This is a genomic window from Acidipila sp. EB88 (assembly GCF_003858395.1).
In the GTDB taxonomy this organism is placed as follows: Bacteria; Acidobacteriota; Terriglobia; order Terriglobales; family Acidobacteriaceae; genus EB88.
Genome location: NZ_QWEV01000005.1, coordinates 2,708,833 through 2,939,518, shown reverse-complemented (window position 1 = coordinate 2,939,518; position 230,686 = coordinate 2,708,833). Strand labels below are relative to the sequence as shown.

Here is a 230,686-nt window from a genome sequence, read left to right as displayed (position 1 = left end):
TGCTTTTCATGGGCGAGATCGTTGGACGCCTCTTCCGCGAGTTCGCCGTCACGCTGAGCGTCACCATCCTGATCTCCGCAGTGGTCTCGCTCACACTCACCCCGATGATGAGCGCGCGCCTTTTGCGACACACGCCCACTGCGGAGCAGAATCGTTTCTACCGTTGGACTGAGAGCTTCTTCACTCGCGTCATCGCGGCATACGGACGCTCCCTGAAGTGGGTCCTGCAGTTTGAAAAAGTCACGTTGCTGGTCGCACTGGCGTTGCTGGTTCTCACCATCTTCCAGTACGTGGAAATTCCGAAGGGCTTCTTTCCCACCCAGGACACCGGGGTGCTGCAGGGCATCACCCAGGCGCCGGACGCTATCTCGTTCCCATCCATGGCGCACAAACAGCAGCAACTCGCCGGGGTGTTGCTGAAAGACCCCGCGGTCGCGAGCCTGTCTTCGTTCATCGGGGCGGATGGCACCAACAGCACGCTCAACAGCGGACGCATCCAGATCAACCTGAAGCCGATTGCGGAACGCCACCTGGATGCCACCGCGGTGATCGCCCGTCTGCAGACGCAGGCCGACCAGATCCCCGGCATCCACCTCTACCTGCAGCCCGTGCAGGACCTCACCGTGGATGACCGCGTCAGTCGCACCGAGTATCAGTACACCCTTGAGGATGCGGGTGCTGAAGAACTCAACACCTACACCGCGCAACTCGTAGCAGAACTGCGCAAGCTCCCAGAGATTGCCGATGTTGCTACCGACCAGCAGAACAACGGCGTCAGTGTTCAGCTCAACTACGATCGCGCCACGGCCTCACGCCTGAACATCTCGCCCGATCAGATCGACTCGACCCTCTATGACGCCTACGGGCAGCGACAGATCAGCACCCTCTACACCCAGTCCAATCAGTACCACGTCATCCTCGAGGCTTTGCCCTCCTTCCAGCAGACCCCGCAAAGTCTCAAGAACATTTACATCCAGGGGTCCAACAGCTCCACTGCTTCTTCTGCCGCGCAAAGCACCTCGGGGCGCACCTCTTCTGCATCAAGCGGCACAGTCAGCACGCTCAATCCGTCTTCAAGCGTGGGCCTCAGCTCCTCATCGCCAACCAGCACACTCACCAACACCAGCGGCAACTCCAGCACGGTTGCGGCCGGCACGAGCAGCAGCATCACCGCCGCCAGCGCAACGACGCTCTCGTCCTCGACCCCTTCGAACGCGCTGACCACCACCGGTGCTTCCGCAGGGTCCAACACCACCACATCGACCACACAAGCTACGCCAGTTCCGCTTTCTGCGATCAGCCACTACACCACGATCGCCTCGCCCCTCACCATCAACCACCAGGGGCAGTTCCCTGTGGTCACCATTTCATTCAACGTGGCTCCCGGCCGCTCGCTGAGCCAGGCAGTAGCAGCCGTGCAGCGCGCAAAGGACCGGCTGCATATGCCAGCCAGTGTCGATGGCAGCTTCCAAGGCACGGCCGCGGCCTACAACACCATCGGCAGCAATGAAGCGTTCCTGATCCTGGCCGCGCTGCTTGCCGTGTATATCGTTCTCGGCATCCTCTACGAGAGCTTCATCCATCCAGTCACGATCCTGTCCACCCTGCCTTCAGCCGGCGTCGGTGCGCTCTTCGCGCTGCAGCTCTTCCACCAGGACCTCGATGTAATCGCCATCATCGGGATCATCCTGCTGATCGGCATCGTCAAGAAGAACGGCATCATGATCGTCGACTTTGCCCTCGACGCAGAACGGAACCAGGGCATGACTGCGTCCGAGGCGATTTACCAGGCGTCGCTGCTTCGCTTTCGACCCATCCTCATGACCACGCTGTGCGCTCTGTTTGCAGGGCTGCCGCTTGCCTTCGGCTCCGGCATCGGCTCTGAGCTGCGCCGTCCCTTGGGCATCGCAATGGTGGGCGGCCTGCTCGTGAGCCAGGTTCTGACCCTGTACACCACCCCGGTGATCTATGTGTTCTTTGGCCGCATGGCCGCACGCTTTGCGCCGCAGCCGCGAGGTGTGCTCCTGCCGTATCGGCCGTCGGAGCAGCCATGAACATCTCCGCCTTCTTCATCAGGCGGCCCGTCGCCACGACTCTGATGGTCCTCGCGATCATCATCGCCGGCGCCATGGCGTTTCAGGCACTCCCCGTCGCGTCCCTGCCGCAGGTAGACTTCGCGACCATCACCGTTGCGGCGACGCTGCCGGGCGCGAGCCCAGAGATCATGGCGTCTTCTGTGGCCACTCCGCTCGAGCGTCAATTCGGGCACATCGCGGGCGTCACGCAGATGACATCTGCCAGCACGCTCAGCACCACATCGATCACGCTGCAGTTCGACTACAGCCGCGACGTGGACGGAGCCGCGCGCGACGTGCAGGCCGCCATCAACGCGGCGCGAACCTATCTGCCGTCGAACCTGCCTTCTAACCCGACTTACCGCAAAGTGAACTCGTCTGTGTTTCCGGTCATGGTGCTGTACATGACGTCGTCGATTCACACGCAGGGCGAGATGTACGACACGGCCTCGTCGATCGTGCAGCAGAAACTATCCCAGCTTCACGGAGTAGGCCAGGTGCAGGTGGTCGGCGGTTCCCTGCCAGCCGTGCGGGTTGACCTTTATCCGCAACAACTCAACAGCTACGGCCTTGGGACCACTGATGTTGCGAACGTGCTCTCGCATCAGAATTCCAATCGTCCCAAGGGGCAGATCAGCGACGAGTTTCAGACCGCGGATATCAATGCCAACGATCAGATCTCGAAGGCAAAAGACTACGCGCCGCTTGTCATCGCCACCAACGCGAGCACCGGCGCGGTCATTCACCTGAGCGATGTCGCCAGCGTGACGGACTCGGTGCAGACCACGCGTGCCGCGGGCTTCGCAAACGGAAAGCCCTGCGTGGTGCTGCTCGTCTACCGCTTGCCCAACGCCAACATCATCAACGTGGTGGACCGGATCAAGGAAGCGCTTCCCGGCGTTCGTGCCTCGATCCCCAGCGCCGACCGGCTTGACCTTGCCATCGACACCACTACGACCATCCGTGCCTCGGTGAAAGATGTCGAGAACACGATGGTGCTCTCGATCCTGCTTGTTGTCGCTGTGGTGTTCGTTTTTCTACGCAGCCCGCAGGCCACGCTGATCCCAGGGGTAGCTGTGACCGCCTCGCTTGTCGGTACCTTCGCGGGCATGTATGTACTGGGTTACAGCGTCAACAACCTTTCGCTGATGGCGCTCACCGTGTCGACCGGCTTCGTAGTAGACGATGCGATTGTGGTCATGGAAAACATCACCCGCCTGATTGAAGAAGGCGTTACGCCGTGGGAGGCTGCGCTCAAGGGCGCGCAGGAGGTCAGCTTTACCGTACTCTCCATGAGCCTGTCGCTGGTTGCTGTTTTCGTGCCGCTCCTGTTCATGGGTGGCCTCATCGGGCGACTCTTTCACGAGTTCGCGATGACGCTCTGTATCTCCATCCTCGTCTCCATGGTCGTCTCGCTGAGCGTCACTCCCATGATGTGCGTGTACCTGCTGAAGCCCGCCGGCCGCGAACAGCACGGACGCTTTTACCGGCTCAGCGAAGGCGCCTTCAATGCCCTTCTCAGCAGTTATCGCTACACGCTGACCTGGACGCTCAAGCACCCGGTGCTCGTCATCCTGAGCCTGTTTGCCACGCTCGCGCTCAACGTCGTGCTGCTGGTTTTCGTACCGAAAGGCCTCTTCCCCACGCAGGACACCGGCCTCGTCTTCGGTGGCTTGCAGGGCTCTCAGGATGCTTCATTCTCCTCCATGCGCGACTCTCTTCTCGAGACGCAACGAGTGATTGCCGCTGATCCAGCGGTGCAAACGGTGGCTGGCTTTACTGGTGGCGGTGGCGGTGCCAGCAACAGCGGATTCGTCTTCCTCTCGTTGAAGCCGCGCAATCAGCGGGACGCCACGGCCTCGCAGGTCGTCGATCGCCTGCGGCCAAAGCTCGGCTCGCTCACCGGCGCTTCGACCTTCCTGCAGGCAGCGCAGGACCTGGGTGTGGGCGGCCGCCAAAGCAACGCCCAGTACCAGTACCAGCTCTCTGCCGATACCGTGGAAGATCTTGGCCTGTGGGGGCCAAAACTTTACAAGGAAATGCTGAAGATGCCGCAGCTCAAGGACGTCACGACGGACCAGCAGAACAGCGGTTTGCAGATGCTGCTGAGCTACGATCGTCCTTCGGCTGCCCGCTTCGGCGTTACACCGCAGCTCATTGACCAGTCGCTCTACTACGAGTTTGGCGAAGCGCAGGTCTCTACCATTTACACCGCGCTCAACCAGTACTACGTTGTGATGGAAGCGGCGCCGCAGTTTTACCGCGACCCGGGCACGCTTGCCTCAACCTATGTACACGTGTCCGGCGCACACTCTGTTCCCCTGCAGGCAGTTGCGCAGGGGCACCCCGCAACCTCTCCGCTGGCGGTGAATCATTCCTCCTTCTTCCCTTCTGTGACCATCTCCTTCAATCTCGCGCCCGGTGTCTCGCTGGGGCAGGCGACCATTGCCATCAACCAGATGCAGCAGCGTATACAGACACCTGAGTCGGTGCGGGGCCAGTTTGCCGGAACTGCGGAAGCCTTCCTGGCTTCGCTCTCAACGGAGCCGCTACTGGTCGCGGCAGCACTGCTTTCTATTTACATCGTGCTCGGCGTGCTCTACGAAAGCTTTGTGCACCCCATCACGATTCTTACCACGCTCCCCTCGGCTGGTGTGGGCGCCATTCTCTCGTTGCTTGTGTTTCATAGCGAGTTCGACGTTATCTCGGTGATCGGCGTGTTCCTGCTCATTGGCATCGTGAAGAAGAACGCCATCCTGATGATCGACTTTGCGCTGCTTGCTGAGCGTGACCGCGGCATGAGCACCGAGGACTCTATCTTTGCGGCGGCCATGCTGCGTTTCCGCCCGATCCTTATGACGACCCTTGCCGCATTCTTCGGCGCACTGCCACTTGCCATCGGCACGGGCACCGGTTCGGAGCTGCGGCGACCACTCGGGATTGCGATCTGCGGCGGTCTTGTGTTCAGCCAGATCCTGACGCTCTACACCACGCCTGTGATCTATCTCTACTTCGATCACTTCAGCCAGTGGTTCCAACGCCGCATGGGTTTCAAACATCCCGGTACGCCCGATCCACTGGTGGCCGGCAACACCGCGCTTTAGGAACAACGTATGCAAGGTATTCATACTTTCTCGCGGTCAACATCGATCCGCACCCTCGCGATCACAGCGCTCCTGCTTTCACTGCAGGCCTGTACGGTCGGTCCCCGCTACGTTGCCCCCACCACGCAGGCACCTCCTGCTTTCAAAGAGACGGCTCCGCAGCAATCCTCGGACGGAACTACCTGGGTGCCGGCCACGCCGCAGGATGCAACGCTGCGCGGCAAGTGGTGGGAGCTATATCACGAGCCGGAACTGAACGATCTCGAAGAAAGACTCAACTCTGCGAATCAGAACATCGCGCAGGCATTCCAGAACTTCATGGCTGCGCGCGCGCAGGTCAAGCAGGCGCGTGCCGCGTACTTTCCAAGCGTGACGGCCGGCCCTGCATATACGCGCGCACGCACTTCCGGCAACGAGACTAACCAGGTGCTTGCCGGAGCTACCAATCTCAACAGCAATGAGTTTTCCCTGCCGTTCGACGTCTCGTGGGAACCCGACGTCTGGGGGCGCATTCGCAACAGCGTGCGGGAGTCTGCCAACGCCGCGCAGGTAAGCGCTGCCGATCTGGCGAATGAACGGCTCAGTGAGCAGGCTAGCCTTGCCGAGTTCTACTTCGAACTGCGCGGGCAGGACGCCCTCATCGAGCTGTACCGGCAAACCGTGCACGCGTACGAGGAAAACCTGAGGCTCACCCAGGTGCGCAGCCGCACAGGCGTCGACACCGAGCAGGCAGTGGCCGAGGCAGACCTGAGCCTCAAGACCGCCATCGCCGCCGCCACCAACCTTCGCATCGCACGAGCACAGTACGAGCACGCGATTGCACTGCTTACGGGCCAGGCAGCCTCGTCCTTCGCTTTGCCGGTCCGCAATCTCGCCACGTCGGTTCCAGCGGTCCCCATCGGTGTGCCTTCCCAGCTTCTGCAGCGCCGGCCCGATATTGCCGCCGCCGAGCGCACAATGTCTGAGGCCAATGCGCTGATCGGCGTTGAGACAGCTGCCTACTACCCGACCTTCAACCTGGGCGGTGAGGTGGGGCTGCAAAGCCTCCGGATCAATGATTTGTTTACCTGGCCCAGCCGCTTCTTTTCTGTGGGCCCCACGGCTTCAGACACCCTGTACGACGGCGGCCTGCGACGGGGTCTTCTCAACCAGTACAAAGCGCAGTACGAGGCAGACGCAGCGGCTTATCGACAGACAGTGTTGACAGCTTTTCAGCAGACCGAAGACTATCTCGCGTCGGAACACATCCTAGGCCAGCAAAGACGCGAGCAGCAGGACGCGGTGCTCGCCGCCAGGCGCTACTACGACCTGTCTGCGGTCCGCTACAAGACCGGCGTTGATACTTATCTCAACGTGTTCACTGCGGAGGCCAGCCTGCTCAGCAATCAGCAAAACGCCATCACGCTGTACGTGCAGCAGCTCACCAGCAGTGTGCAGTTGATTGAGGCTCTTGGCGGAGGGTGGGATAGCTCGCAGCTCCCGTCAGAGAAAGCAGTCGCCCGCAACTAACCCGGGAACAACTCCTCCAACGCATCCGCTGCGCTGACCGTGAGCGCGCATCAGGCATGCGAGACCACACCGCGCTGGCCGCCGGCAGGACCATGATAGTTTCTGCCTGCAGCCTCCTGCTCATCCATCTGCCGCAGGTTTACAACCTCGATCGCAAGCGCATCCACCCGCAAAGCCCGGGGACCAAGAGCCGCGTCCTGCGCAAAATAAAAGATCTTGGCGCTGGGCGCCTGGGTGTCACGTGGACGTAGATAACGAAAAAGCTGCAGGGCACGTCGACGCAGCAATGCACGCAGCGAGGGATCGCCCGTCGATAACTCGGTCACAGTGGCCAAGTCGTTGCTGCACACATCGAAACGCGAATGACGCAGGAAGGCACTCTCCGCATCCCACTCCACAGCCTGCGGGTAGAAAGCTACGGCCGTACCCAGTTCACGGCCGCCAGGAACAGCATTGTCCAGCCCCGTCCACTGCTTCCAAAGCATGCCCGCGAGGTCGAGCTTGCTGGCCATCGCGACATGGCCGAGCTGTGTGCAGCGCGGATTGACCTCGATGAGATAGGGCACACCGGTGCCCTCTTCGATAATGAAGTCCAGTCCGAAAAAGCCCGACAGCTTCAGCGCGCCGGCTAGCAGGACACCTGCCTGGTGCATCCGCTCGTCTTCGATTAACTCGATCATGAGCGCAGCTCCCGTCTTACCCTTGGCCGCGATCACCTTTGCCTGTACAGAGCCAAGCAGCTTACCTTCATGGCATGCAAACATCGCGTTGGCGGCAACGCCTTCAATGTGTGCCTGCGCGCTGATCTCTGCGGGTCCAACACACCGCAGCCGGGCGAACGCAGTATGATCGCGCTGTTTCAGGAGTTGCCGCAGTTTGTCGCCGAGCGACTGCTCCGCCAGTAGTTTGGTATAGCCCTCTCGCGCTGACTCTCTGTCGTTCGCAACGTGCACGCCCCCGCCGCCCCATGTGCCGTCCTTCTTGATAAAGAAAGGATGCGGCATCGAGTCGGCGCAGGATTCAAGGTCTTCAGCAGTGCGAATGCGCAGAGTGCCAGGCACAGCTACGCCAAGCTTCGCCGCCAGCGCAAGCGCAAGTGTCCGACTACGCACTACGGCATAGGAACTCGCAGGGCCCAGGGAACGCTCGATAAGCGGAGCAAACTCGGGATGACTTGTGGAAAGTTCGTGTAAAAACCACACGGCGCGATCGTCAGCCGGCATGATGTAGTCAGGCTTGCAGCGCAGAATCGCCGCGCGCAGGGATGCCAGCGGGTTCAAAGTACGGAAGCGATAGGTCGCGCGCAAAGCCTGCGAGTAAGCCATCTGGCTGCCCGCCGGACAGACTGCATACACCTGCGCACCGTATGTCGCGAATCTCAGGGCGAGCCGACCAACCTGCAACCACGTCTGAGTCGTTACAATGAGAACAGCGGGAATCTTCATAGTAGTTGTCGTTCGCGGCGTCCCTCCCGCGTTACAACAATCCTAGAGCAAGCAAGCTTCACACTCCCGGAGTTTTTAGTAACTATTACGATCGGGCCATATAGAAAAGGCACGTAATAAGTGCAGCCCTCTTCCAAGGCGAGGTTGATATGAAAGCGCCAACGACACAAATACATCGGGCACATACGACGGATGTTGCCATCATTGGAGCCGGTCCATACGGCTTGTCTCTCGCTGCACACCTGCGCAAGGCCGGTGTGCGTCACCGCATCTTTGGTCGTCCTATGCAGGTCTGGCAAGAGCAAATGCCCAAGGGCATGTGCCTCAAGTCGGATGGCTTCGCATCCAGCCTTTTCGACCCGGAAGACTCCTTCACGCTTGAACACTATTGCCGCGAGGAAAACCTGCCTTACCAGCACTCTGGCCTGCCGGTTCCGCTCGAGACCTTTGTCAACTACGGCCTTGAGTTCCAGAAGCGAATGGTTCCACAGCTTGAGATGACCGATATCGCGACACTGGAACAAACCCGCGATGGATTTGTGCTGTGCTCCGCTGACGGCGAAACCATCTATGCCAATCGCGTAGTGCTTGCAGTAGGCATCGCCCACTTCAGCTACACGCCGCCATTGCTCCAGGGTCTGCCGCAGACATCTGTAACGCACAGCTCGCAGTATGGCGATGTGAGCTGTTTCAGGGACCGCACCGTGGTGGTCGTTGGAGCCGGCGCATCCGCAATTGATCTTGCTTCTGCGCTCGCCGATGAAGGAGCGCACGTGCAGTTGATTGGCCGCCGCGAGAAGCTTGCCTTCTACACTCCGGACCTCGAGCCACGCCCGCTCAAGCAGCGCGTGCTGCGACCGCGCACCGGCCTTGGCCTTGGTTGGAAATACGTGCTCTGCATGGAGGCGCCTGTACTCTTCCACGCCATGCCTCGTAAGTTCCGGCACCGCGTCGTGCGTCGCCATCTAGGTCCTGTCCCAGCCTGGTTTATGCGTGACAAGATCGAGAACCGTATCCCGCTTCATCTGTCGGCGCACATGACGGATGTACAGATCACCGACAACAAGGTGCATATCGCCTATAAGCAGAAAGATGGCGAGGCTCGGGAGCTTGTTGCCGATCACGTCATTGCTGCAACCGGTTATCGCCCGTCTGTAAGTTCGCTGCGCTTTGTCGCCGCGCCGCTGCGCGACGCGATCGCAACGGCCGAGGACACCCCCGTGCTGAACCGCCACTTCGAGACCTCCGTGCCAGGCCTCCACATGATTGGGCTTGCCTCGGCAAACAGCTTCGGTCCCGCCAGTCGTTTCGCCGTAGGGGCTCGGTTCACGGCGCGCCACCTGTGCCGCCACTTCAAAATGCGCCCTCGCTGATGGCGCGGCTGTCACGATCCTCAGGCGCGCACCGCCCACTCCGATGCGCGTCCCGCCATGCGCAGGAGTGGCCGGGTCAATAGCGCAGCTTCAACGCGAACTCGATCTGCCGTGAGGTTCCGAAGCCAATCGTCCTGCCAAACGTGCTGAAGATCTGGCCGAACGTTGCATCGCCGTACGTGCTGTCGGGCTGGCCGAAGTTCGGATGGTTGAACATGTTGAAGAACTCCGATCGGAACTCCACGCTGCGACCTTCGCCAAGTGGCGTTTCCTTTACCAGCGCGGAATCGATCTGCGCCAGGCCAGGACCGTACACACTGTTGCGTGGCGAGTTCCCGAAGGTGCCGGTTGCCGGCGCAGTCCAGGCTGCAGGGTTGAAGAACTGCCGGTAGCTCCTGTTCGGGGCGTACTCCGGCTGTCCAAAGACCTGGTCCGGCCGCTGATTGGTAAAGTCGCCATTGCCATAGCTGTTTCCGCCATACGCCACGTTGTCGGCAATGCCGCTGTGGATCAGGCCAAGTGCGTTGACCTGCCATCCACTGACCAGCGTCGATGCCACTCCCAAAGGCGTGCTAAGGAACCTGTGGCCCGAGCCCATCGGAAGGTCATACAACAGGTTGAAAGAAAAGTTGTGGCGAATGTCTCCTGAGCCGTTGCCGCGCTCCGCGGCAATGTCGTTGTTGTTCTGCGGCTCGCTGGCAAACAGCCCCTGGTCCTGCACGTTGTCGATCACGTGGCCATACGTATAAGCGCCTTCGACGTGCAGACCCTGCGTAACCCGCCGAATGATCGAGAGCTGCAGACCGCTGTAACTACTGAACCCGCTGTTAGTCTCCAAATAAATATCGCTGAACGCAGCATTGGGTCGAACACCGGTCACGTTGCTGGCGTAGTTAACGTCTTCTTCGCGCCAGAGGTTAACGCCGTGGTTGCCCACATACGCGACCTCGACGCCGGTATTCGCGGCCAGTTGGTAAGCGACGCTGAAGTTCCATTGCTCGGAGTAGATGTCCGGCTTGTGCGTAGGAAACCCATACACAGTGGGCGCAGCGGCCGTGTTGTCGCTCAGGTAAGGCGTGTACGGGTAGCCCAGCGTCGGTACTGTGGCGGAGTTCAGCGAAACGTTGCCGGCAATGTTATTGAGGGGCACGTTGTAGCTGCCGAAGCCGACGGGGTACGCCTGGAAGAAGAGACCGACTGCCGTACGCACCACCGTCTTTGGCGTGGGCTGCCAGGCAAAACCGAGCCTGGGCTGAAAGTTCTTGTTGTTGATGTGGAAGTACGACCCTCCGGGATGGTCCAGCATTCCGGTGGATGGATCATACGTTTGCGTCGCATAGTGCGAATCGTGAGGGACTGTTTCGATGTCGTACCGCAGCCCGTAATCCATGGTCAGGTTGCTGCGAAGCTGCCAGGTATCCTGGCCGAAGAAGCCGAGCTGCGTGGCACGCGTGCCATGCCCCGGGTCGCCGACCGTAATACTGGCTGTCGCGAGCCTGTCATGGATGAAGTCATCGATCGATGCAAACAGGATCGAATCATAGTCAGAGCTGCTGCGGTTCACCTGGATGCGGTAGACAGAACCGCCCGTCTTGATCGTGTGCTGCCCGTGCACATACGTGAGGGTGTCTCCATACTGGAAGCTGGTGCCGGCTTGAAAGTACAGTCCCTGGTTGCCAGGACTGATCGTGAGCCCGGTGATCGTGGTATTGGGCACGTCTTCGTAGGAGTTGATGGTACTTACCCAGCGCTGCATGCCCACCAGCGTGTCGTTGACCATGTGCGGGTTGAAGACATGGCTTTCGTGTAACGCGAAGTTCGTGGTGCGAATGGGAACGATCTGGTGATCGTTCACGCCGAACGCCGACGAGGTCACGCCGAACAAGGGACCAAACGTGTTCGTGTCGTTGATGTTCAATCGACCAAAGGCAGCGTCCTTCTCCGAGAAGATCTGGTCCACGCGGACGCTGCCGGTGTCTTCACGCACATTGGACACGGCATTGGTAGTGTAGTTATCCACCAGGTCGTTTGCGGTCGGAGCCGTTCCCGCAGGCATCTGCGCGAGGATAGGCGCCAGTTGCGGAGACGTTGCCTGCACCTCGCTGATCAACTTCGCACTGGGAACCGTGCCATTCGCCGTGATGCCGACAAGCTGGCGCGAGCCCTCATAGTTCACAAAGTAGAAAGTCTTATCATGCCGGATCGGTCCGGAGATGTTTGCGCCGAAATCGTTGAAGCGAAACTCGGGTTTGGTCAATGCGAAGAAGTTCGATGCGTCCAGCGCATCGTTGCGAAAGTAGTCGTAGAGCTCTCCGTGAACGTGGTTGCCCCCGGACTTCGTCACGATGTTTACTTCCGAGCCGGCGGCGCGGCCATACTGCGCCTGGTAGCCGCTGGTCTGCACCTTGAACTCTGCGACAGTCTCGAGGCTGCCGGTCAGCAGACGCGCCCCGCGTTCGTAACCATTCGCCATGTACGGCTGGTCAACGCGCGAAGCGTCTATACCGTCAATCGAGAATTGGTTGTGTACGGTGTGCAGTCCGTCGAAGCTCAGGTCGGCAATGTAGCTGGAGCGTGCCACGGCGCCCGGCGTCAGCAGCGAGAGACGGGCATAATCGCGGCCGTTCATCGGTAGCTCGTCGATTTGCCTCGTGTCCATGGTGTGGCCCAGCGCTGCGGAGGTGGTGTCGATCGCCAGCGCCTGCGAACTTACCTGGACGCTCTGCGCCACCTCGCCCGGCGCGAGCGTGAAGTCGAGCGTGACAGCCGAAGCGACGTTGATGTGCACGCCCTGCTGCACCTGGGTCGAGAAGCCAGTGTTGGAAGCAGCGATGCTGTAAGTGCCGACGGAAAGGTTGGGAAAGGTGTAGAAGCCCTCGCGGCTCGACACCGCCGTGACCACTGCGTTGGTGCTGAGGTTGGTCGCGGCGACCTTGGCTCCCTCTACCACTGCGTGGCTCGCATCGCGCACCGTGCCCGAAACCCCGCCGTACGTCTGGGCGTGTGCACTGGAACAGGCAAGAGCAGCGCCTAGAGCGGCTGGAATCAACAATTCTCTGGTAGCTAGCATGCGCATGGACGACACCTCACAGTTGAGTCAGGAACCTTCCGGGTAGTGGGCGCCACCACGCCGTGCCGCGCTTCACAATCGCTGCCGTAGCGAAGCGCCTGCGCTCGAAGCGTGCGGCATGTTTGCTGCTGGCAGAAGCGCGGTAAATACAGCCCGTATCAAGAGAAAGGATCAGGAAACAGCTCTCCCCACTCCGCTCACAGCGGAGAGAAAAGCAGTACGTTCAGCAGAGTTCGGCAGCGGGTTGTAAAGAAGTTAATCGCGGTGCCGCATTTTGCAAAGAGTTTTTTATATGCAAGCGCATGCGCGCTATGGACCCTCGATGCAACAGGGCCCGTACGCCCTCGCGTGCAGAGAAAACAACCTCGCTCTGAGCGGGCCGCTGATTAAAGGCAGCAGCCTCATCCGTATGAACTCCGTACTTCCCGCTCGTGAGTCGACCCTTCCCTTGCATGAGACAAGCAAACCTTTTTCAAACTCTTGTTGCGGAGCATGCAGTGCAACCATTTCGCTTCCGCCCGCTCTGATCTGCCCTGCGCTCTTCCGCGATGCACAGCGCGTTATGATCCGGAGAATGGCACCAGCAGGCAGAACAATGCGGAAAACCAGCCCGCCCATCCGCGCTGAACGAAACCCAGGGCCCGTCAGCAGCCACGTCGCCGCCGGAGACCTGGGGGCGCTGCCGCCGACGCTCGCTTCCCTCAACGCCAGGGTCGTAGCCTGCGAACGCTGCACCCGCCTTCGCGTGTACTGCGAAACCATCGCACGGGAAAAGCGACGCGCCTATCGACACGAGGAGTACTGGGGCAAACCTGTTCCGAGCTTTGGTGATCCCGATGCACGCGTGCTGCTGCTCGGGCTTGCGCCCGGCGCGCATGGCTCCAATCGCACCGGCCGTCCATTCACCGGCGACGGCTCGGGAGCCTTTCTTTACCCGTTGTTGTGGGAGGCCGGCTTTGCTTCCCAGTCACAGGCAAGCTCCCGTTCGGACGGCATGCAATTGTTCAACACGGTCATCACTTCGGTCGTGCGCTGCGCCCCGCCGGACAACAAGCCCACAACGGAGGAGCTGCGAAACTGCAGGCCCTACCTGGATGAAGAGCTCGCCCTGTTGCGCGAGCTGAGAGTCGTGGTGGCGCTCGGCAAAATCGCGTTCGATGGCTTTACGGAATACCTGCAGCGCACCGGACGCATCGCAAAAAGAAGCGCCTACACCTTCTCGCACGGAGTCGAGTACCGGCTTCCTGCGGATGGAGGCTGGCTCCTCGCGACGTACCACCCCTCGCTGCAAAACACCAACACAGGCAGGCTCACCGCACCGATGCTGCTCAAGGTCCTGACCCGCGCCCGCACGCTGGCAGGGCTTGGTGAGGATGCCTGAGTGATCTCCTGTCGCGCGGGCTGACTTGCCACGTGCGAACACCGATCGAACGGGCGCAAGATAACCGGAACCGCAAATCAAACCCACTCGCCCGATGCGTTCCGAGCATCATGGCACCGCCCGGGCCAGGCAACTGCGCGCACGTTGTGCCTGCGCCCGAGCAGCCGTCTTCGCCCGCTCCGCATCCGTGGAGGAGATCCTGACTGTGGTCAGGCAGGACGATGATTACCGTCGCTTCCCATCTTTCCTAGGAGATGCCTATGCTCGTGGATGTTCTGATCGTCGTCTTGCTGCTCATGCTCGTCGGGGCTCTGCCGGCGTGGCCTTACAGCCGCAACTGGGGCTACTACGGGGCCGGGGGCATTGGAACCCTGCTCCTTCTGGTCGTTCTTCTCCTGTTGCTGAACGTTTTCTAGAACGCTCACTGTCCGGGCACTGCGAGCGGACTGAAAGAAAGTAGAAAAAAATACAGGCACTGCGTCCTCTCGCCGTATTGCTGCGTCTTTCAGGTGTCCTCCCCCAGGGCAGCGATTCGCCCGGGCCATAGCCGCAAGCCGGAACACCTTGCCCTGCGCAGCGGACCGCAATGTGTTCCGGCCGAAGCCACAAAGCCCGGGCGTATGCCTTCCTTAATCCCGCGCGCAAGCCCGCCATCCGCTTGGCCCCAGGCAAGCCCGCGACGCTTCCCTCGGGCTGCCCGCGAAAGCAGCGCGGCGGTTTGCCAGGCTGCACCCGGTTCGTCGTAGAATTGGCACGCTGCCCGATCGCCTGCTGTGAAGCATGCAGTACCAGCAAGCGGTCTGCGCTCCCATTCTGCTCCGCGAAGGACCACCTCTTTGCCCACACGAGACCACAGCTCTGCCCACAAGGTCGCCCTGGCCCTGCTCGCCACCATGCTGCTGCCAATCGCCGGGTGCCGCAGCCATGCGCCCGCTGCTGCGCCCAGCAGTGACAAGCCCCTGCTGACAGACTCGTCCCTGCAGGTCGGTGGAGAAGACGTGGTTATGCTGCACCGCGATACCCCCGGCACCGCCGACACCTCCACGCCGCAGTTCACCTCGGTGACCATCTTTCCCGGCCGCGGCTTCAATACTTTCCAGATCACCGCCAACCTGCCCGGCAGGGGCGAGGTTCCGTTGATGGCCTCACCCAGCGTGCAGGAGGCGGCAGGCAAGCTCAATGGAGGCCCGGGCGACCCGGGTGGCACAGCCAGCACCTCCTTTGGCGGCGGGTTCCTGGTTCCCTACCCCAACCGCATCCTCGGCAAGCTGTCGGCCGACGGAAACAACATCACCACCAGCTGGCAGGGGCACACCCTCACGCTCCCGGCAGACTTCGCGGGCAAGAAGCCGGGCGCACAGAAGCATTCGATCCATGGCCTGATCCTCGCGAGCAAAATAGGCGATATCCAGAAGACCACCACCGCCGACGGCCAAAGGGTGACAGGCTTCCTCCATGCCGGCGATTTCGGTGGCCGCTGGGTCTCGCAGACAGATCTGAAGTTCGCTATTGACCTTGCCGCGGATGCAGTGACGGCAACGATCACGGCCAAGAACGTCGGCAGTGTGGCCGAACCCATGGCCATCGGCTGGCACCCATACTTCGCCATTCCCAGCGGCAACCGGGCGCAGGCCCGGCTGCACGTTCCGGGGGCCAAGCTCGCCGCCGTCAATAACTATGACGATGTGTTCCCCACCGGGGAGTTGAAGCCGGTTGCCGGCACCCCGTACGACTTCAACGCGCCGGGTGGCAAGCCGCTGGGTCAGCAGTTCCTGGACGACAACTTCTCTACCCTGACCCGTACTAACGGCGCGGTCGAGGTGCAACTGATTGATCCCGCGGCCGGGTACGGCCTTTCGATCCAGGGCCTGTCGCCCGAGATCAAGACTGTCCAGGTGTATGCGCCGCCTGCTAAAAACTTCGTCGCGGTGGAAGAACAGTTCAACTTCGGCGATCCCTTCGGCGCCGAGTGGCACGGCGCCGACACGGGCATGGTGACACTGCAGCCGGGGCAGAGCGTGACCTGGCAGGTGCGCCTCAAGCTGTTTGTCCCACCGCCCGCCCCGGACGGTCCTGCCCGCGCCCAGTAAACGCGACCTCCCCTGCCCCGCTCCTGGAAGCTCACCTGCGTGCCGGGTCATCGCGATACGCGAGCCCGGCATGCACTGCTCCAAACCACCGTTTCGACGACTTCTGGGACCCTCCCCGGGGTATCAGCAGTGAACCCTCACCCCGTCTGTTACGGCGGTTTGACCCACCCTCGAAAGCTCCGTAGCATAGACACTACAAGCCGTCCCTGATACGCGACTGCTTCCGCGCCACGCGCGAAGCGATTCAGCAGTCCCCGCGGGACGAGCACATCGGAAGGCACACGTTGAGCTCAGCAGACACCCTCACAAGCACCCCCGCAAGCACCCCTCTGGATACCCCGGAGGAGACTGCCATTCTGGCCGCCGCTCACGATCATGAGCATGACCACGCGCACCACCATGCTCAGGCCGAAGCAGCGCCAGCGCTGAACCCGGAGGTCACGCGGGACGTTGAGGTCGAAATCCCCGCGGATGAAGTCTCGGCAGCGTTCCGTCGGATCATCAAGAACTACACGCGCCAGGCGCGTATTCCCGGTTTCCGCAACGGCAAGGTACCTCCTTCGCTGATCCGCTCGCGCTTTGACGAGCAGATCCGCCAGGATGTGGTGGAGCAGCTTCTGCCCCAGCACTTCCGCGCCGCCATCGAGGCCAAGGGCGTGCAGCCGATCTCGCAGCCTCAGGTCACCGAGTTGGTGCTTGAGGACGGCCAACCCTTGCGCTTCAAGGCCCTGTTTGAAGTCATGCCGGAGATCGACCTCAGCGGCTACCAGGACATCAAGGTAGAGCGTGAAGCCGGCGAGTTGACCGACGAAGAGTTTGACGCCGAGATGGACCGTGTCCGCGACTCCCGCTCCACCATGGAGCCTGTCACCGAGGAACGCGAACTGCGCGACGGCGACTTCGCCTCCATCACCTTCAAGGGTGAGGTAACCGGCGGCGAGGGCGACAACGCCCCGGCCATCGACGAGCCCATTGCTGCCGAAGACGTGCAGTTGGAGATCGGTGGCAAGAACACGCTGCCCGCCTTCAATGACGCGCTTCGCGGCGCCAAGGTCGGCCAGGAGCTCAAGTTCGAAGTCACCTATCCCTCTGACTTCGGCGAGCCACGCCTTGCCAACAAGACCATCGCCTACGATGTCGCGGTCAAGGGCATCAAGCATCGCAACTCGCCTGAAATGAACGACGAGTTCGCCAAAACCCTCGGCGAGTACGACACCATGGACGATTTCCGCGCCAAGCTGCGCGAGCACCTTGCGGGCGACAAGAAGCGCCAGGCCGAGGCCACGACCAAGGACAAGATGCTGGAAGCGCTGGCTGAGAAGTACCAGTTCGCCATCCCGGAAAGCCTCGTCCAGGCGCAGATTGACGCGCGTCTCGACCGGGGCCTCCGCGCTTTGGCCCAGCAGGGCATGCCGCAGGAGCAGATGCGCAACCTCGACTTCCCCCGCCTGCGCGCCGCACAGCGCGACGCAGCCATCGGCGAAGTGCAGGGTACGCTGCTGCTCGACAAGATTGCCCAGCTTGAGAACGTGGAAGTGAGCGATTCTGAGCTGGACCGCGAACTCGAGATGCTGTCGGTGCAGATGCAGGAGCCTCTCGAAACCCTCCGCGACCGCCTCACCAAGGACGGCTCGGTGCAGAAGATCCGCGAGCAGATCCGGCGCGAAAAGACCGGCGCTTTGCTGTACGAGCGTGCCGGCGCCCAGGGCTGATCCTGGTTCCCGGCCTCCGTTCGCGGAGGTCAGGGCACCAAAGTCGATACACTGGTAACAGCAGACAGGTAGCGGGGCGGGCTTAGCCCGCCCCGCTTCAACAAGAACCCGCAAGACGCTCGGAAAGATAAGGCAGGATATGGCACTGGTACCTATGGTGGTTGAGCAGACGAGCCGGGGCGAACGCGCCTACGACATCTATTCCCGTCTGCTTCGCGACAACATCATCTTCCTCGGCACTCCTATCGATGACCAGATCGCAAACCTCATCATCGCGCAGATGCTTTTCCTTTCCGGGGAAGACCCAGAGAAGGACATCCAGCTCTACATCAACTCGCCGGGCGGCTCCATCACGGCTGGTCTCGCTATCTACGACACCATGCAGTTCATCAAGAACGACGTGGTGACCTACTGCATCGGGCAGGCTGCCAGCATGGGCGCTTTCCTGCTGCAGGCTGGCACCAAGGGCAAGCGCTTTGCGCTTCCCAACTCGCGCATCCTGATCCACCAGCCGTCCATGGGCGGGCTGAGCGGCCAGGCCACCGATATCGACATCCACGCCCGCGAAATCCTGCGTATCCGCGAGATTACCAACGGGTTGATGTCTAAGCACACCGGCCAGTCCCTCGATAGAATTGAGCGGGATGTGGAGCGCGACTTCATCATGAACGCGCCCCAGGCCAAGGAATACGGCATCATCGACGAGATCATCGATCGGCCACGCACCTAAGAGGTCTACACGAACGAGGGTCCCGCAAGGGACCCTGCTGCACATCAGGAGCAACACATGAAAACGCGCACCGGATCAGACGACACACTCCGCTGTTCGTTCTGCCATAAATCGCAGGACGCGGTGGCCAAGCTCATCTCTTCTCCGAGCGACTATCCGCGCGCCTACATCTGCGACGAGTGCGTGGCGGTCTGCAACTCCATTCTTGAGGACGACCGCAGCGAAACTCCCGCGGGCGCACCGCCTGCGCATCTGCCCAAGCCCCTCGAGGTCAAGGCATTCCTCGATGAGTACGTCATCGGCCAGGACCAGACCAAGAAGAAGCTCGCCGTGGCCGTGTACAACCACTACAAGCGCATCCAGATGAACCGGGTTCGTGGCAATGACGTCGAACTGGCCAAGTCCAACATCCTGCTGGTCGGCCCGACCGGCTCGGGCAAGACTCTGCTGGCCCACACCCTGGCAAAGATGCTCGATGTGCCCTTCGCCATCGTCGACGCGACCACGCTGACCGAGGCCGGCTATGTCGGCGAAGACGTGGAGAACATCATCCTGAAGCTGCTGCAGGCAGCCGATGGCGACGTGGCCCGCGCCCAGAGCGGCATCATCTACATCGACGAGATCGACAAGATCGGCCGCAAGGACGAGAACCCTTCCATTACCCGCGATGTCTCGGGTGAAGGCGTACAGCAGGCCCTGCTCAAGATTCTGGAAGGTACCGTGGCGAATGTTCCTCCGCAGGGTGGCCGCAAGCATCCGCACCAGGAGTTCACCCCGGTCGACACGACCAACATCCTCTTCATCTGCGGTGGCGCATTCGTGGGCCTCGAGCGGGTCGTGGGTCGCCGGGTCGGCAAAAAGGCGCTCGGCTTCAAGGCGCTGACCGAGAAGCAGCAGGCAGAGGGTCTGGTCGATGTGCGCCAGCAGCGCGATACCGAATTGCTGCGCCAGGCGGAGCCCCAGGATCTGATCAAGTTCGGCCTGATTCCGGAGTTTGTCGGTCGTCTGCCTGTGATGGGCATCCTCGACGAACTGGACGAGGTCGCTTTGGTCGAGATCCTGACCAAGCCCCGCAACGCCATTCTGAAGCAATACCAGAAGCTGTTCGAGTTCGAGGGCGTGCACCTGCGCTTCACCGAAGAGGCAGCCCGTGCCGTCGCCCAGGAAGCTTTGCAGCGCAAGGTGGGCGCACGAGGCCTGCGCATGATTCTGGAAGAGCTCATGCTTGATCTCATGTACCACCTTCCGGGCAACAAGAAGATCAAGGAACTGGAAATCACGGCAGAGATGGTCAAGAAGCGTGATTTGTCCTTCTCGCTGCTTGAGAAGGCCGGCTGATCCCGTATCACAGTCACACCAGAGCCCGCGAGTCTTCGCGGGCTTTTGTGTCGGTACCCTCGTGACGCCGATCAGGGGGCCACGTCAAGGCCACGGCAGGGCCGGCGTTACAATCGAATCAACACCGCCGGGGCCGCCCGCAGCGGAATGGCGCATCCGAATCGCCGCATGGACGTCTAACGCATGAAGAGGACAGAATGAGCGAATCCAAAGCAAACAAGGGCGACCTTCGCAAACTGCCCATGATGCCCATCCGGGACATGGTGATCTTTCCTCACATGATGACCCCGTTTGTAGTGGGTCGTGAGTCGAGCGTGCGCGCCCTCGAAGAGGCGCTCACCGGTGATCGCAAGATCTTTCTGGCGACGCAGCATGACGCGCGGGTAGACGAGCCCACCGCCAACGACATTTACATGGTCGGCACCATCGGCAACATCGTGCAGAGCGTCAAAATGCCGGATGGCAACATCAAGGTCCTCGTGGAAGGCCTAGAACGCGGCCAGGCCGTTGAGATGACCGACAGCGATGGCTTCTTTGTCGCCACCGTGCGCACTGGCAAGCAGCAGCTTGAGCTGACCCCGCAGATTGAGCAGCTCGCGCAAAAAGTGACGACGCTTTTCGAGCAGTACGTGAAGCTCCAGCAGTCGCTAAATCTTGAGTCCACCATGGCTGCCCTGCGCGTCGATGAGCCGGCCAAGCTGGCCGATACCATCGCCGCCAACCTGCAGCTTGAGATCGCCGAGAAGCAGGAGATTCTGGACGTTTTCGACCCGGTCGATCGCCTCACGCGCATCGCGGGTGTGCTCGACGTCGAGATCGAAAAGCTCAACATGGAACGGTCCATCCAGTCGCGCGTGAAGCGGCAGATGGAGCGTGCGCAGAAAGAGTACTACCTCAACGAAAAGATCAAGGCTATCCAGAAGGAACTGGGCCGCGGCGAAAAGAGCGAATGGGACGAGCTCAAGAAGAAGATTGAAGTTGCCGGCATGCCCAAGGAAGTCTTCGACAAGGCCATTCAGGAGCTCAAGAAGCTCGAGGCCATGCCGCCGATGTCCGCCGAATCCACGGTCTCCCGCAACTACCTCGACTGGCTTCTCGCCGTGCCGTGGAAGAAGAAGTCCAAGGAAACCCGGTCCATCGAGCACGCGGAAAAGGTTCTGAACGAGGACCACTACGGCCTCGAGAAGATCAAGGACCGCATCCTCGAGTTCCTCGCCGTGCGCCAGCTCGTCAAGAACCCCAAGGGCTCGATCCTCTGCTTCGTCGGACCTCCCGGTGTGGGCAAGACCTCGCTCGGCATGTCGATCGCCAAGGCGACCGGCCGCAAGTTCGTGCGCATGTCGGTTGGCGGAGTGCGGGATGAAGCCGAGATTCGCGGCCACCGCCGGACCTATATCGGTGCACTCCCGGGCCAGATCATCCAGTCCATGAAGAAGGCCGGCACCAAGAACCCCGTCTTCCTGCTGGACGAAGTCGACAAGATGGCCTCGGACTTCCGCGGCGATCCGTCCTCTGCCCTGCTCGAGGTGCTCGATCCGGAGCAGAACACCAGCTTCCAGGATCACTATCTCGACGTCGAGTACGACCTTTCGCAGGTCCTGTTCGTCGCCACCGCGAACGTGCTGCACACCATCCCGGGCCCGCTGCAGGACCGCATGGAAGTGCTGCGCCTCCACGGTTACACCGAGGTCGAAAAGCTCGAGATTGCCCGCCAGTACCTGGTCAAGAAGGGTCTCGAGAACACCGGCCTGACCGATGCCAACATCACCTTCGATGACGGAGCGCTCAAGGAGATCATCCGCTCCTACACGCGCGAAGCCGGCGTCCGCAACCTGGAACGCGAGATCGGCAACGTCTGCCGCAAGGTAGCGCGGCGCGTCGTCAAGAACGGTCCCAAGCACAAGGAAGCCATCACTGGCGAGTCGGTGCACGAGTTCCTGGGTGTCGCCAAGTTCCGCGACTCGCAGGTCCACGAGAAGAGCGAAGTCGGCCTGGTCACTGGCCTTGCCTGGACCGAGGTCGGGGGCTCCATCCTGCAGACCGAGGTACAGGTACTCGACGGCAAGGGCAAGCTCACCCTCACCGGTCAGCTCGGCGACGTGATGCAGGAGTCCGCGCAGGCGGCTCTCTCCTACATCCGCTCGCGCTCGGCGCACCTCGGCCTGCCGCGCGACTTCTATCGCAACATCGACATCCACCTCCACGTGCCCGAAGGCGCCATCCCCAAGGACGGTCCTTCTGCCGGCATCACCATGGCGACCGGGCTGGCCAGCGCACTCACCAAAATCCCCGTGCGTCGCGACATCGCCATGACCGGCGAAGTCACGCTCCGCGGCAAGGTCCTGCCAATCGGCGGCCTCAAGGAAAAGCTGCTTGCGGCTCACCGCGCAGGCGTCTTTGAAGCCATCATGCCCAAGGAGAACGAGAAGGATGCTGCTGACCTTCCCGAGCTGCTGAAAACCACGATGAAGCTTCATTTCGTCGAGTCGATGGATGAAGTACTGGGCATCGCACTCGAAGGCCCTCTGCCGGAACTCAAGGAAGAAACGCCGGAAGTACTGCTCGACGTCACCCCCGTGACCCCGCAACCCAGGGCGCATCAGTAGTCACAAGGTGCGTTCTGCGAACCAAGGCAGCCCGCGAGGGCTGCCTTCTTCGTTTGCTGCCCACAACTACGCACCAACCCCGACTTTCATCGAGCGCAGGCAGGCAGCCGCGCGGCCCTGGATGCACCAGTCGCTATACTTGAACCTCGATGCCAGCCTTCCCACGCTTTCTGCTTTCCGCCATGTCCCCCGACCACTTTCCCAAAGCAGGGCCACCTGAGATCGCGTTTCTCGGACGTTCCAACGTAGGCAAGTCCAGCCTCCTGAACGCGCTGATCGGCTCCAAGCAGGCGCACGTTTCCTCAACGCCGGGCCGCACCCGCTCGATCAACTTCTTCGCGATCAGTGAACGCGCAGAGCAGGCGCCGCGGGTGTACTTCGCCGATCTGCCTGGCTACGGCTACGCCAAGATCTCCCGCTCCATCTCCGCGGAGTGGCCCAGCTTTATCGACCCCTACCTGCGCGAGCGCCCCACGCTCGCCCTGTGTCTGTGTCTGGTCGACGCCAACATTCCTGCGCAGGAGAGCGACGCCGTACTGCTTGAGTTCCTGCGGGATGCCGGACGCCCCTTCCTGCTGATCGGCACCAAGTCGGATCGGTTGTCGGGCAATGGCCGGACCAAGGCGCTGCAGGCCCTGCGAAAAGGCCTGGGGCTCGGCACGCCCGAAGAGGAGCCACTGCTCATGTGCTCGTCCAAGACCGGCGCTGGTCTCAAAGAGTTGTGGAGCACGATCTTTGCCGCGGCGGATAGCTGGCGAGACCGCCAAGCGTAACACCGGTCGTCTCGCAGCGCCCCCCGCAGGGATGCAGTACCCTGCTCATGCCTGCAGCAGGATCTCTACCCCATCCACCAGGACCTGCAGTCCACCCTCTTCGGCCAGGGATGCCTGGTCCCGCGCCAACGCTACAAAACGGCTCACTTCCACCGGCCGCATCGGCAGCAACCGCTCGCGCTGCCAGCCGCGCCCGAGTGTTGCCGGAGCCTGTGTGAGCCAGCGCAGCCGCTCTGCCCCTCGCGCCTGTTCCTCGACTGCCCGCCTGGCCAGCGCATCCACCAGTGCCAGCAGCGCGAGCGGCCCGTGTGGCACGTTCCAGGCCACAGCCTGCTCCTCGACGTTCCAGGACGACTCCCAGGCAATCGGGCGCGCACCCCGGGCCACTAGCTCTCCGCAAGCCCCATCAGCATGGCTTGCAAGAGATACGAGGTCCAAGAGATCCGGCTGGATTCCACGCCCGACGCAAAGGGCGAGCGAGTGCGACGGCTCACCCAGCAGACACACCGCGGTCGCCGCCTGCCGCCGTACTTCATTCTTCAGAATCCGCACAGCTTCATCCAGGCTGGTGACCAGGTAGTCACAGTACCCGGCACGCACCACCTCCTTGGCCTGCCGCTCATCCGCAATCAGCAGCAGGCAGGCCGCACCGGCGATGCGCGCGGCAGCGGCCGCAGCGGCCGCGGCACTCCTTCGCTGTCCCGGGTGCGACAGCAGCACAAGCCGGCCTCCCAGCGGGGCGTCCCCGGCAGCGCGCAACATGCTGCGATAGGCAAGGTAGAAGTCCGCCAGCGTCGAGCTCTCAAAATCAAGGTCCATTCTGTCACTCTAGAGCCTCGAGCAATTGCCCACCGCTTTTCCCGTCGTGGGCGCGCAAAGCCGCCTCCCTGGCAGGCAGCCGCGATACGGCAATCACTCGGCCGGACAAGGTCCGCTCCGCAAGCGACGTCCGGCGCACCGCTGCTGTTGTTTGTCGATGTGAGCAGTGTGTTCTCCCCTCCCGGCACAACTCGGCGCGCACACAGCAGTCCCCTGTTCGTCGTGTTCTTGGCGCTCGCAAACCTGCTCGTCGCAGGTCGCAAACGTACCACCAAAGTTGCAGGCTCTGCGGCATGCAGCACCATAGGCGTTGCAGTTGGTTCCACTTACCCATCGCCCGCCTACTAACTAACTCAAAAGTTGTATTTACATTCGTCAGCTTTGGAACCCAAAGCTCCGCAATGCCTCCCTGCGTGCGCAAAGTGACGGCCTGCTTGCTTTCGAGCCCTGCCGCGGCGCGGCATATGGAACAGGCTGCATAACACATGACCTATGTAAATGTTACTTAAGATAGCCGTTCTTACATATCTCCAAGCCTGAATCACAAGCCGGCTGCGTATAAGTTTCAGTAGCACGCAGGAGTCCGGCACAGGGTGCGCGGGTCTGCAGGCGAGTCCTGATCTTTCAATCAATGCCTGCGCACGACAGCGCTCCGCTCAAAGAAGCGAAGCGCTGTTGGACGGGGGAAGCTGCACCGGGCAGAGCCACATTTCATCTTCATTCGCGAAAGCAGGTTTGTATGTTTGTTTCATTTCCCAAGTTCGCAGGGCTCTCCCTAGCTGCCACCCTTAGCCTGGCCTTCGACGCTTCCCCACCTGCGCAGGCCGCCACCTTCAACGTTGCCGCTTACGGCGCGTCGGGGCTTACGCTCACCACGATCTGCTCTGGCAGCGCCGGCACCACGCAATTCAATGGTTGTGTTCTGCCCGCCGCGGGCGGCTTCAGCGTGGGCCAGGGCCTGATCGTGATCGGGGGCGGTCCTGCATCCCAGGCCGCGGCCATCACCACGCCGCCCATTGTCGTGAAGGGTGGCACAGGCGCTACCGGCGTGCACACCTACTGCTACGTCGTCAGCGCCGTAGACCCGCTCCAGGGCGTCAGCGCACCGAGCCCACGCACCTGCGTCTCCAATGAGCCCGACCTCTCCTATACAACGGTCTTCAACGCCCTCGGCACGCCAAACTCCAACGTCGGCCCCTCTCCAAGCTTTCTCTGGTACGTGTCCGAAGATGGCGGCCCATTCCAGTTGCTCCAGGTCGCCGGCTTTTCCGCCGACTCGATGGATGTCGGTCAGCGCCCGGGATCGCGGGGCGGCTGGCCCAGCGTGCTGCCTGCCAGCAACCCGAGCCTTGCGAAGAACGAAGACTTCTTCACCACCATCACGGGGATGACGCTCACCTCGATGACCACGGCCGATCCCCTCCCCACGTCGTTTACCAACGCGCTGGTCATGCATGACGACACGGCTGCGATCCAGGCCGCTATCAATGCAGCGGTCGCCGCGGGCGGTGGAACCGTTCAGTTCAACGCAGGTACGTATCTTGTCGAGCGCCCCAGCTTTATCGCCGATGCCGCTTCGCTCTACCCTGCTTTCACCACCAACCTGCAGTTCGATCCCTGGTACGCAGCGTTCCACTACCTGCAGATTCCGAATGGTTCCGCGGGCAACATTCAGCTGGTCGGTGTCGGGCCGGCGACCGTGCTGCTCTCGGCACCTGACCATGGCTCCGTCTCCCACGTGCTGGCGCTTGGCGAATACAGGCGTCCATCGCAGGTGTTGAACGTGATGAAGATGGCTCCCGTGGCGAAAGGCGCCACCCAGGTGGTCCTGAACAATGCAAGCGATGCAGCCACCCTCGCCCCGGGCAACGATGTATATCTGTATTCCGGCTCCTACTCGACCAACGGGCAGCCCTGCGTCGATAGCGGCACCAACGCCGGCGGGGATTGCCATTACTCAGAGCTCAACACCGTGACCGCGGTAAGCGGCACCACCTTGACGCTTCAGTACCCTACCTCGAAAAAGTATTGGGATGACGGCAGCAGCTCATTCGGCATCACCAAGATGCCCGTGACCCCGCACAACGTTTCCCTGCAGAACATGACGATCCAGACCGACAACTCCGTGCTGGGAACAGGCATGGCGTTTAACACGCTGATTGACTCCGTCATCGTCGCAGGCAACAGCAGCCACGGCGCGTTCGGCGGCGGCTTCAAACGCGGCCTTACCATCCAGAACTCCACCTGGGGGATCGGCGTGGGCGATGCCTCCTACGGCGCCACCGAGGAGTATGACCAGTTCACCGATGTCACCCTGACGAACAACATCATCAACGGGTACGCAGCGCCGGGCAGCGAGGGCGTGTCCCTGATGGCTCGCATGTATGCCACCGAGGGGTCGTCTCACTTCACGGTGACCGGCAACCACTTCGTCAATGCGTCGTTCCTGTCCGACCAGACCACGGATGATGTGTTCACAAACAACGTGTTTCAGAATGGCGTCCTGCAGGTAGGCAACGCGTACGGCATGGTGCCCTACTACGCCGGCCCGTACCAGGACCAGTCCTTTAACTCGTTCGCGTCCCAGGACAATGCCACGATCAGCAACAACACCTTCACCACGCTGCTCGGCTTCTCGCCCGCCTTTGTGCTGCGTCTCGGGCACTACACCTCCGCCACAGTGGCCGGCAATACTTTCCTCTACGGCGGCTCGCGTGACCTGCCGATCCTGTGGGCCTATTCAGGCTCCATCACCAACAACACGATCGTCTCGTCGAATGGACTGGGCTCGGTCGGAATCGCCGCCGTGGGTGACCAGTCCAGCACAATCGGACCCGCCCCCTTCCAGATCTCCGGTAACTCGATGACGGGCTTGAGTGCTGCCGCCGGCGTCTTCATTCCCGATCCCGGCTTCACCGACACCGCCGCCGACTGCCTTCAGAACAATATCTACCTGGTTCCTGACGGCACAGCAGTCCTGATCCAGAACCCGCAGGCTGTCAACATCTCCTGCCAGTAACCACCGCCTCCACCACCGATCGCAGGAAAAGAGCAGGGCTTATGCCCTGCTCTTTTCTTTGTTGCAGCGCTTGACCAGGCTTGCCCGAATTCGCCGGGGCTCGAGCTCCCAGGCCAGCCTCTTTGCACAGCCGCCAGCGCCCCCGGGCCATCCGGGCGGTATAAAGAAAGCAACAGACGCCGCGGAAGGATGTACACGGATGGCTCGCCCTCAACCAGCAAGGCGCGCAGCAATAGCCAATGTGCCACGCCATGATCCGGGAGAGTTCCGAGCACTCGTGCGGAGTTTTCCCATCATTCCCGCACTGCGGGCCGCCGACGACCTCGCGCGTGCGGCAGCTTCCCCCTCGCGCGTGATCTACCTGCTCGCAGCAGGTCTTTCCACCCTGGACGTCTATCTTCAGCAGCTTCGTGCCACTGACAAGGAGGTCATGGTCAACCTTGATCTGTGTGCCGGGCTCGCGCGGGACGCCGAAGCCGTTGCGTACCTTGCGGCAAGTGGTTGCGCCGGTGTGATCTCCACCCATACCGACGTGCTCAGCGCAGCCGCAGGCCGAGGTCTCTACGCGATCCAGCGAACCTTTATGATCGACTCCGAATCGGTCGGCAGCAGCATGCGCTCGTTGCGCAACTTTGTGCCGGACGCACTGGAGCTCCTGCCCGCGCCCGTCGCTCCGCGCATCCTCCCGCGACTGCGCGAAAAGTATCCACTCGTGGCCACGGTCGGCGGCGGCCTCATCGGAAGCCTGCAGGAGGCGGACTCGCTCGTCCGGCAGGGACTCGATGCCGTCTCCATTGGTAATCCCGATCTTTGGTCGCTGCAGTAAGTCGCTTGTTATTTCGCCTTCGGCCGCTTATTCTAGAGATAACGCGGTAGAGCAAAGAAAGCCGCCCACCAGCCTTCTCTTTAGAGGGTTTGTGGGCGGCTTTTTTTGTTGACCGCCAAGAGGAACTCCCATGCCGATGACACGCGCAGAAAAGCTCACACTGGTAGCCAGCAACTCCTTCGATGTCCTGGTGATTGGAGGCGGAGCCACTGGGTTGGGCATCGCCCTCGATGCCGCCACGCGCGGCTATCGCACGGCCCTCGTCGATGCCGGTGACTTCGCCCAGGCGACGTCCAGCCGGGCCACCAAGCTCGTTCACGGGGGCGTGCGCTACCTTGCCAGCGGGCAGATCCACCTCGTCTACGAAGCGCTGCATGAGCGCAAGGTGATGCTCGAAAACGCGCCTCATCTTGTGCAGGCCCTGCCCTTTCTCACTCCCGCCTATAGCTGGAAAGACCTGCCTTACTACGGCATCGGCCTCAAGCTCTATGACCTGCTCTCGGGCGGGTCATCCATGGGCCCCACCCGGATCCTCGGCGCTGCCGCAGCCAGGCAGCGCATCCCCGGTATTGCAACCAACGGGCTCAAGGGTGGAGTGCTTTACCACGACGGCCAGTTTGACGATGCGCGCCTGGCACTGGCGCTTGCCCGCACTGCCGAAGATCACGGAGCGATCGTACTCAACTACGTACGCTGCCTCCGGCTGCACAAAACAAACGGTATGGTCACCGGCGCGGAGCTTGCCGATGTGGAAACAGGCAGGACCTTCCCGGTAGCCGCCAGCGTCGTCATCAACGCCACCGGTATCTTCGTGGATTCCATCCGGCAGCAGGACAAGGCCGACATCCCGCCGTTGCTGTCCGTCAGCCGTGGAACCCACATCGTGGTGGATCCGGACGTGCTGGGCAGTGACAACGCGATCATGGTACCCAAGACCGCGGACGGACGCGTCATCTTCGCCATTCCTTGGCTGGGCAAAGTTGTTATTGGCACCACGGATGTGCCAGTGACGGATGTCGAGATGGAGCCGGGCCACCAGGAGTCCGAAGTCACCTACCTGCTCGAGCACATCAATCCATACCTCGCACGCCCGCTCACCAGGACGGACATTCGGTCGGTCTTCTCCGGGCTGCGTCCTCTGGTCACGGGCAAGGAGGCGACCACGTCCAAGCTGTCGCGTGAACACCACATCGATGCTTCCGCAAGTGGGCTCATCACAGTCGCCGGTGGTAAGTGGACCACGTATCGCCGCATGGCGGAGGACACGCTCGATTTCGCCATCGGCAAGAAAATGCTGCCCGCGAAGCCATGCGTCACCAGGAAAACACGGCTGCATGGTGCTGCCTTGGCCCAGGGGCCGAGGACGCATCTGAGCCGCTATGGTACTGACGTCGGCAGGATCGCGACGCTGATCGTTGCAAACCCCGGGCTTGCGCAACCTCTCGACGCTGCCCTGCCCTTTGTGCAGGCAGAGGTCGTGTTCGCGGTGCACGAGGAGATGGCGCGTACCGTCGAAGATGTGCTCTCGCGCAGGACCCGCGCCCTGATGCTTGACGCCCAGGCTGCCGTTCGCTCCGCGGCTGCCGTTGCCTCCATCATGGCCCAGGAGCTTGGCTTGGATGCAGCGTGGGAAGAGCGGCAGGTCCAAAGCTTCGGTGAGCTCGCCCGGCATTTCTATCAACTGCCTTCGGACGCCGCGGCGCCAGCGTCGGACCGCGTGCCCGTGCGGGCGCACTAATCCGTACCTTTCCCGGAACCATGCTTGCATTGCAACCTTGTCCAGGCAGGCGTTTTGTGTCGTAAAGCAAAACGCCATTGTTTCTTGACGATCTACGGCGGGGCGTCGGTTCTACCTTACGCATCCTCTTCTTTTCTTCAGCCCAACTGCCTACAGTAAAGGCAGGCAGAACGGAAGCAGGAGGACGCGCCATGGCCGCACAGATCAGGGCAGCAGCATTTACCCACCAGACGGCAGAGCGCCTCGATGCACTCAGTCACCTGGTCGGCGATACGCCGCTCATGGCCATTGACTACACGTGGCACGGCGCGCCCCGTACCATCTACGTCAAGTGCGAGAACCTCAACTTCACCGGCTCGATCAAAGACCGCATGGCGCTCAACATCCTGCGTGAAGCCTATGCTTCGGGCTGCCTGCACGAGGGCGACACCATCGCCGAGGCAACAAGCGGCAATACCGGTATCTCGTTCGCCGCCCTCGGCCGCGCGCTTGGGCATCCTGTGTCGATCTTCATGCCGGACTGGATGAGCCAGGAACGCCACAAGCTGATCCAGGGTTTCGGCGCTGAGATCAAACCCATCTCTCGCGCACAGGGCGGCTTTCTTGGCAGCATCGACTGCTGCGAGCAGCTCGCGGCAAGCCGCAGCGATGTGTTTCTTCCGCAGCAGTTTTCCAATGCAGCCAACTGTCGCGCGCACCGGCTCGGCACCGGGCCCGAGCTGCTCAAGCAGCTCCACTCCGCCGGTCTGCGACCGGATGCCTTTGTTGCGGGCGTCGGCACAGGCGGCACCGTGATGGGCACTGGCTCGTACCTGCAGGAGCAGGAGCCGGGCATCAAGGTGTACGCGGTCGAACCGGCCGAGTCGCCCACGCTTTCCACCGGACACAAGATCGGCTCGCACCGCATCCAGGGCATCTCCGACGACTTCATCCCGGCCATCATGGATCTCACGCGCATCCACGAGATTCTCGGCATCTCCGACGGAGACTCCATCCTGATGGCGCAGCGGCTTGCCAATGAACTCGGGCTAGGCGTTGGCATTTCCTCCGGCTGCAACTTTCTCGCCGCCGTTGCCGTGCAGAACCGCCTTGGCGGTGCGGCGGTTGTCGCCACGGTCTTCTGCGACGACAACAAGAAATACCTGAGCACCATGCTGCTCAACGAAGAGCCGGTGCTTGACCACTACCTCTCACCCGCTGTGCAGCTCACCACCATCCGCTCGTTCTGCCGCGCCTCGCAATTGCACTAGCAACAGCGTGCAGTTCAACTCTTCTTCGCCGCGCGTGCTTTGGCTTTGCGGCGCGGCAGGTCCTGCGCGGGCGTCACGCTGTTCCACGCAACCGGCGACGCCAGCACCAGCGATGTGTTGGTCGAAACATACGGCATCATGGAGTCGATGACTTCTTCCAGGTGCTGCGTGTCACGCACGGCAACGTGCACAATGTAAGACTCGGAGCCGGTCACGCGGTGACATTCCAGCACCTCCGGAATGGTACGCACCAGAGCGTTGAACTGCTGCAGATGATTGCCGGCGATCGTGATGCGTACCAGCGCGGCAACCGGCAACCCCACGGCGAGCGGATCCACCTGCGCGTGATAGCCCAGGATCACCTCGGCCTCTTCCAGTTGGCGCACCCGCTCGATCACAGCCGGGGTCGATAACCCCACCTGCCGGCCAAGCTCGGCAAACGTAATGCGCGCGTTCGCTTGCAGCCGCGCCAGAATTGCACAATCCTTCGCATCCAGGGCGCTCATTTTGGTCCTCTCTCCGGCAGCCGCTCACGCCAGCTCAAGCACGACAGCGGCTCACACCGACGATAGGTGCCCATGCGAGCCAAACGCGTCGCACAGCCGGGCCGCTCTGCTCGCTATACTAAGCTTTCGCGCACAGGACCCGGCACACGGCTGTGACGCCGGAGGCGCACTGTGATCGGAAAAAATACTCGTGGCAGACGTGAGCTCTTGCAGGGGCTGCGTGGTGTGGGTCTCTGCTCCTCGCTCGCGATGCTTGCATGCCACACCGCGGCCGCGCAGACACCGCAGGATCTCAGCGCTCCCGCACTTCATCTGCAACAGCCGTTCACACCGTTAGCCCAGTACGGCCCGTACAACGGGCATCTTCTTGTGGGCGGCCGTGGACTCACTGAGTCACTGCCGGCGCGTGATCCCATCCTCGCGCCATCCGCTTCTTGGACGCTCTCCGCATGGGTCGAGCTTTCACCCGTCTCGCCGCTGTCCGTGCTGATCGCCGGGGCGGGCGACCCGTTCAGCGGCGACTCGCGCTTCTTCGCACTGGTTGATGGCAAGGCTGCCCTGCGCTTCGGCGCGGGGCAGCAGGTCGTCGCCCGCTCGCCATTGCCTGTGCACGGCTGGCACTTCTTAGCGGCAACCTTTGACGGGGCGTCCGCCCGCTTCTATGTCGATGGCACAGAGCAGGCGCACGCCGAGCCACGCGCCGGTGCCATCGCTCCCGAGCTGCATCTCGGCCCGGTTGACACCTGCGCGCAGCTTCCCTGTGCCCATTTCGGCGGACGCATCGCCGCGTTTACCCTCACGCGCATTGCCGCCTCTGCCGCGGAGATCGCAGTGCTCGCACACCAGCAGCCCGACCCCGACCTGATCGAGTTTGAGGAAGGCTCCAAGCCGTGGCCGCTGCAGTCCGTGCAGTACATCGGCAATCGCGCGCCGCAGCCACCGTGGAGCATGCCGAAGCGCAATGCCGCGTTCAGCAAGCCGGTAGCCGCCCCGCCGCCACCTGCGCAAACCACCCTTGTGCCCAACACGCCCGGAGACTGGACGCTTTCCAACGGCTGGAAGCTCGCGGAAGCTCCCAGGACATCGGCAACTCCCGAGGCAATCTCGACCCCGGGCTTCGACACCTCTACATGGATGGCAGCCACCGTTCCCGGCACCGTGCTGACCACCATGATCGATCGCGGGCTCTACCCTGATCCTGACTACGGTCTCGACAATCTCGACATCCCCGAGAAACTAAGCCGTCAGGATTACTGGTACCGCGCGGAGTTCCCCGCGGACGCTGTCGCTCAATTCGAAAACGTTTCACTTCTGCTCAACGGGATCAACTACCAGGCCGACGTCTGGTTGAACGGACATTCGCTCGGGCAGGTGACCGGCGCGTTCATGCGCGGCAACTTCTCCATAAGCACCCTGCTCAACCGGCATGGCAGCAACGCGCTCGCGATTCGCATCTCGCCTCCGCCGCATCCTGGCATCCCCAACGTGCAGTCCATCGTGCTTGGCTCGGGGCTCAACGGCGGCGCGATGGAACTCGACGGGCCCACCTTTCTTGCCTCCGAAGGCTGGGACTGGAACCCGCCCATGCATGACCGCGACACCGGTTTGTGGCAGGATGTCCACCTGGTCGCAACGGGAGCAGTTTCGATCGGCGATCAGCAGGTCATCACCCACCTGGCGCTGCCCGACACGACGCAGGCAGACATCACGCTCAACATTCCACTCCGCAACGCCTCGTCGTCTCGGGTCGAGGGCACGCTCTCCGCGAGCTTTGAAGGTGTTGAGGTCCACCGGCAGGTCACCGTGCCGCCCGGCGGCGCAACCTTTCAGCTCGCGCCCACAGCGTCGGGCGGATTCAAAGCGTTGCACCTCGATCACCCGCGTCTCTGGTGGCCGAATGGCTACGGCAGCCCCGAGCTCTATCACCTCACCACCACCTTCACCACCGCAAGCGCCGCACCCGCAATCAAGAAACTCCGCTTCGGTGTGCGCGAAGTTTCCTACGAGCTGAGCCTGCTTGATAACGAGGGCGCACTGCAGCGCGTGGACTACGACCCCTCCAATGGACGCGATGATGCGATGCCGCAGGTCGACGTCACGCACGCTGGCATGCGCCAGGTACCGGGCGGCTGGGCTGCCTCGATCACTGCGGGGCAGGATGCCTCGCCTGCCTTCCATCCAGTCGCCGATACCCGCGCAACCCCCTATCTCACGCTCAAGGTCAACGGCGTACGCATCGCTGCGCGCGGCGGCAGCTGGGGTCTGGATGACTCACGCAAGCGCGTCGCCCGCGAACGTCTCGAGCCTTTCTTTCGTTACAACCGCGATGCCAACCTCAACATCATCCGCAACTGGCAGGGCCAGAACTCTGAAGAAGACTTCTACGATCTCGCCGACGAATACGGCATGCTCGTCTGGAACGACTTCTGGGAAGTCACCACCGACTCCAACGCCGAGGCGGAAGATCCACAGCTTTTCCTCGCCAATGCAAAAGACACCATCGAGCGCTTTCGCAATCACCCGTCCATCATCATGTGGTGCGGCCGCAACGAGGGCGTGCCGCAGCCCATCATCAACAAGGGCCTGATCGCATTGACGCACACACTCGACGGCACGCGCTACTACTCGCCTTCCTCCAACCAGGTGAACCTGCTACCCAGCGGACCGTACTCCTACGAGGAACCTGCCGATTACTACTCCACGATCGACCGCGGCTTTGCCGTCGAGATCGGCACCTCGTCGCTGCCGACGCTGGAGTGGTTCAGCCGCTGGCTTCCCGCAGCCGACCGCTGGCCTATCAGCGATGACTGGGCGTATCACAACTGGCACCCGAATGACCGGATGAACCAGCACATGCAGGCGCAGTTCGGCATGGCTACCAGCCTTGAGCAGTACGAGTCGCAGGCGCAGATGATGAACTACGTCGACTACCGCGCCATCTTCGAAGGCTTCAACGCGCATCTCTGGCAGCCCAATACCGGCCGCCTTCTGTGGATGACGCAGCCCTCGTGGCCGAGCATGTTGTGGGGCATTCTCAGCTCTGACTACGACGCGCAGGCTTCGTACTACGCGACCCGCAAAGCCTGCGAGCCGCTCCACGTGCAGCTCGATCTCGCCACCAATGATGTGCAGATCATCGACACCACGCAGCAGCCGCTGCAGCAGGCCCGTGTGGATGCCGACGTGTACGCGCTTGACGGCAAGCTCCTGCTTCACCACACCGCAGCGATCAATGCGGCAAGCGACGATGCCACCCAGGCATTCCACCTCGATCTCGCTCCCCTGCTCGGCGACACCACCGTACTGGTACACCTCGCGTTGCATGCGTCCGACGGTAAGCTGCTCTCGGAGAACCTGTACTGGCGCGCCGCCTCCGACCAGGGGTATCGTGCGCTCGACGCGCTTGCTCCTGCACGCGTCACGCTCACCGCACGCGACCTGCCGCACAGTGACGCGCCCGGCACACGACGGCTTGAAGTGCTGCTCCACAACACCAGCACCGTGGCCGCGCTCAACACCAAGCTCGTCACCCTGCGTACGCACGATGGCGCCGAGGTATTGCCGGCGTTCTACAGCGATAACTACATCTCGCTGCTGCCGGGCGAGCAGCGCACCGTCACCATCGACATACCCGCCAATAATGCAGCCGAGGCAGTGCTGCTCAAGCTGCGCGGCTGGAATGTCACGGCGGCGAGCGCCAGCGTGGCTCGCCGCTAGCATCAACGCAGAAGCGTGGTCACTTGCTTCACGCTTCTGCATCGCAAGCGCCGCGTACCCTCAACTGCTGCACGAACCCAGCACTTCGCAGCGCTGCAATGCGGGGGCGAGCCTCAGCTCTTCGCCTGCGTGCGCAGGCGCACCAGCTCCTGTCGCAGCCGCGCCGCTCTCTCTGGGTGCACTCCGGCCAAATTCCTGGTCTCGTGCGGGTCGACGCTCAGGTCGTATAACTCAAGCGCAGCCGTGGGATAGCCCTCGTCCGTGACCTTGGTCTCCATCGCGCCTGCCGTGGGTTTCGGCAACGGCCGCGGATGCAGCCCGGGCCGTTGCGAGCGGTCGATCAGCTTCCAGTGTCCATCCACAATCGCCAGCACCTGCGCCTCTTCCACCAGTGACTGCCGACCGGTGCGCGACCTGCCCAGCAAGGCCGGCAAGACGTTGACGCTGTCTTCCGCCTGTCCTTTCGGAACAGTCTCGCCGCACAGCGCCGCGAGGCTCGCCAGCAGATCCAGTTGGCTCACCAGTGCGTCCGACGTCCCGGGATTGATGTGTCCTTTCCAACTCGTGATCAGCGGAATACGCGTTCCACCTTCCGTGATCATGTACTTGCCACCGCGGTAGGGCCCGGCAGGTGTGTGTCCGTGCAGTGCGCGGTCCGCTCCATCGTCATACCCGTCATTGACTACGGGGCCGTTGTCGGAAGTGAAAACGATGAGCGTGTTCTCCTCGAGGTGCAATCGCTGCAACGTTTCCGTAATGCGCCCGACACACCAGTCCAATTGGTCAATCACGTCGCACCGCACGCCGCACTCACTCCTTCCAGCGAACTGCTCCGCCGGAGCGCGTGGCACATGGATGTCGCTCGGTGTGTAGTACAGCAGGAACGGCTGATGCTGATTCTTCTCGATGAACTCCACAGCCTTGTTCGCGAAGGTAGCCGCCATCTCCTCGTCCTTCCATAGTGCGGCTTTGCCGCCCGTCATGAAACCGATCCGGCTGATCCCGTCCACGATCGTGCCGTCATGGCCTTCGCTCAGCTTCATTTTCAAAAGCTCGGGATCTTCCCTGCCCGTAGGCTCGTTGCCGATCTTCTGGTCATACCGCACGTGGATAGGATCCGCGGGATCGAGGTTCACCACGCGATGGTTGTGAATGTAAACACTCGGCACGCGGTCCGCGGTCGCCGCGAAAAAGAACGCCTCGTCGAACCCCACCTCGCACGGGCCCGGCTTGATCTCGCCGTTCCAGTCGATCCTGCCGTCGCCCAGCCCGACGTGCCACTTGCCGACCAGCCCCGTCGTGTAGCCTGCACCCTTCAGCATCGAGGCAATCGTCCACTGGTCCTGCCCGATCAGCAGCTTCGCATCACCCGGCAGAATCTGCACGCCGTCGTGCCGCCATGCGTAGCTGCCCGTCAGCATCGCGTACCGCGAGGGCGTGCACGTTGCCGCATCCGAGTGCGCGTTGGTGAACCGCACGCCGTGCGCTGCCAGCGAATCGATCGCTGGAGTATGGACGTGGGTTGCGCCATAGCTCGAAAGGTAGCCGAATCCCAGGTCGTCCGCAAGGATCACCACGATATTCGGTTTCGATTGCGCATGCGGCAGCAACGCAGCGCTCGCGCTCCGGGTCACCAGCGTTGCGGCCGCCGCGGCAGCTGCCTGTTGCAGAAAGACTCGACGTTTCATTGCTCTCCATTCTCCAGCATGCCGGGTGGACGGAGAAGTTGAGCGGCCTCAGCTTGCACCAGGCGATACAAGGCGACGTACTGGATTTCGGAGACACGTGCGTTGAAGCTCCAGCAGGCGGCACCCCATCGCCGTTCTCGGCGGCGCGTGGCGCGAATGGGAAATGCTTCGGGGCAAGTCACAGGCCGCGGCGCCCGCTCGCATGTCGCATCCGGAAGGCCTCGGGATATGGAGAAACAGGTGTACGACTCTTTCGGTCGCATTTTTTTGTCCGATTCGTTGAGGTTGCCTTTATAGTAGGAACCGAGAACGCCGGATAGCTCCGCGTGACTCTTTGGCGGGGCTTCGATCAATGCAGACGGTCCTTCGCGACCCAAACGGGCGGAACTGCGCCCACATATGCGACCAATGCAGTCGGATATTGCAAATGATCGAGCATGCCACCAACCAGCGGAGCTACTGAAGGCGTGAGGGAGAACGCACGTGCAACGAACAGACACACCCAGACCAGCTCACAAGGAGCCCACGGCCGACCAGGCTTCTGCCCCCACCACGGAGCAGCGCTTTTCGGCAGAAGGTTCCCGTACACCACGGCTACAGAAGCACTCGAACACACCGTTCGACGCTGCGTCGTCCAGCCGTGGCAGGCTCGGCACCCAGCTCGCGATGGCGGTAATGACCCTTGCCGGTCTGGCTGCCCAGAGCGCAGTGGCCGCGTCGCCTGTGAACGATGGCAGCGGCACCCCGGATGCCAAGAAGTCCGCCGCTCCCGAGATCGCCGATGCGCAGGCCACCCCGGCGCAGACGGTGCATAACTTCAACATTCCGGCCGGCACCCTGGCCGAAGCGCTCACCGCGCTTGAGAAGGAAACAGGAATCTCGGTCAGCCTCGCCTCTGAAAAGATCGGCGGCCTGCAGTCCCCCGGTGTCACGGGTGTGCTCACGGAGCGCGAGGCACTGACACACCTGCTGGAAAATACGGGCGTCTCCGCGCGCTTCGAAGACGAAGGCCGGGTCGTTCTTTCGGTCGCCGGCGATAGCTCATCCGTGACCGTTACGGCGCAGGGGCCCTCCTCGCCCAAGTACACCGCGCCACTGGTGGACCTGCCGCAGACCATCACCGTGGTCTCCGCCGAGACGATGCAGAACACAGCCTCGACCACGCTGATGGAAGCACTGCGCACTGTTCCCGGCATCACCTTCGGCGCAGGCGAGGGCGGCAATCCGCTCGGCGACCGCCCGTTCATCCGTGGTCTCGACTCGCAGGCCAGCACCTACATCGACGGCATGCGCGACATCGCCGCGCAGTCCCGCGAAGTGTTCGACGTGGAAAGCATCGAGGTGCAGGAAGGCCCGGGCGGCGCATACGGCGGCCGCGGCACCGGCGGCGGCAGCATCAACATGAACAGCAAGCTGGCCCGGCATAGCAACTTTGTCGCAGGCAGCTTCATGCCGGGCACCTCCAACTACAAGCGCGCCACGGTGGATGCCAACACCGAACTGAATCACCTGGTCGCGGGCCGCTTGACGGGCATGTGGCACGACGCGGATGTAGCAGGCCGTGATGCGGTCCACAACTCGCGCTGGGGTGCCGCGCCCAGCCTCGCGATCGGGCTTGGCGGTCCAACCCGCGCCTTCCTCGACTACTATCACCTGATCACGAACGATCTGCCGGACTCGGGTACCCCTTACAACAATCCGAGCAAGATACCCACCAACGATCCCGGTCCCCAGATCCTCCAGCCTGGCGACGGTGAGCCGCTCACTCTGCCACACCGCAGCCTCTTCTGGGGGCTGAGCGATCGCGACCAGGATCGCGATACCGCCAAGATCGCCACGGGTCGCGTCGAGCATGACCTCTGGAACGCACGCAGCTTGCTCCGCAACACGTTCCGCTACGAGCGTACCGAGCAGAACTACCTGTGGACCCTGCCCGATGACAGCCAGGGCAACCTCTACTACGGCCTGCTCTTCCGCCGCATCAACAGTCGCGTCAGCGCCGTCTTCACGGACGACAACCAGACCGATCTTTCCGGCCAGTTCCAGACAAGCAAGGTCAAGCACTCCTACGCCACCGGCGCGGAGTTCTCGAAGGAACGCGGCAACAACGACCAGTACACCAATAACTCCACAAGCTTCAGCGGCGCCACCGAGACCTGTCCGCAGGGAGCTGGCGCGCCCTCCGGATATAACTGCACACTGTTGTTCTCGCCGGACTACCACGATCCGTGGAAGGCAACGGGCACCCTGACGCTGAACCACAATCCGACCCACTCCACGGCTGTGACCCAGTCCGTGTATGGCTTCGATACGATCCAGTTCAACCAGCACTTCCAGAGCACGGTGGGCGGACGCTACGACCATTTCAATTCCACCTTCAGGACTGCGATCACTGCCGGCGTAAGCACGCCATACAGCGTGACCAACAACATCGGCACCTATCTCGCGAGTCTCATCTACAAGCCCGATCACGCCTCAAGCATCTACGGCACGGTAAGTACGGCAGCCATCCCCACTGGCGATGCGCTGGCGCAGGGTGTCGATACGTCCGCACTCAACAGCCAGATCAACGCCGACCTGCAGCCCGAGACCATCCGGGAAGAAGAGATCGGCGCCAAGCGTGAGCTGTCGGGTGGCAGAACACTGGCGCGCATCGACTTCTATCGTGAGGACATCAAGAACGTCCGCATCACGCAGGCCGATGGCACCGTGGCTGCTGCTGGCAACGACCGCACGCTCGGCGCAGAAGCCGGCATCAGCGGCCAGCTGACAAACAAGTGGCAGTTCACCGGTGGCTACACTTACATCGATGCCATCCTGCTGGACGCAGGCGGCACCGGCACCGCCAACGGTCAGGCCCTGCCCAACACGGCCAAGCATGCGGTCGCCATCACCAGCAGCTACAAGCTCACGCACAGGCTCAACGCCGGCGGCGGCATCTACGGCATGACCCGCGTGTGGGGCAGCCAGGTCAACAACAAGTGGGTGCCCGGGTATGTGCGCGAAGATCTCTTCGGCAACTACGAGTTCAACGAGCACTGGAACCTGCAGGCCAACGTACTGAACCTGAGCGACCGGCTCTACTACCAGCAGGCCTATGCCACGCACTACGCGATCGAGGCGCCCGGGCGCTCCGCGGTATTCGGCCTGAACGTAAGGTTCTGACACGGCATGGTCGACCAACTGACAGACACATCACTGGATCTGGTGCGCGCCGCGGCTCTCCGCGGCGTGCACCAGGCGCAGCTTCTTTACGGGCAAATGCTGCTTGACGGCACATGTGTCGAACGCAACCAGACCGCGGCGCTGCACTGGTTTGAGCGTGCCGCGCGCGGTGGCAACCTTATGGCCATCAACATGGTGGGCCGTTGTCTCGATCAGGGCTGGGGTATTCAGCCCAGCGCCCTGCTCGCGGAACCATGGTTCCGGAAAGCCGCGGAGCGCGGGCTCGACTGGGGCATGTATAACCTGGCGACGCTGCTCACACTCGGAGAAGGCGGCATCGTGCAGGACAAGACAGAGGCGTTTCTGTGGCTGCGCAAGGCGGCCGACCTCGGGCATGCCAAGTCCATGAACGTACTCGGTGGCTTTTACGAAGATGGTTGGGTTGCGCAGGCCAGTCGCTCGAAGGCGCGCGATCTGTATCGCAAGGCCGCGCTTGGTGGAGACTTCCGTGGCCAGTTCAACTACGCACGACTCCTCATGCAGGAAGGAGACCTGCTCGGGGCGTTGCACTGGCTTCAACAGGTCCCGGCCACAGCCACGCCGGCCTTCCTGTCCAAGATGCGCGCGTTTCTGGCCACGCAGCCGCACGCAGAAATCAGAGCGCTCAGCCGCACACCTGATCCTTCACCGCACGATTCACCGCTCCTGTACCAAGCACACGCAGCGCTCGAGGCACCGCCATGCTGATTCAGATTCCAGACGTACTTACCCAGGCTGAGGTGCTGCAGTTCCGCAAGGAACTTGACCAGACAAACTGGGTGGACGGACGCATCACTGCCGGCCATCAGTCCGCTCAGGTCAAAGACAATATGCAGCTGCCTGAGACAAGCCCGGTCGCCATCGAACTGGGTCGCACCATCGTCCACGCGCTGTATCGCAATCCCCTGTTCATCTCGGCGGCGCTGCCGGCAAAGATCTTTCCACCCCTGTTCAACCGCTACGATGGTGGGCACTCGTTCGGCAACCACATCGATAACTCGATTCGCCGTATCCCGGCTACCGGCGAACAGGTGCGCACTGACCTGTCTGTCACTCTTTTTCTCAGCAGCCCTGAGGAATACGATGGGGGCGAACTCGTCATCGAGGACACCTACGGGCAGCAATCCGTGAAGCTGCCGGCCGGCCACATGGTGCTCTACCCGTCCACCAGTCTGCATCGGGTGCTGCCGATTACGCGAGGCAGCCGGGTGAGTTCTTTCTTCTGGCTGCAAAGCATGGTGCGCCGCGACGCGCAACGCAGCCTTCTGTTCAACCTCGACGGAGCCATCCAGAAAGTCGGCGCCAGCATGCCCGGGCACGCTTCGCTCGTTGAGTTCACCGGCGTTTATCACAACCTCCTGCGCGAATGGGCGGAAGTCTAAGCAGCATTTGTTCATGGAGTACGCACAGTCCCGTTGCACGATCACAGCTACCTGAAGGGGTTTACGTGTCCCAGTTCGTTGGTTTCAATCGCAAGTCGCTTGTCGCCGTTCTCGCTCTCAGCGCCTGCACCGCCGCCCTCGCGCAAAGGCAGCAGGGCCGCCCCCGCCTCGTGCTTGAGGCACTCGACCTCGATCATGACGGCAGCCTCTCCAAGCAGGAGATCCAGGCAGCGCCTGCGTCTCTTCACGCGCTTGACCGCGACCAGGACGGACAGCTAAGTCTCGAAGAGCTCACGCCCCGTCGAGACGACGCGGGCGCGAATCCGGCGCAGCTCGTAACGCAACTCATGCAGTTCGACAAGAACGCAGACGGCGTCCTCACGCCCGATGAACTGCCCGAGCGCATGCAGTCCCTGTTTGCGCGTGCCGACACCAACAAGGACGGCAAGCTTACTCCCGACGAGATTCGCCAGAGCGCGGCCAGGACGAGTGCCCCGCGTGGACGCCCTTCCGACCCGGCCGAGACCATCGATCTCTTGCATCTTGATCCCGTCGTCGACGCACTCGACATTGACCATAATGGCGTGATCTCCGCCGAAGAAATCCGCACGGCGAGCCTTCACCTGCTTGTGCTTGATAAGAACCACGACGGCATACTCAGCGCCGACGAAATGATCGTTCGCCAGCAGAGCCCCGCCCAGCGCGTTGCTCACATCCTTCGTGAATTCGACACCAATGAAGACGGCAAGCTGAGCCTCGAAGAAGTACCGGACGGCATGCGCGGCCGTTTCGCCGATGCTGACAAAAACAAGGACGGATTCCTCGACGCGAGTGAACTGCAACAGATGTTCGCCAGCATGCCGGCCAATGGGCCGCGCCACGATCGCGATAACAATGTCGCACCGGCTACTCAGCCATCGAAAGGACAGCCCGACTAATGACCCACTCCCCCTTCTGGAAGATTGCGGCCTGCGTTCCTCTTGCCGCCGCAGCGTCGGGCAGCTTCGCGCAGCCCGCTCACGCGCCTGACACGCTCGACGAGCAAGCCTCAGGCTACTGGAACACGCACCACGAACACGTTCTCGGAACTTCGCTCGAGATCACCGTGCGCGCAGCAACGCCTGCAGCCGCCGCGCATGCTGAAGCCGCAATGCTCGCGCTCTTTGATCACGATGAAGCGATTCTCAGTACCTGGCGCTCCGACAGCGAAGTCTCCCGCTGGGCGCAGACCCGCTTTCGGCCAGTCCCCGTCTCCGCTGAGTTGATGGAGGTTTTGCAGTCTTTCGATTACTGGCGCGCAAACACCGGCGGTGCCCTTGACCCTTCCGTCGAAGCAGCAACGCGGCTCTGGCGCAGCGCGACCGCGGAGGGCCGCACACCCACAGACGAAGAGATCGCTGTCGCTGTTGAGGCCATGCAGCAGGCACACTGGTCGCTCGATAAAGCGCAGCACACCGCCACGCGTCTCAGCGATGTGCCGCTCGCCTTCGCCTCGTTCGCGAAAAGTTACATCAGCGCACGCGCAGCCGATGCCGCGCTGCGTGCCGGGGCCACCGGTGTGATGTTGAACGTCGGTGGAGACGTAATCGTTCGCGGCAACCTTACGCAGATGGTGGCAATCGCCGACCCATCAGCCCCTGCGGAGAATGCCGTGGCGCTCGATCATGTGATCGTGCACAATCGCGCGGTGGCCACCAGCGGCTCCTATCGGCGCGGCTTTGAGCTGGCCCAGGCGGTCAAGAGCGCGCAGCCACAGTTCTCACACCTGATCGATCCGCGCACCGCCACGCCCACCAGCCACATCCTTTCCTCTACCGTGATCGCGCAGGACGCCGTCACCGCGGGCGCACTCGCAACCGCCTTCTCCATCCTCCCTGTTGACCAGGGCCAGGCTCTCGCGGCTGCGTACCCAGGCGTGCAGTACACGCTCGTCCTCGCGAGCGGCGAGCAGCTCAGCAGCGCAGGCTGGCCGCGCTCGCCCGGTGTACGGCCGGCTTCCCTCGCGCTCCCGCCTGCACCCGCCTCACCATCCTCCTCCGGCAGCGCGGCATGGGACCCGGCATATGAGCTGCGCATCAACCTCGACCTCCCACGCATCCAGGACGCGCGCTACCGCCGTCCCTATGTCGCGGTGTGGGTCGAAGATGCCGATCACTACCCGGTACGCACCCTGGCGCTCTGGACACAGAACTCCCGCTGGCTGCCTGACCTCAAGACATGGTATCGAGATGACCAGATCCGCAGCCTCACCGAAGGCACCGATGTGTCCAGGACCATCTCCTCCGCGACGCGTCCACCGGGCCAGTACACCCTCACCTGGGATGGCAAGGACAACGAAGGCAAGCTCGTCAAGGCAGGCACTTACACGCTGTGCGTCGAGGCGGCGCGCGAACACGGCGGCTACGATCTTCAGCGGCATCCGCTGGACTTCAACGGCAAGCCCCAGCAGGCCACGCTGCCAGAAGCCACAGAACTAGGAGCCACCACGCTTGACTACCGCAAGCGCTAAGCCTGCACCTTCACCGCGCGCGATGCTCCGGCAGCGGACCGCTAGGCTCGCGCGCTGGTTACATATCTACCTGTCGATGGTGAGCTTCGCCATCATCTTTTTCTTTGCCCTTACGGGCCTCACACTGAACCACCAGGAATGGTTCGAGCGCGCGCAGAAAACCACTTTGGCCAGGGGCAGCATGCCCCTCGACCTGTTACAAAAACCAGAAACGCCCCAGCTTGTGGAGCACTTTCGCAGCGCCAATCACGTGCGTGGCGCACTCAGCGATGTGCGTACCGAGAGCGACGAGATCACCGTGTCTTTCAAGGGACCCGGCTACTCCGCCGACGCCACCATTGAGCGAGCCTCCGGCCACTATCAACTGGTCGAAACGCGCAGCGGCTTCTGGGCCGTGATGAACGATCTGCATAAAGGTCGCGACACGGGCACCGCCTGGAAGTGGCTCATCGATGTGTCCGCTGTGCTGCTCACCCTTGTGTCGGTCACAGGGCTCATGCTGATCTTCTTCCTCTACAAGAAGCGCACCGTGGGCTTGTCGGTGGCTGCCGTTGGGCTTCTGCTCAGCGCGTTTCTCTACATGCTTTTTGTTCCGTAGTCGCCATACGCCGTGAAACACCTGCATACGCGTCGCCGGCTGTGCTCAAAACAGGATCAGGTCCCTGGGCGGTTTTTGTTTCAAGCTCTCGATGCGGCTCGCAAGGTCCGAATCATGGATCTCCAACTTATGTCCATCCGGGTCCAGAAAGTAAAACGATGAACCGTGGCTATGGTTCTGCTGCCAGGCAATCACCGCGGCTCTCTCCAGTTGCGTCTGCATAGCCACGAACTCTGCCCGGGTCACGCTGAACGCCACGTGCGTGTACTCCGGCAAAGGACCGGAACGCGTCGCATCATCGAGCGTCAGGCAAATCCAGGCGGTTCCCGCCAGCAGGTACGCGCCCTTGTACCAGCGCGCCACGGGTCGCAGTCCAAGCACATCCGTGTAGAAGCGGAAGGAGCGATCCAGGTCCCGCACAGCAAGCGTGGTGTGATTCAGTCCGGTGATCATGTGGGTCTTCAGTGTCTCAAGCAGTCCGCATAGTGACCAGCCCTGCGCAGGGCTTGCCAGTACCTGCACTACGGCGCAAACATCACGCCACGGACAACACGCACAGCCGCAACACTCTAGGCCGCGCGACGCACGGCTGCCCAGGTGCACACTTTCTTGAAGAAAGAATTTGTCAGAATTTTGGTGGACGCGGAAGGAATCGAACCTTCAACCTGTCGATTAAGAGTCGAATGCTCTGCCAGTTGAGCTACGCGTCCAGGTGGGTAAAACAGGAGCAGCGAGAACGCTGCAGGTCGGCGGCGGGTGCGCACCAACAAATTGAATATACCATACGCTCCGTCGCCCTGAAACCGTCGCGCTCCATCTTCGCGCCGTGCTTCGGCGACTCACGGCGACACCCCGCTGTCACTCGCCATGAAGCACAAACGCAGCGCGCGCGAGCTAACCACGCCTGCGCATGCAGCTGCACACTGTGCCGCCTGCCCGGCGACGCATTCGTCGCTGCGCGCTTTCTAGTGAGAAACGGCCGCACCAAACGCCGAGGGCACCGCCGATGCAAGCTCACCCATATGCCGCAGCACCCGCTCCGCTCCCGCGGCCAGCAGCCGCTCGCCGTGGTCTGCACCGCAGTGGCTGCCGCCCGTAAAGCCCACGACGCGCATGCCTGCCGCGCGCGCAGCACGCACGCCGGGCTCGCTGTCTTCAATCACCAGGCACTGGTTCACCGGCACGCGCATCCATCCCGCCGCGAACACAAAAACATCGGGAGCCGGTTTGCCATGGCGCACCATCTGGGTGCTCACAATGTGTGGCGCCAGCAGGTCATACAACCCCACGAAGCGCAGGCCCTGCTCAAGCTTTGCCGGTGCGCTGCTTGAGGCCACAATCCGCGGCAACCGCAGCTGCGCCAGCATTTCCGCGACCCCGGCAATGGCCTGCAACTCGGTTGAGAACGCTGCATTGATCCGCTGCTTGGTATGCACAAAGTAGGCTTCGGGCACGGGCTGGCCCCAGTCCTCTTTCACCTCAGCCAGAATCTCGCGCTCAGGCCGCCCCGCGAAGCGCCGCACTACGTCTTCCGGAGTAATCGGGTAGCCGAGTTTGGTCAGCTCTTCCGCCACGGCGGTGCACACCAGGATCTCGCTGTCGACAAGCACGCCATCACAATCAAAAATAAGCAAGGCCGGTTCGGCGGTGGTGCGCTCTGGCAAAGTGTTCATACTCGTAATATTGTCTCGCAAGAACGAGGACTTGAGGATTGTGAAGCGCCTAAAAGCTGCTGCTCTGTCGCTCCACTGCCTGCTCCTGACCGGCTGCACCACCAAACCCTACCAGCCCAGTGCCTGGCTCACCACCGTGCCCGCCGCCCAGCGCACCCTCGCCGATCCTCTCCCCCGCACGCCCCAAAACCTGTCAGAAGGGCAGCAGCAGTACGCACTGTACTGCTCCTCCTGTCATGCCGACGACGGCGGCGGCCGCCGCAGCAAGCCTTCCCTGCGCAACAGCCGGGTGCGGGCTGAAACCGACGGGGAACTCCACTGGATCCTCCTTAACGGCAGCAAGAATCACGGCATGCCCGCCTGGCGTTCGCTCGGCGACGCCTCGCTCTGGCAACTGGTCCAGTACATCCGCTCCATGCCGCCGCACCCGTAAGGGGCAGCCCGTTCGTGGCTCGCCACCGGCGCAGTACACTGGCTGTCACCAAAGTGGAGGCACCCACAGCATGTCTGAACACCTCAAAGCCCTCGAGCAAGCCAGCGGCGGCGCCGCTGCTCGCCAGTCCGAGTTGCAGCACAAGCTCACCCGCCTCGAGCAGTGGCTCCAGGCCTCCGGCTATGACGCCGTGTTGCTCCGTCGCCATGAGAACCTCGCCTGGATCAGCGCCGGCGAGATCCAGGCGCGCGTCGGCATCCTCAGCGAAACCGGTGTGCTTGCCCTCTTGTTGCTGCGCGATGGCCGCCGCTTTGCACTCGCTCCCAGCAACGAAGCACCGCGCATGCAGGCAGAAGAACTGGTCGGTCTCGGCTACGAGCTCATCACCGGCCCATGGCACGCGTTCAACGTTGCCGACGAGGCTACCCGGCTTGGTGGCGCCAGGGTCGCCACCGACGCCCCCGCGGCCAGTCTGCCCGTGGTGAGCCTCGCCGCGCTGCGCGCACCGCTGCTCCCTGCGGAAATCGCCCGCTTCCGCGAACTTGGCCGTCACACCGCCGATGCCGTCGCCCACACCCTGCTCGCCCTGCAACCCGGTGTCTCCGAGTACGAGATGGAGGCCTGGCTGGCCGAGCGCCTGCTGCGCGAAGGCATCTTCCCTTCCGTGCTGCTCATGGCCGTGGATGACCGCATCCTCAGCTACAAGCACGCTGTGGCCCGCGGCGCCACGCTCCAGCGCTTCGGCATGCTCAACCTGTGCACCCGCCGCTGGGGCCTCGTCGTGTCCATCACGCGCTTTGTGCACTTTGGCAAGCTCCCCACGGAACTCGCGCGCGGCTTCCAGACTGCTGCCCTGGTCAATGCGGCACTGCAGCACGCCACCCGCAACGGCGCCACCGCCGCCTCTCTCTTTGAGACCGCCGCCGCGGCCTACGCACAGGCTGGCTTTCCCGGCGAAGAGCAGCTTCATCACCAGGGCGGAGCCTGCGGCTACCTTGAGCGCGAATGGGTCGCCACCCCCGGCGGCACCCAGCAGGTGCGCACCCCCGAGGCCTATGCCTGGAACCCAAGCAGTCGCGGCGGCAAGGTCGAAGACACAACCCTCGCCATCGCCGACGGAACACACGGTCATATCGAGCTGCTCACCCCTACCCCCACCCTGCCCCGGGTTCACACCGAGTGCGAAGGCTCGTCCTATGTTTCGGCCGGGGTGCTCGTGCACAGCTAGCCGCCGGCTCATGCGGCGGCTTGCTGTCCACAGCTCCGGGATGGCATGGTGTGTCCGCCGGTGCTTTGCATGGTCATGTCGCTCCGACACCGGCCGCCGCGCGCGACGCTTGCTCTCTACACGATTCGCCACCACCGAGGTCACACTTGCGAAAACCACTTGCCGCCCTTGTCTGCTCCGCCCTTGCCTCCACCCTGCTCTGCTCCACCGCACGCGCCCAGGCCACGCAGTACCCGGGCGCGCCGCCTGTCCTGCTGGGCGCCGCCTGGTACCCCGAGCAGTGGCCTGAGTCGCAGTGGGAGCCCGACCTCGCCCGCATGGAAGCCGCCCACATCCACCTGGTGCGCGTCGGCGAATTCGCCTGGAGCACCATGGAGCCCACGGAGGGCAACTGGCAGTGGCAGTGGCTTGACCGCGCCATCGCCGCCGCCGCGAAGCACCACATCGTGGTCGTGCTCGGCACCCCCACCGCCGCACCGCCCGCGTGGCTCACCGAGAAGTATCCGCAAACCCTCCGCATCGACAACCAGGGCCGCCGCGACGAGCACGGCAACCGCCAGCAGTTCTCCTTTTCCGACGCGAAATACCGCGAACTCGCACGCGATGTCGCCGCCCGCATGGCCGAGCGATACGGCAACAACCCCGACGTTGTCGGCTGGCAGATCGACAACGAGCTCGCCGCTTCCTCGTTCGATGACGAGGCGAAGCAGCAGTTCCACGCGTGGCTCAAGGCCAAGTACGGCACCATCGACGCGCTCAACCAGCGCTGGTGGACCTCCTACTGGTCGCAGAGCTACAACGACTTCAACCAGGTTCCCGTGCACGACAAGGAAGAAAACCCCGCGCTGCTGCTGGACTGGGATCGCTTCGTCACTGACACGTGGGTCGCCTACACCCAGAACCAGGTCACCGCGATCCGGGCGCACGCAGACAAGCGCCAGTTCATCACCACCAACACCATGGGCTGGTTCGACGGCTTCAACGCCTACAAGGAGCACGAAGGCCTCGACATCGCAGCCTGGGACGACTACATCAGCACGGACCACTTCGACTGGGCCGACAACGCCGCCCGCCACGACCTAACCCGCGGCTACAAGCAGCGCAACTTCTGGGTCATGGAGACCGAGCCCGCCTTCGTGAACTGGCGCAAAACCAACACGCCGCTTGAGAAGGGGCAGACCCGCGAGCTCGCCTGGCAGGCCATCGCACACGGTGCCGATGCCGTCGAGTACTGGCAGTGGCGCGCCGCGCTCAACGGCCAGGAGGAGTACCACGGTGTACTCGTCGGCGCCAACGGCATGCCGGCTCCTGTTTATGAGGAAATCGCCCAGGTCGGTAAGGAGTTCGAACAGGCTGGCGCCGCGCTATCTGGCACCACGCCGGTGGCACAAGTCGCCCTCATCAACGACTTCGACTCCCGCTGGGCCATCGACTTCCAGCGCCACAACCAGCAGTTCAGCCCCGTCGCCGAGATGGTCGACTTCTACCGCCCGCTCCACCAGGGCGCGCAGGGCGTTGACGTCATCGGCACCGACGCCCCGCTTGCAAAGTACAAGCTCGTCGTAGCGCCCGGCCCCAACGTGCTGCCGCAGGCGGAGGCCGACAAGCTGCTCGCCTGGGTCCGCGCGGGCGGCAACCTCCTGCTCGGCCCCCGCTCCGGCATGAAGAACTTCGACGACGGCCTCGACCCTCACCAGCAGCCAGGCCCGCTCGCCGAAGCACTCGGCGCGCACGTCTCGCAGTTCTACGCCCTCGACCAGCCAGTGCCCGTCACGATGGCAAACAGCCCAGCCGTCTCCTACAGATCCACAGCAAACATCTGGGCCGAGACTCTGGCTACCACTGCGCCTGACACACAAACACTTGCCACCTACGGCCCCAGCAACGGCTGGCTCGATGCACAGCCGGCAGTGGTCGCCCGCAAGGTTGGTAAAGGCTCCATTACCTATGTCGGCGCGTGGCTCGATGAGGCTTCCCTCAAGCACATCACTAACCTGCTGCTTCAACAGAGTGGCGTGACGTCCATCGTGCCCGACGTCCCCGCCGATGTGGAAGTCAACCTCCGCTCCGGGCCGAAGGGCTCCGTGCTCGTGCTCATCAACCACGGCACCGCACCCGCAACCGTCACACTCCCACCGTCTTTTGCAGCGCACGACCTGCTCGCACCCTCCGCCAGCACCAGCGGCTCCGTCACGCTACCCAAGTACGGCGTAGCCGTCCTCCAGGTCCAGGCCGCCCACTAGCCCCGCAACACCGTCACTAAAACAAAGGTGTCATCCTGAACGAAGTGAAGGATCTGCGCTAGCTCTATCAAGAGCCAGCCGCAGATCCTTCGCGCCCCCTGGAAACGCCATCTAAACCCGGATGCCCCATATCGCGCGTTTGCGACGTGGGCTCACCAAAGCCAGCCCCACCTACCTGAAAACCCTCACCCGGTCTTCCGCCGCTTCGCCGCCGGCGCAGCCTTCTTCGCCGCCGCGGTCTTCGCAGCCGGCACCTCCGCAGCAGGCGCACTCGCGCCGGAAGCTTCCTTCTTCGCTAGGCTCGCCCTTAACGCATCCATCAGGTTGATCACCGGCGCCATCGGCTTTTTCTTCTTCTCCGGTTCCGGCCCCTCTTCCCCGGCACCCTTGCTCTCGATCAACTGCTCCACCTTCTCCTGGTACGTGTTGTGGAACGCGTCCGGGTGAAACGGCGCGCGCAGCGAGCCCATAAACTGCTCCGCCAGCTTGATCTCCGCCTCCTGCAGCTCCAGCGGCGCCTGGTCGCCAAACTCTGGGATCTCCCGAACCTCCTCCGGGTAGTACAGCGTGTGCAGGATCAAACCATGCTCATACGGGCGGATGATTACCACCTGCTCCCTCTGGTGCAGCGTCAGCTTCGCAATCGCGCCCAGCTTCAGCTTGCCCATCGCCTGCAGCATCAGCGCATACGCTCGCCGCCCCGGCTCTTCGGCCACCGTGTAATACGAGGTCTCGTAGTAAATCGGGTCCACCTCGTCCAGCTCCACAAACTGCTGGATCGCCATGGTCTCCGACGACTCCGCCTCGAGCGACTTCAGCTCGTTCTGCGAGATCAGCACATACCCGCCATCGCCCGTCGGGTAGCCCTTCTCGATCTCGTTGCGCTCCACCACCCGCTCATCCGTCGGGCAGTACAACTGCTGCTTGATCCGCGTGCCGCAGCTCTTGTGAATCTGGTTGAAGCCGATATGCTCTTCACGCGCCGCCACGTACATGCGGATCGGCACCGAGATGAGCCCGAACGAGATGTATCCCTTCCAAACTGTCGACGCCATCGCTGCTCCCTGCCGCTCCGCTGCACGGCCCGTCCAAATGCCGTTAGGATGCGCCGCGAGCGTCCGCAGTCGCCGCCCGCGGCGCTGCTCCAAAGCGCACGCATTACGCATGGAGCTCGGGCGCGGCGGTTTAGGAAACATGCCGCCCCTGGGCCGCGTTTAAAGTAAAAGGAGGCGGGAATCCAAGTGCTGCAGCAACAACCAAGACTCTCTCCTCTGGAACGACGCGAGAAGCACAAGCTGCTTCTTCATGACAGCGCTGCTCTGTGCACACTGTTTGGCATCGTGGTCGCTCTTTCGTTTGTCACCTACGGCCTGTTTCACTCCTTCATGGCCCACCGCGGAACACTGGAAACCCGCTGGCGCATCCGCGGCGAGGCAGCCATGTCCGCCAACCGGCCTGACGTCGCCGTGAACGACCTCCGCTCTGCGCTGGCCTACTCCCCCGACGACCGCACCCTGCAGATCGACCTCGCCACAGCGCTTGCCGCCTCCGGCCGCACCCAGGAAGCCCAGTCCTACTTCACCACCCTGCTCGAGCAGGAGCCCGGCAGCGGCGCCATCAATCTCCAGCTCGCACGGCTCGCCATCCGCCAGAACAACGCCCAGGCAGCGGTGGACCACTACCAGCTCGCCATCGATGGCACCTGGAACGGCGATGCCTTTATCCGCCGCCGCGAGCTGCGCATGGAGCTCGCCCGCTATCTCATCGCGCTCAATCGCTTTGCCGAAGCCCGCAGCCTGCTGCTGATCACCTCCGGCAATGGCCCCGACAACCTGCCCCTGCAATTACAGATCGGGCAGCTTCTGGAGCAGGCCGACGACCCGGCCGATGCGCTCGACGTGTATCGCAAGGCTGCTTCGCACAAGGCGACCCGCCTGCAATCGCTCGAGGGCCAGGCGCATGCGGCGGCAGCACTCGGCCGCTTCAGCGATGCGCGCACCCTGTTGCAGCAAGCCGTCGGCGAGCCGAGCTTCGCCCATCAGCCCGCACCCGCACGGGCTGCCGTTCAGTCTGAGTTGCAGGTCGCCACCCAGATCGCCGAACTCTACCCCTCGCTCAACCTGCCCATGGCGGAACGGGCCCGGCGCATCGCCCGGGCAGCCACCACCGCGCAGGCACGGCTCCTGGCCTGCGAGCCGCAGCCTCTGATCCAGCCCGGCGGCCAGGCGGCAGCCCAGCCGGACGCGCAGGGTGGCAACCCTGCCGCCAGACAGTCCCGCACCCAACTGCTCACCTCCCTCGGCGAGCACATCAGCAGCCTCAATCCGCTGGCCCGCAAGCCTCCGCAGCCACCTGCAGGCGTCCCGCCCACGGCGCCACCTTCCATCACGCCGCCCGATCCACTGTCGGCGCTCGCCGACCGCTGGAGCGCCCTGGCTACCGGTACCCCACTGCAGCGCCAGCTTGCCGCCGACCCCGTGTTCGCGCAAAAAACACTCGAGCTCGTCCTCGACACCGAGCGGGCCACGGCTGACCCCTCCGGAACCTGCGGCGCGCCCACCGGCGACAACGCACTGTGGACCCGCATCGCCGAAGCCCCGCCGCAGACTGAAGGCTCCCAGCCATGACGCCCCTGAACTTTGTGAAGGACGCACCCACGACCATCCCCATCAGCCCGGGCGACCAGGAGCGGATTCAAAACAGCCCCACCGGCTCGCAGGATGTAGACCTGCAGCGCATCGCCCCCAAGCGTGAGGAACGCCTCTTCCTCGTGCTCTCGATCTTTATCGGCGTGCTCTCCGGGCTCCTCGTGGTCTCGTTCCGCGTCGCCATCGAGTGGGTCCAGACCATCCTGCTCGGCTCCGCGCCCCACGCGCACGAGCCTCGCCTCATCATCGTGCCCGCCTGTGCCGGTCTCTTCGTCGCGGCACTCGTGCGCTGGGTCTTCCCCGGTGCGCGTGGCTCCGGCGTCAACCAGACCAAGGCCGCGCTCTACATCTACAACGGCTTCATCTCGTTCAAGACCGTGATCGGCAAGTTCATCACTTCCGCCATTGCCATCGGCTCCGGCCACTCGCTCGGGCCCGAGGACCCTTCCCTCCAGATTGGCGCCGGCGTCGCTTCCATCGTCGCCCGCAAGCTCCGCCTTTCCCGCCAGTCCCTTCGCCTGTTTGCGCCCATCGGTGCCGCCGCCGGCCTGGCCGCCGCGTTCAACGCGCCCATCTCCGCCATCCTGTTCGTCATTGAAGAGGTCATCGGCTACTGGTCGGCCGCCGTGCTCGGCTCGGTCGTGCTCGCAGCCATCGCCAGCGTCTCCGTTGCCCGCATCTTCTGGGGTTCGGCCCCCATGTTCCGCATTCCCACCGTCACGCTGCGCGACCCGCGCGAGCTCACGGCCTATGCCGCGCTGGGCGTCATCGGCGGCCTGTCCGCCTTTGTGTTTGCCAAGGCGCTCTCCACCCTGCGGCCCCGCCTCCGCGCCATGTCGCCCAACGCCCAGCTCTTTCAGCCCGCCATCGCCGGGCTGCTGGTTGGCTGCATCGGCTACTTCGGCTTCCCGCAGGTCATGGGCCCCGGCTACGAGGTTATGGACCAGGCACTGCACGGTCAGTTCACCTGGCAGGTCCTGGCCGCGCTGGTCGCCTTCAAGATGATCGCGACCACGCTGTCCTTTTCAAGCGGCACCCCGGGCGGCATGTTCGCGCCCGCTCTCTTCATCGGCACCATGCTCGGCGCGGCGGTCGGCACGGTCGAACACATGCTCCTGCCCCACGCTTCCGGCGCCGTCGGTTCCTACGCGCTGGTCGGCATGGGCGTGTTTTTCGCCGCGTTTCTGCGCGCACCACTCACCTCGGTATTCATGGTGCTCGAGACCAGCGGCAACTACTCCATCATCCTGCCCGTGATTCTCGCCAACACCATCGCCTACCTCATCGCGCGCTCGCTGCAGCCCACCGCCATCTTCGAGCTCTTCACCCACCAGGACGGCCTCGACCTGCCCTCCATGGAAGAGCAGCGCGAAGAAGTCGGGCTGCACCTTGAAGACGCGCTCACCCCCCTGCGCGTGCCGCTGCTGCGCAGCACCGAGTCGCTCACGGCCGCCGTCAACCAGCTCTCGCTCAATCCCGAGGAGCGCGCCATGGTGGTGCAGATGCAGGACGGCAGCTGCTATGTCCTGCAGGCGTTTGAGCTTGCCATGCTGGTGCAGATCACCCCGGAAAGCACCACGCTGCAAAAGGCCTTACCCGCCGAGCGCACGCCGCTGCTCTTCCCGGATCTGCCGCTCGACTCGGCACTGCGCCACCTCTCCCGCTGGCCCTTGCTCCCCATCAGCAACCGGGCCAGCAAGGGCACCCTCGAAGGCATGGTGACGCTTGAGGATGTGCTGGCTCGTTACCAGCGCGGCTAGCGAATCCGCCGCCAATCCCTCATGCTTTCTGCCGCGCGGCAACGGCATTCCACTCCGGCTAGGTGCCTGCTCCGGATCCGCGATGGTGGTTTCAACCGGCAAACCACCTCGCAGGCGCGCGCCGCTGCGCCGCTCCTCCTGCCTGCATGACCGAAGGACCCTCTTTTTTGAAGCCCCAAGTTCGCACCCTCTGCTCTGTCGTCTCGGTCACACTGTTCGCATTTGTGCTGCAGGGCTATCACCCCGGCGCGGAAGATGACGCCATCTATCTCAGCGCCATCAAGCGCCGGCTCCAACCCTCGCTCTATCCCGTCAACGCGCCGTTCATTACGCTGCAACTGCAAGCATCGGTGTTTGACAAGTTCGTCGCCGCTTTCATCCATACCACCCATCTGCCCGTGGCGTATGCCTGCCTGGCTCTCCAGCTCGGCTTCCTGGCCCTGCTGTTTGCGGCCTGCTGGCAGATCGTCGCTTTCTGCTTCGAGAGCTGGCGCGCACGCTTTGCCGGCATCCTGTCTATTGCCTGCATCCTGACGATCTCGGTGGCAGGCACCGCGATCTATCTCGCGGACGAGCACCTGCATCCTCGCCTCATCGCCACCGACGGCATCCTGTTCGCGGTCGCTGCGCTGCAGCGCAGAAGGTACCGCACGGCCACGCTGCTGCTGCTGTGCGCGATCCTGTTTCACCCCATCATGGGGGCGTTCGGACTGTCCTTCTGCGTGCTCTTCCTGCTGGTGCGCCAATGCACTCCTTCCGCGCAGCCCATGCCTTCGCCAATGGCCAGCAGTCGCTTTGTGGCCTTGCCTGGCAGCTGGCTCTTTACCCCGGCAAGCCCCGCCTGGCGTACAGCCCTCGCACAACACTCCTACTACATGCTGGGCCGCTGGCAGTGGTATGAGTGGCTGGGCGCGGTGGCTCCGCCCTTCCTGCTCTTCGTGCTGGCTCGCCTTGGCCGCGCGCGCAGCAATCCTGCCTTCTATCAGCTGGCAGCCACGGCGACACTCTTCAGCATCGTGCAGCTGGCGATCGCCCTCGCCATGGTCGGTCCCCCGCGGTTCCTGCGGTTGTGGCCCCTGCAGCCCATGCGCTATCTGCACCTCACCTTTCTCTTCATGGCGCTGCTGGCCGGCTCGGCCCTCGGCCAGTACTTCCTGCGCGCGCATGTGGCTCGCTGGCTGCTTGTGTTTCTGCCGCTGGCCGCTGCCAACGGGGCGGCACAACGCATGCGCTATCCCGCCACCACCAACCTCGAGCTTCCCTGGGCCGCGCCGGCCAACCCGTGGCTCCAGGCTTTTGCCTGGGTAAAGCGCAACACCCCCGAGAACGCCGTGTTCGCCCTGGACCCCCACTACCTCTCACAACCCGGTGAGGACAACCACTCCTTCCGCGCGCTGGCCGAGCGCTCCTCGCTCGCCGATGACCAGAAAGACGCGGCCGTGGTCACCCAGGTGCCACAGCTCGCGGCCACCTGGCTCGACCAGCACAACCACCAGCTCGGCTGGACCACCTGGACCACGCAACAGTTTCTCCGCCTCGCGCAAACCACTCCCGCCCGCTGGGCGCTGGTCGATCCGCGCCAGGCTCCCGGCCTTCACTGTCCCTTTCACAACCAGTCCGTAGCCGTCTGCCACCTCGACTAGGTCGCAGCTCTTGTTAGCCGCCGCCTTGCATCCTGGCCCGGCAGCCTCTACCCTCAAGGCACACACGACGCATGCTGAGTCTCTTTCAACGATTGCTCCTGGGAGGGCTTCTTCTTCTGGCTCTGGTCACAGGGCTCAGCTTCCTCGTGCGCGGCACCTTTGTCTCGCTCAGTGCTCTTGCACAGGAGCAGAAGGCCATCGACCACGCTGTATCCGGTCTCGCCGCCGCCCAGGCTTCGCTGGCCCGCGAGCAGATCCTGGTGGAACGCTCGCTGCTGCACCTGGCCGACCCGCAGGGCATCACCAGTCACTCCACCAATCCCGCAGCCACGCCGCAGGAAAGCGAGATCCGCGACCAGGGCGAACGCGCTGAAGATCGCCTGCTCAACGCGCGCATCGCGCTCGCCGACCTCCGCAGCACCCCGGGCGCCGATAGCGGCGCCCCGATCGAAATTGATCGCGAGATCGCGCAACACCATCGCGTGCTGCTGCGTCTGCATCACACCCCGCCGACGGCAGAAGCGCGCACCCTGTCCGCACGCGAACTGGAGCCGATCGACGAGGCGCTCTCCTCGCATCTGCGCACCATGCTCGATCGCCGCGCCGCCCTGCTCAACGACCTCGCCCTGCGCCGCGAGACACTTTCCGCACGCCTGATCGGCGCCTGCGCCGCGTCCATCCTCACCGCGCTGTGCATTCTGGTGGGCATGCTCTTCTTCACCATGCAGCCGCTGCGGGCCGCCGCACGCACCGCGCGCCGTATGGGCCAGGGCGACCTCCAGCAGCGCATCGTCTGGTCTCGCTCCGATGAGCTCGGCACCCTCGCTACCGAGTTCAACCGGCTCGCCATCCGCCTGCGCGACCTGCGCGAAACCGAGAGCGGTCGCCGCGAAATGGAGCTGCAGCTTTCCGATGCCGTGGTGCAGTCCATCTTCGAGCCCGTGATCGTCACCGACGGTCGTGGCCAGCTGCTCCGCGTTAACAACGCCGCGCGCGAACTGCTTGGTGCCGCCGCCTCGGACCGCATGGCCCTCACCTCCACGCCCGGCGGCGCACAGATCCTCGGCGCCATCCAGACCGCCATCACCCTGCAGCGCACCGTCAACAGCGAGGCTGACTCGGCCATGGCCCCCATGCGCATCGGCGAGGCGCAAAAGAATTTCCGCCTCCGCACCACACCCATGCGCGACAACGAGGGCCACCTGCTCGGCGCCGTCACCGTGCTTGAGGACGTCACAGAACTGCAGGCGCTCGACCGCTTCAAAAGCGGTTTCCTCGCCGTGGCCTCGCAGAAGCTGCGCGACCCGCTCGAGAAACTCCGCCTTGCCATCCACGCCCTGGGCCGCGGCTACGCGGGCGATCTGCGTCCCCTGCAGGCCGACGTGCTGGAAGGCGCGCGCACCGAGGCCGAGCACCTCGACGACCTCATGGCCGACCTTTTCGCAGTCGCCGAACTCGACAGCGGCCGCCGCTCTCTGCGCCTTGAACCCTTGCGCCCCATCGATGTCCTTCGCGAAGCACAAAGCAACGTGCGCGCTGCCGCCGCCGACCGCGGCATCTCCATCGAGGTCGAGGCCTACGCCGACCTGCAGCGCGTTGAAGCCGACCGACGCGCCCTGCGCTCCATCTTTGAAAACCTCCTTTCCAACGCCATTCGCAACACCCCCAGTGGCGGTTACATCCGGCTCGCTGCCACCGAGTCCAAGCGGGTCGTCCACTTCCGCATCGAAGACACCGGCCGCGGCATCGAACCCGAGCGCCTCAACATGATCTTCGGCCGCTTCACCTCGGGCTCGTCCGAAGGCACCGGCCTCGGCCTGGCGCTGGTGCGTCGCCTGGTCGAGTCGCAGGGCGGCCAGATCTCCGTTGTAAGCCAGCTGGGGACGGGCACCACCTTCACCTTCACGCTGCCGGTCGCCACCAACATTGCCCTTCGCCACCCCGTCGAGGCCGGCTGACCGTGCCTGACTCTCCCAATCCGCTTCAGCCCCCGCCGCCAACAACGCCACTCCCTGAGCCCCAGCCCCTCGCGCTGCCGCCACGGGCCGCCCGCCTGCGCGTCTACATCGGTGCCGCGCCCGGCGTCGGCAAGACCTACACCATGCTTGAGCACGCGCATCAGCTCAAGGCGTCCGGCACCGACATCGTCATCGGCTTCATCGAGGCCCACGGCCGCCGCGACACCCTGGCGCTCATCCACGACCTCGAGATCATCCCCCTCCGGCAAATCCATTACCGCTCCGTCACGCTTGAGGAGATGGATCTCGACGCCATTCTGGCGCGTCGGCCGCACACCGTGCTGATTGACGAGCTGCCGCACACCAACGTGCCCGGCTCGCGCAACCGCAAGCGCTACGAAGACGTGCTCGAACTGCTCGACGCCGGCATCAACGTCCAGACCGCCGTCAACGTGCAGCACGTGGAAACCCTCAACGACGCCGTCGCCCGCTCGGCCCGCACCACCATCCGCGAAACTATCCCTGACTCGTTCCTGCGCCGCGCCGACGAGCTCGTCAATGTCGACGTCTCCATCGACGAACTCCGCACCCGCCTGCGCGAAGGCAAGATCTACAAGGCCGACCGCGTCGATCAGGCGCTGGCCAACTTCTTCCGCAAGGGCAACCTCACCATGCTGCGCGAGCTCGCGCTGCGCACCACCGCCGAGCAGGTGTCCGTCGCCGCCTCCGAGTACCGCCGCGCTCAGGGCCTCGAACAGGCACCCGTGCCTGAAAAGGTCATGGTCTGCCTCTCGCACCGCCCCGGCACCGAACGCCTCGTCCGCACCGGCGCACGCATCGCCGGCCGCCTCGCCACCAACTGGTACGCCGTCTACGTCGAGGGCGCACGCGGCCACAAGCCCGACAGTGACCCCGCCGGCGTGCTGCGCCTTGAGGAGTACCGCCGCCTCGCCAAGAGCCTCGGCGCGCAGGTCATCACGCTCGAGGACAAGCACGTCGGCGACGCCCTCATCGCCTTCGCCAAGCGCGAATCCATCTCCCACGTCGTCTTCGGACAGGCCGCCCGCTCGCGCCTCGACCTCCTGCTCCGCGGCTCCGTCATCAACGACTTCCTCAATGAAATGCGCGACACCACCGTCCAGGTCGTCCCTATGAACAAACCCCGCCGCAACGCCGAGCGCTAGGCCGCCAGCCTCGGCAGTACGTCCACAGCAAACCAGCAGCACCGCGCAGCCAGCATGCCCGCCACGCCTTTCGTCCACCACAAGCCGGCCGACGCCCACCTGCATCAGGTCATGGTATTTTTGAAACTGGCCCTGAGGATGTGAGCTCGTAGCTCAGTTGGTAGAGCAATGCACTTTTAATGCATGGGTCCTGGGTTCGAGCCCCAGCGAGCTCACCACATAAGCCAAATAAAAACAGCGATTTAACAACAGAAGGCTACCTTAGCGGGTGGCCCTTGATACTCAGATGGCTGTTTTGATGGCTGTTGATTGCGCGCCAGTAAGGGCAAAGATCTACTCACAAGAGGGAAGGTCAGAGGCTGATTGTAGACTGACCCCTAATTGGAGGCTTTATGATTCGGGTGTTTGCTGCGAGCTTGTTCGTCATCTGTTCCGCGTCTGCTCTTGCCCAAAAACTAGAAGTGAAAATCATTGACCGTCAAGACAAAGACGACTCCTACAACTACTCAGCCGTGTACAACAATGTGGCTGTGGGCAAATCATTCACCGTTCATGGGGCCACATTCACGCTAGAACTCCCAGATGGACGCCTAGCGATTGTGAATTGCGAAAGCAAATTCGCCGAACGTGACGCAGGACCAGTCGGCAATCGCAGAAGCTGCCGAACGCCGGTCATAGACACAATCGAGACGGACTTCCATGGTGATAACGCCAAGTTGATCTGGCCAGTGAGCTTGGACGGGAAGAAGATGCAGTCTGAGACCTACAAGATCCTTGGCATATTGCCCAAGCCCACCAGTAATTGACGCCTGAAGGTGTGTGGCATCACCTCGGAAGAGACAGCCTCTCGACTACGGACAGAGTATGCTCTGGGCTCAAGTGGCTGTAGCGGGCTGCCATGGCTGTTGTCTTGTGTCCTGCTAGAGCCATGATGTCCGATATGGACGCACCGACCATGGCCAGCCACGAGCAGAAGGTATGTCGGTTGCAGTGCCACGTATAGCCCGTGATCTTGGCTTCTTTAAGGCAGGACACGAACCACTTGCGGGGACGATAATAGGTGGTGTCATACCCCCACACCTTCTCCGTCCCCTTCTGTCCCTGGACCTGCAGAGCCTTGAAGGCAGCTATGGCGTCCGAGTCCAAGCGAACTGTCCTGTTCGATCCGTTCTTGGTGTCCGTCAGCCTGACTGTTTTTCGCTCAAGGTCTACCTGCCCCCAAGTCACTGAGAATTGCTCCGACAGTCGCATCCCGGTATGCACGCTGATGATGAACTCAGGGGCATGGTCTGGGTGTAGTTCCTGGATGACCTGGAGCAGGCGGTTATATTCCTCCCGGGACAGGAACCGCTCCCGCCCTGTAGACGGCTTCCTCTGCCGGGTTAGTCTCGCCGGGTTTGACGTGACTTTCCCGTTGGCTAGTCCCTCTCTGTAGCAGAGGCTCAGGAACGCCCTGTACTTGTTTTGGGTGCCGTTCGAGACCTTCCGCGCTTCCTTGCGGGCCTTGTCCTTGCCACGGACTCTCATCTGCAGACCGTTCAGCCACGTGTCCAGCTTCTGAGGGGTCATTTCCTCTGCCACCTCTGCCCCTAGCTCCTCACGGACGATGGCAGACCGATTGATGTAGCCCTGGGCGTCCTTGTGGCTCGCGGTCGCAGCCAGTGCAAGGTCTATGAGGTCGCTTATCGTTACGCGGGCAGAACGTCTCAGTTCGGGCATCTTGCGCCCTACAGCAGCGTCAGCCTTCCGGGATTGATAGATCCTGATGGCGTCGGACTTCTTGCCAATCTTCTCCCGGTGCCTCTTGCCCTGGGCGTCGTAGTAGTGGATGTGCCATATACCAGTCCCTGCAGGATGCTCGTACACGCCCCGTGGTGCCTTAACGGCTGTTCTCATGCACTGACCATATCATCGAGTGCATGGCTCCTTTGCAGACTCTGCATTCCCATCGGACCTTCCGTAACGGGCCAGCAAGAACTCGCCTGCCCTATCCCCTGCTCTACCTGTCCATGGAGCAGGACGGCCCCTTTGCGCCCGATTACGCTCACAGCACGATATCGCTCTCCCTGTTCTGATCCGCGACATCGTGTGCGTGGTGAACCAACTCGTAATCCTCATGCATGCACTCGACGTGCTTGTTAATGGAAGCCAACGACTTGGCGCATGAGGCAGCGGAGAATGCGATCACGACGGCAAACAAGCCTGCCACTGAATTAAGTCCGTGAAGTAGCCAGCCAGCGGCGTGCAGGGTCGAAGTCATGGGCCATGTTCTCAGGGCCTTCAACTCCTGACAATCTCCCGAGCAGTCCCTCCGAAAAGCTGCCTCATTACGTCCGTGCTGGGTGTCTCCCAGATGGTATAGGCACTCTCACTTTTTCGATGTTATTCTGGTCGAAACGTCGAAAAAGTGAGACAGGGCCAAATGCCATCTGTTGATTCTAAAGCTAGTTACATAGTGCATATACGTTAAGGGGTTAGTAGGCACTTGTTCTTGCCTTTGACTTGGCTTTTGACTTGGCTTTTGAACTTGTCTTGTACTGCCTTTGACTTGGCCTTTCCAAGCAGAGGGAACCACCTCCAATCCGCCGCGCAATACCCCAGACATACCCCAAGAAATCAACACGGGCGAAACTGCCCGAACTATGAACAGGAACCAACAATGAGCGAAGTATCCAGAAAGAACATGTGGGGCGACTTGCCCAAGCTTGCGATGCCGGTAGCCATCGGGCAGGAGAAGCGTCTTGAGTTAAAACCCGCTGCTCTGGCAGTCCTCATGGCAGTTCTTCAAGAGCAGCAAAAAGGAAACCATCGAGAAGACGGCCCCGTACTCGTGAGGATGAGTCACCTGGAGATCATGGCGACTACTGGACTGACCACCAACCCAGTCGCCAAAGGAGTGAAGGAGCTACAGGGCAGATACCTAAACAGGATCAAGGAACCATCGGGCAAGGGGTTCGACAACCAAGCCTTCCAAATCCTCCACCCTGAGAACGGCTCCGCACTGGATGGCACCGGGACAGGGAGCCTGCTCTTCCGGCATGACATCCGATACTTTCAAGTCCCCAGCGAGTTCGTGACCAAGGATGAACCATGGTGTCTGCGGCGTATCGGTAGCTCAGAACTCATGGTCTACGTGGCAGCGTGCTTCATGGCGAACCAAACGAGGGAGAACTTGTTCGACGTGCAGGCGAGAGACCTGCGGGAGCTAGCAGGAGTCAAAAGCACGGAGACTTTCGCCAAGGCACTGGAAGCCTTGGTAAACCTGGGATTGTTGTCAGTGGAGCAGCATGGACGGTCACTCAGCATAGCCTTGTGCGATCCATGGACCCGCACCCCCATCCACGAACAACTGGACGAAGATCCCGCAGACGACCTCTCCAGCTTTCGTGAGCCAGATGGTAGAGGCAGAACGAAGGCAACTTCCTTCAATCTTGCCCGCCCCGTCTTGGAGCAGCTACTCAAGCAGTCCCTGCGACCCGGGATGGATGAGATCGTCATGCAGGGTAACGGCGGGTGGAAAGTGGTCTGTCCGTATCATGCCGACCGCAATCCTAGCTGCTCAGTGGACTTCGACAAGCAGCGGTTCAACTGCTTTGGATGTGAAGCAAAAGGAACTCTCAAGACCCTCGTCCTGAAGCTGGGCGACTACGACACCGTAGAGTATGCAAAACGAGTAGGCGGGCTGACGGGAAAAACGATCGTTCCCCGCGTGGCAGACTCCCGGGCGACTGGGGAGCACGTCTACATGGACAGGAAGGGCTACCCAAAGAAGCGCATCCTCCGCATGCCCAACGACCTCAAGACCGGGGACAAGGTGTTCAAGCAGCAATCCAGAATGAGCAAGAGGTGGGTGGACGGCGGCGGACCCAAGATGCTCTATGGTCTGGAGCGGTTCGACTTTGCCAGCTACGTGGTGTGCGTCGAAGGCGAGAAGGATGCCGACACGGTGAACCATTTGGAACTCTCCATCAATGGGCAGATGGCTTGCGCCACAACATCAGGCGGCGCTCAGTCCTGGGAAGACCACTTCGCGGCGGAGCTTCAGGGCAAGACAGTAGTCCTCATGCCCGACGCAGACGAAGCAGGGGCAAACTACCGGGATGAGATCGCGGCCAGCTTGGACACTCGCTCCATTCCCTACAAGGTGGTGGACTTCGCCCCGCATGGTGTGAAGGACGTGACTGAGTACCTCGAAAGTGGTAGGAGCAAGGATGACCTCCTGGGATTGATCACGGCGGCGCTGGGGATTGAGGCAGAGACGGCGGAGCCGGAAGCGGTGCAGGCGATCTAGTTGCATACTCTGCAGTTACAAATAACGGGCACGCAGTTTGCAGACGACCTATCCCCTGTCCCTATGCGTTGGTGGAGCAGGACGGGGCTATAGCTCGCCATTCTGTACAGGTGTAGGTGTTAGAGCATCAGCGATAACAAGTAGCGAACAAGACCGCCGACTGAGCAGCCAAAGATAATTCCAACTATTTTCAAGGTCATGACGGATTTTGGCGCTGTAATTGACCTATGAAAGTAGAGGGATGTAAACATTGCTCGCACCGTCAAGCAAGCCTCAGCAAAAGACTTCAATTATTTTCAAGGCCATGACGGATTTAGGGTCAAAAAAATCGTCTCTGAAATTAGAGGGGTACTTTACTGCAAGCAGCGTCGCGCAATCCTCCGCAAACTTATTTGCACTTTCTTTACACGCGATAGGGTTTTTGGCCGTTTGAAAGTGTCTCTGAATATAGAGGGATATAAACACTCTCACGGTTCAGCGATCCCGCCTAAGTAGCGACCGCACAATCCGACATCAGCACCACCAAGGCTACCCACAACGGGTGGCCTTTTTCATTTCCAAAGGAGAACCCACCATGGAACCGCACCTGTATACCAAGAAGCTCGCCGCCGCCGCGCTGAGCGTATCCGTCCGCGCCATTGACAATCTGCTCACTGGCAACCACATCAGCTATGTCAAAGTTGGCCAGCGTCGGCTTATCCCGCGCTCGGAGATCGTAAGGGTCGCTCAGTACGGAGTCGCCGCGAACTTCAACAAAGGCGAGATCAATGTCTAGCCTGGATCGCCTCCTGTACGACCGCAAAGAGGCAGCCCGCGTCCTCTCGATCTCTGTCCGCTCCCTGGATTACCTCGTGAGCAACTTGGAGATCCGCACCAAGCGCATAGGTCGCCGCTTGTTGATTCCACAAACCGAACTCCTGCGATTCATCAAAGCCGACCACCCAAACACCTTGAGGACTACATGAGAACGATGCGTATCAGCATGGACAACCTGCCCGCACTGCAACGCTGCCTTACCACGGTCCTGTCTACGGCAGAGACTGAGGATGAGCGCAACGCGACCACGGGGATGTTGATAGCAATGACGGCGGTACTCGATCAAAGGAAACGTATCGAGACAGGCGCGGAACTGGATGCAGAAGTTCTCAGGGAACTCAAGATCGGCACCGATGCCGCCGTGGAATGCTTCCGCACCCTGGAGCAGCATCCCGCCGTGGACCTCGCCAACTGGCTGCCTACGGATGCAGCGACGAACAATGAGCAAGCGTTGCACAAGCTCACGCTGGGTTTGATTCAGGAACTGGCTTTGCATATCTGGGTCATCGAGAACGAACTGGAAGAGCAAGCACCTGGGGCAAAGCACCGATTCGACATGGAACGAGCAGCCCGCCACGCACTACAGCACGCGGTGCTAGGAATGGAGAACTGATGGGCAGCGCAAACGTGAAGATAACTGGCCTGGAGCAGATGGTAGCCAGCTTGCAAACCCTGTCGGACCCCAAGATGATTACGGACGCGCTCGCCAAGTCCACGGAAGTGACGGCAAAGATTTTCTACGACAAACTGCAGCCGCTCATACCTGTGAGAACTGAAGGCGGCGGACCCAAGTCCACCCAGTTGAAACCTGGGCAGCTTCGAGACGGCTTGGTCATGTACACGGACAAGGGCGACAAGTCGGCAGTGAGCACGGTGACGTTTCGCAAAGACGTGAAACACGTCGCTTTGTTCGTGGAGTACGGCCACATGAACGTGAAGAAGACCAAGCCGCTCACCAAGCGTGGCAAGTCGCGCAAGACGTACCAAGGCGACACCCCTGCTCATCCCTTCATGCGCCCTGCCTTCGATCAAACAGAAGCGAAACTGCGAGAGACGCTGAAGGCGGAAGTAATCAAGAACTTGACTGAGGCAGCCAAGCGGTAGCGGTTTTGCAGAGTCTGCAACGACATTAACCACAAGCTTCACCACGAGCTTCACCACAAGATGCCCCGGGGATGGGACCCCTGGGCGGTTGGTGTTGTAGCCACCAACCCTGTGGCCAGCGGAGTTTTTGAGGGATTACTCCGCTGAGCCCGAACTCAGAAGAAAAGGACGACTCATGATCCGAACGAAGAAGCACCAAAGCTTTCCCATCCCGCTAGCCATTGCATCGGATGCCAACGGCACCACTAACCTGTCCATCCACGGACCCGCACTCAAGGTGGTTCTGTGCCTGCTCCACCAAGTAAACCTGAAGCACACCAAGTCTCGCATCCCGGGCCAGCCCGTGATCCTCAAGCTGCCTCTCGATGTGCTGCTTGAGAGAACAGGCTTGAGCGACTATGACACGGCGGTTGGACTGGAGCTAGCCAAAAACTACGTCCAGCGGGAAGACCACAACCACTTTTCTTTTGTGAACCCTGAGACAGGCGAACAGCTTCACTGGGGAGCATCGCGGAAGAACGTCTACTACGGCGGAGCACGTCACTTCTTTCTACCGGCTCGCGTAGTAGTGGACCAAGACGAAGAAGCACCGCACTCAATCCGCAACCTCACAGATGAAGAAGTCGCGATCATCGTGCTTCTCACGTTTGAGTCCAAGGTGCAGAAGGCTTGCCACTTCGACATCCCGGCAGAAACATTACAGACCCGCGCCCACATAGCCGACGCTGCGACATTCGAAGATGCCCTGAGCAGATTGATAGCAGTCGGACTCATCCAAGCGCGACCACTCGGTGGATTGTTGCGTATCGTCGTCAGCCCATGGACAGAAGACTACATGAACGCCAGACCATAAAGGATCAACCATGAAAGAACCAAACGAACAAACACCAGACATCACGATCATCGTTGCACCCCACGCCAAGACGGACAGGTGGTCCTTCTCCATGGACTCCAAGACAGGTCACTTCCGGCGCTACGGTTGCGGTTATCTGAACTCAGCAACCAGCCATAGTCTGTGTGTGTTCGGTGCCGTGTCGGCTTTGAAAATAGTGACACCAGTCCTTGAGCAGCGTTACCTGATGTTCAACAAGGAGCCAGAACGGCGACTGGTCATTGAAGTAGGCAGCATGTACAACGAACTTGCCTTTGCGTTCAACGGGCGCACCACGCGCAACGCACGCCACAAGGCTGCAGAGCACTTGGTGGCTGAACTTGCGAAGGAGTCAGAGCGGTTTGACGTGACCTGGAGGAAGGCGACAGAGCGTGAGACATCTGACCCATTCCACTGGATGAACCGTCAGCTACGCGAGCACCGAAGAGACGGTTGGCCTCAGCCTGAAGCACTCTCAGGACCACACAACGCTTTCTAGAACCAACGAGATTGATACTTGCCACTGGAGTTGACTACGTTATCCAGTGGTAACAGCACGCTCAAGGAGTTCAATTGTCCGAACCCTTGCTCAGTGCCGTGGCGGACCTGTGACTAACCCAGGTCCAGTCATGCTCGCTTAGTTTTCATACAAATACGACTCGCGAACCGACGCTCACCACCTCCGCAGGGACTGCCCAACGAGGGAATGGGGTATAGCCCCTCTAATCCCTTCATTCAAAAGGAGTTAGGGACCGACGGGGTAAGCGAAAAAACACACTTTCCAAAATGAAGAAAATGAAGGGTCCATGGGTTAAATTCAGCCCGTCGGTCTTCCATTTTCTGTATACGAGGTGGCACCTAGTCTGCCTCAAGGAACTCGCTGCGAACCGCAGCCGCTCTACCTGATTCCTTAAGTCTACTCTCCGCACCCTGCCAACAAAGGAAATTATGCCTGGACGCAAAAGAAAACCCGTGCCTACTGCTACACCCAGCACCCCATCCTGCCCATCCTGGTTGACCAAGGACGCGAAGAAGGAATGGCGTCGTATTACCCCTCAACTCGCCTCTAGAGGTGTCCTAGAACTATGCGATCTTGCCCAACTTGCTGCCTATTGTGAGTGCTTTTCAAGATGGCAGGACGCAGAAAAGCTCGTGGACCTTCACGGAATCGTCATGGAGGTCAAACAGTTCTCCCGCACAGGCGAACTCCTGGGAACGGTTCTCAAGCGCAATCCCGCAAGCATCGCTGCCTCAGGTGCCCTGAAGGATATGTCACGGCTGGCGGGTTCGTTCGGCTTTGATCCCGCGTCCCGTACCAAACTCGCGCAAGAGGCACCTGCTCCTGAGGATGACGTATCGCGCTTTTTAACTCCCCCGGACGATGACGAAGAAGAGACAGAGGATGACGATTAAAGCCGATGGCAGAGCAGATGAATACATCAGGAAAGCAGTAAGCGGCGAGATCGTTGTCTCGCGGTGGGTGAAGATGACCTGCGAACGGCACCTGAGAGACCTGGAGGACGGCCATCTCCGCAACCTCCGCTTCAGTCCAGCCAGAGCACAGCACGTAATCAACTTCATCGAAGGTCTTTGCAAGCACTCAGACGGAGCCTATGCGGGGCGCGCATTCATTTTGCAGGACTGGCAAGTGGCTTGCCTGTCCATTTTGTTTGGATGGCTCAAGGCAGACACCAAGTATCGACGCTTCAGGTACGCGTTTCTTGAGTTAGCTCGCGGGTCAGGCAAGTCAACGCTCGCTTCCGCTATCGCGCTGTATCTTTTGATTGCAGACGGGGAGCCATCGGCCCATGTCTTCTGCGTCGCAACCAAAATGGACCAAGCGAAGGTGACCTTCGGCCAAGCCGAAAAGATGGTCAGCCAGAGTCCTACGCTTCGCAAGCGTCTCAAGAGTCAGAGAAACCTTCTCAGCTACCCGGCGAATGGTAGCAAGTTCCAGCCTCTGTCTTCCGACGCTTCATCTTTGGACGGACTCTCGCCATCAGGTTGCATTATCGATGAACTCCACGCCCACAAGGACCGACGCGTTTATGACAAGCTCGTTACTGCCTTAGGAAAAAGGCGTCAACCCCTCTTGGCGATTACGACTACTAGTGGCTTTGATCGGCTCAGTCTCTGCTACGAACTTCACACCTACTCAGAGCGGGTTCTGACATCCGTGATAACGGGCGATGACGCTTGGTTCTCCTGGATCGCAGGACTCTCGGAGGACGACGACCCTTTTGACGAGGCAAACTGGCCCAAGGCGAACCCCGGGCTGGGGCAGACGGTTCAATGGGATGAGCTAAGGAGTGAAGCCAACAAAGCCCGCGAGTCTCCGTCTTATTTGAACGCGTTCCTTACCCTCCGCCTTAATTTTTGGACAAAAACACATTCCGTGTGGATGCCTCTCGATAAATGGGACGCTTGTGACACTCCCGTAGACATCGAAAAGCTGAAGGGCAGAAAGTGTTTCGCTGGACTGGATCTCAGCACACTCTTCGACCTGTCCGCGTTCGTCTTGGTATTCCCGCCGATTCCAGAAGACCCGCACTACTACGTTCTGCCCTACTTCTGGGTACCAAAGGACAACATCCGCAAGCGGTCACTAGAAGACAAGGTTCCTTATGAGGTATGGCATAGGCAAGGCTTGCTGTTTGCCACGGACGGCGACGTGATCGATTACGATGCCATCCGCTTGAAGATTCAGGAACTCGGCAAGGTCTTCAACATCGCAGAGATCGCCTTCGATAGATGGAACGCCACACAGATCACCACCCAGCTAGCAGGCGACAACTTCGAGATGTGCAAGTTCGGGCAGGGGTTCGCCAGTATGGGAGCACCAACCAAGCGACTCCTGGAGATTGTTGTCTCCGGGCAGCTTGCTCACGGCGGTAACCCTATCTTGCGCTGGATGGCAGGCAATGCCGTTGCGAAGACAGACCCCTCCGCAAATATGAAGCTCGATAAAAGTAAAAGCGCAGAGAAGATCGACGGCTTGGTAGCGGCGATCATGGCCCTCGATAGAGCAGAAGTCCACCAACCCAAACCCACAATAACTCCCAGCATTCACGTCTGGTAGAGATCGGCTACGAATGAGTTTCTTTTCTCGATTTAAAGATGCCTTCCTGGAGAAGCGTTCAAACTCTCTGGAGAATGCGGCAGTATCCCTCGCATCCCCTGGTGCATGGGCATGGCTCTCAGGCGGCGATTCTACCGCGTCCGGGGAGATCGTCAACGAACTGGTAGCCCTGCAGCAAACGACGGTTTTCGCCGCCGTCTCGCTCATCGCTCAGAGCGTGGCTTCCCTGCCCCTCATCACGTATGAGAAGACGGAGAAGGGCAAGCGCGAAGCTACAGACTCACCTTTGTACTCGCTCCTTCGCTACAGTCCTTCGCCCGAGACGAATTCTCAGAACTTCTGGGAAGCTTTTGTTGGATCGGTAGCTTTAAACGGAAATGGCTATGCTGAGATCCAGCGCGACGGTGCGGGCGACCCCATCGCCTTGTGGAATCTAAACGCCAGTCTCACTGCTCCAGTCCGCAAGAACGGCTTGCTCGCATACGAAACTTCGGACGGCATGCCCAATGGTGAAAAGCGGATGATAAGCGCAGCGAACATGCTGCATGTTCCCTACTTCACTTTGGACGGCATCCTGGGCCTTAACCCCGTGTCACACAATCGGCAGATGCTGGGGCTTGCGGCGGCGACAACCAAGTTCGGCGCTAGGTTCTTCGGCAGCGGTGCACGGCCTGGGGGTGTGCTGTCCGTAGAGACTCCTTTGACGGATGAGCAGATGGCCAGTTCTCGTGACAGTTGGCAATCTGCTCAGGGTGGGGCTAACTCTGGGAAGGTAGCGATCCTTCAAGGCGGCTGGAAGTATGAACCCCTGAGCTTGTCGCCAGACGATTCGCAATTTTTGCAGACGCAGCAGTACACCCGAGAGCAGATTGCGGCGCTCTGGCACGTTCCCGTCCATCTTTTAGGCGACACGTCACGGCTCAGTAATGCGACCGCATCCCAGCAGAATCTTTCCTTCGTGACAGGCTGCCTGCGTCACTTCATGCAGAAGATCGAGAGTGCGATTCAGCACAAGCTACTCAATTCCCATGGGCAGGCTAGCGACATTTTCTGCAAGTTCGATGTAACGGAACTGTTGAGAGGCGACCCCGCAGAAACGAACGCTGCTCTAAGCACGGCCCGGCAGTGGGGATATATGACCGCTAACGAAAGCCGCGCTGTCATTGGCCTTGATCCCGTACCAGAGGGGAACGTGCTTCTCTACCCATTAAACATGGGTAACAGCATTCATCTGCTCAAGGAACCGACAGAGGACGAACCAACAGCAGCCAGCCTGGGCAGCCTACGGACTTCCTTCCATCGGTTGTTCGCAGATGGCGTCCGCAAGACTTGCCATCGTCAGCAGAGAGACCTGAAGGCAGTGACAAGCAACTTCCGCGTGCTACTTGAGGGAATTGCAGAGTGTGCGGTGGACTCGACTCGCTCCAAGCTCGACGCAGACCTACAGCATGATTCCACCAAGGTCATCGAAGCCTTCCTCACCAAGCTCACTGAGCGTTCTGCCAAGTGGACCACTGAGGAAGCCGACGCCATTACGGCAGCGGAACTAGACAAGGCAGTTCGCGCCTTCGCATACGACGCCCACAAAGGCGCAACCACACACCTGATACAGAAAGAGCTAAATGACCAAGCATCGTAAACCTGGACACACCATTGAAGTACGTTCTGCCGTAGAAGAAGTTCGCGTGGCAGGAGACGGCAAGACCATCGAAGGGTATGCAGTTGTGTTTGGTAAACCCTCCTGCGACATGGGCTTTATCGAGTACATCGCCCCTAATTGCTTCCGTGATTCCATCGCAGCGAACGATGTTCGTTTGCTTCGTGAACACGATGCCAAGCTTCTGCTAGCCCGTACATCCTCAAAGACACTCACCTTGTCAGAAGACTCCCACGGCCTGAAGTTCCATGCCACTCTGCCCAATAGCCCCATCGGAGCAGACACGGCAGAACTACTCACTCGGGGCGACCTGTCCGGTATGTCCTTCGGCTTTAATCCCATCCAGCAAGCCTGGAGCAAAGAGGGAAATAAAGCGAAGCGAACAATCACAAGGGCCTCTTTGGCAGAGGTAAGCATAGTTTCGAACCCAGCGTATGAATCCAGCACAGTGAATCTCCGCTCATGCCCTGATGAGCTTCGAAGCCTGCTCACACGCGACTTGGACGATGACGCAGACTGCGATTGCGACTGCTCCGAATGCCTGGGCGGCAATTGCGCGGACTGCTCGAACGCGGACTGTGACGATTCCAATTGCATCGGCTGCCCTGAGCAGTCGGAAGCTCGCGCCCTAACCCCTGAACCTGAAGATGTCGCCCGCTACATGCGCCTTCAGCTTGCCCTCCGCTCCTAAGTAATCCACCCACAACCCTGGCAGACAGAACGGGCCTTCACAGGCTTGCGTTAAATCGCGCCCATTTTGCCTGCCTGCAGGATCTCCCGGCCCGGGTCGGTGGACGCCCTGCGCCCAAATTCAAAACGAAAAGAGAACACAATGGAAACTCTCAAGGCACTCAAAGACAAGCGTAACAAGCTGATGACCGACGCACAGAAGCTCATCCTTACCAACCCCAGCACCGAGCAGCGGAGCCAGTTCGACACGATGATGGCGGACGTGGACACCCTGGAGCAGGACATCGCCCGCGTGGAACGCGTCTCGAAGTTCGAAGAAGAACAGCGTGCAGCGGGTCGCCCGCCTCGTGCTGGCTTCGAGACTGCGAACACAGAGAAGACGGCAGAGCGCCGTGCTTTCGAGCAGTACCTGAAGTTCGGCGTGATCGACGCTGAGAACCTGCGTGAGCAGCGTGACCTTACGACTGGCAACACGGGTCAGCTTATCTCTCAGGACATGCTGCCTCAGTTGATCGAAGCGCAGAAGGCTTGGGGCATGCTCACCACGGCGGTCGGTCAGAAGAAGACCGCCAACGGTGAACCGATGAAGGTTGCCCTGGTCAATGACGTGGCAAACGTCTCGACGGTGATTGGCGAAGCGGTTCAGGTGAGTGAAGTTGACCCTGCGTTTTCGGGCTTCATCAACAACGTGGACTTCATGACCACGGGTGTTATTAAAGTGAGCTTGGCAGAACTGCAGGACAGTGCGTTCGATCTCGATAGCTGGATTCGTTCGGCGTTCGGCAAGCGCATTGCGCGTGGTCTGGCAAAGGCAATTGTTACTGGCACGTCCAGCGGCAACTTCCAGTCCATCATCACCACGGCAGAGACAGGCGCGACTTCGGCTGCTCCTGCGTCGGTCGGCTATGCGGACTTCGCGGCGCTGTACTCTGCCTTGGACCCGGCCTACATGGGCGGCGCTTCGTGGGTCATGAACTCCACGGTTCGTGGTGGTCTGCTCGGCGTGCTGGATGGTTTTGGCCGTCCGCTGTTCGTTCCCTCGGTCAACACTGATTCGCTCGATACCATCCTGGGCAAGTCGGTTGTGATCTCCCAGTACCACCCGAACGCTACGGCGGGCGCGGTAGGTGCTGTGCAGTTCGGCAGCCTTACCGATGGCTACATCCTGAGAAGCGCGGGTGATGTCTCCATCCTGCGCCTGAACGAACGCTATGCGGACACGGGCGAAGTGGGCTTCATCGGCTATCACCGCAACTCTGGCTTTGCCACGGTTGCTGATACCGGCATCGCTCCCATCCTGAACCTCGTGCAGCACTCTGCTTAATCGATTGGGGCAGCTTAACGGCTGCCCCTCTCCTGGAGACCCATGCTCAATTACCAGCTAGTGACACCACCGACTGTAGAGCCGGTGACCCTTGAACTCGCCAAGGCTCATCTGCGAGTAGACATCACGGACGATGACACGCTCATCACTGCCTACATCTCGGCAGCGCGGCAGTATGCCGAACGGCTCACGAACCGCGCCTTCTTTAATCAAACTTGGCGGTTGTCCCTGGACCACTTCCCTGTCTACCGATGCGGCGGAACTCTGCCCACTCGCGGACGGGATGACTTCTACTCAGGTGCCTACTACAACGAGCTTGCTATTCGGCTGCCCATTCCAAGGTGCCAGAGCGTCGCGAGCATCACCTACCTGGACGTGGCAGGAGTTCAGCAAACCCTGAGCCCTTCTGCCTACTACGTGGACACCACGAGTCAACCCGCTCGCATAGTGCCCCTTCCTGGTGCGTTCTGGCCCTACACGCAGGACTACCTGCCTGGGTCGGTGCAGGTCACCTACGTGGCAGGAAGCTACGGCGACGGTGCGACGGTGAACACCTGTCCGCAGTCGGTTGTGCTGGCAATCCTGATGCTCGTGGGACACTTCTACGACAACAGGAACGCCACAAGCGAAGTGATCCTTAGGGAGCCGCCGTTCGCGGTGCAGGCTTTGCTGAACTCGGAGAAGTTCGTTTCGTTCAGCTTCGGTAATAACTAAGAAACCCCGCCTTCCTTTTCGGATGAGCGGGGTCTTTTTTTGTCTCTGGGCTAGAGGCCAGTCATATCCTTTTCTATCGCAGCTTGCTCCTCTGGGGTGGTGTAGCTTTCGGCCCTCACCTCGTTCAGCTTTGTTTGAATGGCATACTTCGAAGGATTTTTGATGTCTCGTTGTAAGAAGTGCAGAAGAGTTTTCATGATAGGCACGATCTCGTTGTCTTGAAGTCTGGCCCGCTTAATGGCATCTAGTATTTGCGTATTTGACATCGTTCACACCTCCAAACACTTGTGGTTCATGCCTATCCCCTTCTGTACGGCGCATTGCGCTCCTTATCGTCGCGTATCTGCGCCGTGCGGAGCCTCGCGAACAAAATGTAGGCATCCTGCATATCAGAATCCTCATAAGGAACGTCAGCATTCGGCCCCATCATCTTCCGTTCGTAAGCCCTGATGCTGGAGTCGCATATTTCAAGGTTGTGGCCTTCGGAGAATCCTGTAAGGTCCGCAAGATGCTCGCCTATGGGCAGAGTGTGGTGGATGTTGTCAGAGAAGGGGTTCATGGCGGGCATTAGTGTCTCCAAGTGGTTCAGATTTGCTTGCAAGCCAAATCTACATGCCCCGTGTAAGAAGGTGGAGCACTATCTACATCGCAAGCACACTTTAGTGCAAAAAGTCAACAAACCTAGAGTGTTACCGTTTCATCCCCGACTCACCCGATAGAAGATCGTCCTGGCCAGACTGATGCAATCCCCAATGGCGTACGCAAGACGGGGCGAGGACTTGCCAATGTCCGGCTCACAAGCAAGGCGCACGGCGGCAATGATGCAGGCTCCGATAACGATGGTGGACACGAAACGATCTTGCACCCGTGTTTCGGGCTCGGGGCTGGGGTGGCTGGCCATGAAGTGCAGAATACCCGATAGGCGAACATAAAGCGAAGGTGTATATTCTGGCCATGGCCTTCCATGGTGCCCCTTGTCGCAGCCTGCTCATCGTCCACTGCAAAGGATGCCAAAGACCCATTGCGGCTGGTGTCGCCTCTGTCCCTGACAATGCCGTAGTGGTCGCCTGCACCTTGTGCGGGGAGCGTCGGCAGTACCGACCTTCTGAGGTCTACGAGGGCAGGGTGGCTTTTGAGTTGATTCAGGGTGGCAAGCGGTGATCCGCCCATAACAGTACCTTGGGGTGGAATGCAACTAGCATGTGCCGATGGTCATGTAGCGCCACCACACCATAGTTTGTAGGCTGCTCTCAGACACTCCATGGACGCATCGCGCCGAGTGTCTTACAAGGAGCAGCCATGTCCGATTCGAAGGCTCACAAACGACCAAGGGAGAACAGTACCGCCGAGATCCTGGGTGGAGTGGCGCTCTGCCTTGGAGCAGGCGTCCCTTACCTACACGCCTTGGGCAAGCTCGTGCACTCGATCTGGCCACACATGCACTAGTGGCAGCCCGCAACATATAAGGATGATGGTGCCGGGACTAAATGGCTGTTTTGATGGCTGTTGGTTCCTGCTTCTGGTGCAGCGCGGTGCAACTCAGAACAACGCAGATTCCCACAACTTCTTTGTTTTCATCGGTGCTTAGAGAGGATTGCGCACCATTGCGCATCCTTGCGCAGTACTTGAACGCACTTTTAATGCATGGGTCCTGGGTTCGAGCCCCAGCGAGCTCACCACACATCCCCGCCCCACCCAAACATCTCCACCCTCCGCGACGGCCTGCCAACCCAGGTGCTGCACTGCCCAGGCGCGCACTCAGTCCTCGTGCGACCCGCGCTCGTGCCTGCCCTTGACGAACCGCTTCCCCTGCTTCTTCATCTTGACCCGCCCACATCCCGGGCAGCGAAACTTCCGCTTCCCGTGGTAGATATGCCCCTTCAACTCCGCCATCGCAACACGGCACCGCTTACACGTCACACGCCCTCTGCTCGCTTCGCCTAACCATCCCTACCACGCACTCTACGCCGACCAGCACCCACCTGCAGCAACCCGGCCGCACCTCACGTTTCACATACCGCTTGAATCCATGGACGCCCACCCTCATCTCTTTCGATGAACGTCAAACTATCGACACCATCTGAAGGGGTAACATCGGTATGGCAAAGTTGACAGGCAAGGTAGCAGTGGTCACGGGCGCGTCCAAGGGTATCGGCGCGGCCATCGCAAAACGTCTCGCAAGCGACGGCGCTTCCGTCGTAGTGAACTACGCGAGCGACAAGGCAGGCGCGGACAAGGTAGCCAGCGAGATCCAGGCATCGGGCGGCACCGCTCTCGTAGTCGGCGGCAGCGTAGCCGATAAAAGCGCGGTCGACGCTCTCTTCCAGGCGACAAAGGACAAATTCGGCAAGGTCGACATCCTGGTCAACAACGCCGGTGTCTTCGCCATGGCCCCGCTCGGGCCATCGATGAAAAGAGTATCGACTGGATGTTCGGCGTCAACGTCAAGGGCCTGCTCTTCGCCTCGCAGGCGGCCCTGCCCCTGTTCCCGGCCGAGGGTGGCAGCATCATCAACGTCGGCTCGGTCGTCAGCGAGCTCGCCCCTGCCGCCTCGGCGGTCTACAGCGGCACCAAGGGCGCAGTCGACACCATCACCAAGGTGCTGGCCAGCGAGCTCGGTCCTCGCAGGATCCGCGTCAACGCGGTCAACCCGGGCATGGTCGAAACCGAAGGCGCCATCGCCGGCGGCTTCATCGGTTCAGAGTTCGAAAAGGCCGCTATCCAGCGCACCCCGCTCGGACGCACCGGCCTGCCAACTGACATCGCTGACGTCGTCAGCCTCCTGGCCTCGGACGATGCCGGCTGGCTCAGCGGTTCCCTGCTGCAGGCCGCCGGCGGCTACCGCTAAAACGGACCCAAGCGCCCAGGCACACCCGTAGCAAAGAGGCGGCAGCCACGCTCAGTCGGCGCGGAGCCGCCTCGTGTCGTTCATGCAGGGCTGAAGACCGCGCCCGGACTCCGAACCTCGCGCCTAGGCCCAGGCACACCGACTCGAACCAGGCCGATCCCCCAGGCGGATCACCGGGCCAATTACCAGGAGCCACCCTGGCCCGGCAAAAGCCCATCACAACCCCGCCGGCAGGTCTGCGTTGCACGTCCGCTCCGCAGCGAAGCTTCCAGCCGCATCGGGTGAATCCACCCCGCGCACACAACGCACCGCCGGCTCTCGAACAACGCCAGGTCCACCGGCCGGATGCGCGGCCACTCCGCAGCCAGCATGTTCCATCGCAGCATCTCCGCAAGCCCCGGCAGTGCGTGCCCCTTGCGCTGGTTGCACCCCGCGCACGCCAGCACCCAGTTTCGATGGTGGTCTGCGCCACCCAGTGCCCGCGGCACAAAGTGGTCCACCGTGGCGTCGCCCGGCAGCGCCGCAGCCCCGGGCCTGCGCAGCCGCACCGGCGCAACGCAGTAAAAGCAGCACCCACCCTGCACCGCATGCAGCTCGGCCCGGCGCTCGGCAGCGCTCGGGCCCATGCGTGACAGCGTAGACAAGCCCTACCGCGCCTCGGCTGCCGGGCCCTGGCTCTTGTGCTTGGTAAAGTGCACCCCGGACACAGCCCGCAACCGCTCCGCCGCACCCTCCGCCGTGATGTCCCGTTGCGGCATGCCCAGCATCTCGAAGCCCACCATGAACTTCTTCACCGTTGCCGAGCGCAGCAGCGGCGGATAAAAATGCGCATGCCACTGGAACCCCGGGTGCTCCGCCCCATCGCACGGCGCTCCATGAAAGCCCATCGTGTACGGAAAGCTCGTCTCGAACAGGTTGTCGTACCGGATTGCGATCTGCTGGAGGATGTCCGCCAGTCCCGCCTTTTGCGCTGGCGAAAACGCCTGGAGGCTTGCCACTTCGGTCCGCGGCAGCACCAGCGTCTCAAACGGCCACACCGCCCACCAGGGCACCACGCACAAAAACGCGTCGTTCTCGCAAACGATGCGCGCCTTCTGTTCCGCTTCCAGCGCCACGTAGTCCAGCAGCAGCGAGCGCCCATGCTCCGCAAAGTACTCGGCCTGCGCCACCGCCTCCTTCGCCGGCTCATCTGGCACATGTGCCGTCGCCCAGATCTGCCCATGCGGGTGCGGATTGCTCGCCCCCATCATTGCGCCGCGATTTTCAAAGATCTGCACATACCGGATGTTTGGATCAGCGCTCAGCTCCAGGTCCTGTCCCACCCACGCATCTACGACCCGTTCCACGTCCCCGCGCTCCATGCGCGCCAGTGTCAGTGAGTGGTCCGGATGAAAGCACAGCACCCGGCAGCGTCCGCTCTCCGGCTCACCGCGCAGCAGCGGCGAGGGCGTAGGCATCGCCGCTGGCGCCTCCGGCAGGATCGCCGCATAGTCGTTGTCAAACACGTACACGTGCTCATAGTTCGGCGTCTGCGCGCCGCCCGCCCGCGGGTTGCCGGGGCACAGGTAGCAGGCTGGGTCATGGTGCACCGTGCCGAACGCCGCCACGGTGCCCACCTCCCCCTGCCACGGCCGCTGCGTGCGCTGCGGCGACACCAGCACCCATTGCTGGGCAAGCGGGTTGTAGCGACGATGCGGGGAGGTCAACGGGGTAAACCCGCCGGGCGTGATTGCTGCGGAAGTGGTTGCTGCTGCGGAAGAAGCTGCTGCTGAATCGGACACTTTCTCTCCTCACAAACCGTTCGCGACCCGCACGGGCGATGCCGACCCCGCCATTTCCGGCGAGAGCTGCCGAGCGATCCCGCCTGTTCTACAACGCCGAACCCACCACGCCTGTCCGGATCCACAATCCAGTCGCGATCCAGCCGTCGGCACCCGATCCACCCAGGGCGTGCTGGCCTCACGCTGGCCCCATGCTGATCCATGTTGGCCCATGGAAACGAGCTCGATTTTGCTCCGGGCGCAAGCCAGCCTTATTCTAACCATTGCGCCCTGACCATCGGTCCCTTTCCTCCCGCATGCCCCTGCCGCTTCTGCCCTCCATTCCGGCGCTTCACGACCAGGCCACGCTGCTCTGGCATCAGGACGCCCACGCCCAGCCCCCGGCCGCCTCACCGGTCGAGCAGGCCATCCTTGCGCAGCACCGCGCCAACTACGAGCTCTGGCACATCGAAGACGCGGCGCGCACCCCCGGCATAGACGACGCCACCCTGGCTCGCACCAAGCGCCACATCGACCGTGTCAACCAGCAGCGCAACGACCTCGCCGAGCAGTGCGACGCTCTGCTGTTGGCCCTGCTGGCTCCGCACGCCCTGCCCCATGCCGGAGCCGAGCTCCACTCCGAAAGCCCCGGTCTCATGATCGATCGCCTCTCCATCCTGGCGCTGAAGCTTTTCCACACCCGCGAAGAAGTCGAGCGTGTGGTAGCGCCGTCCGGGCACGCCGCACGCAACAGCGAGCGGCTCGGCATCCTGCTGGAGCAGCGCGCCGACCTCGACGCGGCCCTGCAGCGGCTATGGCGCCGCGTGCTCGCCTCGGAGCGCAGCTTCAAACACTACCGGCAGCTCAAGATGTACAACGACCCCACCCTGAATCCAGCGGTTTATCGCGCCCCGGGGCCGATCGGGACGTAGCGCGGTTCCGGGTACCGGGTTCCGGAAATCGTGCTCGGCGCACGCCACTTCAGCCGCCCCGGAATGCTCTGACAGGTCTGTTTCAGGACCCACGGCATCCCCCAAAAGTTGACTGTGCGCTCGCGGCTGCGTATAAAACGAGGCAACCGGATCGTGTTGAGGGGTGCATCCCTGGCTACCTTGTTGATTGCGGCACTCTCCCCTGTGCGTCGCATCCGGAACTGCAAGGAGACACAAGGCCGCCCGCATGGCAAAATCGCAAGCTACCCCGAAGACGCTGGCTGCTAAAGTTCGCCCCATCACCAACAACGCCCAGAAGGAAGCCCTCGGCATCTACACCGCTGCGCTTCAGTCCATGCAGTCCGGCCACTTCGAGAAAGCGCTCGAAGCCTTCGAATCGCTCGATGCCAGCTGCCCCCGGAGATCCTCGAGCGGGTCCGCGTCTACCAGAAAGCCTGCGAGCGCGAGCTGGAGCGCCAGAAAACCCAGCTTCAGTTCGAATCCACCTCCGAGCAGTACGACTACGCCATCGCCTGCATCAACAACGGCGACTTTGAAGAAGCCCGCGAACAGTTCGAAGCCATCCTGGAACGCGACGACACAGCCGACTACGTGCATTACGGACTGGCCATGCTGCACAGCATGACCAACCAGGCCGAGGGCTCGCTGCACCACCTCCAGCGCGCCATCGAGCTCAACCCGCACAACCGCATCCTGGCCCGCTCCGACGTGGACTTCCGCCAGATGGCCGACGACCCCCGCTTCACCGAGCTCCTCTACCCGGAAGCGATGTAGTCTCGCTTCCGCCGCCGCATCTGCCGCTATCCCGGCACCCGTTTCTCGCAAGCATCGCCCATGGCTGAGCTTCTTCTTCCCGAGTCCGCGACGTCGCTTCCGTCCCACCACGCGCCTGCATTGCTGCGTGTCGTCGCCATGGGTGGCGGCACCGGGCTGTCCACCCTGCTCCGCGGCTTCAAGCACTTTGCGGCCTCGGCCACCACGGGCGCCGCCGGCCATGGCGACTGCGACCCGGCGACCTGCCTGATCTCGGACCTCGCCGCCGTAGTCACCGTCACCGATGATGGAGGCTCCTCCGGCCGCCTCCGCAAGGACTTCAAAATGCTCCCGCCCGGCGACCTGCGCAACTGCATGGTCGCCCTCTCCGAGGATGAGCAGCTGCTCTCCCGCCTCTTCCGGCATCGCTTCCGCTCCGGTGGCGAGCTCGAGGGTCACGCCTTCGGCAACCTCTTCGTCGCCGCCCTGCTCGAAATCACCGGCGACTTCGCCCAGGCCATCAAGCTCGCCGCCGAGGTACTTGCCACCCGCGGCCGCATCTACCCGGCCACCAACGTCAACGTCAATCTCGCTGCCCGCATGAACACCGGCGAGATCATCCGCGGCGAAACCCTGATCACCAGCTCCAAGTCACGCATCGTCGAGCTCATGCTGGAGCCCGCGCACGCAGCGCCGCTGCCGGAGACCCTGGAAGCCATTGCCGCTGCCGACCTCATCACCCTCGGCCCCGGCTCGCTCTTCACCAGCGTCATCACCAACCTGCTGGTCGCCGGCATCCCCGAGGCGCTGGCCACCGCGCACGCCACTCGCGTGTATGTCTGCAACCTCATGACGCAGGGCAACGAAAGCCTCTATCTCTCCGCCTCGCAGCACATCGAGCGCATGTACGAGCACGTCAAGGCCCCGTTTATCGACTACGCTCTGGTCAACATCGCCCCCGTCTCGCCCGCCATCCGCGAGCGCTACGTGGCCGAGGGCGCCGACGTGATCCACGCGGACATCGAACGCATCGAGGCCATGGGCATCCGCTGCATCACCGGTGCTTTCGCCGCTGAGGGCGACGTGCTCCGCCACGACGCCGACCTGGTTGCCCGCACTGCGCTGCGCCTCGCCCTCGCTGACCGCGCCGCCGCCCATCGCGGCTCCGTGCAAACGCAATAATCCCGAGGCGGTCCGCAACCCGCTCGTTCTTTCCCTGCACGCCCCCCCTGATGTTGACTGACTAGACGGTTATCTACTACGATCCTGCTATGCCCAGGGCCAGGAGCGACGACAAGCGCAGCGCCATCCTCGCCGCCGCAACCCACCTGATCGTGGCCCAGGGGCTCGGCGCGCCCACCATGGGCATTGCCCGGCAAGCCGGCATCCCCAACGGCTCGCTGTTTACGTACTTCCCCACCAAGGCGGCGCTCTTCAACCAGCTTTACCTCGAGCTCAAGCAGGAAATGGCCGCCGCCGCCACCGCCAACGTAGAGCAAAGCGACTTCTCCCGCGAACACTTCTTCCAGATCTGGCACAACTGGATGCACTGGGCGGTCGCCTTTCCTGAAAAGCGCAAAGCTCTGACCCAGCTCGACGTCTCCGACGCGATCACGCCCGAGACCCGTGCTGCCGCGCACAGGGCTATGCGTCCGCTTGGCGCGTTGATCGAACACTGTCGCGCAGCGGGCCCCATGAGCAAGGTGCCGGCCGGCTTCGTTGCAATGCTGCTCAACGCTGCGGCGGACGCGACCATGGTCTTTATGACGCAGGACCCGAAGCACGCCCGCAGGCACTGCAAAGACGGCTTCGATGCCGCGTGGCGCATGCTGTCCTGATTTTTTTGAACGCTTCCATAACTGTCTAGCCAGTCACTAAAAACAAGAACACACGAGGCCTCAATGCAAAGCAATATGGAAAACAAAGCCTACATTCTCACCGGCCCCACCTCCGGCGCTGGCCGCGCGACCGCTCTCTCCCTGGCCACCGCCGGCACCCTGGTCCTGGTCGGCCGCAACCGCGACAAGCTTGCCGAAACGGCAGGAGCAGTGGAGCGCCTGGGAGGCAAGGCAGTGCCCATCCTCTGCGACATGTCCGACCTCGGCAGCGTGCGACGCGCCGCTGACGCGATCGTTGCCCTCGATCTCCGGCTCATAGGCCTGCTCAACAACGCCGGCATCCAGAACCCGCACAACGCCGCCACTGCCGACGGTTGGGACAACACCTTTGTGACCAATCATCTCGGGCCCTTCGCGTTCACGCAGGCCTTGCTGCCGCACCTCGACGACGGTGCGTGTGTACTCTTTGTCGGCTCCGCCACGGAAGACCCCGAGCGCAAGCCTGCCGTGCGTGCCGGCTTCCGCGGGAGCCGCTATCTCTCGGCTGCCGCCAGCCTGCGCGGCGAGTGGGTACCCGGCGGTTCCAGCAAACCCGGGATGGATGCGTATGCCACCTCGAAGCAGTGCAACATCGTCACGGCCATGGCGCTTGCGCGAGAAAACCCCCGGCTGCATATCCATGCCATCGAGCCCGGCATCATGATCGCGACCGGCCTCCACGCCCACATGAGCGCGTCCCGCAGGATCCTTGCGTCGGTGCTGGTCCCACTCTTGATGCCCTTCGTAAAAGTGCTCAGCACCCCCGGGCGAGCCGCTCGCGTCTTCACCAGGATCCTGACCGATGCCTCCGCGACGACGGCGTGCTACTACGATCAGGACGGCAACCCGATGCAGGGTTCTACGTTCGTACGCGACCGCGCCTTCCAGGACCGCGTCGTCGCTGAGACCCGTGCCCTGCTGGCGGAGCTTGACGCCGGAGCGAGGTGAACCATGCGCAGATCCGCCAGGAGGCATGCACAGCGACCACCGCCTCTTGCACCCGGCAGCACTCCTGCAAAACAGAAAGCGGGTGATCCGATCAGTCCGTTAAGACTGATCGAATCACCCGCTTCTGCACCACGTTATCCGTCTGGAGCAAACCTCACAACGACTTACCGAGAACTAAGTCGTTTTGCGGCCTTCCTGCGCTGAGGCGCCGGGGCTGTCCGGCGTGCTGCCCTGGAACCGCGAGTGCAATCCGTCCCCAGGCTGCAGGGGCGAAATGCCACCCTTCTTCATCAACTGCGCCGCAATCTCGTACAGCTCCTCCGGCGCGTAATCCGGCGAGAACAACGAGGCCGATCCCGAGATCACCGGGCCTTCCGCCGCGTAGTCCGGAGTCCCCTTGATCACTTCAAGCTCTTCGCCATCCGCCCAGTCTGCGGGTCCCGACCACACACCCGAAACGTCCGCATAGTCTTCTTCCGACCACGTGTACAGCTTGCGGTGGCTGCCGATCTCCATCCATTTACGCGCTTCCGGGATCTTCGCGTCATCCAGGTTCGGTGTCGGCAACATCTTCGTCACTTCCACACCCGTCGCCTTGCGCAGAGCCAGCGCATACGCCGCCTGGTGCACGCCACCGCGCACCATCAGGTAGCCGATCACGTCACGCGCCGCCTGATTGGTTGTCATCTGGTAGCAGCGATGCTTGTGCATGCGCGCGCCGGTCTCGAGAAAGAAGTTGTGCAGCAGGTCGGCCACGAGATTGCCGCTCGAGAACACGTGCTCGCCGCTCCAGAAATGGCCCATCGAGTCCATCACCTGGTGTCCGCCGCCGCCCACGATCGTGTGGTGCGTATTGCGCAGATCGGCCGCGGCCTTCAGCGGCGCGTCTACCGGCTCGCCTTCCGGCACCGAGCCTTCCAGCATCAGGTTGATCGCCGTCGTCACCAACTCAACGTGGCCAAGCTCTTCCGCCGTGATGCTCGCTACCAGGTCATAAAAAGGCTTGAGCTTCTTCTTTTCCTTAAAGCCGAACGACTGGTGCAGGTAGTTGTTCAGCGTCGACATCTCGCCGAACTTGCCGCCCAACAGTTCCTGGATAGCAGCGGCGCCGTTCGGGTCTGGATTGGTCGGCTTCTTGAGCGGAATGAGCAGCTTTTCTGAGCGCAGGAACATGGATTCTCTTTTCTGTGTCTGGAGCAGTTTCGGAGAAGCTGCCCAGCGCGCGGCAGCTCAAATGCTTGAGGTCGACCCTCGCAGACGATATTTCGACTGGATTCGTATCGACCTGGTGTCTACGGGGGTGTGATGCGGGTGAGTTGGCGCTGAGGGAGCAATCTCGAAGCAATTGTCCCCATGTTTGCGCAATCAAAAATGGCTCGTAACAGGCTGGTAAATAGATCGGGCAAGTGGCCGCTTCGTTAGGTGCCGCACAGACCTGCAGGTAGACCGGGGCGCACGAAGGAGACGGCGCCGGCGGCTCACAGGTCGCAGCTAAGTCGTTGTGCGCTTCAACTGTCCACACGCCGCGTAGATGTCGCGGCCTCTGGGCCGGCGAATGTACGCCGTCACGCCACGCGCGATCAACCGCTTCTGGAATGCATCCACCGCGGTCTGCTCAGGCTGCGCATACGGCACATCGGGTCCCGGGTTCCACACGATCAGGTTCACGTACGCCGGAAAGCCCGCACCACGCACCAGCGCGATTACCTCATCGGCGTGCTGAAGCTGGTCGTTCACTCCGCCCAGCAGCACGTATTCAAACGTGATCTTCTCCCGCGGCCCCAGCGGCACCGCGCGCACCGCGTCGATCACAGCCTCGGTGTTCCACTTGCGCGTGATCGGCATCACCGCTTCGCGCACCGTGTCGTTTGAAGCATTCAGGGAGATCGCCAGCCTCGGCCGCACCGGCTCCTGCGCAAAGCGCACGATCCCCGGCACGATGCCCGAGGTCGAGACCGTCATTCGCGAAGGCTGCAGCTGCACCGGCCCGGTCAGCAGCCGGAACGCCGCGATCCACGCGTCGTAGTTCAGGAACGGCTCGCCCATCCCCATGAACACCAGGTTGATGCGGTCACGCCCCAGGTGCACACCCTGCCGCTTCAGCACCGCCACCACCTGCCCGGCGATCTCGCCTGCCGAGAGGTTGCGCACAATGCCCATCTTGGCCGTGAGACAAAACTGGCAGTTCACCGCGCAGCCAATCTGCGACGACACGCAGATCGTCGCCCTTCGCTGCGGCGCACTTGTCCCTCGCGAGTCAGCCCCGCGTGTATCGCTCCCGCGCGCACCGGCCACGCGCGTGTCCGCCGGCCCTGTATCTCCAGCGTCGCTCGTACCTTCCGCGCCTTCAATCGTCGTCTCGGCCCCATCGCCGCCCGGCATCCACACGGTTTCCACCGTCTGCCCGTCCAGCCCCGCGATCAGGTACCGCTCGGTCCCATCTACAGACCGGTACGTCTCCTTGATCTCCGGCAATCCAACCGAATAGCCAGCCTCGGCAAGCTGCTCGCGGAACCGCAGCGGCAGCGTTGCAATCTCGTCCAACGAGCCGACCCACTGCCGATACAGCGCGTGCTCAAGCTGCTGCGCCCGGTAACGCGCGCCGCCAAACTCCGCTGCCACCTCGGCCAGCGCCGCGGCCTCCATGCCAAACAGTGGCTTCCGTTCCGCCGCAGGCACGGCACGAGCGGCGCTCTGGGGCGCGGCGTCTACAATGGGGAAGGCCCCGTTCTGGAGTGTGGGCTGCATCTTCGGTATCTCTCAGGATAGCGCAAGATCCCCCTCGGAACCGGCCCCTGAACCGATCCGGAAGCGAACCTAGGAGCGCATGACAGAAAACACGCAAGCCATCTCCATCGCGCCTGAGCGCGATATCCGCCGCACCACCCTGCCCAACGGCATGGTCATCCTCACGGAACAGATGCCTCACCTGCGCTCCGTCGCCATGGGCGCCTGGATCTCCGCCGGCTCGCGCCACGAAGCGCCCGAACACAACGGCATCTCGCACTTTACCGAGCACATGGTCTTCAAGGGCACAAAGCATCGCAACGCCCTGCAGATCGCCCGCGAAGTCGATGCCATCGGGGGCAATCTCGACGCATTCACCGGCAAGGAAACCGTCTGCTTCAACATGAAGGTCCTTGACGAGCACACCCCGCGCGCGCTCGACATCCTTTCCGATCTCGTCATGAACCCGACCTTCGCCGAAGAAGAAGTGCGCCGCGAACGTGGTGTCATCCTCGAAGAGATCAAGATGGACGAGGACAATCCCGACTACCTCGTCCACGAGATCTTTACGCAAAGCTTCTGGCAGGGTCACGGTCTCGGCAAGCCCATCCTCGGCACCGAAAAGACCGTCAGCTCGTTTGAGCGCTCCACCCTGCTCGACTTCTACAACGACCGGTTCCACGGCGGCAACATCGTGTTCTCCGCTGCCGGCCACATCGATCACGACCGGTTCGTCGCCATGGTGACCGATCGCTTTGCCGCCCTGCCGGCCGGCAAATCCCTGCAGGTCGAAGCCCCGCCCAAGACCGCCGCCAAGATCATCCTGCGCAATAAGAAGTCTCTCGAGCAGGTCCAGCTCTGCCTCGGCGTGCCCGCCCCGCCGCTGGCCGACGAGTCTCGCTACGACACCCTGCTGCTCAACACCATCCTCGGCGGCGGCATGAGCTCACGCCTCTTCCAGACGGTGCGCGAAGAGCATGGCCTCGCCTACTCCATCTACTCCGACCTCAGCCCCTACCGCGACACCGGCTCGCTCTGCGTCTTTGCCGGCACCTCTGCCGACAAGGCCTTGCGCCTCATCGAGCTGGTGATGCACGAGCTGCGTCGCATCAAGGAGCACCCCGTCGAGGCCGACGAGCTCCGCCGCGCCAAGGACCAGCTCAAGGGCAACCTCCTGCTTTCGCTCGAAAGCTCCGGCTCCCGCATGTCCAACCTCGCCCGTCAGCAGATGTACTTCGACCACTTCTCCGGCCCGCAGGAGATTCTCGACCGCGTGGAATCCGTCAAGGTCGAGAGCATGCAGGCAATGGCCCAGAAGCTCTTCCACACCGAGCGCTTCGCCCTCACCATGCTCGGCCCGCTGGCCGGCCTCAAGGTCGAACGCGAACACCTCGCCTGTTAGCGACAGTCCTCACACCTACCTAAAAGCTGAGCCGCGATCCGGGAGCCATCCCCACACGCGGCTCAGTGTCGTCCGCGATGAGCAGCAGGGTCGCGTCCCGCCATTAACCAGCCGCCGGAGGCCGGGGCGTCACTGCGCCAGAGTTACCTGCTCTGCGGCCGCATCGGCATGCCCGCCCCGCGCACACTTTCGCGCGCTGCACGGTCTCCCGCCATCATGCCCACCGCCGAATCCTCCGTCATGCTCGCCGTCAGGCTCAAGCCCATCTGCGAGCCCAGGCTTGGGCCACGCCCGGCCTGCAGCAGCACCGCCCGCAACGCCTCGTAGCACTCCCCGTCCAGCCGCCCTGGCACATCCCGCTCCATGATCATCGCGATCTCGCGCGGCTCCATCGCTGCGCGGTATGGCCGGTGTTCCGCCAGTGCTCCGTATACATCCGCAACCGCTACCAGGCGCGAATCCAGCGACAACTCGCTTGCGCTCAGCCCGAACGGGTACCCCGAGCCGTCCAGCCGCTCATGGTGCTCCCCGGCAATCGTCGCCATGCACCCAAACATTCCTACGCGGCTCAAAATGTCTCGGCCCATCTGCGGATGCGCCTTGACCACCTCGAACTCTTCCGCAGACAGCCGCCCGGGCTTATCCAGGATCGAGTTCGGCACGCACAGCTTGCCAATGTCATGCAGCAACGCCGCTCGCCGCAGCATCTCGATCCTCGGCTCCGGCAGACGCATCATCCGGGCCATCACGGTCGCCACGTCGGCCACTCCCTGCGAGTGGTAAAAGGTAAACGGCGACTTCGCATCCACCACCTCGGCAAACGCCTCGCAGATCACGTCCACCTCGCGCGCCTGCAAAGGCACCTGGTTGTCCGGTTCCAGGTCCAGCACCACCCGATGCGCCTCGTCCAGGTCGTCGCTCGGCATGCACTGGCCCCACAGAGTCCGCGCATTGTGCAGGCTCAGCGCCACCTTCACGATCGTCGGGTCAAACCAGTTGCCGGAGCGTGCCACCATCACGTCGATCGCTGCCTGCGGTCCGCGGCACATGCAGAACGCGTCCAGATGCTGCGCTACGCCCATCAGCCGTGCCACCAGCGGGATCGCCTCACCCTTGAGCCCGTCCGGGTAGCCACCGCCGTCCCAGTGCTCGTCCAGGCAGCGCACCGCCCGGGCGATCCGCTCGGGCATGCCGATCTTGCGCACAATGCTGGCGCCCCGGTCGCAGCGCAGCCGGATCAGTTCACGGTTGTTCTTGTGTTGGTCCGCCGCCATACGCAGAATGCGGCTGGTCCTGCGGAACGGTCCTGCATCCGGCAGCACGTGCCGCCACAGCATCTGCACCGCCGCCAGGTCCGGCTTCAGCGGCTGCCGCCAGTTCGCCAGCTTCGCGCCCGCCTTGACCGCGCGGTCGTCCCCTCCGATGATCTGGCACATCCGCGCCGCATTGCTTGAGCAGCCCACATCCTTCAGCAACACCGCGAAATACAGGTCGCCCAGCAGCGCCGCATGTAGCTGCATGGCTTCGGCAATGCGCCGCGCCAGGATGCAGCTCCGGATCGCGTGCCCGGGCACCGCGCCTTCTGTTAGGTCCAGCGCAAACGACAAGGCCGAGATGATTTCGTGCAGAAGCGACGCCCTGTGCGTCCCCCTCCCGGCAGTTGGACCCTGATCCATGCTTGACTCCTTCAACCATCACGCACCGGTCCGTAGTGAAGACTAAACGTAAAACCCCGGCGCGCTCGCCGTCCGTTTGAGCGCAGACACGGCATGGTCACGGAAGTTCCACATGGCCGTTACCTTTAGGGGATCCGCACCGGGCCGCCGGGTGGGGTCCCCCGCTGACATTCCCGGGCGCGCAAGGTAGCATTCCTTCAAGCACAATGTTCAACGGGGCTGCTTCCCAAACAAGCGCCCGCGGAGTCGCATGCACATGAAGTTCTTTTCTGCTCTATCGTCTGCACGTCGCATCCGGGCGAGTCGACGCCACGAAGCCGGCTTCACCCTCATGGAACTGCTGATCGTCATCTCGATCATGCTCATCCTCATGCTGATCGCCATCCCCAACTTCTCCGGCATGAAGATGCAGGCGAACGAGACCTCGGCCATCCAGTCCCTGCGCGCCATCTACCAGGCGCAGATTCAGTACCAGACGAACTATCCCGCCAATGGCTTCGCCGCCAACCTCGTCGCGCTCGGCGGCTCCTCCAGCGCGGGCGCGCCCTCGCCCACCCAGGCGCAGGTCCTGCAGGCCGACCTCACCTCCGGCCAGAAGAGCGGCTACACCTTCTCGATCATCAACCCGACCAAGGTCACGGTGAACAACCAGGACCAGTACACCGGCTACGAAGCCGTCGCCGTTCCCCAGGCCGTCGGCAAGACCGGCCATCGCGGCTTCTGTATCGACCAGCAGGGCGAGATCAAGGCCGACCCGGCCGGCGGCACCAACTGCACCCAGAACCTGCAGTAAACCCGGCCTAACCCAGAACCACAAAAGCCTCACGCCTCCAACCGGGACGTGGGGCTTTCTCATTCACCCCGCGCACCATGGAGAAGCGCGGCGTCGGAGCGGCCCTCGGAGACTATCCGGGTGACCCATGTCTCGCCCCTGAGACGTGGAACCCACTACCCTTCCTGGCTCAGACCGAAACCAGACCACCGCATCCCTGCCGCGCCCCAAGCATCCCAGGTGACAACCCATGAAGCCCTTCCGCACCGTTCGCGCCCTGCTGCTCGCCCCTGCACTCCTGCTCACACCCCAGGCATGCCCCGCCAGCACCCCCACTCCCGACGCCGCATCGTTTGCGGCCAGCGTGGACGCACACTACAACACGCTCCGTGCGCTGGCTGTGCAGTTTACCCAGAGCTACGACGGTATGGGGCTCCATCGCGTTGAGCGCGGCACCCTCCTGCTCAGCAAGGGCGGCCGCACCCACGCCGGCAGGATGCGCTGGACCTACACCGAACCCGCGGGCAAGCTCTTCGTGCTCGACGGCAGCAACGGTTACTTCTACACGCCTGGACAGAGCGAGGTGCAGCGCGTGCCCGCCAGGACGCTGGTCGCCTCGGGCGATGACCTGCGCTCTCCGCTGGCCCTGCTGCTCGGCCACTCTGCGCTCGCGAAACAGCTCAACGGCCTCACCCTCACCCCGGGCCCCGGCGGCGACAGCACGCTGCGCGGCGTCCCGAAGGGTCTCGAAAAACGCGTCGCCAGCCTCCAGGTCATCGCCGACGCCACCGGCACCATCCACGCTCTGGTCGTTGAAGACCTCGATGGGGCCCGCAACCGCTTCGAGTTCTCCGGCGAGCAGCCCAACCCAGTCACACCAGCCGGCGCCTTCACCTTTGTGCCGCTGCCGGGCACGCACATCGTCGACGGCATGCCCCCGATCTGATCCGCTGCGCCCAGTCTGGCGGTCCAGGCCGACGGTCCAGCCCGGCCGCTCCATTCTCCCCGCCAGGCGCTAAGTGGACCTGCGGATCAGACAATCACCTGGCGCTATCTCTTCTAACTTCCTCCCACCAAGCCGCAGTCAGCCGCCGTTCCCTTTCGGGAACAGTGCGAGCCCTGCGCACCAGGGAACACCCGGCCCGCCGGGCGCTCCACTCCCCGATCACCCGCCACAAAGTGGCCACGCCCGCAGAAACATGGTGCGACGGCAGCAATTGCACCCCTCCGTGCGCGCCCGCGCCGGGCATCATACCAGCCCAGGCCGGAATGCTGCGACATGCATACATATGCACGCTCCGAAATTGTGTTTCGCAACTGGCGCGTTCTTTTCTGCATATCTATGCATCATCTCCAGAAAAACTGCATATTTATAAATTTGGCTTTTCGCAGGCGGCCAAAGTGCACGCAAAAACACCCTGTTTTGACCCGAAACGCAACCCCTGCGCACACACACCGGCAAGCCCCCGCGGCGCCCTCGACCCATCGCGGTATGCTGTGCCCATGCGCCTCCTGCTTGCCGCGTTCCTGCTCGCTTCGCCCTCCCTGCTCGCCGCGCAGGCCCCCATCTGGCAGCTTGAACCCAGCGAGACCACCGCCGATCTTCGCGGGATCCACGCCGTGGGCAACGGCATCGTCTGGGCCTCCGGCTCAAGCGGCACCGTGCTGCGCTCGCAGGACTCGGGCTTCGAGTGGCAGCAGTGCGCCACCCCTCCGGACGCCGAGAAGCTCGATTTTCGCGGCATCTGGGCCTTTGACGACGAGACTGCCATCGTGATGTCCTCCGGCCCCGGCGCGCTGTCCCGCCTGTACCGGACCACCGACGGCTGCGCCCACTGGACCCTGCTCTACACCAACCCCGATAAAGAAGGCTTCTTCGACGCCATCCAATTCACCGACCCCGCGCACGGCACGTTGCTGGGGGATCCGGTCCACGGCGCGTTCACCCTGCTCCGCACTGGGGACGGCGGCAGCCACTGGACCCGCGTCACCTCCGCCTCGCAGCCCGGCCTGGCCGCCGACCCCGCGACCCAGGGCGCCTTTGCCGCCAGCAACTCCTCGCTGGTGTCCGTCACGCCGGGCGCCCACCCGGCCACATTCTGGTTCGTCACCGGCGGCACAGCGGGCCCGTTCCTCTACCGGGCACACGATGCGTGCCCGGCCACCGCCGGAGCGCTGCAGATGGAACGCTGCGCAACGCAGTGGACTGTCTCCCGCGAAGCGCTCCCGCTTGCCTCGGGTACCAGTGCCGCGGGCGCTTTTTCGCTGGCTGTGCAGCCGGTCGGCGGCATCGCCAGGTTTGCCGTGGCCGTCGGCGGCGACTACCAGAAGCCAGCGGAGCGCTCCGGCACCGTGGCTTTCTGGAGCGCGCGCAGCCGGCGATGGACGGCCGCCGCCGTACCGCCCGGTGGCTACCGCTCAGCCGTCGGCTTCCTGCCCGACAGCGCGACGCTGATCACCGTCGGTCCCAACGGTTCCGACGCCTCGGCGGACTATGGACGGACCTGGGTCCCCCTGGAAAGCGCCCCCACCGACGCACCCAAAGGCAGCGAATGGAACGCCCTCAGCCTCCCCTGGGCCGTCGGCCCGCACGGCCGCATCGGCAAACTCAACACGGAGGCCGTCGAGCACCTCCTCCACGCAAACCCATCCGGCCAGCGGCCCCGTTGATACCTCGGTAATCCGACCTGCACCTTCTGCCCACCGAATCGATTGCGCAACGTCTATAGGTGAGACAGGGCCTTCACGCGAGGAGAGGCGGGGCCTCCGGATGGACCTGTTACCCTAGCGAAAAACGGACAGGAGATCGACCCGCAGCCTTGCAAGGTGCGGCACACGCGGCATGGCTGAGTTTCTGGTCAAACTCACGGACGAGCGGGGACGGACGCAGGAGCAGGTACAGGCTGCCGCGTCTGCGGATGAGCTGCGCCTGCGCTACACCCAGGCCGGCTACCACGTGCTGTCGGTGAAGCCGCGCGGCTTTGCCGGCCGGCAGAAGAAAGCCAAGCTCGAAACCTTCCTGGTCTTCAACCAGCAGTTCCTGACGCTGGTGCGTGCCGGCCTTCCCATCCTCGGCTCGCTCGACATGCTGGCCAAGAGCCAGAAAAACCCGGCCTTCGCTGCGCAGCTCCAGAATGTCGCCGAGCGCGTCAAGCAGGGCGAGTCCATCTCGGCCGCATTTGAGGCGCAGGGCGGCTTCCCCCTTATCTATACGGTGACGCTGCTGGCTGGCGAGCGCTCCGGCAACCTCGAAGAGGTGCTGGGCCGCTACCTGTCCTTCCAGCGCATCTCGCTGACCTTCCGCAAAAAGCTGCAGGCCTCGCTGATCTACCCGGCCCTCTTGATCTCCCTGGTTTTCGGCCTGTTCGTCTTCCTGATCACCTTCGTGGTGCCGCAGTTCGCCACGCTTTACGACCAGGTCGGCACCAAGCTGCCCGCGCTCACCCTCGGCCTGCTGGCCTTCGGCAAGGCTGCCCAGCATTACTTTTTCTACGTGCTGCCGGTGCTCGTGCTGGTCGGTTACGGGCTGTTCCGCTGGAGCAAGAGCCCCAAGGGCGCGGATACGATCGACCTGATCCGCATCAAGCTCCCGGTGTTTGGGTCGATCTGGCTCAAATATCAGGTGGCGCTGTTTGCCCGTACGCTCTCGACCCTGCTCACCGGCGGCCTGCCACTCGTGCCGTCGCTTGAAACAGCCGCCCGGTCGATCTCGTCGTCGCGCATCTCGAGGTCGGTGTTCCAGTCGGTCACCAGCGTCCGCGAGGGCAAGGGACTTTCGACCAGCCTCAACAAGACCGGCGTCTTCCCCGCTCTTTCGACCGAAATGATCGAGGTCGGTGAGTCCACCGGCGCACTGCCCCAGATGCTCAACTCCGTCGCCGAGTTCTTTGAAGAGGACGTGCAGACCGCCCTCACCGCCTCGCTCGCCCTGATCGAACCCGCCATCCTGATCGTCATGGGCATCGTCGTCGTCATCATCCTCATCGCGCTTTACCTGCCGATCTTCTCGCTCGGGAACGCCAGTAACTTCCAGCAGCAACACTAGCCTCGCTCCTCGTACGTGTGGCGAGCTAAAGTAGCCCAGGTCCCCGGAAATCCGTTATGGCTGAAGCCCCCATCCTCACCGTTCCCATCCTTCCCGTGCCGCCCATCGAGCTCGACGAGACAGCGCACGCGCAGATGCTTGCGCGACGCTACCGCTGCGAGTTTGTGGATCTGAAGAACTTCCGCATCCAGCACGACCTGTTCCGATCCGTGCCCGTCGACATGATGTTCCGCTACAACTTCGTGCCGATCGAGCAGCTCGAAGATCGCCTGGTGATCGCGGTTTCGGACCCGAGCCGGCTGATGGTGCTCGACGAAATCTCGAGCCTGCTGGGCCAGCGCCTGCTCACCCGCGTGGCCACGCTCTCGCAGATCAACGACCTGCTCAAGAAGACCGAGCAGTCGCAGCGCGTGCTTGACGAAGCCACTGAGGGCCTCACCTTCGACGTGGTCGCGATCAACGACCAGGACGACGAGTCCATCACAATCGAGAAGCTGACCTCGGAAGAAGACATCAGCCCGATCATCCGGCTGGTCGACACCACCATCTTCACCGCGCTCGAGCGCCGCGCCTCCGACGTCCACATCGAGACCTACGACGACCAGTTGATCGTGAAGTACCGCATCGATGGCGTGCTGCACCCCGCCATGGCGCCGATTGCCCGCGAGCACCACCAGACCATCCTGTCGCGTATCAAGGTCATGAGCGAGCTCGACATCGCCGAGCGCCGCGTTCCGCAGGATGGCCGTTTCCGTGTCCGCTACAAGGGCCGCCTCATCGACTTCCGCGTCTCCATCATGCCGACTGTGCACGGCGAAAATGCCGTGCTTCGTGTGCTCGACAAGGAGTCGATGTCGGAGAAGTTCAAGTCGCTCACGCTGGACGTGGTCGGCTTCGGCGAAGACGATCTCCGCCGCTTCCGCCGGTACATTCGGGAGCCGTACGGCATGGTGCTGGTCACCGGTCCGACGGGTTCCGGCAAGACCACGACACTGTATGCCGCGCTCAACGAGATCAAGTCCGACGAAGACAAGATCATCACCATCGAGGACCCGGTCGAGTACCAGATCCGCGGCATCACGCAGATCCCAGTCAACGAGAAAAAGGGACTCACCTTCGCGCGCGGTCTCCGCTCCATCCTGCGCCACGATCCCGACAAGATCCTGGTCGGCGAGATCCGTGACCAGGAGACCGCGCAGATCGCGATCAACTCCGCGCTGACTGGTCACCTCGTCTTCACCACCGTGCACGCCAACAACGTCGTCGACGTGCTGGGCCGCTTCCTCAACATGGGCGTCGAGGCCTACAACTTCGTCTCCGCGCTCAACTGCATCCTGGCGCAGCGGCTGGTGCGCATGATCTGCGAACACTGCGTGTACACCACCACTTACACCGACGCGGAGCTCGACCTCTCGGGGCTCGACCCGAACGAGTGGCGCGGGTTCCCCTTCAAGGAAGGGCGAGGCTGCGTGGAGTGCGGGGGCACCGGCTACCGCGGGCGAACTGCGATCCACGAACTGCTTGACCTCACCGACCCGATCCGCGAGATGATTCTCGAGAAGAAGCCCGCCTCCGAGGTGCGCAAGCTGGCCCAGGCAGAGGGTATGCAGTTCCTGCGGGAGTCGGCGCTGGACCGCGTGCGGCGCGGCCTGACCACATTGAAGGAAATCAACAAGGTGACATTTATCGAGGCCGGACGCTAGTGCAGTCTTCAAACGCCTCACAACCCGCGCCTGCTCGTTCAAGGTGGAGCCTAGCCCATGCTTGAGAAGCTGCCGCTGCTGTTCCCCGGCATCTCGCTGCGCCCGGCCATGGCCTGCGAGATCTCGCCGTATGGCGTGCTTGCCGCGCGCCAGGACTCGTCGAGTGGACTGGCCACGCAGTTCGCGCCGTTGGCCGCCACGGCCCTCCAGCCGGGCTGGAAGTCACCCAACGTGCTGGATCGCCCGGCGGTGGTCGCTGCGCTGCGCTCCGCCATCACCTCTGTTGCGGAGCGGGGCAGGCCGCTACCCGGCGGTCGCAGCCTCCCGGCGAATCGCGCCCTCACGCTGATCGTGCCGGATGCCACGGTGCGCGTGCTGCTGCTCGACTTCGACGCCCTGCCGTCCAAGCGCGCGGAAGCGCTTGCCATCCTGCGCTTCCGCCTGCGCAAGCTGGTCCCTTTTGAATCGGACGATGCCGCCGTCACCTGGCAGGTGATGGGCACAAGCGCCGAGGGAGTTCGGGTCCTGGTCGTGGTGATCCCGCGCGACGTGCTGCTGGAGTACGAAAGCGTGGTGCGCGAGGCAGGCTTTATCCCGGGGGTGGTGCTGCCCAGCACTCTCGCCGCGACGCCGCTGCTGGGCGCAGAGCCCGCGCTGCTGGTCAACCACAATGGCACGACGCTGACCACGACCATCCTGCGTGGGCAGGAACTGCTGCTGCATCGCGCGCTCGACTTCAGCGGACTGGACAGCCTGGAAAACCCGGACGAGCAGCCCGGCGCGCCGCTGCGCCTGCCGCGCAGCCCCGAGATCCGCGAGCGCGAAGAGGCCGAGGACATCCGGCGCGGCGTCTCGGTCGCCCTAGCCTACTTTGAAGACACCCTGGCTACCGCCGCCTCGGAGCTGTTTTACATCGGGCCCGGCACTGCCGAAGCGTTCCATGCCATGCTGGGTGAGCCGACCATCGCGGTGCGCGAGCTCGGGCCGACGCCTGAACTGCCTTCCAGGACCGTGCCGCGCTCCATGCTTGCCCCTGTGACCGGAGCCCTTCTCAACGCATGAATATCAACCTCAATCTCGCGACACGGCCCTACATCGAGCTTCGCCCGGTCTACGCGCGGCTGCGGGTGCTTGCCGTCGGCCTGGCGGTGCTTGCCCTGCCCATGCTGCTGGTGGTGCACACCGAGGAGACCAAGGCGCGGCTGGCCGAGGCCCGGGTCAACCAGCTCGAGAGCAACATCGCGCTGCTGCGCCGGCAGCAGACTGCTGCTCAGGCGCTGGCGCTGCAGGGTCCCAATGCCAACGTGCTGAATGCTTCCGCCTTTCTGAACGACCTGTTCCGCCGCAAGGCTTTTTCGTGGACTGCCACCATGATCGACCTGGAAAGCGTGCTGCCCGCAGGGGTGCAGGTGCAGGCGATCGACCCGGTCGTTTCCCCTGACGGACACGTGGTGATCCGGATGCGGGTGACCGGAGGTCGCGACCGCGCGGTCGACGTGATCCATAATCTTGAGCACTCTCGCCACTTCGTGGCCCCCCGGCTGGTTACGGAAGCCCTTGCCAACCAGAATGGCGGCGGCAATGCCCGGCAGGTCTCGGTCAGCACTGCCCCCGGCGCACTGCCCGCAGGTGCCAACGATGTGAACTTCGACATTCTCGCGGACTATCGCCCGCTGCCCAACTCGCACTCCGCGGCCGGGAAGACGTCGGCTGCCGCGGCCGCGACAGCAAGCCCGGAAGCCCAGTTGACCAACCCTGACCCCGCCGGCGCGTCCAGAACCCTGCGTTCGCGGCGGCACCCTGCCGCGACCCGCAGCCTGCCGGGCACACCCGTGGGAGGCCGCTGATGGCACGTCGCACCCTCGTTTCGCAGGCCATTACCCAGCTCAACGTGCACCTGGCCATTGTGGGTGCGCTGCTGCTGTTTGACCTTGTGCTGGCCACGCGCCTGATCGTCGCATGGGAGCGCTCTCACAGCGACCAGTCCGCCCAGTACAGCGCCGACATGGCCACGTACGGACACTTGCAGGCACAGGCGGAGCACATCCAGGCGCTGCCAGCGCAGCTCAGCACCTCGCGTCGTGCCGCCGATGCCTTTGTCGCTAACCGCATTCCAGTCTCGGACAGCGAGATGCTGGCAGAGCTTGGTACGCTGACCAGCCGCAACCACGTGCGTCTCAGTCGCGCGAGCTACACTCCGGCGCCTGCAATCCCCGGCTTGCTGGAGTTGCGCGTCGAAGCGAATGTTTCGGGTGAGTACGGGCAGATCATGCACTTCATCAATGACGTGGAGCGCGACAAGAACCACTCCTTCTTCATCATCCGCTCCATTACGCTGACCGGGCAGCAGGGTGGACTGGTCAATCTGCGTGTGCGCCTGACCACCTACATGCGCCAGGATGCGGCCACCGCCGCCGTGCTGCAGTCCGCGAGCCGCGCCGGAGAAGCCGGCGGCGGCAGCACCGGCTCGGGAGAGGAAGAGTAATGGCTCAGCTCAAAGGGGTAGGCACCGACGACAAGAAAAAAGTAGCGATTGCTGCGTCGCTGGGGCTCGTAGTGCTCGTGCTTGCTTTCAAGACCATCTTCGGCGGCACGCCCACGCCACCGCCGCCTGCCGTGCCGGTTCGCCCGGCGGCCCTGGCAAGTGCGCCTGCTCCGGCTCGTTCGGCTCCTGCCGCCGGAATGTCTCCCACGACCAGCAGCAGCAACCTGGACCCGGCACTGCACCCGGAGTTGATGGCGGAGAACGAGAACTATCTTTACGCGGGCAGCGGCCGCAACATCTTCGCGCAGAACTCCGCCGCACCCACCGCTGCTATCGCGATCGAGAAGGTCAAGGCGCCGGTTCGCCCTTCCATGGTAATGGCTGCTGCCGTCAACACCGGGCCGCCCCCGCCACCCGCGATCGACCTGCGCTTTTTCGGCTACTCCGCACGCAGGAACGGCACGCGCAAGGCTTTCTTTCTCCATGGGGATGACGTGTTTGTCGCCTCCGAGGGTGACGTGGTGAGCCATCGCTATCGCGTGGTCCGGATCGGGCCCTTTTCCGTCGACGTGGAAGACCTGCCGTACCACGACACCCAGTCGCTGCCCCTGGTCCAGAACTAAAATCCTGGTCCCGGCTCATCAACGCAGCCACCACACGGATCGATCGCACACGAGTTTCAGACTTGAAGCCAAGCAGCCACAGCATCGCGACCGCCCGACGCCCCGGCCTCCGCCCGGCAGCGGGGCAGCGCGACGAAGATGGCTACATCCTGCTGGCGGTGATCTTTTTTGTGGCGCTTGTGACGCTTTCGCTGGCGGTCGCCGCGCCGCGCATCGCGGCTGCCATCCAGCATGACCGGGAACTTGAGGCAGTGCAGCGCGGCCTGCAGTACAAGCGCGCCATCCGGCTTTACTACAAGAAGTTCAGCACCTATCCCACCTCGATTGACCAGCTGGTCAAGACCAACGACATCCGCTTTCTGCGCCGACAGTATCTCGACCCGATGACCGGCAAAGCCGACTGGAAGCTGATCCACATGGGCGAAGCCACCGTGTGCCCGCTGGGCTTCTTCGGGCAGCCCTTCTCCGCGGTGGGGGGTGCCAGCTCAATCGCAGGCGCGACCTCGGTGGCGAGCGCTGCATCCTCGAGCGGCGGGTTCGGCAGCAGCGGTTCCAGTTTCGGCGGTTCGAGTTCCAGTTCCGGTTTCGGTGGCTCCAGCTTCGGCAGCAACAGCAGCAGCAGCTCAGGATTTGGCGGCAGCAGCTTTGGCAACTCCACCGGCACGAGCGGCAGCACCAGTGGCACCACGGGCTCCAGCTCCACCAGCGGGGCACCCTGTGCGGGCACCGCGGGGCTGTACGCCATCGCAGGCGCCAGCAACGTGGGTACCTCGATCGCTTCCGCTGCCACCAGCAGCAGTGGCGGGTCGGCGTTCGGTGGCAGTGGCGGCAGCAGTTCGGGGTTCGGGAGCAGCAGCGGGTTCGGCGGCGGCAGTTCCGGCTTCGGGGGCAGCTCGTCCTCCACGAACTCAGGGAGCTCAGGGTTCGGCAGCTCCTCAACCGACAGCACGGCCACAGGCACCACCAGTGCAAGCGGCCTCACCGGCCTGGGCACGACGGGCACCAGCGGCACCAGCGCGATGGGCCTCAGCACAAGTGGCAGCGGTGCGGCGGGAGCGCCGGTGATCGGGGTCACACTCCCGGCAAAAACAACCTCCATGGTCGCGTTCCGGCTGCAGGACCACTACAACAAGTGGGAGTTTGTGTACGACCCCGTGGAAGAACAGGCGCTGGCCGGGGCGGGTACCAGTGGCGCAAGTGTCAGCGGTACCTCCAGCGGGGCCAGTGGGCTCAGCGGCTCCAGTTCCGGGACATCGGGCTTTGGCAGCACGACCAGCGGCTCTTCAACGGGCTTCGGGAGCTCCAGCGGAAGTTCAGGCTCGGCGTTTGGCGGCGGGTTCGGCTCGGCTGGCGCGCCTACCGGCTCATCTTCGGGCTCCAACGGCTCATCCGGGTCTTCGGGCTCATCCGGCGGCAGCAGTGATCCGTTCGCGGGCGGCTTCGGCAATCCCAACTAGCCGGGGCGGACGAAGCCTGGTCCCCCTGGAACGAGAATGAGAAAAGCCCGCCCTGGTCCAAGACGGACCGGGAGCGGGCTTTCTCGTGAGCCTGCCGACGACACAGGTCTTGCATGGATCGGTGCTGCTAGACGCTGAACGAAGAACCGCAACCGCAGGTGCTCTTCACGGTCGGGTTTTCGAACTTGAAACCGGCCGCTTCCAGGGTTTCGACATAGTCCACAACGCAGCCGTTCAGGTACATCATCGAGGTGGCATCGACAAAGACCTTAAGGTCTTCGAAGCTCAGGACCTTATCCATCATGCCTGCCTGATTTTCAAACGACATCGAGTACTGGAAGCCGGAGCATCCGCCGCCAACCACGCCCATGCGCAGACCGGCCGGGATCGGATCCTGCGTTGCCATGATCTCGCGTACCTTGGCGATTGCCGCGGGCGTCAGCGTGACCGCCGTAGGTGCAGGCGTCTTGAATTCATTGGAAAGCGGCGCCCCGGGGGCCGCCGTTGTGGCTGTCGCTGCTGTTGCCATCGTATTTATCTCCCTCAGGGATTGCCGAGGCGTCAAAAGCGGCCATCGGCAGACCACAGTCTATCGATTCAGTGTAGCGCACCTGTAACAATGCAGTGCGGTGCATCCCGGGCCAGAGTGCCCCGCATACCCTACATCCGATGCCTGCAGGCGCGGGCGGGACGCAGAATAATCAGGCGGGCGCATCGCGCGAAACATACCGGCGCGGCCCACCGCGCGGCGGCATTGCCGACGGCGCTTCCCTGCCCGCCTCTAGTCCACGGACAGGCGGCCTGCGACCCGTGCGTACTGCGTCTCGGTGAGCACGCCGCGCTTCACCAGGTCGTGCCGGGTGCGGAAAGGGCGAGCTGCCACGATGGCCCGGGCGCGGTTCGCGTCGATACCGGGCAGCCGTGCGAGCATCTCCGCGGGTGCGTGATTGATATTGACCGGGGCATGGTTCTGGTCGGCTGCACTGCCGGCGTCGCCCTGCTGCCAGCCCTCGCGCACCCCGGCTACAATCGCGCGGGTTCCGGAAGCAGCCTGCCGCAGGGCCTGTCCAGCTTCGCGGCCGGCATCGTGCAGGTCGTGGTGCATCTCGCGGGCGTCCCGCGCGGCTTCCTGCTGGAGCCGCTCCTGCGGTGTCTGCACGGGCGCGTTCCGGCAGCCGGTGGCCCCTGCGGCCATCAGCAGTCCGCAACACACGGCTGCGCGTCTGCTGCTACGAACCCTTGGGTTCAAGGCCTTCCACTGTGCCATGGCTCTCCACCGTGATCTGGATAACTTTGTCGCGCATCAGCAGCGTGCCTGCGTCCTTCATGCCCCACTGGACGTAGGGCACGGAAAACCGGCTCTTCAGCAGCACCGTGTCGCCCTGGCGCGTGGCGTCCACATCTACCAACAGAGGGTGGTCGGCTCCATGGATATTGAAAGACCCTTCGAGCTTGAGCTGCGAGGTTCCATCCTTGGCTGGCAGCGAACCGGTGACCTTCTCGGCATGGAAGAAGATGCCGGGATACTTGGCCGTTTCAAGAGTCTGGGTGTGCAGCTTCTGGTCCAGCTTGCTGTCGTTGCTTTTCTCGGAATCCGCGTCCACCAGGATCTCGCCCTGGGCCACGCCGCTCTTGCTGTCCAGCGCAAACACGCCTGTCTTGAGCTGAAAGGTGCCATGCACATGGTGGATACTGCCCGCGTTGAAGCTCACGGTGGTGCGCTGCGGGTCCAGGTGCACGGAAACTGTGCTGGGCGAACTACCGGCGGCGCCCTGCTGTGCCAGCGCTGGCAGCGCCACGCATGTGGCTGCGGCGACGAGCCCTTGCACAACGAAGTTCCTGGCGATCATGTGTTTTCTGCGAAGCGGATTCAATGGACCTTGCCTTCTTGCCTGCGGTAGAGGCAGCGCGCTGCGTTGGGGTTTGCCGGGCTCCGTGGAAGCGCATGGAGCCATCCGGGAGCGACTGGGAAGCATTCCGTACGATGCCGGGATCATAAGCGTGCGAAGGCTTCTCCGGCGAGGTGGAACCCAAGGGTGCACGTGTCCCTTACCGGAACGGAACAAGTCTGGGAGCGAACCTGCCTGCGCACCGGCGCGCACCACTAGCCGCGCACGAGGGCAGGCTCCAGCATCGCCACCTGCTCCGCTGATTCCACCGTCTGCGCAATCAGGGTTGCAATGGTCATGGGGCCGACGCCTCCGGGCACCGGGGTATACGCCGCGGCCCGCGCCAGCAGCGAGGCGGAAAGCTCCACGTCGCCCGCAGCCGGGGCTCCATCGATCGGAGGGTGGTAGCCGGCGTCCACGATCACGACCTGGTCCTGCAACCAGCCGGCGCGGATAAACTCGCGGCGTCCCAGCGCGGCCACCACGATATCGGCATCGACGAGGTGCCGCGGCAGGTCCGCAGTGAACCGGTGACACAGGGTCACAGTGCAGTCCGCGTGATCCAGCATCGTGGCCATGGGCCGGCCGAGAATGGCGCTTCGCCCGATCACCGTGGCCCGCTTGCCGCGCAGGGGGATCTGGTGGTGACGCAGCAGGCGCATGATGCCCGCCGGCGTTGCCGAGCCGAACGCCGGCTCCTTCATCGACATGCGTCCGAACCCGAGGCTGGTGACCCCGTCCACATCCTTCTCCGGCGCGATGCGGTCGAAGCAGGCGCGCTCATTGATATGGGCTGAGACAGGGTGCTGCAGCAGGATGCCGCGCACATGAGGATCGTCGTTCAGCGAGTCGATCACGGCCAGCAGTTCTTCGGTGGTGGTCTCGGCAGGCAGGGCGATGGGGAGCGATTCCATCCCCACGCGCCGGCAGGCATTGCCCTTCATGCGGACGTAGGTGGCAGATGCCGGGTCCGCGCCGACCAGGATTGTTGCGAGTACGGGCGGAGGTCCTGCCAGGTGAGCGCGCAGGCGCGCAACGCGCTCCCGCAGTTCTGCTTCCAGTTCAACCGCGAGCGCCTTGCCATCAAGAGTGATTGCTGCCATGCGACCAGTGTAAAGCCAGCTTTGCGTCCCGGCAGCGATACGGGATGCGCGCGCCGTCAGCTCGTGGCCAGCATCGGCAGGTTGGCATGCCGGATGTCAGCGCCTTCGATCCAGAAGATGACGTCGCTCGCAATATTGGCGGCGTAGTCGGCGATGCGCTCCAGGTTGCGCGAGATGATGATGGTGTGCAGCGCCTGCTCGGCCACCCCGGCGTTGTTGCCGATCAGCTCGATCAACTGCTCATGGGCCAGCCGGTTCAGCCGGTCTATGTCGTCGTCCATCTCGATCACAGAAGCAGCCAGGCGCGCATCGCCCTCGAGCAGTGCCTGTAGCGCACCGCGGATCATGGTGCGGGCAATCTCGCGCATCCCGGCGATGTCCGCGGGGGCATCGATTGCCGGCGTCGCGCACAGCTCCAGCGTGCGCTCGGCAATACTCATCGCCTGGTCGCCGATGCGCTCCAGGTTGCCGTTGATCTTGATCACCGCCAGGATGAAACGGAGGTCGATCGCCATCGGCTGCTCCTGCGCAAGCAGCTCGTAGCTCATCTCGTCCACTTCGCGCTGCGCCATGTTGATGGCGGTCTCGTTCTCGCGGACGTATTGGCAGATCGCAGGATCCCGCTCGAGGTAAGCCTCAACCGAGGACTCAAGGGCCTGCTGCGAAAGAGCCGCCATGGCCAGCAGCTTATCTTTCAGCTGCGCCAGCTGCTGATGGAAATGCACACGCGGCATGGGTAATCCTCCATGGCTGAGATGTAGAACAGGATGCGGTCACACGAACTCGCATTCCATTGTGCATGAAACAGCTACAACTGGCTGCAAACCAGCAGACCCGGGCTGCACGTAGGTGTGCTAGGCCACCAACTTCTTTCCCCGGGACTCGCGCCCCAGCGAGCAAACCACTGCCAGGAAGATGCCCACGATGAGTACGGTGCCGGCCAGAACTGGCCCATACGCACCCACACGCGCCGCGGCCCATCCCTGCAGCACGATGTTGCGCGAGGTAAGCAGGTTGCCGAGCTGGTAGGCGACGCCGGGGAAGGTCGCACGGGTTTCCGCCGGCGACAACTCGCTCAGGTAGGCCGGCACCACACCCCAGGCGCCCTGCACCATGAACTGCATCAGGAACGCGCCCAGCGCCAGCAGCGGCAGCGAGTGGGCCAACGCGAACAGGGGCACACAGGGCAAGGCAAGCAGCGCCGCGGTGATGATGGCCCGCTTGCGCCCCCAGCGCTCGGAGAGCGCGCCGAACAGGATGCCGCCACCGATCGCACCGATGTTGTAGATCACCCCAATCAGGCCTACTTCGTGCGCACTGGCGTGATGATCCTTGATCAGAAAGGTCGGGTACAGGTCCTGCGTGCCATGCGAAAACGCATTGAACCCGGCCATCAGCAGCACCAGGAACAGGAACGTGCCGAGGTGCGCGCGCATACCGGTCCAGAGCGCGGCCCTGCGCTGCCCGGGCAGTGCCGCCTGTGCCCGGCCCTGCGTCCACGTGGGCGACTCTTCCACCTTGCGGTTGATGTAAAGGCACAGCAGGCCAGGCAGCGCGCCCACCACGAACAGGCCGCGCCACCCCACCACGTGGCCAGCCACATGGAGGTGAGCCAGTGGGTCGAAGAGCACCCCGAAGACCAGGGCAGCCAGCAGGTAGCCGACGGCGTAACCCTCCTGCAGCACACCCGAGAAGAACCCGCGCCCTTCCACCGGGAGGGTCTCAAAGACCAGGGCGGCGCCCACGCCCCACTCGCCGCCCATGGCGATACCGAACAGAGCGCGCAGGACCAGCAGCACGGGCAGCGAGGGGGCAAAGGCGCAGGCCAGCTCCAGCAGCGAGTAGCAGGCAATGTTGAAGATCAGCGTGGGGCGGCGGCCGAAACGCTCGGCCAGTGTCCCAAAAAGCAACGCTCCCACGGGCCGGAAGAGCAGGGTCAGTGATACTGCTTCGAGTACCGCCTTGGTCCCGGTGTGAAACTCCGTGGCTATGGCCGGGATACAGAGCACCAGCAGAAAGTAGTCAAAGGCGTCCAGCGCCCAGCCCAGAAAGCAGGCGAGAAATGCATGGCGCTGCGTGGGCTTAAGTCGCTGCCAGTGTGCGCCCAGCGCGCGTACTTCATCAAACAAGTCAGCCTCCATGGTGCCGCCGGCCGGAGCCTTTTGGTTGCAGACCCTGAGTGTGCATGGGTCAGCAATAAGTGCGCAACTTAGTTCCAGCATGAAATCCATACCCGCGCGGGATGCGTTTCCTTACTAAAGGCACCCGTAAGGCGACGCGCGCCTACATTTTGGTGTTCCGAAGCCAGGATAAGTGCGGTGTAGAATGTGCTGAATCATGGCAGCAGCCGCAGAGTCACGCTAGAGCGCGGCCAGAACCGCGCTGCACCGCAACTGCTCGAAGCGAGCCCGCCATGAGTATCCTGCAATTCTTTCCGGTGAAGGCGAGTCGAGCGATGGTGTGGGAAGAGCTAAGAAGTGCCGTGCGGTTTCCGATGCACCTGCCAGTCGTTCTGGTAGTCGAAGGCGAGCAGATTCACGCTGTAACAGTAAACATGTCCCATAACGGGGTATTGCTGGAGGCACCACACCCGATCCCCGCCGAGACGGGTCTCGAGTTCCTGATGGAAGTGCCCCGCGAGGTCACACTGAACGATTCGACCGCCGCTATTCATTGCGTAGGTCATGTCATCCGCAGCTACCAGGAAAATGGAAAGTGTTATATCGCTGCGGTTATCGATGACTACCGGTTCCAATAGGCTCTGAAAGGATAAGGCGCGCCCTTCTTCCATGAACCAGATGAACGATAAACCACGTGTAGGAACTGCTCCACTGGGTTCAAATGGACACTCGCCATACCCAAGGCCTCAGCCTCCGGTACCTGCCGGCGCCCCGGGTAACACTACCGTGGCGCACCGGGAGAACCCGACGCGCGTCATCCTGGCTGACAGTCAAGCCATCTTCCGCGTCGGCATGAGCAAGGTGTTTGCCGCCGAGCCGGATATTCACGTCATAGCCCAGGCCGACAGCCTTCCCAATCTCCGCGCCACCCTCAAGCAGAACCATGCCGACGTGCTGCTGCTCGACTGGAACATCCTGGGCGGCCACACCGAGTTTGTGCCGGAGTTGATCAAAAGTGGTCCCTCGCCGATCAAGATGATTGTGCAGGGAGCAATTGCGGATGAGACCCGCATGATCGAGCTGTATCGCAATGGCGTACGCGGCACAATCTCGCGAGCCATCTCTCCCGACCTGCTGCTGCGGTGCGTCCGCAAGGTGGCGGCAGGGGAAACCTGGATCGACAACCAATCGCTGACGTTGCTGATCGACGCGTACCGCCTGCAGGCGACCCAGGGCCTCAGCACCAAGGTCGCGCCCCGGCTCTCTCCCAAGGAGATCTCGATCATTACCTACATCAGCCAGGGCAAGCGGAACAAGGAGATCGCTCACCACATCGGCACGAGCGAGCAGGTGGTCAAAAACTACCTGCGCAAGATCTACGACAAGCTCGGGGTGTCGGATCGACTCGAACTCGCGCTTTACTCCCTGCACCATGACCTGCAAAAGAATGTTGTGCCGGGACCGGGCCGCACCACCGTTGCTGTGCCGGCAGCATTGCCGAGGGCACCCGAGGCGTAAGCCCGCTCGGCGTGAACTGCGCGGCGGTTCGGTGCAGGGGCCGAAGCCCGCGCCGTGTTCGCAGGTGAGGATCACTGATGCATCGAGATCGCTGAAGAATCCGGGACCAGGCCGAATCAGCGCCCGGTCTGGCGACCTTATTCCTCCTACCCTCCCGCTCCACCCCTCGTGGACGCAATCTGCCCTGAAGCTTTACTTCAATCCTTATTCGAGAATGGCAAGGATTGCTGCATGGTGGCGCTCCGGCAGCCTTCGCTGCTGCAGGGCTCCGTCCACAACCACGTGTTTGGTCTCTCCCTCCGCAAGGAGCACCTCGCCGACGTACAGCTTGTAGGTGAACACCACGATCGACCCGCGCAGTGCCTTGACCGAGGTTGCGAGCGTCAGAAGGTCGTCATAGCGGGCGGGGCGGCGATACCGGCAGGACGCCTCGACGACAGGCAGGATGCAGTCATCCTGGGCTTCCAGCTCCTGATAGGAGAAGCCAAGTGATCTGAGCAACTCCACTCGTCCTACTTCGAACCATGCGAAGTAGTTCCCGTGGTACACCACCCCCATCTGGTCAGTTTCGGAGTAGCGCACTCTGAGGGTCGTCGTAAACTTCATGGAACCCAGTGTACGTGCGCAGCCTGCAAGCCACGGTCCAAGCACAGGGCATCCCAGAACCATCGGGATGTCGCTGGCCTGATCCCCACCCTGGAGCACCCTGCGCCACGGAGAACCCGGAACCATGCTCGAAGAGATCTCCGACATCAGCATGCTGGCAGCGGCGCCCGGCAGCACTGCGCACATTGCCGTGTCTGCGGCGAGGGCCCGGCACGCGCAGCTCGCAGTGGCCGTGCTGTTCCTGGTCAACGGAGCGGCGGTTGGCTCATGGGTCCCACACATTCCAGAGCGCGCCGTGGCGCTGCACCTCAATGCGGCCCAGCTCGGCTCGACGCTGCTGGCGGCCGGCATCGGGGCATTGTGCGCGATGCCACTCTCGGGCACGTTGCTGAACCGCGCGGGTTCGCGACGGCTGTGCATTGTCACCGGCCTGTTGTTCCCTGCCCTGCTGACCATCGCGATCCTGATGCCATCGCTTCCACTGCTGGTCGCGGTGCTGTTTGTGACCGGGCTGACCGCCGCCGGGATGGATGTCGCCATGAACTCGCACGGGGTGCTGGTCGAGTCGCTGCTGGGACGCCGCACCGTGTCGTTGTTTCACGCCATTTTCAGCGTCGGCTGCTTTGCCGGGGCGGGCACGCACAGCTTCCTGATGGCTGAGGGCGTGCGCGATTCCCGGCTGGTGCCGAGCTTCGGTGTCGTGCTGCTGCTGCTTGTGCTTGGGGCCGCATCCTTCCTGCTGCCCAAGCCGGTGGAGGACGCGCAACACGCTGCCGAGCGGCAGGCAGCCCCGGCGGCGACGGGTGGGCCGAAAAGCCTGCGTGCGCACCTGCCGCACCCGCGACTGTTGCTGATCGGGGTGCTGTGCTTTTCCACCATGGTCAGCGAGGGAGCCATGGGCGACTGGAGCGCCCTGTTCCTGCGAGTCGTGTACAAGGTTGCGGACGGCGCGGCTGGCTACGGCTACACCTGCTTTGCCGCCCTGATGGTGCTGGGCCGGTTCACGGGGGACGCAGTGGTGTCGCGCATCGGCGAGCTGCGCGCACTGCGACTGGGTGGGCTGATCAGTGTTGCGGGCCTGCTGTTGCTGCTGCTGAGCCATTCGCTTCCGGTGATTCTTGTCGGGTTTGCCCTGGCTGGTGCGGGCCTGGCGAACGCGTCGCCCGTGCTGTATCGCACGGCCGGGACCCTGCCGGGTTTCGCCCCGGGTGAGGGCATCGCCACGGCAGTGGGCGTGGGCTATGCCGGGCTGCTGATCGGGCCGCCGCTGCTGGGGTTCCTGGCGCACCGGGCTGGGATGGCGAGCATCTTCTGGGTGCTGGTGGCACTGAGCGCAACCCTGTTTGTCGCGGCACCGCTGGTGCGGAGTGCGCATGGGGCTCGCTCCCGCCGCTGCTAGCAGCGATGCGGTCTCCGAGGCTCGGCCTCGCCGGCTGCGGCGCTGTCAACGCGGACCGGTTCAAAGCACTCCGGGTCCGGCGTAGATTAAACAAATGGCCTCTGTCATTGCTGCTTCTCCGACCGCTTCCTCCACACTTGCTGACCGCATCGACCTGCTTGCCCAGGTCACGGTTCACTCCGGCCTCGGCCTGCGGGCCGGGCAGGAACTGCTGATCACGGCACCCATCGACGCGCTGCCACTGGTGCGCCGCGTTACCGAGCATGCCTACAAGGCCGGCGCTTCACTGGTCACGACCATGTATGTCGACGATGAAGCGACGCTGGCACGCTACCGGTTTGCCGAGGACGCGAGCTTCGACCATGCCGCCACCTGGCTGCACGACGGCATCGCCACAGCTTACCGGTCGGGCGCGGCCCGCCTCGGCATCACGGGCGCCGACCCGTCGCTGCTGGGTCAGCAGGACCCTGTGAAGGTTTCACGTGCGAACGTCGCTGCCTCCAAGGCGAGCCGGCCCGCGCTCGAGCTCATAACCCGGCACGAGATCAACTGGTGCATCGTGGCCTCGGCGACCCCGGCATGGGCGCGGGTGGTGTTTCCCGGCGAGCCCGAGGAGATTGCGGTCCAGAAGCTGTGGGACGCGATCCTGGCTTCGTCCCGCCTGGACAACCCTGACCCGGTGGCCGCGTGGAAGCAGCACTCGGCCAACCTGCAGCAGCGCGCTGCCCTGCTGAACGAAAAGCGCTATGCCGCGCTGCGCTACACGGGTCCCGGCACTGACCTCGAGATCGGCCTGGCGGACGGGCATCTCTGGATGGGCGGCGGCACCGTGGCGCTCAACGGCATCCCCTGCCTGCCCAATATCCCGACCGAGGAGGTTTTCACCACGCCGCACCGGGAACGGGCGAGCGGCACCGTGCGGTCGACCAAGCCGCTTTCATACCAGGGCACGCTGATCGAGGAGATCACGGTGCGCTTCGAGGGCGGCAGGATCGTGGAAGCCCGCGCCAGGACGGGGCAGGAAGTGCTGGAGCGGATGCTGGCGACGGACGAGGGCGCCGGGCGCCTGGGCGAGGTGGCGCTGGTGCCGCACTCGTCGCCGATCTCGGCAAGCGGACTGCTCTTTTCCAACACGCTGTTCGATGAGAATGCGGCCTGCCACATCGCGATGGGCCAGGCGTACTCGACCTGCGTTCAGGATGGCGACACGCTCAGCCCCGAGGAGCTGGCGGCACGCGGCGCCAACGAAAGCCTGATCCACGTGGACTGGATGATCGGTTCCGGCACGCTCGATATCGATGGCGTGACTGCCTCCGGGGAGCGCGAGCCGGTGATGCGTGCTGGGGAGTGGGCCTAGGCGGGAACAGCGATACCGCAAGAAAGGCCGCTCGCGAGAGCGGCCTTTTCGTGGCTGCGAAGCAGTTACGACTTCGAGAAGCCCGCGATGCGGGAGACATCGTTGAAGGTGACGAACACGAAGAACAGGATCAGCACCACGAACGCAACCTGGTAGATCCGCTCCTTGACCTCGACGTTGAGGTCCTGGCGCATCACCGTTTCGATCAGCAGGAGGAGGATCATGCCGCCGTCGAGCAGGGGAAACGGAAGGAGGTTGAAGATGCCAAGGTTCAGGCTGATCATGGCCATCAGGTTGATGATGGGCTGCCAGCCGGGCATCAGGGTGGCCTCGCCGGTGGCGCGGGCAATGCCGACCGGGCCGCTCAACTGCTTCACGTTGGAGTGGCGCGAGAACAGACGCCGCATAACCTCGACGATCTGGCCGGAGCTTTGCACGTTGTAGTGGAAGGAGCGGCGGGCTGCCTGCGAAAAGGGCTGCTGCTCCACCACGAACGGCGGCGGCTGCGGGCGAAAGCCGATCCGATAGCCTTTTTCGCCGGCGCCGTTGTCACCGATCACCGGCTGAATGTTGAAGTGCAGCGTCTGTGTACCCCGCTTTACCTCGACGTCGACGGGATGGTCGCCGTTCTCCTTGAGATAGGCGGCCACGGAGCTGACGGAGTGAAGCACCTGCCCATTGAGCGAGGCCAACACATCGCCTGCCTTGACGCCGGCCCTGGCGAGCGGATAACCCGGCTCGACCTCACGGACGGTGAGCGGCTGGGCCTGGATGCTGGGTTCGAAGCCGAGCGCCGTGGGATCGAGGCCGTCCTTGCTGATGACGCCTGCCACGGGGAGCTGGACGGTGGTTTCGCCGGAGGGGCGCGCAACGGTCATCGGCACGGTGCCGTTGCCATTGATGCCCATGCGAATGGCCACCTGCTGCCAGGTGGGGTTGTGTTCCCGGTCGAATTGCACGATGTGGTCGCCGGCTTTGAGCCCTGCCTTCGCGGCCGCGGAGCCCTGGGCCACGAAGTCGATCACGGCCGGCTCGTTGAGGTAGGCGTCCACCTCGTTGTGCATCATGTAGAGCCCGGTCATCAGGCCGAAGGCCAGGATGAAGTTGGACACGGGGCCTGCGAGGCCGATGCAGATGCGCTGCCAGCGTGGCTTGGAGTTGAAGTCGCCCGGGTCGCCGGGGTGCACCTCGCCGGTGCCTTCCGCGCGGGTTTCCGGGGTGGTTTCGCCCGTCATCTTGACGTAGCCGCCCAGCGGCAGCAGGCTCACCCGGTAGTCGGTATCGCCCCGGCGAAAGCCGAACAGGCGTGTGCCGAACCCGATCGAAAAGACCTCAACCCGCACCCCGAACAGCTTGGCCGCGAGAAAGTGACCGGTCTCGTGCACGAGCACCATGATCCCGAGCACGACCAGCATGGAGAGAATGGAAACAAGCGCGAACGGCATATAGGCGGGTATCAGCTCCGGTGGTGCGTCTTGGGGGGACTGCGTTTTTGCCGAGGGTAGCTATGGATCCGGATCAAGCGCTCCCGATCCATGCCCAGCCCGGCGGACCCAATCTATGGACCGTGCAAGCCAGTCCAGGTTAGCGAGCCAGGATGTGCCGAGCCCGCCTGCGCGCTGCGTCATCCTGCTCGAGGACCTCGGCGATCGAGGCCGGGGTAAAGGACGGCGTCTCCGCAAGCACCTTCTCGATTGTACCCGCGATGTCCTGGAAGCCAATGCGGCGCGCCAGAAAGGCTTCCACGGCGATTTCATCGGCCGCATTCAGGGCGATCGGGTGCGCGCCGCCAACCTCGGCAGCTTCGTACGCGAGACGAAGGCAGGGGAAACGCTCGAGGTCAGGCTGCTCGAAGTGCAGGTCGGCCAGCATGCTCATATCGAAGGTGAGGTCGGACTCGACCCGCTCCGGATAGGAGAGTGCGTACAGGATGGGCAGGCGCATGTCGGTGACCGAGATCTGCGCCAGGATGGAGCCGTCGATGTACTCCACCAGCGAGTGCACCGTGGACTGGGGGTGCACCGTGACTTTGATCTGGCTGGGTGGCAGGTCAAACAGGCGGCAGGCCTCGATGATCTCGAGCCCCTTGTTCAACATGGTGGCCGAGTCGATGGTGATGCGCTGGCCCATGACCCACGTGGGGTGCTTCAGGGCTTGCTCCACGGTGATGGAGGCGAAACGGCCGAGCGGCAGCGTGCGAAATGGACCGCCCGAGGCGGTCAGCCAGACGTTTTTGACCTCGTTGAGACGCCCGGCGCGCATGCACTGGTGCACAGCATTGTGCTCGGAGTCGATCGGGATCAAAGGGACGTTGTGCTTGCGGGCTGCTGCGTTGAGCAGGTCGCCGGCAGCAACCATGGCTTCCTTGTTGGCGAGGCCGATCGGCTTGCCCGCGAGCACCGCGGCGTAGGTGGCTTCAAGGCCGGCCACGCCGACGATGGCGGAGACAACGAAGTCGACCTCTGGCAGGGTCGCGGCCAGCACGGTACCGGCGGTGCCGTAGACAACATCTGTCCCCGTCACACCAAGCGCCAGGAGGCGGGCCTTGAGCTCTGACGCGAGCTCTTCGGTCGCCATGGAGAGGACGCGGGGCCGCCAGGTAAGGCACTGCTGCGCAGCGGACTCAACGTTGCGACCGGCTGCCAGCGATACAACAGCAAAGCGGTGCGGGTACTTTGCAAGGATGGAGAGGGTGCTTTCGCCGATGGACCCGGTGGAGCCCAGGATGCAAATCTGTTTCAAAACACGAGCCTTACCGCGGGCGTATTCAAGGTGGCGGAGTCTGTATTTCCGCCTACAGCGCCTGCTGAGCTAGAAGAGCGTACCACAGCACCGGCGCGGCCAGGAGCAGCGCATCGATGCGGTCCAGCACGCCGCCATGCCCTGGTAACAGGGTACCCGAATCCTTGACGCCCGCACCGCGCTTGATGGCTGACTCCAGCAGATCGCCTAGCTGCGCGGCGATGTTGAGCAGGGTGGCCAGCAGCAGGGTCCGCAGGGCCGGGCCGGGGTAGGAGAGCACCTCGATGCCGCGGCGGTTCAGCTCATTAGCGAGCAGCAGCAGCAGGGAGATCACCATTACGGTCGCAACGAGCGAGGCTACGGCTCCCTCCCAGGTCTTGTTGGGGCTGAGCCGCGACAGCTTGTGTTTGCCAAGGTTGCGCCCGACATACAAAGCGGCGACGTCGCCTGTCCAGACCGACAGGAACAGGAGCACCAGCAGGGAGGGCCCGTTACCCTGGGCGGAGATCAACGGCAGCGTGGTGAGCGACCAGCCGGTGTAGACCAGCGCAAACACCGAGAAAGCCGTGGCAGGCAGAACCTGCGGCGGCGGCAGGCGGAATGCGCAGATCGCGAGCAGGATAAAGGCCAGCGCGCCAAAGGCGGCCGAGGTGTATTCCGGACGAAAGTACGCGCAGGCGAACAGCACGGCGACGCCGCACAGAACGGGCACGCGCGGAATGGCGGGTGCAGCGTGTTTGGCGGCGATGGCCAGAAACTCCCAGGTCGCGAGACCGGCGACGACCGCCGCGGCAATCGTCAGGGCAGGCAGTGAGTTCCAGAAAACGATGGCAAGCACAAGCGGCACCAGCACTGCCGCGGTCAATACTCTTTGCATGTCTTCAAAGAGCATAGCCCACCGGCCCGGCGGGAGGTGCTCTCCTGCCGGGCTTGCGCTGGGTGCCAGCGCCGAGAGCGCGGGCGGGAGTGCCGCCGGGCAGAGGCGCGATCGCCCCGTTGTTTATGACGCAAACGATTGCGCCCGGCCCGGCGTTGCTGCCGGCGTCTTCGCGGAACCTTCGCTCCAAATCCCGCGTCTAACTGTGCAGATACGAAGGCAGCCCCGCCATGAGCGGCGGCAGGCCTCCGAAAGGAAGACCCATGTCCCCCTTATGCAGTTTTCGAGCAGGCATTGCCGCCTGCTCTCTCGCCCTGGCTGCCACGTTGAGCTTGCCTGCTGCCTTCGCGCAAGGCGAAGGCGCGGCTGCTGTTGCCACCACCATCGTGACTGCGCTGCCGAAGGGCGGTGAAGCCGCCCCGCCGGTGCCCCAGAGCAGCTTCACCCTCAAGGTCGACGGCAAGGCGGTGCAGCCGACCATCTGGCAGCCGTATGGCCAGGGCGAGGTGCAGCTGGTGCTGCTGATCGACAACTCGCTGCGTACGTCCTTCGCCAGGAACCTGGAAGATCTCGCAAACTTCATCAACGCGCTGCCCCCGAATATCTCGATCGGCATCGCCTACATGCAGAATGGCGCAGCGCTGTTCAATCAGCCCTTCACCAAGGACCACGCCGCGGCGGCCAAGACCCTGCACATCCCCGCAGGCACTGCCGGCTCCAATGCCAGCCCCTACTTCTGCCTGCAGGACCTGGCGCGTCGCTGGCCGGCGGCGCAGTCCGGCGCCCGGCGCGAGGTCATGATGATCACGGACGGCGTGGACGAGTACAACCTCCGCTACGACCCCGAAGACCCGTACGTGCGTGCGGCAGTGGATGACTCGAACCGTTCAGGCATGGTGGTGTTCCCGGTGTATTTCCGCGACCAGGGACGTTTGGGCAACTCGCGCTACGAGACTGACGCCGGCCAGAACTACCTTTTCCAGGTGGCCGATGCGACGGGCGGCAACATGTACTACGAAGGGCTGAGCAACCCGGTGTCGTTGACTCCGTTTCTGCAGGACCTGACCCGCCGCCTGCAGAACCAGTACGAACTGGGTGTGCCGGTCAAGCCCGAGAAGAAGGTGACGTTCGCGGACCTGAAGCTGAAGACCGAGAATGGCGCCATGAAGCTCAAGGCAGCGAACCGCGTGGTGGTGCCAGCGGCAAGCACTGGCCCCATGTAAGAGATTGTGCAGCGCGCAAGACACAAAGAAGCCCGGCATTGTCCGGGCTTCTTTGTGTGCGCTGCAGTCTCGGCAGCGTTGACAACGACCTTCAGGCAACCGCAGACGTTGCGGGACGAGCCGACCTGCGGGCCTTCCACCAGGCTAGAAAGGGCCGCAGCAGCAGCAGCACACCCAGCGTCACGGTGACGGTCAGCGGCGAAAGCACGCCGGCCTTGACGATCCACCAGTAGTGCACCACCGCGGCGATTGCCGAGACATATACGAGGCGATGCAGCAGGTTCCAGCGTTTGCCGCCCAGCGCGCGGATCGACCAGGTGGTGGAGGTCAACGCCAGCGGCACCATCAGGCCCCAGGCCGTAAGACCCGCCCAGATGTAGCGGCGGCGGCTCAGGTCGTCCAGCAGCGCGGGCCAGCTCCAGCCTACATAGAGCCACAGGTAAGCGAGTACGTGGAGCGTTGCCCAGGCAAAAGCGTAGAGCCCCAGCATGCGCCGGAAGCGGATGAGCCAGCCCAGGCGCGGCAGCAGCTTGCGCACGGGCGAGATCACGAGGGAGATCACGATGAGGCGCAGGGCGCCAAAGCCGGTAAACAGGCTGACTTTGGAGGTCGGGTCAGGCCCCAGTGCGGACGGGTCTACCGTGGCGCTGCGATAGAACAGCCACACCAGGTAAGCCAGCGGAAGCAGGCAGGCGGCATGCACCAGGACCTTGAGTACAACTATCCAGCGATTCGACACGCCTTTGCGTCTCCCTTGCAGCCTGCGGCTAGTAGTTCTTCCGCAGGTCCATTCCCTTGTACAGGCTGGCCACCTGGTCGGCATAGCCGTTGAACATCAGGGTTGGCTGACGCTGCTTCCAGATCGGAGCGCCGATCACCCGCTCGGTCTTCTGCGACCAGCGCGGGTGGTCTACCTCGGGGTTAACGTTTGAGTAGAAGCCATACTCATTGGCAGCCAGGTCGTTCCAGGTGGTGTGCGGCATCTTGTCCAGAAACTTTACCTGGGCAATCGACTTGGCCGATTTGAAGCCGTACTTCCACGGCACGATGAGGCGCACCGGCGCGCCGTCCTGGTTGGGCAGCGTTTCCCCGTAGATGCCAAAGGTGAGCAGTGTCAGGGGATGCATCGCCTCGTCCATGCGCAGGCCTTCCGAGTACGGCCAGCCGATGTTGGCTTCGCGCATCCCAGGCATCTGCGACGGGTCGTTCAGCGTCAGGAACTGCACGAACTTCGCCGATGGCAGCGGGTCGCATTCCTTGATGAACTCAGACAGTGAATAGCCCGCCCAGGGAACCACCATGCTCCAGCCTTCCACGCAGCGGAACCGGTAGATCCGCTCCTCCTGCGGACGCAGCTTCAGCAACTGGTCGATGGAGAAGGTCTTGGGCTGTTTTACCAGGCCGGAGACCTTGACGTTCCACGGGTACGTCTTGAAGTGCTGCGCGTTTTCTGACGGGTCGCTCTTGGCGGTGCCAAACTCGTAGAAGTTGTTGTAGCTGGTGATGTCCTTGTACGCGGTGGGTTCGACGCCCTGGAGCGACAACTGGCTCTTCGCCGTGGTGAGCTTGGTGGCGGCTTCCACGGCCTGCTCGGGGCGTAGGAATCGCTCGCCCGCGAAGGCGGCGACCCCGGCGGTGGCGGCTGCAGCCGCCATGAACTGTCGCCGATTCTGGTAGGCGCTCTTGGGGGTGATCTCCGCGATCTCACTGGGTGTACGCATGTGTGTCGGTACTCCGTTCTGTTCGTGTGGGGTGGCTGCGGACCACGATGGGTATCCTTGCCTGCCAACCCCTACCTATTGGACTAACGGCGGCCGCAACGGGTTCAGATGCCGGCGAGACGCTGTGGAGCGGGTAGCATCCAAGCAGAACACGGTACGGCACCGCAGGGCCGGCCGGAAGAAAGCAGGAGATGGGCATGGGACCAGGTTGGACAACGCAGGCTTTTCAGACACTATGCGACAGCGAACGCACGCAACAAACGGCACAACTGCTTCTTGAAGCGCGGCATGGACTTCGGCCTATCCACGACCTCGACCCGGCGCTGCTTCCGGCGAGTCTTGAAGAGGCATACGCCATCCAGAACGCGATGGCCTCGCACCTGGGACCGGTGGGCGGCTGGAAAATCGGAGCGCCGCGCCCGGACGCCACCCCCATGTTCGGCCCGATGCCGCTTGGGTTCGGCTTTCTGCGCAGCGGCGAAGAGCTTCCAGCGAAGTTCAGTCGTTTCCGCGGCGTGGAAGCCGAGATTGGTTTCCTACTGCGCAAGGATCTGCCAGTGCGCGCTGAGCGTTATACCCGTCAGGACATCCTCGAAGCGATCGCCAGCGTGCACCCGGTGATCGAGGTGCTCGAGTCCGCGTTTATTGCACCGGATGAGGCGTCGCACCTTGCCATGGTCGCCGACCTGCAGATGAACGGCGGCTTTGTGCATGGGCCGGCGGTGGAGAACTGGCAGCAGATCGATATCGCCAGCGAGACGCTGGAGGTGGTAGTGGATGGCGTGATTCGCTGGGAGGGCGTGGGCAGGAACACCAACGGCCCGGACCTGCTGCGCCTGCTCGAGTACCTGGCCAACGAAGGGCAGTTCCGGACCGGGGGTCTCCAGGTAGGCCAGTGGATCACCACCGGGAGTTGGATGGGCAAGCTCCTGGCGCATGAGCGGTCGGCTGTGGAGGTTCGCTTTGCGCACTTTGGGGCAGTGGCGATGTCGTTCGCTAAGTAGGAACGCGATTCGCCGTGGGTAGGCTGCTGCGGTTCAGGCGGTATTGCGCTGCCGTTCGCGCCATGCGAACAGCAGCGCGCCAGACAGCCCCAGAACCAGGGCGAACAGCAGTTCGCGGCCTGCGCCACGCCGCGAAAACAGCAGGAACGCAAAGCCCGCGAGCGCCAGCAGGGGTGGCAGCGGGTAAAGCCATAGCCGGAAAGGCCGCGCCAGCCTGGGCTGGCGCACCCGCAACACAATCACCCCGACCTGCTGCAACGTGTACTGCAGCACGATGCGCACGGCCACTAGCGCCGCGATCACGGTGCGCAGGTCAAAGAAGCAGAACAGGGTCGCCAGCGCGCCGAGCGCGAGCAGGGCCACGTGCGGAAAGCCGTGCCGCGGGTGGAGCCGGGCGAACGGGGCAAAGAAGTTGCCCTCCTGGGCGGCGGCAAATGGCGCGCGCGCGTAGCCGAGCAACAGCGCCACCACGGAAGAAAAAGCGGTCCAGATAATCAGCACCGCGATGGCGACAGACGCCGCACGGCCCACGCTGCCGGGGAACACGGTGCGCATCAGCACGGCCGCCATGGGCGTGGTCGGTTGCGACCCGGCGGGGGAGCCGGCCTGGTGCAGCAGCCCCGCAGTCGGCAGTGCGCCCACCACGGCGAAGTTCATGAGCAGGTAGAGCGTGGCCACCAGCGCGATCGAAACAAGCACGGCGCGCGGGATGGTGCGGCCCGGGTCACGCACCTCGCCACCCAGGAAGCAGACGTTGTAGTAGCCCCAGTAGTCGTAGGTAGTGATGAGGCTGGCGGCACCCAGCGCCGGCAGCAGGCCGGCCCGCGCGGGCCAGTGCAGTTGCGCCGCCACCAGCGGCGCCTGCAGGTGCGTCAGGCCCACGACAATCACCACCAGCAGGGTTGAAAGCACGCCCACCGAAAGCACGCCGGCTGTGCGCACCACCGCACCCAGGCCACGGTACAGCAGCGCGACCACCAGCAGGCACGCGCCGGCCGCCAGCAGGTTGGTGCCACGCACCGTCAACGCACCGAACGCGAAGCCGTGTCGCAGCGGCGGCAGCAGAAAAGCAGCGTACTGCGACAGGCCCAATGCCCCGGACGCGACCGACAGCGGGGCGGTGAACAGCAGTTGCCACACGTACAAAAAGCTCAGGAACCGGCCGGCATCGAAGCTGCCTGGTTTGCCGGCGGATTGGCTGTCGGCAGCGGGGCGATAGATCTCGCGCAGAAACGCGTAGGAGCCGCCCGCGCGCGGCAGGGCCGCACCCAGCTCTGCCCAGACCAGCCCATCGCAGACGGCGATCAACGCGCCCAGCAGCCAGCCGAGCCATGCACCGGGGCCGAGCGCAGCTACCACCAGGGGCAGCGTGATGAAGGGGCCGACCCCGATCATGTTCATCAGGTTCAGCGACACAGCGCTCGGCAGGGTGACTTTGCGCTCCAGCAGTTGCTGCCCCGTGGAGCCGGGGATGGAGGCGCCGGCGGTGGACAATGCGGAGCCTCGATCGGCCTCGCGGGAAGCGGCAGTGCCGGGCAGCTTTGGTGCCGGCTTGGGTGGGGGCATCGTCAGCGGATTGTACACTTCAGGGGTGTCTTTGCCTGCTTCCGCCTCGCCCGCTCGCCGTCGCTCCTCACGCCAGGCCGCCGCACTTACCCTGCTGCTCGTCGCCACGCAATCGCTGATCCCGGCCGGGGCCCAGTCCGTTCCATGGGCCACCTCGCTCGCGCCCGCGGTGCAGGCGCAGCCGCTGCCCGAGGACCGGGGCGCCGACGGGCTGGCGCAATCCCTTGCCAAGCTGCGCACCTGGGCAAGCCTCCTGATGATCGTGGCGCACCCCGATGACGAGGACGGCGGCATGATGGCCTACGAGTCGCGCGGCGCCGGCGCGCGCACGGCGCTGCTTACCCTGACGCGGGGCGAGGGCGGTCAGAACGCCATGTCGGGCGAGAGCTACGATGCGCTGGGCCTCGTGCGGACGCAGGAACTGCTGGCCGCCGACCGCTACTCCGGCACCGAGCAGATCTGGGGCACCGAGGCGGATTACGGCTTCTCCAAGACCAAGGACGAAGCGTTTGCACAGTGGGGACACGACCGGGTGCTGCGCGACGTGGTGCGAGCCGTGCGTGAGCAGAGGCCGCTGGTGCTGTGCTCGGTGTTTCTCGGCGCGGTCACCGACGGGCATGGGCATCACCAGGTCGCGGGGCAGATGGCGCAGGAGGCGTTCAATGCCGCCGGCGACCCGGATGTCTTTCCGGACCAGATTGCCGCCGGGCTGCGGCCCTGGAAGCCGCTCGCGGTGTTTGGCCGCGTGCCGTTTGCCCCGGTGACGGGCAAAGGCATGTACGACTACGCCACGGACACGTGGGCGCCGACGAGCTTCACCAACTACGTCACCGGCGAACACTTTGCCACAGCGCCGACGGCAGATGTATCGATCCCCGAGGGGATGTTCGACCCGGTGCTCGGAAGGTCGTACCTGCAGATGGCCCGCGAAGGCTGGGGGCTGCAGAAGTCGCAGTACGGTGGGGGCAATCCGCCGCTGGCAGGGCCTGACTCGGTGGAGTATCACCGGTTCGGCTCGCGCGTCGTACCTGCCGACGCGAAGGCGAGCGACCCGGGGAGCACGGGCTTCTTCACTGGCATCGACACTTCCCTGCCCGGCATGGCGCTGCTGGCACATCCTGTAACGGGCGATGCCTCGTTCGTGCGTGCCGGTCTCGAGCGTATCGACCATGCCGCAACGCATGCATTTCTTGCCTATACCCCGGCCATGCCGGCGCGGATCGCACCCGATCTGCGCGAGGGTTACCTGGCGACGCAAGCGCTGCTGGCGGAGGTGGCATCCAGCAACCTCACCACCGACAGCAAGGCCGATCTCACGCACGAGCTGCGCATCAAGCTTGTGCAATTCAACACGGCGCTGGTGGAGGCGCTCGGGCTCCATCTCGACGCGCTGTTGACGCCGGCGCCCGAACGCGATCTCCGCGGGGCAAAGCCGCGCGCGTTCGGCCTTTACCCTGAGCTCACACGCACGCATGTCACGCCCGGCGAGCCGTTCGACGTGCGGTTGCACGTCACGGCCGCGGAGCCATGGAGCGCGACTGGAGAGCTTGCGCTTGAGCGCACCGGGCTCGCAACGCCGTCCGGCGAGCACTGGGAGGTCACCCGCACCGAGGCTCCCGGGCTGAACCGCGCGCAATCCGGGGTAGGCGAGGCGATCTTCGCCGTCACGGTGCCGCGCAACGCCGCGCCGACCGCACCCTACTTCAGCCGGCCTTCGATCGCACAGCCCTTCTACGACGTCGCGGATCCGTCCCTGCTGGGACAAAGCACCGCGCCCTACCCGGTGTCGGGCTTTGCTGACTTCCGCTACCAGGGCGTCCCGCTGCACGTCGCAGAGGTGGCGCAGGGGGTGGAGCGCCAGCATGGGCCCGGGACGTTGATGACGCCGCTGGTGGTGACCCCGGGACTCTCGGTGACCCTGCCGGAAGCGGTGGCCATTCTGCCATCGGGACGCCAGGAGCTGCGTGTCGAAGTGGGGGTGGCAAACGAAGCCGCCGCCGAGCCGGCCGACGCCACGCTCGCACTGCATGCCCCGGCCGGGTGGCTCGTGGAGCCCGCGGTGGCCACGCGGACCCTGCAACCGGGCGAGCAGGCGAGCCAGCAGTTCACGGTGCGTGCGCCTGCCGGGAAACCCGGGCAGGCAACGCTGCAGGCGACGGCGCGCACCGGCAACACGGAGTACACGAGCGGCTTCGCCACGGCGGGCTACAGCGGGCTCGTGCCGACCAACCTGTACCGCCCCGCGACACTGGTGGTTCGGCCCGTGGAGGTAGCAGTCTCGCCCGGGACGCGCATTGGCTACGTGATGGGTACCGGCGACGAGGTACCGGCGGCGCTGCGGGCGCTGGGCTGCACGGTGGACCTGCTGACGGCAGCGGACCTCCAGCATTGGGACCTGGCCGGGTACGGGACCATTGTGCTGGGCGTGCGCACCTACACGGCGGTGCCGGCGCTGGGCGCGGCGAGCCCGGCGCTGCAGCGGTTTGCAGCCGCAGGCGGAACCGTGGTGGTGCAGTACCAGAGCGGCGACTTCCCGGGTGCGCCACTGCCCCTGCAACTGGGCAGCAGCCCGGCTCGCGTGGTGGATGAGCATGCGCCGGTGGCGCTGCTCAACAGCCACGACCCGCTGCTCACCACGCCGAACCGGATCAGCCCGGCGGACTTTGACGGCTGGGTGGAGGAGCGGGGCCACGGCTTCGCTGCCTCGTGGGCAGCGGGCTGGACGCCGCTGCTGGCCACCGCCGACCCGGGTCAGGACGTGCAGCAGGGCGGGCTGCTCGTTACCTCGGTCGGACGCGGCCGGTATGTGTACGTAGCACTGGCACTGTACCGGCAGCTCACTGAGGGCGTACCCGGCGCTTACCGCCTGCTGGCCAACCTGGTCAGCCAGGGTAACCCGCGTCCGCAGTGACGCCTGCCCGCACTGAATAGATAACGCCTGGGGAGAAAGGCCCGATCACCGGGTCTTTCTCGCGCGGGCGGGCCGCTTTTCTCAAAGCTGTAACAAGAGTCTGGGACGATAAGGGCGTTTGGGCAACAGCAAAGACCGTACCGCGCATGGCGGAATGCCCAAAACTAGACCTGCTTTTGTTCTTCCATTTGAGAGGCCCCATGAAGATGAATTTGAAAGCGCTGGCCAGCCTGGTTCTGGCGTCGGCAGTAGCCGGACAAGCGCATGCGGCGTTTGCTGCTGAGCCAGCACCCGCTCCCAAGACGACCAAGCACGTGCGCGTCAAGCGCAGTGCGAAGCCGACCGTGCAGTCGCAGATCGAGCAGCTCCGCAGTGACATGGCCGCGCAGCGTTCGCAGATCGACAACCTGCAGCAGCAGCTGAGCGCACGCGATGCCCAGCTCCAGCAGGTGCAGCAGCAGTCGCAGATGGCCGCACAGCAGGCGACGCAGCAGGCCATGGACGCGGTGAACGCGCAGCAGGCGGCTACCGCCCAGAATGCCACCGCCGTGGCCAGCCTCCAGGGTTCGGTCAGCGATCTGCAGGCCAACAATGCCTCGCTCGCGACCACGATCCAGACCGACCAGGCCGCGACCAAGAAGGCCATCGAAACGCCTGACCTGATCCACTTCAAGGGCGTCGGGCTCTCGTTCACGAACTCCTTCATCGAATTCGCCACCGTGGACCGCACCCGCGCGACCGGTTCCGACATCAACACCCCGTTCCTGTCCGTCCCGTTCTCGGGCGCAGATGCCGGGCAGATGAGCGAGTTCTTCGCCTCGGGCCGCCAGTCGCGCCTCGCGCTGAGTGCGATTGGCAGGCTCAACTCGGCCACGCTGCAGGCGTACTACGAAATGGACTGGCTCGGCGCCGGCATCACCTCCAACGACAACCAGTCCAACAGCTACGTGGTGCGTGAGCGCCAGCTGTGGGCGCAGGCAGCCTTGAACAGCGGCCTGACGTTCACCGGTGGTCAGCAGTGGACGCTGGCGACTGAAACCCGCCAGGGTCTCGACAACAAGAGCGAGATCCTGCCGGACACGATCGATCCCCAGTACAACGTCGGCTTTGTGTGGGCGCGTCAGCCCGGCTTCCGCGTGACGCAGAACTTCGGCAACAAGCTGTGGGTCGGCGCCTCGGTCGAGCAGTCGCAGTTGATCACGCCCAGCTGTATCGCGACCGGCAACGTGACCCCAGCCGCCGGCACCACGGCAGCCGTGGCCGCTGCCTGCCCCACCAACTACGTTGCGGGCGCCGCCGGCACCAACGGCGGACTGTTCAACGCGTCGACCACCTACAGCTACAACCTTGCCCCGGACCTGATCGGCAAGATCGCCTACCAGAACAAGTACGGGCATGCTGAGCTGTTCGCCATCGGCTCCTTCCTGCGCAACCGCGTGTACCCGGTGCAGACGGCAGCAGGCGCAGCGGCTTCGGCGGCGGGCGCCTACAACAACACCACGTTTGCCGGCGGGATCGGCGGCGGCGTGCGTGGCTACGCCATGCAGAAGAAGGTTGAGATCGCGCTGCACGGCCTGTACGGCGACGGGATCGGTCGCTACGCTTCGGCGCAGCTGCCGGACACCACCGTTCGCCAGAACGGCGTGTTCGCTCCGCTGCATAACTATGCAGCCCTGGGCGAGATCTTCCTCCACGCGACACCGCGTATCGATGTCTACTCCGACTGGGGTGTGGAAGGTGCACAGCGCCGGATCTTCGCCGACGGCGGCGGCTTTGTGGGCTATGGTCTGAAGACGGCAAACAACACCGGCTGCTACACCGCGGTTGCTCCTACGGCGACGGCAACCTCCGGCACCAATCCGGTACAGACTGTCGGCTACCTGCCAGGCAGCCCGGCCAACTGCGCCGGCTCCAACAAGGATGTGACCGAAGGCACGATCGGCACCGACTACTACTTCTACAAGGGACCGATGGGCCGCTTCCGTTCGGGCCTGCAGTACTCGTGGATTGAGCGCGCGCTCTGGTCCGGTTCGACCGGCACCTCACCCAAGGCGATCGACAACGTGATCGAGACCAACATCCGCTACTACCTGCCGTAAACCTGCTGCACGTGCAAGGCAGAAGAGGCGTCCCGCGAGGGACGCCTCTTCTGCCTTGCATGACACAACGTACGGCCTGCACGGCCTGCGCACGCAGCTAGTGTGCCGGGGCGACTTCCGCAGCGGTTGGCTTTGCTTCCACCTGCTTCGGCGTGGGCAGCTCACTTGCATCCCAGCCGCCGCCCAGCGCCTGTACCAGTTGCACCGCAGCGGTCATCTGCTGGATCTGCGTGGTGTAGAGCGTCTGCTGGTCGCCCAGCAGCGTGTTCTGCGCGGTGATCACGTCGAGGTACGGATCGAGACCGGTCTTATAACGATCGAGCGCGAGACTTGCATACTTCTGCGAAGAAGCCACGGCTTCCTTCTGCTTGGCAATCTGCTGTGAGTAGATCCGCGTCTCGGCGAGGTAGTCTTCCACCTGCTGGAAGGCCGTCAGCACGGTCTCTTGGTAGGCAGCCACATCGGCGTTGTAGGTAGCGGCGTACTGGTGCAGCGCATCGCGGATGCCGGCCTGGTAGATGGGCTGCGAGAACGTGGGTCCGATGGACCAGAAGCGACTCGGCCAGTCGAACCAGTGCTTGAATGTCGAGCTCTCAAAGCCGCCCGAGGCAGACAGCGTAAGCTGCGGGAAGAAAGCAGCGGTGGCAACGCCGATCTGCGCATTGGCCGCGGCCATGGTGCGTTCCGCTGCCGCCACATCGGGCCTGCGCTCGATCAACTGCGACGGTACGCCGATCGGGATTGGTGGTGGCGAAGCCATGACGCCACGCACCGGCATGCGAAAGTCGGTGGCTGGCTTACCAATCAAAAGCGCGATGGCGTGCTCATACTGGGCACGTGGCGCGGCCACCGCGATCGCCAGCGCTTCGGCGCTTTGCAGCGTGGTCTGCGCTTCGATCACGGAGATCTGGTCATCGACGCCGGTCTCGTAAAGACCCTGGGTGATGCGCAGGCTTTCACGGTCCGCGTCGACGGTGCTGTTCAACACGGCCTGCAGGGCGTCTTCGCCGTGCAGTTCGAAGAAGGCTTCTGCAAGCGCCGCCTCTTCGGTCAGCCGCTCGTTCTCAAGGTCAGCCGCGCTTACCTGCGCTGTGTACTGGTCTTCGCGAATCGTGTTGCGGATGCGGCCCCAGAGATCCGGCTCCCAGCTGATGTCGAGCGGAGCTTCCCACAGGGTGCTCTGCTTGCCTGTACTGGTCACGACAGTGCCGGTGGTGCCGGTGGTTCCCGAGGTGGTGCCGGTGGTCGCGCCGGTGCCGGTCGAAGTGGACGAGTTGGTGAGGTTCGACGAGGCGCGGGAACGGTTGAATGCAGGGCCGATGCTGGCAGTGGGAAACAGTTCGGCGCGGGCCTCGCGCACCAGTGCGCGTGCTTCCATGAACTGCTCAAACGACTGGCGAATGTTCTGGTTATTTTGCTCGAGCTGCTCTTCGAGTCCGTTCAGCTCGGGGTCGCCGAAGACCTCCCACCACTTGCCACGCAGCATGGTGTCGCTCGGCGCTGCGGGCTTCCAGGTGCTGCCATCGTCGGCGACCACGGGGTTCTGCGCAGTGGCGCTGGGGTACGTGGTGGCCACCGGCGCGATCGCCTTGGGTGGCGCGTACTTGGGACCTACGTTGCAGCCGCTCAGGGCCAGGGTAGCGCTCGCGAGAAGGATCGCGGTGTGCGAGCGCATGCGGGCGCTGCGATGGCGACCGGGTTGAACAGGTTGGGAGTTCATACGGGAGATCCTCAATGGGCACGCTCGGCCTGCACTGCAGCCTCAGCCGGGTGGAAGGAGTCGTGGCTGCCTTTGCGGGTGAAGCGCAGACGCAGGCGATCCAGGTACAGATAGATGACAGGTGTGGTGTACAGCGTCAGCGCCTGCGAAACCAGCAGGCCGCCCACGATCGAAATACCCAGCGGCCTGCGCAGTTCGGAGCCGGTGCCGGTGCCGAAAGCCAGGGGTAGCGCGCCGAATAGCGCAGCCATCGTGGTCATCATGATGGGGCGGAAGCGCAGCATGCACGCCTCGAAGATCGCGTCGGAAGTGGACATGCCCCGCTCGCGCTCGGCAGCCAGCGCGAAGTCGATCATCATGATCGCGTTCTTTTTCACGATGCCGATCAGCAGCACAATGCCAATGATCGCAATGACGCTCAGATCGGTATTGGTGAACTCAAGCGCGATCAGCGCGCCGACGCTGGCCGACGGCAGCGTCGAGATGATCGTGATGGGGTGCACCAGGCTTTCGTACAGAATGCCGAGAACGATATACACCGCCAGCAACGCCGTGAGGATGAGCAGGGGCTCCGTCTTGAGCGAGGCTTGGAAGGCCTGCAGGGTGCCGGAGGCCGAGCCGCGCACTGTCGCCGGTGTGCCGAGTTTGTCCTGCATCTGCTGGATCGCGGCCGTGGCGTCAGACAGAGCGACGTTGGGCGCGAGGTTGAACGACACCGTGGTCGATGGGAACAGACCCGTATGGTTCAGCGTCAGCGAGGTGGTCGTCACATGGGTCTTGGTGAACGAGTTGAGCGGTACCGCCCCGTTTGCACCAGTGCCCTGCAGGTAGATCGTCTTGAGGCCCTCGGGTGACTGCCAGTACTTCGGCGCTACTTCAAGCACGACGTAGTACTGGTTCAGCTGCGTGCGGATCAACGACACTTCCGACTGTCCGAAGGCCGCGTACAGGCCCGCATCGATGGCGGTGGGTGTGAGTCCGAGCCGGGCAGCGGTGACACGGTCATAGTCCACGTACGCGGAAAGACCGCCCTGCTCGGCGTCGGAGTTGACGTCCGCTAGCTGGGGCAGCTTCTTCATGTTTTCAAGCAGCAGCGGCGACCAGTAGTTGAGCAGCGGGAGCGAGTCGCCCACGATCGTGTACTGGTACAGCGCGTTGCCGGAGCGGCCGCCGACACGAATGTCCTGCGCGGGCTGCAGAAAGACCGAAGCAATCGGCAGGCGATCGAACTTGGGCCGCAGGCGCGCGATCACCTGCATCGCGCTGGCCTGGCGCACGCTCTTGTCGTTCTTGTCATTGCCGAGCGGCTTGAGCGCGAGAAACACGAAACCGCCATTGGTGCCGCCGTTGCCGCCTGTGTAGGCGTTGACATTGGCAACTGCCGGGTCGGCCTTGATGATCTTGACGATCTGCTGCACCGACTTGTTCATCGCGGTGAACGAAGCGTCGTATGGACCCTGCAGCCCGCCGAAGATGACGCCAGTATCCTGCTCCGGGAAGAAGCCCTTGGGTACGCGGATGAACAGCATCACGTTCATTGCCACGGTGAGCAGCAGCACAACGATGGTGATGCCGGGGTTATCCAGCACCCAGGTGAGCGAGACGCGATAGATCTTGAGGATGAAGTCGAAACCGCGCTCACTGAGGCGGTACATCCAGTTATGCTTCTCGTCCTTGGGGTGGTACTTGAGCAGGTACGCGCACATCATCGGCGTGGTGGTAAGAGAGACCACCATCGACACGAGGATCGCGGTCGAGAGCACCACGGCAAACTCGCGGAATAGGCGGCCCACGATGCCGCCCATCAACAGGATGGGGATGAACACGGCGATCAGCGAAATAGAGATCGTGAGCACGGTGTAGCCAATTTCGCTTGCGCCCTTGAGGGCAGCCTCCCTCGGCGGGTAGCCGTCCTCGATGAAGCGCGAGATATTCTCCATCACCACGATCGCGTCATCGACCACGAAACCGGTTGCGATGGTGAGCGCCATTAGCGACAGGTTGTCGAGCGAGTAGTTGAGCAGGTACATCACCGCGAAGGTGCCGATCAGCGAAACCGGCACGGCAACCGCGGGAATCAGCGTGGCGCGCGGGTTGCGAAGGAACACGAACACTACGCCGATTACCAGCACGATCGAGAAGATGAGTGTTTCTTCCACGTTCTCAACCGAGGCGCGGATGGTGGTGGTTCGATCAAGCACGATGGTGGCGTTGATGCCCTGCGGGATCGACGCCTGGATCGATGGCAGCGCCGAGCGGATCTGGTTCACCGTCTGGATGATGTTGGCGCCGGGCGAGCGCGTGATGATCACGGTGACGGACTGCACGCCGTTGAGATAGCCGGCGGCGCGCACGTTCTGCGTGGCGTCCAGCACCTCGGCGACATCCTGCAGACGCACCGCGGCTCCATTGTGGTAGCCGACGATGAGGGGGCGGTACTGCTCGGCCTTGGAGATCTGCCCGTTGGTGACGAGATCGACGCGCTGCGTTCCATCCTCGAAGCGGCCGCGGGCCACATCGGTGTTCTGCGTGGAGAGCGTCGAGTCGATGTCGGCAAGGGTCAGCCCGTAGCTTTCGAGCTGCATCGGGTTGGCCTCGACGCGAACCGATGGCAGCGCGCCGCCGCCCACGTTGACGAGACCGACGCCGGGGAGCTGCGAAAGGCGCTGCTGGATGACGGTGGACGCAATGTCGTACAGCTTGGCCGTGTCGTACTTGTTGGAGGTCAGGCCGATGATCACGATCGGCGAGTCAGCAGGATTGACCTTGCGATAGGTAGGGTTGCCGGGCAGGTTGGTCGGCAGGTAAGTGCGGGCGGAGTTGATCGCCGCTTCCACGTCGCGCGCCGCGCCGTCGATGTCGCGGTTCAGATCGAACTGCAAAGTGATGTTGGTCGAGCCGAGCGAACTGGACGACGACATCTCGGTGACGGCCGCGATGTGCGAGAACTGCCGCTCGAGGGGCGTGGCGATCGAAGACGCCATGATCTCGGCGCTCGCACCCGGCAGCGATGCCTGCACCTGGATCGTCGGGAAGTCGACCTGGGGCAGGGGCGAGACCGGCAGCACCGTGTAGCCGATGATGCCGGCGATCGCAATGGCAACGGTCAGCAACGTTGTGGCGACGGGCCGGTCGATAAATGGGCGGGAAAGACTCATGCGCGGCCAGCGACCTGTGGATCGGGTGAGCTGTTCTGCGGCTCATTGCCGGTATGCTGCTTGTTCGGCTCGGTGCGGAAGCCAGTTGCGAGCCGGTCGAAGAAGATGTAGATCACGGGCGTGGTGTAGAGCGTCAGCAACTGCGAGATGAGCAGGCCGCCGACCATCACGATGCCGAGCGGGCGGCGCAGCTCCGAACCGATGCCATGCCCGAAAGCAAGCGGCAGCGCACCGAGCAATGCAGCCATGGTCGTCATCATGATCGGGCGGAAACGCAAGAGGCTCGCTTCGTAGATCGCTTCGGTCGAGCTTTTGCCGTGGACGCGCTCCGCCTCGAGTGCAAAGTCCACGATCATGATGCCGTTCTTCTTGACGATGCCGATCAGCAGGATGATGCCGATGATCGCGACCACCGAGAGCGACTCGCCGAAGAGCATGAGTGCGAGCAAGGCGCCGACGCCGGCGGACGGCAGCGTGGAGAGAATCGTGATGGGGTGGATGAAGCTCTCGTAGAGCACACCCAGCACGATGTACACGACCACGATCGCGGCCAGGATCAACAGGCCTTCATTCGCACTCGAGTTGCGGAAGGAGGCCGCGGTGCCCTGGAAGTCCGCCTGCATGCTGGCTGGGAAGTGCATCTGCTGCACGACCTTGTCGATCTCGTCGATGGCACTGCCAAGTGCGGCATTAGGGCCCAGGTTGAACGAGACGGTCACGGCCGGGAACTGCCCCTGGTGCTCGATCGAGAGCGACTCCGTCATCGGCGTCATGGTTGCGAACGCGCTCAGCGGGATCTGATTCTGCGGCGCGGTGGTGACTGCAGTATTGGCCGTACTGGTGCTGGTCGTGCTGCCGGAAACGGCGTTGGTGGGCGAGGTGAAGACGCTGCTGTTCGGCGTGTACAGAACGCTGGTGGTGGTAGCCGCCGAGCCTGCAGACGACGAACTCGAGGACGAGAACGACGAGGTGGCGCCGGCGCCGGTGGTGGAGGCATCGCCCGCCTGCAGGTAGATGTCGTTGAGCTTATCCGGATGCTGCTGGAACTCGGGCTGCGTTTCCAGGATGACGTGGTACTGGTTCAGCTGCGTGTACAGCGTGGAGATCTGCCGCTGCCCGAATGCGTCGTACAGGGTGTTGTCGACCGTTGTGGGCGCGATGCCGAGCCGCGAGGCCGTGACACGATCGATCTGGATCGATTCGGCAAGGCCGCCGTTCTGCTGATCAGTCGCCACATCTTCAAGGTCGGGAATCTGCTGCAGCTTGGCCACGAAGCGGCTGGTCCAGTCATTCAGTTCGGTCTGGCTTGGATCCTCCAGGGTGAACTGGTACTGGGTGCGGCTTACGCGGTCATCCACCGAGATGTTCTGCACCGGCTGCATGAACAGGTGCACCCCATTCACCTGCGCGAGCTTGCCCTGCAGGCGGCGAATCACGTCGGACGCACTCAGGTCACGCTGGTTGAGCGGCTTGAGGTTGATCGAGAAGCGGCCGCTGTTGAGTGTTGTGTTCGTGCCGTCAGCCCCGATAAATGAGCTGAGGCTGGCAACCGCTGGGTCCGCAAGAATCACGCGCGCAAGCTGTTGCTGCTTGATAGCCATCGCCTGGAACGAGATCGTCTGCGAGGCCTGCGAGATGCCCTGGATCACGCCGGTATCCTGCACCGGGAAGAAGCCCTTGGGAATGATGATGTACAGGAACACCGTCAGCGCAAGGGTGGCCACGGCGACCAGCAGGGCAACGGGCTGGTAGCGCAGCACGAAGCGCAGGGTGCGTCCGTAGAACGCGATGAGGTTTTCGAAACCGCGCTCCGAGATCCGGTACAGCCTTCCCTGCTCAGACGCCGGCTTGTGCTTGAGGATGCGTGCGCACATCATCGGCGTGAGCGTGAGCGAGACCACGGCGGAAAGAATGATGGTCACGGCAAGCGTCACGGCGAACTCGCGGAACAGGCGCCCGACCACGTCCCCCATGAACAGCAGGGGGATCAGCACGGCGATCAGCGAGACCGTAAGAGACAGAATCGTGAAGCCGATCTGGCCTGCGCCTTTGAGCGCGGCTTCCATCGGCGTATCGCCCTCTTCCAGGTAACGGGAGATGTTCTCGATCATCACGATCGCGTCATCCACCACGAAGCCGGTCGAGATGGTGAGCGCCATCAGCGAAAGGTTGTCGAGCGAGTAGCCCAGCGCGTACATCGCGCCGAAGGTGCCCACCAGCGAAAGCGGCACCGCGATGCTCGGGATGATTGTCGCTGCCAGCGAGCGCAGGAACAGGAAGATCACGAGCACCACCAGCGCGATGGTCAGCATCAGCTCGAACTCAACGTCATCGACCGAGGCCTGGATGCTCTCCGTGAGATCGGTAAGGATGGTGACCTTGAGGCCCGCTGGCAGGGTGGCCTGCAGTTGTGGCAGCAGCGCCTTGATGCTTTTGACCACGGAGATGGTGTTGGCGCCGGGCTGGCGCTGCACGTTGAGAATCACGGCCGGCGTCATGTTCATCCAGGCGGCCTGGTCGGTGTTCTCAATTCCGTTGATCACATCGGCAACGTCGTGCACATATACCGGCGCGCCATTGCGGTAGGCCAGCACGACATTCTTGTATTGCTCACCGGTTTCCAACTGGTCATTGGCGTCGATCTGCCAGTCCTGCGTGGGGCCGTCAAACGAACCCTTGGCCGAGTTCACGCTGGTGGCGGTGAGCGCTGTGCGTACGTCCTCGAGCGTGAGCCCGAGCGAGGTGAGCTTGGTCGGATTGGCCTGGATGCGTACCGCCGGCTTCTGGCCGCCGGAGATTGCGACGAGTCCAACGCCGGAAAGCTGCGAGACCTTGGGCGCCATCCGGGTGTCGATCAGGTCTTCCACTTCGGACAACGCGATTGTGTCCGAGGTGATGGCCATCGTGATCACCGGCGCATCAGCGGGGTTGGTCTTGGAGTAGACCGGGGGCAGCGGCAGGTCGGACGGCAGAAGACTCTGCGACGCATTGATACCCGACTGCACCTCCTGCTCGGCCACGTCGATGTCGAGCGCGAGGGTGAACTGCAGCACGATCACCGACACGCCGCTCGAGGAGGTCGAGGTCATCTGCGAGAGACCCTGCAGCTGCCCGAACTGGCGCTCGAGCGGGGCCGTGACGGTCGTAGACATCACGTCCGGCGCGGCGCCGGGGTACGAGGTGACGACCTGGATCGTCGGATAGTCGACCTGCGGGAGCGCCGAAACAGGAAGCTGAAAATAGGCGACGATTCCGCTCAGCAGAATCGCTATCATCAGCAACGCTGTAGCGACCGGTCGGAGGATGAACGGCCGGGAAATACTCACGGAGTCTGGCTCTCCACGCTGTCGGAGGCAGCGAGCTTCTGCTGCACGATGCGTACCTTGCTCTTATCCTGCAGCTTCTCAAACGAGGTTGTGGCGACCTGGTCCCCAGCCTGCAGGCCAGTTACCGCCGAGTTGTTCGCGTCCGCCGCAGCAATGGTGATGTTGGTGATCTTGGCGCCGCCATTCTGCAGCAGGTACACAAATGCCTGGGTGCCCTTGCGCTGGATCGCCGCGTTGGGAACCAGCACCTGGCCATGCAGCACGTTGACCAGAAGCTGCGTGTTCACGAATTGGTTGGGGAACAGCGACAGGCGGGCATTGTCAAAGGTGGCACGCAGTTTCACCGTGCCGGTGGTGGTGTCGATCTGGTTGTCGATGGTCTGGAGGTGGCCCTCCGCAAGGGTACGTACCTGCGTCCGGTCAAGCGCGGTCACCTGCAGCGTGCGCTGGCGCATGGCGTCCTGCACCTGCGGCAGGCTGTCTTCTGGGATGGTGAAGACCACGGTGATGGGCTGGACCTCGGCGATCACCACCAGCGTCGTCGTGCCGGCTGCCTGCACGATGTTGCCCGGGTCGACCAGGCGAAGGCCTACCCGTCCATTGATCGGGGACACAATGTGGCAGTAGGCAAGGTTGACCTGGTCGGTCTCCACGGTGCCATTGTCGCTCTGCACCAGTCCCTGGTCCTGCTCGACGAGCTTGGCCTGGTCATCCAGCGTCTGCTTGGCGATGGCATTGCGCGCCCACGCCGCCTGATAGCGCTCCAGGTCCATCTGCGCCTGGGCCAGCAGGCCCTTGTCGCGCTGCAGCAAACCAAGCGCGGTGTCCAGCGCGGCCTTGTAGGGCCGGGGGTCGATATCGATCAGAGGCTGGCCCTTGCGAACCGACTGCCCTTCCTTGTAATGCACCGCGATGATCTGGCCGGTGACCTGGCTGGTGATCGAGGCCGTATACGTGGGCGTCACGGTACCGATTGCCATCAGCTTCACGGCCATGTCGCCGGGGTGCGCGGTGGCTGCGTTCAGCGTCACAGGCGCGTCGCCGCGATGCCGTCCATGGACCTCGGTGCTGGCTGCGGGCTTGTGCCGCAGAATCAGGAAGAAGGCCAGCGCAAACAGCACCAGCAGCACGATCCAGATCCAGCGGCGCTTTTTGCGTACAGGCTGATCAACAGGGTGAGACGGCTGCTTCTCGGCTGGTTCGGCGATGCGATGGGTGCCGGCAAAGAGTGGTGACGCAGGTGGTTGCTGTTCCATTGAAGTTGGCTTGCCCCAAGCTCTCGAGGTGTGCTCCGGCGGGTCTACCCGGTTCAGGGGCCAGCCGTGCAGGGTGAAACGGAGCGCAACTACATCGCCCCGACAGGGTTGAGGTCTTTGAGGAAGTCTCACTGCTGTGTGAGCGGCGGACCCATCCCCGGTGTTCTAACTTCCACCAATCCTACTGTAGGCACACGCATCCTGACCCTTTAGAGGCAGCCAAATTCCAAGCATTTGCCGGGGGAGTAATGCGGGCTGTGCTGGCGATCCGTATCTCTTAAGTACGGGCGGTGTCGGCAATTTGTTGCATAGCCTGGCAGATCAGACGAAGCAAGCAACCTGTTTGGCGCGCTCATGCACCCAACACCCTATGTTTCTTTCCGGCTACGGCTCGATTCCGCTTTTTCTCGACACTATCCCCGGGATCGATCCCGGGCCGCTCGATCCGGGTACTTTTCCCGGAGACGAACCAGGCGCAGACCCCTACCCTGATCCAGATCCAGACCCTGCGCCGGAAAGCCCGGGGATCTCGCCCGGCGTGGATCCCGGCTACCCCGTGCCCAGTATTCCCGGTGGGCCCTCCCCGATATTCACCTAGCTTCTGGCGGAAGCCCACAGCATTCTTAAAGCGATCGGGCAGGCGGATTGTTACAATCCTATGAATGGGCGCGCATTGCCGCGCCCCAAAGGATCCGTCTTTACCATGAATATCTACATCCTGCGTCACGCCAGTGCCGGCACCCGGCGTGCCAATCCTATTACCGACGCCAAGCGTCCGATCGATAAGGAAGGCAAGCTCCAATGCATGTTGATTGGGAGCTACCTGAATGCCCTCAAGATCCACTTCGACCTCGTAGCCTCCAGTCCGCTGAAGCGTGCCCTGCAAACCGCTTCTCTCGTGGGCACTGAGGTCGGCTTCGACAGCCAGATCCAGGTCACACCGGCACTCGCTCCGGACGCCACACTCGCTGCATTCCTTGCCTTCATCAACGAACTCCAGGGAAACGAGAATGTGCTGCTGGTCGGACACAATCCCAACCTTCCGCAGTTTCTTGGCTCTCTCATCATGAATGGGAGCGCCGTGCCGGGACGTGCCGCGATCCGGCTGCGCAAAGGCGCCCTGGCTCGCATCGACCTTACCCGGCGTCCGGGCATGCTCCACTGGCTGGTCGACCCGCGCATCCTGCAGGGCGTGTACGGCAATGCCACCAAGACGGTCCGCCGCCGCGCGCTCAAGGCGCCCCTCAAGAAAATCTAGCTGGCAGACGCCGTGCAGGCTTATGCCGGGCCGCTGCGCATCGGCGGTTCAGCGCTGGTGTGGCCCTGCTATGCTGGCCCACAGGCCACTTCCAAGCGTCCGCCCAGGGCCTGTGGCCGCACTCCTCGGATGTTTCTCGGATAGATACCTTGTCAACGCCCACCCTGCACGACCGGAACACACCACCTCTTCTTCGCACCGCACGCAATGCCTGGACCCTGCTGCTGCTCGTGTTCATGGCTGTTTATGTCGCGGCCCTTTTTACCCCCGCACTGATTGACGATGCGGACGCGACCCATGCCAATGCCGCGCAGCACATGGCGCGGAGCGGTGACTGGGTCACGCTGTACGTCAACGGCATCCGGTACCTGGAAAAGCCGCCGCTCCCGTACTGGCTCGCCGCGCTGGATTACCACGTCTTCGGCTACAACGCCTTTGCCACGCACCTGCCGCTGATCCTGGCGGTGCTGGGCAATGCCATTCTCGGCTGGGTATGGGCGCGGCGGGCGTTCAACGAGCGGGCTGCTTTCTACACCGCACTCGGACTGTTCACCACGGTGGGCGTGTTCCTGTTCACGCGTACGTTCATCCCGGAGTCCATTCTCTGCTTCTTCCTAGCGCTGGCCTTGTGGTCGTTCCTGACCGCGCTTGAAGACCGCAAGCCGAACCGCTTCTACATTACGTATGCCTCGATCGCGGTGGCGCTGCTCGCCAAGGGCCTGATTGCGCCGGTCTTTTTCGGGGCAGCCGTGGTGCCGTACCTGCTGATCACCGGCGACTGGCGGCGGTGGCGTGAGTTCCGCCTGCCTACCGGCATCCTGCTGTTCCTCGCAATCGGCGCGCCCTGGCACGTGATGGCTGCCCTGCGCAATCCTGACCATGGCCACCCGATCGGCAACGTGCCCAACGCGCACGACGAGCATGGCTTCCTTTACTTCTACTTTGTGAACGAGCACGTCCTGCGCTTTCTGGGAAAGCGCTACCCGCATGACTACAACAAGCAGCCGGGCTGGGTTTTCTGGGTAGGTCACCTGGCGTGGCTGTTCCCGTGGTGCCTGTTTTTCCCCGCGGCGGTAGCGCGGCTGTGGGCGCGGCGTGGCGAGTTCCGGGACGCGCTGTTCCCTGACCGCGCCAATACCATCACCTTCTTGGACCGGCATGAAACAGCGTTTCACGCGGCGTTTGCCGTACGGCAGGAGCGGTTCCGGGCCCGCACGACCCTGCTGCTCGGCATCTACGCCGGCTTTATCCTGCTGTTCTTTTCGCTTTCGACCAACCAGGAGTACTACACCTGGCCCTCGTATTTCGCGCTGCTGCTGCTGGTTTCAGGCTCCCTGTCGCTGCAGGAGATGGCACCGGGCCCACGGCGCGAGCGCTGGCTGCTGGCGGCGCACTGGCTACTGGCGGTGGTTGGCACCCTGTGCTCAGTGGCGCTGCTTGCGGCTCTCTGGTCTTCACGACACCTGCCCTATGTGCCGGATGTCGGGACTTTGCTGGCACATCGGGGCGTGGGCGACTACTCGCTGGCCATGTCGCACTTCTTCGACCTGACAGGGCCATCGTTTGCCGCGCTGCGGCTGCCGGCCCTGCTCGCGGCAGTGACGCTGCTCGTGGGACCCAGCCTGGCGCTGTGGCTCCGGCGCAGGGGGCATGGCTTTGAAGCAACCACCTCGGTCGGGCTCACCATGGCTCTGTTCCTGGTGGCGGCGCATATCGGGTACGTGCGCTTTGAGCCGCTGCTGGGTTCGAAGGCCATGGCCGACTTGATCAACGCGACCGCGCAGCCCGAGGCGCAGCTCGTGATCTATGGCGACCAGGCGAGTGCGTCATCGGTGATCTTTTACACCCACCGGCAGGCGCTGCTGGTGAACGGGCGTTCCTCGTCCATGATCTGGGGATCGTTCTACCCGGATGCCCCGCATATCTTCCTGGAGGACGCGGACCTGGTATCCCTATGGACACAGGCCAGCGCCGCCAACCGGCAAATCTTCCTGGTGGTGCCGCCGGAGTTCGATGCGCATGTGCGTTCGCTGCTGGGAGCGCAGCGCCTCGTCGACATCAAGGAAGTATCGGATCGCACCCTGTACACCAACTGCCGGTCGCTGCCGTAATTGATGGGGAGCACCGCACGAAGAGAAAAGGCCGGCAGATGCCGGCCTTTTCTCTTGATGGGTCTGTGCCGTGCGGCTCCCGGCTGGTCAGTCCCGGGCGCTCTGCATCAGGCCATTCTCGCCCAGACGGTACAGCTCGCCGCGCCACAGGATCTTGCCACTGGTGTAGCTGAGCACCCAGTAAATGAAGCCCATCAGGTCGCGCAACGGGTAGAGCAGCACCGTGCGCAGCAGGGCGCTCTCCTTGACCACGGATAGGCCGAGCAGCAGGGCCAGCGCCATGCGGCTCCCGACGCCGTAAGCCAGCAATGCCACGCCGAGCCAGGCATGGTGCAGGGCGGCTGCCGAGGCAAAGGCAAGCAGTCCGAAGGGCACGCTGAAGGTCAGACCGGTGCCGAAGTGGCCCTTGGGTCGCGAGAAGCGCGTGGACTTCATCCAGCGGATCTGGTGCTTCATGCTGGTCAGAAAGGTGAGGTTGAGCACGATGTGGTCGATCACGTGGGGAGACAGCATGACCTTGTAGCCGAGCGCCGCCACCCAGTTGCCCAGCAGGTAATCGTCGGAGCAGTAGGGCCCCAGCTTTGCGAAGCCGCCCATGCGCTCCACCGCCGCGCGGCGCACCGCCATGGTGGGCCCGAGCAGGAACTGCATGTCCTCCACCAGGTTCGCGGCAAGCACGCCGGCCGTCATTTCGATGGACATGCCGGCAGCCTCGAGCTTGGACCAGATGCCGCGGTCGGCGATGCCGCGATACAGGCAGGTGACCGCTCCTATTTCCGGATCGGCGAAGTCGGAAACGACTTCCCGGATGTATGCGGGGGTTACGCGCACATCGCTGTCACTGATGAGGAAGATGTCGTGGCTGGCAAGGGCGCCCATGCGCTCCAGGGAGCTGACCTTGGCATTCACAAAGGGTGTTCCCTCAACGGCCAGGAACTGCACGGGGATGTGCGGGTACTGCGCGGCGACCTGTCGAGCGATCTCCATCCCGGCGTCATGCGTGTGGCGGGCGCAGAACAGGATCTCATATGGCCCCGGGTAATCCTGGGCAAAAAAGGTCGCGAGGTGCTCGTGGAGGTTGGGCTCTGCGCCATGCAGGGGTTTGAACAACGAAACAGCGGACGCAAACGAGCGAACCCGCGGCCCTTCCGCGCGACGTCGCTCCCGGGCGAAGCGCCGCACACCTACAGCCACCATGGCGGCAAAGATCGTGGAACTGAACAGCCCCACAACGCCCACCAGAAACAAGCTACGTAGCATCACCACGGGGAATCCTGGATCGCCGATCACCGCTACTTCCGGCTGCGCGCGGGCGGCACAATCGTGGGGCGCGGCATGGGAACGATTGCCGACGGTCCGGCAGCAACGTCCTGCATCCGGGACAGCATCTCGGTGCGCACGTAGTCCACGAAGCCCTGCATCTGCCGGTTCATCTCTTCCATGCGCTCCCGCATCTGGAGAATGATTGCAATCCCGGAGATGTTCACGCCGAGTTCCCTCGCCAGGTTCAGGATGAATTCCAGACGTTCGAGGTCCTCGTCGGTGTACAGGCGGGTGTTGCCCTCGGTCCGGGACGGCTTCAACAAACCTTCCCGTTCATATAGACGGAGGGTCTGCGGATGAATCTCGTACATCTCCGCCACGGAGGAGATCATGTACGCACCTTTGGTCTTGCGCTTTGTCGGCATGAGGTCTCCTTCCCGGTTACGCGCGGATCATACAGCAACTACCTGCATCCTTAGCTTAAGGCAATTCACGCCGTCACACGTGACTTCCATGAAGTGTGCTGAACAGCGGATGAAAAGTCGGCAGAAGCTCCGTCAGCCTTCTGCCTTTTCCAGTAGCGCCTGCCGCGGATCTTCAGGGTTAAGCTTGGCCAGCTCACGCAGAATCTCTTTGGAGCGCTCGTCGCGCATCTGCGGCACTACGATCTCGATGGTAACGATCTGGTCGCCGCGCTTGCCTTCCACCGAGGCCGAGGCCACGCCGCGCTCGCGCATGCGCAATTTCTGACCGCCCTGCGTACCCGGCGGAATCTTGAGCTGCGTGCGGCCGTCGATCGTGGGCACCTCAATCTTTGAGCCCAGCGCTGCTTCTGTCATGGTGACCGGTACGCGCAGGGCGATATCGTCGCCCTGGCGCGTAAACACGGGGTGCGTTCCCACCTTCATGACCAGGTAGAGGTCGCCGGCGGGTGCGCCACCCTGCCCGGCATTGCCCTTGCCGCCAAGCCGGATCCGCTGTCCGTCGCGCGTGCCGGCCTTGATCCGGAACTCCACACTTTCCGCCCGACGAACACGTCCTTCTCCGTGGCAGGTCGGGCAGTCGTTCTCGACCCGGCCGGTGCCGCCGCAGGTGCGGCACTGCACGTTGAACTTCATCTGGCCATGCATCTGCGTGACCTGGCCGGTTCCCTGGCACTCGGGACAGGTGTGCGCTCCACCGGAGTGCGCCGCACCCTTGCAGGTGGGACAAATGTCGAGCCGGTTGATCTCGAGTCGCATCGTGCCGCCGCGGATCGCGGTCCAGAAGTCGACCTGCACCTGGTACTCAAGATCGGTTCCGGGTTCCGGTTCGCGCTGCTGGCGCGCATTGCCCGAGAACATGCCGGAGAAGATATCGCGCCAGCCACCGCCGGCTGCTCCGGGGCCGGGTGCAGCGGCACGCCGCCCCTGCTGGCTTTCGAAGTCCGAAAAGTCAAAGCCGCCGAAGTCGAACGGCACGCCATTCGCCTGCGCGCCACGAGCGCCGCCGCCGCCACCTCCCTGCTGGCCGTACCGTGCCGCCGCCTCGGCCTGCGCCGGGTCAATCTGGTCCGAGTAAAAGCCGACCTGGTCGAAGATCTTGCGCTTTTTCTCGTCGCTCAGCACGTCGTTGGCTTCGGAGATCTCCTTGAACTTCTCCTCGGCCTTCTTATCGTTGGGATTAACGTCGGGGTGATACTTGCGAGCGAGCTTCCGGAACGCCTTGCGGATCTCGTCCGGGCTGGCCGTCTTCTTCACGCCGAGCGTGCCGTAGTAGTCCTTCTGCTGTGGTCCTGCTGGCATTGTTCAGTCTTTCTGGCAGGTTGGGCACCAGTACACAGTCCTGCCCGCCATCGCCTTGCTCTCAATTTCGGTCCCGCATACCCGGCACGGCTTGCCTTGCCTGCGGTACACGTAGTGCACTTCTTCATCCAACGCCACCCCGCGCGGGTGTGGCCTGTGCTTAGCGCGTGTCGTCACCATGCGCCGGTCATCCATACCGTCCCGCATCAGCGTGACGGCATCCTTCCATACACCCTTGAGCTCCAGAAGCGACACATCCCTGCCAGGCCGGTCCGGGTGGATGCGTGCCCGGTACAGGAACTCGGCGCGGTAGATGTTGCCAATACCGCTGACCACTTTCTGATCCATCAACAAGACGCCTATCGGCGTTTTCTTGCTGCGGACCAGTGCAAACATCGCTGCCGGGTCGGTTCCGTCCACCAATGGATCCGGCCCGATGCGCTGTTCCAGGGCAGTCCACTCCTGGTCCGAGAAGATCCGGCAGTTGGTCGGTCCGCGCAGCTCCAGCCAGTCCGTGCGTGTCCACATCCGGAACCGCAGCGCGCCCTTGGGCTCAGGCATCGGCTGCTGCCCTTCCCAGAAGTCGCCGAACTGGCCGAGGTGCACATGCACGGTGAGGTCCTTGCCGAAGTGGTAGCCCAGGTGCTTGCCCAGCGCCCGGACCTCGAGCAGCTTGCGACCGTCAAGAACCCCGGCATCCGGAAACCCGCCGTTGGGCGAATCGACGTGCACCTTTTTGCCAGCAAATGCCTCGGCCTGCCGCAGGGCGAACCGGTGAATCTCGTGCCCTTCAGGCATCCGCTCTCTCTGTTTCTGTGCGCTGCTTCAAAGCGACACCCCTTCATTGTGCACGATCACTGCCCAGTCCCATCCGTCACTGGTAATGTTACGAGCGATAGTTGCCGACGCTTCCGCCGCAACCATGCGTTTCTGACTCGATATACTTCGGCCATCTTGCAACCCCAGGAACTGCCTAGCCCTAGCTCCAGCGAGACCCCTGTGCCCAGAGCTGCGCGGTATTACCGGCCTGAGCTGGATGTGGTGCGGTTCTTCGCACTCCTCATGGTGTTCAACCTCCATGTCTTCCAGGTGCAGGCGCTGGGACGTTTCCCATTTCTGACCGGCATCCAGCAGGCGGGCGCGGCCGGCGTCTGCATGTTCTTCACCCTTAGTTCGTTCCTGATCACCGAATTGCTGATGCGTGAGCGGGAAGCCTCGGGTACGATTTCTATCCCGTCGTTCTACGCGCGCCGGGCGCTTCGTATCTGGCCCCTTTACCTGCTGGCCATGGCGCTGGCCTTGCTGGGCTCCGTCCTGATCGGCCACGTGTTTGCACCGGTCGGGTTCATGCTGCTGCCCTTCCTGGTGGCCATGGGCAACTGGGCGGTGGTGGCGCATGGCTGGTTTCTCAACCCCATGCTTACCCCTATGTGGAGCATCTCGGTCGAGGAGCAGTTCTATCTGATCTGGCCGTATCTCTCGCTGCGGGTTCGGCCGCGCACGCTGTTCGGCATCTCTGCCTCGCTGCTGCCGCTGGCGTGGCTCGTGGACTGGCTGCTTCCGTTGCTGCACTTTCATAAGAGTCCCCAGCTGTGGTGCAACAGCCTGAACCAGTTCCAGTTCTTCGCGATCGGCTGCATGGCGGCCATCCTGTTTCATCGTCGGCCGGTGCATCTCTCTACCGCGGCTCGCCTCGCCACCTTTGGACTGGCCCTGTGCCTGTTCTATCTCGCGGCCCGGCCATTTCAGTTCCTGAACGACGACATACCCACCGGTCCCGGCGCAATCCTTGCCGGGTACCTCTGCATCGATGCTGGCTGCTTCCTGGTGCTGCTTGCTTTTCTCAATGCGCGCATGCCGAGGCTGGCACGTCCTTTGATCTACCTCGGCAAAATCTCCTACGGGCTGTACGTGTTTCACTTTGCGGTCCGTACCGTGGTGTGGGCCGTGGTAGCGCGCCCGCTCCGCCACCTGCTGCCGACGCCCGTGCGGCAGCTTGTCGCAACCTATCTCATCACTGCGGCCGTGACGGCGGCATTGGCTTCGTTGTCGTACCGCTTCTACGAGCGACCGTTTCTGCGCATGAAGAAGCGTTTCACTCTGGTGCGCTCCCGGGCTGCCTGATGCGCCTGCACCCCGGCCGATAGCACGCGGGCTTCCCTACACCTTTGGCTCACTTTCCGCAAAGGCATTGGTAACCGGCGCCGAGATTCACGTCGAAAGCCAGCTACACTCGAATTTGCAACACACATAAAGCATTGCCGCGGGCAGCAGCCCAGCAGGCGGAGCAAAGATACGCATGGTTCGTGCTTTCACTTCACCTGTCGCGGAAGCGAGGGGTTTTGCCGCGGAGACACACTCCCTTCCGGAACCAACCCCACGTGCACGACGCTTCTACCGTCCGGAGCTGGACGTCATCCGGTCACTTGCCTTTCTGCTGGTCCTGACCCATCATCTGCTCGGCATGCTGCAGTGGCACGCACCCCTGGATCACTTCAGCGTTGCCGGTGCCCTGGAAGAGTCCGGAGCCGCCGGGGTCTGCCTCTTCTTCACGCTCAGCGCGTTCCTCATCACGGAACTGCTGCTCCGCGAAAAGGAAGCCACGGGAACAATCGCGCTTCCCGCTTTCTATCTCCGCCGCATCCTGCGTATCTGGCCGCTCTACTTTCTTGGCATCGGACTGGGCGTGGCACTGCCGCATGTCGCCAAGGCCTTCGCCGGGCACATGCCTCCAATGGTGCACGCCTTCTCCTATGTCGGCGGCTTTGTGTTGCCGTACCTGCTACTGGTTGGCAACTGGGCTATCGTGGCAAAGGGCTGGTCGCTCAACCCCATGCTGATGCCGCTATGGAGCATCTCGGTGGAAGAGCAGTTCTACCTGCTTTGGCCTTCCATGGTGCGGCGCGCAGGGATCCGGGGTATTGCCATCTGCAGCTCCGCGGTGCTGCTGCTGGCCTGGGCGACCGACTTCCTGCTGCCGCTGTTTCACTACTCCAAGTACCCGGACCTCTGGTACAACAGCGTTTCCCATTTCCAGTTCTTTGCGCTCGGTACCCTGCTCGCGCTGTGCCTGCATCGCCGCGAACTCACCTACGCCCTACCCTGGAGAGCGCTTGCCCTGGCAGGGGCAGTGGGCTTCTTTGTGCTTGCGGCTTATCCGTTCCACTACCGCGAAGACCTGGTACTCACAGCGCCGGCCGCTACCTTTGCCGGATACCTTTGCCTCGATCTCGCCTGCCTGCTGGTCTTCGGTGCGTTTGTAGGGCTCAAGCTGCCACGTGCCGCCAAGCCTCTGGTGTACATGGGCAAGATTTCATTCGGGCTGTACGTCTTCCACGACACGATCCTGTCTGCGGTAGCGCCCATCATGCTCAAGAAGCTCCACGTGGCTCCCAGTGTGCTTTTCGCCCTGGCGTGGCTTACGACTCTGGGACTTTCGGTTGCGGTGGCGTCGCTTTCGTACTCCTTCTTTGAGAAACCGTTTCTCCGGTTGAAGGACCGCTTCACCCTGGTTCCATCCCGCGCTGCCTAGCTTTTCGAGCGTGCCCCAGGCAGGAACCCGGAGTGCCAGGACGGCGTTCCAGGTTTCTACCCGCATACCAAACACCAGGCGCGTTTAGTTCCAGACCTGCGCCGCGGCCACGGCTTCCATCCGCCAGAAGATGTCCGGTTCGACCCGTCGCATCTGCTGCATGAAGTGCTCGGCCTCCCCGCGAGAGTGGAACAGCACCTTGTTCCAAACCTGTCCTGCCCGCAACTGCTCACACTGCCACAAAGTGCTCGTCATCTCTTCCACCTTCCCGGCCGTTTTCGCGCCGCTGATTCCTGTGAACTTCCTGCCGGTTCGATCACTGCTGCACTTACATGAACCCGGTCGTGCTTAAGAAGCTGCGGGGGCACTCCCACACTGATCTGTTTGAGTGCCCCGCCATGGTTTCGGCTCAGGCATACCCTGCCCCGGCTTTGTTTCGTTTTCATGCCGCAGCGACTCTCCGGGGAGAACGCCGCCGCGGCATGCGCTGCTTAGTGCTTCGGCTCGACGTCGACGTACTCGGCATCGATCACGCCTTCGTCCTGCTTCGCGTCCGCGGTGCCGGCGCCTGCTGCCGCGCCGTCGGTCGGGACGGGGCCGTCGCCAGCCGGTGCCGCCTTGTACATCGCTTCCGCCAGCTTGTGCGAGGCGGCCGTGAGCTTCTCGTGCTCGCTCTTCAACTCGGCCGTGCTCGGGCTACCCGCCAGGACTGCCTTGGCGGACTCAAGCGTCGACTCGACCTCGGTCTTCTCGCTCGCCGGCACCTTGTCCGCCGAGTCCTTCAACATCTTCTCGATGTTGTAGACCAGCGAATCCAGGCCATTGCGGGCTTCGATCGCGTCGCGGGCTTCCTTGTCTTCCGAAGCATGCGCCTCGGCTTCCTTGGCCATCCGCTCCACCTCTTCCTTGCTCAGACCGGAGCTCGAAGTGATGGTGATCTTCTGGTCCTTGCCCGTGGCATTGTCCTTGGCCGTCACGTTGAGGATGCCATTCGCATCGATGTCAAAGGTGACCTCGATCTGCGGCACACCGCGTGGAGCCGGTGGGATGCCCGACAGCTTGAACTTGCCCAGCGTGCGATTCTGCGAGGCCATCGGACGCTCGCCCTGCAGCACATGCACCTCAACCTCGGTCTGCGAGTCAGAAGCGGTCGAGAAGGTCTCGGTCTTCTTGGTCGGGATCGTGGTGTTGCGCGGGATCATCGGCGTTGCCACCGAGCCCATGGTTTCGATCGCCAGCGTCAGCGGGGTCACATCGAGCAGCAGCAGGTCCTTCACATCGCCAGACAGAACACCGGCCTGTACCGCGGCACCGATCGCCACAACCTCGTCCGGGTTCACGCCCTTGTGGGGCTCCTTGCCGAACAGCTGCTTCACCAGCTCCTGGATCTTGGGCATGCGGGTCTGTCCACCGACCAGCACGACTTCGTCGATCTGCGCAGCGGTGACACCGGCATCGGCCATCGCCTTCTTGCAGGGTTCAAGCGAACGCTGCAGGATGTCGTCGACCAGGCGTTCGAGCTGCGCACGGGTCATCTTCTCGACCAGGTGCTTCGGACCCGAGGCATCCGCCGTCACGAACGGCAGGTTGATCTCGGTTTCCATCGCGGTCGACAGCTCGATCTTGGCGCGCTCGGCCGCATCCTTCAGGCGCTGCAGGGCCATTTCATTGCCCTTGGCGCGAAGGTCCAGGCCTTCCTTCTTCTTGAACTCGTCGATCAGCCAATCCACGATCTTCTGGTCGATGTTGTCGCCGCCCAGGTGCGTGTCGCCGTTGGTCGCCTTGACCTCGATGACGCCGTCACCTACTTCCAGAATCGAGACGTCGAACGTACCGCCACCGAAGTCATAGACCGCGATGGTCTCATCCTTCTTCTTGTCGAGACCATAGGCCAGCGCGGCTGCCGTGGGCTCGTTGACAATGCGTTTCACGTCCAAACCGGCGATACGGCCGGCATCCTTGGTGGCCTGGCGCTGCGCGTCGTTGAAGTACGCGGGGACCGTGATGACCGCCTCGGTGACCGAGGTGCCGAGATAGTCTTCCGCCGCCTTCTTGAGCTTCTGCAGGATCATCGCCGAGACCTCGGGCGGGGTGTAGTCCTTGCCCTGCGCTTCGATCGTGAGGTGGTCGCCCGCCTGCTTGACCTTGTACGGCACCATCTTCATCTCGTCATTCACTTCGTTGGCGCGACGGCCCATGAAGCGCTTAACCGAGTACACGGTGTTTTCAGGGTTGGTGATCGCCTGGCGCTTGGCCACCTGGCCAACAAGGCGCTCGCCGCTCTTGGTGAAACCCACAACCGAAGGAGTCGTGCGGCCACCCTCTTCATTCGCGATGACCTTGGGTTCGCCACCCTCCATCACGGCCACGCAGGAATTCGTGGTTCCCAGATCGATTCCGATAATCTTTGCCATCCGTTGCTTCTCCCTCGCCTGTCGGCACTTGATTGCTATACCAGAATCGCATGTGAGTGAGTTGTTGTCAACTAACCTGATGGATCAGCAAGCGTGCGTGCAGAACTTGGATGCGGCAGGTCGTTTAGAGGGTTCAAAGAGCTAGATGCCCGTCAGGCGAGTCCGCCTGCGCCGCTTCCGGTCACGTCGTGACGGTTTACCAGGGCTTTTGCTCCCGGACTGCTGGACGGGCACTCTGTAGGATTGAAGAGTGCGGCGCCTCCGAAAGCCATCCTGGCGCACACCCCCACCCACCTGCATCCTGCCGCGCGCTGCGGCATCTTCTTCTACAAGGGACCGGCGCTGTGAGCGGCCTCGTATCTGCCGGCTGGACCAGGCACGGCCACACGCACACACACCGACACACATACAAGGATCTGAATGCCAGCCACAGAAGCCCAGCCGATCGCTGTCAACCCGTGGCTGATCGCGTTCTCCGTCATGCTCGCTACCTTTATGGAGGTGCTGGATACCGCAATCGCGGCAGTGGCGCTTCCCTATATTGCGGGTTCGCTTTCGGCCTCAAACGACGAGGCCACCTGGGTCCTGACCAGCTACCTGGTGGCGAACGCCGTGATTCTCCCGGCCAGCAACTGGTTCTCGCTGCGGTTTGGCCGCAAGCGCTTCCTGCTGACCTGCGTCACGATTTTTACGATCTCGTCCTTCTTCTGCGGTGCGGCGCCGTCTCTCTGGCTCATGCTGCTGGCGCGGGTTGTGCAGGGCGCGGGCGGAGGGGCTTTGCAGCCGCTGTCGCAGTCCATTCTGCTGGAGAGCTTTCCGCCGGCAAAGCGCGGCGTGGCCATGGCCGTGTTCGCGCTGGGCATCGTGGTGGCGCCGGTGATCGGGCCAAGCCTTGGCGGCTACCTCACGGACAGCTTCTCCTGGCGCTATGCCTTTTACATCAACATACCGGTCGGGATCCTGGCCTTCGTGATGATCAGCCGGTTCGTGCACGACCCGCCCTACATCAAGAACGCCAAACCGGGCCCGTTCGACAACCTCGGCTTTGGCCTGCTGGCGGTCTGGACCGGCTGCCTGCAGGTGATCCTCGATCGCGGGCAGGAGGACGACTGGTTCGGCGCCCTGTGGCTGCGCTGGGCCGTGTTCTTCGGAGTGGCTGCGTTTCTCTGGTTCATCCTGCACTGCCTGCGCGCCCGGCATCCGCTGGTGCAGCTGCGCACGCTCAAGGACCGCAACTTCGCCGTGGGCTGCGTACTGGTAGCGATGTTTGGCGTCACCCTGTACTCGCTGGTAACCGTGCTGCCGCTGTTCTTTCAGGAGCTGCTGGGGTACACGGCCTTCACTGCGGGCATGGCGGTGTTTCCGCGCGGCTTCGGCTCCATAGCCGGCATGCCGGTCATCGCTTTTCTGGGCAGTCGCGTGGACCCTCGCTACCTGCTGACGTTTGGCTTCCTGGTCTACGGCTTCACGGCGCTCTACTTTGGCAACGTGACGCTGGGGGTCGGTCCGCTTACCCTGCTCGTGCCGATCGTGATCACCGGCTTCGCGCTCTCCTTCGTCTTTGTACCGATCACCACCGTCTCTTATGGCACGCTCAAAAACAACGAGATCGGCAATGCCAGCGGCATCTTCAACCTGCTGCGGAATATCGGCGGCTCCATTGGCATCTCACTCGCCTCTACCCTGCTGACGCGGAGACAGGACGTGCACCAGAACGACATCACCAACAATCTGTCACAGTCAGGATCCATGCTCCAGGAACGCACCCACCAGGTGCAGGCCTTCCTGTCGCACCAGACCAATCCCGCCAATGCCCTGGGCGCGGCCAACGAAGAGCTGTACAGCCAGCTCAGCCTGCAGGCGCATCTCTGGGCGTTTGTGGATGTGTTTCGCTGGCTCGCGGTGATCTGCTTCGCCAGTGTGGTGGTGGTCTGGGGGTTTCGCAAGGTGAAACCGGGCAAACCCGCAGCGGCCGCGCATTGATGCAGGATTTTTGTCAGACGGCGAACGATCAATTCCACCGAGCTTCAGCGACTCTGCTAGCGGGCAGGCCCCATGCACCTACGAAATGCATCTCCCTAGATAATGGAACGCAGAGTGGCGCGTGGCTGCTCCCGCTAGTTGTGCCTGCTGGTCTGTCCGGCGGTTCGACCAATGCAAAGCATCAGCCAGATCACCAATGAACAAAAAAAACGCTTGTCGATCGGGAAGCGTAGAGGTGCTCCTTGGAACACACAAATCAAACGGCAGTGATCATCGGCGCGGGGCCTGCTGGGTTAACAGCGGCACTCGAGTTCTGTCGCCGTTCTGAGATTCGCCCCATCGTGCTCGAGGCGAGCGACCGCATCGGTGGCATCTCCTGCACGATTCGCTACAACGGCAATCGCATTGACATCGGCGGACACCGCTTTTTTTCGAAGTCTGACCGCGTGATGGATTGGTGGACTGCACTGATGCCTGTGGAAGGCAACGGTGCGCAGGGCGACTTCGCCATTCGCTACCAGAACCAGCAGCGCACCATGCGTGCTGCGCCGCAGGGCGCTGCGGGGGCGGAGCCGGTCGATCCCGACTGCGTGATGCTGGTGCGTCCGCGCAAGAGCCGCATTTACTTTCTGCGCTCGTTCTTCGATTATCCCCTCGCGCTGAATGGCGCGACCCTCGGGCGACTCGGTGCGCTGCGTACCGCGCGCATCGGCTTCAGCTATATCAAGGCCCGGCTGTTTCCGCGAAAGCAGGAAAAAACGCTGGAAGACTTCCTGATTAATCGCTTCGGCTCCGAGCTGTACCTGACCTTCTTCAAGAGCTACACCGAGAAGGTATGGGGCGTGCCGTGCGAGCAGATCTCTGCCGAGTGGGGTGCGCAGCGCATCAAGGGGTTGTCGCTGCGCAGCGCGGTAGCGCACTTCCTGAAAAAGACATTCTCGCGCCGCAGCAAGGCGGCGCGCGAGCCCGCGGACATTGCTCAGAAAGATACCGAAACCTCGCTGATCGAGCAGTTCCTGTACCCGAAGTTTGGCCCCGGACAGCTATGGGAGCACGTCGCAGGACTGGTGGAGCAACAGGGCGGCGAAGTGCGCATGGGCTGGAAGGTGCAGAGTCTGCAGGTAGATACCGGCCAGGACGGAGTGGATCGCATTACCTCGATCGAGGCGCGCACGCCCGCGGGTGAAGTGGTCAAGGTCGAAGGAGATTACTTCTTCTCCACCATGCCGATTCGCGAGCTTCTGCGGGTGATTGAAACGCCGATTCCGCCAGACGTGCAGGCGATTGCCGACGGCCTGATCTATCGCGACTTCATCACAGTAGGACTGCTGGTCGACAAGCTGCTGGTGACGGAGAAGGATGGCTCGCTGCTGAAAGACACCTGGATCTATATCCAGGAGCCGGATGTGCTGGTGGGCCGCCTGCAGATCTTCAATAACTGGAGCCCTTATCTTGTCGCCGATCCGACCAAGGTGTGGATCGGCCTTGAGTACTTCTGCTATGACTCGGATCCGCTGTGGGCAAAGCCCGATGCGGACATCGCCGCATTTGCCATCGGCGAAGTGGCAAAAATCGGCATCCTTGATCCTGCCGATGTGCGCGACTCCTGCGTCTTCCGGGTACCCAAGACTTACCCTGCTTACTTCGGCACCTATGACCGGTTCGACGAGATCATCCGCTACATGGATCGCTTCGAGAATCTGTTCCTGGTTGGCCGCAACGGTATGCATAAGTACAACAACCAGGACCACTCGATGCTGACCGCCATGTGCTCAGTGGACAACATCATCGCGGGTGTGACCGACAAGGCCAGCCTGTGGGAGATCAACACCGAGCAGGAGTATCACGAGAAGAAGGGTGACGAGGCTGCCGGCGTGGATGCAGAAACAGCTAGGGAAGCCATTGCCACCATCAACGCGCGACGCGCCAAGGTGATGCAGGAAGAAGAACTGGCCGCGCGCAAGTAGTCGCCGATTGCTATCCATGAACCGCAAAAACAAAAGCTGATCTGGAAACGAGGCTGCATCTCGCAGCCACGTTTCAGGATCAGCTTTTTTGTTTCATGTAGGCGCAGTGCAGTGGAACATTGCCAGGACGCGTTTACACGGGCAGCACGTTGAAGCCGCCGACCATGATCTTTGGCTTTTCTCCGCGCGTGTCCGCGTGGTGCAGTTCGGTCGAGATGGTCTGGCGCTCGCCCGGCATCAGCGACACGTAGTTATCGCTGTAGAAGGCGGGCAGGATGCGATCGCCGCTGGCTTCGCGCACTGCCTTGAGACGCACCATCAACGCAGGCTGCGCGCTGGTGTTTTCAAGCTCTGTCGTGAGCATCCAGGTATCTCCCTGTTGCACAGCGTTGGTGGTGGCTTTCACCTGTACCTTAGGCAGCTGGCGGATCGCTCGGTAGTTTCCTTCCGCGTTGCTGCGCAGGTAGAAGTTGGTCGAGACAACCTCGTTGCCGCGCTTGAGGCTAAGCCGCAGAAAATGCAGCGAGGAAAGGCCCGCCACGTTGGTGATGGTGATGGGTCGTTCAGTGCTGTCCTCGGCGCTGTCGAGCTGCGCCGTTTTCAACCACATCGACTTGCCGTCGAGATTCACCAACTCTGCCGCCGCAGTGAGGCCCATGGCATTGCCGCCGCTGTAGTTCACCACCTCAATCTGTTCGGTGGTCCGGTTCCATTGGATATGCAGCGGCTCCGAGGCCTTGCGACAGCCGAAGTACGCCGCAGTCGGCTCGAGGTAGTAGTCATAGGTCTGCCACACGAACGAGGGCCAGCACGGGTGGCTCATCCACAGCAGCACGCCCATGCGGTACTTGCTTTGTGCTTCGAACATGGCGCGGTAGCCTTCGTAGTTCACAAACTGCGCAAGGTTGATCCACTCTTCGCCGCTGTGCGCGCCGCCGTAGCCGTCGTCGACGATGCCGTTGAAGGACCGGCCGGCCATGGCGCCTTCCAGGCAGTAGTCATGAATGCCCCAGTCGAGCGCCTTGGGCCAGACCGACTGCTGCGGCATCATGGCCTGCACGCTTTCGTAGGTGGGAATGTTGGGCATGCCGATCTCGCTGTGCAACCGCTCGTCCACGATCTCGAAGTAAGTGCTGTACGGCAGCGCGCGGTAGGGGCCGTGGCCGCTGACCACGACGTCTGCCGAGCTCCCGATGTAATGGATGTCCGGCTGCAGTTCGCCCAGCAGCTTGCGGATGCCGGCCTCGAGCGCAGGCGGTGGAAAGCCCTCGTTTCTGCCGCAGTACAAGCCGATGGACGCATGGCTGCGGATGCGCAGGATGAAGTCGCGTGCGTTGGCAAGAAACAGTTCGTTGTTGTCCGGAATCGGGCCGTCGAACGGGTTGGCCAGCCAGAAGTCCTGCCACACCACGACGCCGTGCCGGTCGCAGGCTTCGTAAAAAGCATCGTCGCCGATCTGCCCGACCCAGTTGCGCACCATGGTGAAGTTCATCTCGCGGTGGTAGCGTACGGCGGCATCGTACTCGCGCGCGCGGTAGCGCAGCATGGACTCGCCAAAGCCCCAGTTACCGCCGCGTGCCACGAAGCGCCGCCCGTTGATGAAGAGCTTAAGGATGTCGTTGTCTTCGGAGGAGGTCATCTGCCGGATGCCAGCCTTGAACGCCTTGCGGTGCGATGGCTTGCCGCCGAGCTCGAACTCCATGGAAACGTCGTACAGGTGGGGCGCGCCATAACCCACCGGCCACCAAAGCTCCGGCTTGCTGACGCGCAGGCCCGGCGTCGTGGCCGGGGTCAACACCACGGTGTGGCGGGCACCGGCGGCCAGCGGCACCTTCTGCTCGAAGGCGATCTCGCCGAACTTGCCGCGCAGGGTCCCGGTCACCGCCTTGCGGGAGTGGTTCACCACTTCCACGGCGACGGCAAGCTCTGCTTCCGAACCATCTTTGGCAAGCTTTGTCGTCGTGACCATCGGGTTGTGAAGTGTCACCGGCCCGGTGACAGATAGTCCGACATCCGACCAGATACCCGTGTTGCGTCCGCGAATCGTCGAGATCCAGTCCCACCCGATCGAGGCATGGTAGGTCGGGTTGTCGGCTCCGAGCGCGCCGCCGTTTTTGGAGCACACCTCGTAGGTCTTCTGCTTGCAGCTGCCCGGCGTGTGGTTCTTCTCAACGCGCACGGCGAGTGCATTGGGCTTGCCTGCGTGCAGCTTGCCGGTCACGTCGAACTGCCCGCGCGTGAAGCCGCCTTCCAAGCGGCCAATCTTCTCGCCGTTGAGGAACACATCGGCTTTCCAGTTGATGCCGTCGAAGTTCAGCCACGTGATCTCGCCCGCGGTGGTCTGCGGCGCCGCAAACTCGGTGCGGTACCAGAAGTCCGCGTAGAAGTACGAATCCGAAATGTAGAGCTGGTCTTTGCCGTAGTCAGGATTGGTGATGGCGCCGGCATTCAGATACGAGGTAAGCACCGTGCCCGGCACCGTGGCGACCAGCCAGGTGTCGTCCTGGAAGCCCGGCTTCGAGAGCGCTTCGCCACCCGCGGAAACGAGGCTGTCGCGCTCAACCCGCCATGCACCGCCCGCCAGATTGAGCTTGCCATCGGCAAAAGTCTGCGCGGCTTTGGGGCGGACCGTGTAGCCGCCGCGTCCGTACACTTCAAACTCGCTCAGGATGTAACCGACCGCCGAGGCAGGCCGCGTCATCAGCACGCGCACATACCGACCCTGCGCGGGCTGCGCGAGCCGGATGTCGTCGCTCGCATCAGTACCGACGGGCAGCGGCTGCAGGGTTCGCCAGTTTTCCGCGTCGTCCGAAATCTGCAGTGAGCCTTCGGCCGCGCGCGCGATCCAGTGCAGCGCCACCCGGTCAAACTCCGAGCGAGTGCCGAGGTCCACGTAGACCCACTCCTCGCCCATGCCTTCTGACATCCATGCGCTGGTGAACTGGTAGGGGCCACCGACCTCGACCCGCTCCGCGCCCTGGTAGAACTCGATCTGCCCCATGCGCCAGGAGATGCCACGTGTCTCGGCAGTGGCGCCCTCCACCAGGCATTCCACCTGGTAGAAGCGGCTCTGGCTTGGCTGCTTCAGGGCGATGGAAGGAAAGAACAGCTTGGCGCCACGCCGCAGGTCGGGTGGATAGTTGTCGGGCGCCACGGGAGCGCCAGCGTCGGAGCGTCCCGCCTCCGCGTATGCGCGCCCATCTTCTGAGGTACTGACCACAAAGCGCATCGGCATCGAGGCCATGTGCTCGGGGACCACGACAAATACCGCCAGACGATCCACCGTGGGCGCCGCGGCGCCGCCACCCAGCTCGATCTGCACCACCGCGCGCGCGCCTTCGATCGGGAGCACGTTGATCGGAAAATGATCGAAGAAGACCTCGCGATCCTGCCGGGGGAGCATGCCTACGCCGTTCACCGAAACCGCGACCCAGGTGGGCATCTGCGTGTCCTTGATGCCGTCGGTGACGAGCTGCGCGGTGAGGTTGTAATCGTAGCTGGACGAGTGGTACGCGGGACGACGCAGCGCGAGGTTGCGATAGGTTGCGGTATCCGGCACGAGGGCGGGGCTGAAGTTTTCGGCAGGGGCGCCGGGGTACAGTCCGATGCCGCGCGTGAAGCCGCTTTCAGCACCCGCCATGGCTCCCGGAGGAAGCCCGGGAGAGGCCGGCAGCATTTCGGCACGCGCAGGTACAGCGGCAGTTGGCAGCGCGATGCTCGCGCCCGCCAGGATCGTGCTCTTCACAAAGTCCCGTCGCGTGGTGGCCATCAACATCCTTTCAAGTTGCGGTACAGAGCCGGCACAGTTCTGATCGCGCGCGCACCGCGTCCAGGGAGGCCCGTGGCGCCGGCGGCGATGCTGGTTGCGTGGTCCGGGGTCATTTCGGTTGGTCGCGCCATGGCGGCGCGCAAGGTATCCATACCAAGGCTCGCACTATCCTTGCGCATTGTGCTCTCGTTCGGCAACTTGCTCCGGCTCGGCCGCGCACGAGGTACGAGCCATCTACGCGCCGCGCGTAGCGAAAACGAAGCGTCAAGGCGCGGAACCTTCTACTGGTTCCAGTGATCGCGGTGCACGCTCACCCACCAGCAGGGCGACATTCGCTGGTGAGGCAGCAGGGCCGATACGCACGGGACATCCATGTCTCCAAGGTAGTCATACTCATAGCGCCCGTTCTTGAGAGGCGCCGCGACAAACTCGCGCACCGTCACGAACGACAGCGGCGAGCCCTGCCTCTGGTGGTACAGGAACACGATGTAGTCCGCCGCGCTGAGCCCGATCAACAGGATCACCGACAGGGACAGCCAGGAGGTCAAGCCTCGCATACGCATTCAGCGAGTCTCTCCCGTTGCGCCGGCCACAGCCGCTTCCAGCATGGCTCCCAGCTTTTCCGCGTCGAAGCCGATCATGACTTCCCCATCGACCGTGAGAGTCGGGGTCGACCGGCTGCCCAGGTCCATCAGTTCGCGAAAGGCCTGTGGGTCTGCCTGCACGTCCTTGTACTCGAAGGCCACCTTGCGGCGCGTCAAAAAGCTGCGGGCGGCGAAACAGGGCGCACAGCCCGGCTGGCTGTAGAGAACCACGTGCGGTGCCGTTTGCGCGGCAGTGGGGACCGTGTCGTTCATGCCCCAAGCATAGCAAGCCGGGGCACCCGGACGGCGCGCGGAGATTACGGAAGAGGTGCGGGAAAGCTTTCGCCGGGATGCTGCGCGTCGACGACCCGCATGAAGGCCATCCAGAGTGGCAGCGCGGTGCGGCCGCCAGTCTCACCGTCTCCAAGCGGCGTGCGGTTGTCGTAGCCCACCCACACCCCGCACGTGATCGAGGGAGAAAAGCCCAGGAACCACGCATCGGTGTAGCTGCTGGTCGTGCCGGTCTTGCCTGCGACCGCGTGGTCGAGGGACGAGGCGTCGGCTGCGGTGCCGCCCGGCGCAGTCACTGCCCGCAAAAAGCGGACCATGGTGCGGGCGGTGCGCGGGGTGGTCACGGCGATGGCTCCTCCGGCCGCACTTCCCGCTGCTACGCCTGCTGGGCTTTGAGCGCTGCCGCCGTCGCCCCCGCGCGTTGCCGTTCCCACCGGCAGGCCGTCCGCATCGGTCACCTTGCGGATCAGGCGCGGCGTGACGCGCATACCGTCGTTGGGGAACACGGAGTAGGCGGCCACCTGCTCTTTCAAGGTGATCTCCACGGCACCGAGCGCAATCGGCAGGTACTCCGGGATTTTGCTGCTCACGCCGAAGCGGTGCGCGGTGGCCGCCACCTTCGGCATGCCCACCGCGGCTGCGAGCTTTACCGCGGGGATATTGCGTGAGTCCGCAAAGGCTTTCTCGAGGGTGATCTCGCCGAGCGTATTGCCTTCATAGTCGCGGGGCGTGTAGCTGCCGAACGAGGTCGGCGCGTCCAGGATGGTCTGTTCCGGAGTGGCTCCGGCTTCCACGGCAGCGGTGTACACGTAGGGCTTAAAGGACGAGCCGACCTGCCGCTCAGCGTCGATGGCGCGGTTGTACTGCGAGAGCGCGAAGTCCCGGCCGCCCACCATGGCCAGCACATCGCCCGTGACGTTATCCATGGCCAGCAGGGACCCCTGCGCGCCCGTATCTTCTTCGAGGTCGGCCTGCCATACACCGCCTGTTGCGCTGCGGAGCCTCAGGTAGATCACGTCGCCCACGTGCAGAAACTCGTTTGCCCCGCGGAAGCCGGTCCATTGCCAGTCGCCGGCGGCGAGCGCAGCAATGGCACTGCCGATGCGGGCGTGCACACCGGCGGCGCTCACGTCGGTGACCAAGGCATGCACGTACGCGCCGTCCACCGGCTGCACTGCCCAGTCCGGGTGGCGAAAGCTCTCGAGGTCAGCATGCTCGGCCCGCAGGTTGACGAGGTGTCCGCGCCAGCCCTGCCGTCGCTCATAGGCCGCGAGTCCATCGAGCACGGCGCGGTTGGCGGTGCGCTGCAGCGCCATGTCGAGGGTGGTGTAGACACGCAGGCCGGCGGCATGCACGATCTCGACACCCAGTTGCCGCTCCAGCTGCTGCCGCACTGTCTCCACAAACCAGGGGGCCTCGGTGTTGGGCGGCGTCTGCAGGTGCAGACCCAGCGGCGCGGCCGCCGCGGCTTCGGCCTCCCCAGCCGAGATCCGGCGATCCGCAAGCAGCGCCGAGAGGACCTGGTTGCGGCGGCGAAGCGCACGCTCCGGGTGCATGGTCGGCGAAAACTCTTCGGGCCCCTTGGGCAGCCCGGCCAGCAGGGCGGCTTCAGCCAGCGCGAGCTCGCGGGCATGCTTGCTGAAGTAGAACTCGGCGCCGGCTTCGAAGCCGTAGACGCCATGACCCAGGTAGATCTGGTTGCCGTACATGGTGAAGATCTGCTGCTTGGTAAAGGTGCGCTCGATCTGGATCGACAGCAAAGTCTCCTGCAGTTTGCGGCCGGCGGTGCGCTCGTCCGACAGGAAAAGATTGCGCGCTAGCTGCATCGTCAGCGTCGAGGCGCCCTGCGCCCGGCCCTTGGAACGCAGGTCGTGGTATGCCGCACCCATCACGCGGAAGACGTTCACGCCGAAATGGCTTTCAAAGCCCTTGTCCTCGATCGCAATCACCGCGTCCCGCAGGATGGGGGCAAAGTCGTCGTAGCCGACAGCGATGCGGCGCTCCAGCGCGAACGAACCGATGCGCTCGCCATGCACGTCGTAAAGGTCGGTAATGGTGGAGGGTTTGTAGTGCTCGAGCTCGGCGACCTCGGGCAGATCGACCGAGTCGATCAGCACCTGGCCGCCCAGCGAGCCGAACAAGGCAGCCAGGACGCAAAGCATGATCAGCACGGCCCGCCGCAGCCGCCGCTGTTGCTCGTGGCTGCGACGGTTGGTGGCCGGGCGGGGCGATTGCACGGATGGAGTCATGCGGATGGCCCTGCTTTACCCAGAGTGCGTCGCGGCAGCAACAGCCCTAGCTCTGCTTCGCCTTCAGCACATCAAGAGCCTTGTTGAGCTGGTCGTCGACGGCAGGATGCGAGGGCTGCGCCGCGGTTTCATCCTGCTCCGCGAGGAACTGGTCGATGCTGAGGTTGACCTGCACGGTCGGCTTGACCGGGTTTTCCTGGATCGGCTTGCCGTCAGGACCGTTGTACTTCGCCACGGTCAGCAGCAGCGCCGCGCCACCCGGCATGTCCATGGTGTGCTGCACGGTGCCTTCGCCAAAGGTGCGGTCGCCGACCAGGTCGCCCCGTTTCGCGCCCAGGATAGCCGCCGCAACGATCTCGGCCGCGCCCGCGGTGCCACGGTTGGTAAGCACCACCAGTGGTGCGCTGGTGACGAACTTGTCCGCCTCGGCGGTGTAGGTTTCGGTCGGGAACTTCTGGCCGCTCAGGCTGGCGATGGTGCCGCTCTGCACAAAGGCATTGGCGAGGCGAACGCCTTGCAGTTCGTCGCCGGAAGAAACGTCGCGCAGGTCCAGCAGCACCTTCTTGTTGCCCTGCCTGCCCATGCCGCGCAGCTGCGCTTCAATCTCGGTGACACGTTCTTTGGTCAGCACCACGGGCTTCAGGTACAGGATCGTTGTGCCGTCGTACTGCTGGGTCGCCAGGGCCGGTACCGGCACCGCGCCGCGCTGCAGCTTCTTATTCACCGGATCGTCTTTGCCTGGCACGATCACATCCAGCGAGACGCTGGTGCCCGCCTTGCCCTCGAGCAGCAGGCGGATCATGGCCAGCGGCAGGTCGTGCGTGGACTTGCCGTCCACGGCTTCAATCACGTCGCCATCCTGCAGACCCTGCTTGTCAGCCTGGCTGCCCGGCATCACCGACACAACCGTGGCATACCCGTAGCGCTTGCTCACGTGCAGGCCGACCTGCTCGGCATTGCCCGCCGTTGCAGCCGTAGCGACCGCGGCCTTGTACGCCTTGTACTCCCCGGCTGTCAGGTAGCTCGAGTCAGAATCAAGCGACTCCAGCAGACCATGCAGCGCGCCATCGGTCACTGCCGGAAGGCTGGGCTGCACCACGTAGAAGTTCTGGATCTTGCGCAAAACCTCCTCGTACACGCCCATCTGCTTGTACGCGCCGTCGGTTGTGGCAAAGCCGCCCGCACGGACACTCGGCGGCAGCGAGCCACCCAGGAGCACAACCAGCGCGAGCGTCACAGACACGCCGAAGATGCCGCGTTGCAGCTTTTTCGAAAAGAAGGGAGTGGCAGCGGGGGGGGGGCGGAACCGGAAGCGCGCCCGGGGTTCGGGCCTGAAGCGGACTGTGACATGGATTCTCTCGACATAGACTCTTCGACTACGGCTCAGGCAATGCACGCAGGATACGACCCGCCAGTCTGTGGTCGATCATACTCCCTGCCCGTAGGCTGATCGATTGTGGCGGTCGCACGCGGGTCACGCCCCGTCAGGTTGCGCCACGCGGAAGCATCCGAGAAGCAGGACCACAAAGCAAGATCAGGAAGCAAGATCAGGACGCAAGGGGAAGCAAGTGCGCAAAGGTGCTGCGGGAGCCGATGAAGTGGTTGCAAAGGTGCACAGCCTCTGGCGCTACCCCGTCAAGAGCATGGGCGGGGAGCGGGTTCCGCAGCTGCTGCTCGACGCGTCGGGCGTGTATGCCGACCGGTACCTGGGGTTTGAAAGCTCGGGCGCGGCGAAAGGCAAGCCCCTGCTCACCGGGGCGGAGCGGGCCCGCATGCTGCTGTGCCAGGCTCGTTTCCGAGCAGAGCCTGCGGAACAGCCAGGGTTTCAGCAACAGCAGGGCGCACCCGGTGAGCTTGCCTCGCTCGTCGAGGTGCTCACGCCAGAGGGCAGCGTGCTGCGCGCCGACGACCCGGCGCTGCCTGGTTTGCTGCAGCAGGGTCTGCCGGTGAAGCACCCCATGTGGCTTCGTACCAGCGAGCGCCCCATGACAGACTGCCGCCCGATTGCGCTGCTTTCGATGCAGACGCTGCGGCAGATCAGCAGCGAACTTGGGCAGCCGGTCGAAGCCGAGCGCTTCCGCGCCAATCTCCTGCTCGACGTGGTCTCCACAAACGACACGGAGAAGCCCGATGGGGGCTTTGCGGAGGACAGGTTTGTGGGCTGCCGCCTCCGGATTGGTGCGCAGGCCGAGATCCTGATCAAGGAGCGCGACCCGCGTTGCCGCATCATCACGCTCGATCCCCGGACCGGGGCGCCGCTGCCGGCGCTGATGCGCCTGCTCGCGGATCGGCACCAGGGGCGCGCCGGCGTCTATGCGACGACACTTGTGCCCGGGCCGGTGTGCGAGGGGGACGTGGTCCGGCTGATTCGCTGAACGCTGCTCCTCACGGTTCGGCCTGGAAGCCGGATCGAGGGGCCAGACGCAAGTCGAGAGGTTGCTGCCGGGCGGACTGGTACCGGTGTGCCGTGAGCGCGCCCTGGTTTCGGACGCGCCGCTGATGTCCGTGGTATCTCTGGGCGATGCACCTTTCCGGCTCCTGGATCCTGCTGCTCTTCGCCGCGCTCACCACTGCGGTGATCCTGCTCGTGCTGCACCGGACGCGACTTGGCGGCCTGATCCACCAGCAAATCCCTGATCGGCCCCGCCGCCGACTGTTTCTTGCGTCGATCAGCTTCTTCATCACGTTCCTGGCGGTGCGCCTGCTGGTCGCCTGCATTACGCACCACATCGGCCCTTTCAACTACGTTGAGATGGGGGCCGCCACATCCATCACCTGGTGTGGGGCATCCTGCTGCTGCTGCTCACCGGCTATGCCGAGCTGGCCGACGTCGGCACGGGCAGCACCGCGCAGTCGATCCTGCTGGGCCGCCTGCTTTCGCTTTCCTATGGAGTCGGCGCCGCGCTCACGCTGGATGAGTTCGCGTTGTGGCTCAACCTCGATGCCGCCGCATACTGGTCGCGGCAGGGACGCGAAAGCATCGATGCGGTGGTGCTGTTTGGCGCGGCGCTGGCGATGGGCACGTGGGGCGCGCCGCTGTTCCGCAGAAAGCACTGAGCGAGCGCGCAGCAGACCAGGCGGGTCTGTCCCGGTTATGGAAGCTGCGTGACGGTGATCAGCGGCGGGTCGGTCCAGCGCGCGGGCGCCGTGCCGGTGTTGCAGACGCGCACGGTCATGGAGGTGCCATCGCCCTCGACGGCTGCGCTCGCCATGACCTGCGCACCGGGGTTGGGAACGATGTTCACGACCAGGGCTGCATCCGCGGCCGTGCTCAGGCGCACCGCGCCGGTGTTCTGCTGGCGTGCCTGGCAGTCGCCGCTGGTGCCGCGCGGCGCCAGCTGGTTGACCTGCCAGTCGCGCACCACAAACCGGGCCGGCGCGTCGAGGGCATGCGTTCTGCCCAGCTCGACGGGGGCGGACTGCCCGCCGGCATCGGCGCAGGTGCGCTTGTCGGGTGAGGCCGTTGCCTGGGCGGTGTTGTACCAGCACTGTGAGCCGAGGTACTGGTGGGCAAGCGTGCCGTCGTGCATCACCTCGGCCGAGTAGAAGTGCTCCTGGGGCGAAAACCGGAAGCCGGCGGAGGCGTCCTCGACATAGGCAAGCGCCGAGCCGGTACGAGTGCCTGCGCCGGTGCCTGCAGGCCAGTTCACCACCTGCACCCGCGTCGTTCCGTTGCTGTAGGTGCGCAGGGCCGTGGCCGCATCCACAAAGGTGCGCAGCGGCAGGTTGCCCTGGTTGATGCGCACCGTGGCATTGCCGGCGATCTTGATCCACCCGGCCCCGTCCTGCTCGGAACCGCCGGTGAAGATCGAGTTATCGACCACGTCGATCGTGAAGTTGTTGTGCACGTAGTCCTGCGTGGGGAACGGCACCATGTAGCCGTCCGGCACCAGGCCCGCGATGATCTCCCCACACATCTCCGACGGGGAGCTGGTCCAGCTTGTGCGCTGCTCCGTGTCATTGCAGCCGGAGGGGTACCGCGCAGAGAAGAACGGGTCCATGGAGTTGATGTGGTTCTCCTCGATGCGCAGTACGCCGTACCCGTTGGGAGCGGCCTGTTCAATCACGGAGCCCGCGGGCCACGCCACCGCATTGGCTCCGCGCTTGTAGAGGTGCGCCTGCCCGTCGCCCGAGAATGCGCCGACCTGCACCATTTCCATGGTGCCGCGCGTGATGCCCGGCACCGCCCGGCTGGGCTCGGCGCTGTGCCACACGTAGTCCGACGGGAAGATGCCGTAGGCGTTCACATAGCTGTGCGTGCCGTTCATCCGGGCCTGGGTCGGGTCGTTCACAAACAAAGGCTGCCAGTTGGCGTCGTCCACTGGGAAATCAAGGTCGCTCGCGCTGATGGCGCGCGTGAGGTGGCCAAGCTCTTCGGCACCGGGCGCAGCGATGGAGTGGTTGACCCGCGGCTGGCCGCCCCACGGAAAGCCTTCAAAGTAGGTGTGGCTGACCGACGAGGTCGTGGTGGCCATGCGCATGCCGCCAATCGACTCCGTACTCTTGATGGAGGAGTCAGTCCAGTGCACGTTGTCGCCATCAAGAAACACGGCGGAGTGCGGGTCGGAGCGCCACGCGCCCTGCGTCAGCAGCTTGCCGCCCGGGCAGTTGAGCCCGTAGCAGTAGTCGCCCGCGTTGCCGGGCTGCAGCACGTTGACGCGCTGGAAGTAGTCCTCGTTGGTGTCGCCTTCGAGCACCACCGGCCAGCGTGACTTCTGGATCTCCATGTCCGAGAAGTACCAGCGCTCGCTCGAGCCCTGCAGGTTGAGGGCGATGCCCCCGGTCTGCGACAGCACCACGTTGCGCATAGAGCCGGTGTCGCTGCTGTCGATCTCGACCAGTCCGCCGGTGGTGGTGCTGCCCTGCCCGGCCAGCGTGATGCCCTGCACGGTAATCGGGCATGGGCCGGGCTTGTCGCCGCAGCCGTCTGTTTTCAGGTAGGTGAGCAGCGCGCCGTGCGGGCTGGTGTTCTGGACAACCGTGCTGGAGGCGCCGTCGCCCTGGATGCTGATGGCATGCGCAAGCGTCAGCGCGGAAGCATAGCCCTCACCGGCGACGTGGTAGACGCCATGCGGAAAGTACAACACGGGGTAGCCTGCGCCGGGCACGCGTGCGCCCTCGGCAAAGCGGATGGCGGCCCGGATCTGGCAGGTGGAGTCGCGATGGCCCAGAGGGTCCGCGGCGCCGCCACAGTTCGCGCCAAAGCGTGGATCGGTCACGTTGACCAGTGAAGCTATGGGCGAGGTGCCAGGCTGGGCCTCTGCCGAGGAACCGGCCCTCTGCGCGTCCGCGGTCGCTGCGCCCACACACACCATGCAAAGCAAAAGAACTGAACGCATCCGCAATCTCCCCACCTTGCAAAGCTTGCCCGGTTTTGCGGGTGCCGCTCTGTACGCCGTCTCTTAAATCATGATGAGCAAGGCTTTGGGCCCAGACTACCACTGCCGCTGCCGGCCGCAGCACGCGAGCGACTGGCCGGCCGCGCCAAGGCTGCAGGGTGCCGGCGACTTGTGGAAGTGAGGTAAGAGGTTGGTGCCTGGTGGCGGCGGATGGAATCGAACCATCGACCTACGGGTTATGAGTCCGTCGCTCTAACCATCTGAGCTACGCCGCCGTGCCGGAGTATGTTCCGCGGGCAGTGCCAGATGTGATGGTACAAGGCCGAACCTGATCCTGCAACGGCAGGGGCCCGGCAGCGTGGGCTTCGGCATGCGGCACAGGCTTTCGGCACTGCCTGCTCTCGACCGACATGATGGAGATGAGACTGGATCTGCAGTCGCTAGAGGGGGGAGTTCTGGCTGGAGATGACTCTGCCAGATCGCTCCGGTAAAAGGCTCCGGTAAGCAGGCTCCGGGCGCTTCGCCGGCCGCCGCAGCCGCAGGCGGCGCACTTTGCATACGATAGACAGAGCGCGCAGGCACCCCGGCTCGGCTGCATCGTTCCGGGACGCACTGCGAGGTCAGGCTGCGCGCATCTTCAGGCTTTTGAAGGAGTCCTGCTCGTGTTGAACTCTCCGGCTCATCCTCCGCGCGTGCTCGGTGTTATTCCCGCGCGGCTTGCCTCGACCCGCCTGCCCCGCAAGATGCTGCTCGATATCGCAGGCGAACCCATGCTGGCCTGGGTCTACCGGGCGGCGCGGGCGTGCACGGTTCTGGACAGCGTCCTGATCGCGACCGACTCGGCCGAGATCATGGCGCTGGCGCAGCGCTACGGCTTCCCTGCCGTGTTCACCCCGGAAGACTGTGCCAGCGGCACGGACCGGGTGCGCGCCGTGGCCCAGGCGATCCCGTCCGACATCTACGTCAATATCCAGGGCGACGAGCCGCTGCTGCGCCCCGAGCATCTCCAGGCGCTGCTTGAGCCGATGCTCACCCCTCGCGAGGATGGCCAGGTTGTGGAAGTCTCGACGCTCGCGACCCCGTGCCCACCGGAGCAGTTCGACTCTCCCAGTGCCGTCAAGGTCGTGTGCGCCCGTGACGGCCGCGCACTCTACTTTTCGCGCTCCCCGGTTCCGTATGACCGGGATGGGCTTGGGCAGGGCGTGCCGCCGCTCAAGCACCTGGGGCTTTACGCCTTTCGTCGCGACATGCTGGAACGCTTCACCACGCTACCGCCCAGCCGCCTGGAGGCGACTGAAAAGCTGGAGCAGTTGCGCCTGCTGGAGCATGGCATCGATATTTGGGTTGCGCAGACGCCGTTCGACTCGCGCGGGGTGGATACCGAGGAGGATCGCCAGGCGGTGGAAGCGATCCTGTACGCCAAGGCAGCCGCCGCGGCAGGGGTCGCGCAGCCGTGAAATCCTGCGCGAACTACGCCTGATCTGCACAGAAGCGTCTACACTTGTGCTGTTTCCATCAACGCAGGTTATGACGGACATCAGCAGAAGGAGCAGAGCCAGTGGACTTCGAACAACTGCGGACCTTCCTTGAAGTGAGCCGTCTCCGGTCCTTTTCCCGCGCGGCAGAGAAGCTCAGCGTGACGCAGCCGGCGATCTCCGCACAAATCCGATCGCTCGAAACCGAGATCGGCGCGCGCCTGTTCGATCGCGATGGCGGCAAGGTCACCTTCACCGCGGCCGGACGGGTCTTTGAACCCTTCGCGGAGCACGTGCTTTCCTGCCATGCCCATATCGGGATTACCATTGCGGAGCTGCACCGGTCGCCGCGCGGCGAGGTGTCGATCAGCGCGAACGAGGCCACCAGCCTGTACATTCTCCCCGCGGTGTTCGCCGCTTTCAAAAAGCAGTACACGCGTGTCGCGCTCAAGATCGAACGCGCCGACCGGGCCTCCATTCTTGAAGGTGTGCTGAACCGCGAGGTGGATTTCGGCGTGGTGAGCCTGCCGGTCAAGGATGCTCGGCTCACCGTCGAAAAGATCCACAAGGACGAGGTAGTACTGGTCACGGGCATTGCCCACCCGCTTGCCATGCGGGAGTCGGTAACTCTGCATGAACTGCTGGAGCACCCGCTGCTGCTGACCAAGACCGGCCGCCAGCGCGAACAGCTGGACGACTTCTTTCGCGCCGAGGACGTGCATCCCCGCATTGCCATGGAAGTCGAGTCCAGCGAGCTGCTGAAGCGACTGATTGCGGCCGGGCTGGGGATGGGTTTTCTGCCCCGCGCGGTAGTCGAGCCAGAGCTCGCGCTGGGTTCCCTGCGCACCATCAAGGTAGAGGGACTGCGCATTTCCCGAGAGCTGGCGCTGGTGTTTCGCCGGGAGAAGACGCTGTCGCGAGCGGCCCACGCCTTCCTGGAAATTGCTACGGGCCAGAACCGGGTCGCGGCCCCGATTCCAGGTAAGGCAATCCGGGAGACAGCCCGCTCCGCCAGTTAGTTCCGGCTGGGGCGGGGCCACCCGGCTGCCGCGCCTGCTACTTGGCGTTGATCGCGCCGATATGCCGCTTCACAATCTTGTCCGTTTCGCCGGCGAATACCTTAAAGGCTCCTGAGCCGTCGATTGCTTCCTGCGCGAACAGCTTCTGATCCTTCTCGTGGATCGAGCTCATGTCGCTCAGGTAGGCTCCGTCAAACTGCGCGGCGGGCACGCTCTTCAACTTGTCGAGACGCTGCTGGAACTCGGTGTTCAACGTGGCGGCCACGGGGATGCCACCTTCCGCGGAGATCCGCTTCAGCTTGTCGCCCACCAGGGTGTGGTCGTGCACCTCGGTATTGGCCAGATCCTTCACATCCTGGGCCTGCGCCTTCTGGACCGCAACCTTGCTCGCGGCTACCTCGTACATCCCACCCTGCGACACCTTGCCTACGAACGTCTTGTCCGTGTCAGAAGCCGGGGCAGCCGCATGCAGTGCGGCGGCAGAAGCCAGCAGCAGGGCGACAGTTCCACCGGCGAAGCGTTTTCCAAACATGTCCATCTTTTTCGTTCCTCCTGAAGCGCGTCTCTTGTTGCACAAGAAAGTGCGGTCCCGAGGTGAGATGCGCGGCCTTGCAGGCAGCGCCCCCTGCCCGCAGCTTTTTGCTCCCTTGACCCCGGGCCCGCTGCCCGGTAGCGTCGAGCAGGAAAGGTTTACTCAAGCCTGAAGGAGTCGCCAGCATGCTCGAACGCCTGAAAGAAGAAGTACTTGCAGCCAACCTGGACCTGGTGAAACACGGACTCGTCATCCATACCTGGGGCAACTGCAGCGGCATCGATCGCGAGCAGGGCCTGGTGGTGATCAAGCCGAGCGGAGTGCCGTACAGCGAGATGCGTGCGGAAGACATGGTTGTGACCGATATGGACGGCGAGATCGTGGAAGGCTCCAAGAAGCCGAGTTCCGATCTGGGAACGCACCTGCTGCTCTACACCGCGTTTGAGAACGTGGGCGGCGTGGTGCATACGCACTCCGAGTACGCCACGGCCTGGTCCCAGGCGGCACGGCCGATCCCACCCTTCGGCACTACCCACGCCGACTACTTCTACGGCGCCATCCCGGTCACGGAAGAACTCAGCACCTTTGAGATCAAGGGCGACTACGTGCACAACACGGGGCTCGCGATCACGCGTCGCTTCCGCACGCTGGATCCGGATGCGATCCCCGGCGTTCTGGTCGCAGGCCACGCCCCGTTTGCCTGGGGCACCGACGCGCATGATGCCGTGCACAATGCCGTGGTGCTTGAAGCCGTGGCCAAGATGGCCTGGGTCACGCTGCAGATCAACCCCAACGCAAAGCAGGTTTCGCAGAGCCTGCTGGACCGACACTACTTCCGCAAACATGGGGAAAACGCCACTTACGGCCAGTAGCCGCGGGCGTGGTTACCGCGGCCGCAGGGCCCGATCCGGTGGATGGTCCGAGGATGGACGATCCACCGTACAATCCTGTAGAACTGACCGCGGCAGCGCTCGATAGCGTCGATTGCCAGGCTCCCCGGTTTTGTTCGAATCCCCAATCATTGGCTGGAACGAACCCCATCACCCCTGCTCCCGCAGGCTCACTCTTGAGGACTCATGAAGAAGCAGCTCACATTCGGCGTCATTGTCGGTTCGCGCGGGTTTTTCCCGCATCATCTGGCCAAGGAAGGCCGCGAGGACATGATCGCGGTGCTCTCCAAGCTCGGCTACAACTCTGTTGTGCTCTCGCCCGAGCAGACCCAGCATGGCGCAGTGCAGACCCCCGATGATGCCCGCCACTGCGCCGAACTGTTCAAGCGCAATGCCGACATGATCGACGGCATCATCGTGACGCTGCCGAACTTTGGCGAAGAGCGCGCCATCGTGGACGCGATCCGCCTGTCGGGCCTCAAGGTGCCGGTGCTGGTGCAGGCGACGCCTGACCGCACGGACATCATGAAGATCGCGAATCGCCGCGACTCGTTCTGCGGCAAGATGTCAGCCTGCAACAACCTGATGCAGTACAACATTCCCTATTCGCTGACCAAGAAGCACTGCGTGGCCCCGCAGAGCGAGCTGTTTGCAAAGGACCTGGCTGACTTTGCGGCGACCTGCCGCGTGGTCAACGGGTTCAAGAACCTGCGCATCGGCGCGATCGGCGCCCGTCCTGCGGCGTTCAACACCGTTCGCTACTCCGAAAAGATTCTCGAGCACAACGGCATCTCGGTCGAAACGCTGGACCTGTCGGAAGTGATCGGCCGCATCAACCGCATGAAGGACATGGACGACGCGGCGCAGGCGAAGCTCGCGGCGATCAAGCAGTATGTGCCCACGACCGACATCCCGGCAGAAGCACTGCTGAAGATGGCCAAGCTCGGCGCGGTGATCGACGGCTGGATGACCGAGACCTACTGTACGATCTCGGCGATCCAGTGCTGGACCGCCATGGAGGAGTTTTTCGGCGTGGTGCCCTGCACCGTGATGAGCATGATGAGCGAGAACCTGTTCTCGTCTGCCTGCGAGACCGATGTCGCCGGCGTGCTCAGCATGTACGGCCTGGCGCTCGCGAGCGAGACCCCCAGCGCCCTTCTCGACTGGAACAACAACTACGGCGACGAGGATGACAAGGCAGTCTGCTTCCACTGCTCCAACCTGCCTAAGCACTTTTTCGAGTCGGTCGTGATGGACTTCCAGGCGATCATTGCTGGCACGGTCGGCAAGGAGAACACCTTCGGCACCTGCGTGGGTCGCGTCAAGGCTGGTGCGATGAGCTACCTGCGCTTCTCGACCGACGACCTGACGGGCAAGATGCGCGGCTATGTCGGCGAGGGCGAATTCACCAACGATCCACTCGAGACGTTCGGTGGCGCCGGCGTGTGCCGCATTCCCAAGATGCAGAAGCTGCTCCGCTTCATCTGCGAGAACGCTTACGAGCACCATGTTGCCGCCAACTTCTCCAACGTGGCAGCGCCGGTGTACGAAGCGGCAACGCGGTACCTGGGCTGGCAGATGCACCACCACGGCGCCATCGAAGAGTAAGATTGGCGCAGCGACAGGCACAAACAGGACCGCCCGGAGATGCGGCGGTCCTGTTCTTGTTTAGAAAGCAAAAGAAAACGTTTACGGACAATTCCAGGGAGTGACAAAGGCATGGCAGGAACCATCGTTGCTGGGGTTGACTTCGGTACGCTCAGCGTCCGGGTGACGCTGCTTGATAGTGAGCGAGGCCGTCTCGGTACCGCCTCAGCAGAGTATCCACTGCATCGCAAGCGGGAAGACCCGGACTTTGCCACGCAGTCGCATTCGGACCAGATGACCGCTCTGGTAGAAGCCACGCGCAAGGTGTTGGAAGAGACCGGCGTGGATGACCAGCAGGTCGCCGCCATTGCGCTTGATACCACCGGCTCGAGCGTCGTGATGGTCGGGCACGACATGCAGCCGCTCGGCGAGTACTACCTGTGGTGCGACCACCGCGCCAAGAGCGAAGCGCAGGAGATCACCGCGCTCGCGCACGCCGAGGGGCTCGAAGCGATCGAGTGGTGCGGCGGCGTGTACTCGCACGAGTGGGGCTTCGCCAAGCTGCTGCACTGGTTCCGGCACAACCCGGAGCAGCGGGCGGCATTTGCCACCGCGTTTGAACACTGCGACATGGTCGCGGCCACACTCGCCGGGATCACGGAACCGAAGCAGGTGATCCGCAGCGTCTGTGCCATGGGGCACAAGTGGCTGTGGAACCCGCGCTGGGGCGGGTTGCCGCCGCAGGAGTTCTTTACGAAACTCGACCCGGTGTTCGAGGGTATACGCGCGAAGTTCGACGGCGCCTACCAGACCTCGGATCACATTGCCGGGAAGCTTGCGCCGGCGTGGGCGGACAAGATGGGTCTCCGGGCCGGCATCCCGATCCCGGTCGGCGCATTTGACGCGCACTGGGACGCGATTGGCGCAGGCTGCCGTGAGGGCGATGTTGTCAACGTGGTCGGAACCTCGACCTGCATCATCGCGATGGAGCGGCGCACCACGCTGGTTCCGGGTGTGTGCGGCGTCGTGCCCGGCAGCGTGCATCCCGAGTTCACGGGGGTCGAGGCAGGGCTGTCTGCAACGGGCGACATCTTCGAAGCCATTGCGCGCCGCGCGGGGACCAGGGTCCGCGAGCTCGCCGCTGGCCTGGAGCAGTATCGCGCCGGCCAGACCGGCCTACTGCGCCTGAGCTGGGACAATGGCGATCGCACCGTGCTCGTCAATGCGGAACTGGGCGGCGTGACGCTGGGCTGGCACCTGGTGCACACTGCGCAGGACGAACTTTTTGCCGCGATTGAAGGCACGGCGTTCCACACCCGCATCATCCTGGAGCGCATGGCCGAGCACGGCGTCCCGGTCGAGCGCGTCATCAATGCCGGCGGCATTCCGCAGAACAACGTCGTGCTCAACCAGGTCTACGCCGATGTGCTGGGCAAGCCTGTGCTGGTGCCCGACGGCATCCCGACCAGCCTCGGCTCGGGCATCTTTGCGCTGGTCGCTGCCGGCGCGTTTCCCACGATCGAGGCAGCGCAGGACAAGCTGTGTCTCGCCTTCAGGACCTACACGCCGCAGCCCGGGGCGCAGACGATCTACAACCGGCTGTTTGCGCTGTACCGCAAGCTGTACTTCGGCCTCGGCACGCGCTCGGCCGAGCCGGTGGCGCTCGGCGAGGTGCTGCCGGAGCTGCGAAAGATCGCTGCGGAGCAGCGCGGGTAAACCGCCTGCGCGGCTCGCGGTCCCTTCGGGACGGGTGATCGATGGGAACCTCTACGTCCAATAGAGGATCTTCGCTGCCGGCAGCAGGGCAGCGATGTTCTGCTGGAAGAATGAGCGGAGCTCGGTCATCTCGTCCTTTGGGTAGACGTACTTGAAGCCGCCGAACTTGGTGCGCTTCTCGGAGCGCATCTCCTCGCGCAGGTCGAGCGGGGTCTTCGGGTACCAGCTCAATAACACCTCCTTGGAGCCAGGGGTGAACCGGTGCGTGATGAGCTCAATGGTCAGGTCAGGCGAAGGCACCTCGTGCAGCGCAGTGGCGACTGCGGCAAGGAGCGCGGTGTACTCGGTTTGCCAGTTGGGCACGGGCATGATCGGCGCGATGGTCAGGCCGACGGGGTAGCCGGCTAAGGCCATGGAACGAAGCGCAGCGATGCGCTGGGGAACCGTGGCGGTGCCGCCTTCCAGGTCGCGGCTTACGCTGGCGGCATTGAGCGAGAAGCGCACGCGTGTGCGCCCGTGGTGCTGGAGTGGCAGGAGTGGTTGCACCCCGTTGAACTTGGTGGTCCAGCGCAGCTGCACCGGCGCATCCCAGTCGCCGAAGAAGCGGATCGAAGACTCGAGCGCCCCGGTGAGGTGCTCGATGCCGAGCGGGTCGGTGTAGCAGGAAGCTTCAAAGGTCGTGCCCTCGGCGGCGCGGCTCTCGGATCGCGAGGTGATCTGCCCTTGGCCTGCGTAGGGCCGCAGCGCTTCAAGGATCTCGGGCAGGTTGGCGTAGGCGCGCGTGACCGGCGCTCCACTCAAAGATCCGGCTAGGTAACAGTACTGGCAGTGCGCCGGACAGCCCTGCGCGACATGGAACTGCCAGTCGGCCGATGGCGGAATGGGCTGCAGCTTGCGTTGCCCGGGCGGCGACACCACGATGGCGAAGGTGCTCTTGGCAAGCGCATAGCTTTTGCCGGGCGTGTCCGCGGCAAAGCTGGGCAGGCGATTCGCGGTGAGGCGCACCACGTCCCCTCCAAAGCTGGCAGCGCGGTCCAGCATCGCGCGCCCATGTGGGAGGGCCAGCGCGTCCGGGGTAATCAGCACTCGGCGAGGTCGCCACAGCTTGCCGGGAGGGGCAGCCGCCAGTTCCACGGGAGAGACTGGGGTCGCGTTCTCGACGAGTGCTTCGGCGGAAGGCAGGAGGTGCGGCGCACTCGCAGGAGAAATCAGCGGCATATCGATTTGAGCCGGGAACAAGCATCCGGGATGTGCCCGGGGCTCCGCATCAGCTGTGACGACATCACCGTCGGGAGAGTGACCCGTACCGGGCCGCCGCTTCCTATCAGCGATGAGCCCGGACTGACCGCAAGGCGCTTAGTGCGCCTTGTGGTCGATGCCCTTGCTGAGTGCCAGGTCGATCAGTGTGCGCTGCTCCAGCTCATGTGCCTTGGCCGAACCGGTCGCAGGGCTGGCCGCGGCAGAGCGCTTGATCGAGAGCACCTGGCGGCCGTCACGAATGAGCCGGCGGAGTCGCGGCATCACGAATGAGATTGCGCCCATGTTCTCCGGCTCTTCTTGCACCCAGATCACCTCATGGGCGTCCGGGTGCGCGTCAATGGCTGCAATCAGTTCCTCTTCCGGCCAGGGGTAGAGTTGCTCCACGAAGACGATGGCCACGTTGGTGATGCCGCGCTTCTCGCGCTCCACGCGGAGATCGTGACCGATCTTGCCGGTGCACAGCAGCAGGCGGTTGGCGTTCTCGGCCGTGGTGTCGGGCAGCACGTTCAGGAAGCATGGACGGCTGAAGTCCTCGATCGGCGAGATGGCGTCAGGATGGCGAAGCATGCTCTTGGGCGTAAAGACCACGAGCGGCTTGCGCCACGGCCGCAGCATCTGCCGGCGCAGCAAGTGGAAGTACTGCGCGGCCGTGGAGGGCTGGCAGACCTGCATATTGTGGTGAGCGGCGAGCTGCAGGTAGCGTTCGACGCGCGCGCTCGAGTGCTCCGGCCCCTGCCCTTCGTAGCCATGCGGCAGCAGAAGCACGACGTGCGCCAGCAGGCCCCACTTGTCTTCGCCGGAGGAGATGAACTGGTCGATGATGATCTGCGCGCCGTTGGCAAAGTCGCCGAACTGCGCTTCCCAGAGCACCAGCGTCTCCGGGTAGTCACGGCTGTAGCCGTACTCGAAGCCAAGGACGCCGGCTTCGCTCAAGGCAGAGTTGTAGACCTCGAACCGTGCCTGCCCTTGGCTCACGTGCTCGAGTGGGATCCAGTGCTTTTCCGTCTCTGTGTCGATCAGGACCGAGTGGCGCTGATTGAAGGTGCCACGCTCCGAGTCCTGGCCGCTGAGTCGGACGGGCGTGCCATTCTCGAGCAGCGACGCGAGCGCCACAGCCTCAGCCATTCCATAGTCGAACGGGCGATGACCGTCGGCCATTTCCATGCGCTGCTCGAGCAGCTTGCGCAGCTTGGCATGGATGTGGAACTCCGCCGGAAACTCGCCCAGGCGATGACCCAGGCGCGTCACCTCGTCGCGGGTGAGCCCGGTCTCGCGCTCGTACTCGGGCTTGTACAGGCCGCCGCGATAGGGCGACCAGTAGTCAGGGAGCGTGGCCAGCACAGCTGTCTGCTGAATCTCGGTGGCGCTGCGCTGTGCCTCGATAAACTCCTGCTGCACCGCGTGGTGCTCTTCAGCCGTGTCGACGCCGAGACGCTTGGCATACAGCTCGCTGAGCGGCGGGTGGTTCTTGATCCGTGCATAGCGGATCGGCTGGGTGATCGTTGGGTCGTCCACCTCGGAGTGCCCATGGCGACGGTAGCCGATCAGGTCGATCACGACGTCGGACTGGAAGGTGTAGCGGTACTCGAGCGCGAGCGCGGCAACCCGGAGCACCGCATCCGGGTCTTCCGCGTTCACGTGGAACACGGGCACGGGTAGCCGCTTGGCGGCATCCGAAGCGAAGCGCGAGGAGGTTGCTTCGGCAGTTTCGGCCGTAAAGCCAATCAGGTTGTTGACCAGCACGTGCACCGTGCCGCCAACCGAGTAGCCCGGGATGCCGCTGAGGTTCAGGACCTCGGCGGTGATGCCCTGCCCTGCAAACGCTGCGTCGCCGTGGATCACGATCGGCAGCACTTGGCGCATACCGGCTGCGCTGCCTTCCACGCCACCGGCGCGGGTCTGCTTGGCGCGGGCGCGTCCCATGGCGACGGGATCGACCGCCTCCAGGTGGCTCGGGTTGGAGACGAGGTGCAGCGACAGCTCTTTGCCGGTGCGCGTCTGGTATTTGCCCGTGGCGCCCACGTGGTACTTGACGTCGCCGCCGCCCAGGAACGAGCGCGGGTTCACATCTTCAAACTTGGAGAAGATGTCCGCTGCGGCCTTGCGGAAGGTGTTCACCATCACGCTGAGCCGGCCACGGTGGCTCATGCCGATCACAACCGTGCAGGCGCCGAGGTCGGCTGCGCGCTGGAAGGTTTCGTCGAGCAGCGGGATCAGCGCGGTGACGCCCTCGAGCGAGAAGCGCTTGGTACCGAGATAGCGCGACTGGATCACCTGCTCGAAAAGATCGGCACGGATCAGCTGCGAGAGCACGTGGCGCTGCTCAGCAGCGGCCAGTTTGCGGGGTGTCTGCTCGAGCTTCTCGATGATCCACTCGCGGCGCTCGCGGCTGGCGATGTGCATGAACTCTGCGCCGATGGTGCCGCAATACACCTTGCGGGCGGCAGCGATGTCTTCCTCGCGCGCGCCGGCGGGCAGGTCTTCCGGCAGCGGCAGGGCGGCGAGTTCATGTCCAAGTGGGTCGAGTTGCGCCTGGAGGTATCCCCAGCGCCGAAAACTGTTGAAGACGAGGTCGCGCGTTGTGGCGACTGCGAGTTGCGCGGGTTCCAGATGGGTTGCGCTCATGATTTTGAGAAGGGGCTGCCTCACTTGCGTGTTCCGACCGCAAAGGGCCGGTGGGCCCACACCACATTCTACGCGTCCGACGGTGCGCAGTGGTGCGGAAGGTGCGATTGCTGGCGGGTACCGCCGGGAGCACTCCCAGGATCGTTCCCGGGAACAAAGCCCCTGCCAGCGGGCAGGGCCGGGATCGCTCCACGGCCCGCGCGCCGGCGGGTACCCGGTGCAGCCGCTAGGGATTGCTGCGGAGCAGCACTGCTCCATGCGCCGGCACGGTCACCGTGTACTGGCCGCCGTCGGTGCTCACGTCCTGGTCAGCCCAGACATCGTGGAGCTTTGTCCCCGCGGCAAGGCTGGCGGAGGCGAGTGGCAGCGTCACCGGGCGGGCATCGGCCGAGCGGTTGAACAGGGCGAACGCCATGCCGCCGCCCGAGAGCGAACGCGACCAGATCTCCTGCTGGCCCTCCTGCGAAAGCCGGTCGCCCTGCTTGCCCAGCGCGTCCTGGTCGATGGCGATGACGCCCTTGTTGGTCAGCATTGCCAGCGTCTCCGGGGTCATCTTGCTCAGGTCGTTGCCAGCCAGCAGCGGGGCAGCCAGCATTGCCCAAAGCGTCATGTGCGTGCGGTACTCGTCCTGCGACATGCCGCCGTTGCCCACCTCCAGCATGTCCGGGTCGTTCCAGTGGCCTGGCCCGGCGTACTTGGCCAGCCCGGCCTGGCCGAAGCCGATTTCAGACATGCGGGCGTAGGTGTCAGTGATATCGCCGGTGGTGCGCCACAGGTTGCCGCCCACGCTATCGCCCCACTTCCAGACGTCATCCCAGCCGTACTGGCACATCGAAAGCACGATGGGGCGGCCGGTCGCGGCGATGGCGTCATGCATCTTCTGGTACACGGCCTCGTCCATCTTCAGGCGCACCGCGGCATTGGCCGCATTGGGCTTGCCGACCTTCTTGTCCATGATGTTGCCGTACGAGCACATGTCGTACTTCAGGTAGTCGATGCCCCACTTCGCGTAAATCGCCGCGTCCTTCTTCTCGTGCTTGTAGCTGCCTTCATAGTTGGCGCAGGTCTTGGGGCCGGGCGAGGAGTAGATCCCAAGCTTCAGCCCCTTGCCGTGTACGTAGTCGGCAAGCGCTTTCATGTCGGGAAACTTGCTGTTGGTCTGAATGTTGCCGTGCTTGTCGCGCCCTGCTTCCCAGGTGTCGTCGATGTTGACGTAGATATACCCTGCGTCGCGCATGCCGCTCGACACCAGCGCGTCGGCCGCCGCGCGTACGTCCGCATCGGTGACCTTTTCGGCGAAGTGGTTCCAGCTGTTCCAGCCCATCGGCGGAGTCGCCGCCGTGGCGGATGCCTGGCCGGGCGCCTGCGCGAGACAGGGCAGAGCGAGGGTCGAGAGCAAAACAGCAGCAAGCGGTGACATGCATTTCAGAAGCAAGGCAGACTCCAGTCTGTTGGAGAGATCATCTCTCCTTCGGAGGCAACGATAAGCCGTCCCTACCGGACGCGCAACTTTGGGGTGATAGGCCCGAATTCACAGGCACGGGATGCGCGGCTGTCCCATCGAATAGCCCGGCACGCCGCATCCAAGCAGCCATGCACAACAACAGGCAAAAGGTTTGGGGAGCACTCGTGGTCGCCGCAGCGACCGTTGCGGCAGCGAAGCTGGCACGGCGCGCGTGGCCGCGCTTCCCGGTCGCAGGCAGGGTCGCGCTGATCACCGGCTCGTCCCGCGGGTTCGGTCTCGCGCTCGCCGAGCGGTTTGCCCGCGCAGGCGCCCGGGTGGTGCTGACAGCGCGCGACCCCGAGGCCCTGGAGCGCGCACGCACGCTGCTGCTGGAGCGCGGCGCGGCGCGTGAGCAGGACCTGCTGGTGTGGCCCTGCGACCTGCGCGAAAACGAGCAGGTCGTGGAACTGGTGCGTCACGTGGAACAGCAGTGGGGGCAGATCGACATCCTGGTCAACAATGCCGGCGTGATCTCCGTCGGCCCGGTCGAGTCCCAGCCGTTGGAGGCTTTCGAAGACGCTATCCGGTCGAACTACTTCAGCATGGTGCATGCGTCGCTGGCGGTGCTGCCAGGCATGCTCGGACGCGGCGAGGGCGCCATCGTCAACATCGCGTCGATCGGCGGCAAGGTCGCGGTGCCGCACCTTCTCCCCTACTCCGGCAGCAAGTTTGCAGCGGTGGGCTTCTCACAGGGGCTGCATGCCGAGGTGCGCGCCAGGGGCGTGCGCGTCACCACCGTGACGCCGGGGCTGCTGCGCACCGGCTCACCGCGCAACGCGCCGGTGGTGGGCAAGCGCGAGGAGGAGTTTCGCTGGTTCAACCTGGGCGACTCGGTCCCGGGCAGCTCGCGTGACGCGTATGCCGCTGCCGGCCGAGTGCTGCGCGCGGTGGAGTCAGCAGAAACCGAGCTGAGCATCACTCCGCAGGCTGCCGTCGCAGCCCGACTGGCGCAGGCGTTGCCAGAGGTCACCGCGCTGGTGTGCTCCCTGGTGAACCGCGCTTTGCCTGCGCCGGATCTTTCGCAGAAAACACCCATGCCCGGCCGGACCGCCGATGGCAAGGACCTTAGTTCGCTCACCGGGCTGGGCCGCCGCGCCGAGCAGCAGTGGAACGAGGAGTAGTGTGTGCCTGAAGCGGGCAGCAGAAAGGGAGTGCCCGTGGGCACTCCCCTTCTGCTGGCCTTTGTGACGTTCCCGCTCGCTTACGACGCTAGTGGTGACAGGTTCTTGGTCGTGCCCTGGGGACTGCCCTTGGGCACCAGGTCGCCGGTCCGTCCGCCTTCTGCCCACGGGTCGATGACAACCTTGGTGCAGCCAAACTCCTTGTCGCGGAACACACGGAACGCATCCGGAATCTCTTCCATGCCGATGCGATGCGAGATGATGAAGCTCGGATCGAGCTGGCCGTCCTCGATGCGCTTGAGCAGCGGCTGCAGGTAGCGCTGCATATGCGTCTGCCCCATCTTCATCGTGATGCCCTTGCCGAAGGCAGCACCGAACGGGAACTTGTCGAGCAGCCCGCCATAGACGCCAGGCACCGAGACCGTCCCACCCTTGCGTACGGCCATGATCGCCTCACGCAGTGCTGTGGGCCGATCAAACGACAGCTTCAGCACCTGCTGGGTCTTGTCGTAGACGCCGCCAAGGCCGCTGCCATGCGCTTCCAGTCCAACCGCATCGATTGTGGCGTCAGGCCCATTGCCACCGGTCAGCTCGCGCAGGGTCGAGAGCGTATCGAACTTGGAATAGTCCAGAGTTTCCGCACCGACCTTGGCCGCCAGAGCGAGCCGCTCCGGAAAGCGATCGATCGAGATGACGCGCTTGGCGCCGAACATGAAGGCGCTCGCAGCCGCAAAGATACCGACCGGGCCCGCCCCCCAGACGGCGACCGTATCGCCTTCCTTGATATTGGCGTTCTCCGCGCCCATGTAGCCGGTCGGGAAGATATCGGTCAGGAACAGCAGCTTCTCATCGGGAATGTCGTTCTCGATCTTGAGCGGGCCAACATCGGCGAACGGAACACGGGCATACTGTGCCTGGCCGCCGGCGTAGCCGCCGTAAATGTGCGAGTAGCCATACAGCGAGGCGCCCGAGTAGCCGTACATTTTCTCTGCCAGCGCCGCATTGGGGTTGGTGTTGTCGCAGGCACTGTACAGCTGGTCAGAACAGAAGGCGCAGGAGCCGCACGCAATGGTAAACGGCACCACCACGCGGTCGCCGCGCTTGAGCTTCTTGACTGCCGGGCCTACCTCTTCCACGATGCCCATAAACTCGTGGCCGAGGATGTCACCGGGCTGCATCGTGGGGATGTAGCCGTCGTAAAGGTGCAGGTCCGAGCCGCAGATAGCGGTGCGCGTGATCTTGATGATGGCGTCGCCCGGGTTCAGAATCTTGGGGTCGGCGACATCCTGTACTTCGAGCTTTTCCTTACCCATCCAGCAAAGTGCCTTCACTGTGCCACCCCTTCGTGTGCGATGCCGCCGGTTTGCGGCACGGTCGGCTGTTGTTCCCTGTCCCCGGTAAAGGCCTGCTGCACGCGTGCGCCCGCAGAGCGGGTGCCGTGGGACTGGCCACGCGTCGTGGGGATCTCGCCGGTCTCGGCAAGCTGCTTGAAGTGGCGCAGGTTCTCCTTGACGAAGCCGCCCGGCGTGCGCGAGACCAAACCACCCAGCGCAGCGGCGAGCTTGCCGCCTGGCAGCAGGAACTCCTGGTTGACGCGGACCACGGTGCCACGCCCGCTTACTGCGGGCTCAAACGAAACCTGTCCGGCAGAGGGCACGGGCGTGTCGCCGATCGAGCGCCAGGCGAGGCGCTTGCCCGGTTCTTTCGCAGTCCACTCCGCGTCCCACTCAAGCGTCTGGCCGCCCGGCAGATCCATCACCCAGTGCGACGTATCTTCACCGGTCACAGTCACACTGTGGATCGACTCCTGGTAGCTGGGCGCGGTGGCGATATCGAGCCACTTTGCGTAGAGCTCGTCCGCAGGCTTGGCGATCGTGAACGTTGCCTGCTCCTGCACGAGACCTCTTGACGCCTGCTGCAGGGTGCCGGCCAGCTTCTGGGTTTTGGCACTGCGCGCAACGTAAACACCGGCTGCGAACAACAGGCCACCCGGGCTGAAGATCTGCTTGCGGAACAGGTACACCGCGGAAACCAGGGCGGCATACACCAGCGGGCTCTGGACAGCCTTCTGCGTAGGGCTTTGCGCGGTTGCGCGCTCAAAACCCGGAGCGGCGCTCAGACGCGTGCGCGGGTCCAGTGGCGTTTTCACATCGGTCTGTATCATGCGTTTCCTATCCTCTTCGCTACGGTGTATCGGGGTAAAAGGGCAGCTGCATGCTGTGATGCGCGAAGCGTGTGGGCAGCCATCCGGCACATTCCAAGAAGACTGTGTTTTGCGTACGACGCAGTCGCCAGTTGCGGCGTCAAAGCGCATTATGTCCAATTCATCGCGCATCCTTCGGTATGTGCTGCCTTCGGCTTCAGCCCTGCTGCTGCTCCTCGCACCCGCCCGGTCGCTGGCCCAGATGGTTACGGCACCCCTACCGCAGTTCACCGCGATTGAGCATGTGCGCCTCATCGACGGCACCGGACGGCCACCCCAGAGCAATGTAACGGTCGTGGTGGAAGGGCAGCATATTCAGGCTATCCGCGCGTCAACACCGGACGCGCGGTCGCTGCCGCCGGGCACCCGGGCGATCGACGCGTCGGGCCAGACCATGATCCCGGGGCTGATCAACGCGCACGGCCACCTCGCCCTGGTAAATGGCGCAGCCAATGACGCGAGCTACTACACCGAACCGCACGTGCTCGCCGAGCTGCGCCAGTACGAGCACTACGGCGTGCTGGACATGCTGTCCCTCGGGCTGAACCGGGACCTGATCTATCTCATCCGCGCGCAGCAGACTGCGGGCAATCTGGATGGAGCCACCGTGTTTGTTGCGGATCGCGGCATCGGCGTACCCGGCGGGGCGCCACCGATCCCGCATGCGGATGACCAGTTGTACGCGCCGAAAAATGCGGACGAAGCCCGCAGGGACGTGGATGAAGCAGCATCTCGCCACACCAACTTCATCAAGGTCTGGGTCGATGACCTACACGGCAAGCTGCCCAAGATGCAGCCGGAGATCTATGCCGCGGTGATTGATGAGGCGCACAAACAGCATGTACCGGTAGCCGCCCATGTGTACGCGCTGGCGGATGCGAAGCTGCTGGTTGCTGCCGGCGTCGATGTGCTCGGCCACTCGGTGCGCGACCAGCGCGTGGACCCGGAGCTGATCCAGGCGATGAAGAAGCACGGGACGTTCTACATCCCGACGTTGGAACTGGATGCCACTTTCTTCCTGTTTGCTGACCACCCTGAGCTGCTGAACGACCCGTTCTTGATCCGTGCCACGCCGGCGGCGGAGCTTGCCAAGCTGCGCAGCCCCGGCTACAAGGCCAGCGTGGATTCGGACCCTACGATTGCCCAGCACCGCAAGGATCTTGAGATGGCCAAGACCAACCTGCGCCTCATGTACCGGGCCGGCGTCCGGGTCGGCTTTGGCACCGACTCAGGCGCGACCCCTTTGCGCCTGCCCGGCTATGCGGAGCACCTGGAGTTGCAGTTGATGGTGGAGGCGGGTCTTACGCCGCTGGAAGCGTTGCACTGCGCGACACAAAACAACGCCAAACTGCTCGGCATCGATATGCAGACCGGCACGGTAGCTCCAGGGTTGCGCGCCAACTTCCTGCTGCTCGATGGCAGCCCGGCAGCGGACATCGCCAACACCCGACGCATCGTGAGCATCTGGCACAACGGTCATGCTGGTTCGCCATGGACCACGGTTGCCCAGCAGGATGCCTACAAAGCTTCGGCTGCCAACACGCACGCACCAGACGTCGCGGGTGCAACGGCGATGCAAACGAAGCGCAGGCCAGGCACATCGGCAGCAGCGCCAAAGCCCTGACGCGGCAGAACTCCCGCGGAGACGCAGCTACCTGCGCACCGCCAGCACCTGCCCGGCGGCGCGCAGCCCCGAACGCAGTGCACCATGCACAGTCCCGGGGTGCCCGGTGGTGTCGGTGTGTTCGCCCGCGAAGAACAGCGTGTTCTCGACCGGCGTCGCCAGGATCCCCGGCGCGCCCGCCGCGCCCGCCGGGGCGTAGCTGTAAGCGCCGAGGGTGTAGGGCTCGCTGTTCCAGTGCACGGAATGCACGGCCTTGAGCATTCCATCGAGGGACCCGGGCGCCCGTTCAAACACCTGCTCCAGCGTGCGCAGGGCCTCCTGGACGAGCGCTGCCGCATCCACCTTCGCCTGCGGCCCACCGACCCATCCGGTCAACAGAGCACTGGCGCGCGGCGACGTGGTCCACCACGTAGGCGGCCGCTGCCCGCGGACAAACAGGAAGTGCATGTCCGGGTGGCTTGCTGCCCACCAGCGCTCCGTCCACTCAAACACTATCCGCTGCACGATTCCGGGTGCGAGGCTGTGCACTGCCGCGAGCGCTGCCGCAGGCGCAGGGTCGAAGCACATCGCGCCCTGCTGCTGCAGTACGCCCAGTGGAAGCGCGCAGATCACCGTGGCGGCGGTCCATTGCCTGCCGTCGGCCGCGCGCACCGTGCAGGTGCCCTGCTGCCATGTGATTGCCTGTGCGGCGGTGTTGAACAGGAACGTGGCGCCGGCTGCTTGCGCGCGGGAAAGGACGTACTCGGCCAGGGCCTGGTAGCCGCGCTCGAGGCGCGCAGCGCGGTGTCCTTCGATCGCGTCCTCGGCCTGCTGTTGTTTCGCCAGGGAAGCGATGCCGATCTCACGCGCGTCCGCGGCGTTGAACCCCTCCACGTAGCCACGCGCCCGTGCCTTGTCTTCTGCCGAGGCATTGCCACGCGCCAGGTACGCGTCGAAACACATGTCTGGTTCCGTTGCAGCCGTGGCCGCCATCGCATCGAGCAGCGACCACGTGGCATCATCTTCCGGACATGGCTGCACGCTTCCGCCGAGAAAGCAGAGCTGTTGCCCTTCTGCTTCCTGCAGTGCGAAACCCGCTTCTTCAATCAGTGCCAGCAGCTCCGGTGGACGCCCGTGGACAAACTCCGCGCCCAGTTCAACGGGGCCCTGCGCGGTCGCAACGGTGCGCATGCGACCGCCAGGCGTGGCGCGCGCTTCGAGCACGAGTACTCTTTTGCCAGCCTCGGCGAGGCATCGCGCTGCGGAAAGCCCGGCGATGCCTGCGCCCAGAATGATTGTGTCGAGAGCTTCGATCGTTTCGGTTGTGTCGTCCTGCATCCCGGCTTGGATGCCGGCCGATCGCTCAGGCAGTGGCGACCTGCACCAGCGATGCATACAGCGCCTCGTGGTGTTTCACCATTTGCTCGGCGGAGTAGTGGGTGCGTGCCCGGGCCAGCGCACGCGCGCCCAGTTCTTCGATTTCGTCCCAGCTTCCGGCCAGCCGCACGAGGATCGCCGACAGGGCTTCCGCATCGCGCACCGGGTAGTACAGTGCCGCATCGCCCCAGATCTCGCGCAGCGTGGGCAGATCACTCAGCACCAGGGCGCAGCCGCTCAGCGCAGCCTCGAGCGGCGCCAGGCCAAAGGGCTCGTAGCAGGAGGTGGCGATATAGATCGCTGTGCGGCTGTACAACTCGCGCAGCTCCGCCGCGGTCTGCTTGCCCAGGTACGTCACGCCTTCGCTCTCAATGCCGGGCAGCGCAACAGGCACATGCACCGGTGAGGCCGGCGAGATACCTTCGCCCGCGATGATCAGCGGCATGGGCACGTCGAGCTGCTCAAGCAGCGTCACGTGCTTGCCGGGGTCCCAGGTGCGGCCCACTGTCAGCGCCTGCAATACGCGGCCCTCGCGCTGGGGTTGTCCTGCGGGAACGCCCGGCGCAAACAGCTCGGGCGAGCGACCATTAGCCACGACTTCAATCCGCCGGTTGATGCCGTATTGCTGGCGCAGCTCCCGGGCCATCCATGCGGTGGGCGCGGCCAGACGCGTCGCCGACTGCAGGCCGGCGCGCACCAACGAAGTGTACGCGCGCAACCGTCCGGTGTCGGGCGCACTCTCGCCGTGCACTGCTTCCCACCAGCCCAGCACGTCGCTGTGCCCGGTCAACAGCACCGGCAGCGTGTCAGCGAGCTCACCATACGCAAACTGGTTGCTGTGCAGCACGTCGGGCTGCACCTGGTGCACCACTTTGCGCAGCATCTCCACGGAGCTCACCAGATCTGCCCCAACGTCCGTCATCCACTCCAGCGCATACTCGGTCTCGATCCAGTCAAAGGAAGGAGAATCCATGCTCAACAACCAGGCGCGCTGTCCATCATCGAGCAAGCGGCCAAAGCTCACGAGCGTTACCCTGTGACCGTTACGCACCAGGCCCGCACTCAGTTCTTCGGTGTAGGTCCAGACACCGCCGACCGAGTCCGTGGTCAGAAGAACGTGCATGCATTTCCCTCCAGCTTTCTTTCCGTTCTTGAAGGCTCAGCCGGCGCACACCAGCAGGGGCGTCTGAGTGGCGTTTGGCGTTGAAGCCTCAATGCATTATGGCGCACGCCTTCGCCTAGCCAGCACACCCGGCTTCATTTTCATCGTGGCACAGTCATCGCCGCGTGGTGCTGGGCCAAAGCGAAGTCGCTGCCGAGCACAACCCCGGCGGGCAGCGCAGGCTCTGTATTAGCACGCCTCCCTTCGACTTCGCACACCCTGCGTGGGCAGCGAACATGCGGCATGCACGGAGCGGCAACAAATTGATCGGCAGCACGCAGGAGACCTCATGGCACGCAATCCCCTCACCTTCGGCCCCAAGCCTCCTTTTCCCACACAGCAGCAGCAGCCGGCCCCGGGGTCAGAAGCAGCCATGGAGCCGGCGCCGGATCATGGCCTGGAGAGCTACACCGGGCGCGACCGGCTCACGGGACGCGCGGCATTGATCACCGGCGCCGATAGCGGCATCGGCAGGGCTGTGGCCATCCTGTTCGCCAAGGAAGGCGCGGACATCGTCTTCACCCACCTGCCCGAGGAAGCCGATGACGCCCGTGTCACGATCGCGGCTGTGGAAAAGCAGGGACGGAAAGCACACGCCATCGCACTGGACCTATCGCAGCAACAGAGCGCGGCGATCGCGGTGGAGGAGACCGTAAAGCTGCTGGGCAAGCTCGATATCGTGGTCAACAATGCCGCGTTCCAGCGCACCCACCAGGAGCTTAGCGAGATTCCGTACGACGAGTTCGCGGAAACATTCCGCGTCAATGTGTTTGCCACGTTTGCCGTGGCCCAGGCCGCGGAAAAGCACCTCAAGGCAGGCGGCGTCATTCTGAATACCACTTCGATCCAGGCGTTTAACCCCAGTCCAAATCTCATTGCCTACGCGGCTACCAAGGCTGCCATCGCCAACCTGACCAAGAGTCTCGCCAAGGCGCTGGCGTCCAAGGGCATCCGTGTGAATGGCGTCGCTCCCGGCCCGGTCTGGACACCGCTGATCCCCGCGACAATGGAAGCAGACAAGGTCAAGGAGTTCGGCAAGACCACGGTGTTTCAGCGGCCGGCGCAGCCCGTGGAACTTGGCTCGCTGTATGTCTTTCTGGCCTCGGACGATGCCAGCTTTGTGACGGGTGAAATTTACGGCGCCACGGGTGGACTGACACCGCTTTAGACCGCGGATCGCTCCACTGCCTGCTCTCGCGCTCTGGCCGCCTTCGGCAGCCGGCCAGAGCGCGAGAGTGTAAACACCCCGGCGAGGGTTAGGGCTCCGCCCAGCACGCTGCCGAGGCTTACCTGCTCACCCAGCCACACGAACGACACCAGCAGCGTGACCGGCGGGATGAGGTACAGCACGCTGGCCGCCCTTGCCAGCGGTAACCGCTCCAGCACCTGTGCCCACGTCAGGTATCCAAGTGCTGCCGGGAAGACCCCGAGATACACCGCCGTTGCCACCGGCAGCATTGCATCTCCTGATGCGTGAAAAGCCTGCACAGCCCCGGGAAGAAAAGGCGCGAGCAACAGCGCGCCGGTCCACATCATGCAGGCCGTAACGGCGACCGGCGTGTACGTGCGAAGCAGGGGCTTCTGCAGAAAACCCATCAGCGCCGCGCATACCGCCGCCCCCAGCACCAGCAGCGAGGCTGCCCCGGTGTGCAAACCGCCCGGCGTGCTGGCGGCGATCAGGGCTACGCCCCGAACGACATGGCGACACCGAGCCATCCCATCGGTCGCAGCCTTTCCCCGAGCAGCACCGCCAGCAACGCGGCAAACACCGGCATGGAGTTGATCAGGAATGAGGCTGAGCCGGCCGACACGTGCTGCTCGCCCGTATTCAGAAGCAGGTTGTACGCGGCGATGCCGAGTGCCCCGGCCAGCACTGTCCTCGCGAGTGCCGAGCCCCGCGGCAATCTCATGGGCCGGAGCAGGTGCAGCAGTGCGAAGCAGAGCCCGGCTACCAGGAAGCGCACCGCAGCCAGCTGCCCGGGCGTAAACAGGCGCAGGCCCACCCGGATGGCCGGGTATGCCGAGGCCCAGAAAAGAATGGACCCCGCGATGGCGAGCGGGAGCGGCAGCAAATGACGGCCAAGGCCCGCCTGCCCCGGTAGCGGCACGGTTGAAGCTGTTGTTCCAGACACAGCGCCTGTCATGCTCGGCTTTGGCTTCACGGCCGCAGTGTACCCTTAGACGCAAGAAGCGCTCCCCTCCCGACAATCCTGCTCACAACTCCGGGAGAAGACCGAGCATCCACGAAACCAGCTTTTGCGGCATCCCTGGGACGCAAGTAGGTGCGGCCGCGGCAGAACGCTCGCAGGCGGAAAGCAAACAAGAATGGCCGATCCAGTGAAAAAAACCAAGGGAGCCTGGACCGAGCGCATCCAGGCACTCCGCAACGTACCCTCTGTGCTCGCCATTCTCTGGGAGTCCGGGCCTTCGGTCGTGACCTGGGGCCTGATCCTGCGGGTGTTTGTCGCCGGGCTGCCTGTGCTTGGCCTCAAGGTCGCCGGCGCCATCATCAATGGCGTGCAGGACGGCATCAGCGGCAAGGGCATTCCGCCGCGTTTCTGGGCCATCGTCGGAACCGAGATCGCCATCATCGTGGCCGTCGGCATCATCTCGCGCATTATCGAGTACTGCGACGCACTGCTCGCCGACCGCTATACGCACTACGTGTCGATCCGCGTGATGCGGCAGGCGGCGCAGCTTGACCTCACCACCTACGAAGACCCCAGCTACTACGACCGCCTCGAGCGTGCCCGGGTGCAGGCGACCGACCGCCTCGCCATGATCCAGGCCATGGGCCGGCTCGTGCAGCAGGTGTTGACGGTGATCTTCTTCTCGGCACAGGTCATCTCCAAGGCGCCGGTGCTGATCATCTTCCTGCTGATCGCGGTGATTCCGTCGTTTCTCGGCGAAACGCACTTCGCTTTCCTGGGCTACGCGAAGAACTTCCGCCAGACCCCGGCCAAGCGCGAGATGGATTACATCCGCCAGGTGGGCGGCAGCAAGGAAGCAGCCAAAGAGCTCAAGCTGTTCAACCTGAGCAACTACTTCACCGATCGCTTTGCGCGCCTGTCGCAGACGATCTATGAAGAGAACATCGCGCTGTCGAAGTCGCGCCTGATCTGGGGCGGGCTGTTCTCGATCATCGGGATAGCCGGCTACTACTCCTCCTATATCTATGTAATCTGGCGCGCGATTCACGGCGGCTACAACATCGGCACCTTTACGGTGATCGTGGGCGCCGTGCAACAGGCGCAAAGCTACCTGCAGCAGGTGTTCTCGACCGCATCCGGCATCGCGGACCAGGCGCTGTTCCTCACCGATCTGATCGGCTTCTTTGAGATGAAGCCGACCGTCGTCTCGAAGCCGGATGGCCTCAAGATGCCTCGCCCCATCCAACGTGGCTTCGAGTTCCGCAATGTTTCGTTCGCCTATCCTGGCACCGAGCGGCGGGTACTCAAGAACTTCAACTTCTTCCTGCGTCCCGGCGAGCGCATCGCGCTGATTGGCGAAAACGGCCAGGGCAAAACGACCGTTGTGAAGCTCATCACCCGCCTGTACGACCCGACCGAAGGCCAGATCCTGCTCGACGGCATCGACCTGCGCGAGTATGCGCTGGACGACCTGCACCAGGAGATGGGTGTGATCTTCCAGGACTTTATGCGCTATGACATGACGGTGCGCGACAACATCGCCGTGGGTCGCGTGGAGCTGCCGCATACCGATGCAGATATCGCCGGTGCTGCTGACAAGTCACTCGCTGCCAGCGTTGTGCGCAAGCTACCTAACGGGTACGACCAGATGCTGGGCCGCCGCTTCGACAACGGCACGGACCTGTCCGGCGGCGAATGGCAAAGGATCGCACTGGCTCGCGCATATCTGCGCGATGCGCAGCTGCTGATCCTCGATGAACCAACAGCGGCGCTTGATGCCAAGTCAGAGCTTGAAGTGTTTGAGCGCTTTGCCGAACTCACCACCGGCAAAATGGCCCTGCTCATCTCGCATCGCTTTTCGACCGTACGCATGGCAGACCGCATTGTGGTTCTCGCCGGTGGACAGCTGGTGGAAGAAGGCGATCACACCCGCCTGATGGCGCTCGGCGGCCAGTACGCGGAGATGTTCGAGATGCAGGCGGCCAGCTATCGCTAACCTTTCGCTGAGAAGTTCTTGGAGCAACGCGTGACAGATAGAGACACCAGCCTTTCCGAGGCCGCAGCACTACCCACGGATCACACGATGGACCAGTCGGAAACTGCTGCCCCTGCAGCGCCGACATGGGAGCACGATGCGTTGATTGCGCAGGCACGCAAAGACGCAGCAAGCTGGAATGCTACGCGCCGCCCACGCGGTGCGAGTGGATTGAAGAGCCGCGCCGAGGCAGCGCGCGCCGCGCTGGACGCGCTGGTGCGCAAGCTCGATGCCCTGCCCGAGCCTGACTACAAGAATGCTGTTGCCGACCCACTGCTCGTGCTGCGCGAGAATCCGCGACTGCTGCGCTCGGCGCTGAATGAAGTCACCACTGGCCACCGCATTCTGAACCAGCTGCCCCGTCTCGCGGCAGAGAATAACTCCGATGCATCGGCGCAGGGCGAAGGGTTGCCGCGCATCGCCGCGGTCGCGGCCGGCTACTTCGCTGCCACCACCAACGCGTGGGACGCCAAGGCACTACCTCTCTATGTCGAGGAAGCGCAGCAGCACGAACCACTGGAACTGCAGGAGCTCTGGTCACTCTCCTCGCTCATGAAGTTCCACCTGATGGAGCAGGCCGTGAGCGAGGGCCACGCGGTACTTGCCGCGGGCATTCCGCCGGGGCGCAACGCCGTGATCGAGCGCTCCATCAAGAGCCTGCGCGAGCTTGGCTATGCTGACTGGACCGTGGTCGCCGAGCCGCTGGTCGTGTTCGACCGCGTGCTTCGCGAAGACCCTGCCGGCGCCTACGCGGGCATGGACTTCGACAGCCGCGAAGCCTATCGCAAGCGCGTGGCGCTGCTGGCCCGCTACTCCGATCTGAACGAGCTGGAAGTAGCGCAGGAGGCACTCCGGTTTGCGCGCCAGGCCGCTACCCGCACGGATGTGAGCGATCCGCGTGTGTTCCTCCGCGAGTCGCACATCGGCTACTACCTCGTCGATGGCGGCGTTGCCGACCTGTCGCACCAGATCAGTTACCAGCCACCACTTCCGGAGCGCATCCGCGTCGCGGCACGCGGCGATGCGGATCTCTTCTACATCGCGCCGATTGAGATACTTTCTGTACTGCTGATTGTCGCGCTGCTGCTCCCGCTGGTGCCTGCTTCGCATACCTTTGGCGCACTGGTGCTGGCAGCATTTCTGCTGTTCCTGCCCGCGACGCAGGGCGTCGTCGACCTGGTCAACAACACCATCACCCTGCTCTTTGAAGCGCGCGGTTTGCCCAAGCTCGACTTCAGCAAGATAGGGATCCCTGCAAGCTTTGCCACCCTGGTGGCCGTGCCGACGCTGCTTACGAGCGAGCGCTCTTTGCGCGAGTTAGTGGCTGAGCTTGAAGTACGTTATTTAGCGAACCAGGATCGCCAGCTTCATTTCGCGCTGATCACGGATCTGCCGGATGCAGTCACCAAGCCGCGCGAGAACGACGACGACCCGCTGGTGGCGCTTGCCGTCAAGCTGATCACGGACCTCAACGAGCAGTACCGCGGACAGCCGGGCGGTTGCTTCATCCTGTTTCATCGCCACCGCATCTTCAACGCGCGCCAGGGCGTATGGATGGGCTGGGAGCGCAAGCGCGGCAAGTTGCTCGATCTGAACAAGTATCTGGAAGGCACGTACGACGCCTTCCCCGTCAAGGCGGGCGGAGTCGAGCAGATGCGCAGCGTGCGTTACATCATCACGCTTGACTCGGACACGCAGCTGCCGCGTGGTACGGCTGCCGCAATGATCGGCGCCATGGCGCACCCATTGAACCGGGCAGTGATCGATCCCGAGCGGCGCATCGTCACCGCCGGCTATGGCATCCTGCAGCCCAGGGTTGGGGTCAGCGTTCAGTCGGCGTCGCGCTCGCGGCTGGCCTCGCTGTTCTCCGGGCAGACAGGGTTCGACATCTACACGCGCGCCGTCTCTGACGTGTACCAGGATCTTTACGGCGAAGGTATCTTCACCGGCAAGGGAATCTATGAAGTATCGACGCTGCACGCTGTGCTCGATCGCCGCTTCCCGCGCAATTCCCTGCTCTCGCACGATCTCATCGAAGGCGCATACGCGCGCGCCGGTCTCGTCACCGACATCGAGGTCGTCGATGACTACCCGTCGCACTATTCCGCATATACACGCCGCAAGCATCGCTGGGTACGCGGCGACTGGCAGATCGCGCAGTGGCTGTTCAAGTCCGTACCAGATGAAACACGCAACAGCGTGCGCAATCCTATCTCCACCATCTCGCGCTGGAAAATCTTCGACAACCTCCGTCGTTCGCTCGTGGAACCGTTCACGATGCTGCTGTTCATCGCGGGCTGGTTCGGCCTTGAAGGCGGCCCACTCTACTGGACGCTGATTACGCTGCTGTTGATGTTCCTGCCCAGCTTTGTGCAGCTGCTGTTTTCACTTGGCCGGGCTCTGGTTTCTGACCAGGCCGGGGCCGTTGGTGAAGCGCTGGCAGGCGCGGCACAGGCTACCTTCATCACGCTGCTCAACGTGGTCTTTCTGCCGCACTCAACCTTTCTCTCGATCGACGCTATTGGCCGTGCACTGGTGCGGCGGTTCATCACCGGGCAGCGTCTGCTCGAGTGGGAGACGGCAGCCGAAGCAGAGGCGGGCAAGCGCATCACGCCGGTCGACCGCTATCTTACCGCCTCACCTTTGTTCGCCATCGTCGTTGCGTTGCTGGTCCTGTGGAGGGAGCCGCATGCACTGCCCTACGCAGCGCCGGTGCTGCTGTTGTGGGCCTGCGCGCCGGCCATCACTGCATGGCTCAACAAGCCGCCGCGCGAAACCACGCTGGCGCTTGCACCCAAAGACACACTCTTTCTACGAGAGCACGCACTGCGCATCTGGCGGTACTTTTACAAGTTTGGCGGTGCGCAACATCACTTCCTCATTCCTGACAACGTGGAAGAGCAAGACCTTTTCGAAGCGGCGCGCGTCTCGCCGACCAACCTTGGTCTCCTGCTCAATGCACGGCAGGCTGCGGTTGAATTCGGCTGGCTGACCATCCCCGAGTTTGTGCAACTCACACTTGCCACACTCAACACCTTCGAGGCGCTGCCGAAGCATCGCGGGCATCTGTACAACTGGTACAACACGCACACGCTCGAGGCGCTGCGTCCCATTACCGTTTCGTCTGTGGACAGCGGCAACTTCGCAGCGTCTCTGTACACGCTGCGCATGGGTGCGCGCGAGTTGCTGCAGCGGCCCTTGCTGGAGGCACGTCTTTTTGATGGCTTGCGCACGCAGCTTGCGGTGGCACAGACCGGCGAAGCACTGCCATCCTCCGCCGATCTGGACGTTCTGATTCGTTGGGCCGTGGAACATGCAGCGCTCCAGCAGCCTGTTCCATACGCCCACGATGAGCAGCCATCGCAGCAGGTGACGACTGCCAGCGAAGCGGCCTGGTGGCAGGACGAGCAGCACACGCGCATACGCGCCATTGCTGCCTTGGTCAACGACTACGAACCATGGCTGCTGCCCCGGTTTGCACCGCTGCGCTCTATTGCAGAACTTGTCCTGGACGGCCACGCAGCGCATCCGTCGCTCGGGAGCGCTGCGGAGTTCGCCCGGTTGCTCGCATCGCGCCTTGAGTCGCACACGGGAGAAAACAGCGGGCACCCGGTGCTGGCGCGACAACTTCTGGAGCTTCTGCCACAAGCCGCCGCGTATCTGCAGAGCCTCTCGGATGCCGTGGCCAAGTGCGCGCACGAAGCCTTCCGCCTCGCTTCCGAGATGGACTTCGGCTTCCTGGTGCAACATGATCGCGAGATGCTCTCGATCGGGTACGAGGTGGAGACAGGCGAGCTGCACTCTGCCTGCTACGACATGCTTGCATCCGAAGCACGCATCGCGGCGTTCATCTCCGTGGCCAAGGGCGACCTGCTGCAGCAGAGCTGGTTCAAGATGGGCCGCACCCACACGCTGGCTTTTGGACACGCCGTGCTGCTTTCTTGGACGGGCACCATGTTCGAGTACCTGATGCCTTCGCTGTGGATGCGGTCGTACCCTGACACGCTGATGGCGCGCACGCTCTCGGGCGTCGTGGCAGTGCAGCGTGCATACGGCCGCAAGCTGGGTACCCCGTGGGGCATCTCGGAGTCCGGCTACGCCGAGACCGATGACGGCGGCCACTACCACTACAAGGCATTTGGCATCCCGCAGATCGCGCTCAAGTGGGACGCGACTGCCGGGCCGGTCGTCGCCCCGTATGCCAGCTTCCTGGCGCTCGGCATCGACCGCGATGAAGCGCTGCGCAACCTGCACGCGATGGCGAAATCCGGATGGGTGGGCGCCTACGGCTTGTACGAAGCGGTGGATTATGTGCAGGGCCGCGAGCGGCCACGCATCGTGCGTGAGTGGATGGCGCACCACCAGGGCATGTCCCTGATGGCGCTGCTGAACCTGCTGCACGATGACGCATGCAAGCGCTGGTTCCACGCCAACCCACACCTGCAGGCAACCGAGCTGCTGCTACATGAGAAGCCGATTCGCGAGGCTGCCCTGCGCCAGGAGGTCAAGCAACAACCGGTGAAAAAGATGGAGCCGCAGCCCGAGTAAGTCGCTCGAGGTGATTTGCTACAACTACGGTCTCGTTTAGGCGAGACGCTGCTGTGGCGCGCCCTGTGCAAAGTGTCTCTGGTACACACTCAGCACTTTGCCGGCGCGCTGCGGGTCTGTCGACCAGCTTGCCGAAACCTCCCGGACGAACTGCTCGCCACTGCTTGCGGCCAGTGCTGCTCCGTAGTGCGGGTAGGCCCGGGCAAGCTCATGCAGCAGGGCCATGCGTTCGCGAAAGCAGTGCGTCCAGTCGTCGAACATCATCCAGGCCGCTGGCACCATCACCCACTGCCCATGCAAAAACTCGCGTGTTTCCAGCTGGAGCGAGGGGCCGGCAGGAGGGTGCGCCTGCTTTTGCCCGAAGAGATTGTTGGCGCGGACGGCAAGCGTCGAGCCGCCCCATGCGGATTCAAGAGCAGCTTCGCAGGCCGCATACTCGGGAAAGATGTGTGCTGCCGCACGCGCAGCGGCCGTGGCTTTGGCGAGGAACTCCGTCGAGGTGATCGATGATTGATCTGGCATGCTGTCCTTTCACTGAAAACAAAAAAGGCGCGCCCGGAGAGGCTCCGGGCGCGCGCCTGTCTTTCAGTGTTTCAGTTCAGCCGATATAGAGTGCCATTTACACCACGAAGTACTTGGCCTGCGGGTGATGCACGATCAACGCGTTCGTACTCTGCTCCGGCTCCAGGTGAAAGCCCTCAGTCAGGCGTACGCCGATGTTCTCTTCCGGCTTGAGCAGCTCAAAGATCTTGGTTTGATCTTCAAGGTTGGGGCAGGCAGGGTAACCGAACGAGTAGCGGGAACCGCGATACTTCTGGTGAAACAGGTCGCGCACCTCGGTCGCATCCTCCTCCGCAATGCCCATCTCTTCACGAATCAGCTTGTGGGCGTACTCCGCCAGCGCCTCGGCGGTTTCCACCCCAAGCCCGTGCACGTAGAGATACCGCGTGAAGTCTCCGGCATCGAAGAGCTTCTTGGTTTCTTCGCTTGCCCGATCGCCGATTGTCACGACTGAGAAGCCGATCACATCCATGCGCCCCGAATCTTTCGGATGGAAGAAGTCAGCGATCGAAAGCTTTCGGCCTTCTCTCTGTCGAGGGAAGTTGATCCGCAGCTGCTCACGCGGCGTCGCAGAGTCAGCATCCTCAGGCTCATACACCACCACGTCATTGCCGTCGGACTGCGCGGGATAAAAGCCGTACACCAGCTTCGGCCAGAACCAGCCCTTCTCTTTGATCTCAGCCTTGAGCTCGCGCAGAATCGGCTTGTACTTTTCTTCCACGAGACGCAGGTAGTCCGTGGCAGAAGCGGTTTTAAGCTGCCACTGGTTCTTGAACAGCGCTGTTTCGTTGATGTACGAAAAGATGAAGTCGAGATCGAAATCCTTGCGTACGCGGTTGCCGAAAAAAGCCGGAACAGGGGTCTGCTCCTGCGGCGTCACCCAGGGCGAGCGCACGATCGGCGCGTCCACCGGCAAAGGCTCCTGCGCGGCAAGCATGTGCGGCGCGATAGGGAAGATCTTGACGGTGCTGCCTTCCTCCATCCTGCGCACGCGCGCACCCTCTTCGCTCGTCAGATCGCTCATCACGTGCAGTCCCGCAAACGCGTCCTCGGCGTAGAACACCGCGGAGGAATACTCCTGGCGCAGATCCTGCTCGACATACTTGCGTGTCAACGCGGCACCGCCGCAGATCACCGGTGTGCGCATGTCGAGCCGCTGCAGATCCTGGATCACGTACTTCATCTCGAGCGTCGACTTCACCAGCAGGCCACTTAGGCCAATCGCGTCGGCCTTGTGCTCCTGCGCGGCCTTGATGATGGCGTCGGCCGGCTGCTTGATGCCGAGGTTCACCACCTTGTACCCGTTGTTGGAGAGGATGATATCGACGAGGTTCTTGCCAATATCGTGCACGTCTCCCTTGACGGTAGCCAGCACGATGGTGCCCTTCTGCGTGCCTTCGATCTTCTCCATCTTGGGCTCGAGATGCGCCACGGCTGCTTTCATGACCGCTGCCGAATCGAGCACAGAAGGCAGCTGCATCTTGCGTGCGCCAAACAGTTCGCCGACCGTCTTCATGCCATCCAGCAGAACGGTATTGATCAGCTCCAGTGGCGTATACGTCAGCAGCGCGGTCTCGAGCACATCCTCCAGGCTCTGCTTCTCCGCACCCTGGCCAAGCGAGCGCTCTCCGCGAATGATCAACTGCTTGAGCTGGTCTTCGAGCGAAAGGCTCTCCACTGCCACTTCGTCTTCCTTGGCAGAGGGGTCGATCTCGGCAAAGTGCGCCATGTATGCCTGCAGCGGATCGCCGTTCGAGGTGTCGTGGAAAATCAGCCTGCGGGCAAGCTCCACCTCGCGCTCGGGTATCTTGTACAACGGGTAAATCTTTGAGTAGTTGACGATGGCCGCATCGAGTCCGCGATCCACTGCCTCCTTGAGGAACACGCTGTTTAACACGCGCCGCGCGTAAGCATTCAACCCGAAGGAAATATTGCTGACACCGAGGATCGTCTTCGCCTTGGGCAGCTCTTCCTTGATGCGGCGGACAGCCTCGAGCGTCTGGATGCCGGCATCGCGGTAGTCTTCCTGCCCGGTCGAGATCGGCAGCGTCAGCGGGTCGAACAGGATATCCTCGCCACGCAGCCCGTAACGCTCGGTCGCCATCTCGTAGATACGCTTCGCCACCGCGACTTTTCTGTCGGCGGTCAACGCCATGCCTTCTTCGTCGATGGTCAGCGCGATCACGCCGGCGCCGTAGCGTGCGGCCATCGGCAGCACCTTGCTCGTGCGCTTCTCGCCGTCTTCAAGGTTGATGGAGTTGATCAGTGGCTTGCCCGGCACGCGCTTCAACGCTTCTTCGATCACGTCTGCTTCGGTCGAGTCAATCATGATCGGCGCGGTGACGCGCGTCGCGATCTTTTCAAGCACCGCGTTCATGTACGCCTTCTCGTCCTCGCCGACGATCGCGCAGCAAATGTCCAGCATCTGCGAGCCTTCTGTGGCAAGCCGCTTGGCCATGGCAAGAATGCCGTCGTAGTCGCCGGCCCGCACCATATCGCGGAAGTGTGCCACGCGCGTGGTGGTGTTCATCTCCTCAGCCACGATCACGGGCTGTCCATCCACCTCGAGCGGCACCGAGGAAAACGCACTCGCCGCGACCCCCTGCGGCTTGACGTCGCGCTTCGCCGGCACGGCGTCCTTGACTGCTTCCACCACTGCCCGCAGATGCTCAGGCGTCGTACCGCAGCAGCCGCCTACCACCTGCACGCCATACTCCGTCACAAAGCGACGATGGTAGGCCGCGAGCTCGGCCGGTGTCAGCTTGTACACCGCGACGCCGCCCTCGTTCTGGGGTAGCCCTGCATTGGGCAAAACGCTGATGGCCCGCTGCGAATTCTGGCACAGGAAGCGCACCGCATCGTTCATCTCGGCGGGACCGGTCGCGCAGTTCAGCCCGATCACATCCGGGTTAAAGCACTCCAGCACAGCGAGCGCCGCGCCAATCTCTGACCCGAGCAGCATTGTGCCCGTGGCTTCGAGCGTCACCTGCATTTGCACCGGCAGGTGCTTGCCTGCGGCGCGCATGGCGTCGGTGCAGGCTGCCAGCGCAATCTTGGCCTGCAGCAGATCCTGGCTGGTTTCAATCAGCAGGATGTCCACACCACCCTCGATCAGCGCACCGGCCTGCTCTCGATACATCTCGGCCATGGCGTCATAGCCGATGTGCGCAAGCGACGGCAGCTTGGTCGTGGGGCCGATTGAGCCGGCCACGAAGCGCGGCTTGGCCGCGGTCGAATACTGCGCAGCGACCTCTTTAGCGAGGCGCGCCGACTCGATGTTCAGCTCGCGCGTGCGGTCTTCCAGTTCGTACTCGGCGAGCACCACGCGGGTTGAGCCGAAGCTGTTTGTCTCCACCACGTCGCAGCCAGCCTCAAAAAAGCTTGCATGGATGCTGCGGATAATGTCGGGCCGGGACAAGACCAGGAGTTCGTTGCAGCCTTCTTTCCCCCAGTAATCGTCCACTGTGGGTGCGTGCATCTGGATGTTGGTACCCATCGCCCCGTCGTAAACCAGGACGCGCTGCGAAAGAAGCTCAAGAAATGAAGCCATAGGTGTCGTTGGGCGCGAGCACACAGCGCCATCCTTCATTTTAGCTGTACTTTTACGGCGCCTCGCCGGGCAGAGGTTACCCGTGCAAGCACAGGGGGTCGGCGCGCATCTAACAAGAGACCACGGGAGAGGGAGATGCACAGCATACTACAGGACAAAGAAAACACCATTGAACACCGCTCCTTCTTCGCCGACGCGATTCAGCTCGAGCTGGACGAGCTATCCGAATTGCTTTCGCACCTCGAAGCCGGCGAGATCAAGGCCGCTACAGACCTTATTTTTGCAGGCCGGCAGGTGTTTTGCTTTGGCGCGGGCCGCAGCGGGCTGGCCCTGCAAATGGCTGCCATGCGGCTGATGCACCTGGGGCTCACGGTGTTCGTCGCGGGCGAAACCACTACCCCCGCCATCGCCACGGGTGACCTCCTCATCGTCGCATCTGCCTCCGGCACCAGCAGCAGCGTGGTGCACGCGGCAGAAGTCGCACGCAGCAACGGCGCGGCTGTTCTTGCCATTACGGCCCAGCCCGACAGCAAACTCGCAACGCTTGCCACCGCGCGCATCACGCTCAAGGCCTCTACCAAGAATGAGTACGAGCAACGCGCTTCGCAGCAGTACGCAGGTTCGCTCTTTGAACAGGCTGTTCTGCTGGTGATGGACGCTGTTTTTGGCGGCGCATGGAAGGCGGGAGGCAGACCTGCCGAGGAGCTCATGCGGCGACACGCTAACCTTGAGTAGTCCCTCTCATTTCCCACGCCCTTGCACCACACTGCGAGCTTTCATCGCAACAAACGTATCAATCACCCAGGAGAATCAACTGTGAAGCTTCAAGTAGCCATGGACCTGTTGTCTGTCGACGACGCCCTTTCCCTCCTCAGCCGCGTCGCTGAGTACGTCGATGTCATCGAACTGGGCACACCGCTCATCAAGCAGGAGGGTCTTTCCGCTGTCACCAAGATCAAGCACGCTTATCCGGACAAGATCGTCTTCGCCGATATGAAGACAATGGATGCAGGCGAGCTCGAGGCAGAGATGGCGTTCAAGGCCGGTGCCGATTACATGACGGTCCTGGGCGTTGCGGGCGACAGCACCATTGCCGGCGCCGTAAAGGCTGCCAAGAAGCACGGCAAGACCGTGGTTGCCGACATTATCGGCGTCAAGGACAAGGCGGCACGCGTCAAGGAACTCAAGGCGCTCGGCGTCGGCCTGGTGGAACTGCATGCCGGCCTCGATGAGCAGGCCGAGAGCGGCTACACCATCGATTCGCTGCTGGCGGCAGGCAAGGGCGCGGATATCCCCTTCTCCATCGCCGGTGGCATCAACGTGGACCGCATCGGGCAGGTTGAAGACGCGGGCGCGGCCATCGCCGTGGCCGGCGCCGCCATCTACGGAGCGAAGGACCCGGCAGCTGCCGCCAAGGCACTGCGGGACAAGATCCGGAACCACGGCTAGTCAGCCTGGCGCCGTCACAAACAGCAAGGCCCGGCATTTTGCCGGGCCTTTTTACGTCAATCTACTGCTATAGAACAGGCTCAACCGGGTCGACTACCCAGATCACGAGTTCGCCATCCAGCAAAGATTCCGCGGCTTCGCCCGCCGCCTTGAAGTGGTCGGAGCTCTTATGTGCCTCGAACTCCTCCTGCGACGCATACTGCTCGCTAAACAGGAACTCGCCTCCGTCTGTGGTCTCGAACAGCTCGTAGAAATCCGTTCCATCTTCCACACGGCTCTTCTTCACCAGCTCCAGCAGGACCTCGCGTAATTGCTGTTCCTTGCCTGCCTTTGCCTTTGCCTTTGCAAATACCCGGACCTCAGCCATTCTGTGTTCCTCCGCAGGTTTAGATGCAGCCGGCGTTGCAGTTCCAACAAATGAAAAAAGCGGCCACCCATCGGGGTTGCCGCCTCTTCCGTCCGCGCTGGTGGCGGCTGGTGCTACTTCGTTTCCATGCTCACGGCGGCCGTGCCAGCCAGGCCGATGTTCGCAACCAGCATGTCTTCCTTGCGCATCACCAGCGTGCCTGCATTCAGGCTCGCCAGCTCGAAACCATGCCCATGGGTGATCGCGTCCGTGGGGCATGCTTCGACGCAGTAGCCGCAGAAGATGCAGCGGTTGTAATCAATGTTGTAGACCTTGGCATAGCGCTCGGCGCTGGAGATACGCGTCTCCGCGGTGTTCTCGGCAGCCTCGATGTAGATGCAGTTCGCCGGACAGGCCGCCGCGCACAAAAAGCAGGCAACGCACTTTTCCAGGCCATTCTCGTCGCGCTGCAACACGTGCGCTCCACGGAACCGCTCCTGCAACACGGCGCCCCGTGTCGGTCCCGGACCATCTGGGTAGTTCTCGACCTCGGTCGGCTCGAACATTTCCCGGAAGGTGATGCTCATGCCCTTGGCCACGCCTGCTATGTTGCGAACGATCGACATGGCGCTATTATACCGATGCAGCCGGCATGCAGAGCAGTACCCCACCCGGCAGCGCAGGAGAACTCCGTGCCCTGGAAAACAGCCGTTCCCTATCGCGCTTCAGCACTCGCAGTGTTCCTCATGCTGGGCAGCGCCCACCTTCCAGCGCAAACTCCCACGGCCATGCCGCCATCTGCAGCACCCACCAGCCCCACTGACGGCCTTGCACTCAGCGGCCCCGCGCAGACCATCACCCTGTCTCTCGATGTCCTGAATGCCCTGCCGCATGTGACGCTCACGGTCACGAACGGCCATACCCATGAGCAGGAAGTCTATTCCGGAGTGCCTCTCCACACCCTGCTTGAAAAAGTCGGTGCGCCCGCCGAAGCGTCGATCCGCGGCAAGGTACTGTCCGACTACATCGTTGCTACTGGCAGCGACAACTACCACGCCGTGCTCTCACTCGCAGAGATCGAGCCCTCGTTTCATCCCGGCCAGGTGATCGTGGCGGACCAGGTAAACGGCAAACTCCTCGACACCAAGCTGGGACCACTGCAACTCGTCGTTGAAGAGGACAAGAAGCCAGCCCGCTCGGTGCACAACCTGGTGAAGATTGAGCTGAAGCAGGTCGAGTAAAACAAGACCGCCTGCGCGGCTGGCGCTCCCCTCGGGACGTTTGCTCTTTAAGCACTCAAGCCACGAAGTGGCCGCCAGGCGCGCAGGCAGTCTGGCTCTACTTGATCCCCAGCTTGCCCCAGATCGAATCCACACGCGCCTTGGTTGCCGCATCCATCTCGATCATCGGTGGCCAGACGCGGTTGAACCCTTCCGCCGGCCACTTCTGCGTCGCGTCGATCCCCATCTTGGAGCCGAAGTTCGGCAGCCGCGATGCGTGATCGAGAGAATCCACCGGCCCCAGCGTGAACTGGATATCCCGCTCCGGGTCGATGTTGTTCGCAGTGCGCAGCACCACCTCGCCAAGGTCCTGCACGTCGCAGTCCTCGTCGACCACCACGATGCACTTGGTAAACATCGCCTGCCCCAGCGCCCAGATCCCGTTCATCACCTTGCGCGCGTGCCCGGCGTAGCTTTTGCGGATCGAGACCACCATGATGTTGTGGAATACGCCCTCGACCGGCAGGTTAATGTCCACAATTTCGGGCAGGGTCAGGCGCATCAGCGGCAGAAAAATCCGCTCCACGGCCTTGCCCATCCACGCGTCTTCCATCGGCGGCTTGCCCACGATGGTGGCCGCGTAGATAGGGTTCTTGCGGTGCGTGATGGCCGTGATGTGGAACACGGGATACTCGTCTTCCATGGTGTAGAAGCCAGTGTGGTCGCCGAACGGGCCTTCTGAACGGAGCTCGTCCAGCTTGACGAACCCTTCCAGGATGATCTCGGCATGCGCCGGCACCTGCAGGTCCACCGTTTCGCACTGCACCAACTCCAAGGGCTTCTGCCGCAGAAAACCGGCGACAATGTACTCCTCTACCTCGGGCGGCGCCGGCACGATAGCCGAGAAAGTCGTCGCCGGATCGGTGCCGATCGCGACCGCGACTTCAAGCCGGTTCGCCAACTGCTTCGTGTAGGTCACCGATGGCGTGGCACCGCCTCGTGCCTCTGAAGTTGCTGCCGTCCCCGCAGCCACCGTGCCCCCGGCAGTCTGCGCCATCTGCGCCACGCGCGCTGCGGCATCCCCGGCCTGTGCCCGCATCCGGTCCCGCAGGTGCTCCGCCGCATTCTTCTGCCGCTGCCAGTGCATGCCGGTGGTCTGCCCGTCGTACACCTGGATCCGGTACATGCCGACATTGCGTTTGCCCGTCTTCGGATCACGGGTGACCACGCAGGGCAGCGTGATGTAGCGGCCGCCATCCATCGGCCAGCACTGCAGCACCGGGAACTCCAGCACATCGATCCGGTCGCCACGCTTGCCGATCTTGATCACTTCCTTGCAGGCCGCCTGCTTTGCCGCGATGGTCTTGGGGAAGAACTTGCCCACATCGGCCAGCATGGGCAACAGCTTGAGCTTGCCCAGCAGCCCGTCCGGCGACTTCATCTCGAGCAGCGCGCGGATGCGGCCGGCCACTTCATCCAGCGAGTCCACGTCGACCGCGAGCTTCATGCGCGCTTCCGAGCCGAACTGGTTCATCAGCACACGGGCACCGGGATAGCCTTTGACCTTCTCAAACAGCAGCGCCGGGCCACCGGCCTTGGCACCGCGCTTGCCCGCCTTGGAGGCTCGATCCGTAATCTCCGCGATCTCCAGGATCGGGTCCACTTCCTCGCGCACCCGCACCAGTTCGCCAGCCCGGTCCAACGCCTTGATCCACTCCCGCAGGTCCTGATACGGCAATCGCTTCTCCTTGGGCGCTGGCGCCTCGACTCATTCTAAGTGGCCGCCCTCTTGCCGCTGCCTGGGCTCAAGGCTTCAACTCCAGCCCATCCACAAATGGGCAGGCGATCGCTTCAATCCCACAGGCGTTATCCCGGCAGCAAGACCACCACCCGGCGGCGCACACGCAAAAGCCGCCCGGCAGGCGGCTTTTGGATCATGGTGATCGTGCATCCCGGTCGACGGGCGAGCAACGATCCGCCGAGCAAGGCAGGCGCGCGCCCACCCTGTCGCAGCCGCGTCGGCGCCTAGCTGCCGCTCACGCTCATCCAGCGATCCATCAGCGTCTGCGCGCAGCGCGCTCCGCACAGGTGGCGCACCTCCGCAGCATGCGACAACGTCTGGTTCCAGCCGGTCATCTTCAGCATCGGCTCACCCTCGGAGCCGGGCTCGCCCGCGGTTGTGCCCATCCAGGCGAGCCACCAGTCACCGGTCGCGTCGCCCTGCGCTTTGCCACATACATCACAGTGATAAGTCTCGGTCCAGCTCATGCCATATCTCTTCGGGGAAGGTGTGGGGCGGCGACGACTCCGTCGCTGCAGGTCGGTTCACGTCAGGCGCAATCGCAGCACGGCTTGGCGCTGCTCGGTACACTCGCTGCTGCGTTTCCAAGCTTAAAACTTAAACTGCTTCCGCATCGGCACGCAGCCCCGCGCTTTCAGGAATCGGCACCAGGGGGTACCCAAGGTTTTTCCAGCCATCGAACCCGCCCAGCAGGGGCCGCACGCGAGAGACCCCCATCTTGCGAATCGCCAGAGCCATGCGCACCGCAGTTTCTTCGTTCGGACACGTGCAGAACAACACCACGTCGCGGTCCCGGGGAATGGTATTGCTCAGCTCCACCAGCCGGTCCGGGGTCATCACCGCTGCGCCCGGCAGCGTGCGCGGGTCGGGCAGGTAGTCGAGCGGGTGTCGCAGGTCCACCAGGTACAGCGGTTCGTTCGCTTCCAGCATGGTGTGCAGCTCTGAAGGCGTCACGCGATCCGTGCGGATCTCGGCCAGCGACCGGCGGCGACGGCGGGTCCGGTTGTACAGGAAGCCGACGAACAGCAGCACAAACAGGCCCACGGCAAAGTGCGCCACCCACGCCAGCGCATGGGGATGCATCTTGAGCAGGTCGCCGAAAAAGCGGCCGCCCACCACGAACGACAAGGCCCACAGCAGTACGCCGCCTGCGTCGTACAGCAGGAACAGCCGGAAACTCATCCCGGTCTGCCCAGCAATTGCGCCTGCCATCGTGTTCAGCGCCGGCAGAAATTTGCTGATCAGCAGGGTGCCGGAACCATGCCGGGTGAAGTAGCCCTCCATGCGATCCACGCACGTGTCGCGGTGCGGGGCGAAATGGCAGAGCATCCGCACCACCGCGTGCCCGTAGCGCTTGCCCAGGAAGTACCAGAGAACGTCACTCAGCATGGACCCGCTCAGGATGGAGGCGAGCACTGGAAGCAGCTGGAGCCGGTGCGTGGCAGTCAACGTGCCCGCCATCAGCAGCAGAGGCGCGGACGGCAGCGGCAGGCCAACCTGTTCGGCAAACACCCACACGAACAGGACGACATAGGCGTGCACTAAAAAGAGATGTGTAAACGGGAGGATGCTGCCACCTCTTCTTCCAAGCGGGCTGCCCGGCCTCGGAGCTTTATGCGTATGCCATCACAATGGGAGGGAACGGGGAAGGCGCCGCGCTGCTGTGCTGAAGTATAGACGCATCCGCACACCGACCAGAACTCAAATGGTGCGCTACAGCAAGCAGAGAAGGCGGCTTCGCCAATGCGAAGCCGCCTTCTTTGCCGTGCGCTCCCGACGGTTGCTAGTCTTTGATGCGGACCTTCGGCTCGACCGAAAGACCCGGGCGCAGCAGGTGATCACTATCCTCGTCCCGATTGCTCAGATCGATGCGGACCGGCACACGCTGCACGACCTTGACGTAGTTGCCCGTGGCGTTCTCCGGCGGGAACAGGCTCAGAACCGATCCGGTTGCGCCGCCGATCTGGGTGATCACCCCGTCATAGGCCCGGCCACCGTACGCGTCCACCGTGACCTTGACGGACTGGCCCGCGCGCATGTGGTTCAACTGCGTTTCCTTGAAGTTCGCCGTGATCCATACATCGTTGAGCGAAACCAGGGTGGTCATGTTCTGGCCGGTGGAAACATTCTGCCCGACCTCGACACTCTTGCGGGTGATGATCCCGTCCACAGGCGCCACGATCCGGCAGTAGCTCAGGTTCAGCTTGGCCTGGGCCAGTTCGGCGCGTGCCTGCTCAACCTGTGCCTCGGCCTGCGCGGTCTTGGCCTTCTGGATCTTGATCTGATCCGGAGCGGTCTTGGCATTGGTCAGCTGCGCTTTGCGCTGGACCACGGTGTCCTCGGTCATGCGCAGCGACGCCTCGGAAGCAGCCACGTTCGCCTTGGCCTGGTTCAGCGCGGCTTCGTCTGCCTTGGCTGTTGCCACCGCCTGGTCAAACTGCTGCTTGGAGATCACATCGCGCTGGACCAGCGGGGTGTAGCGCTCCACGTCGAGCTTGGCCTTGATGAAGTTTGCGTCCGCCTGGGCGACTGCCTGGCGGTTAGCCTCTACCTGCTGCTCGGCCTGCGTTACAGAGCTCTTGACCTGCGCCAGTGTCGCTGCGATCGCCTCGACGTTGGTGTTGGCGCTCACGGCCGTGACCGGCACATTGACGTTGTTCGACTCGTAGTTCGACTGCGCCGCCGCGAGGTTTGCTTCGTCCTGCTGCACGGTGGTCTGGTAGTCCTTCGGGTCCAGTTCCACGATCACGTCGCCAGCCTTGACGCGCTGGTTCTCGGTCACCGGCACGCTCAGCACGTTGCCGTTGATGCGCGACGAAACCTGGATCAGGTGGCCGTTGACCTGCGCGTCGTCCGTATCTTCATAGAAGGTCGACCGCCAGTAAAACAACAGGGCGCCCGCGATCAGCAGGGCGACCACGAGAATAATGATGAAGCGGCGGCGTGACTTCTGACGCGGATTGTCTCCGGCCTTGCCATCTCCCCCGTTTTCCTCGCGAGCGGCCGGCTTCCGGCCTGCATCTACATCGGGTGTCTGCTCTGCCACTTACTTCCCTCCCACGTATTGCTTCAAGTTCGTGCTTGCAACGCCCAGCGCCCGAGCCAGCGATAGCTTGGCCACGTTGTGCTGGTACAAACTCGCGATGTACTGGTCATCTGCCTGCGCCACCGACTGCTGTGCCTGCGAGACCGACAGGTTGTCGGAAACGCCCGCCGCATACCGCTGCTGCGCTTCGCTCAGCGCCTCGGCTGCCAGCTTGGTGTTGCTTTCCGCGACGCTGACCTGTTTCTGCGCCGCCTGAATATCAAGAATGGCATCGCGCACATCCTGGGCGATCTGCCCGCGCAGGTTGTTCAACTGCGCACGCTTCTGCTCAAGCTGCTGCTCGGCCATGGCTTCATCGCCGCGAATCTTTGCTTCCTCAAACACCGGGAAGTCAATCGTACCGGTGGCATCGCCAGTGCCATGTGAGGTCCGCACATTGGGCCCGATGTCGCCGTAGTCGCCGCTGAACGCAACGGTCGGGTAACGCTCGGCTTTGGCCGCACCCTTTGCCAGGTCGGCCCCCTTCAACTGCTCGCCAAAGTTCTGCAGGTCCTTGCGGTTGCCCAGCGCCTGCTGCACGGCCTGGTCCGGGTCAAGCCCGTCCAACTGCCGATAGGGTTCATCCTCCACCAGGTTGAACACCTGCGCCACGTTCAGGCCAATGGCGCGCGCCAGTGCCAGCTTGTCTTTCTCGAGCGTCGCCTGCGCCTGGATCAGGTTTTGTTGCTGCGTCTGGTAGTCCACCTGCGCACGCAACTCGTCCAGCAGGGGCGAGGTGCCGGCCACGTGCTGCTGGTGCGCCTGGTCAAACGAAATCTTGGAGGTATTCACCTGGACCTGCGTCGAGGCAACGCGCGACTGATCTGCAATCACGGTCAGGTAGGCATTGCCCACACTCAGCACCACTTCATCCCGAGCGTCCGCCACCGCCAGCTTCGAGCCTTCGAAGTTGTGCTTGGCAGCCAGGTAGTTCCGCAGCGAGGCGACATTGATAAGGCTCCAGTTCAACGAAGCGCGAAAATCCTGGTAGGCGTACGGCCCGATAATCGCCGGAAACCCCGTAATGCGCAGACCCTCGGCCTGCAGGTTGGTTTCCATCTCCGACTGCTTGATGGTGCCGCCGATGGTTGGCAGCAGGCTTTGGAGCTGGTTGAGCTCCGTCGATCGCGCGGCAGTCTGATTGGTCGAAGTCAGTACGAGTCCGAGATTGTGCCGCAGACCACGCTGGATCGCATCATCAAGCGACAGCGGCAGGGTTCCGGGCACCAGCGCATCTTCCGTTGCACTGCCCTGGTAGCTGCCCGACTGCACCTGCTGCTGCGAAAGCGTCACCGGCGTCGGCAGGTCCTGCACTGCGCCCGTGGTCACCGTGCCAAGCTGCGCCATGGCCAGCCCCGGTGTCAGCACCACTCCTGTGGCAAAGATTCCGCGCGCCCAAAAAGCTGCTGCCGTCCTGCCGCTCCTGCTTCCGTACTGCACACACACTCCTGCTGTCTTGTTTCGCGTCGCTTAGCGGTTTGAGGCTTTTTAGATGCGGCACGGGGGAGAAGGATGAAAGATTGTTGGAGCGGTAGCAGGAGCGCGCTCCCCGGGCTATTCCGGCGCCCGTACCCAGACCTCTTCCTAGGCCCGCTAGGCTGAGAGGACCGCAGAGGAAACGGACGCGGCCGACGCCGAGCCCGGGGCATGTGCGAGTGCATTGGCCAGTGAGCAGAGCGCCTGGCGGAAGGTGCCGCTGACGGTTTCAGCCGTCCAGCCTGAAGCATCCGGCCCTGCTGCTTCTCGCAGCAATTGCGCTGCCGCATCATTGCTTTGTCCCAGCACCGCACGCTGCACAAACACAGCGCGCTGGGCTATGGGCAGCTGTTCCAGCTGCACCCGGAGGCCGTGCCGCAGCTCCGGCCGTCCATGCTCATCCAGCAGGTTGCGCAACTGCTCCGGGGTAACACCCGCAGCCTGCAGGTCGTCATCCTGCACGCATGGGCCGGCCGCTGCCGTCGCTGCCGAAGCCTGGAATGCACCCGGCGATTGCTGGGCCAGGGTCCGGATCGCGCCTTCGACCACCACCTTGCGTGCCTGCGCGCGCGCAGCAGTGGGCTCCGCGCATGGGTCGGCATCCATCGTTGCCAGGGAATCCTCGATCAGCAACATTGCTTTGCTTTCCTCGCCGATCAGCAGGGAGGCCAACTGGAAAAGCTCCAGCGCCATGCCCTGTATAACCCGTCCGTCGCCGCAACCTTCAGTAGCCATGCCGTCTCCAGAAAGCAGCAATCTGCCGCCTGCCTTTATCTTCGGGCCTTCATCCCCGGGGGTCAACCTCGCAATCCCGGCCAATTTGGGCGGGCGGTCCCCGGCGGAGCCCAGGGATGCGGATTCATCGTTCGTTCGCCGCAGAACACGCGGGCGCATTTAGCATGTGAACGTTGCGACGCTGCCTCAGGACGGCAGCCATTCATGGAAGAAAAACAGCGAAAACTCTTTATCTCGCGAGACAGCTCCTGGCTCAATTTCAACCGGCGCGTGCTGGAAGAAGCGCAGGATGCGACCAATCCTTTGTTGGAACGAGTCAAGTTTCTTGCGATTACCGCCTCCAACCTCGACGAGTTCGTCGAAGTACGCATTGCCGGCATGCTGCAGCGTATCGAGGAGGGCCTGGGCGAACCCGGCCCCGATGGCATGACCGCGCAGGACCTGCTGGACGAAATCACCGCGGACATGCACGACCTCGTCGCCGAGCAGTACAGCTGCTGGAACAACATGCTCCACCCCGCACTCTGCAAGGAGAACATCCGCATCCTCCAGTGGGACGAGCTCACCGACGAGGCCAGACGCGCCGCGACCGAGCTTTACCAGCGCGACGTCGACCCCCTGCTCACGCCGATCACCATCGACCCGCGCCATCCCTTTCCGCGTGTGCTCAACAAGGCCCTTTGCGTTGCGCTGCTGCTTCGCCGCAAGCGCAAGGGCGCCAATGCCGCCGTGCTCGGGGTGGTCACCGTGCCGCGGGCGCTGCCCCGCTTCATCCGGCTCCCAAAGATCGAGGGCAGCAGCAGCGAAGACTTCCTCTTCCTGCATGACCTGATCGAGCACCAGGCTGCCGGCATGTACCGCGGCTACGAGATCGTTTCCACCGCCGCCTTCCGGGTCACGCGTAACTCCAACCTCTACTTCGAAGAGGAAGAGTCCCGCTCTCTGCTCGAGGCGGTGCGCTCCGAGCTGCACAACCGCCGCAAAGGCGACGCCGTGCGTCTCGAGATCGAACAGGATGCTCACCCCGAGATCATCGATCGGCTGCGCTCCAACTTCGAGCTGGACGAGTCCCAGGTGTTCCGCACCGACGGCCCGGTAAACCTGTCGCGCATGTTCAACCTGTACGGCGACATCAACCGGCCCGATTTGAAGTACGCACCCTTCGCAGGTCGCGAGCTTCGGCTGCATCGCAAGTCCGTCGACATCTTCGATGAGCTGCGCCACCACGACGTGCTGCTGCACCACCCGTATGACTCCTACGACGCGGTGGTCTCCTTCATCGAGGCCGCGGCCGAAGATCCAAGCGTTGTTTCGATGAAGCAAACGCTCTACCGGACCTCGGCGGATTCACCGATCTTCCGCGCGCTCACCGAGGCGGCGCAGTCCAAGGAAGTCACCGTCGTGGTCGAGCTCACCGCCCGCTTCGACGAGGCCTCCAACATTCGCTGGGCCCGCAACCTCGAGGACGCCGGCGTCCAGGTGTTCCACGGCATCGTCGGCCTCAAGACGCACTGCAAGCTCGCGCTGGTGGTGCGCCGCGAAGCCGACGGCGTCATGCGCCGCTATGCGCATCTCGGCACCGGCAACTACAACCCAGTCACCTCGCGCTTCTACACCGATGTGAGCCTGCTCACCTCGGACCCGGCGATCACGGCCAGCGTCCACTCGGTGTTCAACTACCTCACCGCGCACTCGGAGTCCGACGATTACGCGCCCTTGCTGGTCGCGCCACTCACCATGGCTGAAAGCATGATCCGCCTGATCCAGCGGGAAACCGAGCACGCTCTTGCCGGGCGCACCGCGCGCATCGTCGCCAAGATGAACTCGCTGCTGGAGGAGAGCATCATCGAGGCGCTGTATGCCGCGTCGCAGGCCGGCGTCGAGATCGACCTGATCATCCGCGGTATTTGTTCCCTGCGCCCCGGCATGCCCGGCGTCTCGGAGCGCATCCGCGTCCGCTCCATCGTGGGCCGGTTCCTTGAGCACTCCCGCATCTTCTACTTCGCCAACGGCCACGGCAGCGATGGAGGCACACAGGAGGAGTTCTACTGCGGCTCGGTCGACTGGATGCCGCGCAACCTGTTCGAGCGCTGCGAAGTCGCCTTTCCCATCAAGGACCCGGCGCTTTGCAACCGTCTTCGCAACGAAATCCTCAGCGCCTACCTTGCGGACACAGCCAAGACGAGACTGCTGCGGCCGGATGGTGTCTACACCCGGCTCACTGACACCGCGGAGGGCAAAACGACGCCGGCCTTCAGCGCACAGCAGTTCCTGATGGAGGTGGCGGAGGGTCGCGCCGCGGCAGACGCCATCCCGCGCTCAACGGCCGCACTGTTCGCCCCCGTGCTGCGAACCACTGCCCTGCCGGAAACGGTGGAGGAAGAACTGCGCACAGCCGACCTGCCCGAGGCCGTGAAGCGGGTCCGGAAGCAGAGGGTGCGCAAGCCTGGAGCGTAAGTACTGCGAGCTCGCGTGGCCAAGACGGGGCGCTGGAAACGAAGCAGCAGGGAGGAAGCCGCAGAGCCTGGCTGCTTCTTCCCGGCATGCTACCGTCTAAGCAACATTGGAACTACAGGAACAGGAAGTGGAACAGGCAGAACGTGTTGCTTTCAGGGCGGCGCGTCCTGCTCGTTCTCCAATCCATTCCGCATCCAATCGTGCTCGCATGCGAATACTTGTCACCGGCGCGGCCGGCTTTCTTGGCTCTCATCTCACCGACCGCCTTCTGGCGGAAGGACACTCTGTCGTTGGCGTCGATAACCTTTCGACGGGCTCCCTCGCGAACCTCGCCCACCTGCAGAACGAACCCAGGTTCCAGCTGGAAGAACATGACATCTGCGCACCCTTTGATTTCGGGCGCGTCGAGTACGTCTACAACTTCGCGTCTCCCGCGAGCCCCGTCAACTATCACCGGCTCGGTCTGGAAACGCTGGAGGTCGGCTCCTCCGGCACGCGCAACGCGCTGGAAGTAGCCAGGCGCCACGGCGCGGGCTTTCTCCATGCCTCCACCTCCGAGTGCTACGGCGATCCGCTGGTGCACCCGCAAAGCGAAGATTACTGGGGCAACGTCAACCCGGTCGGTCCGCGCTCCGTCTACGACGAAGCCAAACGCTTTTCCGAGGCACTGGTCACCGGCTACCATCGCTATCACGCGCTCAACACGCACCTCGTCCGCATCTTCAACACCTATGGGCCGAGGCTCGGGCGAGACGACGGTCGGGTCATCTCCAACTTCGTCGTGCAGGCCCTCCGGGGCGAGCCGCTTACCGTCTACGGCGACGGCCAGCAGACGCGCTCCTTCTGCTACGTGTCTGACGAGATCGATGGCATCGTGCGTCTCGCGGCCTCGAGCGAACACACGCCCGTCAACATCGGCAACCCGGTCGAGTGGACGATCCTGGAGTGCGCCGAGACCGTGCAGCGCGTCACCGGGTCAAGCTCACCGATCGTCTTCGAGCCGCTGCCGGTCGACGACCCCATGCAACGCAAGCCCGACATCTCCAAGGCGCGGGAGCTGCTTGGCTGGGAGCCCGGCATCGCGCTCGAGCAGGGGCTCCTGCTGTCCCTTGACTACTTTCGCGCCACGCTGCTGGCTGGCCAGCCGACTACCCTTGTGGGTCAAACAGCCACTGCCGGCGCAAGCTAGCAACAAGCGCATGTTCCGGAACAAAAGAAAGGGCGAGCCTGGGCTCGCCCTTTCTTCTTTCATAAGCGTACTAGCGATTGGAACGCCCGATTCGCCATCGCATGCTGCCGTCGAACCAACCCACACTTACACCGGTTCGAAGCGAATTGTGAGAGCACCCGCCGTCCCGGTAACGCGAACATGCTCCAGCGTGTGCACGCGATAATCGGCACAGGCCAATTGCTCATCAGTGTGCGAAAACAACGTGGCGATCACGGTGCAGCCGGCCGCCTTGCCCGCCTCGCAGCCCGCCGGCGCATCTTCAAACACTACGCACCGAGCGGCATCGAACCCCAGCAGGGCAGCCCCGCGCAGGTACGGTTCTGGGTGCGGCTTGCCGTGCTCCACCATGTCGGCCGAGATGAACTGCTCCGGCACCAGTAGTCCCGAGTGCTCCAGGCGTACCTTGGCGAGCCGCTTGGTGGCCGAGGTGCAGATCGTCCAGCTCCCCTTGGGCAGGCTCCGCAGCAGCTCCGGGATTCCCGGCAGCACCTGGATGTCGTCCTTGTCATCAATCTCGATCTGCTCGATCAGGTCCAGCTCTTCCCGGTCGTTCAGGTCCGGCCTGAGCATGCGGATCGTGTCGATTGCACGCTTGCCGTGCGCGGTCGCAATCGCCTTGGCGCCATCCACCCCGCGCATGTCGCCCCACTTCGCCCACGAACGCTCAACCGACCCGAGGGACGAGACCAGAATTCCGTCCATGTCGAACAAAATCCCCTGTGCTGCCAGTTCCATGCTGTTTCCTTCCTGATCCAGTGTGGATCCCCACAGCTCCCGAAAGCCTGCAAGCGAGAAGGCGCGGCGCTGTTCCGCTGCCGCGCCCGGTTCTGGCTGTTGTTGCATCTCCGCTTTAAGCGAGCGTTGCAAACCACTCGCGCATCCGCTTGGTGCCTTCTTCCACCGCGTCGTGAGACACAGCGTACGAAAGCCGGATGTGTTCATTGGTCCCGAAAGCCTCGCCCGGAACCGCGACCACGCGCGCCTCGGTCAGCAGGCGCTTAGCCAGCTCGATCGTGGTCGCCGGTCCGCCGGGCCTGCCCAGGTACTTCGCCACGTTGGGGTACACGTAAAACGCTCCCTCAGGCTTAGTGCAGGTGATCCCCGGGATCTCCGCGAGCCGCGCCAGGATGCGGTCGCGCAGCTTCTGGTAGTCCGCGCGCATCTCGGCCACGCAGGCCTGCGAGCTGGTGAGCGCTGCCACCGAGGCCTTCTGCACAAACGTCGCCGTGTTCGAGGTGGACTGCGACTGCAGCTTGCTCATCGCCGCGATGATTGGCTTCGGCCCCAGCGCGTAGCCGGCGCGCCAGCCGGTCATGGCGTAGGTCTTCGACAGCGAACCCATCACGATCACGTGCTCTTTCGCCTCCAGGATCGACGCGCCCGAAACCATCTCCCCTTCGAACTGGAGATACACGTAGCACTCATCGATATACAGGTAAATGCCTCGCTCATGCGCCATCCGCACAATCGCGAACAGGTCGTCCTTTGCAATCACCGACCCCGACGGGTTCGACGGCGTGTTCAGGATGATGGCCTTGGTGCGCGGCGTGATCAGCGATTCAATCGCCTTGGCCGTGACGCGGAAGTTCTCGCTCTCCGCAGTCTCCAGGAACACCGGCACACCGCCCGCGTACTGCACGATGTCCTTGTACGACACCCAGTACGGCACAGGGATGATCACCTCGTCGCCATGCTCGATCAGCGCCTGCGTGAGGTTGAAGATCGCGAGCTTGCCGCCGGTCGTGAACACGGCTTCATCCGGCGCATAGTTCGTGCCGAAGTCCTCCGCATGCCGCTCCACGATGGCCTTGCGCACATCGGGCAGGCCCTGCACCGCGGTGTAGCGGGTGAAGTTTTTCTCGATCGCGTCGATCGCGGCATCCTTGATATGGCGCGGCGTGGCGAAGTGCGGTTCGCCGGCGCCAAAGTCCACCAGCTCGACCCCCTCGGCCTTGAGGCGACCGGCTTCGGCCGTAATGGCCATCGTGGCCGACACTTCGATGCGATTGATGCGGTCGGTGAACAACTTGCGGGCAGTGGCTACGGCAGAAGCACTCATACCGCCTAGTTTTTCAGATTTCACCCGTCGCGTGTAGTCCTTGCGAGATTTCGCTGCCGGGTCGCCGGCGGAAATCAACCGAGGTAAGTTCCTCAATACCGCCACGCACCCTGTAGACGCGCGATCTCGACTGCTTCTGAACGCCTGCCGCGCGCCTCGTCACTCGCAGGCATCCCGCTACGCGCGAAACACCGGCTTCTTCTCCTTGACCAGTGCAGCCAAAGCCGCGTCACCCAGGTGCAGGTGCGCCTGCACCAGTTCGGGCGGCGTCAGCGCCATCCACTGCTTCAGTGACACATCGGCATAGCGAGCCGAGCGAAACAGTTCCAGGAAGCGCACCGGGGTGTCGCCGATGTTCTGGATGTAGTGGCCCATCGCGAACGGCACATAACCCACGTCCCCGGCCTGGTAGTTGAAGGTGCGGGCCTTGCCGCCCGCCGCGAAGACCGTCATCCGCGCTTGGCCCTGGATATAGTACTGCCACTCGTCGTTGGTAGGGTGCCAGTGCATCTCCCGGATCGCACCCGGCTCGAGCTCCACCAGCGCCGCCGCAACTGTGGTCGCTACGGGAAAGTTCTGCGAATCGGTTACCCGCACGGTGCCACCCGGCGTCCTGATCGGTGCCTGCGCGAGCATCCTGTGGCTGAACTGCATCGGCGAAGGCCCCTGCGGAGACTCCACCTGCTGCGTCGCAAGCGCACCCGGCACTTTGCCTGGAAAGATATACAGCTCCTTCGCCGGAATCTTCTCGAATTCGCTCGCGGCCACCCCGAAGTTGGCCGCGAGCACCTCTTTCGGCGTGTGTGCGAACCAGTCCGTGATCAGAAAGGTGCTGTTCTCCGAGAACTCCCCATCATCGAAAACCAGCAGAAACTCGCAGCCATCCCCCAGCGCCTGGATTGAGTGCGGAATGCCCGAAGGGAAAAACCACAGGTCGCCGACTGCCACGTCATCGGCAAAGTTCTGTCCATTCTGGTCAACCGTGGTGATGCGCGCCGAGCCGACCAGCATATAGGCCCACTCTGCTTCCTTGTGCCAGTGCATCTCGCGGATGGCTCCGGGCTCGAGCCGCATGTTTACCCCTGCCAGCGTCTTGGCCACCGGCAGCTCGCGCACCGTAACCTCGCGCGCCCACCCGCCCTTTTCCAGCCGGTTGTGCGCGTCCGAGAACGAGAAGCGCAGGTTCGGAATCGTGCCGTGATCAGTCGATGGCGGCCGCAGCACGTCCGGGTTCTGGCGATCGCGCTCCACGTTGCGCGGCCCCGGATCGTCAGCGCCTTTACCGTCCTGGTGTGGTTGGGGAGTCTGGGTGAGCAGATCGTGCAGCGACATAAACGTGTGCTTCCTTTCCCTGCCTAGGATGCCGGTATTTCGATCTCGTTTTTGCACTTCTTCAAAGTGCGCACAGCATCCCTCCCCTGCTGCCAGCAGCGGGAGACGACGCCACGCCCATGTTGCCGGCAGCAGCAGAAGCCGGCGCGCCGGCGCTGCACGCTACACTAAAGCCTTGCCAGACGACACCAATCCGACTCCTTCTGACCCCCAGCCCCTGGACACCCGGTCGCTCGACCGCCTCTCGGTCGTACTCGTCTCGCCCCGCAACACCCTCAACATTGGGGCAGTGGCCCGAGCCATGAGCAACTTCGGAGCCATGGACCTCCGGGTGGCTCACATCTTCTACAAGGACTTCCGCTCGGCGTCATCGGCGGTCGGGCCCTCCGCGGCCCTGCTGCGCAATGCCCGCGAGTTCGCCACCACCGCCGAGTCGGTGGAAGACGCCCAGTTCGTCGTCGGAACCAGCGGCGCTGCCTCCGACAAGCCCTGGCTGCAGCCGCTGGAACGGCTCGAGGTCGGCGCCGCCCGCATGCGTGCTGCGCTCGACAGCGGTCAGAAAGTCGCCCTGCTGTTCGGCTCTGAGAAGTTCGGCCTGTCCAACGACGACATGAGCCACTGCCACCTGCTGGTCCGCATTCCTACCCGGGACGAGCACCCCTCCATGAACCTCGGCCAGGCCGCCGCGCTGTGCCTCTACGAGCTGGCCCGCCTCGATCCGCCGCAGGCCACGCCGCTCGAACCCGTGCACAAGCCACAGCCACCCTGGGAGCTGCCGCAGAACTTTCCCCGCGACAGCAACCCCGGTGCGCCGGCCGCGGCGGAGTCGGTGGAGCGGCTGACTACCCTGCTGGAGCAGGCACTCGTGCTCAGCCAGTACCCCGGCATGGGCTCACCCGCACGCACCCGCCAATTGCGCACCCTGCTGCGCCGGCTCCGCCTGGCCGACCGCGATGCCGGGCTGTTTACCGGCTTCTTGCGCCAGATGCTCTGGAAATTACGCGGCGGCGAGACACAAACCACTGCCCCGATTCCTCCGGAATCGCCGCTGAATAAGCTTCCCGGGCGCGACCGGCTCCCACCTCCGTGGTACATAAGAAGGAACGCGAAATCCCACATCCGCCCGTTGCGAGACCCGATTGAACCTGCTGCTGCTGCAAATCCCGGTTGTGATTCTTGTCACGCTGGTCTGCGCCTGGATCGCGCGCCGGCTGGGGCAGGCGCGGGTCATCGGCGAGATCGTGGGCGGCATCCTGCTGGGCCCATCGGTGCTGGGGCGCTTTGCACCCACCTTCAGCCAGCACCTTTTTCCAAAAGCCTCCCTTGGCGCCATGGAAGAGCTTTCCACCGTCGGACTCATCCTGTTCCTGTTCATCGTCGGCATGGAGCTCGATGATCGCCAGCTGCGCCAACAGCGGTTCACGGCCCTGGCCGCCAGCGGCACCAGCATCGTGGTACCTTTCCTGGCCGCGATCCTGCTGGCTCACTCGCTGCGGGAGCGGTTTGCGCCGCACGGCATCGGCTCTGTTCCGTTCGTGATGTTCCTGGGCATCAGCATGAGCATTACGGCATTCCCGGTGCTGGCGCGCATTCTTGAAGAGCGCAACCTGATGGGCTCGCCCCTGGGCACCACCGCCATTCTCTGCGCCGCGGTCGATGACGTGGTGGCGTGGCTGCTGCTGGCCGTAGCCCTGACCCTGGTCGACGTCCATGGCACTCCGGGTGTGCTCGCCCTGCACTTCGGTATGCTCATCGCTTATCTGGTCTTCATGCTCGGGGTAATGCGCCCGCTGGCCACCCGCATCGTGAAGCGCCGCAACAACCCCGAGCTCTCGATCGACCTGCTCGGCATGGCCCTGGTCTTCCTGTTCGCCTCGGCCGCGGTCACTGACTGGGCCGGCGTCCATCCCCTGTTCGGCGCGTTCATCGCTGGTGTCTGCTTTCCGCGGGTGGAACAGTGGCAGCAGGCCATCCGCGCACGCGTGGACATGCTCACCTCGGTGCTGCTGTTGCCCCTGTTCTTCGCGCTGACCGGCCTGCGTACGCGGCTTGACCTGCTCAACGACAGCACCACGTGGCTGTGGGCGGGCGTTGTGCTGCTGGCTGCGATCTTCGGCAAGGTGGGTGGCGCGGTGCTGGCCGCCCGTTGGTCCGGGCAGAACTGGCGCGCGGCCCTGGCGCTTGGCGCCCTGCTCAACACCCGCGGCCTGGTGGAACTGGTGGTGCTCAACATCGCCTACAACGTCGGCGCATTCACCCCCACGCTGTTCACCATGCTGGTCGTCATGGCGCTTGTGACCACCATGTGCACCACGCCGGCGCTGAACTTCCTCAAGGTGCGTGGCACCGAGATCAAAGAGCCGGCATAAGCGGCGCTTTGACGCGTCAGGTTGCTCGCGCCTGGCCCCGAGAACATCCAACCACGTCGCTGGCTCTGCAACAAACGGATCCCATCCCTTGCTAGGGTTCGTAAATCCCGCCGTCAATTTTCACCTTGGCACACCAGAAGCAGTGAGCGATATCCCTGCCAGGCGCAAGTGCAGCAAGGTCGAGCCGGCGCCAGCGATGAAGTCCCATGCGGCAAAGCAGACCACAGGGTCCGGCGGCCTCGTGCTCGCGATGCGGCCAGAGCCGGGCTGCCTGGGCCAGAAGTTCACGTTCGATTCCATCTGTATTGTGGCCAGGCACGAACCCTCCGGCTTCCACCATTCCGGGCCAGGAACTAGGCCGGCGAGTCGCCCAGCTCGGCCCGGCGCTGCAAACGTTCGATCACCATCTGCGGCACCAGCCCTGCAACCGACCCGCCGGCGCGAAACACTTCCTTCACCAGCCGCGAACTCACATACGAGTACTGCGCATCCGGCATCAGGAAGATCGTCTCCACGTCCGGGTTGAGCCGCCGGTTCATGTGCGCCATCTGCAGTTCGTACTCGTAGTCCGAGATCGCCCGGATCCCGCGCAGTACCGCGTGCGCGCCCCGCTCCCGTGCAAAATCCACCAGCAGCCCCTCAAAGGTGGCCACCTCGACATTGCCGAGGCCGCCCGTGCCTTCCCGCAGCATCTCCACCCGCTCCGCGACGGAAAACAGCGGGTTCTTGGCCGAATTGCGCAGCACCGCTACGATCAGGTGATCAAACAGCTTCGCTCCCCGGGTGACCAGGTCCAGGTGCCCATTTGTGACCGGGTCGAAGGACCCGGGATAGATCGCGGTGACTGTATGCACGGCGTTGAGTGTAGCAGGCACCGGTGGACATGAACCTCAAGCCGGCGGCCACGTGGCGGCCAGCTCCTGGTACAGGTAGCGCGCACGGCCGGGCATCGCAATCTGCTGCACGTCTTTGTCTTTGGGCGAGGCGAGCAGCCACCAAGCCACGGGCGCTTCGGTGGCGTCGAACCCGGCATCACGCATTAGGGCAAGGCTCACACGGCCCCGCTGCTCCTCCGCGTGACGGACTGCGGCAGCAGAGATGCCGTGGTCCGCGGAAGCAGCCAGACCGATAAGGGGAATGAAAACGCCAGCGGCCGTGAGTGTCGCCCGCGAAGCTACGATCCCAGGTGCGGCTGGGATCTGCCGCAAAGTCTGCTTCTCGAGTGCGCCGGCGATATTGTCGGCGAGCACCGCTGCCAGCTGCGCGTCGCTCCTGAGCCGGGCCACCACCTGGTACGGCACAAGGATGATCCCGTTCGGCAGTGTCATGGCATCCCGGACATCCCGCTCATCCACCACCTGGAAGAGGAAGTGGATCTTGGTCGGATCGCTTTCGGGCAGCGCCTGCTGGTACGCGGGGATGAGCCTGGCGCCCAAGGCCGCGACCCGCGCCTGCATTGCTGCGTCCCCATAGGCGGGGATGCGTTTTGCATTCAGTCCGACCAGTGACTTGCTCAGGTAGTTCTGTCGATTCTCCTCGGTCGTGGCAGCTGGATCAAAAGTCCACTTGGCCCGGATCTTCGCTTCGAGCGGCTCCACGGTGTTCGGCACGAAGTCGGCTGTATCCGCGACGACGGTCCCATCCCGCTCCTGCCGGCCGGAGTACTCAACCCAGACGTTGGTGCGCATGCCGTCCGGGCCGGCAAGTGGCCCGTCGAAGCTGCACCGCGTGGCGGGGGTCACCCGAATACGGTAGCCATCAGCGCGAAAGGTCCAGTTGCTGTGCGCATCCGCCGGCAGTGCGTCGATAATAGCCAGCCCGGACACCCTTTGTTGCCGCGCGTAATCGACTTCAATCGCGGCTGCCTCGATCTCCTGCCCGTGTTTGCGAGACTTTCCAAAGATCTTGACGTCCTGCCCGAGCAGCATCTGGGTGCAGCCGGCTACCGGTTGCAGCAGATGCTCGCCCACCCGCACCGTGGTCGTCCGCGCGCCGCACAGAACATCCTTTCCCTCCACCTGGAAATGCTCCGGCGTGCCGGCGAGGGTCACCACGCCCAGCGTGGCAGGCGGGGTGTCGGGGATCCACTGCGCACGCAGTGACGGTGCCGAAGCAAGGCACAGGAGCACTGCTGCCGGGAACGAAAAGGCATTGCAAGAAGTGGGAAACATGTCTCGGGAAGACTATCGAATGGCCGGTGCGCCGCCCACTTTCTTCCTCATTCCTCCGGTGACCAAAGAGTGCCATCCCTCGGAACCAGACTCGCCGCCCCACGCTCAGTGCACGGACGACTCCCCGCCAACCGGTACGGGCGCGGGGCGCACCAGCGGGGAGTGCGCCGCCTCCATGCACATGCGCAGCATCTGCACGAAGGCCTCGGGCGCCAGCCGCAGGGTCACCGCGCCCAGCGTCATCTGCAGCACGCCGCAGGTGCAGATCGAGATCTCCCCGAGACCCTGTTCCCGTGCCAGCACCAGGTTTCCATCGCGCTCGTTTTCGCATGCCATCGTCACACCCCTCGCTTGGCGTAGTACTCCGCCACCTGGTTCGCGTTGAACTCGAACGGAACATCGCCAACGCCCGGCATACCCACCAGCTGGCCTTGGGTGTTGACGCCCTCGTCCACAAACCGTAGGAAGTGCGGCAGGTTTAGACGGGGCCGGCTACGGGCATTCTCAGTCATCTCGCCCGCGGCAAACGCCGTCAATGCCACCACATCGCCCGGCCGTACCACCACGCTGCCGATGTTGACTAGCCGGCCGTTGAGCGTCACGTGGCGGTGCGAGACCAGCTGCTTCGCCGCAGCCATGCTCCGCGCGAAGCCCAGCCGGAACACCACATTGTCGAGCCGGCGTTCCAGCGAACTGAGCAGGGCCTGGATCCAGCTGCCGGCATCGCTGCCCGTCTTGGCCATGCGCACAAACCGGCGCAACTGCTCCTCGCGCAGGCCATAGTGAAACAGCAGCTTCTGCTTCTCGCGCAGCTGCACGCCGAACTCCGACAGCTTTTTGCGGCTGCTGCGGCCATGCTGACCGGGTGGATAGTTCCGCTTCTCCAGTGCGCCTTCCTTGCCCAACCCGGGCAGCTCCATGCCCAGCGCACGCTGCATCTTGAACTTGGTACGATTCGCCACGATTCCTCCGCCTTGTTGCTGTGTCCGCACGGCAGCACCCTTGATCAGGCGCCGCAACAAACACAGACTAGAATGGTCGCTGTTTAGAAGAAGCTCAAAAACAGTGGCCGGCAAGATTGCGACTTGAATGGTCGCAATTTGCTGCTGAACGGGAAGGAGGCGTTCTCCGGAGAGAGGCACCAGCAAGCTATGGCGTGTGGACTTACCGGCCATGGCCGCGTGACGGCCGCGGATCACGGGTCCAGACGCACGTATACACCGAAGCTGCTTACCCTTGGCCCGGAAAGCGATGCGAGTGACTTCGAGGTCCCGCCGCATTTTGTATGCTCGAGCACATGCCAGTCCAGACGCGCTGCCTCGGTTTACCGCACCACCTCATGCTTGCCGCATCGACGCTTCTTGCCCTTCCCGCCCTCGCAGCCGTGCCAACGGCGCACAAGGCTGCGATGACGCCGCCCCTCAAACCACTGCCCATGCTCATCGGGGGCCGTGTTCTCACCACGCAGCAGGCAGCCCCGGGGAGCAAAGCAGCGAGCGACTACAGCGCGCAGTGGCCGGGAGCCTACTACCGCGCGGCGTTCAAGGGCAGCGCGGTCTTTTTTGGCGTCGGCACAAACAACGAGATTCTCCACATCCTGGTGGATGGGCAGCCGACTCCGCCGCTGAGCAAGCCGGAGCCAGGCGAGTACGCCATCGATGGACTCTCTGAAGGCCCACATACCATCAGTGTTCTGGTGGCCACAGAAAGCCAGTCAGCGCCAAACCACTTCGGCGGGTTCGCGATTCCATTGCGAGAAAAGGCGTTGGCCGTCCCACAACGGCCTCGCCAGATCGAGTTCATCGGCGACTCGCACACGGTCGGCTACGGCAACACCTCTCCCCGGCATCAGTGCACCCAGGAGGAGATCTGGGCCTTGACCGACGACACCCAGGCCTTCGGGGCGATGACCGCGGCGCACTACAACGCTGACTACCAGGTCAATGCGATCTCGGGGCGGGGCGTCGTGCGCAACTACAACGGCTTCAAGGGGGACACGCTGCTCGAGGCTTACCCGTACACGCTGCTGGACCACAAGCAGCCCTACCAGGACGCGGCCTGGAAGCCGGGGGTCATCGTGATCGCGCTCGGCACCAACGACTTTTCCACGGCACTCAATCCCGGCGAACCATGGAAGACCCGGGACGAACTGCACGCCGACTACGAAGCACACTACGAGCGCTTTCTCGCGCAATTGCGGGCGCGCAATCACGACGCGCGAATCATCGTGTGGGCGACGGATGTAGCAAATGGGGAGGTGGAGGCCGAGGCGCAGAAGGTAGTTGACCACCAGCGCAGCGCGGGCGACCAGCATGTTACGTTTCTTCCGATCAACGGACTGAGTTTCAGCGCCTGCGATGGCCACCCGTCCCTCAGTGACGATGCGGCGATCTCGGACAAGTTGATCCACCGGATCGATGCCGAGGAGCCACTCTGGCCGTGAGCGCGGCCTCCTGGCCAAGCGAAACCGAAAGACTCAGGCTTCGGTAGGCTGCGGACCGTGCCGGTACCGGCGGAATACCCGGGGCTACATGGCTTGCAACTCTGCAGCCTGACAATCGGCCGAAAAAAGGCAGGTGAGACATTGCGTCTCACCTGCCTTTTCTTTTCGCCTGTGACTCGCTACTGCCGCCGGGAGGGCCGCACGACTTCCTGTGCAAGCAAGGGACCATCCACCGGCACTTCCGGAATCTCGGCCGCTGCCGCAGCCCCGGCGATGCCGAGTTTCTGCCGCACCGCGCTGTCGATCCGTCCAAACACTTCCTTGTTGTCCTTTAGGAACTGCCGCACATTCTCGCGACCCTGGCCAATGCGCTCGCCCGAGTAGCTGTACCAGGCGCCCGATTTGTCCACCACGTTGTGCGTGACGGCCAGGTCCAGCACGTCGCCTTCGCGCGAAATGCCTTCGCCGTACAGGATGTCGAACTCGGCCTCGCGGAATGGCGCCGCGACCTTGTTCTTTACGATCTTGACCTTGGTCCGCGATCCCACAACCTGGTCGCCTTCCTTGACCGCCGCGATCCTGCGGATATCCACGCGTACCGACGAGTAGAACTTCAATGCGCGGCCACCGGTGGTGGTCTCCGGATTGCCGAACATCACGCCGATCTTTTCGCGGATCTGGTTGATGAAAATCAGGCACGTGCGCGACTTCGACACCGTACCGGTGAGCTTCCGCAGCGCCTGCGACATCAGGCGGGCCTGCAGACCCATGTGAGAGTCGCCCATCTCGCCGTCCAGTTCAGCCTTGGGCACCAGCGCCGCCACCGAGTCGACCACGAGCACGTCCACCGCATTCGAGCGCACCAGTGCTTCCACAATCTCAAGCGCCTGCTCGCCGTAGTCCGGCTGCGATACCAGCAGGTTGTCGATGTCCACACCCAGCTTCTTCGCGTAGGTCGGATCCAGCGCATGCTCCGCGTCGACGAACGCCGCCAGACCACCCAGCTTCTGCGCCTCGGCGATGATCTGCAACGTGATCGTGGTCTTACCGGAAGATTCTGGCCCGAAGATCTCGATGACCCGGCCGCGCGGCACACCGCCCACGCCGAGCGCCGCGTCAAAGGAGATGGAGCCGGTAGAGATCGCGGCGATCGGCAGCGTGTCCTTGCTGCCAAGCCGCATCACCGAACCCTTGCCAAACTGTTTGTCCAACTGTGCAAGTGCCGCTTCAATTGCCCGGGACCGATCTTCAGCCACGCTGTTTCCCCCAAATAGTTGACGCATGTATCAAGCCTTGACGCACTCCCAGGAGCGAGAGCACAGCGCAAGAGAACCTGTCCTGAATCGATACAGAGGCTGTCCCAAGATTACCACCCGCACCCTGAAAAAGGCGAAGAAAACACAAACATCGCCGCAGGTCGATTCACCATGGTCATAGCGCTCCCATTTCAGGAAAACGCTGCGCCCGGGCTACTCACAGCCGTCTCAGCGCTTCAACAGGTCAGCCGCGGTTTCTACCGGGCTGACGCGGAAATGCCGCGCAAGTCCGGGATGCTTGCGCGCTACCGCCTGGTACATCTCCCATGCCACGCGGCGGTAGGACAGGTGCCCCTGCGGGGCCGATCGCAGCTCGGCGATATAGAGGGCCTCGGCAAAGTCCATGCGAAACAATGCGCGCGTCCGCGTCGCCAGGGGCAACAGGTACTGCCGGGCTTCCGCATGCGGCCCCACTGTCCAGGCAGGCTGGTCCCCTGCCACTCGATCCCCGGCCAAGTCTGCAGCCCGGTCTGCGTCAAACCCGGCAACCGCTTCGGCCGAGGCGGCCATCGCGCGGGCAAATACCGGCGCAAGGCTGCCCAGCCCGTCAGGCGTTTCCCAGCCATGCTCCCCGGTGAAACCCTGCAGCAGCTGCACACAGCGACGGTGCCGGTGCATATCGCGAAAGCCGCCAATATCCATCAGGATGTCGAAGCGCATGCGCTGCCCTGCCGTGAATTCACGCAGCAGTTCGTCGTGGCGGCCACGCTCCCGCAGGCCCAGGTCGATGATCTCGTCCCGCTTCGTCTCGCTCAACGCTGCCACGTGGTCGCGCAGCTGCCGGTAGGGGTAGCGGCTGGCGGGGTACAACAGGCTCGCCGCCAGGTCGACCTCGAGCGCGTCCGCGTCATCCACCAGGTCCACCAGCGGCGCGCTCGCAACCGGGGTGTCGCCCATCAGCGCTGCCGCTGCCTCGGCCATCAGTGCGCGTGTCTCGATGGCATACCGGTTCGGCACCGCGTACTTCACCAGCGTTGGCGCAACACGCACCTCGCGCCGTGCTTCAGCCCCGGCGGACTCATCCGCATGCAGGGGATTCCACGCCACGCCGCCGGCCGCCTCCCGCAACTGTTCCCCCAGGGCACGAATCTCGGCAAGCGGGCTCGACAGCAACCGCGACACCTGCGTTTCCAGCGTGCGCGCATTCACAATCTGCCCCAGCGAGGTGTTTGCCGCCAGCGGCAACAGGTAGCGCGCCACGTCAAAGGCGCGCGCCCGCAGCGTCCGCTCAAATGACTCCTGCTTCATCTCTGCGGGACGCTCCGTGTTTTCTCGCAGCTCGGCAAACACACCGTCGGAGACCTCGCGATAGCTCCCAAACTGCGACCGCACCGCGTCGTCATACCGCGTAGTGTCGGCCGCTTCGAGGAACCGCGGCGTGTACCAGCCGCTGCGCTCGAAATCCTGGTAACGGGTCGAGCGCTCCTGCCCATCCCAGCGCTGCTCGTCGACCAGCACAATCGCAGCCAGCAGGGAAAGCTGCTCCACCGCGAATGCCAGGTGCGCCAGGTCCGCAATGGAGCGGTGTCCATATTGAAAGTAGAAGGTGTTGAGAAACTGCTCGGCACGCTGCGCGCTGATCTCGCGCAGCGATTCCTTGAGCGAAAGCGCCGAGCGGGAGTACTTCGCCATGGCGTAAGCCAGCACTTCCGGGTCGGCGCCATGCACCGCGTAGACCTGGGTGCCGGTGCGCTTTTGTTGTGAGTCCATCGGCATCCAGCATACCTTTCGAGGTGCGGCAGGTTCCATCGCCATTTGCGACACCGACGCTTCGCCCCGCCATAGCGCCCCTGGGTAGGAGAGAATAGAGCCGTATGCCGGACCAACGCAAACCCAGGCCGGTCGCGGTCCCCGACTCGGCCGGCAACTACCCGTGGCGCCCCGAGGCATCCGACCCTGCATCGCTGCACGCAGCGGGCGCCGGAGTGGTTGCTGCGCCCGGTGCTTCCTTCAGCACCATCGCGGATCCGGCGAAAGCCTCGCCAGCAGCCAACGAGCCGTCCTTGCCGGATGTGCTCCGGACCACCGACCATCGTCCGGGCCCGCTGCCCGACCGCCCCTGGGCCATGCAGCAGCGGTGGAACGACCTGCTCTTCGCGCACTGGCCCATGCCGGCTGCCGCCATCGCCCCCACGCTCCCACCCGACCTTGTGGTCGATACCTTTGACGGCTCCGCGTGGCTCGGCGTCGTGCCCTTCGGCATGGACCGCATCCGCATCCACGGTCTGCCCTCGGTGCCCGGCGCCCGCTCGTTCCCGGAACTGAACCTGCGCACCTATGTCCGTGAACGCGGCACCAACCGCGCCGGCGTGTACTTCTACTCGCTCGATGCCAGCAATCCCCTGGCCGTGGCGGTAGCTCGCGCGGTATTCCACCTGCCGTACTTCTGGGCGAAGATGCAGATGCAGTACGGCCCGGAAACCGGGCGATCCCGGCAGATCATCTACCGGAGCGAGCGCCTGCTTGGCACTTCGCGGGCAGGCTTCTCCGCGCAATACCGCGGGCTTGGGCTGATGGCCCAGGGGCCGCTTGAGCACTTTCTTACCGCGCGCTATGCCCTCTACACCGCGGACCGTCGAGGCACCCTGCTTCGCGGCGACATCCATCACCTTCCCTGGCCGCTCGAACGCGCGGAAGCCGAGTTCGAGCGCAACGACCTGCCTGCCGCGCACGGGTTCACGCTGCCGCACTGCGCACCGGTCCTGCACTACTCACGTGAGCTCATGGTGTACGTATGGACGCTGCAGCACGCACGTCCCGGCCGCTCCTTCGCGCAGATCCTGCCCCAGGCCAAGGCGCAGCCTTCGCCCGTGGGCAGCCCCATCGCCGGCTCCGTTTCTGTGCAACACCCCTGAGGGTTTTCGTGGCAGCCGGGCAGCCGGTCGCCGCGTGGTCCGCGTCCCGTGGCACCCGTGATCGGGCGGCCCGGCCTCTATACTGGGGCGATCCATCCTGCCCTTAAGAAAGCGAGCACCTTCGTTGCCTGATTCCGTTGCCTCCGCCTCCGCTCTCCCGCTCCACGGCAAAATCGCCCTCGTTACCGGCGCCTCCCAGGGCATCGGTCGCAGCATCGCCCTGGCGCTTGCTGCCCAGGGCGCACGCGTCGCCCTGGCCGCTCGCAATGTCGAAAAGCTGGAAGCAGTGGCGGCCGAGATCCAGGCAGCAGGCGGCGAAGCCCACCCCTATGCCATCGACGTCAGCAGCGAGGCGTCCATCAAGGACGTCGCAAAGACCTTGGTGTCGACTTACGGACAGGTCGACATCCTGATCAACAATGCCGGGATCACCCGCGACGGCCTGATGATGCGCATGAAGCGTGCGGACTGGGACGCGGTGCTTGAGACCAATCTCACCGGCACCTTTTTGATCACCCAGGCGCTGCTGCCCGCCATGATCAAGGCACGATGGGGCCGTATCGTTTCCATCACCAGCATTGTCGGGCAGACCGGGCAGGCAGGCCAGGTGAACTATGCAGCCAGCAAGGCAGCGCTACTGGGTTTTACCCGCTCACTCGCGCGCGAGGTAGCTTCGCGCTCCATCACGGTCAACGCGGTCGCGCCTGGCTATATCGAGACGGCCATGACCGAGGTGCTTACCGACGCGCAGAAAAACGCCATGCTGCAGAATGTGCCTTTGGGCCGCGCGGGTACTGAGCAGGAAGTGGCTCATGCCGTTGCCTTCCTGTGCTCGCCGGAAGCCGGCTACATCACGGGTCACACGCTGGACATCAATGGCGGACTGCACATGCAGTAGCCGCCACGGTTTCAGGCCGTGCCGGGTGTGCGCGCGGAGATCGTGGCGCGCTCGGCCGCGCGGGCTGGAGCGGCCACGCTGACCGCTCCAGCCAGTGCCCTCTTCTCAAGTTCTGCATTGAGCTCAGCACCGACCAGCAGCGATACCGAGATGAGATACAGCCAGAGCATCAGCACGATGATCGCGCCAAGCGATCCGTAGGTGGCGCTGTAGTTGGCGAAGTGGCCAAGGTAAAAGCCCAGGCCCAGGGATCCAACCACCCAGAACCCCACGGCGAGCGCGGCGCCCGGCCACGCCGAGCGGAAGGTGATCTTGCGGTTCGGCCCGAAGTAGTACAGCAGCATCACGTTGGTGACAAAGGCCGTGAACAGCAGGGCGTACCGGATCGGCGGCCACACCACGGCGAACACCTTGGGCACCGGCAGGATGTACGACAGGAAGTGGATAAATGGCGGCCCGGCGATCAGCACCATCAGCGAGAAGACGCTCAGTCCACCGCACGTAAAAGTCAGCAGCAGTGCCTGTAGCTTGTCGCGCCACCAGGAACGCGCGTGCTCCACGTCGACGTCATAGGCGATGTTGAGCGCCTCGATGATCGCCGAGAACGAACCGGCCGCCGCCCAGATGTAACTCAGGATGCCGATCGACAGGATGCGGGCCGGGTGTGCCGTCAGGATGGAAGTCAGCACGCTCCGTACCAGCACCATGGCCTCCGGCGGCACCAGCATCGCCATAAGTTCGAGCAATTGCTCCCAAAGGTTCGGGATCGGCAAAGCACTGATCATCGCCGAAGCTACGATCAGCAGGGGCACGAGCGATAGCAGCAGAAAGAAAGCAACCGCGGCCCCGATGGTAAGCACCCGTGTCCGCATCACCTCGTTGAACACGACGGTCGCGAGGTGAGGGAACTTCTCAACTTCGTTCGTGACCTTGCCAGTGACCCGCTTCAACCGGACTGTTGTGCTCTCACCCATATTCATCTCGTCCACTTGGTTGCAAAGTAATCGCTGGCGGCCCGGCTGCCTGGCGCGTGCATCGCAGCAAGGCAGCTCTCCTCCTGCTCTCGCCGAAAGGATTTCTCGGGGTCGAACTGCGGGAGCGCACAGGAACACAAGGATAGATGCAGTCCGCGCGCACAAAACGCAGTGCTCTTAGACGAACCGGCCCGCTGTTGGTTGTTTTTCATTGAATCAAGCAGCGGGATGCGCCCTTGCCTCGGAAAATGCCTCAGGAGGGAAGCCGCGCTGGAGCGGGCAGACTGCACGTCCTGCCTCGATGCAGGGCCGCAAGCTGCTTCAGAGCAGCTCCCTCTGCCCATTTCAGGATTGTTCAACCAGCACGCACAGAACTCTTCTCGGACGTTCCGGAAGTATGTTAGCGTTCCCTCAGTTAACTGCGAAGTAACCGCTGGGCCTGGCGGTCAGTCGATGAAAACACTACCCGATGCAAGAGGACAGCATGATGAAGATTGGGGCAACAATCCGGGGTTTTCGTTTACAGCGTGGCTTATCGCAGGGTGACATTGAGAAGCGGACCGGGCTGCTCCGCTGTTACTTGTCACGCGTCGAGAACGGCCACACGATTCCATCGCTTGAAACGCTTTCCAAGATCGCGCAGGCCATGGAGATCCCGCTGGCCCAGTTCTTCCACGATGACGCAGCGACGCACGAACTGCCGACGCAAAAGGTGTCGGATGACGAACTTCGCTTCCTGACGCAGATCCGCCGCTACTCGTCCAGCCTCAACGATGGAGACAAAAAGCTGCTGCTCGCCATGGTCAAGAAGTTCGCAACTGCCCCGGCACCTGTTTCCGCCTGAGCACCCCCCACTCTTTCCGGCATGCTGTTGAGGTAGAAGCCGCGCACCCCCGCGCACAACAACGCCAGCAGCAACGCCTCCGCAATCACAGCCAGGTTTCGCCGGCGCACAAACAGCGCCGCCGGCGAGCCCACGCGTGGCACCATGGGCAGCGCCAGCAACAGCCCGGCCACAAAGCCTCCAAGGTGCGCGGAGTTGTCGATGCGCATGGAAAAGTGCCCCAGCCCTGATCCAAAACCCAGCACAAAGTTGAGCGCGGCGAACAGGATCACGTTGGAACGCAGCGCCTTGCGATCGGCCGGAGGCAGCGGCAGCAGGCGCGAGCTCAGCAGCACGATCTGCACGCCTGCCAGCCCGAAGATCGCGCCCGAGGCCCCGGCGCCGATCGCGGCGCTGGCGCCCATATCCGCCAGGCCCGGGTGCATGGCGACGCTCAGCAGGTTACCGGCAAATCCCGTCAGCAGGTATGCGGCGATGAGCCCGCCCGCGCCGAGCAGCGGCTCACCCAGCAGGCCGAGGTTCCACAGGCACCACATATTGAGTCCGAGGTGCACCACGCCGATGTGAAGGAACATGGCCGTGATCAGGCGCCACCACTCGCCGCCAAGCAGCACATACGGGCTGTAGTTTGCTCCCCAGGCCACCAGCTGTTCCGGCTGGGGTGAGATGGGTGAGACGCCCCGCAGCAGCATGGCCACAAATACGGCGCAGTTGATGCCGAGCAGCAGGTAGGTTGCCGGTGCGCTGGCCCAGCCCTGCCGTCCGCGCCGTTTGCGCTGCGGCTTGGGCGGCAGCTCCGTGGTGGTGTCCTGCTGCCACGAGGAGCCCGCTGAAACCGTGTAGGGCGAAACCGTCGAGCCTGCCTGTGATTCGATGGTCCGGTCCAACCAACCGGCAGCCGTTCCGTCGGCCGACTGGCTGCCCTGCGTCGGCTCTGGAGGCAGCACGGTCCACTCACCCTCGGGCTTCATGCCCTTACGGTAGTCCCACCACCAGCCGCCTGCAAATGACCATCGATTCCTGCTCCCCTCGCATGCATTGTGGCTCGGCCATCACGGCGCGACAAGCAGCAGGCCGGTTCGTACAATCAAAAGCGTCTGCTCGATTGCTGCTCACCTTGTTCCCTTTTCAACCACCCCATTGCACCTGCTTCCGGAGGATTTCTTGAACGGCTTGAAACCTGTACGTCGCGCGCTCCTCAGCGTTACTGATAAAGAAGGGCTGGTACCGTTTGCCCGCGGCCTTGCGGCCCATGGAGTGGAACTGGTCTCCACCGGCGGCACCGCCCGCACCCTGCGCGAGGCGGGCCTCGCGGTGCGCGACATCGACGACCTCACCGGCTTTCCGGAGATGCTCGACGGCCGCGTCAAGACCCTGCACCCCAAGGTGCATGGGGGAATCCTGCACATCCGCTCCAAACCCGAGCATGCTGCCGCGGTTGCGGCCCACGGCATCGAGCCCATCGACATGGTGGTGGTGAATCTGTACGCGTTCGAGAAGACCGCGGCACGCGCCGGTGTCGCTTTCGGCGAGCTGATCGAAAACATCGATATCGGCGGCCCCTCCATGCTGCGCTCCGCCGCTAAGAACTTCGAGGACGTGGCCGTGGTCACCCGCCCGTCCGACTACGAGTCACTCATCCGCGAGCTTGAGCAGAACCAGGCGCAGCTCACCCGGGGCACCCGCTGGCGGCTCGCGCGCCTCGCCTTCAGCACCACCGCTGCCTACGATGTCGCGATCGCCAATGCTCTGGACAAGATCCCGGCAGCTCTCACAGCGCCGGCCACTGCCGAGCCCGCCGGCCCGGAGCAGACAACGCTCGCAGACGCCGAGCCCCCCGCGCCGGAAGCCCCCGTGCACCCTGCCGAGGCCGCACAGCCGGACCTGCCCGCCACCCTGCGCCTGATCCTGCCGCGCTCCGCCGCCCTGCGCTATGGGGAGAACCCGCACCAGCGCGCGGCTCTCTACGCCGACGGCAGCAAGCGAGGCATCGCCGGCGCCCTGCAACTGCAGGGCAAAGAGTTGTCCTATAACAACCTTGTCGACCTGGATGCCTGCTGGGACCTGACGCAGGAGTTTGCCCCGGCAAACCTGCAGAGCGCGGCCGGCCACAGTGCGGCGCACGCCATGGTCGCCATCATCAAGCACACCAATCCCTGCGGCGCGGCGACCGGCGCCACCGTGCTCGAGGCGTATACCCGCGCCTTGGCCGCTGACCCGGTTTCCGCATTTGGCGGCGTCATTGGCGTCAGCACCGAGATCGACGAGGCCGCCGCTGAGGAGATTGCCAAGCTCTTTGTGGAGGCGATCGTCGCGCCCTCCTACACGCCCGGCGCCCGCGCCCGGTTCGCGGGGAAGAAGAACCTGCGCCTGCTGGAGATCGAGCACGCCGGCGGCGCACAGGTGATCAAGCACATCTCCGGCGGCCTGCTGGTGCAGGATGCCGACCACGCCCCGGTCACCGCTGCCGACCTCCAGGTGGTGACCGCCCGCAAGCCCACGCCTGAAGAGGAGCGCGCGCTGCTGTTCGCATGGCGCGTGTGCAAGCACGTCAAGTCCAACGCGATCGTCTACGCCCGCGATGGCCAGACAGTCGGCATTGGCGCCGGGCAGATGAGCCGCGTCGATGCCGCACGCTTTGGCGCGCAGAAGGCGACCCTGCCGCTCACCGGCTGCGTTGCCGCGTCCGACGCCTTTTTCCCGTTCGCCGATGGGCTGGAAGTAGTCGCAGCCGCCGGAGCGACGGCAGTGGTCCAGCCCGGAGGCTCGGTGCGCGACGCAGAGGTGATCGCAGCCGCCGACCGGCTCGGCGTCGCGATGGTCTTCACCGGCAAACGGCACTTCCGCCACTAAACCACACCACGCTCAGGCGGAGCCCACCACAACGGTGGGCTCTGCCCGGGACCCGGAATATGCCGGGCTAGCAGACCCGACGGGACAGCTCGCCTGCTCAGGCCATAGTGACCGGCATCGCAGGCCGGGGGCAGCAGCCGGGACCTGCGCCGATGCTGTCGCCGTTCCGCCGTGTTACCTCGCGCAAATCGCCCCTAGCACGATCCGCCGCTCTGCGTCCCCGGGCCATTTACAATCGTCTGATTGAGCAAGCCGCCGTAGCTGGGCGGCTGAAAGGCCGCATGCGCTGCACGCCTATGAATCCGACGAGATCATCCGCTCCACACCCTTCTGCCGCAGCGCCTTCCCACCTCCTCGCGTTTGCCTCATCCGTCCTGATCGGCGCCCTGCTCTGTGCTGGCGCTGCCTCCGCGCAGACCAGGCACACCCCTGCCACACCGGCCAGGGCCGCGGCCGCCACCCCTGTCGCGAGCACCCCGGCAAAGACCCCTGCCTCGAGTTCCACGGCCGACGCCTACTACCACTCCATGTTGGCGCATGGCTACGAGGAACAGGCGCTTTCCGGTGGCCAGCCTGAGTTTGCCGGCAAGGCCATCGAGGAGTACCAGGCAGCGCTCGCGGCGGACCCGGAGTCACCCACGCTCGGCAACCAGCTGGCCGAGCTCTACTTCCGCACCGGCCGCGTCAAGGATGCAATCGAGGCGGCGCAAGCGCATATTGCCCGCGATCCCAACTCTCTCGACGCGCACAAGCTGCTTGGCCGCATCTACCTGCGCTCGCTTGGCGACGGTTCCTCCACCGGCAACAGCCAGATGCTGCAACTGGCAATCGCCGAGTACACCAAGATCGTTGCGCTCGAACCCGGCAGCATTGAAGACCACCTGCTGCTCGGCCAGCTCTACTCCTTCGCCAAGGACGCACCGCATGCACAGGAGCAGTTCGCCGCGGCGCAGAAGATCGACCCCCACTCGGAAGAAGTGGTGCTGAACATGGCACGCATCGACACCGAGCAGAACAACATCCGTGGCGCCATCCAGGTGCTCAGCAGCCTGCCCGAGGCCGACCAGACCGCCAAGACCGAGTACGCGCTGGGCGCGAGCTACGACCAGGTCAAGGAAACCAAGCACGCCATCACCGCGTATCAAAAATCGCTCAGCCTCGAGGAAGACAACCTTGACGTGGAGCGCGCGCTGGCCGATGCCCTGCACCGCGACGGTCAGGACAAGGCCGCGCTGGCTGCATACAACGATGTGATCGACGGCGACCCAACCGACGCCTCCGCATACCTCCATGCCGCCGAGATCGAGCGCACCGAGGGCCGCCTCGACGAGGCCCTCGCGAACCTGAAAAAGGCCGCGCCCCTCGCGTCTGACTCGCTCGAGATCCGCTACAACGAAGCGCTCGTCTACGACCAGCTTGGCTCGTACGGTGAAGCAGAGCGGCTGCTGACCAAGATGGTTGCCGACGCGGAGCACTCCACCGGCGACTACTCCCCGGCAGAGAAGAACAACTACGCCCTGTTTGTGGAACACCTGGCCGGCGTGTACCAGGAAGAAGGCAAGACCGATGACGCCATCGCGAACTACAACAAGCTGATCGCGCTGGGCGGCGACTTCGCATTGGGAGCGTACGCGGCCGAGGTCGACACCTACCGCGAAGCGCACCAGTACGACAAGGCGACGGGCACCCTGCAGCAGGCGGTCGCCAAGAACCCCAAGAACCGCAGCCTGAAGCTGGCCTTGGCCCTGCAGCTTTCCTCTACCGGCAAGTACGACGACGGGATCAATCTCGCCAAAACGCTGTTGAATAACTCACCGCAGGATCGTGAAGTCTATCTCACGTTGTCGCAGATCCAGATGCACGCCAGGAAATGGAAGGACGCCGGCGAATCGCTCGACAAGGCTGACC

Annotated in this window: 178 protein-coding genes, 3 tRNA genes and 2 pseudogenes (2 of these 183 running past the window's edge); 104 read left to right on the top strand and 79 right to left on the bottom strand. The window is 63.4% G+C overall.

Annotation, left to right across the window (positions count from 1 at the left end):
- The 3 genes in view from D1Y84_RS12730 to D1Y84_RS12720 are tightly spaced (at most 9 nt apart) and all read left to right on the top strand, a layout consistent with a single transcriptional unit that may run on beyond the window.
- Positions 1–2,054, top strand: the 3' portion of a protein-coding gene (locus D1Y84_RS12730) for an efflux RND transporter permease subunit (RefSeq protein WP_124849035.1). It extends 1,345 nt beyond the left edge of the window; the window shows 2,054 of its 3,399 coding nt (coding positions 1,346–3,399); the start codon falls outside the window, past its left edge; the stop codon is at positions 2,052–2,054.
- On the top strand, positions 2,051–5,179 hold the full coding sequence (locus D1Y84_RS12725; protein WP_124849034.1) for an efflux RND transporter permease subunit: 3,129 nt from the start codon (positions 2,051–2,053) through the stop codon (positions 5,177–5,179). Before D1Y84_RS12730 ends, D1Y84_RS12725 begins: the two co-directional genes overlap by 4 nt.
- 9 nt (positions 5,180–5,188) lie before the next feature.
- Positions 5,189–6,688, top strand: a complete 1,500-nt coding sequence (locus D1Y84_RS12720) for an efflux transporter outer membrane subunit (RefSeq protein ID WP_124849033.1) — start codon at positions 5,189–5,191, stop codon at positions 6,686–6,688.
- A 50-nt stretch (positions 6,689–6,738) separates the two neighbouring features.
- Here the strand turns inward: D1Y84_RS12720 and D1Y84_RS12715 are convergent, their stop codons facing one another.
- Positions 6,739–8,043, bottom strand: a complete 1,305-nt coding sequence (locus tag D1Y84_RS12715; RefSeq protein ID WP_158615457.1) for an ATP-grasp domain-containing protein — start codon at positions 8,041–8,043, stop codon at positions 6,739–6,741.
- Positions 8,044–8,282: 239 nt separating this feature from the next.
- Between D1Y84_RS12715 and D1Y84_RS12710 the strand changes: the two genes are divergently transcribed.
- Positions 8,283–9,506 carry an NAD(P)-binding domain-containing protein gene (locus tag D1Y84_RS12710; protein WP_124849031.1) on the top strand — a complete coding sequence of 408 codons (1,224 nt, stop codon included), beginning with the start codon at positions 8,283–8,285 and terminating at the stop codon, positions 9,504–9,506.
- A gap of 76 nt (positions 9,507–9,582) precedes the next feature.
- Here the strand turns inward: D1Y84_RS12710 and D1Y84_RS12705 are convergent, their stop codons facing one another.
- Complete coding sequence (locus D1Y84_RS12705; RefSeq protein ID WP_158615456.1) at positions 9,583–12,576, bottom strand: TonB-dependent receptor; 2,994 nt, start codon at positions 12,574–12,576, stop codon at positions 9,583–9,585.
- A 595-nt stretch (positions 12,577–13,171) separates the two neighbouring features.
- On the opposite strand from D1Y84_RS12705, the gene D1Y84_RS12700 reads away from it, so the two are divergent.
- The 8 genes from D1Y84_RS12700 (at position 13,172) to yihA (ending at position 23,206) form a co-directional block, all read left to right on the top strand.
- Positions 13,172–13,957 carry a uracil-DNA glycosylase gene (locus D1Y84_RS12700; RefSeq protein WP_124849029.1) on the top strand — a complete coding sequence of 262 codons (786 nt, stop codon included), beginning with the start codon at positions 13,172–13,174 and terminating at the stop codon, positions 13,955–13,957.
- Positions 13,958–14,217: 260 nt separating this feature from the next.
- Positions 14,218–14,373, top strand: a complete 156-nt coding sequence (locus D1Y84_RS12695) for a DUF3309 family protein (RefSeq protein WP_124849028.1) — start codon at positions 14,218–14,220, stop codon at positions 14,371–14,373.
- 420 nt (positions 14,374–14,793) lie between these two features.
- On the top strand, positions 14,794–16,047 hold the full coding sequence (locus D1Y84_RS12690) for an aldose 1-epimerase (RefSeq protein ID WP_233581385.1): 1,254 nt from the start codon (positions 14,794–14,796) through the stop codon (positions 16,045–16,047).
- A gap of 284 nt (positions 16,048–16,331) precedes the next feature.
- Positions 16,332–17,759, top strand: coding sequence for a trigger factor (tig, locus tag D1Y84_RS12685; protein ID WP_124849027.1), 1,428 nt, complete (start codon positions 16,332–16,334; stop codon positions 17,757–17,759).
- Between the two features lie 139 nt (positions 17,760–17,898).
- On the top strand, positions 17,899–18,489 hold the full coding sequence (clpP, locus tag D1Y84_RS12680; RefSeq protein ID WP_124849026.1) for an ATP-dependent Clp endopeptidase proteolytic subunit ClpP: 591 nt from the start codon (positions 17,899–17,901) through the stop codon (positions 18,487–18,489).
- A gap of 57 nt (positions 18,490–18,546) precedes the next feature.
- Positions 18,547–19,827: an ATP-dependent Clp protease ATP-binding subunit ClpX gene (gene clpX, locus D1Y84_RS12675; RefSeq protein WP_124849025.1), complete on the top strand. Its 1,281-nt coding sequence runs from the start codon at positions 18,547–18,549 to the stop codon at positions 19,825–19,827.
- A 197-nt stretch (positions 19,828–20,024) separates the two neighbouring features.
- Positions 20,025–22,433, top strand: a complete 2,409-nt coding sequence (gene lon / locus D1Y84_RS12670) for an endopeptidase La (RefSeq protein ID WP_124849024.1) — start codon at positions 20,025–20,027, stop codon at positions 22,431–22,433.
- Between the two features lie 149 nt (positions 22,434–22,582).
- Complete coding sequence (yihA, locus tag D1Y84_RS12665; RefSeq protein ID WP_124849023.1) at positions 22,583–23,206, top strand: ribosome biogenesis GTP-binding protein YihA/YsxC; 624 nt, start codon at positions 22,583–22,585, stop codon at positions 23,204–23,206.
- Between the two features lie 45 nt (positions 23,207–23,251).
- Here yihA and D1Y84_RS12660 read toward each other — a convergent pair whose 3' ends face one another.
- Positions 23,252–24,025, bottom strand: a complete 774-nt coding sequence (locus tag D1Y84_RS12660) for a hypothetical protein (RefSeq protein WP_124849022.1) — start codon at positions 24,023–24,025, stop codon at positions 23,252–23,254.
- A gap of 739 nt (positions 24,026–24,764) precedes the next feature.
- Here D1Y84_RS12660 and D1Y84_RS12655 point away from each other — a divergent pair.
- From D1Y84_RS12655 to D1Y84_RS12640, 4 genes are all read left to right on the top strand, one after another.
- Positions 24,765–27,044, top strand: coding sequence for a hypothetical protein (locus D1Y84_RS12655; protein ID WP_124849021.1), 2,280 nt, complete (start codon positions 24,765–24,767; stop codon positions 27,042–27,044).
- 277 nt (positions 27,045–27,321) lie between these two features.
- A complete protein-coding gene (locus D1Y84_RS12650; RefSeq protein WP_158615455.1) occupies positions 27,322–27,870 on the top strand; it encodes a glycerol-3-phosphate responsive antiterminator in 549 nt (182 codons plus the stop codon).
- A gap of 130 nt (positions 27,871–28,000) precedes the next feature.
- Positions 28,001–29,608, top strand: a complete 1,608-nt coding sequence (locus D1Y84_RS12645; RefSeq protein WP_199726405.1) for a glycerol-3-phosphate dehydrogenase/oxidase — start codon at positions 28,001–28,003, stop codon at positions 29,606–29,608.
- A 191-nt stretch (positions 29,609–29,799) separates the two neighbouring features.
- Positions 29,800–30,858, top strand: a complete 1,059-nt coding sequence (locus D1Y84_RS12640; protein WP_124849019.1) for a PLP-dependent cysteine synthase family protein — start codon at positions 29,800–29,802, stop codon at positions 30,856–30,858.
- Positions 30,859–30,872: 14 nt separating this feature from the next.
- Here the strand turns inward: D1Y84_RS12640 and D1Y84_RS12635 are convergent, their stop codons facing one another.
- On the bottom strand, positions 30,873–31,364 hold the full coding sequence (locus D1Y84_RS12635) for an Lrp/AsnC family transcriptional regulator (RefSeq protein ID WP_124849018.1): 492 nt from the start codon (positions 31,362–31,364) through the stop codon (positions 30,873–30,875).
- 171 nt (positions 31,365–31,535) lie between these two features.
- On the opposite strand from D1Y84_RS12635, the gene D1Y84_RS12630 reads away from it, so the two are divergent.
- Positions 31,536–35,081, top strand: coding sequence for a LamG-like jellyroll fold domain-containing protein (locus tag D1Y84_RS12630; protein WP_233581384.1), 3,546 nt, complete (start codon positions 31,536–31,538; stop codon positions 35,079–35,081).
- A gap of 113 nt (positions 35,082–35,194) precedes the next feature.
- On the opposite strand, the gene D1Y84_RS12625 is transcribed toward D1Y84_RS12630, so the two are convergent.
- Positions 35,195–36,769 carry a sulfatase-like hydrolase/transferase gene (locus tag D1Y84_RS12625; RefSeq protein ID WP_124849017.1) on the bottom strand — a complete coding sequence of 525 codons (1,575 nt, stop codon included), beginning with the start codon at positions 36,767–36,769 and terminating at the stop codon, positions 35,195–35,197.
- 483 nt (positions 36,770–37,252) lie between these two features.
- On the opposite strand from D1Y84_RS12625, the gene D1Y84_RS12620 reads away from it, so the two are divergent.
- From D1Y84_RS12620 to D1Y84_RS12595, 6 genes are all read left to right on the top strand, one after another.
- Positions 37,253–39,934, top strand: a complete 2,682-nt coding sequence (locus tag D1Y84_RS12620; protein WP_124849016.1) for a TonB-dependent siderophore receptor — start codon at positions 37,253–37,255, stop codon at positions 39,932–39,934.
- Between the two features lie 6 nt (positions 39,935–39,940).
- Positions 39,941–40,681, top strand: a complete 741-nt coding sequence (locus D1Y84_RS12615) for a tetratricopeptide repeat protein (protein ID WP_124849015.1) — start codon at positions 39,941–39,943, stop codon at positions 40,679–40,681.
- Positions 40,675–41,355, top strand: coding sequence for a Fe2+-dependent dioxygenase (locus D1Y84_RS12610; protein ID WP_124849014.1), 681 nt, complete (start codon positions 40,675–40,677; stop codon positions 41,353–41,355). The genes D1Y84_RS12615 and D1Y84_RS12610 overlap by 7 nt, the downstream gene beginning before the upstream one ends.
- A gap of 65 nt (positions 41,356–41,420) precedes the next feature.
- Positions 41,421–42,293 (top strand): EF-hand domain-containing protein, encoded by an 873-nt coding sequence (locus tag D1Y84_RS12605; protein ID WP_158615454.1) that lies wholly within the window; start codon positions 41,421–41,423, stop codon positions 42,291–42,293.
- Positions 42,293–43,864 (top strand): DUF2271 domain-containing protein, encoded by a 1,572-nt coding sequence (locus D1Y84_RS12600; RefSeq protein ID WP_124849012.1) that lies wholly within the window; start codon positions 42,293–42,295, stop codon positions 43,862–43,864. Before D1Y84_RS12605 ends, D1Y84_RS12600 begins: the two co-directional genes overlap by 1 nt.
- A complete protein-coding gene (locus tag D1Y84_RS12595) occupies positions 43,845–44,462 on the top strand; it encodes a PepSY-associated TM helix domain-containing protein (protein ID WP_233581383.1) in 618 nt (205 codons plus the stop codon). Before D1Y84_RS12600 ends, D1Y84_RS12595 begins: the two co-directional genes overlap by 20 nt.
- Before the next feature lie 45 nt (positions 44,463–44,507).
- Here D1Y84_RS12595 and D1Y84_RS12590 read toward each other — a convergent pair whose 3' ends face one another.
- The 3 genes from D1Y84_RS12590 to D1Y84_RS12580 form a co-directional block, all read right to left on the bottom strand.
- Entirely contained in the window at positions 44,508–44,915 is a 408-nt protein-coding gene (locus D1Y84_RS12590) for a fosfomycin resistance glutathione transferase (RefSeq protein ID WP_124849011.1), read from the bottom strand.
- A 181-nt stretch (positions 44,916–45,096) separates the two neighbouring features.
- Positions 45,097–45,172 (bottom strand) — tRNA-Lys (locus tag D1Y84_RS12585).
- 255 nt (positions 45,173–45,427) lie between these two features.
- A complete protein-coding gene (locus D1Y84_RS12580; RefSeq protein WP_124849010.1) occupies positions 45,428–46,135 on the bottom strand; it encodes an HAD family phosphatase in 708 nt (235 codons plus the stop codon).
- A 40-nt stretch (positions 46,136–46,175) separates the two neighbouring features.
- On the opposite strand from D1Y84_RS12580, the gene D1Y84_RS12575 reads away from it, so the two are divergent.
- The 3 genes from D1Y84_RS12575 (at position 46,176) to D1Y84_RS12565 (ending at position 50,039) form a co-directional block, all read left to right on the top strand.
- Entirely contained in the window at positions 46,176–46,568 is a 393-nt protein-coding gene (locus D1Y84_RS12575) for a cytochrome c (protein WP_158615453.1), read from the top strand.
- Between the two features lie 70 nt (positions 46,569–46,638).
- Positions 46,639–47,796: a Xaa-Pro peptidase family protein gene (locus D1Y84_RS18470; protein ID WP_124849008.1), complete on the top strand. Its 1,158-nt coding sequence runs from the start codon at positions 46,639–46,641 to the stop codon at positions 47,794–47,796.
- Between the two features lie 146 nt (positions 47,797–47,942).
- Positions 47,943–50,039, top strand: coding sequence for a beta-galactosidase (locus tag D1Y84_RS12565; protein ID WP_233581382.1), 2,097 nt, complete (start codon positions 47,943–47,945; stop codon positions 50,037–50,039).
- 185 nt (positions 50,040–50,224) lie between these two features.
- On the opposite strand, the gene D1Y84_RS12560 is transcribed toward D1Y84_RS12565, so the two are convergent.
- Complete coding sequence (locus tag D1Y84_RS12560) at positions 50,225–51,094, bottom strand: Ku protein (RefSeq protein ID WP_124849006.1); 870 nt, start codon at positions 51,092–51,094, stop codon at positions 50,225–50,227.
- 186 nt (positions 51,095–51,280) lie between these two features.
- Here D1Y84_RS12560 and D1Y84_RS12555 point away from each other — a divergent pair, with 186 nt between their 5' ends.
- The 7 genes from D1Y84_RS12555 (at position 51,281) to D1Y84_RS12525 (ending at position 60,038) form a co-directional block, all read left to right on the top strand.
- Complete coding sequence (locus D1Y84_RS12555; protein ID WP_124849005.1) at positions 51,281–52,666, top strand: lipopolysaccharide assembly protein LapB; 1,386 nt, start codon at positions 51,281–51,283, stop codon at positions 52,664–52,666.
- Positions 52,663–54,447, top strand: a complete 1,785-nt coding sequence (locus tag D1Y84_RS12550; RefSeq protein ID WP_124849004.1) for a chloride channel protein — start codon at positions 52,663–52,665, stop codon at positions 54,445–54,447. The genes D1Y84_RS12555 and D1Y84_RS12550 overlap by 4 nt, the downstream gene beginning before the upstream one ends.
- A 167-nt stretch (positions 54,448–54,614) precedes the next feature.
- On the top strand, positions 54,615–56,090 hold the full coding sequence (locus D1Y84_RS12545) for a DUF6798 domain-containing protein (protein ID WP_124849003.1): 1,476 nt from the start codon (positions 54,615–54,617) through the stop codon (positions 56,088–56,090).
- Between the two features lie 71 nt (positions 56,091–56,161).
- On the top strand, positions 56,162–58,048 hold the full coding sequence (locus D1Y84_RS12540; protein ID WP_233581381.1) for an ATP-binding protein: 1,887 nt from the start codon (positions 56,162–56,164) through the stop codon (positions 58,046–58,048).
- A gap of 2 nt (positions 58,049–58,050) precedes the next feature.
- Positions 58,051–59,232 carry a universal stress protein gene (locus D1Y84_RS12535; RefSeq protein WP_233581380.1) on the top strand — a complete coding sequence of 394 codons (1,182 nt, stop codon included), beginning with the start codon at positions 58,051–58,053 and terminating at the stop codon, positions 59,230–59,232.
- A 142-nt stretch (positions 59,233–59,374) separates the two neighbouring features.
- Positions 59,375–59,450 (top strand) — tRNA-Lys (locus tag D1Y84_RS12530).
- 174 nt (positions 59,451–59,624) lie between these two features.
- Positions 59,625–60,038, top strand: coding sequence for a hypothetical protein (locus tag D1Y84_RS12525; RefSeq protein WP_124849001.1), 414 nt, complete (start codon positions 59,625–59,627; stop codon positions 60,036–60,038).
- A 19-nt stretch (positions 60,039–60,057) separates the two neighbouring features.
- Here the strand turns inward: D1Y84_RS12525 and D1Y84_RS12520 are convergent, their stop codons facing one another.
- Positions 60,058–61,128 carry a site-specific integrase gene (locus D1Y84_RS12520; protein ID WP_124849000.1) on the bottom strand — a complete coding sequence of 357 codons (1,071 nt, stop codon included), beginning with the start codon at positions 61,126–61,128 and terminating at the stop codon, positions 60,058–60,060.
- A 763-nt stretch (positions 61,129–61,891) separates the two neighbouring features.
- On the opposite strand from D1Y84_RS12520, the gene D1Y84_RS12510 reads away from it, so the two are divergent.
- The 13 genes from D1Y84_RS12510 to D1Y84_RS12450 all read left to right on the top strand — a co-directional run bounded on the left by D1Y84_RS12510 (position 61,892) and on the right by D1Y84_RS12450 (position 73,778).
- Entirely contained in the window at positions 61,892–63,523 is a 1,632-nt protein-coding gene (locus tag D1Y84_RS12510; RefSeq protein ID WP_124848998.1) for a CHC2 zinc finger domain-containing protein, read from the top strand.
- A gap of 574 nt (positions 63,524–64,097) precedes the next feature.
- Positions 64,098–64,298, top strand: a complete 201-nt coding sequence (locus D1Y84_RS12505; protein WP_124848997.1) for a helix-turn-helix domain-containing protein — start codon at positions 64,098–64,100, stop codon at positions 64,296–64,298.
- A complete protein-coding gene (locus tag D1Y84_RS18935; RefSeq protein ID WP_124848996.1) occupies positions 64,291–64,488 on the top strand; it encodes a helix-turn-helix domain-containing protein in 198 nt (65 codons plus the stop codon). The genes D1Y84_RS12505 and D1Y84_RS18935 overlap by 8 nt, the downstream gene beginning before the upstream one ends.
- A 17-nt stretch (positions 64,489–64,505) precedes the next feature.
- On the top strand, positions 64,506–64,952 hold the full coding sequence (locus D1Y84_RS12495; RefSeq protein WP_124848995.1) for a hypothetical protein: 447 nt from the start codon (positions 64,506–64,508) through the stop codon (positions 64,950–64,952).
- Positions 64,952–65,443, top strand: a complete 492-nt coding sequence (locus tag D1Y84_RS12490) for an HK97-gp10 family putative phage morphogenesis protein (protein WP_124848994.1) — start codon at positions 64,952–64,954, stop codon at positions 65,441–65,443. Before D1Y84_RS12495 ends, D1Y84_RS12490 begins: the two co-directional genes overlap by 1 nt.
- Before the next feature lie 175 nt (positions 65,444–65,618).
- Entirely contained in the window at positions 65,619–66,296 is a 678-nt protein-coding gene (locus tag D1Y84_RS12485; protein WP_124848993.1) for a hypothetical protein, read from the top strand.
- 10 nt (positions 66,297–66,306) lie between these two features.
- Positions 66,307–66,813, top strand: coding sequence for a hypothetical protein (locus D1Y84_RS12480; protein WP_124848992.1), 507 nt, complete (start codon positions 66,307–66,309; stop codon positions 66,811–66,813).
- A 449-nt stretch (positions 66,814–67,262) separates the two neighbouring features.
- On the top strand, positions 67,263–67,727 hold the full coding sequence (locus D1Y84_RS12475; RefSeq protein WP_124848991.1) for a phage terminase small subunit P27 family: 465 nt from the start codon (positions 67,263–67,265) through the stop codon (positions 67,725–67,727).
- The gene (locus D1Y84_RS12470) at positions 67,717–69,393 is read left to right on the top strand and encodes a terminase large subunit (RefSeq protein ID WP_158615452.1); all 1,677 of its coding nucleotides are present in this window, start codon (positions 67,717–67,719) and stop codon (positions 69,391–69,393) included. Before D1Y84_RS12475 ends, D1Y84_RS12470 begins: the two co-directional genes overlap by 11 nt.
- A gap of 13 nt (positions 69,394–69,406) precedes the next feature.
- The gene (locus tag D1Y84_RS12465) at positions 69,407–71,032 is read left to right on the top strand and encodes a phage portal protein (RefSeq protein WP_124848989.1); all 1,626 of its coding nucleotides are present in this window, start codon (positions 69,407–69,409) and stop codon (positions 71,030–71,032) included.
- The gene (locus D1Y84_RS12460; RefSeq protein ID WP_124848988.1) at positions 71,016–71,741 is read left to right on the top strand and encodes an HK97 family phage prohead protease; all 726 of its coding nucleotides are present in this window, start codon (positions 71,016–71,018) and stop codon (positions 71,739–71,741) included. The genes D1Y84_RS12465 and D1Y84_RS12460 overlap by 17 nt, the downstream gene beginning before the upstream one ends.
- Positions 71,742–71,882: 141 nt before the next feature.
- Positions 71,883–73,064, top strand: a complete 1,182-nt coding sequence (locus D1Y84_RS12455; protein ID WP_124848987.1) for a phage major capsid protein — start codon at positions 71,883–71,885, stop codon at positions 73,062–73,064.
- Between the two features lie 42 nt (positions 73,065–73,106).
- Positions 73,107–73,778, top strand: coding sequence for a head-tail connector protein (locus D1Y84_RS12450; protein ID WP_124848986.1), 672 nt, complete (start codon positions 73,107–73,109; stop codon positions 73,776–73,778).
- 50 nt (positions 73,779–73,828) lie between these two features.
- Here D1Y84_RS12450 and D1Y84_RS12445 read toward each other — a convergent pair whose 3' ends face one another.
- Both D1Y84_RS12445 and D1Y84_RS12440 read right to left on the bottom strand, forming a co-directional pair.
- Positions 73,829–74,044, bottom strand: a complete 216-nt coding sequence (locus tag D1Y84_RS12445; RefSeq protein ID WP_124848985.1) for a hypothetical protein — start codon at positions 74,042–74,044, stop codon at positions 73,829–73,831.
- A gap of 32 nt (positions 74,045–74,076) precedes the next feature.
- Positions 74,077–74,346, bottom strand: coding sequence for a hypothetical protein (locus D1Y84_RS12440; RefSeq protein ID WP_124848984.1), 270 nt, complete (start codon positions 74,344–74,346; stop codon positions 74,077–74,079).
- Positions 74,347–75,077: 731 nt separating this feature from the next.
- Between D1Y84_RS12440 and D1Y84_RS17970 the strand changes: the two genes are divergently transcribed.
- Both D1Y84_RS17970 and D1Y84_RS12435 read left to right on the top strand, forming a co-directional pair.
- Positions 75,078–75,224: a hypothetical protein gene (locus tag D1Y84_RS17970; RefSeq protein WP_158615451.1), complete on the top strand. Its 147-nt coding sequence runs from the start codon at positions 75,078–75,080 to the stop codon at positions 75,222–75,224.
- 653 nt (positions 75,225–75,877) lie between these two features.
- Positions 75,878–76,626, top strand: a pseudogene (locus D1Y84_RS12435) (SDR family NAD(P)-dependent oxidoreductase).
- A 182-nt stretch (positions 76,627–76,808) separates the two neighbouring features.
- On the opposite strand, the gene D1Y84_RS12430 reads toward D1Y84_RS12435, so the two are convergent.
- Together D1Y84_RS12430 and D1Y84_RS12425 are read right to left on the bottom strand one after the other, a co-directional pair.
- Positions 76,809–77,270: an HNH endonuclease gene (locus D1Y84_RS12430; protein ID WP_124848983.1), complete on the bottom strand. Its 462-nt coding sequence runs from the start codon at positions 77,268–77,270 to the stop codon at positions 76,809–76,811.
- A 3-nt stretch (positions 77,271–77,273) separates the two neighbouring features.
- The gene (locus tag D1Y84_RS12425) at positions 77,274–78,407 is read right to left on the bottom strand and encodes a UDP-glucose--hexose-1-phosphate uridylyltransferase (protein WP_370245766.1); all 1,134 of its coding nucleotides are present in this window, start codon (positions 78,405–78,407) and stop codon (positions 77,274–77,276) included.
- Positions 78,408–78,703: 296 nt separating this feature from the next.
- On the opposite strand from D1Y84_RS12425, the gene D1Y84_RS12420 reads away from it, so the two are divergent.
- The gene (locus D1Y84_RS12420) at positions 78,704–79,318 is read left to right on the top strand and encodes a DUF4254 domain-containing protein (RefSeq protein WP_124848982.1); all 615 of its coding nucleotides are present in this window, start codon (positions 78,704–78,706) and stop codon (positions 79,316–79,318) included.
- Between the two features lie 348 nt (positions 79,319–79,666).
- Here D1Y84_RS12420 and D1Y84_RS17965 read toward each other — a convergent pair whose 3' ends face one another.
- Positions 79,667–79,936 (bottom strand): hypothetical protein, encoded by a 270-nt coding sequence (locus tag D1Y84_RS17965; RefSeq protein ID WP_158615450.1) that lies wholly within the window; start codon positions 79,934–79,936, stop codon positions 79,667–79,669.
- On the opposite strand from D1Y84_RS17965, the gene D1Y84_RS17960 reads away from it, so the two are divergent.
- The 4 genes from D1Y84_RS17960 (at position 79,847) to D1Y84_RS12400 (ending at position 82,917) form a co-directional block, all read left to right on the top strand.
- Positions 79,847–80,113 (top strand): tetratricopeptide repeat protein, encoded by a 267-nt coding sequence (locus tag D1Y84_RS17960; protein WP_370245809.1) that lies wholly within the window; start codon positions 79,847–79,849, stop codon positions 80,111–80,113. The two genes, D1Y84_RS17965 and D1Y84_RS17960, sit on opposite strands and share 90 nt — an antisense overlap.
- 60 nt (positions 80,114–80,173) lie before the next feature.
- Positions 80,174–81,274, top strand: coding sequence for a uridine diphosphate-N-acetylglucosamine-binding protein YvcK (gene yvcK, locus D1Y84_RS12410; RefSeq protein WP_124848981.1), 1,101 nt, complete (start codon positions 80,174–80,176; stop codon positions 81,272–81,274).
- Positions 81,275–81,363: 89 nt separating this feature from the next.
- A complete protein-coding gene (locus D1Y84_RS12405; RefSeq protein WP_124848980.1) occupies positions 81,364–81,930 on the top strand; it encodes a TetR/AcrR family transcriptional regulator in 567 nt (188 codons plus the stop codon).
- A 75-nt stretch (positions 81,931–82,005) separates the two neighbouring features.
- The gene (locus D1Y84_RS12400) at positions 82,006–82,917 is read left to right on the top strand and encodes an SDR family NAD(P)-dependent oxidoreductase (RefSeq protein WP_124848979.1); all 912 of its coding nucleotides are present in this window, start codon (positions 82,006–82,008) and stop codon (positions 82,915–82,917) included.
- 174 nt (positions 82,918–83,091) lie between these two features.
- Here D1Y84_RS12400 and D1Y84_RS12395 read toward each other — a convergent pair whose 3' ends face one another.
- Both D1Y84_RS12395 and rlmN read right to left on the bottom strand, forming a co-directional pair.
- Positions 83,092–84,090 (bottom strand): manganese catalase family protein, encoded by a 999-nt coding sequence (locus D1Y84_RS12395; RefSeq protein ID WP_124848978.1) that lies wholly within the window; start codon positions 84,088–84,090, stop codon positions 83,092–83,094.
- Positions 84,091–84,408: 318 nt separating this feature from the next.
- On the bottom strand, positions 84,409–85,665 hold the full coding sequence (gene rlmN / locus D1Y84_RS12390) for a 23S rRNA (adenine(2503)-C(2))-methyltransferase RlmN (protein ID WP_124848977.1): 1,257 nt from the start codon (positions 85,663–85,665) through the stop codon (positions 84,409–84,411).
- Positions 85,666–85,744: 79 nt separating this feature from the next.
- On the opposite strand from rlmN, the gene D1Y84_RS12385 reads away from it, so the two are divergent.
- Entirely contained in the window at positions 85,745–87,046 is a 1,302-nt protein-coding gene (locus tag D1Y84_RS12385) for a pitrilysin family protein (protein ID WP_124848976.1), read from the top strand.
- Between the two features lie 143 nt (positions 87,047–87,189).
- On the opposite strand, the gene D1Y84_RS12380 is transcribed toward D1Y84_RS12385, so the two are convergent.
- Complete coding sequence (locus D1Y84_RS12380) at positions 87,190–88,722, bottom strand: HD-GYP domain-containing protein (RefSeq protein WP_124848975.1); 1,533 nt, start codon at positions 88,720–88,722, stop codon at positions 87,190–87,192.
- Positions 88,723–88,978: 256 nt separating this feature from the next.
- Here D1Y84_RS12380 and D1Y84_RS12375 point away from each other — a divergent pair, with 256 nt between their 5' ends.
- The 10 genes from D1Y84_RS12375 (at position 88,979) to D1Y84_RS12330 (ending at position 99,807) form a co-directional block, all read left to right on the top strand.
- Entirely contained in the window at positions 88,979–89,515 is a 537-nt protein-coding gene (locus D1Y84_RS12375; RefSeq protein ID WP_124848974.1) for a type IV pilin protein, read from the top strand.
- Positions 89,516–89,744: 229 nt separating this feature from the next.
- Complete coding sequence (locus D1Y84_RS12370) at positions 89,745–90,440, top strand: outer membrane lipoprotein carrier protein LolA (RefSeq protein ID WP_124848973.1); 696 nt, start codon at positions 89,745–89,747, stop codon at positions 90,438–90,440.
- A gap of 557 nt (positions 90,441–90,997) precedes the next feature.
- A complete protein-coding gene (locus tag D1Y84_RS12365) occupies positions 90,998–92,164 on the top strand; it encodes a hypothetical protein (protein WP_124848972.1) in 1,167 nt (388 codons plus the stop codon).
- 172 nt (positions 92,165–92,336) lie between these two features.
- Positions 92,337–93,539 (top strand): type II secretion system F family protein, encoded by a 1,203-nt coding sequence (locus tag D1Y84_RS12360; RefSeq protein ID WP_124848971.1) that lies wholly within the window; start codon positions 92,337–92,339, stop codon positions 93,537–93,539.
- Between the two features lie 56 nt (positions 93,540–93,595).
- Positions 93,596–95,242 (top strand): GspE/PulE family protein, encoded by a 1,647-nt coding sequence (locus D1Y84_RS12355; protein WP_124848970.1) that lies wholly within the window; start codon positions 93,596–93,598, stop codon positions 95,240–95,242.
- 57 nt (positions 95,243–95,299) lie between these two features.
- Positions 95,300–96,304: a hypothetical protein gene (locus D1Y84_RS12350; RefSeq protein ID WP_124848969.1), complete on the top strand. Its 1,005-nt coding sequence runs from the start codon at positions 95,300–95,302 to the stop codon at positions 96,302–96,304.
- Positions 96,301–97,089 carry a fimbrial assembly protein gene (locus D1Y84_RS12345; protein WP_124848968.1) on the top strand — a complete coding sequence of 263 codons (789 nt, stop codon included), beginning with the start codon at positions 96,301–96,303 and terminating at the stop codon, positions 97,087–97,089. Before D1Y84_RS12350 ends, D1Y84_RS12345 begins: the two co-directional genes overlap by 4 nt.
- Positions 97,089–97,727 carry a hypothetical protein gene (locus D1Y84_RS12340; protein ID WP_124848967.1) on the top strand — a complete coding sequence of 213 codons (639 nt, stop codon included), beginning with the start codon at positions 97,089–97,091 and terminating at the stop codon, positions 97,725–97,727. Before D1Y84_RS12345 ends, D1Y84_RS12340 begins: the two co-directional genes overlap by 1 nt.
- Positions 97,727–98,350, top strand: a complete 624-nt coding sequence (locus D1Y84_RS12335; RefSeq protein ID WP_124848966.1) for a hypothetical protein — start codon at positions 97,727–97,729, stop codon at positions 98,348–98,350. Before D1Y84_RS12340 ends, D1Y84_RS12335 begins: the two co-directional genes overlap by 1 nt.
- Before the next feature lie 62 nt (positions 98,351–98,412).
- Positions 98,413–99,807, top strand: a complete 1,395-nt coding sequence (locus tag D1Y84_RS12330; RefSeq protein ID WP_124848965.1) for a hypothetical protein — start codon at positions 98,413–98,415, stop codon at positions 99,805–99,807.
- Between the two features lie 127 nt (positions 99,808–99,934).
- On the opposite strand, the gene D1Y84_RS12325 is transcribed toward D1Y84_RS12330, so the two are convergent.
- The 6 genes from D1Y84_RS12325 to D1Y84_RS12300 all read right to left on the bottom strand — a co-directional run bounded on the left by D1Y84_RS12325 (position 99,935) and on the right by D1Y84_RS12300 (position 104,928).
- Positions 99,935–100,336, bottom strand: coding sequence for an iron-sulfur cluster assembly accessory protein (locus D1Y84_RS12325; protein ID WP_124848964.1), 402 nt, complete (start codon positions 100,334–100,336; stop codon positions 99,935–99,937).
- Positions 100,337–100,588: 252 nt separating this feature from the next.
- Positions 100,589–100,966 (bottom strand): helix-hairpin-helix domain-containing protein, encoded by a 378-nt coding sequence (locus D1Y84_RS12320; RefSeq protein WP_158615448.1) that lies wholly within the window; start codon positions 100,964–100,966, stop codon positions 100,589–100,591.
- Between the two features lie 70 nt (positions 100,967–101,036).
- The gene (locus D1Y84_RS12315) at positions 101,037–101,657 is read right to left on the bottom strand and encodes a YceI family protein (protein WP_158615447.1); all 621 of its coding nucleotides are present in this window, start codon (positions 101,655–101,657) and stop codon (positions 101,037–101,039) included.
- Positions 101,658–101,911: 254 nt separating this feature from the next.
- The gene (locus tag D1Y84_RS12310; RefSeq protein ID WP_124848961.1) at positions 101,912–102,799 is read right to left on the bottom strand and encodes a tetrahydrofolate dehydrogenase/cyclohydrolase catalytic domain-containing protein; all 888 of its coding nucleotides are present in this window, start codon (positions 102,797–102,799) and stop codon (positions 101,912–101,914) included.
- Between the two features lie 56 nt (positions 102,800–102,855).
- Positions 102,856–103,533 carry a phosphate signaling complex protein PhoU gene (gene phoU / locus D1Y84_RS12305; RefSeq protein ID WP_124848960.1) on the bottom strand — a complete coding sequence of 226 codons (678 nt, stop codon included), beginning with the start codon at positions 103,531–103,533 and terminating at the stop codon, positions 102,856–102,858.
- Between the two features lie 120 nt (positions 103,534–103,653).
- Positions 103,654–104,928: an MFS transporter gene (locus D1Y84_RS12300; protein WP_233581379.1), complete on the bottom strand. Its 1,275-nt coding sequence runs from the start codon at positions 104,926–104,928 to the stop codon at positions 103,654–103,656.
- Positions 104,929–105,212: 284 nt separating this feature from the next.
- On the opposite strand from D1Y84_RS12300, the gene D1Y84_RS12295 reads away from it, so the two are divergent.
- Together D1Y84_RS12295 and D1Y84_RS12290 are read left to right on the top strand one after the other, a co-directional pair.
- Entirely contained in the window at positions 105,213–105,557 is a 345-nt protein-coding gene (locus D1Y84_RS12295; RefSeq protein ID WP_158615446.1) for a PilZ domain-containing protein, read from the top strand.
- 148 nt (positions 105,558–105,705) lie between these two features.
- Entirely contained in the window at positions 105,706–106,437 is a 732-nt protein-coding gene (locus D1Y84_RS12290; protein ID WP_233581378.1) for a response regulator transcription factor, read from the top strand.
- Between the two features lie 204 nt (positions 106,438–106,641).
- Here the strand turns inward: D1Y84_RS12290 and D1Y84_RS12285 are convergent, their stop codons facing one another.
- Positions 106,642–107,043: a thioesterase family protein gene (locus D1Y84_RS12285; protein ID WP_124848956.1), complete on the bottom strand. Its 402-nt coding sequence runs from the start codon at positions 107,041–107,043 to the stop codon at positions 106,642–106,644.
- A gap of 124 nt (positions 107,044–107,167) precedes the next feature.
- On the opposite strand from D1Y84_RS12285, the gene D1Y84_RS12280 reads away from it, so the two are divergent.
- Positions 107,168–108,442, top strand: coding sequence for an MFS transporter (locus tag D1Y84_RS12280; protein WP_124848955.1), 1,275 nt, complete (start codon positions 107,168–107,170; stop codon positions 108,440–108,442).
- 94 nt (positions 108,443–108,536) lie between these two features.
- Positions 108,537–109,799 (top strand): aminopeptidase, encoded by a 1,263-nt coding sequence (locus tag D1Y84_RS12275; protein WP_124848954.1) that lies wholly within the window; start codon positions 108,537–108,539, stop codon positions 109,797–109,799.
- 65 nt (positions 109,800–109,864) lie between these two features.
- On the opposite strand, the gene rseP is transcribed toward D1Y84_RS12275, so the two are convergent.
- The 3 genes from rseP to D1Y84_RS12260 form a co-directional block, all read right to left on the bottom strand.
- Positions 109,865–111,244, bottom strand: a complete 1,380-nt coding sequence (gene rseP, locus D1Y84_RS12270; RefSeq protein WP_124848953.1) for an RIP metalloprotease RseP — start codon at positions 111,242–111,244, stop codon at positions 109,865–109,867.
- Positions 111,245–111,383: 139 nt separating this feature from the next.
- On the bottom strand, positions 111,384–112,541 hold the full coding sequence (locus D1Y84_RS12265; RefSeq protein ID WP_124848952.1) for a 1-deoxy-D-xylulose-5-phosphate reductoisomerase: 1,158 nt from the start codon (positions 112,539–112,541) through the stop codon (positions 111,384–111,386).
- Between the two features lie 52 nt (positions 112,542–112,593).
- Positions 112,594–113,433, bottom strand: coding sequence for a CDP-archaeol synthase (locus tag D1Y84_RS12260; protein ID WP_233581377.1), 840 nt, complete (start codon positions 113,431–113,433; stop codon positions 112,594–112,596).
- 248 nt (positions 113,434–113,681) lie between these two features.
- Here D1Y84_RS12260 and D1Y84_RS12255 point away from each other — a divergent pair, with 248 nt between their 5' ends.
- The gene (locus D1Y84_RS12255; protein ID WP_124848951.1) at positions 113,682–114,641 is read left to right on the top strand and encodes a hypothetical protein; all 960 of its coding nucleotides are present in this window, start codon (positions 113,682–113,684) and stop codon (positions 114,639–114,641) included.
- A gap of 91 nt (positions 114,642–114,732) precedes the next feature.
- Here D1Y84_RS12255 and D1Y84_RS12250 read toward each other — a convergent pair whose 3' ends face one another.
- Positions 114,733–115,380: a sulfite oxidase heme-binding subunit YedZ gene (locus D1Y84_RS12250; RefSeq protein ID WP_233581376.1), complete on the bottom strand. Its 648-nt coding sequence runs from the start codon at positions 115,378–115,380 to the stop codon at positions 114,733–114,735.
- Positions 115,381–115,408: 28 nt separating this feature from the next.
- Positions 115,409–116,362: a protein-methionine-sulfoxide reductase catalytic subunit MsrP gene (gene msrP / locus D1Y84_RS12245; RefSeq protein WP_124848948.1), complete on the bottom strand. Its 954-nt coding sequence runs from the start codon at positions 116,360–116,362 to the stop codon at positions 115,409–115,411.
- A gap of 197 nt (positions 116,363–116,559) precedes the next feature.
- On the opposite strand from msrP, the gene D1Y84_RS12240 reads away from it, so the two are divergent.
- Positions 116,560–117,366 carry a 2-keto-4-pentenoate hydratase gene (locus D1Y84_RS12240; protein ID WP_124848946.1) on the top strand — a complete coding sequence of 269 codons (807 nt, stop codon included), beginning with the start codon at positions 116,560–116,562 and terminating at the stop codon, positions 117,364–117,366.
- Between the two features lie 33 nt (positions 117,367–117,399).
- Here the strand turns inward: D1Y84_RS12240 and D1Y84_RS12235 are convergent, their stop codons facing one another.
- Positions 117,400–118,932 (bottom strand): APC family permease, encoded by a 1,533-nt coding sequence (locus D1Y84_RS12235; RefSeq protein WP_124848944.1) that lies wholly within the window; start codon positions 118,930–118,932, stop codon positions 117,400–117,402.
- Between the two features lie 31 nt (positions 118,933–118,963).
- Between D1Y84_RS12235 and D1Y84_RS12230 the strand changes: the two genes are divergently transcribed.
- Together D1Y84_RS12230 and D1Y84_RS12225 are read left to right on the top strand one after the other, a co-directional pair.
- A complete protein-coding gene (locus D1Y84_RS12230) occupies positions 118,964–121,843 on the top strand; it encodes a PIG-L family deacetylase (protein WP_158615445.1) in 2,880 nt (959 codons plus the stop codon).
- A 200-nt stretch (positions 121,844–122,043) separates the two neighbouring features.
- The gene (locus D1Y84_RS12225; RefSeq protein ID WP_124848940.1) at positions 122,044–123,942 is read left to right on the top strand and encodes a hypothetical protein; all 1,899 of its coding nucleotides are present in this window, start codon (positions 122,044–122,046) and stop codon (positions 123,940–123,942) included.
- Between the two features lie 97 nt (positions 123,943–124,039).
- Here the strand turns inward: D1Y84_RS12225 and D1Y84_RS12220 are convergent, their stop codons facing one another.
- Genes D1Y84_RS12220 through D1Y84_RS12205 form a run of 4 tightly spaced genes read right to left on the bottom strand, consistent with a single transcriptional unit; the run spans position 124,040 to position 133,402 of the window.
- Positions 124,040–125,662, bottom strand: a complete 1,623-nt coding sequence (locus D1Y84_RS12220) for an efflux transporter outer membrane subunit (protein WP_233581375.1) — start codon at positions 125,660–125,662, stop codon at positions 124,040–124,042.
- A gap of 11 nt (positions 125,663–125,673) precedes the next feature.
- A complete protein-coding gene (locus D1Y84_RS12215) occupies positions 125,674–128,820 on the bottom strand; it encodes an efflux RND transporter permease subunit (protein ID WP_124848938.1) in 3,147 nt (1,048 codons plus the stop codon).
- Positions 128,817–132,146, bottom strand: coding sequence for an efflux RND transporter permease subunit (locus D1Y84_RS12210; RefSeq protein ID WP_124848936.1), 3,330 nt, complete (start codon positions 132,144–132,146; stop codon positions 128,817–128,819). The genes D1Y84_RS12215 and D1Y84_RS12210 overlap by 4 nt, the downstream gene beginning before the upstream one ends.
- The gene (locus tag D1Y84_RS12205) at positions 132,143–133,402 is read right to left on the bottom strand and encodes an efflux RND transporter periplasmic adaptor subunit (RefSeq protein WP_124848934.1); all 1,260 of its coding nucleotides are present in this window, start codon (positions 133,400–133,402) and stop codon (positions 132,143–132,145) included. The genes D1Y84_RS12210 and D1Y84_RS12205 overlap by 4 nt, the downstream gene beginning before the upstream one ends.
- Positions 133,403–133,772: 370 nt before the next feature.
- On the opposite strand from D1Y84_RS12205, the gene D1Y84_RS12200 reads away from it, so the two are divergent.
- From D1Y84_RS12200 to D1Y84_RS12190, 3 genes are all read left to right on the top strand, one after another.
- Positions 133,773–134,000 carry a hypothetical protein gene (locus D1Y84_RS12200; protein WP_124848932.1) on the top strand — a complete coding sequence of 76 codons (228 nt, stop codon included), beginning with the start codon at positions 133,773–133,775 and terminating at the stop codon, positions 133,998–134,000.
- Positions 134,001–134,105: 105 nt separating this feature from the next.
- Positions 134,106–134,660: a phosphohistidine phosphatase SixA gene (sixA, locus tag D1Y84_RS12195; protein WP_124848930.1), complete on the top strand. Its 555-nt coding sequence runs from the start codon at positions 134,106–134,108 to the stop codon at positions 134,658–134,660.
- Positions 134,661–134,809: 149 nt separating this feature from the next.
- A complete protein-coding gene (locus D1Y84_RS12190; RefSeq protein WP_233581374.1) occupies positions 134,810–136,771 on the top strand; it encodes a glycosyltransferase family 39 protein in 1,962 nt (653 codons plus the stop codon).
- Between the two features lie 87 nt (positions 136,772–136,858).
- On the opposite strand, the gene D1Y84_RS12185 is transcribed toward D1Y84_RS12190, so the two are convergent.
- The 4 genes from D1Y84_RS12185 to D1Y84_RS12170 form a co-directional block, all read right to left on the bottom strand.
- Positions 136,859–138,031 (bottom strand): glycosyltransferase, encoded by a 1,173-nt coding sequence (locus D1Y84_RS12185; protein WP_124848928.1) that lies wholly within the window; start codon positions 138,029–138,031, stop codon positions 136,859–136,861.
- Between the two features lie 32 nt (positions 138,032–138,063).
- The gene (locus D1Y84_RS12180) at positions 138,064–138,459 is read right to left on the bottom strand and encodes a helix-turn-helix transcriptional regulator (protein WP_124848926.1); all 396 of its coding nucleotides are present in this window, start codon (positions 138,457–138,459) and stop codon (positions 138,064–138,066) included.
- 132 nt (positions 138,460–138,591) lie between these two features.
- Positions 138,592–139,818, bottom strand: coding sequence for a DnaJ C-terminal domain-containing protein (locus tag D1Y84_RS12175; RefSeq protein WP_124848924.1), 1,227 nt, complete (start codon positions 139,816–139,818; stop codon positions 138,592–138,594).
- 3 nt (positions 139,819–139,821) lie between these two features.
- Positions 139,822–140,616, bottom strand: coding sequence for an Fpg/Nei family DNA glycosylase (locus D1Y84_RS12170; RefSeq protein ID WP_124848922.1), 795 nt, complete (start codon positions 140,614–140,616; stop codon positions 139,822–139,824).
- 201 nt (positions 140,617–140,817) lie between these two features.
- Here D1Y84_RS12170 and D1Y84_RS12165 point away from each other — a divergent pair, with 201 nt between their 5' ends.
- Both D1Y84_RS12165 and D1Y84_RS12160 read left to right on the top strand, forming a co-directional pair.
- Positions 140,818–141,942, top strand: coding sequence for an acyltransferase (locus D1Y84_RS12165; RefSeq protein WP_124848920.1), 1,125 nt, complete (start codon positions 140,818–140,820; stop codon positions 141,940–141,942).
- A 175-nt stretch (positions 141,943–142,117) separates the two neighbouring features.
- The gene (locus D1Y84_RS12160; protein WP_124848918.1) at positions 142,118–143,350 is read left to right on the top strand and encodes an acyltransferase; all 1,233 of its coding nucleotides are present in this window, start codon (positions 142,118–142,120) and stop codon (positions 143,348–143,350) included.
- 84 nt (positions 143,351–143,434) lie between these two features.
- Here D1Y84_RS12160 and D1Y84_RS18180 read toward each other — a convergent pair whose 3' ends face one another.
- Both D1Y84_RS18180 and dnaK read right to left on the bottom strand, forming a co-directional pair.
- A complete protein-coding gene (locus tag D1Y84_RS18180; RefSeq protein ID WP_199726403.1) occupies positions 143,435–143,605 on the bottom strand; it encodes a hypothetical protein in 171 nt (56 codons plus the stop codon).
- Positions 143,606–143,841: 236 nt separating this feature from the next.
- Complete coding sequence (dnaK, locus tag D1Y84_RS12155; protein ID WP_124848916.1) at positions 143,842–145,764, bottom strand: molecular chaperone DnaK; 1,923 nt, start codon at positions 145,762–145,764, stop codon at positions 143,842–143,844.
- A 420-nt stretch (positions 145,765–146,184) separates the two neighbouring features.
- Here dnaK and D1Y84_RS12150 point away from each other — a divergent pair, with 420 nt between their 5' ends.
- Both D1Y84_RS12150 and D1Y84_RS12145 read left to right on the top strand, forming a co-directional pair.
- Positions 146,185–147,747, top strand: a complete 1,563-nt coding sequence (locus D1Y84_RS12150; RefSeq protein ID WP_124848914.1) for a DHA2 family efflux MFS transporter permease subunit — start codon at positions 146,185–146,187, stop codon at positions 147,745–147,747.
- 242 nt (positions 147,748–147,989) lie between these two features.
- Complete coding sequence (locus tag D1Y84_RS12145; RefSeq protein WP_124848912.1) at positions 147,990–149,714, top strand: NAD(P)/FAD-dependent oxidoreductase; 1,725 nt, start codon at positions 147,990–147,992, stop codon at positions 149,712–149,714.
- A gap of 133 nt (positions 149,715–149,847) precedes the next feature.
- On the opposite strand, the gene D1Y84_RS12140 is transcribed toward D1Y84_RS12145, so the two are convergent.
- The 5 genes from D1Y84_RS12140 to D1Y84_RS12120 form a co-directional block, all read right to left on the bottom strand.
- Entirely contained in the window at positions 149,848–153,483 is a 3,636-nt protein-coding gene (locus D1Y84_RS12140) for a discoidin domain-containing protein (protein WP_158615444.1), read from the bottom strand.
- A gap of 281 nt (positions 153,484–153,764) precedes the next feature.
- A complete protein-coding gene (locus tag D1Y84_RS12135; RefSeq protein ID WP_124848900.1) occupies positions 153,765–154,046 on the bottom strand; it encodes a hypothetical protein in 282 nt (93 codons plus the stop codon).
- On the bottom strand, positions 154,047–154,340 hold the full coding sequence (locus D1Y84_RS12130; RefSeq protein ID WP_124848898.1) for a glutaredoxin family protein: 294 nt from the start codon (positions 154,338–154,340) through the stop codon (positions 154,047–154,049). It abuts the gene before it with no gap.
- A 44-nt stretch (positions 154,341–154,384) separates the two neighbouring features.
- A complete protein-coding gene (locus D1Y84_RS12125; RefSeq protein WP_124848896.1) occupies positions 154,385–156,607 on the bottom strand; it encodes a penicillin-binding protein 1A in 2,223 nt (740 codons plus the stop codon).
- Positions 156,608–156,653: 46 nt separating this feature from the next.
- Positions 156,654–157,850, bottom strand: coding sequence for a S41 family peptidase (locus D1Y84_RS12120; protein WP_233581373.1), 1,197 nt, complete (start codon positions 157,848–157,850; stop codon positions 156,654–156,656).
- Positions 157,851–158,175: 325 nt separating this feature from the next.
- On the opposite strand from D1Y84_RS12120, the gene D1Y84_RS12115 reads away from it, so the two are divergent.
- Positions 158,176–158,982, top strand: a complete 807-nt coding sequence (locus D1Y84_RS12115; protein ID WP_158615443.1) for an MOSC domain-containing protein — start codon at positions 158,176–158,178, stop codon at positions 158,980–158,982.
- Between the two features lie 403 nt (positions 158,983–159,385).
- Entirely contained in the window at positions 159,386–159,664 is a 279-nt protein-coding gene (locus D1Y84_RS18465; protein ID WP_233581372.1) for a hypothetical protein, read from the top strand.
- 35 nt (positions 159,665–159,699) lie between these two features.
- On the opposite strand, the gene D1Y84_RS12105 is transcribed toward D1Y84_RS18465, so the two are convergent.
- Together D1Y84_RS12105 and D1Y84_RS12100 are read right to left on the bottom strand one after the other, a co-directional pair.
- Positions 159,700–161,946 (bottom strand): hypothetical protein, encoded by a 2,247-nt coding sequence (locus D1Y84_RS12105; RefSeq protein ID WP_124848892.1) that lies wholly within the window; start codon positions 161,944–161,946, stop codon positions 159,700–159,702.
- Between the two features lie 198 nt (positions 161,947–162,144).
- Positions 162,145–162,221 (bottom strand) — tRNA-Met (locus tag D1Y84_RS12100).
- 387 nt (positions 162,222–162,608) lie between these two features.
- Here D1Y84_RS12100 and kdsB point away from each other — a divergent pair.
- Both kdsB and D1Y84_RS12090 read left to right on the top strand, forming a co-directional pair.
- Positions 162,609–163,403 (top strand): 3-deoxy-manno-octulosonate cytidylyltransferase, encoded by a 795-nt coding sequence (gene kdsB / locus D1Y84_RS12095; protein WP_233581371.1) that lies wholly within the window; start codon positions 162,609–162,611, stop codon positions 163,401–163,403.
- A 101-nt stretch (positions 163,404–163,504) separates the two neighbouring features.
- Positions 163,505–164,440 (top strand): LysR family transcriptional regulator, encoded by a 936-nt coding sequence (locus D1Y84_RS12090; RefSeq protein ID WP_124848890.1) that lies wholly within the window; start codon positions 163,505–163,507, stop codon positions 164,438–164,440.
- A gap of 37 nt (positions 164,441–164,477) precedes the next feature.
- Here the strand turns inward: D1Y84_RS12090 and D1Y84_RS12085 are convergent, their stop codons facing one another.
- Positions 164,478–164,978 carry a DUF4142 domain-containing protein gene (locus D1Y84_RS12085; protein WP_233581370.1) on the bottom strand — a complete coding sequence of 167 codons (501 nt, stop codon included), beginning with the start codon at positions 164,976–164,978 and terminating at the stop codon, positions 164,478–164,480.
- Positions 164,979–165,157: 179 nt separating this feature from the next.
- Between D1Y84_RS12085 and D1Y84_RS12080 the strand changes: the two genes are divergently transcribed.
- The 3 genes from D1Y84_RS12080 to D1Y84_RS12070 all read left to right on the top strand — a co-directional run bounded on the left by D1Y84_RS12080 (position 165,158) and on the right by D1Y84_RS12070 (position 169,165).
- Positions 165,158–165,844 carry an L-ribulose-5-phosphate 4-epimerase gene (locus D1Y84_RS12080; RefSeq protein ID WP_124848888.1) on the top strand — a complete coding sequence of 229 codons (687 nt, stop codon included), beginning with the start codon at positions 165,158–165,160 and terminating at the stop codon, positions 165,842–165,844.
- A gap of 204 nt (positions 165,845–166,048) precedes the next feature.
- Entirely contained in the window at positions 166,049–167,470 is a 1,422-nt protein-coding gene (locus D1Y84_RS12075) for an L-fucose/L-arabinose isomerase family protein (RefSeq protein WP_124848886.1), read from the top strand.
- A 111-nt stretch (positions 167,471–167,581) separates the two neighbouring features.
- The gene (locus D1Y84_RS12070; protein WP_124848884.1) at positions 167,582–169,165 is read left to right on the top strand and encodes a ribulokinase; all 1,584 of its coding nucleotides are present in this window, start codon (positions 167,582–167,584) and stop codon (positions 169,163–169,165) included.
- A 51-nt stretch (positions 169,166–169,216) separates the two neighbouring features.
- Here the strand turns inward: D1Y84_RS12070 and D1Y84_RS12065 are convergent, their stop codons facing one another.
- The 3 genes from D1Y84_RS12065 to D1Y84_RS12055 form a co-directional block, all read right to left on the bottom strand.
- Positions 169,217–170,383, bottom strand: a complete 1,167-nt coding sequence (locus D1Y84_RS12065) for a spore photoproduct lyase family protein (protein ID WP_233581369.1) — start codon at positions 170,381–170,383, stop codon at positions 169,217–169,219.
- Positions 170,384–170,521: 138 nt separating this feature from the next.
- On the bottom strand, positions 170,522–173,050 hold the full coding sequence (locus D1Y84_RS12060) for a 2-oxoglutarate dehydrogenase E1 component (RefSeq protein WP_124848882.1): 2,529 nt from the start codon (positions 173,048–173,050) through the stop codon (positions 170,522–170,524).
- Between the two features lie 226 nt (positions 173,051–173,276).
- Entirely contained in the window at positions 173,277–174,470 is a 1,194-nt protein-coding gene (locus D1Y84_RS12055) for a glycoside hydrolase family 27 protein (RefSeq protein ID WP_124848880.1), read from the bottom strand.
- A gap of 173 nt (positions 174,471–174,643) precedes the next feature.
- Here D1Y84_RS12055 and D1Y84_RS12050 point away from each other — a divergent pair, with 173 nt between their 5' ends.
- Entirely contained in the window at positions 174,644–175,675 is a 1,032-nt protein-coding gene (locus tag D1Y84_RS12050) for an SDR family oxidoreductase (RefSeq protein ID WP_158615442.1), read from the top strand.
- Positions 175,676–175,755: 80 nt separating this feature from the next.
- On the opposite strand, the gene D1Y84_RS12045 is transcribed toward D1Y84_RS12050, so the two are convergent.
- Both D1Y84_RS12045 and D1Y84_RS12040 read right to left on the bottom strand, forming a co-directional pair.
- A complete protein-coding gene (locus D1Y84_RS12045) occupies positions 175,756–177,006 on the bottom strand; it encodes a zinc-dependent alcohol dehydrogenase (protein ID WP_124848876.1) in 1,251 nt (416 codons plus the stop codon).
- Positions 177,003–177,839, bottom strand: a complete 837-nt coding sequence (locus D1Y84_RS12040) for an SRPBCC family protein (RefSeq protein ID WP_158615441.1) — start codon at positions 177,837–177,839, stop codon at positions 177,003–177,005. Before D1Y84_RS12040 ends, D1Y84_RS12045 begins: the two co-directional genes overlap by 4 nt.
- Positions 177,840–177,990: 151 nt before the next feature.
- Here D1Y84_RS12040 and D1Y84_RS12035 point away from each other — a divergent pair, with 151 nt between their 5' ends.
- A complete protein-coding gene (locus D1Y84_RS12035; protein ID WP_158615440.1) occupies positions 177,991–179,502 on the top strand; it encodes an amidohydrolase family protein in 1,512 nt (503 codons plus the stop codon).
- A 27-nt stretch (positions 179,503–179,529) separates the two neighbouring features.
- Here D1Y84_RS12035 and D1Y84_RS12030 read toward each other — a convergent pair whose 3' ends face one another.
- On the bottom strand, positions 179,530–180,819 hold the full coding sequence (locus D1Y84_RS12030) for an NAD(P)/FAD-dependent oxidoreductase (RefSeq protein ID WP_158615439.1): 1,290 nt from the start codon (positions 180,817–180,819) through the stop codon (positions 179,530–179,532).
- Positions 180,820–180,844: 25 nt separating this feature from the next.
- Positions 180,845–181,981: a glycosyltransferase family 4 protein gene (locus D1Y84_RS12025; RefSeq protein WP_124848869.1), complete on the bottom strand. Its 1,137-nt coding sequence runs from the start codon at positions 181,979–181,981 to the stop codon at positions 180,845–180,847.
- 328 nt (positions 181,982–182,309) lie between these two features.
- Between D1Y84_RS12025 and D1Y84_RS12020 the strand changes: the two genes are divergently transcribed.
- Entirely contained in the window at positions 182,310–183,188 is an 879-nt protein-coding gene (locus D1Y84_RS12020; RefSeq protein WP_124848867.1) for an SDR family oxidoreductase, read from the top strand.
- Here D1Y84_RS12020 and D1Y84_RS18175 read toward each other — a convergent pair.
- On the bottom strand, positions 183,185–183,736 hold the full coding sequence (locus D1Y84_RS18175; RefSeq protein ID WP_199726402.1) for a DMT family transporter: 552 nt from the start codon (positions 183,734–183,736) through the stop codon (positions 183,185–183,187). The genes D1Y84_RS12020 and D1Y84_RS18175 overlap by 4 nt on opposite strands.
- Complete coding sequence (locus tag D1Y84_RS18170; RefSeq protein ID WP_199726401.1) at positions 183,703–184,152, bottom strand: DMT family transporter; 450 nt, start codon at positions 184,150–184,152, stop codon at positions 183,703–183,705. Before D1Y84_RS18170 ends, D1Y84_RS18175 begins: the two co-directional genes overlap by 34 nt.
- Positions 184,153–184,345: 193 nt before the next feature.
- On the opposite strand from D1Y84_RS18170, the gene D1Y84_RS12010 reads away from it, so the two are divergent.
- Positions 184,346–186,166, top strand: coding sequence for an ABC transporter ATP-binding protein (locus tag D1Y84_RS12010; RefSeq protein ID WP_124848865.1), 1,821 nt, complete (start codon positions 184,346–184,348; stop codon positions 186,164–186,166).
- Between the two features lie 30 nt (positions 186,167–186,196).
- Positions 186,197–190,753, top strand: a complete 4,557-nt coding sequence (locus D1Y84_RS12005) for a glucoamylase family protein (protein ID WP_124848863.1) — start codon at positions 186,197–186,199, stop codon at positions 190,751–190,753.
- Between the two features lie 36 nt (positions 190,754–190,789).
- Here the strand turns inward: D1Y84_RS12005 and D1Y84_RS12000 are convergent, their stop codons facing one another.
- On the bottom strand, positions 190,790–191,275 hold the full coding sequence (locus tag D1Y84_RS12000) for a glucosaminidase domain-containing protein (protein WP_124848861.1): 486 nt from the start codon (positions 191,273–191,275) through the stop codon (positions 190,790–190,792).
- 97 nt (positions 191,276–191,372) lie between these two features.
- Complete coding sequence (gene metH, locus D1Y84_RS11995; RefSeq protein ID WP_233581367.1) at positions 191,373–194,864, bottom strand: methionine synthase; 3,492 nt, start codon at positions 194,862–194,864, stop codon at positions 191,373–191,375.
- Positions 194,865–194,999: 135 nt separating this feature from the next.
- Between metH and hxlB the strand changes: the two genes are divergently transcribed.
- Complete coding sequence (gene hxlB, locus D1Y84_RS11990) at positions 195,000–195,599, top strand: 6-phospho-3-hexuloisomerase (protein ID WP_124848857.1); 600 nt, start codon at positions 195,000–195,002, stop codon at positions 195,597–195,599.
- Between the two features lie 81 nt (positions 195,600–195,680).
- Positions 195,681–196,313: a 3-hexulose-6-phosphate synthase gene (gene hxlA, locus D1Y84_RS11985; RefSeq protein WP_124848855.1), complete on the top strand. Its 633-nt coding sequence runs from the start codon at positions 195,681–195,683 to the stop codon at positions 196,311–196,313.
- A 67-nt stretch (positions 196,314–196,380) separates the two neighbouring features.
- On the opposite strand, the gene D1Y84_RS17955 is transcribed toward hxlA, so the two are convergent.
- Both D1Y84_RS17955 and D1Y84_RS11975 read right to left on the bottom strand, forming a co-directional pair.
- Positions 196,381–196,680, bottom strand: coding sequence for a putative quinol monooxygenase (locus D1Y84_RS17955; protein ID WP_158615438.1), 300 nt, complete (start codon positions 196,678–196,680; stop codon positions 196,381–196,383).
- A gap of 113 nt (positions 196,681–196,793) precedes the next feature.
- On the bottom strand, positions 196,794–197,285 hold the full coding sequence (locus tag D1Y84_RS11975) for an NADH-quinone oxidoreductase subunit I (RefSeq protein WP_124848851.1): 492 nt from the start codon (positions 197,283–197,285) through the stop codon (positions 196,794–196,796).
- 66 nt (positions 197,286–197,351) lie between these two features.
- Here D1Y84_RS11975 and D1Y84_RS11970 point away from each other — a divergent pair, with 66 nt between their 5' ends.
- Complete coding sequence (locus D1Y84_RS11970; protein WP_158615437.1) at positions 197,352–197,900, top strand: molybdopterin-dependent oxidoreductase; 549 nt, start codon at positions 197,352–197,354, stop codon at positions 197,898–197,900.
- A 97-nt stretch (positions 197,901–197,997) separates the two neighbouring features.
- Here the strand turns inward: D1Y84_RS11970 and D1Y84_RS11965 are convergent, their stop codons facing one another.
- The 6 genes from D1Y84_RS11965 to D1Y84_RS11940 all read right to left on the bottom strand — a co-directional run bounded on the left by D1Y84_RS11965 (position 197,998) and on the right by D1Y84_RS11940 (position 204,976).
- Positions 197,998–199,617, bottom strand: coding sequence for a UbiD family decarboxylase (locus tag D1Y84_RS11965; protein WP_124848847.1), 1,620 nt, complete (start codon positions 199,615–199,617; stop codon positions 197,998–198,000).
- A gap of 287 nt (positions 199,618–199,904) precedes the next feature.
- Positions 199,905–200,147, bottom strand: a complete 243-nt coding sequence (locus tag D1Y84_RS11960; RefSeq protein WP_124848845.1) for a hypothetical protein — start codon at positions 200,145–200,147, stop codon at positions 199,905–199,907.
- 130 nt (positions 200,148–200,277) lie between these two features.
- Positions 200,278–201,222, bottom strand: coding sequence for a VTT domain-containing protein (locus D1Y84_RS11955; protein WP_233581366.1), 945 nt, complete (start codon positions 201,220–201,222; stop codon positions 200,278–200,280).
- 241 nt (positions 201,223–201,463) lie between these two features.
- A complete protein-coding gene (locus tag D1Y84_RS11950) occupies positions 201,464–202,726 on the bottom strand; it encodes an HlyD family secretion protein (protein ID WP_124848841.1) in 1,263 nt (420 codons plus the stop codon).
- Entirely contained in the window at positions 202,727–204,133 is a 1,407-nt protein-coding gene (locus tag D1Y84_RS11945) for a TolC family protein (protein ID WP_233581365.1), read from the bottom strand. It lies immediately after the preceding gene.
- A 225-nt stretch (positions 204,134–204,358) separates the two neighbouring features.
- Positions 204,359–204,976 (bottom strand): hypothetical protein, encoded by a 618-nt coding sequence (locus D1Y84_RS11940; RefSeq protein ID WP_124848839.1) that lies wholly within the window; start codon positions 204,974–204,976, stop codon positions 204,359–204,361.
- 204 nt (positions 204,977–205,180) lie between these two features.
- On the opposite strand from D1Y84_RS11940, the gene ppk1 reads away from it, so the two are divergent.
- Positions 205,181–207,433, top strand: coding sequence for a polyphosphate kinase 1 (ppk1, locus tag D1Y84_RS11935; RefSeq protein WP_124848837.1), 2,253 nt, complete (start codon positions 205,181–205,183; stop codon positions 207,431–207,433).
- Between the two features lie 208 nt (positions 207,434–207,641).
- Positions 207,642–208,622: a UDP-glucuronic acid decarboxylase family protein gene (locus D1Y84_RS11930; RefSeq protein ID WP_124848835.1), complete on the top strand. Its 981-nt coding sequence runs from the start codon at positions 207,642–207,644 to the stop codon at positions 208,620–208,622.
- A 126-nt stretch (positions 208,623–208,748) separates the two neighbouring features.
- On the opposite strand, the gene D1Y84_RS11925 is transcribed toward D1Y84_RS11930, so the two are convergent.
- The 3 genes from D1Y84_RS11925 to D1Y84_RS11915 all read right to left on the bottom strand — a co-directional run bounded on the left by D1Y84_RS11925 (position 208,749) and on the right by D1Y84_RS11915 (position 212,055).
- The gene (locus D1Y84_RS11925) at positions 208,749–209,399 is read right to left on the bottom strand and encodes an HAD-IA family hydrolase (protein ID WP_124848833.1); all 651 of its coding nucleotides are present in this window, start codon (positions 209,397–209,399) and stop codon (positions 208,749–208,751) included.
- Positions 209,400–209,514: 115 nt separating this feature from the next.
- A complete protein-coding gene (locus tag D1Y84_RS11920) occupies positions 209,515–210,723 on the bottom strand; it encodes a pyridoxal phosphate-dependent aminotransferase (protein WP_124848831.1) in 1,209 nt (402 codons plus the stop codon).
- 177 nt (positions 210,724–210,900) lie between these two features.
- Complete coding sequence (locus D1Y84_RS11915; protein ID WP_124848829.1) at positions 210,901–212,055, bottom strand: oxalate decarboxylase family bicupin; 1,155 nt, start codon at positions 212,053–212,055, stop codon at positions 210,901–210,903.
- Between the two features lie 28 nt (positions 212,056–212,083).
- Here D1Y84_RS11915 and D1Y84_RS18665 point away from each other — a divergent pair.
- Both D1Y84_RS18665 and D1Y84_RS11905 read left to right on the top strand, forming a co-directional pair.
- A pseudogene (locus D1Y84_RS18665) lies at positions 212,084–212,743 on the top strand (TrmH family RNA methyltransferase); the annotation flags it as partial.
- A 481-nt stretch (positions 212,744–213,224) separates the two neighbouring features.
- Positions 213,225–214,424, top strand: a complete 1,200-nt coding sequence (locus D1Y84_RS11905; RefSeq protein WP_233581364.1) for a cation:proton antiporter — start codon at positions 213,225–213,227, stop codon at positions 214,422–214,424.
- Between the two features lie 353 nt (positions 214,425–214,777).
- Here D1Y84_RS11905 and coaD read toward each other — a convergent pair whose 3' ends face one another.
- The 4 genes from coaD to rpsD all read right to left on the bottom strand — a co-directional run bounded on the left by coaD (position 214,778) and on the right by rpsD (position 217,557).
- Positions 214,778–215,278: a pantetheine-phosphate adenylyltransferase gene (gene coaD / locus D1Y84_RS11900; protein WP_124850106.1), complete on the bottom strand. Its 501-nt coding sequence runs from the start codon at positions 215,276–215,278 to the stop codon at positions 214,778–214,780.
- Positions 215,279–215,314: 36 nt separating this feature from the next.
- On the bottom strand, positions 215,315–216,595 hold the full coding sequence (locus D1Y84_RS11895; protein WP_124848825.1) for a hypothetical protein: 1,281 nt from the start codon (positions 216,593–216,595) through the stop codon (positions 215,315–215,317).
- A 105-nt stretch (positions 216,596–216,700) separates the two neighbouring features.
- On the bottom strand, positions 216,701–216,931 hold the full coding sequence (locus D1Y84_RS11890; protein ID WP_124848823.1) for a hypothetical protein: 231 nt from the start codon (positions 216,929–216,931) through the stop codon (positions 216,701–216,703).
- A gap of 2 nt (positions 216,932–216,933) precedes the next feature.
- Entirely contained in the window at positions 216,934–217,557 is a 624-nt protein-coding gene (rpsD, locus tag D1Y84_RS11885) for a 30S ribosomal protein S4 (protein WP_199726400.1), read from the bottom strand.
- 335 nt (positions 217,558–217,892) lie between these two features.
- Between rpsD and D1Y84_RS11880 the strand changes: the two genes are divergently transcribed.
- Positions 217,893–219,038, top strand: a complete 1,146-nt coding sequence (locus D1Y84_RS11880; RefSeq protein WP_233581363.1) for an SGNH/GDSL hydrolase family protein — start codon at positions 217,893–217,895, stop codon at positions 219,036–219,038.
- A 179-nt stretch (positions 219,039–219,217) separates the two neighbouring features.
- Here the strand turns inward: D1Y84_RS11880 and recA are convergent, their stop codons facing one another.
- Positions 219,218–220,294 (bottom strand): recombinase RecA, encoded by a 1,077-nt coding sequence (gene recA, locus D1Y84_RS11875; RefSeq protein ID WP_124848821.1) that lies wholly within the window; start codon positions 220,292–220,294, stop codon positions 219,218–219,220.
- A gap of 228 nt (positions 220,295–220,522) precedes the next feature.
- Positions 220,523–222,064 (bottom strand): FAD-dependent thymidylate synthase, encoded by a 1,542-nt coding sequence (locus tag D1Y84_RS11870; RefSeq protein WP_233581362.1) that lies wholly within the window; start codon positions 222,062–222,064, stop codon positions 220,523–220,525.
- A 104-nt stretch (positions 222,065–222,168) separates the two neighbouring features.
- On the opposite strand from D1Y84_RS11870, the gene D1Y84_RS11865 reads away from it, so the two are divergent.
- The gene (locus tag D1Y84_RS11865; protein WP_233581361.1) at positions 222,169–223,209 is read left to right on the top strand and encodes a YqjF family protein; all 1,041 of its coding nucleotides are present in this window, start codon (positions 222,169–222,171) and stop codon (positions 223,207–223,209) included.
- 124 nt (positions 223,210–223,333) lie between these two features.
- Complete coding sequence (gene fabG, locus D1Y84_RS11860; protein WP_124848817.1) at positions 223,334–224,107, top strand: 3-oxoacyl-[acyl-carrier-protein] reductase; 774 nt, start codon at positions 223,334–223,336, stop codon at positions 224,105–224,107.
- Positions 224,108–224,118: 11 nt separating this feature from the next.
- Here the strand turns inward: fabG and D1Y84_RS11855 are convergent, their stop codons facing one another.
- The gene (locus D1Y84_RS11855; protein WP_158615436.1) at positions 224,119–225,081 is read right to left on the bottom strand and encodes a YihY/virulence factor BrkB family protein; all 963 of its coding nucleotides are present in this window, start codon (positions 225,079–225,081) and stop codon (positions 224,119–224,121) included.
- 487 nt (positions 225,082–225,568) lie between these two features.
- Between D1Y84_RS11855 and D1Y84_RS11850 the strand changes: the two genes are divergently transcribed.
- Positions 225,569–225,925: a helix-turn-helix domain-containing protein gene (locus tag D1Y84_RS11850; RefSeq protein ID WP_124850102.1), complete on the top strand. Its 357-nt coding sequence runs from the start codon at positions 225,569–225,571 to the stop codon at positions 225,923–225,925.
- Here the strand turns inward: D1Y84_RS11850 and D1Y84_RS11845 are convergent.
- Positions 225,835–226,896: a rhomboid family intramembrane serine protease gene (locus tag D1Y84_RS11845; protein WP_124848813.1), complete on the bottom strand. Its 1,062-nt coding sequence runs from the start codon at positions 226,894–226,896 to the stop codon at positions 225,835–225,837. The two genes, D1Y84_RS11850 and D1Y84_RS11845, sit on opposite strands and share 91 nt — an antisense overlap.
- 193 nt (positions 226,897–227,089) lie before the next feature.
- Between D1Y84_RS11845 and purH the strand changes: the two genes are divergently transcribed.
- Both purH and D1Y84_RS11835 read left to right on the top strand, forming a co-directional pair.
- Positions 227,090–228,778, top strand: a complete 1,689-nt coding sequence (gene purH / locus D1Y84_RS11840) for a bifunctional phosphoribosylaminoimidazolecarboxamide formyltransferase/IMP cyclohydrolase (protein ID WP_124848811.1) — start codon at positions 227,090–227,092, stop codon at positions 228,776–228,778.
- Positions 228,779–229,074: 296 nt separating this feature from the next.
- A protein-coding gene (locus D1Y84_RS11835) for a tetratricopeptide repeat protein (RefSeq protein WP_158615435.1) crosses the window boundary here: on the top strand, positions 229,075–230,686 show its 5' portion. It continues 557 nt past the right edge of the window; 1,612 of the gene's 2,169 nt are visible here — the first part of the coding sequence; its start codon is at positions 229,075–229,077; its stop codon lies off the right edge, out of view.

What these genes read in the sequence shown, in the direction of transcription:
- D1Y84_RS12725 (WP_124849034.1), top strand. Translation starts at nt 2,051, where the DNA reads ATGAACATCTCCGCCTTCTTCATCAGGCGGCCCGTCGCCACGACTCTG.
- D1Y84_RS12720 (WP_124849033.1), top strand. Translation starts at nt 5,189, where the DNA reads ATGCAAGGTATTCATACTTTCTCGCGGTCAACATCGATCCGCACCCTC.
- D1Y84_RS12710 (WP_124849031.1), top strand. Translation starts at nt 8,283, where the DNA reads ATGAAAGCGCCAACGACACAAATACATCGGGCACATACGACGGATGTT.
- D1Y84_RS12705 (WP_158615456.1), bottom strand. Translation starts at nt 12,576, where the DNA reads ATGCTAGCTACCAGAGAATTGTTGATTCCAGCCGCTCTAGGCGCTGCT.
- D1Y84_RS12700 (WP_124849029.1), top strand. Translation starts at nt 13,172, where the DNA reads ATGCGGAAAACCAGCCCGCCCATCCGCGCTGAACGAAACCCAGGGCCC.
- D1Y84_RS12695 (WP_124849028.1), top strand. Translation starts at nt 14,218, where the DNA reads ATGCTCGTGGATGTTCTGATCGTCGTCTTGCTGCTCATGCTCGTCGGG.
- clpP (WP_124849026.1), top strand. Translation starts at nt 17,899, where the DNA reads ATGGCACTGGTACCTATGGTGGTTGAGCAGACGAGCCGGGGCGAACGC.
- clpX (WP_124849025.1), top strand. Translation starts at nt 18,547, where the DNA reads ATGAAAACGCGCACCGGATCAGACGACACACTCCGCTGTTCGTTCTGC.
- lon (WP_124849024.1), top strand. Translation starts at nt 20,025, where the DNA reads ATGAGCGAATCCAAAGCAAACAAGGGCGACCTTCGCAAACTGCCCATG.
- yihA (WP_124849023.1), top strand. Translation starts at nt 22,583, where the DNA reads ATGCCAGCCTTCCCACGCTTTCTGCTTTCCGCCATGTCCCCCGACCAC.
- D1Y84_RS12660 (WP_124849022.1), bottom strand. Translation starts at nt 24,025, where the DNA reads ATGGACCTTGATTTTGAGAGCTCGACGCTGGCGGACTTCTACCTTGCC.
- D1Y84_RS12655 (WP_124849021.1), top strand. Translation starts at nt 24,765, where the DNA reads ATGTTTGTTTCATTTCCCAAGTTCGCAGGGCTCTCCCTAGCTGCCACC.
- D1Y84_RS12645 (WP_199726405.1), top strand. Translation starts at nt 28,001, where the DNA reads ATGCCGATGACACGCGCAGAAAAGCTCACACTGGTAGCCAGCAACTCC.
- D1Y84_RS12640 (WP_124849019.1), top strand. Translation starts at nt 29,800, where the DNA reads ATGGCCGCACAGATCAGGGCAGCAGCATTTACCCACCAGACGGCAGAG.
- D1Y84_RS12635 (WP_124849018.1), bottom strand. Translation starts at nt 31,364, where the DNA reads ATGAGCGCCCTGGATGCGAAGGATTGTGCAATTCTGGCGCGGCTGCAA.
- D1Y84_RS12625 (WP_124849017.1), bottom strand. Translation starts at nt 36,769, where the DNA reads ATGAAACGTCGAGTCTTTCTGCAACAGGCAGCTGCCGCGGCGGCCGCA.
- D1Y84_RS12615 (WP_124849015.1), top strand. Translation starts at nt 39,941, where the DNA reads ATGGTCGACCAACTGACAGACACATCACTGGATCTGGTGCGCGCCGCG.
- D1Y84_RS12610 (WP_124849014.1), top strand. Translation starts at nt 40,675, where the DNA reads ATGCTGATTCAGATTCCAGACGTACTTACCCAGGCTGAGGTGCTGCAG.
- D1Y84_RS12600 (WP_124849012.1), top strand. Translation starts at nt 42,293, where the DNA reads ATGACCCACTCCCCCTTCTGGAAGATTGCGGCCTGCGTTCCTCTTGCC.
- D1Y84_RS12590 (WP_124849011.1), bottom strand. Translation starts at nt 44,915, where the DNA reads ATGATCACCGGACTGAATCACACCACGCTTGCTGTGCGGGACCTGGAT.
- D1Y84_RS12580 (WP_124849010.1), bottom strand. Translation starts at nt 46,135, where the DNA reads ATGAACACTTTGCCAGAGCGCACCACCGCCGAACCGGCCTTGCTTATT.
- D1Y84_RS18470 (WP_124849008.1), top strand. Translation starts at nt 46,639, where the DNA reads ATGTCTGAACACCTCAAAGCCCTCGAGCAAGCCAGCGGCGGCGCCGCT.
- D1Y84_RS12560 (WP_124849006.1), bottom strand. Translation starts at nt 51,094, where the DNA reads ATGGCGTCGACAGTTTGGAAGGGATACATCTCGTTCGGGCTCATCTCG.
- D1Y84_RS12550 (WP_124849004.1), top strand. Translation starts at nt 52,663, where the DNA reads ATGACGCCCCTGAACTTTGTGAAGGACGCACCCACGACCATCCCCATC.
- D1Y84_RS12540 (WP_233581381.1), top strand. Translation starts at nt 56,162, where the DNA reads ATGCTGAGTCTCTTTCAACGATTGCTCCTGGGAGGGCTTCTTCTTCTG.
- D1Y84_RS12525 (WP_124849001.1), top strand. Translation starts at nt 59,625, where the DNA reads ATGATTCGGGTGTTTGCTGCGAGCTTGTTCGTCATCTGTTCCGCGTCT.
- D1Y84_RS12520 (WP_124849000.1), bottom strand. Translation starts at nt 61,128, where the DNA reads ATGAGAACAGCCGTTAAGGCACCACGGGGCGTGTACGAGCATCCTGCA.
- D1Y84_RS12510 (WP_124848998.1), top strand. Translation starts at nt 61,892, where the DNA reads ATGAGCGAAGTATCCAGAAAGAACATGTGGGGCGACTTGCCCAAGCTT.
- D1Y84_RS12505 (WP_124848997.1), top strand. Translation starts at nt 64,098, where the DNA reads ATGGAACCGCACCTGTATACCAAGAAGCTCGCCGCCGCCGCGCTGAGC.
- D1Y84_RS18935 (WP_124848996.1), top strand. Translation starts at nt 64,291, where the DNA reads ATGTCTAGCCTGGATCGCCTCCTGTACGACCGCAAAGAGGCAGCCCGC.
- D1Y84_RS12495 (WP_124848995.1), top strand. Translation starts at nt 64,506, where the DNA reads ATGGACAACCTGCCCGCACTGCAACGCTGCCTTACCACGGTCCTGTCT.
- D1Y84_RS12490 (WP_124848994.1), top strand. Translation starts at nt 64,952, where the DNA reads ATGGGCAGCGCAAACGTGAAGATAACTGGCCTGGAGCAGATGGTAGCC.
- D1Y84_RS12485 (WP_124848993.1), top strand. Translation starts at nt 65,619, where the DNA reads ATGATCCGAACGAAGAAGCACCAAAGCTTTCCCATCCCGCTAGCCATT.
- D1Y84_RS12480 (WP_124848992.1), top strand. Translation starts at nt 66,307, where the DNA reads ATGAAAGAACCAAACGAACAAACACCAGACATCACGATCATCGTTGCA.
- D1Y84_RS12475 (WP_124848991.1), top strand. Translation starts at nt 67,263, where the DNA reads ATGCCTGGACGCAAAAGAAAACCCGTGCCTACTGCTACACCCAGCACC.
- D1Y84_RS12470 (WP_158615452.1), top strand. Translation starts at nt 67,717, where the DNA reads ATGACGATTAAAGCCGATGGCAGAGCAGATGAATACATCAGGAAAGCA.
- D1Y84_RS12465 (WP_124848989.1), top strand. Translation starts at nt 69,407, where the DNA reads ATGAGTTTCTTTTCTCGATTTAAAGATGCCTTCCTGGAGAAGCGTTCA.
- D1Y84_RS12460 (WP_124848988.1), top strand. Translation starts at nt 71,016, where the DNA reads ATGACCAAGCATCGTAAACCTGGACACACCATTGAAGTACGTTCTGCC.
- D1Y84_RS12455 (WP_124848987.1), top strand. Translation starts at nt 71,883, where the DNA reads ATGGAAACTCTCAAGGCACTCAAAGACAAGCGTAACAAGCTGATGACC.
- D1Y84_RS12450 (WP_124848986.1), top strand. Translation starts at nt 73,107, where the DNA reads ATGCTCAATTACCAGCTAGTGACACCACCGACTGTAGAGCCGGTGACC.
- D1Y84_RS12445 (WP_124848985.1), bottom strand. Translation starts at nt 74,044, where the DNA reads ATGTCAAATACGCAAATACTAGATGCCATTAAGCGGGCCAGACTTCAA.
- D1Y84_RS12440 (WP_124848984.1), bottom strand. Translation starts at nt 74,346, where the DNA reads ATGCCCGCCATGAACCCCTTCTCTGACAACATCCACCACACTCTGCCC.
- D1Y84_RS17970 (WP_158615451.1), top strand. Translation starts at nt 75,078, where the DNA reads ATGTCCGATTCGAAGGCTCACAAACGACCAAGGGAGAACAGTACCGCC.
- D1Y84_RS12420 (WP_124848982.1), top strand. Translation starts at nt 78,704, where the DNA reads ATGCCCCTGCCGCTTCTGCCCTCCATTCCGGCGCTTCACGACCAGGCC.
- D1Y84_RS17965 (WP_158615450.1), bottom strand. Translation starts at nt 79,936, where the DNA reads ATGCACGTAGTCGGCTGTGTCGTCGCGTTCCAGGATGGCTTCGAACTG.
- yvcK (WP_124848981.1), top strand. Translation starts at nt 80,174, where the DNA reads ATGGCTGAGCTTCTTCTTCCCGAGTCCGCGACGTCGCTTCCGTCCCAC.
- D1Y84_RS12405 (WP_124848980.1), top strand. Translation starts at nt 81,364, where the DNA reads ATGCCCAGGGCCAGGAGCGACGACAAGCGCAGCGCCATCCTCGCCGCC.
- D1Y84_RS12400 (WP_124848979.1), top strand. Translation starts at nt 82,006, where the DNA reads ATGGAAAACAAAGCCTACATTCTCACCGGCCCCACCTCCGGCGCTGGC.
- D1Y84_RS12395 (WP_124848978.1), bottom strand. Translation starts at nt 84,090, where the DNA reads ATGTTCCTGCGCTCAGAAAAGCTGCTCATTCCGCTCAAGAAGCCGACC.
- rlmN (WP_124848977.1), bottom strand. Translation starts at nt 85,665, where the DNA reads ATGCAGCCCACACTCCAGAACGGGGCCTTCCCCATTGTAGACGCCGCG.
- D1Y84_RS12385 (WP_124848976.1), top strand. Translation starts at nt 85,745, where the DNA reads ATGACAGAAAACACGCAAGCCATCTCCATCGCGCCTGAGCGCGATATC.
- D1Y84_RS12380 (WP_124848975.1), bottom strand. Translation starts at nt 88,722, where the DNA reads ATGGATCAGGGTCCAACTGCCGGGAGGGGGACGCACAGGGCGTCGCTT.
- D1Y84_RS12375 (WP_124848974.1), top strand. Translation starts at nt 88,979, where the DNA reads ATGAAGTTCTTTTCTGCTCTATCGTCTGCACGTCGCATCCGGGCGAGT.
- D1Y84_RS12370 (WP_124848973.1), top strand. Translation starts at nt 89,745, where the DNA reads ATGAAGCCCTTCCGCACCGTTCGCGCCCTGCTGCTCGCCCCTGCACTC.
- D1Y84_RS12365 (WP_124848972.1), top strand. Translation starts at nt 90,998, where the DNA reads ATGCGCCTCCTGCTTGCCGCGTTCCTGCTCGCTTCGCCCTCCCTGCTC.
- D1Y84_RS12360 (WP_124848971.1), top strand. Translation starts at nt 92,337, where the DNA reads ATGGCTGAGTTTCTGGTCAAACTCACGGACGAGCGGGGACGGACGCAG.
- D1Y84_RS12355 (WP_124848970.1), top strand. Translation starts at nt 93,596, where the DNA reads ATGGCTGAAGCCCCCATCCTCACCGTTCCCATCCTTCCCGTGCCGCCC.
- D1Y84_RS12350 (WP_124848969.1), top strand. Translation starts at nt 95,300, where the DNA reads ATGCTTGAGAAGCTGCCGCTGCTGTTCCCCGGCATCTCGCTGCGCCCG.
- D1Y84_RS12345 (WP_124848968.1), top strand. Translation starts at nt 96,301, where the DNA reads ATGAATATCAACCTCAATCTCGCGACACGGCCCTACATCGAGCTTCGC.
- D1Y84_RS12340 (WP_124848967.1), top strand. Translation starts at nt 97,089, where the DNA reads ATGGCACGTCGCACCCTCGTTTCGCAGGCCATTACCCAGCTCAACGTG.
- D1Y84_RS12335 (WP_124848966.1), top strand. Translation starts at nt 97,727, where the DNA reads ATGGCTCAGCTCAAAGGGGTAGGCACCGACGACAAGAAAAAAGTAGCG.
- D1Y84_RS12325 (WP_124848964.1), bottom strand. Translation starts at nt 100,336, where the DNA reads ATGGCAACAGCAGCGACAGCCACAACGGCGGCCCCCGGGGCGCCGCTT.
- D1Y84_RS12315 (WP_158615447.1), bottom strand. Translation starts at nt 101,657, where the DNA reads ATGATCGCCAGGAACTTCGTTGTGCAAGGGCTCGTCGCCGCAGCCACA.
- D1Y84_RS12310 (WP_124848961.1), bottom strand. Translation starts at nt 102,799, where the DNA reads ATGGCAGCAATCACTCTTGATGGCAAGGCGCTCGCGGTTGAACTGGAA.
- phoU (WP_124848960.1), bottom strand. Translation starts at nt 103,533, where the DNA reads ATGCCGCGTGTGCATTTCCATCAGCAGCTGGCGCAGCTGAAAGATAAG.
- D1Y84_RS12295 (WP_158615446.1), top strand. Translation starts at nt 105,213, where the DNA reads ATGAGTATCCTGCAATTCTTTCCGGTGAAGGCGAGTCGAGCGATGGTG.
- D1Y84_RS12285 (WP_124848956.1), bottom strand. Translation starts at nt 107,043, where the DNA reads ATGAAGTTTACGACGACCCTCAGAGTGCGCTACTCCGAAACTGACCAG.
- D1Y84_RS12280 (WP_124848955.1), top strand. Translation starts at nt 107,168, where the DNA reads ATGCTCGAAGAGATCTCCGACATCAGCATGCTGGCAGCGGCGCCCGGC.
- D1Y84_RS12275 (WP_124848954.1), top strand. Translation starts at nt 108,537, where the DNA reads ATGGCCTCTGTCATTGCTGCTTCTCCGACCGCTTCCTCCACACTTGCT.
- rseP (WP_124848953.1), bottom strand. Translation starts at nt 111,244, where the DNA reads ATGCCGTTCGCGCTTGTTTCCATTCTCTCCATGCTGGTCGTGCTCGGG.
- D1Y84_RS12260 (WP_233581377.1), bottom strand. Translation starts at nt 113,433, where the DNA reads ATGCTCTTTGAAGACATGCAAAGAGTATTGACCGCGGCAGTGCTGGTG.
- D1Y84_RS12255 (WP_124848951.1), top strand. Translation starts at nt 113,682, where the DNA reads ATGTCCCCCTTATGCAGTTTTCGAGCAGGCATTGCCGCCTGCTCTCTC.
- msrP (WP_124848948.1), bottom strand. Translation starts at nt 116,362, where the DNA reads ATGCGTACACCCAGTGAGATCGCGGAGATCACCCCCAAGAGCGCCTAC.
- D1Y84_RS12240 (WP_124848946.1), top strand. Translation starts at nt 116,560, where the DNA reads ATGGGACCAGGTTGGACAACGCAGGCTTTTCAGACACTATGCGACAGC.
- D1Y84_RS12235 (WP_124848944.1), bottom strand. Translation starts at nt 118,932, where the DNA reads ATGCCCCCACCCAAGCCGGCACCAAAGCTGCCCGGCACTGCCGCTTCC.
- D1Y84_RS12225 (WP_124848940.1), top strand. Translation starts at nt 122,044, where the DNA reads ATGAAGATGAATTTGAAAGCGCTGGCCAGCCTGGTTCTGGCGTCGGCA.
- D1Y84_RS12220 (WP_233581375.1), bottom strand. Translation starts at nt 125,662, where the DNA reads ATGAACTCCCAACCTGTTCAACCCGGTCGCCATCGCAGCGCCCGCATG.
- D1Y84_RS12215 (WP_124848938.1), bottom strand. Translation starts at nt 128,820, where the DNA reads ATGAGTCTTTCCCGCCCATTTATCGACCGGCCCGTCGCCACAACGTTG.
- D1Y84_RS12205 (WP_124848934.1), bottom strand. Translation starts at nt 133,402, where the DNA reads ATGGAACAGCAACCACCTGCGTCACCACTCTTTGCCGGCACCCATCGC.
- D1Y84_RS12200 (WP_124848932.1), top strand. Translation starts at nt 133,773, where the DNA reads ATGTTTCTTTCCGGCTACGGCTCGATTCCGCTTTTTCTCGACACTATC.
- sixA (WP_124848930.1), top strand. Translation starts at nt 134,106, where the DNA reads ATGAATATCTACATCCTGCGTCACGCCAGTGCCGGCACCCGGCGTGCC.
- D1Y84_RS12185 (WP_124848928.1), bottom strand. Translation starts at nt 138,031, where the DNA reads ATGCTACGTAGCTTGTTTCTGGTGGGCGTTGTGGGGCTGTTCAGTTCC.
- D1Y84_RS12180 (WP_124848926.1), bottom strand. Translation starts at nt 138,459, where the DNA reads ATGCCGACAAAGCGCAAGACCAAAGGTGCGTACATGATCTCCTCCGTG.
- D1Y84_RS12175 (WP_124848924.1), bottom strand. Translation starts at nt 139,818, where the DNA reads ATGCCAGCAGGACCACAGCAGAAGGACTACTACGGCACGCTCGGCGTG.
- D1Y84_RS12170 (WP_124848922.1), bottom strand. Translation starts at nt 140,616, where the DNA reads ATGCCTGAAGGGCACGAGATTCACCGGTTCGCCCTGCGGCAGGCCGAG.
- D1Y84_RS12160 (WP_124848918.1), top strand. Translation starts at nt 142,118, where the DNA reads ATGGTTCGTGCTTTCACTTCACCTGTCGCGGAAGCGAGGGGTTTTGCC.
- D1Y84_RS18180 (WP_199726403.1), bottom strand. Translation starts at nt 143,605, where the DNA reads ATGACGAGCACTTTGTGGCAGTGTGAGCAGTTGCGGGCAGGACAGGTT.
- dnaK (WP_124848916.1), bottom strand. Translation starts at nt 145,764, where the DNA reads ATGGCAAAGATTATCGGAATCGATCTGGGAACCACGAATTCCTGCGTG.
- D1Y84_RS12150 (WP_124848914.1), top strand. Translation starts at nt 146,185, where the DNA reads ATGCCAGCCACAGAAGCCCAGCCGATCGCTGTCAACCCGTGGCTGATC.
- D1Y84_RS12140 (WP_158615444.1), bottom strand. Translation starts at nt 153,483, where the DNA reads ATGGCCACCACGCGACGGGACTTTGTGAAGAGCACGATCCTGGCGGGC.
- D1Y84_RS12135 (WP_124848900.1), bottom strand. Translation starts at nt 154,046, where the DNA reads ATGCGTATGCGAGGCTTGACCTCCTGGCTGTCCCTGTCGGTGATCCTG.
- D1Y84_RS12130 (WP_124848898.1), bottom strand. Translation starts at nt 154,340, where the DNA reads ATGAACGACACGGTCCCCACTGCCGCGCAAACGGCACCGCACGTGGTT.
- D1Y84_RS12125 (WP_124848896.1), bottom strand. Translation starts at nt 156,607, where the DNA reads ATGACTCCATCCGTGCAATCGCCCCGCCCGGCCACCAACCGTCGCAGC.
- D1Y84_RS12105 (WP_124848892.1), bottom strand. Translation starts at nt 161,946, where the DNA reads ATGCGTTCAGTTCTTTTGCTTTGCATGGTGTGTGTGGGCGCAGCGACC.
- D1Y84_RS12085 (WP_233581370.1), bottom strand. Translation starts at nt 164,978, where the DNA reads ATGGACATGTTTGGAAAACGCTTCGCCGGTGGAACTGTCGCCCTGCTG.
- D1Y84_RS12080 (WP_124848888.1), top strand. Translation starts at nt 165,158, where the DNA reads ATGCTCGAACGCCTGAAAGAAGAAGTACTTGCAGCCAACCTGGACCTG.
- D1Y84_RS12075 (WP_124848886.1), top strand. Translation starts at nt 166,049, where the DNA reads ATGAAGAAGCAGCTCACATTCGGCGTCATTGTCGGTTCGCGCGGGTTT.
- D1Y84_RS12070 (WP_124848884.1), top strand. Translation starts at nt 167,582, where the DNA reads ATGGCAGGAACCATCGTTGCTGGGGTTGACTTCGGTACGCTCAGCGTC.
- D1Y84_RS12065 (WP_233581369.1), bottom strand. Translation starts at nt 170,383, where the DNA reads ATGCCGCTGATTTCTCCTGCGAGTGCGCCGCACCTCCTGCCTTCCGCC.
- D1Y84_RS12060 (WP_124848882.1), bottom strand. Translation starts at nt 173,050, where the DNA reads ATGAGCGCAACCCATCTGGAACCCGCGCAACTCGCAGTCGCCACAACG.
- D1Y84_RS12055 (WP_124848880.1), bottom strand. Translation starts at nt 174,470, where the DNA reads ATGTCACCGCTTGCTGCTGTTTTGCTCTCGACCCTCGCTCTGCCCTGT.
- D1Y84_RS12050 (WP_158615442.1), top strand. Translation starts at nt 174,644, where the DNA reads ATGCACAACAACAGGCAAAAGGTTTGGGGAGCACTCGTGGTCGCCGCA.
- D1Y84_RS12040 (WP_158615441.1), bottom strand. Translation starts at nt 177,839, where the DNA reads ATGATACAGACCGATGTGAAAACGCCACTGGACCCGCGCACGCGTCTG.
- D1Y84_RS12035 (WP_158615440.1), top strand. Translation starts at nt 177,991, where the DNA reads ATGTCCAATTCATCGCGCATCCTTCGGTATGTGCTGCCTTCGGCTTCA.
- D1Y84_RS12030 (WP_158615439.1), bottom strand. Translation starts at nt 180,819, where the DNA reads ATGCAGGACGACACAACCGAAACGATCGAAGCTCTCGACACAATCATT.
- D1Y84_RS12025 (WP_124848869.1), bottom strand. Translation starts at nt 181,981, where the DNA reads ATGCACGTTCTTCTGACCACGGACTCGGTCGGCGGTGTCTGGACCTAC.
- D1Y84_RS12020 (WP_124848867.1), top strand. Translation starts at nt 182,310, where the DNA reads ATGGCACGCAATCCCCTCACCTTCGGCCCCAAGCCTCCTTTTCCCACA.
- D1Y84_RS18175 (WP_199726402.1), bottom strand. Translation starts at nt 183,736, where the DNA reads ATGGCTCGGTGTCGCCATGTCGTTCGGGGCGTAGCCCTGATCGCCGCC.
- D1Y84_RS12010 (WP_124848865.1), top strand. Translation starts at nt 184,346, where the DNA reads ATGGCCGATCCAGTGAAAAAAACCAAGGGAGCCTGGACCGAGCGCATC.
- D1Y84_RS12000 (WP_124848861.1), bottom strand. Translation starts at nt 191,275, where the DNA reads ATGCCAGATCAATCATCGATCACCTCGACGGAGTTCCTCGCCAAAGCC.
- metH (WP_233581367.1), bottom strand. Translation starts at nt 194,864, where the DNA reads ATGGCTTCATTTCTTGAGCTTCTTTCGCAGCGCGTCCTGGTTTACGAC.
- hxlB (WP_124848857.1), top strand. Translation starts at nt 195,000, where the DNA reads ATGCACAGCATACTACAGGACAAAGAAAACACCATTGAACACCGCTCC.
- D1Y84_RS17955 (WP_158615438.1), bottom strand. Translation starts at nt 196,680, where the DNA reads ATGGCTGAGGTCCGGGTATTTGCAAAGGCAAAGGCAAAGGCAGGCAAG.
- D1Y84_RS11975 (WP_124848851.1), bottom strand. Translation starts at nt 197,285, where the DNA reads ATGTCGATCGTTCGCAACATAGCAGGCGTGGCCAAGGGCATGAGCATC.
- D1Y84_RS11960 (WP_124848845.1), bottom strand. Translation starts at nt 200,147, where the DNA reads ATGAGCTGGACCGAGACTTATCACTGTGATGTATGTGGCAAAGCGCAG.
- D1Y84_RS11940 (WP_124848839.1), bottom strand. Translation starts at nt 204,976, where the DNA reads ATGGCTACTGAAGGTTGCGGCGACGGACGGGTTATACAGGGCATGGCG.
- ppk1 (WP_124848837.1), top strand. Translation starts at nt 205,181, where the DNA reads ATGGAAGAAAAACAGCGAAAACTCTTTATCTCGCGAGACAGCTCCTGG.
- D1Y84_RS11930 (WP_124848835.1), top strand. Translation starts at nt 207,642, where the DNA reads ATGCGAATACTTGTCACCGGCGCGGCCGGCTTTCTTGGCTCTCATCTC.
- D1Y84_RS11925 (WP_124848833.1), bottom strand. Translation starts at nt 209,399, where the DNA reads ATGGAACTGGCAGCACAGGGGATTTTGTTCGACATGGACGGAATTCTG.
- D1Y84_RS11920 (WP_124848831.1), bottom strand. Translation starts at nt 210,723, where the DNA reads ATGAGTGCTTCTGCCGTAGCCACTGCCCGCAAGTTGTTCACCGACCGC.
- D1Y84_RS11915 (WP_124848829.1), bottom strand. Translation starts at nt 212,055, where the DNA reads ATGTCGCTGCACGATCTGCTCACCCAGACTCCCCAACCACACCAGGAC.
- D1Y84_RS11895 (WP_124848825.1), bottom strand. Translation starts at nt 216,595, where the DNA reads ATGTTTCCCACTTCTTGCAATGCCTTTTCGTTCCCGGCAGCAGTGCTC.
- D1Y84_RS11890 (WP_124848823.1), bottom strand. Translation starts at nt 216,931, where the DNA reads ATGGCATGCGAAAACGAGCGCGATGGAAACCTGGTGCTGGCACGGGAA.
- D1Y84_RS11880 (WP_233581363.1), top strand. Translation starts at nt 217,893, where the DNA reads ATGCCAGTCCAGACGCGCTGCCTCGGTTTACCGCACCACCTCATGCTT.
- D1Y84_RS11870 (WP_233581362.1), bottom strand. Translation starts at nt 222,064, where the DNA reads ATGGACTCACAACAAAAGCGCACCGGCACCCAGGTCTACGCGGTGCAT.
- D1Y84_RS11865 (WP_233581361.1), top strand. Translation starts at nt 222,169, where the DNA reads ATGCCGGACCAACGCAAACCCAGGCCGGTCGCGGTCCCCGACTCGGCC.
- D1Y84_RS11855 (WP_158615436.1), bottom strand. Translation starts at nt 225,081, where the DNA reads ATGGGTGAGAGCACAACAGTCCGGTTGAAGCGGGTCACTGGCAAGGTC.
- D1Y84_RS11850 (WP_124850102.1), top strand. Translation starts at nt 225,569, where the DNA reads ATGAAGATTGGGGCAACAATCCGGGGTTTTCGTTTACAGCGTGGCTTA.
- D1Y84_RS11845 (WP_124848813.1), bottom strand. Translation starts at nt 226,896, where the DNA reads ATGAAGCCCGAGGGTGAGTGGACCGTGCTGCCTCCAGAGCCGACGCAG.